The sequence below is a fragment of the Microbulbifer maximicatervae (SeqCode) genome (assembly GCF_052467505.1).
In genome coordinates this window covers 2684990-2912919 of record NZ_CP174313.1, presented here as the reverse complement: position 1 = coordinate 2912919, position 227930 = coordinate 2684990, and the positions used below count along the sequence as shown (strand labels likewise).

The 227930-nt window shown below is 48.1% G+C and carries 233 protein-coding genes, 1 tRNA gene and 1 other RNA gene (2 of these 235 running past the window's edge); 116 read left to right on the top strand and 119 right to left on the bottom strand.

Annotated features, from left to right (window positions below):
- Positions 1 to 51, bottom strand: the 5' end (the start) of a protein-coding gene (locus tag ACJJIN_RS12995; RefSeq protein WP_444894990.1) for a hypothetical protein. The gene continues 294 nt to the left of window position 1, outside the view; the window shows 51 of its 345 coding nt (coding positions 1-51); its start codon is at positions 49 to 51; its stop codon lies off the left edge, out of view.
- Between the two features lie 853 nt (positions 52 to 904).
- On the opposite strand from ACJJIN_RS12995, the gene csrA (ACJJIN_RS12990) reads away from it, so the two are divergent.
- Positions 905 to 1093: a carbon storage regulator CsrA gene (csrA, locus tag ACJJIN_RS12990; protein WP_444894989.1), complete on the top strand. Its 189-nt coding sequence runs from the start codon at positions 905 to 907 to the stop codon at positions 1091 to 1093.
- A 70-nt stretch (positions 1094 to 1163) separates the two neighbouring features.
- Here the strand turns inward: csrA (ACJJIN_RS12990) and ACJJIN_RS12985 are convergent, their stop codons facing one another.
- The 6 genes from ACJJIN_RS12985 to ACJJIN_RS12960 all read right to left on the bottom strand — a co-directional run bounded on the left by ACJJIN_RS12985 (position 1164) and on the right by ACJJIN_RS12960 (position 8415).
- On the bottom strand, positions 1164 to 1646 hold the full coding sequence (locus ACJJIN_RS12985) for a hypothetical protein (protein WP_444894988.1): 483 nt from the start codon (positions 1644 to 1646) through the stop codon (positions 1164 to 1166).
- A gap of 44 nt (positions 1647 to 1690) precedes the next feature.
- The gene (locus tag ACJJIN_RS12980) at positions 1691 to 2017 is read right to left on the bottom strand and encodes a hypothetical protein (protein ID WP_444894987.1); all 327 of its coding nucleotides are present in this window, start codon (positions 2015 to 2017) and stop codon (positions 1691 to 1693) included.
- A gap of 517 nt (positions 2018 to 2534) precedes the next feature.
- Positions 2535 to 5309: a valine--tRNA ligase gene (locus tag ACJJIN_RS12975; RefSeq protein ID WP_444894986.1), complete on the bottom strand. Its 2775-nt coding sequence runs from the start codon at positions 5307 to 5309 to the stop codon at positions 2535 to 2537.
- A 173-nt stretch (positions 5310 to 5482) separates the two neighbouring features.
- The gene (locus ACJJIN_RS12970; protein ID WP_444894985.1) at positions 5483 to 6373 is read right to left on the bottom strand and encodes a hypothetical protein; all 891 of its coding nucleotides are present in this window, start codon (positions 6371 to 6373) and stop codon (positions 5483 to 5485) included.
- A gap of 24 nt (positions 6374 to 6397) precedes the next feature.
- Positions 6398 to 6820 (bottom strand): DNA polymerase III subunit chi, encoded by a 423-nt coding sequence (locus tag ACJJIN_RS12965; RefSeq protein WP_282933987.1) that lies wholly within the window; start codon positions 6818 to 6820, stop codon positions 6398 to 6400.
- A 128-nt stretch (positions 6821 to 6948) separates the two neighbouring features.
- The gene (locus tag ACJJIN_RS12960; protein WP_444894984.1) at positions 6949 to 8415 is read right to left on the bottom strand and encodes a leucyl aminopeptidase; all 1467 of its coding nucleotides are present in this window, start codon (positions 8413 to 8415) and stop codon (positions 6949 to 6951) included.
- 189 nt (positions 8416 to 8604) lie between these two features.
- On the opposite strand from ACJJIN_RS12960, the gene lptF reads away from it, so the two are divergent.
- Both lptF and lptG read left to right on the top strand, forming a co-directional pair.
- On the top strand, positions 8605 to 9735 hold the full coding sequence (gene lptF / locus ACJJIN_RS12955; RefSeq protein ID WP_444894983.1) for an LPS export ABC transporter permease LptF: 1131 nt from the start codon (positions 8605 to 8607) through the stop codon (positions 9733 to 9735).
- Positions 9728 to 10789: an LPS export ABC transporter permease LptG gene (gene lptG / locus ACJJIN_RS12950; protein WP_444894982.1), complete on the top strand. Its 1062-nt coding sequence runs from the start codon at positions 9728 to 9730 to the stop codon at positions 10787 to 10789. The genes lptF and lptG overlap by 8 nt, the downstream gene beginning before the upstream one ends.
- A gap of 13 nt (positions 10790 to 10802) precedes the next feature.
- Here lptG and ACJJIN_RS12945 read toward each other — a convergent pair whose 3' ends face one another.
- A complete protein-coding gene (locus ACJJIN_RS12945; protein ID WP_413664648.1) occupies positions 10803 to 11297 on the bottom strand; it encodes an RDD family protein in 495 nt (164 codons plus the stop codon).
- A gap of 88 nt (positions 11298 to 11385) precedes the next feature.
- Positions 11386 to 11874, bottom strand: coding sequence for a hypothetical protein (locus tag ACJJIN_RS12940; RefSeq protein WP_413664649.1), 489 nt, complete (start codon positions 11872 to 11874; stop codon positions 11386 to 11388).
- A gap of 165 nt (positions 11875 to 12039) precedes the next feature.
- Between ACJJIN_RS12940 and ACJJIN_RS12935 the strand changes: the two genes are divergently transcribed.
- Positions 12040 to 12192 carry a hypothetical protein gene (locus ACJJIN_RS12935; RefSeq protein ID WP_413664650.1) on the top strand — a complete coding sequence of 51 codons (153 nt, stop codon included), beginning with the start codon at positions 12040 to 12042 and terminating at the stop codon, positions 12190 to 12192.
- A gap of 26 nt (positions 12193 to 12218) precedes the next feature.
- On the opposite strand, the gene ACJJIN_RS12930 is transcribed toward ACJJIN_RS12935, so the two are convergent.
- Positions 12219 to 12908 carry a class I SAM-dependent methyltransferase gene (locus ACJJIN_RS12930; RefSeq protein WP_444894981.1) on the bottom strand — a complete coding sequence of 230 codons (690 nt, stop codon included), beginning with the start codon at positions 12906 to 12908 and terminating at the stop codon, positions 12219 to 12221.
- Positions 12909 to 12992: 84 nt separating this feature from the next.
- Here ACJJIN_RS12930 and ACJJIN_RS12925 point away from each other — a divergent pair, with 84 nt between their 5' ends.
- Genes ACJJIN_RS12925 through ACJJIN_RS12910 form a run of 4 tightly spaced genes read left to right on the top strand, consistent with a single transcriptional unit; the run spans position 12993 to position 16345 of the window.
- Positions 12993 to 14630: a GMC family oxidoreductase gene (locus ACJJIN_RS12925; protein ID WP_444894980.1), complete on the top strand. Its 1638-nt coding sequence runs from the start codon at positions 12993 to 12995 to the stop codon at positions 14628 to 14630.
- Entirely contained in the window at positions 14627 to 15430 is an 804-nt protein-coding gene (locus ACJJIN_RS12920; RefSeq protein WP_444892963.1) for a putative RNA methyltransferase, read from the top strand. Before ACJJIN_RS12925 ends, ACJJIN_RS12920 begins: the two co-directional genes overlap by 4 nt.
- 35 nt (positions 15431 to 15465) lie before the next feature.
- Positions 15466 to 15921 carry a tRNA adenosine(34) deaminase TadA gene (gene tadA / locus ACJJIN_RS12915; protein ID WP_282933978.1) on the top strand — a complete coding sequence of 152 codons (456 nt, stop codon included), beginning with the start codon at positions 15466 to 15468 and terminating at the stop codon, positions 15919 to 15921.
- The gene (locus tag ACJJIN_RS12910) at positions 15908 to 16345 is read left to right on the top strand and encodes an ion channel (protein ID WP_282933977.1); all 438 of its coding nucleotides are present in this window, start codon (positions 15908 to 15910) and stop codon (positions 16343 to 16345) included. Before tadA ends, ACJJIN_RS12910 begins: the two co-directional genes overlap by 14 nt.
- Before the next feature lie 11 nt (positions 16346 to 16356).
- Here ACJJIN_RS12910 and ACJJIN_RS12905 read toward each other — a convergent pair whose 3' ends face one another.
- The gene (locus ACJJIN_RS12905) at positions 16357 to 17460 is read right to left on the bottom strand and encodes a glycosyltransferase family 25 protein (RefSeq protein ID WP_444894979.1); all 1104 of its coding nucleotides are present in this window, start codon (positions 17458 to 17460) and stop codon (positions 16357 to 16359) included.
- A gap of 280 nt (positions 17461 to 17740) precedes the next feature.
- On the opposite strand from ACJJIN_RS12905, the gene ACJJIN_RS12900 reads away from it, so the two are divergent.
- Positions 17741 to 18946, top strand: coding sequence for a multidrug effflux MFS transporter (locus tag ACJJIN_RS12900; protein WP_444894978.1), 1206 nt, complete (start codon positions 17741 to 17743; stop codon positions 18944 to 18946).
- 100 nt (positions 18947 to 19046) lie between these two features.
- Here ACJJIN_RS12900 and ACJJIN_RS12895 read toward each other — a convergent pair whose 3' ends face one another.
- Positions 19047 to 19547, bottom strand: a complete 501-nt coding sequence (locus ACJJIN_RS12895) for a lactoylglutathione lyase family protein (RefSeq protein WP_282933974.1) — start codon at positions 19545 to 19547, stop codon at positions 19047 to 19049.
- A 90-nt stretch (positions 19548 to 19637) separates the two neighbouring features.
- Between ACJJIN_RS12895 and ACJJIN_RS12890 the strand changes: the two genes are divergently transcribed.
- Positions 19638 to 20507 carry a LysR family transcriptional regulator gene (locus ACJJIN_RS12890; protein WP_444894977.1) on the top strand — a complete coding sequence of 290 codons (870 nt, stop codon included), beginning with the start codon at positions 19638 to 19640 and terminating at the stop codon, positions 20505 to 20507.
- Positions 20498 to 21373, top strand: coding sequence for a nucleoside deaminase (locus tag ACJJIN_RS12885; RefSeq protein ID WP_444894976.1), 876 nt, complete (start codon positions 20498 to 20500; stop codon positions 21371 to 21373). The genes ACJJIN_RS12890 and ACJJIN_RS12885 overlap by 10 nt, the downstream gene beginning before the upstream one ends.
- Positions 21374 to 21384: 11 nt before the next feature.
- Here ACJJIN_RS12885 and ACJJIN_RS12880 read toward each other — a convergent pair whose 3' ends face one another.
- Complete coding sequence (locus ACJJIN_RS12880; RefSeq protein WP_413664659.1) at positions 21385 to 22287, bottom strand: LysR family transcriptional regulator ArgP; 903 nt, start codon at positions 22285 to 22287, stop codon at positions 21385 to 21387.
- A 130-nt stretch (positions 22288 to 22417) separates the two neighbouring features.
- On the opposite strand from ACJJIN_RS12880, the gene ACJJIN_RS12875 reads away from it, so the two are divergent.
- Positions 22418 to 23038, top strand: coding sequence for a LysE/ArgO family amino acid transporter (locus tag ACJJIN_RS12875; RefSeq protein ID WP_444894975.1), 621 nt, complete (start codon positions 22418 to 22420; stop codon positions 23036 to 23038).
- Positions 23039 to 23135: 97 nt separating this feature from the next.
- On the opposite strand, the gene ACJJIN_RS12870 is transcribed toward ACJJIN_RS12875, so the two are convergent.
- The 6 genes from ACJJIN_RS12870 to ACJJIN_RS12845 all read right to left on the bottom strand — a co-directional run bounded on the left by ACJJIN_RS12870 (position 23136) and on the right by ACJJIN_RS12845 (position 29527).
- On the bottom strand, positions 23136 to 24242 hold the full coding sequence (locus ACJJIN_RS12870; RefSeq protein WP_444894974.1) for an acyltransferase family protein: 1107 nt from the start codon (positions 24240 to 24242) through the stop codon (positions 23136 to 23138).
- Positions 24243 to 24419: 177 nt separating this feature from the next.
- The gene (locus ACJJIN_RS12865; protein ID WP_444894973.1) at positions 24420 to 25565 is read right to left on the bottom strand and encodes a patatin-like phospholipase family protein; all 1146 of its coding nucleotides are present in this window, start codon (positions 25563 to 25565) and stop codon (positions 24420 to 24422) included.
- Positions 25566 to 26113: 548 nt separating this feature from the next.
- Entirely contained in the window at positions 26114 to 27133 is a 1020-nt protein-coding gene (locus tag ACJJIN_RS12860) for a cytochrome-c peroxidase (RefSeq protein ID WP_444894972.1), read from the bottom strand.
- A 465-nt stretch (positions 27134 to 27598) separates the two neighbouring features.
- Complete coding sequence (locus ACJJIN_RS12855; RefSeq protein WP_444894971.1) at positions 27599 to 27976, bottom strand: hypothetical protein; 378 nt, start codon at positions 27974 to 27976, stop codon at positions 27599 to 27601.
- 62 nt (positions 27977 to 28038) lie between these two features.
- On the bottom strand, positions 28039 to 28398 hold the full coding sequence (locus ACJJIN_RS12850; protein ID WP_444894970.1) for a hypothetical protein: 360 nt from the start codon (positions 28396 to 28398) through the stop codon (positions 28039 to 28041).
- Between the two features lie 166 nt (positions 28399 to 28564).
- Positions 28565 to 29527, bottom strand: a complete 963-nt coding sequence (locus ACJJIN_RS12845; protein ID WP_444894969.1) for a GlxA family transcriptional regulator — start codon at positions 29525 to 29527, stop codon at positions 28565 to 28567.
- Between the two features lie 114 nt (positions 29528 to 29641).
- Here ACJJIN_RS12845 and ACJJIN_RS12840 point away from each other — a divergent pair, with 114 nt between their 5' ends.
- Positions 29642 to 30190 carry a cysteine hydrolase family protein gene (locus ACJJIN_RS12840; protein ID WP_444894968.1) on the top strand — a complete coding sequence of 183 codons (549 nt, stop codon included), beginning with the start codon at positions 29642 to 29644 and terminating at the stop codon, positions 30188 to 30190.
- A gap of 192 nt (positions 30191 to 30382) precedes the next feature.
- Here the strand turns inward: ACJJIN_RS12840 and ACJJIN_RS12835 are convergent, their stop codons facing one another.
- Both ACJJIN_RS12835 and ACJJIN_RS12830 read right to left on the bottom strand, forming a co-directional pair.
- Positions 30383 to 30700: a cupin domain-containing protein gene (locus ACJJIN_RS12835; protein WP_444894967.1), complete on the bottom strand. Its 318-nt coding sequence runs from the start codon at positions 30698 to 30700 to the stop codon at positions 30383 to 30385.
- Between the two features lie 1226 nt (positions 30701 to 31926).
- A complete protein-coding gene (locus tag ACJJIN_RS12830; protein ID WP_444894966.1) occupies positions 31927 to 32694 on the bottom strand; it encodes a helix-turn-helix transcriptional regulator in 768 nt (255 codons plus the stop codon).
- Between the two features lie 59 nt (positions 32695 to 32753).
- Between ACJJIN_RS12830 and ACJJIN_RS12825 the strand changes: the two genes are divergently transcribed.
- From ACJJIN_RS12825 to ACJJIN_RS12815, 3 genes are all read left to right on the top strand, one after another.
- The gene (locus ACJJIN_RS12825; protein WP_444894965.1) at positions 32754 to 33149 is read left to right on the top strand and encodes a DUF4345 family protein; all 396 of its coding nucleotides are present in this window, start codon (positions 32754 to 32756) and stop codon (positions 33147 to 33149) included.
- A 345-nt stretch (positions 33150 to 33494) separates the two neighbouring features.
- On the top strand, positions 33495 to 34151 hold the full coding sequence (locus tag ACJJIN_RS12820; protein ID WP_444894964.1) for a class I SAM-dependent methyltransferase: 657 nt from the start codon (positions 33495 to 33497) through the stop codon (positions 34149 to 34151).
- Between the two features lie 621 nt (positions 34152 to 34772).
- On the top strand, positions 34773 to 36719 hold the full coding sequence (locus ACJJIN_RS12815) for an aconitate hydratase (RefSeq protein WP_413664673.1): 1947 nt from the start codon (positions 34773 to 34775) through the stop codon (positions 36717 to 36719).
- A 56-nt stretch (positions 36720 to 36775) separates the two neighbouring features.
- Here the strand turns inward: ACJJIN_RS12815 and ACJJIN_RS12810 are convergent, their stop codons facing one another.
- The 6 genes from ACJJIN_RS12810 to ACJJIN_RS12785 form a co-directional block, all read right to left on the bottom strand.
- On the bottom strand, positions 36776 to 37792 hold the full coding sequence (locus tag ACJJIN_RS12810; RefSeq protein ID WP_444894963.1) for a patatin-like phospholipase family protein: 1017 nt from the start codon (positions 37790 to 37792) through the stop codon (positions 36776 to 36778).
- A 290-nt stretch (positions 37793 to 38082) separates the two neighbouring features.
- Positions 38083 to 38442, bottom strand: coding sequence for a hypothetical protein (locus ACJJIN_RS12805; protein WP_444894962.1), 360 nt, complete (start codon positions 38440 to 38442; stop codon positions 38083 to 38085).
- 20 nt (positions 38443 to 38462) lie between these two features.
- Complete coding sequence (locus tag ACJJIN_RS12800) at positions 38463 to 39035, bottom strand: hypothetical protein (RefSeq protein ID WP_444894961.1); 573 nt, start codon at positions 39033 to 39035, stop codon at positions 38463 to 38465.
- 41 nt (positions 39036 to 39076) lie between these two features.
- Positions 39077 to 39457 (bottom strand): hypothetical protein, encoded by a 381-nt coding sequence (locus tag ACJJIN_RS12795; protein WP_444894960.1) that lies wholly within the window; start codon positions 39455 to 39457, stop codon positions 39077 to 39079.
- 177 nt (positions 39458 to 39634) lie between these two features.
- Positions 39635 to 40108 (bottom strand): LabA-like NYN domain-containing protein, encoded by a 474-nt coding sequence (locus tag ACJJIN_RS12790; RefSeq protein ID WP_444894959.1) that lies wholly within the window; start codon positions 40106 to 40108, stop codon positions 39635 to 39637.
- Positions 40109 to 40451: 343 nt separating this feature from the next.
- Entirely contained in the window at positions 40452 to 41396 is a 945-nt protein-coding gene (locus ACJJIN_RS12785) for an alpha/beta fold hydrolase (protein WP_444894958.1), read from the bottom strand.
- Positions 41397 to 41566: 170 nt separating this feature from the next.
- Between ACJJIN_RS12785 and ACJJIN_RS12780 the strand changes: the two genes are divergently transcribed.
- Positions 41567 to 42295 carry a helix-turn-helix transcriptional regulator gene (locus ACJJIN_RS12780; RefSeq protein ID WP_444894957.1) on the top strand — a complete coding sequence of 243 codons (729 nt, stop codon included), beginning with the start codon at positions 41567 to 41569 and terminating at the stop codon, positions 42293 to 42295.
- Between the two features lie 121 nt (positions 42296 to 42416).
- Here the strand turns inward: ACJJIN_RS12780 and csrA (ACJJIN_RS12775) are convergent, their stop codons facing one another.
- The gene (gene csrA, locus ACJJIN_RS12775) at positions 42417 to 42596 is read right to left on the bottom strand and encodes a carbon storage regulator CsrA (RefSeq protein WP_299588813.1); all 180 of its coding nucleotides are present in this window, start codon (positions 42594 to 42596) and stop codon (positions 42417 to 42419) included.
- 864 nt (positions 42597 to 43460) lie between these two features.
- Here csrA (ACJJIN_RS12775) and ACJJIN_RS12770 point away from each other — a divergent pair.
- The 4 genes from ACJJIN_RS12770 to ACJJIN_RS12755 all read left to right on the top strand — a co-directional run bounded on the left by ACJJIN_RS12770 (position 43461) and on the right by ACJJIN_RS12755 (position 46105).
- Complete coding sequence (locus tag ACJJIN_RS12770; protein WP_444894956.1) at positions 43461 to 43958, top strand: SMI1/KNR4 family protein; 498 nt, start codon at positions 43461 to 43463, stop codon at positions 43956 to 43958.
- 434 nt (positions 43959 to 44392) lie between these two features.
- The gene (locus ACJJIN_RS12765) at positions 44393 to 44620 is read left to right on the top strand and encodes a hypothetical protein (protein WP_444894955.1); all 228 of its coding nucleotides are present in this window, start codon (positions 44393 to 44395) and stop codon (positions 44618 to 44620) included.
- 43 nt (positions 44621 to 44663) lie between these two features.
- The gene (locus ACJJIN_RS12760) at positions 44664 to 44912 is read left to right on the top strand and encodes a hypothetical protein (RefSeq protein ID WP_444894954.1); all 249 of its coding nucleotides are present in this window, start codon (positions 44664 to 44666) and stop codon (positions 44910 to 44912) included.
- A gap of 515 nt (positions 44913 to 45427) precedes the next feature.
- Positions 45428 to 46105 (top strand): DUF7822 domain-containing protein, encoded by a 678-nt coding sequence (locus tag ACJJIN_RS12755; protein ID WP_444894953.1) that lies wholly within the window; start codon positions 45428 to 45430, stop codon positions 46103 to 46105.
- Positions 46106 to 46367: 262 nt separating this feature from the next.
- On the opposite strand, the gene ACJJIN_RS12750 is transcribed toward ACJJIN_RS12755, so the two are convergent.
- The 4 genes from ACJJIN_RS12750 to ACJJIN_RS12735 form a co-directional block, all read right to left on the bottom strand.
- A complete protein-coding gene (locus ACJJIN_RS12750; RefSeq protein ID WP_444894952.1) occupies positions 46368 to 47105 on the bottom strand; it encodes a LytR/AlgR family response regulator transcription factor in 738 nt (245 codons plus the stop codon).
- Positions 47102 to 48133 carry a sensor histidine kinase gene (locus ACJJIN_RS12745; protein ID WP_444894951.1) on the bottom strand — a complete coding sequence of 344 codons (1032 nt, stop codon included), beginning with the start codon at positions 48131 to 48133 and terminating at the stop codon, positions 47102 to 47104. The genes ACJJIN_RS12750 and ACJJIN_RS12745 overlap by 4 nt, the downstream gene beginning before the upstream one ends.
- 151 nt (positions 48134 to 48284) lie before the next feature.
- Positions 48285 to 49661: an amidohydrolase family protein gene (locus ACJJIN_RS12740; RefSeq protein ID WP_444894950.1), complete on the bottom strand. Its 1377-nt coding sequence runs from the start codon at positions 49659 to 49661 to the stop codon at positions 48285 to 48287.
- 173 nt (positions 49662 to 49834) lie between these two features.
- The gene (locus ACJJIN_RS12735; protein WP_444894949.1) at positions 49835 to 50002 is read right to left on the bottom strand and encodes a hypothetical protein; all 168 of its coding nucleotides are present in this window, start codon (positions 50000 to 50002) and stop codon (positions 49835 to 49837) included.
- Positions 50003 to 50939: 937 nt separating this feature from the next.
- On the opposite strand from ACJJIN_RS12735, the gene ACJJIN_RS12730 reads away from it, so the two are divergent.
- Positions 50940 to 51839 carry a hypothetical protein gene (locus ACJJIN_RS12730; RefSeq protein WP_444894948.1) on the top strand — a complete coding sequence of 300 codons (900 nt, stop codon included), beginning with the start codon at positions 50940 to 50942 and terminating at the stop codon, positions 51837 to 51839.
- A gap of 516 nt (positions 51840 to 52355) precedes the next feature.
- Here ACJJIN_RS12730 and ACJJIN_RS12725 read toward each other — a convergent pair.
- The 3 genes from ACJJIN_RS12725 to ACJJIN_RS12715 form a co-directional block, all read right to left on the bottom strand.
- On the bottom strand, positions 52356 to 53012 hold the full coding sequence (locus tag ACJJIN_RS12725; RefSeq protein ID WP_444894947.1) for a hypothetical protein: 657 nt from the start codon (positions 53010 to 53012) through the stop codon (positions 52356 to 52358).
- 2 nt (positions 53013 to 53014) lie between these two features.
- The gene (locus tag ACJJIN_RS12720) at positions 53015 to 53434 is read right to left on the bottom strand and encodes a hypothetical protein (RefSeq protein ID WP_444894946.1); all 420 of its coding nucleotides are present in this window, start codon (positions 53432 to 53434) and stop codon (positions 53015 to 53017) included.
- Positions 53435 to 54154: 720 nt separating this feature from the next.
- Positions 54155 to 54586 (bottom strand): GFA family protein, encoded by a 432-nt coding sequence (locus tag ACJJIN_RS12715; RefSeq protein WP_444894945.1) that lies wholly within the window; start codon positions 54584 to 54586, stop codon positions 54155 to 54157.
- 354 nt (positions 54587 to 54940) lie between these two features.
- Between ACJJIN_RS12715 and ACJJIN_RS12710 the strand changes: the two genes are divergently transcribed.
- Both ACJJIN_RS12710 and ACJJIN_RS12705 read left to right on the top strand, forming a co-directional pair.
- Positions 54941 to 55489 (top strand): hypothetical protein, encoded by a 549-nt coding sequence (locus tag ACJJIN_RS12710; RefSeq protein ID WP_444894944.1) that lies wholly within the window; start codon positions 54941 to 54943, stop codon positions 55487 to 55489.
- 30 nt (positions 55490 to 55519) lie between these two features.
- Complete coding sequence (locus ACJJIN_RS12705; protein WP_444894943.1) at positions 55520 to 55768, top strand: hypothetical protein; 249 nt, start codon at positions 55520 to 55522, stop codon at positions 55766 to 55768.
- 148 nt (positions 55769 to 55916) lie between these two features.
- Here ACJJIN_RS12705 and ACJJIN_RS12700 read toward each other — a convergent pair whose 3' ends face one another.
- The 6 genes from ACJJIN_RS12700 to ACJJIN_RS12675 all read right to left on the bottom strand — a co-directional run bounded on the left by ACJJIN_RS12700 (position 55917) and on the right by ACJJIN_RS12675 (position 60118).
- On the bottom strand, positions 55917 to 56660 hold the full coding sequence (locus tag ACJJIN_RS12700) for a DUF2971 domain-containing protein (RefSeq protein WP_444894942.1): 744 nt from the start codon (positions 56658 to 56660) through the stop codon (positions 55917 to 55919).
- Positions 56661 to 56679: 19 nt separating this feature from the next.
- Positions 56680 to 57444 (bottom strand): hypothetical protein, encoded by a 765-nt coding sequence (locus ACJJIN_RS12695; protein ID WP_444894941.1) that lies wholly within the window; start codon positions 57442 to 57444, stop codon positions 56680 to 56682.
- 10 nt (positions 57445 to 57454) lie between these two features.
- The gene (locus ACJJIN_RS12690) at positions 57455 to 57898 is read right to left on the bottom strand and encodes a hypothetical protein (RefSeq protein WP_444894940.1); all 444 of its coding nucleotides are present in this window, start codon (positions 57896 to 57898) and stop codon (positions 57455 to 57457) included.
- 530 nt (positions 57899 to 58428) lie between these two features.
- The gene (locus ACJJIN_RS12685) at positions 58429 to 59436 is read right to left on the bottom strand and encodes a phage integrase (RefSeq protein WP_444894939.1); all 1008 of its coding nucleotides are present in this window, start codon (positions 59434 to 59436) and stop codon (positions 58429 to 58431) included.
- Positions 59437 to 59462: 26 nt separating this feature from the next.
- Entirely contained in the window at positions 59463 to 59795 is a 333-nt protein-coding gene (locus tag ACJJIN_RS12680; protein ID WP_444894938.1) for a helix-turn-helix domain-containing protein, read from the bottom strand.
- Between the two features lie 2 nt (positions 59796 to 59797).
- Positions 59798 to 60118 (bottom strand): helix-turn-helix domain-containing protein, encoded by a 321-nt coding sequence (locus tag ACJJIN_RS12675; protein ID WP_444894937.1) that lies wholly within the window; start codon positions 60116 to 60118, stop codon positions 59798 to 59800.
- A 268-nt stretch (positions 60119 to 60386) separates the two neighbouring features.
- On the opposite strand from ACJJIN_RS12675, the gene ACJJIN_RS12670 reads away from it, so the two are divergent.
- From ACJJIN_RS12670 to ACJJIN_RS12640, 7 genes are all read left to right on the top strand, one after another.
- The gene (locus ACJJIN_RS12670; RefSeq protein ID WP_444894936.1) at positions 60387 to 60794 is read left to right on the top strand and encodes a hypothetical protein; all 408 of its coding nucleotides are present in this window, start codon (positions 60387 to 60389) and stop codon (positions 60792 to 60794) included.
- A gap of 22 nt (positions 60795 to 60816) precedes the next feature.
- A complete protein-coding gene (locus ACJJIN_RS12665; RefSeq protein ID WP_444894935.1) occupies positions 60817 to 63549 on the top strand; it encodes a toprim domain-containing protein in 2733 nt (910 codons plus the stop codon).
- A gap of 256 nt (positions 63550 to 63805) precedes the next feature.
- Positions 63806 to 64081: a hypothetical protein gene (locus ACJJIN_RS12660; RefSeq protein WP_444894934.1), complete on the top strand. Its 276-nt coding sequence runs from the start codon at positions 63806 to 63808 to the stop codon at positions 64079 to 64081.
- Positions 64078 to 64515, top strand: a complete 438-nt coding sequence (locus ACJJIN_RS12655; RefSeq protein ID WP_444894933.1) for a hypothetical protein — start codon at positions 64078 to 64080, stop codon at positions 64513 to 64515. Before ACJJIN_RS12660 ends, ACJJIN_RS12655 begins: the two co-directional genes overlap by 4 nt.
- Positions 64508 to 64756, top strand: a complete 249-nt coding sequence (locus ACJJIN_RS12650; RefSeq protein ID WP_444894932.1) for a hypothetical protein — start codon at positions 64508 to 64510, stop codon at positions 64754 to 64756. Before ACJJIN_RS12655 ends, ACJJIN_RS12650 begins: the two co-directional genes overlap by 8 nt.
- Before the next feature lie 15 nt (positions 64757 to 64771).
- Positions 64772 to 65077, top strand: a complete 306-nt coding sequence (locus tag ACJJIN_RS12645) for a hypothetical protein (protein WP_444894931.1) — start codon at positions 64772 to 64774, stop codon at positions 65075 to 65077.
- Positions 65074 to 66069, top strand: coding sequence for a hypothetical protein (locus ACJJIN_RS12640; RefSeq protein WP_444894930.1), 996 nt, complete (start codon positions 65074 to 65076; stop codon positions 66067 to 66069). Before ACJJIN_RS12645 ends, ACJJIN_RS12640 begins: the two co-directional genes overlap by 4 nt.
- A 25-nt stretch (positions 66070 to 66094) precedes the next feature.
- Here ACJJIN_RS12640 and ACJJIN_RS12635 read toward each other — a convergent pair whose 3' ends face one another.
- The gene (locus ACJJIN_RS12635; protein WP_444894929.1) at positions 66095 to 66454 is read right to left on the bottom strand and encodes a helix-turn-helix domain-containing protein; all 360 of its coding nucleotides are present in this window, start codon (positions 66452 to 66454) and stop codon (positions 66095 to 66097) included.
- Positions 66455 to 66671: 217 nt separating this feature from the next.
- Between ACJJIN_RS12635 and ACJJIN_RS12630 the strand changes: the two genes are divergently transcribed.
- A complete protein-coding gene (locus ACJJIN_RS12630; RefSeq protein WP_444894928.1) occupies positions 66672 to 66872 on the top strand; it encodes a hypothetical protein in 201 nt (66 codons plus the stop codon).
- A 43-nt stretch (positions 66873 to 66915) separates the two neighbouring features.
- Here ACJJIN_RS12630 and ACJJIN_RS12625 read toward each other — a convergent pair whose 3' ends face one another.
- Genes ACJJIN_RS12625 through ACJJIN_RS12615 form a run of 3 tightly spaced genes read right to left on the bottom strand, consistent with a single transcriptional unit; the run spans position 66916 to position 70057 of the window.
- Positions 66916 to 67242 carry an Ogr/Delta-like zinc finger protein gene (locus ACJJIN_RS12625; RefSeq protein WP_444894927.1) on the bottom strand — a complete coding sequence of 109 codons (327 nt, stop codon included), beginning with the start codon at positions 67240 to 67242 and terminating at the stop codon, positions 66916 to 66918.
- Complete coding sequence (locus tag ACJJIN_RS12620; RefSeq protein WP_444894926.1) at positions 67235 to 68296, bottom strand: phage portal protein; 1062 nt, start codon at positions 68294 to 68296, stop codon at positions 67235 to 67237. Before ACJJIN_RS12620 ends, ACJJIN_RS12625 begins: the two co-directional genes overlap by 8 nt.
- A gap of 12 nt (positions 68297 to 68308) precedes the next feature.
- Positions 68309 to 70057, bottom strand: a complete 1749-nt coding sequence (locus tag ACJJIN_RS12615; RefSeq protein WP_444894925.1) for a terminase large subunit domain-containing protein — start codon at positions 70055 to 70057, stop codon at positions 68309 to 68311.
- 189 nt (positions 70058 to 70246) lie between these two features.
- Between ACJJIN_RS12615 and ACJJIN_RS12610 the strand changes: the two genes are divergently transcribed.
- The 23 genes from ACJJIN_RS12610 (at position 70247) to ACJJIN_RS12500 (ending at position 87679) form a co-directional block, all read left to right on the top strand.
- Positions 70247 to 71077 (top strand): GPO family capsid scaffolding protein, encoded by an 831-nt coding sequence (locus ACJJIN_RS12610; protein ID WP_444894924.1) that lies wholly within the window; start codon positions 70247 to 70249, stop codon positions 71075 to 71077.
- 54 nt (positions 71078 to 71131) lie between these two features.
- Entirely contained in the window at positions 71132 to 72166 is a 1035-nt protein-coding gene (locus tag ACJJIN_RS12605) for a phage major capsid protein, P2 family (RefSeq protein ID WP_444894923.1), read from the top strand.
- Between the two features lie 130 nt (positions 72167 to 72296).
- Positions 72297 to 72977, top strand: a complete 681-nt coding sequence (gene gpM / locus ACJJIN_RS12600) for a phage terminase small subunit (protein WP_444894922.1) — start codon at positions 72297 to 72299, stop codon at positions 72975 to 72977.
- A 107-nt stretch (positions 72978 to 73084) separates the two neighbouring features.
- A complete protein-coding gene (locus tag ACJJIN_RS12595) occupies positions 73085 to 73849 on the top strand; it encodes a DNA-methyltransferase (RefSeq protein ID WP_444894921.1) in 765 nt (254 codons plus the stop codon).
- Positions 73846 to 74310 (top strand): head completion/stabilization protein, encoded by a 465-nt coding sequence (locus ACJJIN_RS12590; RefSeq protein WP_444894920.1) that lies wholly within the window; start codon positions 73846 to 73848, stop codon positions 74308 to 74310. The genes ACJJIN_RS12595 and ACJJIN_RS12590 overlap by 4 nt, the downstream gene beginning before the upstream one ends.
- Positions 74310 to 74798, top strand: coding sequence for a phage tail protein (locus tag ACJJIN_RS12585; RefSeq protein ID WP_444894919.1), 489 nt, complete (start codon positions 74310 to 74312; stop codon positions 74796 to 74798). The genes ACJJIN_RS12590 and ACJJIN_RS12585 overlap by 1 nt, the downstream gene beginning before the upstream one ends.
- On the top strand, positions 74782 to 75429 hold the full coding sequence (locus ACJJIN_RS12580) for a phage virion morphogenesis family protein (protein WP_444894918.1): 648 nt from the start codon (positions 74782 to 74784) through the stop codon (positions 75427 to 75429). Before ACJJIN_RS12585 ends, ACJJIN_RS12580 begins: the two co-directional genes overlap by 17 nt.
- A gap of 21 nt (positions 75430 to 75450) precedes the next feature.
- Positions 75451 to 76557 carry a DUF2586 domain-containing protein gene (locus ACJJIN_RS12575; protein ID WP_444894917.1) on the top strand — a complete coding sequence of 369 codons (1107 nt, stop codon included), beginning with the start codon at positions 75451 to 75453 and terminating at the stop codon, positions 76555 to 76557.
- A gap of 45 nt (positions 76558 to 76602) precedes the next feature.
- Positions 76603 to 77055: a phage protein gene (locus tag ACJJIN_RS12570; RefSeq protein WP_444894916.1), complete on the top strand. Its 453-nt coding sequence runs from the start codon at positions 76603 to 76605 to the stop codon at positions 77053 to 77055.
- A 16-nt stretch (positions 77056 to 77071) separates the two neighbouring features.
- On the top strand, positions 77072 to 77281 hold the full coding sequence (locus ACJJIN_RS12565; protein WP_444894915.1) for a TraR/DksA family transcriptional regulator: 210 nt from the start codon (positions 77072 to 77074) through the stop codon (positions 77279 to 77281).
- On the top strand, positions 77281 to 77868 hold the full coding sequence (locus ACJJIN_RS12560; RefSeq protein WP_444894914.1) for a hypothetical protein: 588 nt from the start codon (positions 77281 to 77283) through the stop codon (positions 77866 to 77868). The genes ACJJIN_RS12565 and ACJJIN_RS12560 overlap by 1 nt, the downstream gene beginning before the upstream one ends.
- Complete coding sequence (locus ACJJIN_RS12555; RefSeq protein ID WP_444894913.1) at positions 77865 to 78410, top strand: hypothetical protein; 546 nt, start codon at positions 77865 to 77867, stop codon at positions 78408 to 78410. The genes ACJJIN_RS12560 and ACJJIN_RS12555 overlap by 4 nt, the downstream gene beginning before the upstream one ends.
- On the top strand, positions 78410 to 78673 hold the full coding sequence (locus ACJJIN_RS12550) for a hypothetical protein (protein ID WP_444894912.1): 264 nt from the start codon (positions 78410 to 78412) through the stop codon (positions 78671 to 78673). Before ACJJIN_RS12555 ends, ACJJIN_RS12550 begins: the two co-directional genes overlap by 1 nt.
- Before the next feature lie 15 nt (positions 78674 to 78688).
- Positions 78689 to 78994: a putative phage tail assembly chaperone gene (locus tag ACJJIN_RS12545; RefSeq protein ID WP_444894911.1), complete on the top strand. Its 306-nt coding sequence runs from the start codon at positions 78689 to 78691 to the stop codon at positions 78992 to 78994.
- 38 nt (positions 78995 to 79032) lie between these two features.
- Complete coding sequence (locus tag ACJJIN_RS12540) at positions 79033 to 79173, top strand: DUF6890 family protein (RefSeq protein WP_444894910.1); 141 nt, start codon at positions 79033 to 79035, stop codon at positions 79171 to 79173.
- Between the two features lie 10 nt (positions 79174 to 79183).
- Positions 79184 to 81028, top strand: coding sequence for a phage tail tape measure protein (locus ACJJIN_RS12535; protein ID WP_444894909.1), 1845 nt, complete (start codon positions 79184 to 79186; stop codon positions 81026 to 81028).
- Positions 81028 to 81354 carry a DUF2590 family protein gene (locus ACJJIN_RS12530; RefSeq protein ID WP_444894908.1) on the top strand — a complete coding sequence of 109 codons (327 nt, stop codon included), beginning with the start codon at positions 81028 to 81030 and terminating at the stop codon, positions 81352 to 81354. Before ACJJIN_RS12535 ends, ACJJIN_RS12530 begins: the two co-directional genes overlap by 1 nt.
- Positions 81351 to 82529 (top strand): baseplate J/gp47 family protein, encoded by a 1179-nt coding sequence (locus ACJJIN_RS12525; RefSeq protein ID WP_444894907.1) that lies wholly within the window; start codon positions 81351 to 81353, stop codon positions 82527 to 82529. The genes ACJJIN_RS12530 and ACJJIN_RS12525 overlap by 4 nt, the downstream gene beginning before the upstream one ends.
- Positions 82526 to 83044: a phage tail protein gene (locus ACJJIN_RS12520; protein ID WP_444894906.1), complete on the top strand. Its 519-nt coding sequence runs from the start codon at positions 82526 to 82528 to the stop codon at positions 83042 to 83044. Before ACJJIN_RS12525 ends, ACJJIN_RS12520 begins: the two co-directional genes overlap by 4 nt.
- A gap of 12 nt (positions 83045 to 83056) precedes the next feature.
- Positions 83057 to 85750, top strand: a complete 2694-nt coding sequence (locus ACJJIN_RS12515) for a phage tail-collar fiber domain-containing protein (RefSeq protein WP_444894905.1) — start codon at positions 83057 to 83059, stop codon at positions 85748 to 85750.
- A 14-nt stretch (positions 85751 to 85764) separates the two neighbouring features.
- The gene (locus ACJJIN_RS12510; protein ID WP_444894904.1) at positions 85765 to 86244 is read left to right on the top strand and encodes a baseplate complex protein; all 480 of its coding nucleotides are present in this window, start codon (positions 85765 to 85767) and stop codon (positions 86242 to 86244) included.
- Positions 86241 to 86948 carry a hypothetical protein gene (locus ACJJIN_RS12505; protein WP_444894903.1) on the top strand — a complete coding sequence of 236 codons (708 nt, stop codon included), beginning with the start codon at positions 86241 to 86243 and terminating at the stop codon, positions 86946 to 86948. Before ACJJIN_RS12510 ends, ACJJIN_RS12505 begins: the two co-directional genes overlap by 4 nt.
- A gap of 2 nt (positions 86949 to 86950) precedes the next feature.
- On the top strand, positions 86951 to 87679 hold the full coding sequence (locus ACJJIN_RS12500; RefSeq protein ID WP_444894902.1) for a hypothetical protein: 729 nt from the start codon (positions 86951 to 86953) through the stop codon (positions 87677 to 87679).
- 11 nt (positions 87680 to 87690) lie between these two features.
- Here ACJJIN_RS12500 and ACJJIN_RS12495 read toward each other — a convergent pair whose 3' ends face one another.
- The 4 genes from ACJJIN_RS12495 to ACJJIN_RS12480 form a co-directional block, all read right to left on the bottom strand.
- Positions 87691 to 88677, bottom strand: a complete 987-nt coding sequence (locus ACJJIN_RS12495; protein ID WP_444894901.1) for a hypothetical protein — start codon at positions 88675 to 88677, stop codon at positions 87691 to 87693.
- A gap of 37 nt (positions 88678 to 88714) precedes the next feature.
- A complete protein-coding gene (locus tag ACJJIN_RS12490) occupies positions 88715 to 89155 on the bottom strand; it encodes a hypothetical protein (protein ID WP_444894900.1) in 441 nt (146 codons plus the stop codon).
- 39 nt (positions 89156 to 89194) lie between these two features.
- Positions 89195 to 89647 (bottom strand): hypothetical protein, encoded by a 453-nt coding sequence (locus ACJJIN_RS12485; RefSeq protein WP_444894899.1) that lies wholly within the window; start codon positions 89645 to 89647, stop codon positions 89195 to 89197.
- Positions 89648 to 90188: 541 nt separating this feature from the next.
- Positions 90189 to 90275, bottom strand: a tRNA-Leu gene (locus ACJJIN_RS12480).
- Between the two features lie 444 nt (positions 90276 to 90719).
- On the opposite strand from ACJJIN_RS12480, the gene queA reads away from it, so the two are divergent.
- The 4 genes from queA to secF all read left to right on the top strand — a co-directional run bounded on the left by queA (position 90720) and on the right by secF (position 96027).
- Positions 90720 to 91793 (top strand): tRNA preQ1(34) S-adenosylmethionine ribosyltransferase-isomerase QueA, encoded by a 1074-nt coding sequence (gene queA / locus ACJJIN_RS12475; RefSeq protein ID WP_444894898.1) that lies wholly within the window; start codon positions 90720 to 90722, stop codon positions 91791 to 91793.
- A 14-nt stretch (positions 91794 to 91807) separates the two neighbouring features.
- On the top strand, positions 91808 to 92926 hold the full coding sequence (gene tgt, locus ACJJIN_RS12470; protein WP_444898252.1) for a tRNA guanosine(34) transglycosylase Tgt: 1119 nt from the start codon (positions 91808 to 91810) through the stop codon (positions 92924 to 92926).
- 219 nt (positions 92927 to 93145) lie between these two features.
- A complete protein-coding gene (gene secD, locus ACJJIN_RS12465; RefSeq protein ID WP_444894897.1) occupies positions 93146 to 95014 on the top strand; it encodes a protein translocase subunit SecD in 1869 nt (622 codons plus the stop codon).
- 11 nt (positions 95015 to 95025) lie between these two features.
- On the top strand, positions 95026 to 96027 hold the full coding sequence (gene secF, locus ACJJIN_RS12460; RefSeq protein ID WP_444894896.1) for a protein translocase subunit SecF: 1002 nt from the start codon (positions 95026 to 95028) through the stop codon (positions 96025 to 96027).
- A gap of 105 nt (positions 96028 to 96132) precedes the next feature.
- On the opposite strand, the gene ACJJIN_RS12455 is transcribed toward secF, so the two are convergent.
- The 3 genes from ACJJIN_RS12455 to pyrC form a co-directional block, all read right to left on the bottom strand.
- Entirely contained in the window at positions 96133 to 96327 is a 195-nt protein-coding gene (locus ACJJIN_RS12455) for a PFL_1563 family small protein (RefSeq protein WP_413664697.1), read from the bottom strand.
- 170 nt (positions 96328 to 96497) lie between these two features.
- On the bottom strand, positions 96498 to 97169 hold the full coding sequence (gene rnt / locus ACJJIN_RS12450) for a ribonuclease T (protein WP_282931564.1): 672 nt from the start codon (positions 97167 to 97169) through the stop codon (positions 96498 to 96500).
- 129 nt (positions 97170 to 97298) lie between these two features.
- Positions 97299 to 98330, bottom strand: coding sequence for a dihydroorotase (gene pyrC, locus ACJJIN_RS12445; RefSeq protein WP_444894895.1), 1032 nt, complete (start codon positions 98328 to 98330; stop codon positions 97299 to 97301).
- Between the two features lie 319 nt (positions 98331 to 98649).
- Between pyrC and ACJJIN_RS12440 the strand changes: the two genes are divergently transcribed.
- From ACJJIN_RS12440 to ACJJIN_RS12395, 10 genes are all read left to right on the top strand, one after another.
- Positions 98650 to 99870 (top strand): argininosuccinate synthase, encoded by a 1221-nt coding sequence (locus ACJJIN_RS12440; RefSeq protein ID WP_413664699.1) that lies wholly within the window; start codon positions 98650 to 98652, stop codon positions 99868 to 99870.
- 155 nt (positions 99871 to 100025) lie between these two features.
- The gene (gene ccoN, locus ACJJIN_RS12435) at positions 100026 to 101480 is read left to right on the top strand and encodes a cytochrome-c oxidase, cbb3-type subunit I (protein ID WP_282931567.1); all 1455 of its coding nucleotides are present in this window, start codon (positions 100026 to 100028) and stop codon (positions 101478 to 101480) included.
- An 11-nt stretch (positions 101481 to 101491) separates the two neighbouring features.
- Positions 101492 to 102109 carry a cytochrome-c oxidase, cbb3-type subunit II gene (gene ccoO / locus ACJJIN_RS12430; protein WP_413664701.1) on the top strand — a complete coding sequence of 206 codons (618 nt, stop codon included), beginning with the start codon at positions 101492 to 101494 and terminating at the stop codon, positions 102107 to 102109.
- A gap of 18 nt (positions 102110 to 102127) precedes the next feature.
- Complete coding sequence (locus tag ACJJIN_RS12425; RefSeq protein WP_413664702.1) at positions 102128 to 102361, top strand: cbb3-type cytochrome oxidase subunit 3; 234 nt, start codon at positions 102128 to 102130, stop codon at positions 102359 to 102361.
- The gene (ccoP, locus tag ACJJIN_RS12420; RefSeq protein ID WP_444894894.1) at positions 102361 to 103269 is read left to right on the top strand and encodes a cytochrome-c oxidase, cbb3-type subunit III; all 909 of its coding nucleotides are present in this window, start codon (positions 102361 to 102363) and stop codon (positions 103267 to 103269) included. The genes ACJJIN_RS12425 and ccoP overlap by 1 nt, the downstream gene beginning before the upstream one ends.
- A 139-nt stretch (positions 103270 to 103408) precedes the next feature.
- A complete protein-coding gene (gene ccoG, locus ACJJIN_RS12415; RefSeq protein ID WP_444894893.1) occupies positions 103409 to 104827 on the top strand; it encodes a cytochrome c oxidase accessory protein CcoG in 1419 nt (472 codons plus the stop codon).
- Between the two features lie 85 nt (positions 104828 to 104912).
- The gene (locus ACJJIN_RS12410) at positions 104913 to 105437 is read left to right on the top strand and encodes a FixH family protein (RefSeq protein WP_444894892.1); all 525 of its coding nucleotides are present in this window, start codon (positions 104913 to 104915) and stop codon (positions 105435 to 105437) included.
- A complete protein-coding gene (locus ACJJIN_RS12405; protein WP_444894891.1) occupies positions 105434 to 107863 on the top strand; it encodes a heavy metal translocating P-type ATPase in 2430 nt (809 codons plus the stop codon). The genes ACJJIN_RS12410 and ACJJIN_RS12405 overlap by 4 nt, the downstream gene beginning before the upstream one ends.
- A gap of 34 nt (positions 107864 to 107897) precedes the next feature.
- Positions 107898 to 108083 (top strand): cbb3-type cytochrome oxidase assembly protein CcoS, encoded by a 186-nt coding sequence (gene ccoS / locus ACJJIN_RS12400; protein ID WP_108732140.1) that lies wholly within the window; start codon positions 107898 to 107900, stop codon positions 108081 to 108083.
- Positions 108084 to 108833, top strand: coding sequence for a sulfite exporter TauE/SafE family protein (locus tag ACJJIN_RS12395; RefSeq protein WP_444894890.1), 750 nt, complete (start codon positions 108084 to 108086; stop codon positions 108831 to 108833).
- A gap of 27 nt (positions 108834 to 108860) precedes the next feature.
- On the opposite strand, the gene nadC is transcribed toward ACJJIN_RS12395, so the two are convergent.
- A complete protein-coding gene (gene nadC, locus ACJJIN_RS12390; RefSeq protein WP_444894889.1) occupies positions 108861 to 109715 on the bottom strand; it encodes a carboxylating nicotinate-nucleotide diphosphorylase in 855 nt (284 codons plus the stop codon).
- A 429-nt stretch (positions 109716 to 110144) separates the two neighbouring features.
- On the opposite strand from nadC, the gene ACJJIN_RS12385 reads away from it, so the two are divergent.
- From ACJJIN_RS12385 to ACJJIN_RS12350, 8 genes are all read left to right on the top strand, one after another.
- Positions 110145 to 112547: a DUF1631 domain-containing protein gene (locus ACJJIN_RS12385; RefSeq protein WP_444894888.1), complete on the top strand. Its 2403-nt coding sequence runs from the start codon at positions 110145 to 110147 to the stop codon at positions 112545 to 112547.
- Positions 112548 to 112737: 190 nt separating this feature from the next.
- On the top strand, positions 112738 to 113295 hold the full coding sequence (gene ampD, locus ACJJIN_RS12380) for a 1,6-anhydro-N-acetylmuramyl-L-alanine amidase AmpD (protein WP_413664710.1): 558 nt from the start codon (positions 112738 to 112740) through the stop codon (positions 113293 to 113295).
- 89 nt (positions 113296 to 113384) lie between these two features.
- Complete coding sequence (gene ampE / locus ACJJIN_RS12375; RefSeq protein WP_444894887.1) at positions 113385 to 114260, top strand: regulatory signaling modulator protein AmpE; 876 nt, start codon at positions 113385 to 113387, stop codon at positions 114258 to 114260.
- 238 nt (positions 114261 to 114498) lie between these two features.
- Positions 114499 to 115926, top strand: a complete 1428-nt coding sequence (locus ACJJIN_RS12370; RefSeq protein ID WP_444894886.1) for an aldehyde dehydrogenase family protein — start codon at positions 114499 to 114501, stop codon at positions 115924 to 115926.
- A 113-nt stretch (positions 115927 to 116039) separates the two neighbouring features.
- On the top strand, positions 116040 to 117026 hold the full coding sequence (locus ACJJIN_RS12365) for a threonine ammonia-lyase (RefSeq protein WP_444894885.1): 987 nt from the start codon (positions 116040 to 116042) through the stop codon (positions 117024 to 117026).
- 15 nt (positions 117027 to 117041) lie between these two features.
- Positions 117042 to 117614 carry a YbhB/YbcL family Raf kinase inhibitor-like protein gene (locus tag ACJJIN_RS12360; RefSeq protein ID WP_444894884.1) on the top strand — a complete coding sequence of 191 codons (573 nt, stop codon included), beginning with the start codon at positions 117042 to 117044 and terminating at the stop codon, positions 117612 to 117614.
- A 340-nt stretch (positions 117615 to 117954) separates the two neighbouring features.
- The gene (locus tag ACJJIN_RS12355) at positions 117955 to 119328 is read left to right on the top strand and encodes an AmpG family muropeptide MFS transporter (protein WP_444894883.1); all 1374 of its coding nucleotides are present in this window, start codon (positions 117955 to 117957) and stop codon (positions 119326 to 119328) included.
- Positions 119329 to 119564: 236 nt separating this feature from the next.
- Positions 119565 to 120836, top strand: a complete 1272-nt coding sequence (locus tag ACJJIN_RS12350) for an AmpG family muropeptide MFS transporter (RefSeq protein WP_444894882.1) — start codon at positions 119565 to 119567, stop codon at positions 120834 to 120836.
- A gap of 20 nt (positions 120837 to 120856) precedes the next feature.
- On the opposite strand, the gene ACJJIN_RS12345 is transcribed toward ACJJIN_RS12350, so the two are convergent.
- Entirely contained in the window at positions 120857 to 121162 is a 306-nt protein-coding gene (locus ACJJIN_RS12345; RefSeq protein ID WP_413664717.1) for an MGMT family protein, read from the bottom strand.
- Positions 121163 to 121402: 240 nt separating this feature from the next.
- Here ACJJIN_RS12345 and ACJJIN_RS12340 point away from each other — a divergent pair, with 240 nt between their 5' ends.
- Both ACJJIN_RS12340 and ACJJIN_RS12335 read left to right on the top strand, forming a co-directional pair.
- On the top strand, positions 121403 to 122434 hold the full coding sequence (locus tag ACJJIN_RS12340) for a DUF481 domain-containing protein (RefSeq protein ID WP_444894881.1): 1032 nt from the start codon (positions 121403 to 121405) through the stop codon (positions 122432 to 122434).
- Positions 122435 to 122518: 84 nt separating this feature from the next.
- Positions 122519 to 123280 (top strand): SDR family oxidoreductase, encoded by a 762-nt coding sequence (locus ACJJIN_RS12335; protein WP_444894880.1) that lies wholly within the window; start codon positions 122519 to 122521, stop codon positions 123278 to 123280.
- Between the two features lie 74 nt (positions 123281 to 123354).
- On the opposite strand, the gene ACJJIN_RS12330 is transcribed toward ACJJIN_RS12335, so the two are convergent.
- A complete protein-coding gene (locus ACJJIN_RS12330; protein WP_444894879.1) occupies positions 123355 to 124146 on the bottom strand; it encodes a hypothetical protein in 792 nt (263 codons plus the stop codon).
- 360 nt (positions 124147 to 124506) lie between these two features.
- A complete protein-coding gene (gene cfa, locus ACJJIN_RS12325; protein WP_444894878.1) occupies positions 124507 to 125655 on the bottom strand; it encodes a cyclopropane fatty acyl phospholipid synthase in 1149 nt (382 codons plus the stop codon).
- Between the two features lie 144 nt (positions 125656 to 125799).
- On the opposite strand from cfa, the gene ACJJIN_RS12320 reads away from it, so the two are divergent.
- The 5 genes from ACJJIN_RS12320 (at position 125800) to ACJJIN_RS12300 (ending at position 129631) form a co-directional block, all read left to right on the top strand.
- Complete coding sequence (locus ACJJIN_RS12320) at positions 125800 to 126285, top strand: FxsA family protein (protein WP_444894877.1); 486 nt, start codon at positions 125800 to 125802, stop codon at positions 126283 to 126285.
- A gap of 215 nt (positions 126286 to 126500) precedes the next feature.
- Positions 126501 to 126794, top strand: a complete 294-nt coding sequence (locus ACJJIN_RS12315) for a co-chaperone GroES (protein WP_020412315.1) — start codon at positions 126501 to 126503, stop codon at positions 126792 to 126794.
- Between the two features lie 48 nt (positions 126795 to 126842).
- On the top strand, positions 126843 to 128483 hold the full coding sequence (groL, locus tag ACJJIN_RS12310; protein WP_444894876.1) for a chaperonin GroEL: 1641 nt from the start codon (positions 126843 to 126845) through the stop codon (positions 128481 to 128483).
- 251 nt (positions 128484 to 128734) lie between these two features.
- Positions 128735 to 129097 carry a hypothetical protein gene (locus tag ACJJIN_RS12305; protein ID WP_444894875.1) on the top strand — a complete coding sequence of 121 codons (363 nt, stop codon included), beginning with the start codon at positions 128735 to 128737 and terminating at the stop codon, positions 129095 to 129097.
- Positions 129098 to 129214: 117 nt separating this feature from the next.
- On the top strand, positions 129215 to 129631 hold the full coding sequence (locus ACJJIN_RS12300; protein ID WP_444894874.1) for a PaaI family thioesterase: 417 nt from the start codon (positions 129215 to 129217) through the stop codon (positions 129629 to 129631).
- Between the two features lie 201 nt (positions 129632 to 129832).
- Here the strand turns inward: ACJJIN_RS12300 and ACJJIN_RS12295 are convergent, their stop codons facing one another.
- Positions 129833 to 130114, bottom strand: a complete 282-nt coding sequence (locus ACJJIN_RS12295) for a hypothetical protein (RefSeq protein ID WP_444894873.1) — start codon at positions 130112 to 130114, stop codon at positions 129833 to 129835.
- A gap of 34 nt (positions 130115 to 130148) precedes the next feature.
- Here ACJJIN_RS12295 and ACJJIN_RS12290 point away from each other — a divergent pair, with 34 nt between their 5' ends.
- The 3 genes from ACJJIN_RS12290 (at position 130149) to ACJJIN_RS12280 (ending at position 132455) form a co-directional block, all read left to right on the top strand.
- On the top strand, positions 130149 to 130532 hold the full coding sequence (locus ACJJIN_RS12290) for a zinc ribbon domain-containing protein (RefSeq protein ID WP_444894872.1): 384 nt from the start codon (positions 130149 to 130151) through the stop codon (positions 130530 to 130532).
- A gap of 132 nt (positions 130533 to 130664) precedes the next feature.
- A complete protein-coding gene (locus ACJJIN_RS12285) occupies positions 130665 to 131438 on the top strand; it encodes an SDR family NAD(P)-dependent oxidoreductase (RefSeq protein ID WP_444894871.1) in 774 nt (257 codons plus the stop codon).
- An 18-nt stretch (positions 131439 to 131456) separates the two neighbouring features.
- Positions 131457 to 132455 carry an AraC family transcriptional regulator gene (locus ACJJIN_RS12280; RefSeq protein ID WP_444894870.1) on the top strand — a complete coding sequence of 333 codons (999 nt, stop codon included), beginning with the start codon at positions 131457 to 131459 and terminating at the stop codon, positions 132453 to 132455.
- A gap of 97 nt (positions 132456 to 132552) precedes the next feature.
- On the opposite strand, the gene ACJJIN_RS12275 is transcribed toward ACJJIN_RS12280, so the two are convergent.
- The 4 genes from ACJJIN_RS12275 to ACJJIN_RS12260 all read right to left on the bottom strand — a co-directional run bounded on the left by ACJJIN_RS12275 (position 132553) and on the right by ACJJIN_RS12260 (position 135495).
- Entirely contained in the window at positions 132553 to 132858 is a 306-nt protein-coding gene (locus tag ACJJIN_RS12275) for a hypothetical protein (RefSeq protein ID WP_413664728.1), read from the bottom strand.
- A 149-nt stretch (positions 132859 to 133007) separates the two neighbouring features.
- Complete coding sequence (locus ACJJIN_RS12270) at positions 133008 to 134453, bottom strand: coniferyl aldehyde dehydrogenase (protein ID WP_444894869.1); 1446 nt, start codon at positions 134451 to 134453, stop codon at positions 133008 to 133010.
- A 237-nt stretch (positions 134454 to 134690) separates the two neighbouring features.
- The gene (locus ACJJIN_RS12265) at positions 134691 to 134957 is read right to left on the bottom strand and encodes a PepSY domain-containing protein (RefSeq protein WP_444894868.1); all 267 of its coding nucleotides are present in this window, start codon (positions 134955 to 134957) and stop codon (positions 134691 to 134693) included.
- 130 nt (positions 134958 to 135087) lie between these two features.
- Positions 135088 to 135495, bottom strand: coding sequence for a hypothetical protein (locus tag ACJJIN_RS12260; protein WP_444894867.1), 408 nt, complete (start codon positions 135493 to 135495; stop codon positions 135088 to 135090).
- Between the two features lie 149 nt (positions 135496 to 135644).
- On the opposite strand from ACJJIN_RS12260, the gene ACJJIN_RS12255 reads away from it, so the two are divergent.
- Positions 135645 to 136676 (top strand): Fe(3+) ABC transporter substrate-binding protein, encoded by a 1032-nt coding sequence (locus ACJJIN_RS12255; protein ID WP_444894866.1) that lies wholly within the window; start codon positions 135645 to 135647, stop codon positions 136674 to 136676.
- Between the two features lie 122 nt (positions 136677 to 136798).
- The gene (locus tag ACJJIN_RS12250; RefSeq protein WP_444894865.1) at positions 136799 to 138484 is read left to right on the top strand and encodes an ABC transporter permease; all 1686 of its coding nucleotides are present in this window, start codon (positions 136799 to 136801) and stop codon (positions 138482 to 138484) included.
- A 6-nt stretch (positions 138485 to 138490) separates the two neighbouring features.
- Here the strand turns inward: ACJJIN_RS12250 and ACJJIN_RS12245 are convergent, their stop codons facing one another.
- The 6 genes from ACJJIN_RS12245 to ACJJIN_RS12220 form a co-directional block, all read right to left on the bottom strand.
- Positions 138491 to 139555, bottom strand: coding sequence for an ABC transporter ATP-binding protein (locus tag ACJJIN_RS12245; protein WP_444894864.1), 1065 nt, complete (start codon positions 139553 to 139555; stop codon positions 138491 to 138493).
- A 494-nt stretch (positions 139556 to 140049) separates the two neighbouring features.
- Positions 140050 to 140757, bottom strand: coding sequence for a hypothetical protein (locus ACJJIN_RS12240; protein ID WP_444894863.1), 708 nt, complete (start codon positions 140755 to 140757; stop codon positions 140050 to 140052).
- A gap of 740 nt (positions 140758 to 141497) precedes the next feature.
- A complete protein-coding gene (locus ACJJIN_RS12235; RefSeq protein WP_444894862.1) occupies positions 141498 to 141815 on the bottom strand; it encodes an ATP-binding cassette domain-containing protein in 318 nt (105 codons plus the stop codon).
- Positions 141816 to 141942: 127 nt separating this feature from the next.
- Positions 141943 to 142404, bottom strand: a complete 462-nt coding sequence (locus ACJJIN_RS12230) for a hypothetical protein (protein WP_444894861.1) — start codon at positions 142402 to 142404, stop codon at positions 141943 to 141945.
- 51 nt (positions 142405 to 142455) lie between these two features.
- Positions 142456 to 142764, bottom strand: coding sequence for an outer membrane protein assembly factor BamD (locus ACJJIN_RS12225; protein ID WP_444894860.1), 309 nt, complete (start codon positions 142762 to 142764; stop codon positions 142456 to 142458).
- A gap of 909 nt (positions 142765 to 143673) precedes the next feature.
- Positions 143674 to 144375, bottom strand: coding sequence for a CPBP family intramembrane glutamic endopeptidase (locus ACJJIN_RS12220; protein WP_444894859.1), 702 nt, complete (start codon positions 144373 to 144375; stop codon positions 143674 to 143676).
- Positions 144376 to 144630: 255 nt separating this feature from the next.
- Between ACJJIN_RS12220 and ACJJIN_RS12215 the strand changes: the two genes are divergently transcribed.
- Entirely contained in the window at positions 144631 to 144795 is a 165-nt protein-coding gene (locus ACJJIN_RS12215) for a hypothetical protein (protein ID WP_444894858.1), read from the top strand.
- Between the two features lie 410 nt (positions 144796 to 145205).
- Here the strand turns inward: ACJJIN_RS12215 and ACJJIN_RS12210 are convergent, their stop codons facing one another.
- The 15 genes from ACJJIN_RS12210 to ACJJIN_RS12140 form a co-directional block, all read right to left on the bottom strand.
- Positions 145206 to 145589: a hypothetical protein gene (locus ACJJIN_RS12210; RefSeq protein ID WP_444894857.1), complete on the bottom strand. Its 384-nt coding sequence runs from the start codon at positions 145587 to 145589 to the stop codon at positions 145206 to 145208.
- A 128-nt stretch (positions 145590 to 145717) separates the two neighbouring features.
- Positions 145718 to 147049: an alpha/beta fold hydrolase gene (locus ACJJIN_RS12205; protein ID WP_444894856.1), complete on the bottom strand. Its 1332-nt coding sequence runs from the start codon at positions 147047 to 147049 to the stop codon at positions 145718 to 145720.
- A gap of 911 nt (positions 147050 to 147960) precedes the next feature.
- Complete coding sequence (locus ACJJIN_RS12200; RefSeq protein WP_444894855.1) at positions 147961 to 148632, bottom strand: DUF6629 family protein; 672 nt, start codon at positions 148630 to 148632, stop codon at positions 147961 to 147963.
- Positions 148633 to 149532: 900 nt separating this feature from the next.
- A complete protein-coding gene (locus ACJJIN_RS12195) occupies positions 149533 to 149937 on the bottom strand; it encodes a putative signal transducing protein (protein ID WP_444894854.1) in 405 nt (134 codons plus the stop codon).
- A 70-nt stretch (positions 149938 to 150007) separates the two neighbouring features.
- Positions 150008 to 150271, bottom strand: coding sequence for a hypothetical protein (locus tag ACJJIN_RS12190; protein WP_444894853.1), 264 nt, complete (start codon positions 150269 to 150271; stop codon positions 150008 to 150010).
- Between the two features lie 1065 nt (positions 150272 to 151336).
- A complete protein-coding gene (locus ACJJIN_RS12185; protein ID WP_444894852.1) occupies positions 151337 to 152221 on the bottom strand; it encodes a TolB-like translocation protein in 885 nt (294 codons plus the stop codon).
- A gap of 637 nt (positions 152222 to 152858) precedes the next feature.
- A complete protein-coding gene (locus ACJJIN_RS12180) occupies positions 152859 to 153317 on the bottom strand; it encodes a DUF2314 domain-containing protein (RefSeq protein WP_444894851.1) in 459 nt (152 codons plus the stop codon).
- A gap of 131 nt (positions 153318 to 153448) precedes the next feature.
- On the bottom strand, positions 153449 to 153706 hold the full coding sequence (locus tag ACJJIN_RS12175) for a hypothetical protein (protein ID WP_444894850.1): 258 nt from the start codon (positions 153704 to 153706) through the stop codon (positions 153449 to 153451).
- 141 nt (positions 153707 to 153847) lie between these two features.
- Positions 153848 to 154372, bottom strand: coding sequence for a hypothetical protein (locus tag ACJJIN_RS12170; RefSeq protein WP_444894849.1), 525 nt, complete (start codon positions 154370 to 154372; stop codon positions 153848 to 153850).
- Positions 154373 to 154829: 457 nt separating this feature from the next.
- Positions 154830 to 155597 carry a hypothetical protein gene (locus ACJJIN_RS12165; protein ID WP_444894848.1) on the bottom strand — a complete coding sequence of 256 codons (768 nt, stop codon included), beginning with the start codon at positions 155595 to 155597 and terminating at the stop codon, positions 154830 to 154832.
- Between the two features lie 675 nt (positions 155598 to 156272).
- Positions 156273 to 156728: a GNAT family N-acetyltransferase gene (locus ACJJIN_RS12160; RefSeq protein ID WP_444894847.1), complete on the bottom strand. Its 456-nt coding sequence runs from the start codon at positions 156726 to 156728 to the stop codon at positions 156273 to 156275.
- Positions 156729 to 157247: 519 nt separating this feature from the next.
- Positions 157248 to 157610 (bottom strand): CC0125/CC1285 family lipoprotein, encoded by a 363-nt coding sequence (locus ACJJIN_RS12155; protein WP_444894846.1) that lies wholly within the window; start codon positions 157608 to 157610, stop codon positions 157248 to 157250.
- A gap of 355 nt (positions 157611 to 157965) precedes the next feature.
- Positions 157966 to 158286, bottom strand: a complete 321-nt coding sequence (locus ACJJIN_RS12150) for a hypothetical protein (RefSeq protein ID WP_444894845.1) — start codon at positions 158284 to 158286, stop codon at positions 157966 to 157968.
- 37 nt (positions 158287 to 158323) lie between these two features.
- Positions 158324 to 159046 (bottom strand): helix-turn-helix transcriptional regulator, encoded by a 723-nt coding sequence (locus ACJJIN_RS12145; RefSeq protein ID WP_444894844.1) that lies wholly within the window; start codon positions 159044 to 159046, stop codon positions 158324 to 158326.
- Positions 159047 to 159462: 416 nt separating this feature from the next.
- On the bottom strand, positions 159463 to 159798 hold the full coding sequence (locus tag ACJJIN_RS12140) for a hypothetical protein (protein ID WP_444894843.1): 336 nt from the start codon (positions 159796 to 159798) through the stop codon (positions 159463 to 159465).
- 241 nt (positions 159799 to 160039) lie between these two features.
- Here ACJJIN_RS12140 and ACJJIN_RS12135 point away from each other — a divergent pair, with 241 nt between their 5' ends.
- From ACJJIN_RS12135 to rho, 3 genes are all read left to right on the top strand, one after another.
- Positions 160040 to 160198: a hypothetical protein gene (locus tag ACJJIN_RS12135; protein ID WP_444894842.1), complete on the top strand. Its 159-nt coding sequence runs from the start codon at positions 160040 to 160042 to the stop codon at positions 160196 to 160198.
- A gap of 141 nt (positions 160199 to 160339) precedes the next feature.
- Positions 160340 to 160693 (top strand): hypothetical protein, encoded by a 354-nt coding sequence (locus ACJJIN_RS12130; protein ID WP_444894841.1) that lies wholly within the window; start codon positions 160340 to 160342, stop codon positions 160691 to 160693.
- A gap of 307 nt (positions 160694 to 161000) precedes the next feature.
- Complete coding sequence (gene rho, locus ACJJIN_RS12125) at positions 161001 to 161939, top strand: transcription termination factor Rho (protein WP_444894840.1); 939 nt, start codon at positions 161001 to 161003, stop codon at positions 161937 to 161939.
- A 744-nt stretch (positions 161940 to 162683) separates the two neighbouring features.
- Here the strand turns inward: rho and ACJJIN_RS12120 are convergent.
- From ACJJIN_RS12120 to ACJJIN_RS12045, 16 genes are all read right to left on the bottom strand, one after another.
- Positions 162684 to 163541, bottom strand: a complete 858-nt coding sequence (locus ACJJIN_RS12120; RefSeq protein WP_444894839.1) for a PA4780 family RIO1-like protein kinase — start codon at positions 163539 to 163541, stop codon at positions 162684 to 162686.
- A 529-nt stretch (positions 163542 to 164070) separates the two neighbouring features.
- Positions 164071 to 164640, bottom strand: coding sequence for a hypothetical protein (locus ACJJIN_RS12115; protein WP_444894838.1), 570 nt, complete (start codon positions 164638 to 164640; stop codon positions 164071 to 164073).
- An 816-nt stretch (positions 164641 to 165456) separates the two neighbouring features.
- Positions 165457 to 166071 carry a hypothetical protein gene (locus tag ACJJIN_RS12110; RefSeq protein WP_444894837.1) on the bottom strand — a complete coding sequence of 205 codons (615 nt, stop codon included), beginning with the start codon at positions 166069 to 166071 and terminating at the stop codon, positions 165457 to 165459.
- Positions 166072 to 166803: 732 nt separating this feature from the next.
- Positions 166804 to 167199: a hypothetical protein gene (locus tag ACJJIN_RS12105; RefSeq protein ID WP_444894836.1), complete on the bottom strand. Its 396-nt coding sequence runs from the start codon at positions 167197 to 167199 to the stop codon at positions 166804 to 166806.
- 69 nt (positions 167200 to 167268) lie between these two features.
- Entirely contained in the window at positions 167269 to 167754 is a 486-nt protein-coding gene (locus ACJJIN_RS12100) for a hypothetical protein (protein ID WP_444894835.1), read from the bottom strand.
- Positions 167755 to 167835: 81 nt separating this feature from the next.
- Entirely contained in the window at positions 167836 to 168213 is a 378-nt protein-coding gene (locus ACJJIN_RS12095) for a hypothetical protein (RefSeq protein WP_444894834.1), read from the bottom strand.
- A gap of 104 nt (positions 168214 to 168317) precedes the next feature.
- Positions 168318 to 168650, bottom strand: a complete 333-nt coding sequence (locus ACJJIN_RS12090) for a hypothetical protein (protein WP_444894833.1) — start codon at positions 168648 to 168650, stop codon at positions 168318 to 168320.
- Positions 168651 to 168714: 64 nt separating this feature from the next.
- Positions 168715 to 169119: an ester cyclase gene (locus ACJJIN_RS12085; RefSeq protein WP_444894832.1), complete on the bottom strand. Its 405-nt coding sequence runs from the start codon at positions 169117 to 169119 to the stop codon at positions 168715 to 168717.
- 751 nt (positions 169120 to 169870) lie between these two features.
- A complete protein-coding gene (locus ACJJIN_RS12080) occupies positions 169871 to 170191 on the bottom strand; it encodes a hypothetical protein (RefSeq protein ID WP_444894831.1) in 321 nt (106 codons plus the stop codon).
- Between the two features lie 1344 nt (positions 170192 to 171535).
- On the bottom strand, positions 171536 to 171877 hold the full coding sequence (locus ACJJIN_RS12075) for a DUF6508 domain-containing protein (RefSeq protein ID WP_444894830.1): 342 nt from the start codon (positions 171875 to 171877) through the stop codon (positions 171536 to 171538).
- Between the two features lie 95 nt (positions 171878 to 171972).
- Complete coding sequence (locus ACJJIN_RS12070; RefSeq protein WP_413664758.1) at positions 171973 to 172308, bottom strand: hypothetical protein; 336 nt, start codon at positions 172306 to 172308, stop codon at positions 171973 to 171975.
- A 55-nt stretch (positions 172309 to 172363) separates the two neighbouring features.
- Positions 172364 to 172879 (bottom strand): hypothetical protein, encoded by a 516-nt coding sequence (locus ACJJIN_RS12065; protein ID WP_444894829.1) that lies wholly within the window; start codon positions 172877 to 172879, stop codon positions 172364 to 172366.
- A 105-nt stretch (positions 172880 to 172984) separates the two neighbouring features.
- Positions 172985 to 174163 (bottom strand): hypothetical protein, encoded by a 1179-nt coding sequence (locus tag ACJJIN_RS12060; RefSeq protein ID WP_444894828.1) that lies wholly within the window; start codon positions 174161 to 174163, stop codon positions 172985 to 172987.
- A gap of 47 nt (positions 174164 to 174210) precedes the next feature.
- The gene (locus tag ACJJIN_RS12055; RefSeq protein ID WP_444894827.1) at positions 174211 to 174789 is read right to left on the bottom strand and encodes a hypothetical protein; all 579 of its coding nucleotides are present in this window, start codon (positions 174787 to 174789) and stop codon (positions 174211 to 174213) included.
- 130 nt (positions 174790 to 174919) lie between these two features.
- Positions 174920 to 175321, bottom strand: a complete 402-nt coding sequence (locus ACJJIN_RS12050) for a hypothetical protein (RefSeq protein WP_444894826.1) — start codon at positions 175319 to 175321, stop codon at positions 174920 to 174922.
- Between the two features lie 103 nt (positions 175322 to 175424).
- Positions 175425 to 176144: a DUF2971 domain-containing protein gene (locus ACJJIN_RS12045; protein ID WP_444894825.1), complete on the bottom strand. Its 720-nt coding sequence runs from the start codon at positions 176142 to 176144 to the stop codon at positions 175425 to 175427.
- 2052 nt (positions 176145 to 178196) lie between these two features.
- On the opposite strand from ACJJIN_RS12045, the gene csrA (ACJJIN_RS12040) reads away from it, so the two are divergent.
- Positions 178197 to 178385: a carbon storage regulator CsrA gene (gene csrA, locus ACJJIN_RS12040; protein ID WP_444894824.1), complete on the top strand. Its 189-nt coding sequence runs from the start codon at positions 178197 to 178199 to the stop codon at positions 178383 to 178385.
- A gap of 122 nt (positions 178386 to 178507) precedes the next feature.
- On the opposite strand, the gene ACJJIN_RS12035 is transcribed toward csrA (ACJJIN_RS12040), so the two are convergent.
- From ACJJIN_RS12035 to ACJJIN_RS12020, 4 genes are all read right to left on the bottom strand, one after another.
- Entirely contained in the window at positions 178508 to 178924 is a 417-nt protein-coding gene (locus ACJJIN_RS12035) for a DUF6746 family protein (RefSeq protein ID WP_444894823.1), read from the bottom strand.
- A 406-nt stretch (positions 178925 to 179330) separates the two neighbouring features.
- A complete protein-coding gene (gene bioA, locus ACJJIN_RS12030) occupies positions 179331 to 180635 on the bottom strand; it encodes an adenosylmethionine--8-amino-7-oxononanoate transaminase (RefSeq protein ID WP_444894822.1) in 1305 nt (434 codons plus the stop codon).
- Between the two features lie 7 nt (positions 180636 to 180642).
- On the bottom strand, positions 180643 to 183093 hold the full coding sequence (locus tag ACJJIN_RS12025) for an ABC transporter permease (protein WP_444894821.1): 2451 nt from the start codon (positions 183091 to 183093) through the stop codon (positions 180643 to 180645).
- Complete coding sequence (locus ACJJIN_RS12020; RefSeq protein ID WP_413664779.1) at positions 183093 to 183815, bottom strand: ABC transporter ATP-binding protein; 723 nt, start codon at positions 183813 to 183815, stop codon at positions 183093 to 183095. Before ACJJIN_RS12020 ends, ACJJIN_RS12025 begins: the two co-directional genes overlap by 1 nt.
- A gap of 45 nt (positions 183816 to 183860) precedes the next feature.
- Between ACJJIN_RS12020 and ACJJIN_RS12015 the strand changes: the two genes are divergently transcribed.
- Together ACJJIN_RS12015 and ttcA are read left to right on the top strand one after the other, a co-directional pair.
- Positions 183861 to 184529, top strand: coding sequence for an arylesterase (locus ACJJIN_RS12015; RefSeq protein ID WP_282931664.1), 669 nt, complete (start codon positions 183861 to 183863; stop codon positions 184527 to 184529).
- Between the two features lie 120 nt (positions 184530 to 184649).
- Positions 184650 to 185567, top strand: a complete 918-nt coding sequence (gene ttcA / locus ACJJIN_RS12010; RefSeq protein ID WP_444894820.1) for a tRNA 2-thiocytidine(32) synthetase TtcA — start codon at positions 184650 to 184652, stop codon at positions 185565 to 185567.
- Here the strand turns inward: ttcA and ACJJIN_RS12005 are convergent.
- Complete coding sequence (locus ACJJIN_RS12005; protein ID WP_444894819.1) at positions 185452 to 186057, bottom strand: hypothetical protein; 606 nt, start codon at positions 186055 to 186057, stop codon at positions 185452 to 185454. The genes ttcA and ACJJIN_RS12005 overlap by 116 nt on opposite strands.
- Positions 186058 to 186267: 210 nt before the next feature.
- Between ACJJIN_RS12005 and putP the strand changes: the two genes are divergently transcribed.
- The 3 genes from putP (at position 186268) to ACJJIN_RS11990 (ending at position 188971) form a co-directional block, all read left to right on the top strand.
- Entirely contained in the window at positions 186268 to 187734 is a 1467-nt protein-coding gene (gene putP / locus ACJJIN_RS12000) for a sodium/proline symporter PutP (RefSeq protein ID WP_444894818.1), read from the top strand.
- 152 nt (positions 187735 to 187886) lie between these two features.
- Positions 187887 to 188399 carry an O-acetyl-ADP-ribose deacetylase gene (locus tag ACJJIN_RS11995; protein WP_413664781.1) on the top strand — a complete coding sequence of 171 codons (513 nt, stop codon included), beginning with the start codon at positions 187887 to 187889 and terminating at the stop codon, positions 188397 to 188399.
- A 107-nt stretch (positions 188400 to 188506) separates the two neighbouring features.
- A complete protein-coding gene (locus ACJJIN_RS11990; protein ID WP_108732210.1) occupies positions 188507 to 188971 on the top strand; it encodes an Mpo1 family 2-hydroxy fatty acid dioxygenase in 465 nt (154 codons plus the stop codon).
- A gap of 50 nt (positions 188972 to 189021) precedes the next feature.
- On the opposite strand, the gene ACJJIN_RS11985 is transcribed toward ACJJIN_RS11990, so the two are convergent.
- Complete coding sequence (locus ACJJIN_RS11985) at positions 189022 to 189507, bottom strand: Lrp/AsnC ligand binding domain-containing protein (RefSeq protein ID WP_282931670.1); 486 nt, start codon at positions 189505 to 189507, stop codon at positions 189022 to 189024.
- Positions 189508 to 189702: 195 nt separating this feature from the next.
- Between ACJJIN_RS11985 and ald the strand changes: the two genes are divergently transcribed.
- Positions 189703 to 190848 carry an alanine dehydrogenase gene (gene ald / locus ACJJIN_RS11980; protein ID WP_413664782.1) on the top strand — a complete coding sequence of 382 codons (1146 nt, stop codon included), beginning with the start codon at positions 189703 to 189705 and terminating at the stop codon, positions 190846 to 190848.
- Positions 190849 to 191139: 291 nt separating this feature from the next.
- On the opposite strand, the gene ACJJIN_RS11975 is transcribed toward ald, so the two are convergent.
- The 3 genes from ACJJIN_RS11975 to ACJJIN_RS11965 form a co-directional block, all read right to left on the bottom strand.
- Positions 191140 to 192495: a substrate-binding domain-containing protein gene (locus ACJJIN_RS11975; RefSeq protein WP_444894817.1), complete on the bottom strand. Its 1356-nt coding sequence runs from the start codon at positions 192493 to 192495 to the stop codon at positions 191140 to 191142.
- Between the two features lie 247 nt (positions 192496 to 192742).
- Positions 192743 to 193459 carry a 16S rRNA (uracil(1498)-N(3))-methyltransferase gene (locus ACJJIN_RS11970; protein ID WP_444894816.1) on the bottom strand — a complete coding sequence of 239 codons (717 nt, stop codon included), beginning with the start codon at positions 193457 to 193459 and terminating at the stop codon, positions 192743 to 192745.
- A 54-nt stretch (positions 193460 to 193513) separates the two neighbouring features.
- Entirely contained in the window at positions 193514 to 194374 is an 861-nt protein-coding gene (locus tag ACJJIN_RS11965) for a 6-carboxytetrahydropterin synthase (protein WP_444894815.1), read from the bottom strand.
- 134 nt (positions 194375 to 194508) lie between these two features.
- Here ACJJIN_RS11965 and ffs point away from each other — a divergent pair.
- Both ffs and ACJJIN_RS11955 read left to right on the top strand, forming a co-directional pair.
- Positions 194509 to 194606, top strand: an RNA gene (ffs, locus tag ACJJIN_RS11960) — signal recognition particle sRNA small type.
- Positions 194607 to 194857: 251 nt separating this feature from the next.
- Complete coding sequence (locus ACJJIN_RS11955) at positions 194858 to 196717, top strand: M2 family metallopeptidase (RefSeq protein ID WP_444894814.1); 1860 nt, start codon at positions 194858 to 194860, stop codon at positions 196715 to 196717.
- A gap of 107 nt (positions 196718 to 196824) precedes the next feature.
- Here the strand turns inward: ACJJIN_RS11955 and ACJJIN_RS11950 are convergent, their stop codons facing one another.
- From ACJJIN_RS11950 to purM, 6 genes are all read right to left on the bottom strand, one after another.
- On the bottom strand, positions 196825 to 198141 hold the full coding sequence (locus tag ACJJIN_RS11950; RefSeq protein WP_444894813.1) for a YlbE family protein: 1317 nt from the start codon (positions 198139 to 198141) through the stop codon (positions 196825 to 196827).
- A 2-nt stretch (positions 198142 to 198143) separates the two neighbouring features.
- Positions 198144 to 198917 (bottom strand): type IV pili methyl-accepting chemotaxis transducer N-terminal domain-containing protein, encoded by a 774-nt coding sequence (locus ACJJIN_RS11945; protein ID WP_444894812.1) that lies wholly within the window; start codon positions 198915 to 198917, stop codon positions 198144 to 198146.
- Positions 198918 to 199423: 506 nt separating this feature from the next.
- The gene (locus tag ACJJIN_RS11940; protein ID WP_444894811.1) at positions 199424 to 200839 is read right to left on the bottom strand and encodes an OmpP1/FadL family transporter; all 1416 of its coding nucleotides are present in this window, start codon (positions 200837 to 200839) and stop codon (positions 199424 to 199426) included.
- Between the two features lie 244 nt (positions 200840 to 201083).
- Positions 201084 to 201788 carry a DUF3108 domain-containing protein gene (locus tag ACJJIN_RS11935; protein ID WP_282931679.1) on the bottom strand — a complete coding sequence of 235 codons (705 nt, stop codon included), beginning with the start codon at positions 201786 to 201788 and terminating at the stop codon, positions 201084 to 201086.
- A 101-nt stretch (positions 201789 to 201889) separates the two neighbouring features.
- Positions 201890 to 202534: a phosphoribosylglycinamide formyltransferase gene (purN, locus tag ACJJIN_RS11930; protein ID WP_444894810.1), complete on the bottom strand. Its 645-nt coding sequence runs from the start codon at positions 202532 to 202534 to the stop codon at positions 201890 to 201892.
- Positions 202534 to 203595 carry a phosphoribosylformylglycinamidine cyclo-ligase gene (gene purM / locus ACJJIN_RS11925; protein WP_444894809.1) on the bottom strand — a complete coding sequence of 354 codons (1062 nt, stop codon included), beginning with the start codon at positions 203593 to 203595 and terminating at the stop codon, positions 202534 to 202536. Before purM ends, purN begins: the two co-directional genes overlap by 1 nt.
- A gap of 277 nt (positions 203596 to 203872) precedes the next feature.
- On the opposite strand from purM, the gene ACJJIN_RS11920 reads away from it, so the two are divergent.
- From ACJJIN_RS11920 to ACJJIN_RS11900, 5 genes are all read left to right on the top strand, one after another.
- Positions 203873 to 204970, top strand: coding sequence for a DUF2066 domain-containing protein (locus ACJJIN_RS11920; protein WP_282931682.1), 1098 nt, complete (start codon positions 203873 to 203875; stop codon positions 204968 to 204970).
- A gap of 1 nt (position 204971) precedes the next feature.
- Entirely contained in the window at positions 204972 to 205685 is a 714-nt protein-coding gene (gene hda, locus ACJJIN_RS11915) for a DnaA regulatory inactivator Hda (RefSeq protein ID WP_282931683.1), read from the top strand.
- Between the two features lie 275 nt (positions 205686 to 205960).
- Positions 205961 to 206893, top strand: a complete 933-nt coding sequence (locus ACJJIN_RS11910; RefSeq protein ID WP_444894808.1) for a universal stress protein — start codon at positions 205961 to 205963, stop codon at positions 206891 to 206893.
- 127 nt (positions 206894 to 207020) lie between these two features.
- Positions 207021 to 208838, top strand: a complete 1818-nt coding sequence (locus tag ACJJIN_RS11905; protein WP_444894807.1) for a DUF885 domain-containing protein — start codon at positions 207021 to 207023, stop codon at positions 208836 to 208838.
- A 272-nt stretch (positions 208839 to 209110) separates the two neighbouring features.
- Positions 209111 to 209506: a cupin domain-containing protein gene (locus ACJJIN_RS11900; protein ID WP_444894806.1), complete on the top strand. Its 396-nt coding sequence runs from the start codon at positions 209111 to 209113 to the stop codon at positions 209504 to 209506.
- A 224-nt stretch (positions 209507 to 209730) separates the two neighbouring features.
- Here the strand turns inward: ACJJIN_RS11900 and ACJJIN_RS11895 are convergent, their stop codons facing one another.
- The 3 genes from ACJJIN_RS11895 to sodB form a co-directional block, all read right to left on the bottom strand.
- Positions 209731 to 211617, bottom strand: coding sequence for a DUF885 domain-containing protein (locus tag ACJJIN_RS11895; protein WP_444894805.1), 1887 nt, complete (start codon positions 211615 to 211617; stop codon positions 209731 to 209733).
- A 428-nt stretch (positions 211618 to 212045) separates the two neighbouring features.
- Positions 212046 to 213923: a DUF885 domain-containing protein gene (locus ACJJIN_RS11890; protein ID WP_444894804.1), complete on the bottom strand. Its 1878-nt coding sequence runs from the start codon at positions 213921 to 213923 to the stop codon at positions 212046 to 212048.
- A gap of 235 nt (positions 213924 to 214158) precedes the next feature.
- Positions 214159 to 214740: a superoxide dismutase [Fe] gene (gene sodB / locus ACJJIN_RS11885; RefSeq protein ID WP_108732228.1), complete on the bottom strand. Its 582-nt coding sequence runs from the start codon at positions 214738 to 214740 to the stop codon at positions 214159 to 214161.
- Positions 214741 to 215072: 332 nt separating this feature from the next.
- On the opposite strand from sodB, the gene ACJJIN_RS11880 reads away from it, so the two are divergent.
- Together ACJJIN_RS11880 and ACJJIN_RS11875 are read left to right on the top strand one after the other, a co-directional pair.
- On the top strand, positions 215073 to 215831 hold the full coding sequence (locus tag ACJJIN_RS11880) for a coiled-coil domain-containing protein (protein ID WP_282931689.1): 759 nt from the start codon (positions 215073 to 215075) through the stop codon (positions 215829 to 215831).
- 152 nt (positions 215832 to 215983) lie between these two features.
- A complete protein-coding gene (locus ACJJIN_RS11875) occupies positions 215984 to 217492 on the top strand; it encodes a fumarate hydratase (protein ID WP_413664798.1) in 1509 nt (502 codons plus the stop codon).
- 42 nt (positions 217493 to 217534) lie between these two features.
- Here the strand turns inward: ACJJIN_RS11875 and ACJJIN_RS11870 are convergent, their stop codons facing one another.
- Positions 217535 to 219358 (bottom strand): DUF885 domain-containing protein, encoded by a 1824-nt coding sequence (locus tag ACJJIN_RS11870; RefSeq protein ID WP_444894803.1) that lies wholly within the window; start codon positions 219356 to 219358, stop codon positions 217535 to 217537.
- A gap of 208 nt (positions 219359 to 219566) precedes the next feature.
- Between ACJJIN_RS11870 and ACJJIN_RS11865 the strand changes: the two genes are divergently transcribed.
- The 6 genes from ACJJIN_RS11865 (at position 219567) to ACJJIN_RS11840 (ending at position 224716) form a co-directional block, all read left to right on the top strand.
- Entirely contained in the window at positions 219567 to 219911 is a 345-nt protein-coding gene (locus tag ACJJIN_RS11865; protein WP_108732232.1) for a 4a-hydroxytetrahydrobiopterin dehydratase, read from the top strand.
- Between the two features lie 155 nt (positions 219912 to 220066).
- Positions 220067 to 220540 carry an OsmC family protein gene (locus ACJJIN_RS11860; protein ID WP_282931692.1) on the top strand — a complete coding sequence of 158 codons (474 nt, stop codon included), beginning with the start codon at positions 220067 to 220069 and terminating at the stop codon, positions 220538 to 220540.
- 85 nt (positions 220541 to 220625) lie between these two features.
- Positions 220626 to 221021, top strand: a complete 396-nt coding sequence (locus tag ACJJIN_RS11855) for a GNAT family N-acetyltransferase (RefSeq protein ID WP_444894802.1) — start codon at positions 220626 to 220628, stop codon at positions 221019 to 221021.
- A 120-nt stretch (positions 221022 to 221141) separates the two neighbouring features.
- A complete protein-coding gene (locus ACJJIN_RS11850) occupies positions 221142 to 221882 on the top strand; it encodes an NUDIX domain-containing protein (RefSeq protein ID WP_444894801.1) in 741 nt (246 codons plus the stop codon).
- 198 nt (positions 221883 to 222080) lie between these two features.
- Positions 222081 to 223268, top strand: a complete 1188-nt coding sequence (locus ACJJIN_RS11845) for an alpha/beta hydrolase-fold protein (protein ID WP_444894800.1) — start codon at positions 222081 to 222083, stop codon at positions 223266 to 223268.
- Between the two features lie 494 nt (positions 223269 to 223762).
- The gene (locus tag ACJJIN_RS11840; RefSeq protein ID WP_444898251.1) at positions 223763 to 224716 is read left to right on the top strand and encodes an energy transducer TonB; all 954 of its coding nucleotides are present in this window, start codon (positions 223763 to 223765) and stop codon (positions 224714 to 224716) included.
- A gap of 375 nt (positions 224717 to 225091) precedes the next feature.
- On the opposite strand, the gene ACJJIN_RS11835 is transcribed toward ACJJIN_RS11840, so the two are convergent.
- Complete coding sequence (locus tag ACJJIN_RS11835; RefSeq protein WP_444894799.1) at positions 225092 to 225595, bottom strand: thermonuclease family protein; 504 nt, start codon at positions 225593 to 225595, stop codon at positions 225092 to 225094.
- A gap of 299 nt (positions 225596 to 225894) precedes the next feature.
- On the bottom strand, positions 225895 to 226656 hold the full coding sequence (locus tag ACJJIN_RS11830; RefSeq protein WP_444894798.1) for a TlyA family RNA methyltransferase: 762 nt from the start codon (positions 226654 to 226656) through the stop codon (positions 225895 to 225897).
- 126 nt (positions 226657 to 226782) lie between these two features.
- Between ACJJIN_RS11830 and nhaA the strand changes: the two genes are divergently transcribed.
- Positions 226783 to 227930, top strand: partial view of a Na+/H+ antiporter NhaA gene (nhaA, locus tag ACJJIN_RS11825; protein ID WP_444894797.1) — the 5' portion only. The gene runs 328 nt beyond the window's last position; 1148 of the gene's 1476 nt are visible here — the first part of the coding sequence; the start codon lies at positions 226783 to 226785; the stop codon falls past the right edge of the window.

Below are 227930 nucleotides of genomic sequence, written 5' to 3'. Positions count from 1 at the left end.
CATTTCTAACTCTTTTTCTCCGGTTGGCCTATAGCAAGTGACTGTTTCCATGCTCTAAATCTTAGTATTCATAAAGGTGTATCCAAAAGAAGCCGTATTATATCACCAGTCAATATATTCAAAGAGTAGAAAAATCCTCTAGTCCGTATATTGCTGCTTTTGATTACAGACGTAAACTATTCAAAATCAACAAGTTAATGATCTTTCTACTGTGGATATCTGCGGCAGTTCTTGATCTTCGATATTGGTTGCGGGAGAAAACAACAATGTGTATATAAAATCAGCAAAGTAAAGCCGCTAGGAGTGATCTGTTGTTTCTGAGTTCCAAAGTGAAAGGCGAGCAAGAATACCAGTCTTAACGACCATTTTTATACGCAATCGAAATTTTCAAAGCGTGAGCAATCAAAAATATAGGCACAAAAATAATCTTATTGGAATTTATTCAGTTTGTTTTAGTGTCAAAGCTGCGTAAAATCGGTGGATATTTATCGGTATTTGGGTCGTCATTGAGTAGCCTTCTAAAGGCCGATGACCAAAGAGATTCGAGAGAATCAAGAATTTTCTAAAAACCATTCCCTCAAAGGAGAACGGTAGCGTGACGTAAAAGTAAGTAAAAGGCGCTGACCCAAGGTGCGCTAACACCTGGGGCCAGCTAACCAAGTTGATACTCTAACTATCAAAATGGCTATATGGATCATACGCTAGAAACCCGCTCGTCTTCAATAAAGTGGAGTCCATTCAGCAGTTTGGGGCATGTCCCCTGGCTCTGGGAGCGTTGCGTCTGCCTTTTCTATCTCTATGCCTACCGTTCTCGCGCTCCACCTGACACTTCCTTAACAGTTACTTTCAAATCCTTCCATTAAGGGAGGTCTACGCATGGTTTGAATATTCATAGGAAGCAAATATGTTGATCTTAAAGCGCCGGACGGGTGAAAACTTACGGATTGGAGCGAGCGTCTCAATTACGGTATTGGAAGTTAAGGGTAATCAGGTAAAGATAGGCATACGTGCTCCCAAATCTCTACCCGTTCACCGTGAGGAAATCTATAGACGTTTGCAAAAGGAGAGGGTGTTGGAGGGGGGCGTTGGTTGAGATTATGGTGCGCCGCGAAGCAGCGGCGCGCGTAGTGGGCGATTGTGCCAGCGCTTGTTATGGCTGCTCACTACTTTAAACCTTGCCAGTCTATATTCTCCGTTTCAAACACCTCGCCTGTGAGTACCTCGTTAAAGTTTTTTTTTAGCTCTTTTGCTATTGCGCTTAAAGTAATGCTGACTCTGCCATTAATATCTTCATCTAACTCGGAGATTTTTTGTGATGGCACTGACATTTGATTAGTGGATGTATAGTCGAAATCATTCGGGCTGAAATTTAGATCTGATATATGACATTTTAATACTTCTCTTGCCCCTACTCCTTTAGGGATATATCCAATTTCAACTGATCTAGCAACAGAGGTGTTTTTAAATGTTCCTTTTAACCATTTTGGTATTGCCTGGGTTGAAATGTCTTCTACTCCAAAATATTCGTAACCAAGATCCTTCAATAACGGACAAAGGATCTCTTCTATCTTCTTAGAAAGCTCAATCTGATCCATAACTTCATTTACCATAGCGTAAAAGTTTGCGGCAGCCAGTGGCGAAGCCACGCTTTTGGCTTTTCGGCCCCGAAGGGCTGAACAACACTGTATTGTTATGTTGTGGATTCACTGCGAAACCTACGGATGATTTCAACGCCCGCCCTATATCTATTTTTCCGCTCAATTTCTTCCATTGATCCAGAGCTAATTCCACCACCGATTACAGTGTAATTATTCCATTCATCATTAGTGACCGGGCTAGTTGTAATGAATGAATGGAACTCATCGATATATTTCGATGGTATAGCGTTGAGCACAGTTTGCAAATTGCTTTCGTCTATTTCCCTGCATATGGCACTAAAGGAAATCCAGTCCGGGATATTATAGTCATCTATTCCTTCTGCTAGCTTTTTGATAATTGTTTCTAGACTTTTTTCCATTCAGGGCCTCATTGCTGGGAAAACATAACATTTATATAGTAATCATTCTGACCACTATTATCATGATTACCACCCTGGAATCAATCTAACGAAGAAGTGCGTAAGAACCTTGAGGGATCAATAAATCACATACAAGCCGGAACTCTTGTCCCAAGCTCAAAAATAATTACTTTGGCCACTACCCCCAATGAATAGACTTTCTGTAACTCACTGTTATTTTTTATAAATATCATGATTTCTTATCAGGTATTTAGGAGGATAGAAAAATGGAGCGGTGCTTAAACTGTTTTAGCGCGCTTTAGGTCGTATACCACTTCGGTAGAGCTGATTTTGGAGCTGATAAACCCATAGGCGATGCAGGTACATTGAGCACATATTCGGGTTTTGACCTTGATAGAAAATCAAAAGGCACTAGTTCAAGAAGGGGGTGGCTGATTTATATCAAAAAAAGAAAAGGGGGCAGAGCCCCCTTTTTTAAATCAGATCCGCTCTTTAATGGAGCGGATTACCAGTAACTTTAAAGGTTGCTGATTTCCTCAAGTTGCTGTTGCAGACGCTCGTGAGCACCTTTCATTTCCGCGAGCTTGTCCTTCTCCTTGGCAACAACGGCTTCGGGGGCTTTGTCTACAAACTTGGGATTGTTGAGTTTGCCTTCAACTCGTGCGAGTTCTTTGGAAAGTTTATCAATCTCTTTTTGTAGACGGGCACTCTCGGCTTTAACGTCGATCAGGCCGGCCATGGGTACCAGCAATTCCATATCGCTTACCAGGGCAGTGGCGGAGGCTGGTGCAGCTTCTCCACTTTCCAGCCAGGTGATTTCTTCGAGGCTGGCTAGTTTGATCAGCAGGCTGCGGGCTTGCTCCAGCAGTTCTTTGTCACGGTTGGAACCGCCGCGCAGGATCAGTGGGATTTTCTTCGCCGGGGAAATGTTCATTTCACCGCGAATATTACGCACGCCTTCAATAACCTGCTTCAACCAGGCAACAGCCGCTTCCGCTTCCTCGTCGATCTTGCTGTTATCGGCTTCCGGGTACTGCTGCAGCATAATGGTGTCACCGTTGGAACCGGCGAGGGTTTTTACACGCTGCCAGATTTCTTCGGTGATAAATGGCATCAGTGGGTGAGCCAGACGCAAGATGGTTTCCAGTACGCGGATCAGGGTGCGGCGGGTGCCTTTCTTCACTGCGTCGGAGGCGTTGTCGTCCCATAGTACCGGCTTGGAAAGTTCCAGGTACCAGCTGCAGTACTCGCTCCAGATAAAGTCGTACAGGGCCTGGGAGGCGAGGTCGAAGCGGTAGGTGTCCATGGCTTCGCGTACGGTAATCTCGGTGCGCTGCAGTTGGGAAATAATCCAGCGGTCGGCGATGGTCAGTTCAAAATCCGTGCTGCCATCTTGTCCACAATCGTATTCTTCACAGTTTTGCAGAACGTAGCGGGAGGCGTTCCAGATCTTGTTACAGAAATTGCGGAAGCCTTCGATACGGCCCACATCAAACTTGATGTCGCGGCCGGTGGATGCCAGCGAGTAGTATGTGTAGCGCAGGGCATCAGTACCAAAAGCAGAGAAACCCTCGGGGAAGTCCTTGCGGGTTTGCTTTTCGATCTTCTCGCGCAGGTGCGGTTGCATCAGACCAGAGGTGCGCTTCTCTACCAGGGTCTCCAGGTTGATACCGTCGATCAAATCGATGGGGTCGATCACGTTGCCCTTGGATTTGGACATCTTCTGGCCGTGGTTGTCGCGCACCAGGCCGTGTACGTATACGGTGTTAAACGGTACTTCCTTCTTGAAGTAGAGGGTCAGCATCATCATGCGCGCGACCCAGAAGAAAATAATATCGAAGCCGGTGACCAGTACGGAGCTGGGGTGGAAGGCTTTCAGCTCTTCGGTATCTTCTGGCCAGCCCAGGGTGCCGAAGGTCCACAGGCCGGAGGAGAACCAGGTGTCGAGTACGTCGTCGTCCTGGCGCAGGCTGATATCGGCGCCCAGGTTGTGCTTCTCGCGCACTTCTTCTTCGCTGCGGCCAACGTAGACTTTGCCTTCGTTGTCGTACCAGGCGGGGATGCGGTGGCCCCACCACAGCTGACGGGAAATACACCAGTCCTGGATATCGCGCATCCAGGAGAAATACATGTTTTCGTAGTTTTTCGGTACGAACTCAACGCGGCCATCTTCAACAGCGGCGATGGCTTCATCGGCCAGGGGCTGGGTTTTTACGTACCATTGATCGGTGAGCCAGGGCTCGATCACGGCGCCGGAGCGGTCTCCGTGAGGTACCTTGAGGGTGTGGGGCTCTACTTTTTCCAGCAGGCCGAGGGCGTCCAGGTCGTCGACAATCTGGGTGCGCGCGGCAAAGCGCTCCATGCCTCGATATTTTTCCGGCACTGCGTCGTTCAGGTGGGCGTCGGCATCGAGGATGTTGATCATCTCGAGGTTGTGGCGCTGGCCCATTTCGTAGTCGTTGAAGTCGTGGGCTGGGGTGATTTTTACACAGCCGGTGCCGAATTCACGGTCGACGTATTCGTCAGCAATAATCGGAATTTCGCGATCCGCCAGGGGCAACTTGATGGTCTTGCCAATCAGGTGCTGGTAGCGCTCGTCTTCCGGGTGTACGGCTACGGCGGTATCGCCGAGCATGGTTTCCGGGCGGGTAGTGGCAACTACCAAGTGGCCGGAGCCGTCTGAGAGCGGGTAGCGGAAGTGCCACAGGTGGCCCTGCTTCTCTTCGTTTAATACTTCCAGGTCTGAGATCGCGGTGTGGAATTTCGGGTCCCAGTTTACCAGGCGCTTGCCGCGATAAATCAGTCCGTCTTCATACAGTTTGATAAAGACTTCCTGCACGGCCTTGTAGAAGCCGTCGTCCATGGTGAAGCGTTCGCGGGACCAGTCGGGGCTGGCGCCCAGGCGGCGCAGCTGGCGGGTAATGGTGCCGCCGGACTCTTCCTTCCACTCCCAGACCTTCTCAATAAACTTGTCGCGGCCCAGGTCGTGGCGGGATACGCCTTCGGCGCCCAACAGGCGTTCTACCACCATTTGGGTGGCGATACCGGCATGGTCGGTGCCCACTTGCCACAGGGTGTTGTCTCCCTGCATGCGGTGGTAGCGAATCAGGGCGTCCATGATGGACTCCTGGAAACCGTGGCCCATATGCAGGCTGCCGGTGACGTTCGGCGGCGGGATCATAATGCTGTAGGGCTTGGCCTCAGTATCCCCGGAAGGCTTGAAGTAGCCGTTCTCCTCCCAGGTTTTGTACCACTGCTGTTCGATGGCGTTGGGCTGGTATGTTTTGTCCATGCGGGCGGGAAACCTTGTGTTTAACTGACTGCGTGCACAGCGTTTTGGCTCAGGATAGTCTGGTGCTTGCTCGGGCTGCGCGGAAAAGGCGGCAATTATACCGCCGGGGTCTGGTGGGAAAAAGGCGGTATTTGAGCTTAGGGAGTTATTCAGAGGCTCCCTTAGGCTGTCTCTTAATCCCAAACGCCGAGCTCGTCGACCACGTGTTCTATTTGGGCGCGCAGGCGGCGCTCCAGTTTGGGCAGCTGCTGGGCGACGAGTTGTTCGATCAATTCCTGGCGCTGGCGCTCTTTGGCGGAGGGCTCAGGGTCTGCGGCCGGATCTTCTTCGGCGGCTTGGGCCTCAGTGCTTGGAAGTTCAGCTTCTTCCTTTACTTCAGGGGCTGGGGCCACTGTTGCTGGGGCTTCTGCTACCGGGGGCACTGGGGCTTCGGTTACTTGGGTATTTTCTTCAACTGGCAGGGGCCGTCCACCGGTGAGGCGGGAGCGAATATGATTTGGCAGGAACGGGTTTTCCGCCTGGGGCTCCGGCTGCAGTTCGGGCGGTCTCTCCGGTTGGGCCTCTGGGAAATCTTCAGCTTTGGTTTCCCGGGAATTCTGCTCTAACGGCGTTTCAACCGGTTTATCTTCAACGGGCTCTTCTTCGATTTGCCCGGTTTCTACGGGAGCCTGTGGTTCCTCATCCTCTACAGCCAGCTCTTGAAGCGGGCGCAAAAGAGCCAGGTCAGATTCTGCCAGCGACAGAGATTGCTGGGCCAGCATCTCTTCTTCAACCGGTGAAAATAAAATCGGCAAGTCGATATCTTCCAGTGAGGTGTCGATATCTTCGAACTCACTGGTAGCCGGTGTTCCACTGGGTTTCGGTATGTCGGCAATAGTGGGAAGTGTGGGGGGCTCTGGGGTTACAGGATTACCCTGCTTGGCCACCTGGCTGAGCACGGGGATTTCTTCATTGTTCTCGTCGGTGACAAGCAAGTTGTGCAGTGAATTAAGTTCATCCAGAAATTCACTGGGCTGCTTGCGCTGCTGTCCGCGTTGCTTGTGTTTGTTTTTTTTGCCGGACATGACTCTCGGACGTAGTTAGAGGCTCTAATTGATCTTATGGGATTGTAACGGATATCCGCGATCGCGGAAGTGACCAAATCGCAATCGGGACCGTTTTAATGGTTCCGGTTGTTGGATCACAACTTCTGCCAAGCGTTCAAAGCGGCTAAACCACTTGGGTACTTTGGAGCAGAGATTGATCAGTAAGCCGTGGTGATCTGCGGGGTCTTCGCCGCTGTTAATTTCTATTTGCGCCTGTTGGTTTTCAGTTTGCGGGGCGTGGGGCAGAAAACTGTCCTCGCGAAATGTCCACAGCAGTTGATCCATCTGTTCCGCCCGTTGCGGGTCGTCCACCGCGATTAATACCCGCATACCCGCGCGGAAGGCTTTCTCAGCCAGGCGGCAGGCAAAAACATCGGCGTGTTCCGGTTGGTCGGAAGAAAGAATATAGAAATCAATGCGAGTCATTACAGATACTGGTCAAATAATCCCGGCCATATTAATACGCCGCCAAAAACAAAAGCGGCCCATTAATCAATGGACCGCCCGGCGGCCGGGCACCGATGGTGCCGGCGGCTATTGTGCGCTTTGGCTACTTATTTGCCCAGTAGATATTCAACCAGTAGAGGAACCGGACGGCCGGTTGCACCTTTCTGTGCGCCGGACTTCCAGGCACTACCGGCAATATCCATATGTGCCCACTTGTAGTCTTTGGCAAAACGCGCCAGGAAGCAGGCAGCGGTTACTGAACCGGCTTCGCGCCCACCGATATTTTGGATATCGGCAAAATTGGAATCCAGGGAGGACTGGTACTCGTCCCACAGCGGCATTTGCCATGCGCGGTCGCCAGTAGTTTCGCCGGCCTGGAGAAGGCTCTTGGCCAGTTCTTCGTTATTGGCGTAGAGACCGGTGGCGTGATGGCCCAGGGCAATAACACAGGCACCGGTGAGCGTGGCGATATCAATCACTGCGCTGGGCTTGAACTTGGCTGCGTAAGTGATCGTATCGCACAGAACCAGGCGGCCTTCGGCATCGGTGTTGAGGATTTCGATGGTTTTGCCGGACATGGAAGTCACAACATCACCGGGCTTGCTGGCGCGGCCGCTAGGCATATTTTCAGCAGCGGCAACCAGGCCTACTACGTTGATAGAAGGCTGCAGTTCAACCAGGGCGTTCATTACGCCGAAGACACTGGCGGCACCGCCCATGTCGTATTTCATTTCGTCCATAGCCTGGCCCGGCTTGATGCTGATGCCGCCGCTATCGAAGGTGATGCCTTTACCAACCAATACCACAGGTTTTTCGCTGGCCTTGCCACCTTTGTAGTTCATGGCAATCAGGGCGGGGGGCTCGTCGCTGCCTTTGGAGACGCTGAGGAAAGCACCCATGCCCAGGGCTTTCATTTTCTTTTCGTCCAGCACACTGGTGGTGAGCTTTGCATGTTTTTTAGCCAGCGCCTTCGCCTGGGCAACCAGGTAGTTGGGGGTACAGATATTGCCTGGGAGATCCCCCAAATCACGGGCGACATTGCTGCCCAGTGCTTGAGCGGCACCCACTTCCATGCCGCCTTGAATAGCTTTCAGCTGCTTTTTCTCTGGGGCGTGGATGGTGAATTTCGCTAGGGGCAGGGGCTTTGCATCGGTGCGGGACAGGGTGTAGCGATAGCTTGCCAGACCGGCGGCCATGGCGATTTGCTGTGCTTTCCAGCGATTATCGGCACCTTCAACCTCTACTTCGCACAGGTAGCTCGCGGCTTCTTTAAAGTTCTTTACTCCATTGGCACTGCTGGCTGCCAGCTTGCGGAATTCCGCCTGGCTGATGGTGCCTTTACCGGTGCGTACGACCAGAACGCGCTCGCTGGGAACGTCGATAAGATTGATCAGCTGGGTGCTGCCGGATTTGGCCCCCAAGTCCCCGCGCTTGAGGATTTTTGCAATCATTCCCCCGGTCAGTTTATCCAGGCTTTTTCCACTTTCGCTGAGGTTATTTTTGGCATCTGCTGAAATAATTGAGCAGGCACTGCGTTGTTTACTGATATCTGCAACCTTGGCGGAGAACTGCATTTTTCGCTTTCCTTAAAATCTGACAATAGATTGCATGCCTCTAGGCCGAGACATAGCAAGAATTTTTAGTGATAATGCGTCGCACAAGTTTAACCCGCCTGCCTGTGGATTGCTGTACCTAGAGGGAAACTTGCTCGTTTTTGATTCAGACACCATCACACCGCTGTCACCAAGGAATTTGTTCGCCCTGTGATTATTTTTCGCTATCTCTGCCGTGAGCTGATGCTTGTCACGCTGGCGGTCAGCGCAGTTTTGTTGTTAATTGTGATGAGTCTCCGGTTCGTGAAATATCTAGCCGAGGCTGCGACAGGTGATATTTCAGCGAATGTCCTACTTTCTCTGATGGGTTTCCGCTTGCCGGGGTTCCTGGAACTGGTTCTGCCAATGGGCCTGTTCGTAGGGATTCTATGGGTTTATGGGCGCCTTTATATAGAAAGTGAAATGACGGTTCTGCACGCCTGTGGTTTTAGTGATTGGCGCTTGCTGGGTTACACCATGATTCCAGCTCTGATGCTGGCATTGGTGGTAGCCTCAATGAGTTTGTATTTCTCTCCGGCGGGTATGGAGCGTTCCACCAGTCTGTTGAATGCAGAAAAGGCGCGCAACGAATTTGATCATCTGGTACCAAAGAAGTTTGTGTCCTCTCAGGGCGGCCGTGCGGTTTACTACGCCGATGCGCTGAGTGAAGACAAGTCCACCATGCTGGGGGTGTTCCTGGCGGAGTTGGGGGGCGCGGAGGAGGAAACTGAGGCGGATCAGCAAGTTGTAATCCGTGCCCGTGAAGGCGTGCAGGAAATCGATCCCAAGACGGGGCTGCGCTACTTAGTATTACGCGACGGCTTTCGCTATGAAGGTGTTCCCGGAGAGCGGGAGTATCGCCAGATGAAATTTACTAGTTATTCTGTGATTCTTGAGGTGCCCCGAGAGCGCAGTCGCCAGCAGGACCAGATGGAATCGGCATCGACCTTGGACCTACTTGAGGGCGATACCCCCCAGGAGAAAGCTTATCTTTATTGGCGACTGAGCCTTCCGGTCCTGGTGTTAGTTGTAGCTATTTTGGCTGTGCCTCTGTCTCGTACAAATCCTCGCCAGGGGCGCTTTGCGAAGATGATCCCTGCCATTTTACTGTATATCACCTACCTGGTGATCCTACAGGGGTTAAGGGGGGCAGTTGAGGATGGCAAGATTGCTAATCCAGCAATGATCTGGTTGGTGCACCCACCTTTCGTTCTAATAGGTTTGTTATTGTTGGCGGGAAGAAGTTGGCGCAAGGCGCCACCCAAGCGGTTGCCCGGGGTGGAGGAGCTGCCAAATGAATAAGCTTGATCTGTATATCGCTCGCACAGTCTTAGTTTCAGTCGGTGCGGCTTTGTTGATTATCCTTGGCCTCACAGTCGTCTTTGCCCTAGTGGATCAGCTGGGAGACCTGAAGAAGGATTACGGCTTTATCGATGCCCTGAAGTATGTGGGTTGGACATTGCCGGCGCGTATCTATGAACAGCTGGGCTTTTCCGCCCTGGTTGGGTGTCTGGTGGGGCTGGGTTCATTGGCAGGTACCAGTGAGCTGACCGTTATGCGGTCTGCTGGAGTCTCAATCGGTCGGATTACCTGGGCGGTGATGAAGCCCATTATGCTGCTGATTTTACTGGGTTTGGGCCTGGCGGAATTTGTTATTCCCAAGACCAATGTAATTGCCGAGAGTGACAAAGCCCGGGCATTGGGTGAACTGGAGGCGAGCGGTCTGGAAAGTGGCCTGTGGCTGAAAGACAGCGGCGAGTTTGTTCACTTCAACGCAGCACTGCCGGATGGTGAACTTTACGGTGTTACCCGCTACCACTTCGGTGCTGATCGAGAGCTGGAGCAGGTGGAGTTTGCTGAGCGCGGCCATTTTGATGGCAAGCGCTGGGAGTTGGAGAATAGCCGCACGACCATCTTCACCGGTGAACATACCGAGAGTGAGGCGTTACCTACGACCGAGTGGAAGGCGGAGATTTCGCCAGAGTTATTCGCCCTGGTGGTGCCTTTGCCAGCGGATCTGTCACCGCGCAATCTGTGGGCTTACGGCAAATTCCTCGATCGCAAAGGTGAAGACTCCAGTCGCTACTGGTTGCAGTTCTGGAAAAAAGTATTGCAGCCTCTCACTATCGCCAGTCTGGTGATGGTGGCGATCTCCTTTATTTTTGGCCCTCTGCGGGAAGTAACCACCGGACTGCGTGTGTTTACCGGATTGGTGGTTGGCCTGGTGTTCCAGTTTGTCCAGGATATGCTGGGGCCATCTTCCCTGGTATTTGGCTTCCCGCCTTTCCTCGCGGTGCTGCTACCGATATTGCTGTGCTTTGGCGCGGGATGGTATTTACTGCAGCGGGCCCGTTAGGGCCCTTAGCCTTCTACTTTTTAGACTTCTTGGGAAGTACGCGCACCTCGGATTCGGAGATAAGGTCATGCCACGTGGCCTTGTCGGATCTGGCCCAGGCAGAGAAGTATCCGAGTCCCAAACAAGCAATAGACAGCGGCGCTACGATGGCGCGAAGAATACATTGGCGCCAAGTGAGCTGGGCTCCGTTTGGGCTCGCCAGCAGCAGACGCCAGGCGCGCATCCCCACAGTTTGACCCGCAGCCCTCCAGGACCAGAAGTAATACCCTACGATAACCGCTAGGGCGCCCAGCTGGAAGAATGGTCCGCTGACACAGGGGTTGTAGTCATTTGCCTCGGGCTGGCAGTTGAGGCCCACCACGGTAGAGGCAACCATCAGCGCGATAAAGCCGTAAACCACCAGTAGGCCCATAAGTATCAGGGTGTCGTAGAGCAGTGCGGCCAGGCGTGGACCCACCCCGGCAACAGGGAGTTCAGGAAAGGATTTGGGGGTGTTCGAGCTACTCACGGTTATCTCCGCCGGTTTTAAGTGGCGGAGATTCTAACAAACCTGTAAACGGGGAAGGAGAGGTAGCGCGCCTGAGTTCAGGGGCTCCCTAAAACTCTAGCTCAAAAGAGAACTTGAATTTGTCGTCGGACAGAGAGATGCCGTAGTCCACCGAGCTGCCAATCTTGCCCTCGTTGTTGGTGTACCTGAGCAAGCCTGTACGTGCGGCGCGGGAGTTCTGTGTCTTGTACGTTTCTAGACCCATTCGCAGGATTTTGGATAATGCCTTGCCACCTTTCAGGGGCTTAAACTTATCTGGATTGGTGTGCATCTGCAGCCACTGGTAATTCAGGCGTCGCTGTACGTTGCTCATACTATTGGTGCGCAAGTACTCGGCGGCCTGGACCAGTGCTTCGTTATCCATAGCAAATGCACTGTCGGAGAAAAACAGACTGCCGGATTCCATATTCAGGGTTTCATGGGAATCCGGGATAAATAACTCATCGGCAGAACAGACGCAGCACGCGGGCAGAAGAAATAGGCCAACGGTTTTTGGCACTAGTTGATTGGCGCTGAATCGGAAACTGCAGAGTAGCATTCTGTTTACCCCTGGGTGTCAACTTCTCATTTCGATGGCCGCAAGCGGTCGTTGAATTTATTATGGGTCACCCTTAACAAAGCATTTTTTCGAATTAATTAGGCGGCTGATGCAACTCCACTTACTGGACAGTCCGAAAAAGTCATCTCTTTCCTTGGAGGCCGCATGAAATGGATACTTTTTCATTTTTGTCTAAGTGGTCGCGAGCGTGAGCAGGAGCCCGCCAATGTTTTTTTATTATTGTTTTGGTATTTCTGTGCCAATGCTGATGAAAAAATTGTCTTGAATAGCTCCTCTTTCCACCGGATCGGGGCTTAGGTGCCAGGAAAGAGTTCCAAAATGCGCTACCGCAAAATTCTCCCACAAATAATCAGTGAGGATGGGGTTGGTTGGCTATCGGCCCTGGGTTCGTGAATCGCTTCTATGGCAAAGCCGTTGTCGCGAAATAGCTGGACCCAACTTTCCAGGGTGCGGAAATACCAGGGAGCGGCCTCTTCAAAATCTCCCTCAATACCTTCCCAAGATCCCGGGCGCCATCCATCTCGATAGGGCTCATTACCGCAGGCTTGATGGGGGTGAAGAGTTTGGATGACAAAATACCCACCGGGCAGCATTAACTCGCGTGCATTGCCGAATAGTTGCTCGACAGATTCCTTTCCGATGAGGGAGAAGTTGCACACGATAAGTTCAAACTGCTGTTCCAGTTTTTCGGCGCAAATTTCTTCGTATTGCAATCGCCGGTAGGACTCATTGGCGCCTGCTCGAGCGCTGGCAATATCCACTAAATCTTTAACGCCATCGACACCACAGACTCGAATACCTTGCTCCGCCAGTTTTCTACTGAGCCAGCCTTCACCGCAACCGATATCTAAAATGCTTGCAGGTTGGTACGCCATGATTGTGCTGACAATGGCGGCATCAGTGACCAGTCGGCGGCTGGGAATGGCGGCATTGTCTACTACTTTAGTCCACTCATGAGCATTCTTATGCCAGCAGGTGAGTACCTGATCATCACTAAATTCGGAATTGGGCATGCTTGGGTGACCTCCAGCCTGTCATTATTCACAGCTTGAGTGTACCGTCAGTGGACCATCCAGCTACAAAGGTGCTGAGGTCCCATGTCCACTCAAATGATTTTTGATTATGTGATCGTAGGTGCCGGCTCCGCCGGTTGTGTTTTAGCAAATCGGCTCAGTGCCGAAGAGCAGAATCGAGTTTGTCTTCTGGAGGCGGGTCCTAAAGATCGGAGCCCCTTGATCTCCATCCCTGTGGGTATTGGCGAGTTACTGCCGGGTACTCGCTACAACCTACACCACCATACCACGCCACAAAAGCACCTGAATGACAGGAAATTGTTTTGGCCGAGGGGCAGGACCCTTGGGGGTAGTAGCTCTATAAATGCCATGGTTTATATCCGTGGCAATAGCGATGACTACGATGCCTGGGAGGCAGAGGGTAATCCGGGTTGGGGTTGGAAGGGTTTGTTGCCTTACTTCTTAATGTCGGAAGGCAATGAACGGGGTACTGATGCGCACCACAGTGGCTACGGCCCTCTGTCGGTCTCGGATTTAAAGTGGAAAACCCGATCGGGCCATGCTTTTTTACGCGCAGCTGAGTCCCTGGGACACCGGCCGAATAATGATTTTAATGGCAGCCAGCAAAATGGCGTGGGTTTTTACCAAGTAACCCAACGGCGCGGTCGCCGGTGCTCTGCTGCAACGGCTTATCTGCACCCAGTTTCCAGTCGCTCTAACCTACATGTTCGTACTAACAGCCAGGTGGCGAGGATTATTCTCAGGGGAGAGAAAGCGACCGGCGTCGAATTGCTTGATGGCACTAAAATCCTGGCGAACAAGGAAGTGATTTTAAGTGCGGGTGCTATCCAGTCGCCACAGCTATTATTGCTGTCTGGTATTGGGGATCAGGACCAATTGCGTAAATCTGGAGTGACTTCACAGGCGCATCTTCCCGGTGTCGGAAAAAACCTGCAGGACCACCTGGATATCATACAAGTAGTGGAAGCCTCTGAAGCGGTTAGCTTTTCCGAGGCACTATGGCCGAAGCTCCTCACCGCAATGCGCCTGCCAGAACTGATCTTTTTAAATAAAGGGCCCCTAACCAGCAATGTGGCCGAGGCGGGGGGCTTTGCCAGTTCCAGTCTGGCGGGGGGTAACCCGGATATTCAGTTCCACATGACGGCAGTCCCGACTTTCCAACACGGGTTTAATAAGCGCACCTGCTACGGTTACTCTCTTCACGCCTGTGCCCTGAGGCCTAAGAGTCGCGGTGAGATCACTCTGGACTCCACCGATCCACGCAAACTGCCCAGAATTGAACCCAACTACCTGAGTGAGCCCGAGGATCTGCAGGTAATGGTGGAGGCATTTGAAATGGCACAGGATATCCTCGCCCAGGAGGAACTGAGTCGCTACAAGAAAAAGTCCTTGCGCCCAGAGCAGAAGTTGAGTGATAGAGAGTCAATCATCCACTATATTCGCCAGCATGCAGAATCCATCTACCATCCGATAGGTACCTGTCGAATGGGGAGTGATGAATTGGCTGTAGTGGACAGCGAGCTAAAAGTACACGGTGTGGATGGACTGAGGGTTGTGGACGCCTCCATAATGCCCACTCTGATCAGTGGCAATACCAATGCGCCTGTGATCGCTATTGCGGAGAAGGCGGCAGATTTGATTATGCAGCGGTCTTCGCGCTCGTTTGTAAAAGAGAATAGACACACTCAGGAAGTTGAATGATTTGGCAATGCCCGCTTTGTGCTGCCCCCTTAACTTTAGGAAAAGATACTTGGCACTGTACCAATCGACATAGTTTTGATCGCGCGCGTGAGGGCTACGTCAATTTGTTGCCCGTTTATCGCAAGCGCCGCAAAGATCCCGGTGACTCTTCGGAGATGCTTCACGCGCGGCGGCGCTTTCTTCACGCCGGTTACTATCGGCCTTTGGTTGATAGTATTTCGGCGCTCTTGCCCTACAAGCCCGGCCGCCGTTTACTGGATATCGGTTGTGGTGAGGGGTATTACCTGCGGGAGCTTGAGTCCGCCGGCTGGCATGGCCACGGCCTTTCCGGTATCGACATTTCAAAATCCGGCGTGCGTATGGCGGCCAAGCGCGACAGTGGCGCCCAGTTTGTGGTTGCCAGCAATGTGAATTTGCCGGTGGTCTCGGAGTCGGTGGATAACCTGCTGAAGATCTTTGCCCCAGCCCCCGATCATGAAATGGAGCGGGTGATTAAAGTCGGTGGTCATCTGGTAGATGTATCCCCTGGCCCCGATCACTTGTGGACACTAAAGAACTACCTCTATAAAGAGCCGCGTAAACATCCCGCACCAAAAGTGATTGAGAAGTTGACCCCGGAAGTCGATATGCGCTGCTCTTTCCCGTTTGTATTGAAGGGCAAGCAGGCCATTTCAGATTTCCTTGCTATGACGCCTTTTGCCTGGAAGGGCAACCGTGAAGAACGGCAGAAACTCGAAGAGCGCGACAGCCTGGAGCTGGAAGCGGACTTTGTTATTCGTCGTTTTATTAAACATAAATAACAGGCATTTGATAGTAGAGGTAATAGAGCAGCGTTATGGCGACTCCCAGAGACTTTGGATTTATGCGGCGAGCCCTGGAGCTTGCACAACTCGCTGCTGAGCGCGGTGAAGTGCCGGTGGGTGCGGTTTTGGTCCAGGATGGAAAAATCATAGGGGAGGGCAGTAATCGCCCGATTGGGAATTGTGATCCCAGTGCCCATGCGGAAATCGTAGCCCTGCGGCAAGCGGCAGATAAACAACAAAACTACCGCCTGCCAAACACCACTTTATATGTGACGATTGAGCCCTGTACTATGTGCTTTGGCGCAATGGTACATGCGCGGGTAGGGCGGCTGGTATATGGCGCTACCGAGCCCCGGGCCGGTGTTGTTGAGAGCCAGCTGGAATTGGCACAGGCCAGCTTTTTCAATCACAAGATTACGGTGGAGTCGGGAGTCATGGCGGAAGAGGCAAGCAATTTAGTGCGCGAGTTCTTTCATGATCGACGCTGATCTGGCATTTGCTTTCGTGGTGAATTCGATAGTTGTCGCCACGGTCGTCCTGATTCATCACGAAGTATTGAGTGCCCTTGCCCGGATTGGCCGCTGGATTCCGATCAAGCATAACCTGGCGATTGTGATGGGGGTGTTTGGCGCCCTGATCGCCCATGTGGCTGAAATATGGCTGTTTGCCTACTGTTACTACTTTATGGTGAATTCGCCTTACTTTGGCACTTTGGTGGGTAATTTTAATGGCAGCCTGTTGGACTGCGCTTATTTCTCATTTACCACTTATACGTCACTGGGTTTCGGTGATATCGAGCCCCTGGGGCACCTGCGTTTTACCGCTGGCCTTGAAGCCCTTACGGGACTGGTGATGATTACCTGGACCGCTTCTTTTATGTTTTTAAAAATGCAGCGTTATTGGGAGAATTGATCGCAGGGTTCTTAAGATTTAATTCGCGCCGTACGCCCCGTGGGCCGTATGGGTTTTTCTGCTGGATAGAACTCTTTTGAGTGGAACCTTAAATAAAAGTGCCTGCCCACACTGCGCCAGAGTTTTCCGAAAGGGTGCAGCCAATAGAGCCACCGGGCGACTTTCGTGCGGTGGATATTGGATTTAACAATATTGGAGATGTGCTCGTTTTCCCACAGAAGGTGGGGTTCAACGCCATACAGTTTTAGGTCAAATTGCCAGAAGTGATCGAATACCTTGTCGATGGGTTCGAAAATACGGCTGGCATATTTTAAGACTTTCTCCATACCGCGCCGGTTAATCAGATATCCCTGTGCTCCACACCACCCCCGCTCTGGTCGCACTAACTGATGAACACCATCATTCAAGGTTTGCACGACTTTTCGCTTGCGGACCTTAAGTCCCATCAGTCGAATCATCTCGATATTTTCAGGGAGTTGCTCTAACTCCGCTAAGACGCGGCCAAATGAGGATTCTAGCTGTACATCATCTTCCAGAATACAGACCCGGTCCAAGCCGGAGCGGTATGCCCGGCGAATTGCTCTCAAATGGGCGAGATAGCACCCAATTTCGGAGCTCTTGAGTTCGCACAAGTGGCGCCACCGGGTGACGTTACTCGCGATATGCTCACCTTCTTCCAGTTCTGGGGTGCCTGAGCGCCCATCAATCCCCTCAATCGTGTTGATATGCAGTCGCTGCATTTTCCCGGCGCTGAGTAACAGGTCAACGTCATCATTGTTTGGTTGCAGAGTGATAATCCAACAGGGGGTATTGGCGATATAGGGTCGCTGACGGCGGCCGCGCGGGGTAATTGGGCGTCTGGAGCTTAAAGGGAGGCGGCGACGTTGTCTTGTTGGTGGGGAAAGCGGGTGCCGCTTGGGCTTGTGGCTGGTAGCAGCCAGCAGTCCAGGCAAAAATTCCTGAGCTACCACAGTTGCTAGAATGACAGGGCTTTTCCACCAAGAGGCGCCGAAGAAGAGCCGCGCACCAAGGGGGCCTCCTGGACGCTTGGAGGTCAGGGCTGAAACACCTGTAGTTATACCGTCTGCAGACGGTATAGAAGCGTCATGGGCCATTAACTCCCCTGATCTTATGGTCCTAAGTTAAGTTGCTACGATTGAAGGTTAAGGTTTGACCTGCCAGTCCGAAAAGGATGAGGGAACTTAGTACTGGGGTGGAAGGAAAGAATACACCGTACTTGAGACACGCTGTGAATACATCCCTGTAAGCTCCTAATCGGCATCCATGCCTCATAGGGTCCCAAGTGCGGTGTATTCTTTCCTTCTCCCTTTTTAGTAATTGTGAGAGGTGTCTTGTAGAGGTGCCAAGGTGGAGTTGGTTCAATAGGGACTGTGGATGAACTCAGGCTTTATAAAAATGGCGTTGATCCTGGGGCTTTTGAGCTCTGTTGGTCCTATGGCCATTGATATGTATCTGCCTGCATTACCTGCGATGACAAAGGCCCTCGACACCTCAACCCAGGTCGCGTCCTATACGCTGATGGCCTATTTTATTGCGTTCGGGGTGTGTCAGATTTTTTATGGCCCCGCTTCCGATATGTTTGGCCGCAAACCGCCGCTCTATTTTGGTTTGCTGGTTTTTACTTTCGCATCTATTTGTTGTGCCCTGGCAACCACTATCGAGTGGTTGATTGCCTTTCGCTTCCTACAAGGGGTGGGTGCCGCTTCGGTAATGTCGATTCCCCGAGCAATAATTCGAGATTCTTATACGGGTACTCAAGCAACTCGCCTTCTTACCACAGCAATTCTTGTCCTTTCAATTTCTCCTATGTTGGCGCCATTAATTGGTAGTCTGCTATTAATTTCGTTTGGTTGGCGCAGCATATTTTGGGGGATATCCATTGCTACTTTTTTAAGTCTGATACTTGCTATTACGAGCCTTCGCGAAACCTTACCAATGAATAAGCGCATACCATTTAAAATAGGTGCGCTGCTTGAGTCTTATTCGATATTGCTACGTGACCCGATCTATATAGGGCTTACTTGTATAGGAGGGTTTGGTTTCGCCAGTGTACTTGCTTTTTTTGCGGCAGCTTCATTCTTATATACGAGTTACTACGGATTGACCCCAACCGAATTTAGCCTCGCCTTTGCTTTGAATGCGCTTAGTTTCTTCCTGTCGAGTCAATTTTCGGCAAATTTCGGTGCCCGTTTAGGGATGGTGAAGCTTGTGAAGTGGGGTGTGACTGGATTTGTAATAAGCTCGGTGACTATGTATTTAGTGATAGAGGCCGGTTTTGATCATCTCGTACTACTGATATGCATGCTTATCGTATGTAATATGTTTCTCGGTTTAGTTCTTCCGACGGCATTTATTCTCTCCATGGAAAGACATGGCCCTATAGCGGGAACGGCTTCTGCCCTGGCTGGTACTATGCAGTTGTCAATCGGGGCTGTAGCTATCCTGATAACCAGTTTGGTTTTTAATGGAACACCAGAATCGCTTGCTGGGGTAATTGCGGTGTGTGGAATTTTGGCCTTTGTGGTTTCTTGGTTGGTTTTGCGCAATGTAGTCAGTATCACAGCAGATCAGAGCGATTGAGTAATGTCAAAATAAATTAGGAAGCCTCTGAATAACTTCGTGCCGGTATTTCACTCAGCATCGTTCGAGTGATGCTGAGTGAATTCTGGAGTGCTTAAGATCAGTAGGCACCAGCACTGTAGATCAGCTCATAGCTGTGGCTGTAAATTTCCAGAATGTTGCCAAAAGGATCTTCCATATAAATCATGCGATAAGGCTTTTCACCGGGGTAGTAATAACGGGGTTCCGGCATACGTTTTTTACCACCGGCCGCTACAATCTTATCCGCCAGTTCTTCCAGGTTGGGGTCTTGCACACAGAAGTGAAAGATCCCGGTTTTCCAGTATTCAAAGTTATCTTCTGGGTTTTCCTGATTGCTAAACTGGAATAGTTCTACGCCAATCCGGTCCCCTGTCGATAAGTGAGCAATGCGGAAACTACCCCAGTTTGGGCCAAATACGTCGGTGCACATTTCACCGATAGCACTTTTGTCCTCTGTGATATCTGTGGGCTTCATAATCAGATACCAACCAAGTACCTCGGTGTAAAACTTCACAGCTTCTTCAAGGTTTGGCACTGAAATACCGATATGAGAAAAGGTTCTCGGGTATGCGTTACTCATAGCTGTCTCCTTTGTTGAATGCGGTTAAGTTACAGCCTCTGATTCATTACGTATAATTATCATTTGTAATATTTTTAAGTAGTATTCGTAATGATAAATCCAGTGTGGTTAAGAAGCTTCTGTACTTTAGCTGAAGAGGGGCACTTCACTCGTACGGCGGATCGCTTGCATATGACTCAGTCTGGGGTCAGTCAGCATATACGCAAGTTAGAGGAGCACTTAGGTGTCGCTCTGTTAGTCAGGCAGGGTAAGCACTTCACGCTCACGGATGCTGGTGATCGGCTCTATCGGGAAGGGCAGGGGATTATTCAGAAGCTTTCCAGCCTGGGGCAAATTGTTGGTGAAGATCCTCCCCATCATGGGGATGTGCGAGTAATGTGCCCTGGGAGCGTGGGGCTGAAGCTCTACCCCAAGTTGTTGTCCCTGCAGAAAATCCACCAGGGTTTATCGATTAGCTGCCGTTTCGCACCCAACCTGGATGTAGAGAAGGCCATTGCGGAAAACGGTGCTGATATTGGATTAATGACCAGCCCGCCACAAGCAGAGGAGATTGACAGTCGGCCGATCGCCAGTGAAAGGTTATTGCTAGTGACGCCGGCTGAAGTGAAAACCCCTGACTGGGAGTCGCTTTTAGCGCTGGGGTACATAGGCCATCCAGACGGTATACACCATGCGAGTCTATTATTGGGAGCGAACTTCCCACAATTTAGAAGTCTTGAAGCTTTTCAACAAAAAGGGTTTTCCAACCAGATCAGCTTAATACTGGAGCCCGTTAGTATGGGATTGGGTTTCACAGTTTTACCCGCCTATGCGGTAAGTGCATTTCGAAAGCCGAAATTGATTAAGGCACATAGCCTTGAAAATCCCGTTAGTGAGACGCTGTATTTGGCGCTTAGGCGCACCCAACTTGTACCCGCCAGAGTCAGGTTTATTATTGGTGAAATAGAGAAATGGCTTTAATCGGGCTCCTAAGTATCAAAAAGCTGAATATTTTTAGTAAAAATACTGGGTTGTTTCGCTCCCTGTTATTTTTTGCTCTATCACAACTTTCTCTTGTGGGAATAGCTAAAGCTGAGAGTGTTAAGGATGAGCAGGATAAGATACTGATGTTGTTGGCTTATTCTATTGTATTCCAGGACTGGGTCAGGCCTACTGATAAAAATAAAAGAGGCCATAATATTGGTGCGGTTTTATTTGATAATATTTCCAAACGCATTGGGGGAGTTCAGCTTAATTCGGTTTCAGTCTGTGAGGATAAAACCCAGCACGCTGAAGTGCGTGTAATGCAAAGATGTCTTGAGACAAAATGCTTAGGGCCTCAGACAAAATACTTAACTAATTCCAATGTCAGTATTTATACAACTCTTGAACCCTGCATGATGTGTAGTGGAATGATGATTTTCTTAGGCGTTTCACGTGTTGTATACGGGCAGACCGATCCCGACTACGGTAAAAGTATAGAGCGATTAAAGCAAAGTTATAATGGAAACTGTGGCAAGGAAAATTCCCAGTGTATCGTGGATAAGCCTGGAAATTATTACACTCGCCGTATAACGTCTGAACCGTCTAAATTAGTACAGAAAGAAAAGCTAGATGGAGCCTACTTCGCTTATGAGTTAAAGCATGGAGACCAAATAGTTAGCTTTTTATTGGGAGAGGATGCGAAAGAAATTTATCAGGAATCCTATCGGGACTTCAAAAATCTAAATGTTCGACATAAGGAAAATCAACCAATATATCATCAAGCACTCTCAACCCTAGAACAGCTGGAAAATGGTGAACTGCAGCTGGACTACTGTCCATACTGGCAGTTGCACCATCACTGAGTATTTGAGAACTACTGACTCAGAGCTTTTCGAGCATGTTCTGTGAGGTTGATAGTGATCTCTTTAATCAATTTCGATTTTAAGTTCCAAACATGCCAGTAAAGAGGAATCTTCAAATACTGGTCTTCAGCGAGTTTCACCAACTTTCCACTTTTTAGCAGGCTGGCGATCTGAATATCTGGCGCCATTCCCCAACCTAGCCCCAGAGTTAAGAAACTGAGGAAGCTCTTTGAAGAGGGGATTTCATGAGATGGGTACTGACCAGTCTCCACTCCCCAAAACTGTTTAAGGTAACGACTCTGCAATTGATCCTTATAGTTGAACTCCACTGTGGGAGCGTAGTGGAGCTCTTCAACTTTAATCGGGTCTGAAAAAAACTTCTTCTTAAAAGCCTTAGTGCATACCGGGTAATAGGCCATGTGACCGAGCAGTACCGATTGGCAGCCCTGGAGGTTACTGGTTGTTGAACTGATACAGCCAATGACTTCACCATTCTTCAGCAGTTCATGGGTAGCGTCCTGATCGTCGACCTTTAGATCCACGAGCAACTGCTGGGATCGAATCAATGGTGTGATGGCAGCCAGAAACCAGGTATCCAAGCTATCTGCATTCAGTGCGATCCGAACCTTATTCTGGTTGCTATAGCGAGTCTTGCCCCCCTCTGGATCGATATCAGTGAGAAGCTCTTGCTGTAACAAGTGCATTTGCTGGTAGTACCCCAGCACTTTGAGGCCGGCTTCAGTGGGCCGCAAAGGGTTGGAGCGTATCAATAGGGCTTGGCCAACCTGGCTTTCTAAGGCTTTGATTCGTTGGGAAATCGCAGACTGGCTGACATGGAGTAGGGCGGCAGCCTTGTCAAAACTGCGCTCCTCTACGACAAAGGCAAAGGCTTGGAGTTGCTTTAGGTCTAGCATAAGAATTTCTTATGATGGATCAGTATAATTAAGTTTACTTATTCTAGTTTGACTCTTAATCTCGCGCCACTATTCAGGCCCGCAGCCCTGCGGGCACTTCCAAATTAGAGAATGAAGCACAGGAGGCATCGTGTTTTCAGGGTTGTTGCTGGCGCCGCTCGCAAAAGGTTTTTTGACTACCATCAGTTTGATTATGGCGATCGGAGCGCAGAATGCGTTTCTGCTGACGCAGAGTATCCGTCGACAATATCACTTTAGTATCGCGGCTTTATGCGTACTGATGGATATTGCCTTGATCACAGCTGGTGTGTTCCTGGTTGCAAATCTCGCACAAGCGGGTGGCGACTGGATGATCTGGCTGACCTGGCTCGGTGCTGCTTTCCTGTTCTCCTACGGTGCCATGGCTTTCCGTTCGGCTTTCACTAACAAAGGTCTTGGAGAGCAAAAAGAGTGGATGAAATCCCGCCGCTCTGCCTTGATTACCGCAGTAGCCTTAACCCTGCTTAATCCACACGCGTATGTGGACACGGTTGTACTGATTGGCTCAGTAGGGGCGCAGTATGCTGGCAATGGAACCTGGTTTTTTGTGCTGGGGGCATGTAGTGCATCCCTGTTATGGTTCACTCTTCTTTCAGTGGGTGGCAGCATGATGCAGCCGCTATTTAAGAACCCCAGAACCTGGCAGGTACTCGATGTACTGGTGGGCATTATGATGTGGACTATTGCTATCAGCTTGTTGTGGGCGCAGTAGACACTCACTAATGGCTGCTAAAAATAGCTGTAGACTAATAAGTCTACGGCTATTTTTTTGCTTCCAGGCCCCTAACTTATTCCGATAGTTTTCCACACTAACTCCCCTTTAACATTTCCCCTGACCTGTTTAACCCGCCGTTTCGATCGCTCAATAAACGCCCAAATTGCATGCAGGGCCTCTCCACCAACCAATAAATGGCTGCCGCCAAAGCGAAGCTAAGTAGTGTTACTGCCACAAGCAACGTGGATAGAGAAATACTTGTAAGCCCTTGTCCCCAAGGTTGGCTTATGGCCCAGCTGACGAGAAAGACAACGATTAAATGAAACAGGTAAATGGAATAACTGATAGTCCCCAGAGTGGCTAAATGTCGTATTGGCTTTGGTGGAAGTAATACAAAAACGAGGAAGATAGCTAAAGCGATGAAATGAGATGATACAAAGCGGAGGGGAGTTTCGCTGATCGACCTACCTAGTAGGTGCATGGCCATAACGAGTAGTGGTATCGAGAAAGTCGAAACCAGGCCCCAAAGCATATAACGATAACCGCGCCTTGTTTCGTAGCAATACCTGAGTAGGGTTCCGCAGAACATAACTGCGATAGCAAAGGGGAGGTAAGTAGTGGTGGCGGGAAGCTGGGAAATTGGAGTGGATGATTGCCCTAAAAGTTGCATGCTGACAAATACCGATAGTGCCCCCCAGCACCCTAAGAGTAGATATCTGGGATTCCCTAGTAGTTGAAGGGTGAACATCAGTGCGCAGAGACAGTAAAAAAGCAGCTCTGCAGTGAGAGTCCAATATAGAATCTGAACACTTTCAAACCCCATAAGACCTTGCAGCATTGTGGTATTGGCAAGAATGGTAGATGCAGAGAATGTTCGGTCAGCGAGCAACCATGTAAGTCCGATAATTGCAGTCAGAGACAACCAGTAAGCAGGATACAAGCGGAAGAAGCGGCGGATAGCAAAGCTCTTAAGAGTATGATTAGATGCAAGAAGACTGTGGGGAATGACAAAGCCGGATATTAGGAAAAAGCAAAGTACACCTATCCTGCCAAAATCCAGTTGACTGATAAATTCAGCCAGTGCCGAGCCGTGCTGAGCGATGGATGGGGTGCGGATAAATACTTCACTACTGTGTTGCCAGACAACCAAAGTTGCAGCCAGCCCCCGTAGTACATCGAGATTAAGAAGGCGTGTGTTCATTACCGATGGACCATACCCTTGGTCAGTGTACTTTCATTCCGCCCAGAATATGATAACTATGCCTCTTGCAAAAGCCTGAGAGCTGAGAATTGTCAAGAAGAAAGGTAATAGTTGTCTGTATTTGCTGTGTACTAGGCTAGACCCAAGTATCTTAGTGATGATTGATTAACAGTAGCGCTATCCATTTTTTTTGAGCCTCTCGACGACTTGATCAATCTCGGCTTTATTATCCCTGATAAGTCTGTCTGATAAAACTTTTAGCTTATTACTTGCCTTGTAGTCAAACGGGTCAACATAGGGATTTACAAGTTCAACATTGAAATAGTTATAATTAATCCGTCCCTCAGGGGTGAGAGATTTCGCAATTTCCAGCGTATATAACTGTTGATTATCCATAGACCTTTGTACGTTCGAAATTAGGTCTTGGATCCAGTTAATTTGCCCCCAGTTTTTTAGGCTTCTATAGTCAGTTTCCGTGGTAGCTAGTGGTTGCGTGCCAGCCCCAAGGACTAGTACATAATAGTTTTTTCCGGGGAACTCCCTGATAATATCACGTAATACAATACTGGTGGGATTGTTAGCGTCTACGCCAGCATCGGCATAATACTGATGATGTATGTCTTGTCCGGTAGTCATAAAATCGACGGGGGGGAATACTGTTTCCGCGCTAGCTGCGGCTGTAACTAATTGGTAGAGTGTATTGGTGGGTAGGTTAGTAATTGCCTCGCCACGATTTTTGAATAAGTTGAGTTGGCCGGAGTGAATATTCAGAGAGGGCATTATGACGTAGTTCTTGAGGTCAGTGAAATTTTGCTTGTCAGTGTAGAGTTTTTCCATAGTGTTACTGAGGCGCTCTCCGCTAAATCGGGGAGAGATAAAACCATTAGCGGTCAGTAATGTGTGATACCAGGGAACTGAAAATACAAACTTGCTTTCATTGATATATAGATCGATTATTTTCCCACTTTGAGACAGATTACTTTCAGTTGACTTGTGGTTCACATTAAGGCCTGTGGCAATAATAGCCCCAGTTGATACTCCACTAAAAACATCAAACAATTCATCAATAGGTTTGCCAGTCTGCTCTTCAATATGTTGAATAACATAGAGTGGTATTAAACCACGTATTCCACCGCCATCTATGATAAGGATGTTAATAGTATCTTTGTCTTTAAGGGAAGCATTACTCTTAATGAACCCTTTAGTAACAGGGTGGGCGTCATACTGAATACTTTGGGTCAGTCGATAATTGTAGACGTACACCAAGCCTAAAAAGGCTACGATAACTAGTACGATGAGGGCTGACGCTAGCCGAAATCTCATTGATCTTCCTGAACGCTAAACTCTTAATACAGTGAGTGTGACAAATCAGATTAGTTTTATTTCTTTGGGTTATTTAAAAGTTACTTAAGGCTGTTTTCTTATCTTGCTTTGGGATTGTGATAAGAAATTAAGCACTATTGGCGGTTCTTATTCGAATGAGAAAAAAATTGTAATTTCTATTCTCTTAGTCCCTTATGGAAAATTTCACTATCTATAAAGCGAAAAGCACATAAAATAATCTGATGACTGAATGCCCAGGTATTGAACAGTAATTTAATGGAACTCTCTCAAGTCGGCGGCTGAAGGCTGTAAATTTCCCTTCGTATTTCATTTTACCGGCTTGATATAAGTATTGGTGGAGCGTTAGACATTATAAGTTAGTCGGTAACCAGGAAACCGTTTAGTCTACTGACTGCTGTGTCTAATGCACAAAGTAACCGCAGGGTTGAATGGTTACAAGTTATCAATGGGCTTGTGACTGGGAACCCGTGAGCTCAGCCAAAATTGATTAGCGCAAAAGATGCCCACCCCGAAGGGTGGGAAATATTTTAATGAGCTTGATGTTCTAAAGCGTTTAGGAAAGTTGCAATATCATTTACCTGTTGTGTGCTCAATTTCTGTCCCAATTGATACCAAGCCATATCATAAATTGCCTGCTCAATGGTTTCTACACGTCCGTCGTGGAAGTAAGGAGCGCTTCTGCTTACGTCGCGTAACATTGGAACTTTAAACATCATTTTATCATTCTCAAGGCCTGTAACTTTATATCGACCTAAATCTTCTTGGTGTGGATATTGGTTGACCAGCCCCATCTTCTGGTACATGTTTCCACCCAAGGTTGCGCCATTGTGGCATGCTGAACAACCAGTGTTGATAAAGGTTTGCAGGCCCTTTAACTCACTTTTTGTCATAGCCTGATCATCACCATTTATAAAATCATCAAAACGATCATTTGTAATCAGTGTGCGCTCAAACGCAGCTATAGCCCCAGCAATATTGTCGTAAGAGATAGCATTCTCTTTACCAAAGGCGTGTTTGAAACTTTCTTGATATTCGGCAATTTTTGAAATCTTTGCCTCAACAGCCTCTTCTGAAGGCATTCCCATTTCTACAGGGTTTAGAATTGGACCTTTGGCCTGTTCCTTCAGGTCCTCTGCGCGACCATCCCAAAATTGAGCCACCTGGAATCCGGAATTCCAGACCGTTGGAGAGTTTCGGTCACCCTTGGTGCCAGGTAAGGCTCCCGGTGATGTCGCTTCATTGTCAACGCCCGAGCCGTTGTAGTTCCCTACTTGATGGCAGCTGTTACAGGACTGGCTATCATTGACTGAAAGCCGTTTGTCCATGAACAGTGTTCTTCCAAGCTCAACCATCGCTGGGGTGTCACTCTCACTGCCTGGCATAGTTTCTGAGAGAGTGCCGAACATAATTTTGGATTGTTGACGTAATTGATTTATATCAACTTCGGCCGTTGCCGATACAGTTGTTGATAGCAAGCTTGCTGCCGCTATCAAGCCGCCAATGATTGGAAGCTTGAGATCTCTTTTCGAAAAAATTTTCTTAATCACTTTGGTGTCTCTCCCACATCTCAAAAAACAATGACAACTAACCTATTTTTAATCAAATCTAGGCGGCGCCACTATATAGGGAAGCTCGTTCGGCTGATACCATGATTTAACAAAAAAAGCTGTAGATTTTTAGAACATCCAGAATTGGTCACAAAATATTTTTTTAAATATTATTCAGAACTTGGCCTATACATTGAGTGCACTGGATTTGATGAGATTGAAGTCTTGCTATTTGCCTTTAAAAATTGCAGGATAATTTCTGAGATGGCGAGGAAGTGTAGGGTTTAGGGGATAACTATCAGTATCTCTAAAGAGAAATGATTCGTATTTCTGCTAGCCGGTTGGTGGAGTAATATCTACTCGAACGATAAATGACTTCATAACTATCTGAATGTGGTTAACTTTTGAATTAGAGCTTTTAGGTTTCAGGAAGCTTTTAATCTTATTGTTATATCAGGTTAACTTTTATATTGGTCTACGTATTCTAAATAGAGGCGTTTCGCTACCTATCAAGCTGCCGGGCTTAATAAGAGTCTCTTCGATTATTCCGCTGCAAGGGCTGGGCAGCTCAATTGTGCAAGTTCCAAAATCGGCAACGAGTATCGTTTGTCCACCGTAAATTGAATAATCAACACCAACTATGATTTCTACTACCTCACCAAGCTCTTTTGGGCGGACTGAGCCCGTCAAAGGTTCTTGTTTGTGTGGAATCGAATCAAAAGAGGGTGCGCGTACAATTCCGTCTGTTGGAAAGCGCTCTTCCTCTGGGGATATTCTTTCGCCGCTTTCAATGGAACTTATGCCAAGAGCACCATTTATATAATTTAGTATGAATTTCCACATGTCTTTCTAAGTTATTTTATAACTCTATCTTGCTTTAAATGGATAAAGTTATCTTTGTCGAATTACTTAGGGCTACTGACAAGAGAAAGGTCTCTGATGAATATTGTATCTGGATCATCATCATCTCTCCAAGCAATGCCTTTATCCAGAATGATTCCTTGAGCTATCAAAGAATCAACAACTTTATTTGTTACTTCTTTATAGTGTTCAAGGTCGCTTCGCGATCCGTTGATAAACGGCCAGTCGTCGTATGTATCTGATACAAAATCCACGTTATCATTGTGATGTTGAGCCTTGTACCACTTTACTATATAAGCAGATAAGGGGTTACTAAGAATTTCACCCATAGTATTGACGGGTAAATGAAGGAATATAATCTGCTCTTTTTTTGTATTATTTACAAGTGAGTATCCAACTGTCATATTTATTCATGTTTAATAATGGGTGTTTTTTGATAGGATATTACAGATTCAAGTTTTTTTCGATTTTTTTAAGCACTCCTCTAAACTCGATGCTGTATGGTTAAATTAATCACTTCTCAGTGAGTTAAGGCATTTGGAACATACAGGACTCAACCTTTCCCGAGAATTACATTTTAGAGCCACCTGAAAATCTCTGTCGATACTCCCTAGGGGAGAGGCCGGTCTGTTTGTGAAACATTTTCCGGAATGCGCTGACGTCCTCATCCCCCACTTGCCAAGCGATCTGTTCGACTTGCAATGTGCCCGTTTCCAATAGTTCGCGAGCCTTTTGCAGACGTTGCTGTTGAAGATATTCGGCGGGTCTATAGCCGGTAACCTTTTGAAATCTTCGTAGAAAGGTGCGTTCGCCCAGATTGGCGAGTTGAGCCATCTCTGCAACAGAGATTGGTTGTTGATAATCCCGGTGAATTTGCTGTTGTACTTTTAAAATTGCTTTATCGCCATGATCTAGAGGAGGTAGAAAACTGCGGTAATAACTTTGGTAACGGGTACCCGTATCCACCAACAGGAAACGTCCCAACTCCATAACTATATGGGGAGGCATGTATCGTCCGACCAGATGTAACCCAAGGTCAATCCAAGACATTACACCTCCTGCGGTGACAAGATCCGGGTCTGCAATCAGGATGGAATCGATATTCAGCTCTATATCCGGGAACTTCTGCTTAAAGGCATCGGCCAGTCGCCAGTGAGTGGTCGCCTGGCGTCCATCTAATAGTCCTGCGTCGGCCAACATAAAAGCCCCAGCACAAGCGGAACAGGTTACGGCTCCCTCTTTGTGCCGCTCTAACAACCAGGTACAAACATCTGTCGGTGGTTCCATGTACTCCTGACCTTCCAGTACCGGCGGTACAATAACGATATTTGGGTCTTTAGCAGCCCCTTTTTTCTCGGGTATGACTTTTCCGTCATTAATTAGCCAGCGTGATACCTCAAATAGCGCCTTGGGTTCTGGAATTGACTCCTGACAGATGTGGTTTGCGGTTTGGAACAGGTCGATTAGGCCATAAGTCGCCGACTGAGCCGCTCCGGGGATCATCAGTATTGCAATGTGGATTGTTTGGGTCACTAGCCCCCCTGTCAGTTCTTGCCCGTTTTATGTCGGTCTTGCCACGCCTGTATCTTAGCCCATCGCCCTAACATGCGCTTGTACATTTCAAAGACACAACCAAAGGACAATCTTATGAGCAAGACAGCGCTAATCGTCGTCGATATGCAAAACGACTACTTTGAAGGCGGAAAGTGGACTCTTGAAGGCATTGGCCAAGCATCAGACAAAGCCGCAAAAGTACTGGCTGAGTTTCGCAAAAAGCAGTGGCCAGTTATTCATGTTCGCCATGAATTTCTCAGTGAGGATGCTCCATTCTTTATTGCCGGTAGTGAGGGTGCGAAAATACACAAAAGCCTTCTGCCTGTTGAAGGTGAGCCGGTAGTACTCAAGAATGAAGTTAACAGCTTCAAAGGTACGGATCTTAAAAAGCACTTGGATGAGCTAGGTGTTAATAAATTGGTCATTGTCGGTGCGATGAGCCATATGTGTATCGATGCCATTACCCGAGCGGCAAGTGACTTTGGCTATGAAAATACCGTTATTCATGATGCTTGTGCCAGTCGGGACATGTACTTCAATGGTGTCGATGTTCCCGCTGCACATATACATGCAGCTTATATGGCGGCACTACAATTTGCTTATGCAGAGGTTATCAGTGCTGACGAATACTTAACGCAGTAATTAACTCGCCTGCACTTTAGCGTTAAGCCACACACGATACTGCTATACCTTTATCGATAAGGACTTTAGGCTTTATAAGCCTAAAGTCCTTCTTCAAGCTGCATGTTCAGCTCTATTTCATGATAAATTACACTGCATCTACAGGTTGCCGACTAGGCTTTTAAAGGTCTTAGTTTATGTGCGTGTAGAGATTTAGATTGTTTTATCTTTAAACCAAAATTCAATTTCATCTGTTTCGACTTCAAAAGTCGCGGAGTGCTCTACATTTGCCGGTACGTGGTACCACTGTCCAATGCCAATCCGTTGGGTGGCACCATTCATGGTGAGTATTAGTTCCCCCTTTGTGATAACGCCATGATTATCTGTGTCATGAGTGTGGGGTGGAATGAACGTTCCAGCTGGATATGATGCGAAAAGAACATCACTGTTTTCTGCCTTAAGCTTGTAAGCATCAAAGCGACCATCGTAGAGAGGTAATTCCTTAATTTTATTTGGATAACTGCCTGGCATCTCTGCTTCCTTGTTGAGTGCGTATAAAATAGTTTTGGGCCAAAGGTCCTGTAGGTAGAGTAAATCACCATCCTAATAGTTCCAAGACTATTTTTACTAACTTTGTAATTGCTCTTTTGGTTTGTTCTTTTCCATTGCTATGCGAAAGGATGGAGTTTTGGAAATAGCGTGCTAATTATCCGTCTAATTAAGAAGTAGCATGCCGCCATTAATAACCCAATATTTAATGAGATAAATAATTAGTGGAACAAAATGGAGTCAGCATTAAGTGCTCAAAATCCACCTTACGCCACTCTCAAAAAATCTCATATTGACTACCCAATAGGAAGTGATAAATGAGCATGTCGTTACCCCAAGAGCCACTTTTATTTGACCAAATCTCCATTGCTCACGAATTCCTAAGTATATCAGTATTCCTATGGTGGTTAGCATCATAGGCTCGTAAAAATACCTAATAGGAGCATTGAAGGGAAATAGAAATAAACCGTAGATAAGCCTTCCTAGTCCCGGCGGTAGTATAGCTACCAAGCTCAGCATCATGCAGAGCATATGCTTTTGGGGAGACTTTCGGTACTGGAACCCAGATAGCAGAGAGAATACAAAAAGTGGTAATAAGAATAAGTCAACCCAATATACAAGTTTAAATATTTCACTCTTCTCTAAGGTTGATTCAATAGTGCTGAAAAATGCCCAGTATGAAGTGCCTATAAATAATGTGGCAACGACAACTGACAGCCAACCTAGATATTTATGAAGAGATGTGCTCCCTTTGAGCATTAAATAAGACTGTAAGCACATGATTCCAATCCATAGAAGGGAAACTATTCCATGGATATGATGCATTGTGGATAGGTTTCGGTAAGCCATAACATAACTTGGTGTGAATCCAAGAATAATGATTGTCGATAAGCCGCAGAACCAAAAGAAAAGTGACCTAGGATTCAAATGGCTATCCTCATGTACCTATACCTAAATTAAGAGGCTTCTTTGTTTTAGGCGATGGAGTTAATGGTTGGCAGCCATCCTAGCCATACTTATAGAGCTATGCAAATATGTATCTCGCTACAAGTCAAATTAATAGGTCAACTCTGTGGGTTTCTTGGACTTGTATCGTCAGTACATATAGTAACGTATACAATTTATTTGTTATCGCCCTTGGCTAAATATAAGGCTTATTACTTATACTGCTCTAAGGTGGTTTTCGATGAAGTTCAAACATAATGACCTTAAGATGGAGGTATTTTATCTCTCTTATGTTTAAATTTAATAAGTGGAATTAGCTTGAAGTCTTCATTCAGAGCCTGAATTTTCCTAATCCTGTCACAGCGAAATACCCGAATATCCTCACGGAGCTTGTCCCAGGCTAGGATGTACCATACGGGATAACTAAGAAAGAGGTAGTGGGGTTCAATAGTTCGTAGTGTTTCTTTTCCGCTTTCGTCACAGTAGGTGATCTTTATGCGTTGAAGCATTAAGAAAGCCTGGTGGAGCTTCTCGACAGTTTTACGCTTTGGAGTTAAGAAATTTGAGAGCACAACCTCGGAAGCTGATTTTCCGATGATGATACGTGCCTTTATACCATTCACTTTACTTTTCATGGACGATGAAAAGGAAGCCATTACCTTGTGGCGGATGCTACTTAGGTGTGCCATAAAGAGGGGGGACTTCATCTGTTCAGCAATAGCCAAACTGATCATCAGGTCAACAGCCTCTGTATAGTTTAAGTTGACACGACCAACGCCCCAGCGCTGGTCCAAACGGATTCCACCACCGCGTCCCACATCCGTTTCAATCGGCAAGCCTCGGCTTCTCAACACCTCTATATCTCGATTCAGCGTCCGAATGCTAACGCCCACTTCCTTGGCAATTTCACCAATCGTGATGGGTTCGTCCGACTTTAATCGGGCAGTGATAACTTCAAGTCTATCTATTCGTGAGAGGGTAGATGTGCGCATAGTTATCAAAATATGCCATATAGTGTCATATTTATCCATAACCTATACCTCGTTCGGTGATATTGAATGATTACAAATTGATTGGAGGTTTTGGGTATATGGCGAAGGCAACTATTGGACGGTGTATTTTAGGTATCTTAGCCCTGTTTTTTATGGGGACTGGATTGGTTCTTATGATCAGTCCATCTGTCATGCTGACCCACACATTTATCGAACCTATTGATTCTGTGAGTGGGCTATCGAGTATTCGCTCTCTTTGGGGCGGGACAACAATCGCAATTTGGGCAATGGTTCTTCTTGGAGCGATAAGATCTAACGTGGACTATATTATGGTTGGATTTATTGCATTGATGTTGGTTCTAGTTGGCCGATTAGTAGGCTATTTTATTGATGGATCTTATCCAGAACTTATCCCTACAGTGGTCCCAACAATTGTGGCTACTGTCATTATGATAATTGCTTGCAAGCTCATGGCACATACTGTGGATGCTTAAATGTCGTTATAAGTGCAATCTAACCAAATTAAAGATAGCAAGTTCTAGTTTGCTTAATTTGCAATCTATTTTGGATAGGGGCACTTAAAAAACAAATTTTCATATTGAAGTGATTTGCATTGTAGGAAATACTGAGATGCGCAGGCAGAATATCTTAATAGGTATTCTGCCTACCCCTATTTTTACCTAATATAATCGAGATAGATATTGAGCAAAAGGGTAGTGTAGAATAAGTTGTATTTTACATGTATGTTCAAAACAAAACGGTTACCCAGGTAGTGATTGGTTAATTTAAAGAATAAATTATCTGGTTAGTATTTTATTTTTGACGCTGAAGGAATAGTAATGTCAAAAGATCCAAAGCTTGTTGCTGAGCAGCTTAGAAAACCATCTGGTACATTGGCCTCAGAAACCGCGCAACAAATGAACAAAGCGAATGAAGCAACGAATCTTGCCGCCTTAACGGCTCTCAATGTGGTAGATGGTGATTCTGTTCTAGAAATTGGTCCGGGCAATGGCAAATTTGCAGTCGACGTAATTCGTAAGGGATCTTCTGTCCGCTATACCGGTATTGATTGGTCGAGCGATATGGTGGCAACCGCAAAGGGTCTAAATTTTGAATATATAGAGTCGGGGCAAATGGACTTTTTAGTTGGTAGCTCAGAAAGCCTGCCGTTTGCCGATAAACAGTTCGATAAGGTTCTAGCCGTACACACAATATACTTTTGGGACACCCTAAAAAATCATCTAGCAGAGATCTCCAGAGTACTAGCACCTAAAGGAAAGTTATGCCTGGCTTTTGGCGATAAATCTTTTATGCAAAATCTACCGTTCACTCAATATGGATTCAGGCTGTTTGATGAGGGTGATATTTGTACCCAATTGTCTGATACTGGGTTTAAAGTTGTATCCCGCGGGAAGCACAGTGAGTATGGAGAAAGTAATACAGGGCAGCTTGTGGAGAAGAAAATTAATATAATTGTGTGTGAGCTGAATCCATAAACAATTGCCAATCTTGGGAAATTGTGTCTTTCCCAAGAACACTTTTTATTTTTACTGATTAAATAGAAGTTCTGGATTGAATTAAACCCCTATCTTCTAGTAATTACTCCCCTATCGACCGTATGTGGCTGCATATACTCAGTCATTTTTCAGAGATTACAAAACTGCGGAAGCAAACGGTTCAGGTAGCGCTAGCGTATGTTAGGGTTACTAAGAGTCCGTGGATATAGCATTGGCGCTTACATAGTCCTGCAGCTATAACGGTGCTTCAGCCGAGGAAGCTAGGGAGCCTCTGAATAACTCCGTAATGCCTCTGCGGGCCTTGAAGGCTGCAGATGTTAGGCGCAGCTCGCCGGGAATGGCCGTAGCCCTTTGCAAGAGCTGCAACGCAGCAGCTGTGGCCTTCAAGGACCGCCCTTTGGGGCTTGCAGAGCGATTCACACTCCGCGTTGCGACTTCTTGAAAGGTCTAGACATTCCTGCGAAGCCGCGCCTTGATTGTGAACCGCTCTGCATGCCAGAGGTGTCACGGAGTTATTCAGAGGCTCCCTAGAGCTACAATGATCAAGATCTAGTTATATCAATACTAGAAAGCTCCAGCTCACTCACCGGGTATCCCTTTATGCCTATGAATCTTGCGCAGAAACTTATCCAAAGCCACCTTGTGAGTGGATCAATGGAGCCTGGCAGCCCAATAGAGATAAAGATCGATCAGACGCTAGCTCAGGATGGGACGGGAACACTTATTATGTTGGAGCTTGAGGCACTTGGTTTGTCTCAAATCAAGACTGAGCTTTCAGCACAATATGTAGACCATAACCTGTTACAGACGGATTTTAAAAACGCCGACGATCATATATTCCTGCAAAGTGCCTGTCGTAAATTTGGAATTTGGTTTTCGCGGCCCGGTAATGGTGTCAGCCATCCAGTACAGATGGCTTGTTTCGATGTTCCTGGTAAGACATTACTTGGCGCCGATAGCCATACTTGTGCAGCGGGTTCTATGGGGATGCTGGCGATTGGAGCCGGTGGCCTACAGGTAGCAATGGCCATCGCAGGCGTCCCTTTTGCACTGAAAATGCCCAAAATACTCGGTGTGAAGCTCGAAGGTGAGCTGCCGCCATGGATTAGCGCTAAGAATATCATTCTGGAAATGTTACGTCGGCAGTCTGTTAAGGGCTGTGTTAACAAGATTGTTGAATATTACGGCCCCGGCCTGGATAAATTGACAGCGATGGATCGTCATGTGATTGCCAATATGGGGCAGGAAATGGGCGCTACCACCAGCGTCTTTCCTGCCGATGAAGCAGTAAGGGCTTTCCTAAAGCAGCAGCATCGTGAAAACGACTTTGTCGAAATGAAGGCCGATGAAGGTGCTGGTTATGACGAAGAAGATACTATCGATTTATCAAATCTCGAGCCGCTAATTGCTTGTCCATCAAGCCCAGACAAAGTTGTGACGGTCCGTGAAGTGGAGGGCCGTCCTATCTATCAGAGCTATATTGGCTCTTCTGCCAACCCAGGGTTGAGAGACTTTGCGATACCTGCACGCATGGTTTCAGGTCGCCGAATAGCCGATGACGTTTCCTTTGACATCAATCCAACCTCACGTCAGTTACTCGAAGAGCTCAGTCGGAGTGGAGATCTGACAAAATTGCTACAAGCGGGAGCTCGCTTGCATCAAACTGGGTGCGGTGGCTGTATCGGCATGGGGCAGGCTCCCGCCAGTGGCGGTATCAGCTTGCGCACGGTCCCACGTAACTTCCGTGGCCGCTCAGGCACCGCAGACGACCAAGTCTATTTATGCAGCCCCGAAGTGGCCACTGCCAGTGCGTTAAGAGGGGTGATCACTGACCCTCGTGACCTGGATATGGATTACCCCAGCTTCCATGAGCCGGAATATCTACCTGATATACGTCCGTTATTGCAGCCACCTCAAGAAATCCCAGTAGCAGTTGAGTTGATCAAAGGGCCAAATATCAAGCCCCTTCCTGATTTCGAAAAGCTACCGGAAGTTTTAACTGGCCCATTATTGCTGAAAGCAGGGGATAATGTTTCCACTGATGAAATATTACCTGCTGGAGCAGAAATCTTACCGCTGCGCTCAAATATCCCCGCCATCAGCCGCTATACATTCTCACGAATCGATGAATCATTCTATGATCGGGCAGTGAAGCTCAATGGAGACTGTTTTGTTGTCGGTGGTGAAAATTATGGACAAGGCTCCAGCCGTGAGCATGCGGCGGTATCTTCACGTTTTCTTGGGGTGAGGTGCATAATTGCAAAAAGTATGGCCCGTATACACCGGCGTAATCTTATTAACTTCGGTGTGCTGCCATTGCTATTTGAGAATTTTGATGATTACAATCTTCTTCAACAGGGGGTAGCTCTTGAAATTGACAATCCAATTGCACAGATAAAGTCAAGCAGTTCAATTAAGTTAATAATTAAATCATCAGGAGAATGTATTAACTTGCGGAGTGATTTGGCTAAGGACGAAATTGAAGTGTTGGAAGCAGGAGGTATGATTAATCAGGTAAGAGAAAAATACCTAAGCTCTAATAAGTAGTATGAATTTCTATAGCTGTAATTTGATAAAGTCAACGCTGGTCCCGATCGGTAGCATTACTGATACCTATGGCTTCCTTGGTTGTTGACTAATATAGTAGCTATTTCTTCCAGCTCTTTATCAAAATACTCTGCATTCCTTTCTCCCGCTTTTTTTAACTTCTTCAGGTTTTCTGGTGTCGCATTGTCCATAGATGAGTCAGCAGCGTAAAGCTTTGGTTGTATCCGGTAGTAATTTGAATTCTCTACGGTAGAAGAAATTTGCTTCATATAGTAATGAACCATTTGCGCGCTTCCATTTACGGCGATATCAATGGCGGGCCTTGCCCAATTGAGTATCCCCCAATCTTTAACCTCCTTGTATTTGTATCCTGAAAGTTGCCTGCCAGTACCCAGAGATACAATAACCATATCCTTCATCCCAGAGACCCCGCTGAATTTGATGGCTTCGGAGTAGGCGCATAAAGCAGGATCACTGGCTACCATGCCGCCATCAATTAAGACATATTTATTGTTGGATGGAGGTAGTGAAAAGATGCGTGCTGGCTCAAAATAGGTTGGTACCGCGGTGCTTCCCAGTAGAAAGTCTTTAACCAGAAAGTCTTCATTCTTTACTATGGCACAATGTTGCCTAAAAATGACTTGTTCCCGCTTTTTGATATCATAGGAAACAAAGCAGCAGGGCTTTAATAGATTACTAAGTTTCATTTTCCCAAAGAATTGCGATAAAACCCTGTCCAACTCCATGGAACAGTACTTTTCCTCCTTCAATAACTTTAACTTTTCTAGAAAAGGCCATGAGCCTGAGCCAAATACCTTCTCGCCTTCCTTAAGGTAGAGGCTGACAGCATCCTGGGCAGAAAATTTTGGTTTTCCTTGCTTGTTAGGGCAGATGTAGGCGGCACCTAATATTGCACCGGTACTTGTTCCGGCCACCAGGTCGAAGTACTCGCCTATCCTGGCGTCAGGATTGCCTGATTTCACCTTTAGCTTGTGCTCAAGGGACACCAGTATCTGGCCAGGCAAGATTCCCCGGATTCCTCCACCATCGATAGAAAGGATTCTGATAGCCATTGCCGATGCCCTCTGGCTCCGTAGATTGTACGCGACCCTAGAAACATAGCATTTGGTAACAGGGGTAATACTTCATATACCCTGAATACCAATAAAAAAGCATATAATATCAATAAGTTAGGCGCACCTATCACCATGCTGAGTTTATTAATATGGTTAAGGTAAAGAAACTAATATAAGGATTGATAGGCATGGGAATTAGCGGGTCTCTGAGCTGACGCCTAAAGCTCAACGGCTAGAGTCTCGTGGAGTTAGTCGGAACATAAAAGTAGATTCTTACGCAACGCCGATTACTGTGCACCGGTGCAGCCGTTTGAAGTCTCTATGGTATATTTGGCGACTCTTACGCTATTTTTATAAGTGATGCTTGCAATACAAACCGTATCACCTGGGTGTAGGTTCATATCGCTGCCCACATCAATCACCTTGCGATTCTTCAGCTCTACTTGATATTGGTATTTTGGTATGTGAGCGGCATTGGAGCGACCAATATAAAATTTTGATTTGATTGTACCATTTTGCTTTACAACCTTCTCGGTGTTACTGGCCAGGTTAATAACATGAAGTAACACCAGTAATAGAAGGAGAACTATTAGGCTAAATCCTTTCCACTCCCTAAAGTAAAATAATAGAATCTTGAGTGTTCTCATTGAGTATATATAAAAATAAATTATTCCTTAATTTCAGAGTCAAGTATATTTAGGAGAAAATTTGCAGTTTTACTAAAGTCCCTTTCCACATCGGGAGCAACACTTAGTCCATTCCAGCGCTGAACGGTCCTTTTTTGGCCTCCATAGGCAGCCTCAATATAAACGGTCTCCCCATCGAACCCCAAAGGGCATTTATTAGGTTCGGAGGAATCTATTTTCGTTGATAATTTTGGAGGCTTGGCACAGTACAAATCAATTAATCTATCATAACTTTCTAATTCAAAGAGGTTGAGATCCTTAAATTGGGAAACCATGTCCATGTACTGAGATAACGATAGAGGATATTTACCATTTACATCTAGTGTCCCGTCATGGCGTTGGTAAACCGTTGTTATCTTGGCTTGTCCGAATGATGGAGCAAAAACAATACGAAATCCTGCAACATACTCAGGACTTAGGCCGCATAGTAGCTGAGCATTGAATTTTTTGAGCTGATTTTTATAGCGATCTGAGTCTCCGTCGCTAGTACAATTTATACCTCCTGCAAAAACTGCTGCGGGGATAAATGTAATCAAGAGTACCAATATACGCATAAAATCTCTAAACGGTACCATTTAGCTTTTCTAGTTTTTGACTATGGGGATTGTGAGGGAATCTTATAGATCACATACTGACGCCCACGATAGTCGATACCTTCTGAAAGGTAAAGCCATCTTGATACGGCGACTTTAACGGGGGTATCCCATGCTTTATCAGATGAACCTTCGATCTTTATTTCCCCAGGAACAAGACCTCCACCTTCAGACGTCGGTTTCTCTACCAGTCTAAAGGACACGACTACGCATACGGGTAAGTTCCTGTTAGTGCCTATCGGACGCAGTGGTGCGACCTTTATTACTGGGTTGGCTTTAGATTCAGGAATGTTGAGATTTAATTTAGGGCAATTATTTACATCCCCTCTTGCTATAGAAGCCATAGAGAATAGGGTCAAAATTATAACTAATGAGTTCTTCATTTGTTGACGCCTTGAGCCTTACTAAGGTGTTATTAGATAGTATAAAAGCCAATAATAGACTTGTCTGTTGACTAATAGCATAGGTATTTGTTCTAAAATCACATAAGTGACTAGATGGTTATTTTGAGCGAAATTTCTTTAAGGCCACTGAACACCAGTTAGTAGCCTTGGCTGTTATTACAGCAATAACCTATCTTCAATTGGAGTGAATTTGCTCGCCGCATTAATTAATGCTCCAGCCGTCAATTCCGGAACACCATATACTTCAACTTTCTTGCCTCTATCTAACCTGAGCTTGTGGGCAAGAATGTCAAAGTCGCCATCTCCTGACACTAAAATCACTGTATCTACCGAGCTTGAATATTCCATAGCATCAATAGTTATGCCCACATCCCAGTCGCCCTTGGCTGAGCCGTCGGATCTTTGGGTGAAGGGCTTTAATTTCACTTCGAAACCAATCGACCTTAAGATGTTTTGAAATTCATACTGTTTTCTATCACCACGGTCGATGGCGTAAGCTATGGCTTTAACAACTTTTTTACCCCCTGTCACCTCCCGCCAAAACTTGTTGTAATCAAAGTTTCGTTTATAGATTTGTCGACATGTGTAATAAACATTTTGCACATCAACAAATATGGCAACCTTTTCCATTTGGGAATCCAGTTATTATAAAATTCTGAAATTGACAGTGAAGTTATGATCTGCCTGCACCAGGGTGGATGCATTAAGCCACTAGTTTTACATACTTAAGCGATGATTGTCAGCCAAATTTAGCGGTGAGGAACATCTCGGCAGCAAAGCCAATTTATCAGTATCTGATGAGTTGTATCGAGATATATAGTGTTGAGCAGTGGCCTTATGAAGTAGCATGTCTCGCTTATATGCACATGCTATCCCCAGATGGCCACTTTACAGTGGGTATCCTACCGTGAACGCCTTCTTTGCGGGATTCTGTGTGGATAATCAGAAAGGGAATTTTCTAGAGTAATGGATACTAAGTAGCGGATTGTTGTTCCAGCCAGTTTAAAATCACTTGATTGGTTTCTTCCGGTCTTTCCTGTTGAATCCAATGGCCGCAATTAAGGTTCACCTCATCTACATTGGGAACGAAATCTTTGATATCTGGAGACCTAGGTATCAAATCATGATCGCCGTAAATCATGAGGGTCGGCTTTTGGATAACTGGGTCTACATCTGCCAAGATATGCCAATTGCGATCCAGGTTTCTATACCAATTTATGCTACTTGTAAAACCCGTTTTTTCAAATGCGGAAAAGAATACAGCCAGTTCACTATCATTCAGCAAGGGGGCACCAAGCGGTGATACTGCTCTCGCGAGATTGATCATTACCATACCAGGCTCCGGCGGTGTAGGAGGTACGTCTTTGCGGAGCAAATTACGAAGGAACTGGGAAGCGTTCTTGTCCAACACTGCGTCCGCAACACCTGGCTGCCTGTTGAAGTGCACAAAATAATAATCGCTCCCAAGGAATTCCTCCATAAACTCGATCCAAGGTTTTTCTGTTCGGGCTTGATAGGGCAGTGCGAGGTTTATAATTTTATTTACGCGGTTTGGGTGTAATAGCGCTATTCCCCAAACGACCATTGCACCCCAATCATGACCGATGAAGGTGGCATCTTGGTATCCGTAGTGATCCAGAAGTGCAGCTAGATCGCCGGTTAATTGTTCGATGTCATAGCTGGTTACTTCCGTTGGGCAGGATGAGTTGCCATAGCCTCGCTGATTGGGAACGATAACGTGGTAGCCCGCTGCGGCGAGAGCGGGTATTTGGTGGCGCCAGGAAAAGGCATGTTCCGGCCATCCGTGGCAAAGCACAACGGGGTTTCCTGTGTTCTGCTGGCCCGCTTCAAAGACCTCCAGCTCTATGCCATTCACTGAGATAATAGTAGGTGTGGGGAAATCGGGTATTCTAGACAATTTACTTCCTCTTTTTTGGGGAGGCCTTGAGAGGTGCTGTTTACCAGCAGGCTCCACTTTCTATCCTTAGGGGTTGTTCCAACTTCAACATCCCTTTGCTGGATCGTGAGTGCATAGGCTAGAATCTAATAGTGCCAAAAACTGTCACCATTTATTAATATCTGTGTAAAATGAATGTACGTCTCCGACAAGACGCCATAGTGCGAAGCCTTCGCCGAAAGGGCACTTTGACGATTGCCGATTTAGCCGCTGAAGTTGGCGCATCCAGGCGCACAGTGCTGCGTGATATCAGCTCGTTGCGGGATGAGGGCTTTGTTATCCGTTCTGAACCTGGCCCTGGGGGCGGTCTGCAACTTGATCCGCAATCGGTTCAAACTACAGCTCGGCTCTCGGTCGCTGAGATTTTTGCGCTGCTTATTAGCGTTGCATCCGTGCGTGCAGCAGGGAGTTTGCCCTTTTCGGATCTTGCGGATGCCGGGCTGGCAAAAATAGAGAAGGCTTTACCCGTTGATAAGGTGCGTGATTTACGTAGGTTTATGGATTGCCTGTACATCGGCAAGCTTTCACCGGAGGTAGACGTATCTAATGTCGGAGAGATGTCGCCCTTACTACTGCCTACATTTGAAACGGCTTTTCTTCAGCGACTATACCTGAGCTTCCAATATCGTGATGCGAAAGGGGCAGTAACTAGCCGGGTTGTTGAACCGCAAGCTATGTTGATCTTACCACCCGTATGGTATCTGGTAGCTTGGGACCCTGCTCGCAATGACTTTCGTCATTTTCGAATGGATCGGATTAGCCAACCTGAATACCTTTTGGATAAGAAATTTCGAAGACGACATATAGTCTTCGAAGATGGCGTATCTCCTATTCGTGATAATTCCAAAGTTTCAAAATGATTGGGTTCTTGACGGTAAGTATGATTGCTCCCGCGAAAGGCCAATAATTGGTGGCAGTGTAACTCCTTAGCTTACTCGGCTCTGCCCCCAATAATTGGTCCAGGTTTTCCGCTTACAGATTTTACTTGCCTATCTTCTGTTCTCTCTGGATACGGTTATAAATTTCTTCGCGGTGGACGGCTAAAGATTTGGGGGCCTTTATTCCTACTTGTACTTGATTGCCTTTAACGTTCAATACAGTGATTGAGACATTAGCCCCAATTCTGAGGTTTTGGCCAATTCGGCGAGTCAAAATCAACATATATTATTCCCTAATGATACTCAAACCATGGGTAGCCTTTCCGCAATGGGAAAGCTGTGAAAGAAAGTTGAAGAGTGAATGCGGGGTGGGGCACGGGAACGGTAAGCATAAAAGTAGAAAAGACGGACACAACGCTGCCAGAACTTGAGAAAGTGCCTCAAGTTACTGAATGTGCTCCACTTTATTGAAGACGAGCGGGTTTCTAGCGTATCATCCATACAGCCATCTTGATAGTGAGTGTATCAATTTGGTTAGCTGGCCCCTGGTGTTGGTAGCACCTTGGGTCAGCGACTTTTACTTACTTTTAGGTCACGCTACCGTTCTCCTTTGAGGGAATAGGCAATTTATAAATTTTGAATTCGATATTTTCACAAATAACGCTGCTCAGCAGCGATTAAAATATCGAGAAATATTTACTTACCTTACGCAGTTTTGTTACTGAAAACAATCTGAATAAATTCCAATAAGATCATTTCTGCGCCTATCTTTTTAGCTGTATTTGCGGTTTTAAAATATGTTAGCTGCTGTTGGAGTTTGATATTGTTGGGCCATAGTTGGTCGAGATTGAATTGATCAAAACAACTTAAATCAATAGTCTAAATCATAAATGTTGCTTTTGATTTTTGTAAACACGTATGTGTCTTAGTTTAAGGATGGTTTTTATTTTTCTGTTTTATTTGTAAGGCTTGTTATCGCAAAAAATATAGTTGTGAATTAAGATTAACGAAATTTCATAAGTAGAGGCAATCTAACTCTTCGTTAGGTTACAGTGCGGTAGGATGTGGAGTGGGTGCTTCAGCTGTTGAGTTAAAAGTTATAATCTAGACAGTATTGAAACTTATAAACATTTAAAATATAGACGGTATGAGTACACAAGATATAGAAAGCCGGCTTCTGGGCATCAAACAACAACTTAAACGGCTGAGTGGTTTGGATAAGGATTGTTCTCTCTTTGGTGCAGAGCGCTGGAAATATAACTTCCGTCGGTTTTCGGAGGAAGAAGTTAACGGTATCGAGAAACAGTACAACATTTCTTTACCGCAGGAGTTTCGAGCCTTTCTTCTTGAGATTGGTTTTGGGGCTGCGGATTCTTATGGTGCTAACGTAGAGGGTCTTCCGTACTACTACCAGGATGACGAAGATGAATATCCGATGTCAGCAGGCACCATTGATATTGCAGAAATAGGCTGTGGTATTGAATTTATGTTAGTTATTAACGGTGCTCATCGTGGGGAAGTATGGGTTACTCAGAGTTACCGGGAGCCACAGCCTTGGTCTAGTAGCTATCTTAACTGGTATGAAGACTGGCTGGCTAAAAGCATCGAGAGCTTAGAAGTACCGCAAAACCCTCCTAAGGGCTGACTACCACAGCTTTCCTCAAAATACTCCTGGTAGCTAGCAGGATACACATTGTTCTACGACAACCCCTCTGCTTCTCCCTTGCATTGAGTTGAGCGGTGTAGCCTATGTACTACTCACCGGTGTTCCCTCACCTTAAGCTTTGTTAATCATTTTTTAATCAAAAAATAGATCACTGATCGTTTCTTATACAGTCTATGGCTTGTCCCAGCACTTTATACGACTGGGTTGCCAATACACAGGAAGTGTATATCTGCGGCTATGGCGTAAACGGTGATTACCCTCGTACCAAACTCCTTGATAACACTGGTAATTTCGCGTGCAGAAGGGCGATATGGGCGGAGTGGGCTCTGGACTGGCGGCAATAGTGACTTGACAGTTCCTGAACCTCTTACCGTATACTGTATGCATGTACAGTATCTTGAGTAGAGGTAGCAATGGGAGCCAGAAATATCACTATTGACGGGGAGCCGATCCGGATCTGCCGTTACCGATCGGGTTATAACAACCGGGCAATGTACGCTATCTGTATCCTTAACTATACAAAATACGTGCGCAGCTTTTCGGTATCAGTAGAGATGAATCTACGCGAGGAGTTAGAGCTGACCCTGGCGCAAATGCGAGGAGTTGAGCGAAGTATAAATTGGATGGAAGTATCAGCTTAGGAATGTAAGGACTTAAGCTGTTTTTATGGATAAGGAGCAAATTATGGGAAGAAAAATCAATCGGTTCGCAATTTTTGCAGAGCGGGTCCATTTAATGAATGGTGGTGCAAAAAGCTTTAGGGATTCTGCACCAACAGAGGAAGCCGCAAAGGAACTGGCAGGAGAAATTGCTAAATCTGAAAAAGCACTGTTTTATTCCTGGCTACAAATTCTCGATATAATGACTGGGAGTTATACAGAATACTCAATCAAGAGGGGTGGGGTATTGGAAGAAAGGGAGTGTCCCGAATAATAGGGGGCCTGGTAACTAAGGTAGACTTAATGAACGAAGACAGAGGGTAGAAAAAGTAAGTAATAGTTACATGTATAGCGTGAGTAATTTAAAGTTCAGGTTAAGGCAGGTTGTGGTTTGATAATCTACCGAGTGACCAGAGCTATTTACAGGGGTAAAGTTGAATGGCTCTGGCTACGGCACAGTTAGAAAAACTCCAAGCTGAAATTGATTAAAATCAATTTCTGAAAAATATCATTAAAATAAAGTCCCTTTGTACATAATCAGGCTCAGTAGTGGTAGAGTCTAGTTCTAACAGAAATAGAACGCTGGCGGTCAGTACCTAACTTATCCATCTACTCAATTTACGAATGAACCGATGGTTATTAGCAACTAACTGGATGGTAAGCACACATAGTTAACTTCACTCTCGACTTTCTTAGCCCAGGAAGTTTCAATCCAATAGTTTTCTTAAGCAGAAAAGGCATGACAGCGATAAAGTTGTGCCGTTGGCAGTATTTATAGGGAGCCTCAAAATGGCAAATCGTTCTTATCTTTATAGTCTTAGTAATCAACCTAAATCCTTTTCAGACCGCCCCGAGACTATTTCAGGCTTGTCTGAATGGCCATATAGTATTCCCTTCACTTACCGTGTACTAATGTCCGGGAATCCCAAACTGTGCGCGTCACTGGTCTCGGATGGCTTTGAGGACGATTCACCTGATGATAAAACTCAACTTTATGCTATTAGTAGTGACTTTGAGGCAGGATTTGAGCGGTTAAAGAAATTTGTTGAAGTTCTGCGAGTTATTAGCAAAGACATTACGGATCTGCCGGATTCAATGCTAAATGAAACGTTAGAATTCCTTCAAGAGCATAAGGATAGGCATCTACTGCTTGAGACTATCGAGCTGGACTGTATGGATGACTCTGAAGAGTCAGTTCTGCGTGGCTACGTTGAATCCGAAATTATGGCTTGCTGTGAAGCTGGAGCAGCTATTGATGCACTTCCTGAAGACCCAGAGGCATCAGCTGATATTGTAAAGAGTGCAGCAGAAAACAATTCAGAATCTGTTTTAAGTCCATTTTATGGGCTCCAGTTCAATGATAAATTTGACAACGTTGAGAGTGAGCCTCCGATGGGTTTGTATTGGAGTGATATCCTTTATTACGATTTAGAGAGCAAAAAGGAATTTGAAGAGTCTCTTGAATAATTGAATGTCGAAATTATTATTTCCACTTAAAGAAATGCTGGGCTAGTTTTAGAGGCTTCTGTGTCTTTCCCAATGTATTGAATTGGTTCAGCACTTTATTTTTGTCGATATGGTTTATGATGTTGGGATGATTACTTGATAGTGCTTATGAGATGGTATCAAAAACGTACTTTCCAGTATTCCATATAAAACTCAGCCTGATTTCCATTTAAGGTGTAAACACAGTCTAATCGTGTAAGAATAAAGAAACAAATAGCGATTTCTAGCTTCCCTGCTCGAATATCATTTTAAATCTATCGGCTCCGGATCGGCTAGATATTAAAGTGGTTTTCTGTTCATCATCAATAATCACTGTCAATTTTCCGTTTAAGTAACGCTGAATTTCCGAGACTCTGTCCAGGTTAATCAGGTAGCTGCGGTGTAGGCGTAGAAATTGATCTGGGTTAAGCTTTTGCTCCAGTTGATCTAGGCCCATTTGTAAGGGTTTGATGCCTTTCACTGTATGAGCAATAATTGAACCTTGTTCAGACTTAATATAAGAAATATCGTTCAGATCAATAAAGGTCATGCGATCATCGCACTTACTTACGAGGCGCTTTAGTGCTATCGAATCATCCCCTACCCGAGTACTGTTATGAATAAGTTTGATTCGCTTCTCCGCTTTTTCGATGGCAGCTTTTAAGCGTTGCAATGGGAAGGATTTAAGCAAGTAATCGATTGTATCGTGGTTAAAAGCATCAATAGCAAACTTAGAATACGCTGTTGTGAAAATAATATAGGGTTGGTAAGTTAGGGCATCTAGTACATCCAATCCACTAAGATGAGGCATTTCAATGTCCATCAGTAGTAGTTGTGGTTGATGCTCCTCAATCAATGTTAATGCTTCCAGTCCAGATTTTGCTTCTGCAACCAATTCAATAGAGTTAATAGTCGCCAGCTGAGCTTTTAATTTATTCCTTGCCGGTGCTTCATCTTCGGCAATAATGACCCTTAAATTCATACAGACATCTCAACTTTAACGTGGGCACCGCTTTGATTGCTTAGAGTAAGTTTTCCATTTGGTCGTAGCTCAATGCGCTGGCGCAAATTATGAATTCCGGTTCCCTGTGAGTGGATAAAACTAAGAACGCTTTCCTGAAATCCATATCCGTTATCTGCGACTTCAATAATTACCTTGTCATTCTTTAAGTAGATACGACATTGAATATGTAAGTTTTCTATTGTACGACAATGTTTGAAGCAATTCTCAAAAATTGGCTGTAATAATAGGGGAGGGATAGAGATATCACTGGCTCTTGGGTCTACCGTAATCTCTACTTTCAAATTATCACCAAAACGTACTTTTTCTATTTCTAAATACTTATTAATCAGTTCAATTTCTTCTTTGATTGTAGTTTCTTCTAGCTCGCCAGTGTCGAGAGAATGTCTCAAAATATCTGCTAGTTTATGTAAAACTTCATCAGCAAGGTTTGGATCGCTATGAATATAGGAGGAGATAGCATTAAGACTGTTAAACATAAAGTGTGGATTTAGCTGATAACGTAATGTTTGTAATTTTGCTTTCTGCATGGCGAGCTTTTGCTCAGAGACTTTATGGCGGTATTCCAGCATGGCGTAAGAACAGTATAAACAGGTAGCCCACATTAGCCCATTAAAGATAATGCCCATTCCCATATTCAAGCCGCCTTCGACATTAAAGGCGTACTCTATAAACCAGCTAACGCACTGATTGCCAATAGTCATATGAACTACCAGGATCATCCACTCGATTAACAATGAATGATATCCTCTGCGTCTAAGGCGCAATACAATGAGAGCTGTGGACCAGGTGGGTAGCCAATAAAAGAAAACAAACCATATCGGAGCACCAGTGAGAGCATTGCTGACCGAGCTTATATCTCCTGATTCAAAAAAAACAAATACGCAAGCTATATCTAGTAATAGAACGACGACAAATGATTTCGCAAAGAAAGGATGCTTAAGATCTTTTAGTATTGACATAAAATATTGATGAGCAATAGCTATCATAGCTTATTCTGTATTGGCCAATTATATTGGTATTAAATAAGATAAGATAGTTTTAATTCAAGCCCGCTTGATATGTTTGCTTATTAGCTAAAGTTGAGTATCAGCACCCATAAATTACAATTTAAATGGGTGCTGACACTATGAAGTTCTTTTATATTCTATGGCCTTTCTTCTCCGATGAAGATTCACAACTAGAACCAATGGGGGGAGTGGCGTAACTCTTCTCGATAAGCTGTTTTCTCTCTACCGCCACACCTGCAAGATAGATCTTTTCTGGGTTTGTAATTGCTTGTATGTTCTCAATAGGATTTTTGTTTAGCAGAATAAAATCAGCACGTTTTCCCGGGGATATTGACCCTATATCGTCACTTGCATTCAAAGCTTTTGCAGCAACCTGTGTTGTGGCGAGTAAGATTTGCTGGTTGGATAGGCCCGCTTTTTGCAAGGCTAATATCTCGCTTATTAAACCCAGTCCGTGGGGCGAGTAAGGGACCCCAGAATCAGAGCCGGTGCCAATTTTAATGCCAGCTTTAGCAAGCTCGACCACATTATTATATGCGATAGCTTTTTTCTGCCACGCTAGTTTTCTGCTGCCGATTGGTGCCTGGACTTCATTAAACAGGCAGGCTTTCATTTTCGGATGTATAGGCGCCAAGTCTAATTGAGTGATAGATTGATTTTCATGTTCGTCAGCCTGATTATGAAGCACCGATAGAGTGGGTATATAAGTAACCTCGTTTTGTAGCATGAGCTTTATAAATTCATTGTCCACTGGTTCAAAATTAATACCGTGGGCTAAAGCAGTAGCCCCGGCCTTGATTGCTCGTTTCCCATCTTCCAGGGTAGTGACATGAACAAAAAACGGTAAGTCGGCGCTTTGGGAGCGTTTTCCAATCTCATTGAGTACATCATCTGAGAGCGGGACGGCAGTACCATTCTTCGTCTCTATGATGGCTTTGGTCAATTTTGGCTGGTAACTTAAGTGTGCATCCCAGCTCGCACTGATTTGCTCGATACTGTCAATCTCATGAACTTTCACTCCGAATTGGGTACCGTGACCTCTAGGGTTGGTGAAGGCGGGTCCGGAGGCAAATACTAGTGGAGCCAAATCGTTCAACTGGGATATAGATTGCATCATCTCGCTCGACATCAGAAGGTCAGTGACAGCGGTAACGCCATAATAGAGTTGATTGTTTAAGTTGGTTTCTAGCGGCAGATGCTGATAATTCTTATAAGTTGACCCGGATGCACTTAAGTGCACATGTAAATCGATCAAACCCGGTATCGCATATTTACCCTGTGCGTCGTGGGTATTCTCGGCAGGTAGGGCTGTCCTGGTCATTGGAGTGATTCTGGCTATGCGGTCATCTTGAATGTAAATACGGCTTTTCTCGCTAAAACCTTCCGCACCGCTGGTTAATATTTGTACATTGTCGATTCTCAAATCGTAGTCACTCTTTTTGGTTTCGAGGGCGAAGCTATTACTTGAGGCTAATAGTAAACAGGAGGCAATGGCTGTAACTTTCATAAGAGTTTTTTTCCTATTGAGTTTTGACCTAGCTTATAGCGACAGTAATCTCGGTGTTTAAAAAAGTGACGAATCGACATATTCGTAGACGAACGAACAGTTTAAGCCTGTGAGTGGTGTGGCATTGAAGTGAGTTGTGGTGTCTGCTCCTGGCTTGTCAGGGCTAGCCTTGACTATGGAGGACAGCTCAAAGCGGTCTTTTTATTGAGATAAAGGACGGCAGGCTTGTAATTGCTTGTTGTGGTATAAGTTGCTGCATCTTGAGAAATCTGCCAGCTGGCTTTTGCCGCCCCAATTGAGACGATGTCCATATCTTTTACCCGGCCCCATATTTTTGCCATCTTTATGTACTCAAGTAAGTGCAGTGGCCACTCATGAGATTTGCGCGCTGCGTGGAATAGGCATTGGTTACCCCCTATTTGGCTGGCCATTTATGCAGAGTTTGATTCAGCGTTTTATGCGGTATCAATATGGATTGTCTTTGAAGCTGCTACTTTTGTGGGTGCCCAGAATTGTTGGGATAAAGGCTTGAGATGGTAGTAGTACTAGTCAGCTCAACACTAAGCTGGTTTGTAGAGCTTCTATTTTCAATTCTTGAATAATGAGTATTGGTACTATTAAGCCTGTTTACTCACTCTACACCATACATCGTAGAAGCCTACTGATTGCATATAATCTGATATTTCATATTCGAGATCAGGTAACATTTCAAGATTGCCTGCGCTGCTCATTATCTCTATTTCGTTTTCCTGGTCATCATGAATAGAATCAACAACCCGCCAAATAAAGAGAGAAAACTCTTCTGCTTCACTAGTGCTATTTACCCCTTCCTTAAGTCTTCAATGTGAGCATATCTTTTAAATTCAATCATAAATAACCAGCACTTTTTTGGTTTTAGTAAAACTATTAATAAAAAATAGACTTATGTAGTTGCTCCCCAATTTGTCTGACGGATAATATGCTCATTCTAGACGCGCGCAAGATAGCTAAGATCTATTGGTGATCATTACCAATGAGCAATGATTTCACACTTTGTGAACTTGCTTCAAGAAATTTTTTGGTTGACAAAGAATCCCCTAAAAATACTATTTTTTTCACATTTGTTAATTACCTAGCAATGTGAAAGTTACCCCATTTACTCTAATTACGTGAACTATATATGATCTCGTGCAAGATTTGCCTGCATGAGTTCACTGCGGGCTATAAGCAGTATTCAATGAGGTAAGAATTATGTGTACACAGGGGAAGTCCTACAGTTGCCTATTAGTGCTAGCTTTTATGGGCTACTTTGCTTCGCCTCCTGCGTGGTCTCATGTACGCTGGTTTGTAGAAAACGGTAGTAATTCAGTTGAGTTTGAGTGGAGTTGGATATATGCGTTAGTTCTTTTGGGGGGCTTTCTATACTGTATGGTGAATAGATCCTTACAGCCGCTTGAAACAGTAGCTGTTCACAGAGCATCTAATAAATTTCCCTACCTCTGGTCCGACATTGGTCGTCACAAAATTTGGCATATCACGTCTGCACTGATTGGGTTAACCTTTGTTTTTAATTATTTTTTAGGGGTATTACTGGCCCCTAACCTGGAGTTCTCTCCAGAGCAAAGTCTTGTTAATGAGTTTCAATTAGTAATTGGTATAGCGCTAATTGTAGATGTCAGCCTGAGAAGCTCCGGGTATCTAATCTTCGCGCTCTTGCTCTCAATAATGGCTACTTATCCATTCTCAATCTGGATTGATTATGGCTTTGAATTTTTAGGGCTTTCACTAGCATTTATATTGTACCAAAAGCCAGATCTTGGACTGCTTGCTTTACGCTGCGGGCTAGGCCTTCAGCTTATGACTCTGGCAGTTCACAATAAGTGGCTAAACCCTCACTTGGGTCTTGAATTTCTGCAGCACTATCATTGGAACTTTATGTCTAATCTGGGGTGGCATTCTTTCTCCGATTTGACCTTCGTTTTTTCTGCTGGAATGGCTGAGTTCTGCTTTGGGTTGGTTATCTTGTTGGGCTGGTCAACGCGGTTAGCAACTCTTACGGTATTAAGTTTCTTTCTATTAACTGCATCGATTCTCGGTATTCATGAATTGATAGGGCATTTACCAATACTTGGGGCCGGAATTCTACTGGTTGTATTTGGTGGGGGAGACTTTGAATTCAAATATACTAGAGTATCTTAAAGCCCAGTGTTTTTAACACTAAGAAATATTCAGTGCTTGTTATTTACAAGGGGGTTTTATCCCTTTATGTGGGCGTAATTGATCTGCTAATAGAGATCTAAAACCTCCATAGAATTGCTGGGCATCTCATCTATGAACTGGATGTTTTTCAACTGAAATTTTAAAGGTTTCTTTTTATAGATTAGTGGGGTAAGTGGAGGCTGCAGAGCGGAGCTAATTCTCCGCTCAATAAATACTGGGTACATGGTGTTCGATATTTCCTATAATCCGCGCCTGGCTGATCTACTCCTTTCGGTAGTTTGAATCTCGCTCTTTTATTCAGGATATGAATATAAATTCAGAGCATTTACTTGTAAATCAAATAGAATGAGTTACCAGATGGGGAGCTAGTTCCCTAAGTTGGATCATACTCCAAATTATGGGGTCATAAATTGTTCCTGGTAACCCAATTTATATACTAGCTGTAAATAATTTACTAACTAGATCGATCAGGCTTTATATTTTATGTCGATATAGTTAAAACTCTAATTTTGCTACATGCATATTGGTTCTAATATTGGCGCCCTTACTACCAAGGTTGTTTCCTGACTTATACTTCATATTTCTAGGGTCTGTAACAACTGAAGAGGCTCCTCCATCTTTCATTGCTTGATGTAAATCTTTCTGAGGAATTTTTGGGTTTATATTGGAGCTATATACATGGAGATTTACTTCACTATTTATACCAAAGTGCCTGCAGGCCTCCATGATAGCCTCAGTTGTTGCTCTATATAAATCTTTATTCAGCTGGACCAAGAAGTTGAGTTCAAGACCGGCTTCTCCTTCGGCATTCAGATTTTTCACATATATATTACTAAGAATATCCCTAGGCTCAATCATATAGAATTGGGAGGCTACTGTTACTGCGTCAATTATATGGTTTGAATTAGTGCCATCTATACCAAAAACCCAGATTTCATTGTCAATTAAAGCTGCCTCTTTAATGCTGGTCTTTAGGCGGGGATAGAATGGCGATACACTGACTGCATATTTGGTTTTCCAAACTGACAGTGAATCAAAAGCAGTACGAAGAACATATTGATGTTCTTGTACTCCGTTTAAAATAAGTGTTGCATCGGTTTTAAATTTTTTGTCCTGACTTCCTTCGGCTATTGTCATGGCTCCCTTTGTCACAATTAATCCTCCATTGATAGCTCTGACGAAAAACAACCGAATGCGATCTCTCCCGTTTGGAGGGCTTCCTCATAAGATTCCTTGGTCTCAAAGTCTTCATCGGCTTCGGTTTCCCACTGCTGACTATCATATGTAGTCACGTTGGAAACCTCCTCAACTAGCATGAAGTCCTCTTCAAGTGCGGCGGTTAATCTAGCTACAGCACTTTCTTTAGATTCGTCTGGAACTATAGATCTTCCAAAGTAGAAGGTACTACCATCTTGAGGTAGCGAGCTTTGTGGTAAAACTCTTACTTTAGTATCAACCACCCAGAAAATAGACATATACATCCCTCTTGATGTTACTGGTTTGGAATTAAAAAACCAAATGGTGCTGGAATTATCTAGTGATGTTATAAATAATTCAATAACATTCACTTTCATATGAATTTCTGGAAATCAATATTTTTCTAATATGATAATGTTTCAACTATCCGGGTAGAATCTTAGAGGTTCATTAGGTAAACCAGTCCGATAACAAATGGACTTAGGTGTCTGCAGTTTAATGAGTAGTCACTACCATATAGCGCTTTATGTGAACACCAAATCTGCAAATAGGCAATCTCCTTCAGGGGTAATTACTCCTGGTAAAATCTATTTAAAGCTTCCAGTTTTTCCCAGTGTTAGCCTCGAGGCAATACCCTTGATCACTGTGAAGTAAAAGTGCTACAAGAAGTCATCTCCCTATGGCGGGAGCGTTTAATAGATATCAGCTGGTTTATGAGCTGTTCAAACGAATCTATCACTCGCCAAGCTAATGCTTAAGACTACTGTGCTGGCGTTTTGGAGGGGGGGCGTTTTAAGCCCTAAGCTTTACTTGATGTGCCTGTATGGCTTATGCAGATCTCAGCTCAATCTGTGGCAGTATCGTCAAGACGCATGAGGAGCCTGTCCACACTTCGATTCAGTCCGGTAGTCTTAGGTAATAATCCCAAAATCTGTTCCATTTGACGGTGGTGAGTATTTGAACATACCGAAAGGGGTGCTTTTCCAGCTGAATCACTATTTGGAACTGGTGGGCTGGAGCAGGCGGTATTTAAGCTCTTGAAAACGAGGCCGCATTACCGAAAACATGCCCCTATCACTCTGGCTCAAAAAAATAACCTATTTGTAGTCATTGACTAGTTGCCCATCAGATGACTCCTTGAATTGAGGATGTTCGTCATCGATTTCGTAAAAATCACACTTTTCGCCGGTGAAAATATGCCCCATAGTTTTCAACCCGGTTGGGCCATCCAGTGATCCTGCAATAATTCCAGTTGCATCGAGATTAAATGGTTCCCAGAATAGGCTTGAACCACATTGCTGGCAGAAGCCTCTGCGGGCTACTTCTGATGTTTTATACCACGCCAGCCCGTCATCTTTTGTTATTTTAATGTTGACCTTGCGAGCTTTGGTATGCGGGCCGAAACTTCCATGTAGTTTTTGACACATACTACAATGACAGTTAACTACGTTGCGTAGTGGCCCTTTAACCTCATATCGCACAGCTCCACACAAGCAGCCACCGGAAGTGATTTTATTCTTGCTATTCATATAATGGCCTGTAGAAGCAAATGTTCACTTAAAAATAAGAATCTAAATTAAGAATGCCTTTTTATCATCTATAAGATTTTTTGTTTAAATTATAAATGCTAGTCTAATTAAGTGATGTAAACATAAATATTGATAGCTTGGCTAGTTATTTATCAGTTCTTTGTCGATATAAGTTACGAGATGGTAGTGGTTTGTTACTTGATCGCTTGCCATTTTTCATACTGTTACCGTTGCACTATGCAGGCAATGGCGTATAAGCCATTTATTTGCACGGTGTTATCGCACAGGGTAGGACTCCCAGCGCTCGACCGTGAGGATTTAGCATGGCAGCAAAGTGACTCAGTACGGCAGAGAGTGGACGCACACGCAGAGTGGAGCCGGGAAACTCACGGGGATATTCGGGAAAATTCACTATGTAGGACTATTCAGGCTGCGGAATTGCAAAGCAGCTGTGACAACGAGTACCGACAAGTTAAAGAGCATTCGATAGAGGAAATTGCTGGCGTAAAAATTATTGAAGCACTTGGAGCTTTACGTTTCTTATCTGCTGGCGGCCTGAACTTATCCGCGCTGGATAATCTAAATATTACAACAGCCAGTGATATTAATATTTCAGCGGGCCGCGACTTAAAGGAACAAATCGGAAATATTCGCGAATCAGTGGCCAAGGTTCGCCAAACCATCAAAGTAAAAGATGGTGGCAAGGTTTGGTTAGGTAGTGAATCTTTAAATGTGCTGAAAGTGCTAGAGGATTTAATAGGCGTAGTGTCTGCACTGGCCGCCACCCTGGCGACTCACTCGCACCCAGGGAGTGGGCAAAAGCCAACCCAAGAGGCGGCAATTAGTGGGCACAAAAGCAGTGCGGATACTTTGAAATCTCAGCTTAGCGCGGTGCGGGCTTAAGCTGGTTATACACTTAAAAGGAGAGAAGTTATGAATAATAGAGTAAACAGGTACGCCATTTTCGCGGAGCGGGTTCACTTGATGAATGGCGGAGCTAAGAGCTTTAGAGACTCTGCGCCAACTCAAGAGGTGGCAAAAGAGCTGGCAGAGAAAATTGCTAAATCTGAAAAAGCGCTGTTTTATTCTTGGCTGCAAATTCTGGATATTGTGACAGGGAAGTTTACAGAGTATTCGATTGAGAGGGGCGGGGTATTGGTGGAAAGAGAACGTACGTGCTAGTAATAAGATGCCACGCTCAGCGAATAAGTATGGACGTGATAGAAATCCAGTCTACGCTGGATTTCTATGCTGAACTTAGGAGTATAAAAGCTTTCTTCTGCTAAATTTTTATGTGATTTTTAATGGCGCCAATGAGTTGGTGCGATTACTATGCTTGATCTTTCATGTAATCAAGAATTGTATCTTCTGGAAGCCTATATAGTAAGGATCTTTTAATATCTCCCTTATATCCAGTTGCTTTGATGATAATCTTTTTCAAGGTGCTGAACTCTCTCTCTTTTCTTCGGGGATCAATCATTATCTGGCTTATTAAATTGTGAGGGTTTATTTTGTACCTGTAAATTTCCCCCGGTTTTTCAGTTTCCCAGTTTTGGTATAAAAGTCTAACTTCATTTTCGTGTTCGAAAGCTTTTCGCTTTAAGAGCAAACTTCCAAATATTTTTCCGACCTCTATTCCATTACCGGAAAATGTAGAGTTTGCTCTTTCCATTAATTTATCTTCGCTTAAATATTCAACTTTTCCAATGCAGCATGTCATATCTTTTGGCCATTTACTACTCTGTGCATCATGCAGGCTGCTTATTAAGTCGCGAACTTTCACCCTAATTCTTATGCCGTCCTTGTTGGGGGAGTAAATTCTCCACATTGCGTCAGATGAACTAGCAAGAGTCCAGCATTGCCCGAATATATAATTGTGAAGATCAAACTCTTTTATCTCGCCTGTTTCTTGCTTAACTTTTCTCTTTAGTATGAAGTTTTCGAATGTGTCATCCCAAAGTTCAGGTTTTACAAGTGTGTTTTCATTCGTTGCAAAAAGTTCCAGAAGTCTTTCTAGAGAGATTATTCTGTATATATATTTATCAAGATCTATTTCTTTTAGGTAGGGAGACATAACCATGTTGATCCAATGTTTACGCGGGGCAGCTTTCAGTATGTGTTTCTGATGGTCTTAAAGTTTCACTTTTTTTATCTGTGGGGTTGATGGGATTTGCGTTTAACGCAAGATCTCGCCTTGCTGAATCTAATAATAATCTGTAGGCTTTTTTTACGGCTTCAGCTTTGTGCGATATTGAAATCTCTTCGCTATGATATGAATTAATATCATCAAAGGAAGTTCGACCGTTTTTCACATCATTTTGATATTGTTTAAATGATTCTCGACTACGAATATTTTCTGCATTGCGAAGGTTTTCGATGTGCTGGGTTATTTCATCATCTAAAAATAAGTTGCCTTTTTTTAAGGTAAGTGTCCATAGTTTTTCTTCTAGAGGTTCAACCTCTCTTGAAATGTACTCCTTCGTATCGTTCATAATGCTATTTCTATCTGATTGATATCGATCCCAGTCTTCATCATCAAGATTTCCAATCACATTCATGATTTTGTTCGCCTTGAGGCATTTTTCATGAAGTTCAACAAGTATGTCTAGTATGGGAAGGTATAAATCTCTTTTGAACTCCCATTTTTGTTGTTCAACCCACATTTCTTTGGATAGTTTGCTTCTTACTTCTTCAGCTGCTTGGGTGTGCGATCTAATTTGTTTAGTGGTTTCATCTAGTGACTCATTAAGTTTACGCATTTTTCCAGCCGCTTTAAGATAGGCCCCACAATAAGCAGAGATACCACTGCAGATTGCAGTTAGTAGTAATGGCACCCAGGTTATAATTTCAGCGAGCATAGCTCTTACCTCACTTGTGAATATTTTTATCAATTTTTGTAAATGCTAGATATTTTTTATTTTTAGGGTCTAGCAGTTGAAGGTCAATCGTGACCGTTGATTCGTCAATGCGTAATACGGCTGTAGAAAAAGGTGAAGGGTAGAGACTGTAAGTGGCTCCATCCCAAAGACATTTAGCTTTTATTCTTCTTTCTTCAATGGAGTTGGTGGCGACGAGTTGATTCAGCGTTGCTTCACTTACTCTAATGTCGCAAAGGCGGCTTGTTGATTCACCAACAACAACCAGGATGCCATTATCGCCTTCCTTGATTTCTACAATTTTTAGCCGGCTTGGATCAACTTCTATCAGGTTGTCTGCCGTTGGATGGATTTCATTTTCCTTCATTGCGTCCTGGCAGCCAGTCAAAGCTATCAAGCACACCCCAGCCCTTAAAAACCCCGTAAAAATTCGCATTACCAGCTCCCTCTGATTATTTGTGATCAATAATTGTGCAGCAAAAAGGGGCGTCGGTCACTCCTCCCCACGCCTGCCGATTTTGGGCGCTGTTTTGGTTGATGAAATGAGACTAGCGGCCCTGGCCTGAGCTGGTGCGGGGTTTGGGTAAGAATTGGATTTCACACTTTGAAGAGTTGCGAAGAGAAGTGAAAGGATATTGCACAGCCGGATGGCTTACGGGGTAGCAAAGTGTCAACGTGATTTTGCGTTGACACTTTGTTGACACTTTGGCGTTAAAACCAACAAAAGAGTCGTTTACAAAGTTGCCTGTGCAGAAATGAAAAACCCGCGAGAGCTAGGGCTGACGCGGGTTTGAGAGATGGTACCAGAGGCCGGACTCGAACCGGCACGCTTTTAAGGGCGGGGGATTTTGAACCCCCTAAAACTCAACATATAGAGGTAGATAGGAACATATATCGGGCTTTTCCGGGGCATTTCTGCCCTGTTGAAGGTAGTTCATTCACCTTTATGTGGACACTTTGTGGTCATTAGAGATTGGCTAGAGGATTCCTGGTAACAGCGTCTGCCAGATGCTCTGGGGCGAGTTTTGCGTATCGCTCAGTCATGGCCAGGCTTTGATGGCCTAAGATCAGCTTCAACTGAAGAATGTTGCCACTGTTCATCATGTAATGGCTAGCAAAAGTGTGGCGTAGTACATGGGTCATTTGACCATCGGGGAGTTGGATGCCTGCACGTTGAATTGCCCCTTTGAAGGCGTCATGGCAAGACTTGCTGAATAAGCGGCCTGTTCTTGGTTTCCCCTTACGCAGTTCGGCTTCTAGATCAACACTGATAGGTACTGCACGGGCTTTGCTGTTTTTAGTCCTTGTGAAGTGCACCTTCCCCTGAATCACTTGCTCTGCCCTTAAGTTTTCTGCCTCCCCCCAACGTGAACCGGTGGCGAGACATAACTTTGCAACCATCAGCACGTCTGGATTCTTGGAGTTTTCAAGCTCTACTAATAGGATTCTGATTTGACTACTTTCCAAGAAGATCAATTCCTTCTCATCCAGGCGGATTTTGGGAAGGTCTTTCATTGGGTTAGGGAGAGCCCAGTTACGAAGCTTTGCGAGCGTGCCAAACACGGCGGAAAGGTAGGCTTGCTCGTGATTTAAGTTGTTTGGAGAAACAAGAGTGTCCCGGCTTTTTAGCTTCTCGCTCAGTCGCTGTTTTCGATAGCGTAGAAAGTCTTCACCTGTGAAAGTTCGAGCCAATGGATTGCCAAGACGTTTACAGATCGCATCCAGTTTGACCTTTCTTTTCGGACCGTCTTTTAGTGTGTGGCCATGAAGAGAATACCAATCATCAATTAAGTCCTGGAGTCGACGGCTTTCCTTGATTGGAGGTTTCCAGTCGCCTTTGAGGCCAAGCGCCATCTGCTCTTTCTCAAATGCCTCGGCCTCGCGCTTGGTGGGAAATATTCTTCTAACACGAGGGCCCCTACGGCCTTCGGGCCTAATGTCTACTTTCCATCCTGTAGGGCATTTCTTCGCCATCCCTCAATCCCTGCTACCCAAACAAACTACTTAATCTTATCGTGGATGTAATAACCGGGAGGAATTTGCCCGGCCGCTATCTTGGCTGCTGCCAACTGACACAATGGCTCCGGACTCTTTCTCAGGTCCTCCACTACGATGTCTCCCTCATAGGTTATCCATGGCATAAATTCAGGGAATTTTTGTCCAATCTTGGCAAATTCATCTTCCGCCATACGGGCTTTTTGTTGCTCGACATTTCTCAGTCGTATCCATGGTATGTCTAGCAAGTCGGAAAATTGGTCTCGTGTAAGCCCCATTAGCTCTCGCATTCCTTGTAGACGTTGCCCTGCGCGTAATTTCATCGCTGCCGGTGACATTGCTATTTAATCTTTTCTTCTACGTAAAACCCGCGTGGAATTTGTCCAGCTTCGATTTTGGCTGCCATTAAGCGACACAATTCTTCCTTACTTGCAGTTAGTTCAGAAATGACAATATTCCCTTCATAAGTGAGGTAAGGAATTAATTCGGGAAACATCTTCCCTACTTGTTCATATTCGAACTCGGCCATTTTGGCTCGCTTTTGCTCTACATTGCGGAGTCTCACGTAATCAAAACCAAGTAATTCTGCAAACTCATCGCGAGTTAACCCCATTAATTCTCGAATTACCCTTAATCGGTCTCCAGCCCGGAGTTTCAGCATTTAACAGCCCCTTATTAGTCACTCAACAATCCAATCATTGGGTGCACGCTCAAATGTGCTCATTTGCCTGCCTTTATACATGCCCACGGTCAGTAAATCCACTTCGACTGATCAATAAACATACGCTAATAAACCATTTAGTCCATAACAGCCTATTACGTGGGTGAAAAAGGTTGATTGATGACTACATGTGTGTTTTTATCGACAGCAAGTAACAAATAGTGTTAATTTGTTCATTCAGGTTGTTACTAACATGGAGCACACGACAATGAATCAAAGCCACCTTCAATCCGACCTATCCAAAGTACCCACCGCACTTCCCGTCCAGCTGGCCAGCCCAGTAATGACCCGTGAGAAGTTCGCTTCTATGTCCGGCCTTCGTGAAGGGCAGATACGCGGCCAGATAGAGCGCGGCCATCTGCCGGTTTTCCACGTTGGGCGCCTTGCCCTGGTTAATGTCGCTTTACTCACCTGGAATGAAATTCACCTTATTCCCTGCCCAATCATGACCAAAGACGCATTTGCCAAAGCGACGGGCCTTCGCGAGCAGCAAGTGGAGTCACAGCTTGATAGGGGAAATCTACCGCGCCGGGATGTTGGCCGCCTCGCCCTGGTGGATGTTGCGGAGCTGGTGAGGCAGTGCATGGCAGAGCAGCACCGCGATTGTCCTTTCTAATTCCTCGGACATCGGAGTAACCATGGACTACACCCAAATAAACCGAGATGTTGTCGAGTCGCTAGAAAAGGATTTGAGTTTCAAATTCAAGCGTAGTGGCAAGTTCCTAAATTCTGGAACCTGCCCAGATTGCGGCAAGAAGTCAGCCTGGATTGAGATTGAAAAACCAATCGTCGTGCGCTGTAACCACAAAAACAATTGTGGGTATGAAGAATCTGTTAGGGATATTTACCCGGACATTTTCGAAAATTTCTCTGAAAGATTCCCGGCAACCCCTGAGGAACCCAACGCAACAGCCCGCGCTTATATAGAGCATGTTCGTCAGTTCCCGCTGCTTAAAGTGGGGGACTGGTTTGAACAGGCCGCGCGGCCTCTACCGGGTGGTGGCTATGCGCCCGTGGTTCGCTTTCAGCTATGGGATGGTTTCTACTGGGATCGCGTAATCAATAAAACCCATGAGCGCGAGTTGGGCGATAAAAGCTTTTTTAAAAAGTATATTAAGTACGGGGGTAAATGCTGGCAGCCCTCAGGCCAGCAGATAGAAAAGGGCGATATTGTTTTTATTGTGGAAGGTATCTTCCATGCAATCGCCTTATGGCTTTGCGGCTATAAAGTGGTCGCAGCATTTTCTAGCAACAACCTACCCACAGAGCTAATAGAAGAACACAAAGGTCAGGAGATAACCTGGCGTCTTGGCTATGACGATGACCTCGCCGGTCGTTCCATGGCCAAGAAATACTTTGAACGTTTACGCAAGCAAAAAGAAAAGGTCGATGTGGCCCTGGTGGGCGGCGGCAACGACTGGGACGATCTATACCGGGCCGATAAATTAACCCCGGAATTTATTGAAGACTGCCTTTACCGGGGGCGCCTATTCACCGCCAGCAGCATTGAAGAAAAAGCCTACCACTGGCACTGCAAAAACCGTCGTAATTATACGGTGCTGGATTTCAACAACCGCCTGTATTCAGTACATATTGAAGACAATATCAATCGGGATTTATCGGAATCTATAGAAGATCAAAACCAGACTGATATAGAAGATGGCGACACTGAAAAAGAAGCGGTCAAAACCCTAGAAGATGCCTTAGCTACACCCAGGGGCAGGGAGATATTTAACAGTAACCTCAACGTCAATAGTATTAGCAATTGCCTGCCAAGGTTTCTTTACTGCGAGATAGATCAAGAGACAACAGACGTTGCCTATTTTTTCGATATTTACCTCCCCAAAGGCAAGGGGTTACAAGTCGCCCTGACTGGCTCAAATCTGGAGAGCCCAAAATCCTTTAATAAAGCACTCCTCAACCAAGCACCGGGCAGCACATTCGATGGCAGTGAAAACCAGCTCAAGATGTTGCGCGATCGCTGGTTTGATAACGGCGTTAAACAAGTACGCACAATTAATTATCTGGGCTATGACAAGTCTTGCCAAACCTATGTCTTTCAGGATTTCGCCTTTCACAATGGCCGGCGGTTAAAGGTCAATAAGCAAGGCTACTTTGTTGCCGGTAAAGACCGCATTAAAACTGGTTTTAAAAGTCTCTACATCCACAACAACAAAAGCTTTGATCCCAGCTGGATACAGGATTACCACCAGGTGTTCTCTCACCTGGGTATGGTGGCGTTGGCGTTTTGGCTGGGCTCACTGTTTGCCGAACAAATCCGCGCAGAGTTAAAAGTATTCCCATTCCTGGAGCTAACCGGCGAGCACGGCGCTGGTAAATCCACGGTGATTGAATTCCTATGGAAGCTATGTGGCCGCGACGACTACGAAGGCTTCGACCCGAGTAAAGCTACATTTGCAGCCCGTGCCCGAGCACTATCACAGATGTCCAATATGCCGGTGGTGATGATTGAATCCGACCGCCGGAGCGATTCCGCCAAGAAGGGGGCTTTTGATTTTGAGGACCTGAAGACCGCCTACAATGGCCGCGCCATCCGCTCAACCGGAGCTTTTAATCGGGGCAATGAAACTGTAGACCCGCCGTTTCGCGGTTCCATTGTAATTGCTCAGAATGACACCGTAGACGGTAGCCCCGCGCTGCTATCGCGCATAGTCCACTGCCACGCGACCAAGGCGCACTTTTCAGAGAAAACCAAACTGTTAGCTCAGCAGTTCGAACGAGCTGCAGTGGAAGAGGTCAGCGGCTTTCTACCTGCTGCCCTGCACAAAGAGAAAGCCATTGTCGGCAGAATCTTAGAAGACTACCCAAAGTTTGATGCGGAGTACGCCCACCGAGGCGAAATCCACGATCAGCGGGTAGTGAAAACCCATGCCATGGTCTCTGCCATGGCTGGAGCTTTGCCCATCCTGTTTCCCTCGCTCGCTGCCAAGACCATCAAGGATATCCAGCACTTTATCTATACCCGCGCGGTAAACCGCCAGGGCCGCTTAAGCGCGGATCACCCGGAAGTACAGAAGTTCTGGGAGATCTACGACTTCCTCAATGTTCGCCTGGTGACGGACTCCGAATCGCCTGCCGTGTACGCCAATAGGGCCGGCAAAGTTGAGGCACAGACCCTCAACCACAGCAAAGACAACGACCTGATCGCGATCAACCTGATTCATTACAAGCAGCAATGCGAGCTGGCCAAAGTGGATCACCCGGACATTAAAGAGCTGAAAAAGCTATTGCCCAACAGCCGCCGCCACAAGTTTATCGCCTGTAAAAACGTGAAGTCGGGGATAGACGGCGACCGCACTCGATATTGCTGGGTTTTTCAGCATAGAGACGCCAATAAGGGTGCCGCTTAAGAAATGATAGGGGGTTTCGGAAAGACCGAACCGAGCTAACCGAAATCCAAAAACGCCCGCAAAGCCAGAAACCATGCGGGATACAGAGAAACCGAAAAAACGAACTTTTTCCGAACCGGGACCGAACTGGGTTAGGAAAAACAAAAACTAGAAACCTAACTTTTTACTTAAAAAAAATCCTTATAAATCAATTGGTTAGGTTTTTGGTTCGGTCAGGTTCGGTTTTCAACCGAACCGAAATAAGGGAGCTAAGTGCATGAAAGATAAGGACTTTTTAGTGGTACAACGGGAGCGGTTAGCTCGGTTCGGTCTTTCCGACACCCCCCCCCTTATATCTGCCGCCACAGACACTTTTAGCGAGTCCCACCGCCGCAACTGCCTGGCCTGGCACCTGCTATGCACCCGCACCCGGCCCGAGATAGGACAGTGGCTGAAGAAGCAGAGCAAGGGCATGGCCGAGGATATGCGCGGCCGCCTAAACCAACTGAAACAGCAGGTGTGGGAAATGCGCCGGGAGGCGGAAGGGCTATGAACCAGCGCACCTTGCAGCTTTACCACACCGTCACCGAATACCAGGTCTACAACGCCTGGCTCAATAACGCCCAGATCAATAGCGCTTGCAGCTGGAAACAAGTGGTGCGCGATGAATTGATATTTGGCTGCCTTGCCCGCGAGGCCGCCTACACCACTGCCGGGCAGCGCCCGCAACAATTTGCACCGTTCAACAATGAGGAAACCGCTATGTCTAAAAAAGTCTTTCTACTCGACCTCGCCGAAGCCCGGCGGGTACGCCTGGCGCTGGCTCTTTGCCGTGAGCGTATTGCCTGCCCGGATACCACCACGGTAAGCAGGGAGGAAGCCGTGCAGGAGCTGAGAGCCGCACAGGAAATTTTTCTGGAGCACGAAGCCCGTGCGGATCAATTGACAGCTTTAAATAATGAATTGGGAGGGGCTGCACATGCCTAAGTTCAAACTAGAAATCTCAAAAAAACATAATGATTTACTCTTGGAGCAGAAAGCTCGCTATTACGAGCTTAAAGAGAAATTGATATCGGGAGTAGGTTTAAGCGAGGTTGAAGAGAACGAGATATCCATTATCACGCTTAACTTTGCCACATTGGCTATGAGTCTCTTCGCTAGCGGAGAGAAAAAAACAGCTCAAGATATGCCGGCTTATTCATGTCAAGGGACAGGTCAAATTCACTAAGGAAGGTAATAAAAAATGACTGAACTATTCGCTGCCATTCGTGAAGACTCTAAATACGCCTACCAAAACCCAAAGGCCTTGCCTTTTCCCGTAAAGATTATTGATACCACCGACGCCTACCGGGTAAAGGGGAACGGCGAGCAATACCGGCTGGATGATGTTTATTTGTTTGTGCAATCGGGCCGCGGTTATCAGCAGATAAATAAGGAGATTATAAAGCCGTTCCCAAATTGTGGTGTTTGCCCTGGGGATGGGACTATGTGTAAAACGACCTGCCAGTTCGAACAACAAAATCCACATGTAAGAGGAAGGAAGCAGTGATTATCTGGAAATTAATCACCGGACTTGCCGCACTGATTTTCTGCGGCACTTCGGTTGTATTCACTGTAGGGTTGTGGATCTCTATTCCAGCAGAGCAGGCAGGGCAGTGGGTGGCGGGGCTTACCGCCCTGGCCCTGGAGCTGTGCAAATTTTCCTTTGCCCCTTTGGGATTCTGGCTATGGAACAATCAGCGCTTTATCGGAGGGGTGCTGTTATTCCTGTTTCCCTTCCTGGTGATTATCAGTACCGCCGCTACCGTGGGTTTCTTGGAGAGCCATACAACGGAACAGCAACACGCCAGCGCGGCCAGCAGTGTTGAATACCAAGCGTTGCAACAACAGCTAAACAGTTACAACCAGCGAATTAACAATATCAACGGAATCGTTGCCGATTACGCGGCAACCGATTATCGCAAGGTGGCTGTTAAAACGGATAAACGCCTGGACGAACTGGAAGCGGGGAGGGACAAAACCTTGGCTCAACTCAAAGCGGTACAGGGTACCGCCTCAGAGAGTGCCCAGGCGGCGTTCGCGGGTCTGGCCAGCCTCACCCGCACGGATGCGACCAAACTACAGCACAGTGCCTTCCTAGCGATGGCGATTATTACCGACCTGGTAGGGTTGGTGGCACTGCTGGCGTTTAACAGTGCGTTAACGGTTAAGCGTAAAACTGCTCCGTTGTTAAATGAGTTGGAGACTGTACACCAGACTGAAAAGGAGACCGACAACGAGAGAAAGCCATCACCAGAAATAAACGCTATAAAAGCAGCTGGCGAATTAATGCCAGATCAGCAGCAATTAACGCCAGAACAAAAGCAACTAGCGCGGCGAATTGCAGAGGGGGAATACGGCGAGAAACCCGTGATACGCAACATCAATCAACAAGTGAAAGGCGGAAATAACGTAGTGAAGCCTGTATTTAATTATCTGGAACAGGTTGGAGTATTAACACGTACCAGTCGCGGGTTTGCACTAAGTTCAGCTCACTGCTGAGAGACTGAGAATTGCCACAAGATAATCACTTTTTCCTCTTCCTCTCCATTTCCGCCACTAACTTTATATGCCCCAGCACCAGCTCCCGCCCTCGGGAGCTGAGTTTCTTAAACCGCTTTACCAATTCCGCCAAAGATCCCCACTCATCTTCCTGGATACCCAGCGCCTCGCTGGTGGAAATACCCAAGGCTTTACACCAAGTTGGTAGCAACTCGGCGGGGATTGTCTGCTGCCCCGCTTCCATCCTTGAGAGAGCATAGTTTGGGATTCCTATTCTATTTGCCATATCAAGACCGCTAATTTCGGCATTGATTCGGTAATCCCGCAAACGCCCTGCAATAGCAATTCGTTGGCGCTTTTGGTCGGATTGTCCAATTTTGGTCAATTACTGCACACCATATTTCAACCGCAAATTGGTTACAGAGTATTCAAATTATAGAAATCTTTGCGTATATCACAAACCATGAATTTCTTTTTGCGATATACCCAAAAGTAAAAATTTATATTTGCAGTAACTGAAAACGAGTGGTAAAAGTTTTTTTAATAAATGTGCATTTTTTAGAAAAAAATTCTCAATCTATTGCAAAAGGGAGCTACCCAAAATGGACACAATAGATTTTTCATCTCGACATTCAGCAAGGAAAAATATGGAGTTGCGCGAAGGAGTTTCGGAGGTCGATAAATTACTGGCTTTGGTTCAGCATGTCGTCAGTGAGGATACGAGTCAGATGGACATTGATGCGAGAGGAGGCGCCTATTTACTAATAGAGCATGTGAGAGAAAAAGTGCAGGCGTTGAAATAAAAAATAAGATCCATTAAAAGAGGCGCTTAGGCGCCTTTTTTAATTAGCTGGCCTGTCGTGCTTGCTGTAAAAGCGCTTGCTGTTCTGCTGGAGGGAGAGAACGTAAATAATCAACCGCGGTTTGTTTAACTTGAAAACGAGAGGGGGCAATCGAATGACTGTAGGTTAATTTGGCAACAAAATAATGCCCGCAATCAGGATTGGTGCAGGTGCAATAAAGATCTACCACTTTCGGGTCTATTTCGTTGCGGCTATTAATATTGGCTTTGTGCCCGCATGTTTCACATTTAACACGCATTGTCGAATCCTCCCCAGGCCCAAGGGGAAATTTTAACACCTTATTGTTATCCAAGGGGTAAATATTATCCATTCTGCGTAAACTCCGGCTTATCAAACCCAATCCTTTTCCCCTTCGGTAACCACTCATTCAGCTGTGTAAAAACATCCTGCATCGGCAGCACTTCATTCTCGTAATACGCCCGGGAGATTTTTTCGATATCGCCAAAGCCGCCGCTATTCTCGGGCATCACGCCAGCCAGGGCCGGTTGAATTCTCCACATACTGAGTACGTCGTTGCGGGTCAGGTTCTTGATTCGCTCGAACTCGTCTTTGGTGGCGATATCTCCAACCGGGATAATCTGTACCCCTTTCTCCTTGCCGTCTGGGATATTCAGGTACATAGAGCGGAAATTGCCCACGCCCTTGCTGTCCTGGATCTTCTCTTGAATGGCCTTTTCATCCTTTTCGGAAAGTTTGCTATCGGTGGTGTAGAAGATGTAACCCATGTGTGCACCGTTGTTGTAATACTTGCGCCGGAATAGGGTGGCGTCTTCATTCAGCAATACGGATTGCACGCCGCCCAGGTACTGAGGCCTGCCGTAGATCTGCTGGGTGGGGTCGTACTCTTTCAGCTGGATCACTTCACCCGGTGCAAACACGATGGGCTCACCGGTCGGGCGCAGCATGCAGAAGCGGTCTTTCTCTCTCATACGGCGCATATTGAGCGCGGGTAGGTGTTGCACACGCAGGATATGACCGAAGTGGTTATAGATTTTTTGGAAGTACGCGTGGCCAAATACCGAGTGATCAAAGCCGGCATTCGCCAGGCATTCGGGCTTGAGGGTGTTGGAGGCTTTGAACCACTGGCGCAACCTGTTGCGCTTAAAGTAAGGGATTGTACCGTGGTGGGCGTTGGCGCCTAGCAAGTTAGCCAGGCCACTCTGGCTCACCGGCGGCATATAGTAGTCGCCGCTAGGTTCTAGGAAGGTGCCCAGGTAATCCCCCCAGCTGCCACCCAGCACGGGCTCGGGATCACCGAAGCTAAACATCGTCGGGCTATTGTGAGTTTCCGCAGTTTTGGCTTGTGCTTGGTTTGCGGCCTGGCTGTTTTTACCCTGGTTAAATCTTTTCTTTCTGCGTCCCATGGATGGTTCCCGTTAATTGCTGGCAAACGCCACTGAGGACTTGCGCCGGTTGCGGTGGTTGAGGGGTTCGTTGCTGAGGCCGTGCATAATGGCCCAGGCCACATCCGCGTGGCCGGTGGCGCTTTTACGGTTGGCGGCGTAGGTGATTTGATCTTTGCCGGTGGTGGTCTGGTGAATCTGCAAAAAGGCCTGGGGAATATCCGTGTGCTCCGCATCCCATTCGATACGCTGGCTCTCTACTACATCCTGGGTTTTTAATACCAGGTTGGTTTTTGTTTCCAGGCCGTAGTGAATGGGCGTTGCGCGCGGGTAAAAACCCTTCACCATTTCATAGACGCCGTGGCCGGGGCCGGTGCAGTCAATACCGATAAACTGCACGTTGTATTTTTCCGTAAGTTCTTTAATGCGGTTGGCCTGGTATTGCCAGGCGCGATTGCGCATCACAATTTTTTCCAGTACCCGAAACTTGCCGCCCTCTTTGAGTGGTGGCGCCAGTACCACAACGGCGGCACCGTCGATACTGCGGGAGGGATCGTAACCGATCCATACCGGGTGATTGCCGTAGGGGCGCTTTTGCTTCGTCTTGAAATCCACCCAAACAACATTGGTATCCACGGCGGCGGTGAGCAAATCATCCAGTTTGAAAACGGAAAGCCCAGCCTCCATAAACGCGCACATAAATTTGTTATTAAATGCCGCTTTGCTGTTCTCAATCTTGAGGGCCTCAATATCAAAAAGATCACACCCCTGTTCCTGAGCATCGACAATGGTAACAATATTTCGCCATATCCTATCTGGCCCTAGCTTTCCGTGTTTTAGTGTCTCGTGGCTAAGGTCAAAATCGACCTTCTTTTTCGAGTTATCTTTAAAGACCTTTCCGCTCCACATATCGTAAGCACTATGGCTTTTTATCGAAGGCACAGAAAAGTAGGTGCGGCGCCACTTTTTATGGGATGCCATGCCGGACGCTAGTTCGTTGGTCCGCTCAAAATCAGGAATCCAAAAAACTTCATCTACATAGAAGTGGCCGTGATAGCCCTGTGCCGTGCGGCCATTGGTAGAGACAAAGCGGAGCTCCGCACCGTTGGAAAGCTCAATAAAATCGGCGCCTTTCAATTCAACGTCAAAGTACTCGCGGGCAAACTTTATGATGTAGGCTTTAAATATCTCGGCTTGGTTGCGGCTTGCAGATAGAAATACCTGGTTATCCCCGCTGAGAATGGCATCCTCAAAGGCCTCCCAGGCAAAATAATACGTCGCGCCAATCTGGCGGGATTTCAGGATAAAGCGGGTGCGCTCGCTTTTGTGGTCGTGCCAGCGGTGCTGGTACTCGTAAAATAGTTCCTTGCGGATCTTTTCCAGCTGTTCCGCGGTAATCTCACTGATATCATTCTTGGCTTTCTTCTTTTTGCTTTTCCCGTCTCCGCGCTCGCCTCGGGAGGCCGCCGCCTTTTCTTTGGCCGCACGGGCTTTCTTAACATCGATACCCGCCAGCTTATCCAGCAGATTGCTAAGGCGGTCTATCTCGGTGAAGTCCTCCTTAGTCTTATTGGGCTTTTCCACCAGCACAATAAGACGGCGGGAGGTAGCTTGCTCCACCGTTTCATGTTGCAGCATCTCGTCCCAGTGGCCTTTCTCCGCCCACTGATAAACCACCCGCGCATTATTCAGGTTTAACTGGTCCGCGATTTCTCGCGCACTGAGTCTGCGCAGCCACATCAACTTTGCAGCGGTCTTTATTTCGTCAGAGTAGGTTGCCATGCGCCGCAGTGTACGGAAGAAATTATCAGGAAAAACGCGGCTTAATTCCTGCAAATTCCTATTTTTGAAAAAACGGAATCTATAGGAATTTATCGCGTTGTTTGGTGCTGGGTTTGTATTTAATCTGCGGGCTGTCGATGTGGTGCAGGCCACAAATTAATAAACAGGAATCTATTTAGCGGGCGAAAAATGGCACGAAAGCTTTCTACTGACTTTGTAAAAGTGGCAACCAGTGGCCCGACTATTGACGGTCGTGAAATTGGTTCAACTGAAATTGAGCAGATGGCCGAGAGCTACGACCCAGAAGAGTACACGGCCAATATCTGGTATGAGCATATTCGCTACTTTGGCAATCTTGGCAAGGTGCTGGAATTAAAAGCTGAGAAAGACAGCAAGGACCGTATGTGTTTATTCGCTCGCTTGTCTCCGACTGACGAGTTGATGTACCTAAACAATATGGGGCAGAAACTCTTTACCAGTATCGAAATTCAACCCGATTTTGCCAGCAGTGGTAGAGCTTACCTAGCCGGACTGGCCGTTACCGATAGCCCCGCCAGCCTGGGAACCTCAGAGTTGCAGTTTAGTCGCGCGCAAAAGCCAGATAATTATTTCACATCCGCCATTGAAACTTCCCCGTTTGAACTGGAAGACAGCCAAGGTCTATTTGGTCGATTCCTAAAAAGCTTTGGCCGCGATTCAGAAACCACAGAACCTGAAAAAACACAGCAAGGTAGCGAAGCTATGGACGATAAGCAATTTAAGCAAATTATGGATGCGATCACATCACAGGATGAAAAGATCGATGCGCTGGATAAAAATTTTTCAAAGAAACCAGCAGGTGAAAGCAAGAAAAAAGCAGATAAGGCTGAAGCAGAGGAAACCGTTTCCCTTGAAGCTTTCAACAACTTGAAAGCAGATCTCGACGATTTTAAAGAGCGGTTCAATAAAGCATTGAATGAAGAGAACCCCGGCACCACAACCCCCGAGGGCACCGGGGCCAGTGACGAAGAAGTCATTTAAGCCCGCACGCGCAGTAAAACCTAAACAACCTGATTATTTTTTGAGTGCAATTTTATGCGTAATACTACCCGGCTTAAATTTTCTACTTTAGTCAGCCAAATGGCTAAAACCTACGGTGTGGATTCCGTAGAAAAATCCTTTGCGGCAACGCCATCTATAGAACAACGCATACAGGACACGATTGTTGAGCCCTTCAGCTTCCTACAGCAGATTAATGTCATCGGTGTTGATGAACTCAAAGGGGAGAAGATCCTCGGCTCAGCCACCGGGATGGTGGGTAAGCGCACCGATACCACCAATAACGACCGGCAAACCGTCGATCCACTCGGCCTTGATCCCAACGGCTATGAGTGTGTAAAAACAGAATACGATGTCCATATTCTGTATCAAACCCTGGATGCCTGGGCAAAGTTCCCCGACTTTAAAGACCGTTTTATGAATTACGTGCGCAAGGCGATTGCCCACGCGCGCATTAAACACGGATTTTACGGTACTCATAACGCAGCTGTTACTAACTCTGCTACTTATCCCAATGGCGAAGACGTTAATAAAGGCTGGTTCCAGCATTTGCGTGAATATAACGCGGGGGCGCAGATATTTAGCGAGGGCGGTACAGCCGGACAAATTCGTTTGGGCGCGGGCGGCGACTACGAAAATCTGGATGCCATGGTCCATGACGTGCTGCAATTGGTTGCCGAACCCCACCGTGACGGCGATGACCTGGTGGCCCTGATTGGCCGCGATCTTCTCGCCCAGGACAAAGCACAGCTCTATACCGCTCAGGGACAAACGCCCACCGAAAAAGAGCGCGCCGAAAACAGTGCGGTCACGCGTACCTACGGCGGCTTGCTATCCCATCCGGTGCCTTTCTTTCCGATGCGCGGGCTAATGATTACCAGCTGGGACAACTTAAGCCTGTACTACCAGTCCGGTGCGGTACGGCAAAAAATCGAGGATAACGCCAAGCGCGATCGCGTGGAGCATTACAACACCATGAACGAAGCTTACGTGGTGGAAACCCTGGATAAAGCGGCGGGTATTGAATTTGCCAATGTGAAATTGCCGAACGGCAGCGGCGGCTGGGAATAATTCTTTATCTCTCATTAATCAAACTCACTAATCACCAATAGGCGCAGTGGGCTTCCCCTGGCCACCGTGAATTAACGACTGGCCAGGGGCTTTTTAAAAGCGCCTTACTGAAATAAAAAAGGGAATCGTTATGAGTCTCGCATTGCGTCATAAAAAGAAATGTTTGGCCGCGCTGAAAAATCAGCAAGCCAGTGAAGTGGTTGTAGAAATCACGGCCGCCGCTACCAGCCCTACAGATAAAGACGAATACACCCGCAATCTGCTTGAAGAAACCCTGGAAAGCGATTTGCAGCTGTTATCCGAGCGCAAAGAGATTGCAGAAAAAATTGCCCTGAAGCGCGCGCTCTTGCCGCGCTACTTACCGCACGCGCATAAATATATGGCCAGCGGTGCGAAGTACCCGAACCTGATCCTGGTGCAGTGCGTAATCTGGCTGATTGATATTGAAGATATTGAGCAGGCCTTGACGCTGGCCAATTACGCCATAGAACAGCAGCAATCCATGCCAGAAAGATTTAAGCGGGATTTACCCACCTATGTTGCCGAGGAGCTACATGATTGGGCGGAGCGGGAATACAAAGCCCCGCGCTCGCCATTCCCGTATTTTTCTGAAGTGCTGGACGCGGTGCAGTCTCAGCGCTGGCCGGTCGCCAGCATTATTGTGCTGGGCAAAATCTATAAATTGGCGGGCCTCCTCTATGACCAGGAGGAAGATTTCGCCAAGGCAGTGCACTGGTATGAAAAGGCCGAACAGGTGAACGATAAAGCCGGGGTAAAAACCCGCTTAGAGCAGGCCAGAAAAAGATTGTAACGGTTCCCCCCACCGCACGGGCCAGTGGGGCGTTTGTCGCCCTGAGCGGTCAGGCAAACCACTTGGCGCCGTGTTTTTAAATTGCTGCCATAGGTATTAGCTGTTCTATGAAAATCAAGCGTTTTGCCATCGGGAATATTGTGCTTTTTCAGGGGGATGCACTTGCAGTCCTGGAGAAGCTGCAAACCAATAGTTTAGGTGCGGTAATTACCGATCCGCCTTATGCGAGTTCTGGTTCCTCCTCATTAACCAAAGCGCAACCACCTAGCCAAAAGTATCAGGGCCTTGATGTTATCAACAAGCATCCGGAATTTCAGGGCGAAAGCCGGGACCAGCGCAGCTTTGCGTACTGGTCATCTCTTTGGGTTAGTCAGTGTTACCGAGTGGTAAAAACCGGCTCACCCATTTGTGTATTTAGCGATTGGCGGCAGTTAGGTGTAACAACGGATTACCTACAGTCCGGGGGTTTTACTTTTAACGGCATTGTGCCCTGGGATAAAACCGAATCGGTGCGGCCTGCCAAAGGTAAGTTTCGGGCGCAAGCGGAGTACATCGCCTGGGGTTTTAAGGGTAAGTGCTACGGGGATCGGCACCCGGTGTATTTAAAGGGCGCCTTGCGCGAGCGGGTTAACCCTAAAGAAAAGCTGCACATGACGGGCAAGCCAGTTGCGGTAATGGATCACTTGGTCAAAGTGGTTCCACCGGGGGAAACCATACTCGACCCATTTATGGGGAGCGGTTCAACCGGCGTTGCCGCAATTAAATCAGGCCACCCCTTTATCGGTATCGAAGCCAGCGAAGAATATTTTGAAATCGCCAAGAAGCGCCTACGCGCAGCCTATCGGGATTCACTCAGGGAAAATGCGCAATGAGCTTTACCGGTAAATCCGAAACCTATCTGGAAACCACGTTAGAGAATAACGGTTTTTTCCCGGATCTCTCTTTGGGGGATTTGCAGCGGCTTTACCGGGTGCCAACGGAATACCACCAGGAAAAGGTAGAACACCATTTGCGTTTGGCCATGCTCGATGTCAACGACGATTTGTGCGAGCAGCAAACGGCCTGGCAATCCGAGGGCCACGCCACCCTGGCGGCGGTCTCAGATAAAACCATCGGCGGTAATAATATTTTAGAGGAGCAGTACCGCCGCGCGGTGTTCTGTAAGACAACCGCCACACTGTTCCAGGAGTTCGCCACGATTAACCGCCGCGAAGTAGGCGAGAACCAGGCGAAGGAATCCGAAAGCACCGCCCAGCAGTACCAGGCACAGGCGGACCGCGCTTTGCGCAGCCTGCGCGGCGTGACAACCAATATCACGGTGGAGCTTTTGTAATGGCCCTGGAAAAACTACGTGCAATAACCGGCTTTTTATTGGATGCCAACCTGGTCTCCTACGAGCAGTTAGACAGCTGGATGGAAGACGGCAAGCTGGAAACCACCAGTAAAAACCTGGGCAATGGGATTTGTATTTGCAGGCTCCGCTATGACGCGGTGATCAGTATCGAGCGTTTTGCCAAATCGCCTAAATTACTGTTTGCGCTGGTCACTACCTGGGTGCAAGACCAGGACGCGGAGCGCAATAACCAGGAATTGCCGGACCCGGAAGTCGACATCGATATGATCAATGATCGCAAGTCCGATGTGGAAATCCGCATTGCCTTTTATGAAGACATCGAATTAGTTCCCGACGATAGCGGGGTGATTCCCTACGACGGGAAAAATTGGTCTATCGCCGCTGTGCCCATCGATGAGCCCAGCCAGGTTGGGGTGGGGGACGATCAATCACAACCGACGGATAAGCCCTATGTCCGTGAAGATTGATATCACCGGGCACCTGGGAGTTAAAAAACAATTACAGCTGTTGCAGCTGCCCGCCGCGAAACGGCGGCGATTGCTGGGGCAGGTAGGGCGCAAGGTGCGCACTTATTCCCGCAAGCGCTTGCGCGAACAGCGGGATTTAAACGGCCAGCCCTGGCAAGCGCGTAAAAAAAAGGCCAATCGCAGAATGCTGCGGGGCCTCAGTAAAAAAATGCGCAGCAAGGCCACCCCAGAAAAAGTGGTGATTGATTTTAAAGATTCGGTCACGGGTGGCATTGCTTACAAACACCAACACGGCGTGAGCGAATACTGGAACGCAGAAAAGGCAGACAAGGTTTACGGCCAGCCGGACTACGACGCCCCGGCAACGCGGGCACAGGCAAAGGCACTGCGCAAAGAGAATTACAAAATCCGCCGGACCAATGGACGCGGCTGGAAGCAACCCAGCCTCAAATGGGTAACTGAGAATTTAACTGTCGGCCAGGCCGGCATTATTTTGCGCAGTATGCGCGAAGCAGAACCGAAAAAAAGCTGGGTTATTCCATTGCCGGATAGAAGCTTTCTTGGAGTGACCGAGAAAGAAGTGGCAGAGCTGGCCACCACAATTATTGACCAAACACTGGAGCGGTCGTAACGGACCAAAGAGGGCAATCAAATGGCGTTAGGAAAAGTTGCAGTCAACAATCTCAATCAGGCCCAGGGCAGTACGCCAGAAATTGAGCGCAAGGCGCTGATTATCGGCGAGGGCGCCACCAATACCGGCCAGCTGATTTCTCTAAACAGCCAAAGCGATATCGATACCTTGCTGGGTGAAGACAGCAGCGAGATTCGCGATAACGCCCTGGCGGCACAGCTAAACGGCGGTGAGAACTGGCAGGCCTGGGCGGCACCGCAGGCCAATGGTTACGACTGGACCCAAGTGGTCGATACGGCCATGGCCACAGTGAGCCCGGAAATTATTGTTCTGTGTACTCCGGCTACCACCAGCGCCGAACTGACCGATATGCACACCAAGGCAGAAAGCCTGCGCACCAGCCTGGCTCGCCGGGTCATTGTATTAACGGCTACCCCTGGCATTGATGCCGGCTCGCAAACCTGGAGCGACTACGAGGCCGCCCAGGCGGCGATTACCAACGGAGTTGCCGGTTATCGAGTTGGGGTGGTTCCGCAATTACACGGTAACAACCTCGGCGTGCTGGCCGGGCGTTTGTGCAATCACACGGTGAGCATTGCCGATAGCCCTATGCGCGTTGCCACAGGCTCAGTACTGGGCCTCGGAGAAACTACCTCCGATAGTGGTGATAAAGAACTAGAGGGCGCAACCCTGGAAACCCTGGATGCGGCGCGACTGTCAGTACCGCAGACCTACCCGGATTACCCCGGCACCTACTGGGGGGACTGCAATTTATTAGATGTTCCCGGCGGAGACTACCAGGTAATTGAGCATTTGCGGGTGGTGGATAAAGCCGCGCGGGCAGTGCGCCTGCTGGCTATCGCAAAAGTTGCCAACCGCTCTCTCAATTCCACCCCGGCCAGTATCAACGCCAATAAAACCGATTTAATGCGTCCCCTGCGGGAGATGAGTTACAGCACGGTATTTGCCGGTCAGCACTTCCCCGGCGAAATTAAAGCCCCCACCGATGACAGTATCACTATCGTCTGGCCCAGCAATGCGGCGGTGGAAATTTATATCAAGGTGCAGCCTTACAACTCACCCAAGGCGATTACCGCCAATATTATTTTGGATGTAACCGGCAGTTAATCCCGTTGGGCTTTTACGTAATTTATTAATTGGGGAGCAATCGCAATGAGTCGGAAACTCAGCGGCAAAGATATCGATGTCATGATCGGTAGTATGTTGGTCCATGTGGAAAAGTTCACCGTCAGTATTGAGGACGCGACCGGACCAGCGTTTACCCGAGGCGTGCCGGATGGCTGGATACCCGGTGATAAAAAGGCTTCGGGGGAAATTGAAGTAGATACCAATAACTTAATGACCATTTTAGACGCGGCAAAAAGTGCCGGCAGTTTTAGCGCCCTGGAACCCTTCGATATTGTCAGCAGTGCCGCCGCTACCAATTTGGAATTTAAGGTGGAGGCCTTCGGCTGCAAGTTGCGTATTAGTGATTTGCTCGATGCTGCCGGCAGCGGGGGTGAAAAACTCAAACATAAATTGCCCTACGACGTCACCAGCCGCGATTTTGTGCGGATCAACGGGGTTCCCTATATCGATGCCAGCGAAACCGAGCACTTTATTTAACGGGTAGGGAACGGTTATGCCGGATGATTTGGACCGCGCTTCCGCGCTGGAGCAAGCCCAGCGGCAACGGGCGCTACAGGCGCAACGCCAGCGCAGTAATTTTGAGGTGCCCAGTTTGGCCCAGTGCGAAGACTGCAACGGAGATATTCCCGAAGCGCGCCAGGCGTTCGGCGGCGTGACTCGCTGTGTGGTGTGTCAAACCGAATTCGAAAAATGGGGACGTTAATGAAACTGCCGCGATACGGACAACTGCAAACCGCGCTGTATAAAAAAGGTTTTCGTTTTTTTGATAAGGGCGATTTCAATCTTAATTTGATTGGTATTCGCAGTGCGGACAACCGCGCAAATACGTTTAACGATTATTTGGCAGTGGCCTGGCGCTTCGATGGTGTCCCCCACTGCCTGGTGTTTGCCGCGACCACTGACCCCGGTATTTATTGGCGAGAAAACCCAATCAATGTCAACGGCACCGCAATACTAGTGCCTGGCCAATATCCGGGTTTGTGGCAACTGGGCTTGCACCAGGGCAAGTACCGCGCACTGGTGCAACGCAAGCCAGTACGGGTTTACCGGGACAGTAACCGCGACCAGGTTTTAAACCAGGATGCGCCCATCGATGACGGCCTATTCGGAATTAATTGCCACAGGGCCAGCGGAACCCATACCAGCCAGCGCGTAGACAAATGGAGCGCGGGTTGCCAGGTGCTGGCTGATCCGTTTGATTTTTCCCTGCTGATGGCGCTGTGTGAGCGCGCGGCGGAAAGCTGGGGCAGTACCTTTACCTACACGCTCATCGAGGAGGGGGACTTGTGAAACTGAAAGAAATTATCAAAGCCGCTGGAGGTATCGCGCTCGATGTTTTCGCCCCCGGTGCCCGGCAAGTCATTAACGCCGTGTTACCGCAAGACAAACAGCTACCGCCGTCCGCCACCGGTACCGATGCCGATCAATGTGTACAGGCGTTGCCACCGGAGCAGCGCGCCAGCCTGCTGGAACGCCAGATGGATTTACATATAGCCCAGGAAGAGGGTTGGACCAGCCGCTATACCGCGATGTGCCAGGCAGACGGGCAGAGCAGCCGCGCACAGATTGCCCTGATGATGGCCAAGGTTCTGTGCTTTGAAATCCTCGCATTTACTTTGTGGGCGTTTGTATACCCGGAGCAAATGCAAAGCCCGGTTTTATGGACTGTGTTTGGAACCCTGACCGGTGTGCCCGCAACCCTGCTGGGCAAATACTTTGGCGAACTGCGCAGAGAGCAGAGCAAACGGCAGGAAGCCATGGGCGCGTCGCCGTCCACTGGGTTAGTGGGCGGCATCGCTAGGGCACTGGGTGCGAAAGCTAGGGGGCATTAGTGAGATACCTAACCGAACAACAGGCCGAAGAGCAGGCGCGCAAGACAGCACACCAGGCGGTTGAAGAGGTTTTAGAAAAGCTGGGTGTCGATGTGGCTAATGTGCGGGAGATGCAAAAAGACCTGGCACACCTCCGCCAGCAGCGCAAAGCCGCAGAGCAAGTGGGCGTTTGGACGCGGCGAATACTCTTAGGCATTTTTATTACCTCCGTCTGCGCTACGTTGTGGGCGGGGTTTCTTTCCGGGCTAAAAGGCTCAAATTAAAAAAGGGGTTTTCCCATGGCGGATATTACTAAACCGGCAGAAGACAAAAACACACAAGTCATTGAAGTCACTGTCGGTGATAAAGAGTTTGTTTTTAATGTGACCCGAAGTGATTACAACAAATATATCAACAGCGTTGTGCCCAATAGCAAGGTGGCGCCTTCGCACAATTTTCTGGTGAACACGGTACAGCCAGAAGATAAAGCTGAGTTGGTTGGGGTATTAAAAACATCCCCAGGTGCTGAGGTACAAATTGCAGGGGCTGTGTTGGAGGAGTACATCCCTGATCTGGCCATTACTGCAAAAAAGCGCAAGCGTTAGCGGAGAAAATCGCAGAAAACGGCTACGACCAATTGTGTGTGCTGGTGGCCCGATATTTTCCAGGGGCGGCAGCCACTGAGGAGAACATGGCGCGCGCGCTTTACCTGGAGCAGCGCGAGTGCAAAAACCTGGAGATAGCCGTAGCCAACGGTATAGCCCGTGCATTGACCGGCAAATAGTGGAGAGCGTATGTCCTCGCGTTTGGAAAAATTATTGTTTTCCGTGAGCCTGATCGATAAGGCCTCGGGCCCCGCAGGCAAGATTGCCTCGCAGATCGATCAACTCAACCAGCGTGCCACGGCGGGTTTTACCCAAGTGGGCGTGGGGGCTGCCGGTTTGTTTGCGACAGGCTATGCGCTGAAGTCCGTGCTCGGGCCCGCTATTGAAATGGACCGGGCACTGGGCGAGGTGAGTAGTTTAGGGGTGCGCGATGCCGCCTTGCAAAAACTGGAAAAAACCGCACTTAAATTTTCCGTGAAATATGGCGAGAGCGCGACGGAGTTTGTGCGTGCTTCTTACGATATTCAAAGCGCAATTTCTGGACTCAATGGCAGCGAGCTTTCCACCTTTACCGAGACCGGCGCCATCATGGCAAAAGCCACAAAATCCAATGTGGCCACCATCACCGATTATATGGGCACCATGTACGGAATATTTGAGAAAGATGCTAAACGCATGGGCAACGCCAACTGGGTGGAACGACTCGCGGAGCAGACCTCTACCGCCGTTGCCGCCTTTAAAACTGACGGCAACAAAATGGCTTCTGGTTTTTCTGCATTGGGCGCTGATGCTACGGCAGCCGGAATTTCCATGACTGAGCAGATGGCGATTCTCGGCAGTTTGCAAGCGACCATGAGCGGTAGTGAATCCGGCACTAAATATCGGGCTTTCTTAAAAGGCGTGGGTAAAGCCCAGGACCAATTGGGGCTTCAATTTACCGACAGCCACGGCCGCATGTTGTCGATGCTGGATATTCTGCAAAAGCTGCGCGGCCGCTATGGAGAGACAATCACCGTCGCCGAGGGCATGGAATTGCAAAAGGCATTCGGTACCCAGGAGGCGGTAGCATTAATTAATCAGCTGTTGCCAAAAACCGAAGAGCTGCGCGGCAAAATGGCAGAGCTGGAAAATGTTAAAGGCATGACCAATGCAACGCAGATGGCCCAGAAGATGGTCGACCCCTGGCAACAGATGGGTGCGTCTGCTACCGCAGTACACACACAATTTGGGCGACTGATCCAGCCGGTATTACTACCGGTGTTGGAGTTAATGGTTTCCACGGGTGAGGCTGTGATGGCTTGGATGGACAATCACAAAACCCTCTCCAAAGTAATCGGCGTCGGCACCCTGGTGATATTCGGCCTGGTTGCCGCTGTGAGCGCCTTTGCCCTGGTGCAGGGCCTGGCCACCCTCTCTATGGCCGGATGGAGTGGGGCGCTGCTGGTGAGTGCTGCGGGCGTTAAGCTCTGGCGATTTGCCGTAGGTACTGCAAAAGCCACCTTGTTCCTGTTTCAAATGGCGATCTATGGCGGTGTGGCGATCTTCCGCGCTCTGCGCACCGCCTTTATGGCCTCCACCGCTGCCACCTGGTTATTAAACGCCGCACTGCTGGCAAATCCTATTACCTGGATCGTATTGGCCGTGGTGGCCCTGGTGGCGGCTGTGGTGGGCCTGATCGTTTACTGGGATGAGTTAATGGCCTGGTTTAGCGATATCAAACCGCTTGAGCTACTGGGCAAAGCGCTCGATTGGCTGATCGACAAAATCAATATGATTCCAGGGGTAGATATTGGCGGTGGTGGTGAAGTCACCGTGACCGAAAAAATAGAGCAGGAACGGGAGGCCATGAACCAGGCCTCCGCAGGCATCGTTCAGACTCGCCCCGGTGCGGTACCCGCTGGCGGTTTGCTGAAACAGGTCAGCCAAGCCACGACCAACAATAACGGGCTGAAAGTCGACAAGATCGAAGTCAATACCACGGGCGGTGTCAGCGGTTATCAGCTGGCCGATGAACTGGCACTGGCGGGTGGGTGATGAGCGATTTTGAAGATCTGCTAATTAGCGATGAGCGGGATCTAAGCCTGGATGCCGGTGGTTTCCCGGTTATTTGCTCGGGCCGGGTGAGTATTGGTCAGGATATTAAGCACCGTATTTTAGAGAGTGGTTTGGCCCTGTTATTAATCGGTGAGCGCGACCCGCGCAAAATTGCCCAGATTAAAAACCAGATATTGCTCCTGGTAGATACCGACGAGCGTGTGCGCCCAGGTACTGCGCAAATTGTGGCGGACAACAATGACAGCGGCGGCTATTGGTTAACGGCCACAACGATGAAATATGGTGATATTCAGGTGACGCTATGACGGATGAAAACCGTGACCAGTTTGTACAGCTGGCCATTGATGCGGGTATTCCCACCACTGAAGCCAGTCTAAATACAGAACTGGAAAAAATCACCAGTGAGGCACAACTCACGATCAATAACGATAGCAACGTGTCACCATTTTGGCGTTTCGTGCAGGCTGCCGTCAGCACGCCAGTATTGTGGTTAGTCAATTTTATGATTGACCATGTATTCGCACAGGCCTTTGTCAGAACGGCGACTGGAACAATTTTAGAGTGGCACGCCTGGGCCGTAGGGCTGGAAAAAAAAGGGGCTGTTTACGCTCAAGGACAATTGCAGTTTTCCCGAACCGATACCAGTGTGGCATTTACCATTGATGCAGGCACGGTCATTGATAGCACTTTAATTAACGGTAAAACCTATTCGGTAGAAACCAGCGAAGAAGTGTTAATGAGCCCTGGCGAAAGCATGGTTATTGTGCCGGTAAAAGCAAAAGGGGCGGGTGAAGGGTATAACCTGGGAGCGGGCTACTATGTGCTGTTGCCGACCCCTCTGGCGGGTGTGAGCGTTACCAACTTGGATGACTGGTTGATTGTACCCGGCGCAGATATAGAGAGTGATGATGAATTACGGTTGCGTACACGCAATCAGTATGCAGCTATTAATCAGTGGCATACGGATGCAGGCTATACGGCTATTATCGTCGGATTTACTGGGCTCAAAACCGACAATATATTTTTTGAGCACGATGCACCGCGCGGGCCTGGTACTGCCAATGTTTATATCATGCTGGATATTGGCAATCCTTCCGATGAGTTTATCGGCAGCATCCAGCATGAAATCACCGATAAAGGCAACCACGGACACGGCGATGACTTAATGGTTAAAGCCATGCCCGAAACTAACTACGACGTGGAGTGTAGTTTGTGGTTTGTGGCCAACACCAGCGATGCGGAAAAAAATACTTTAATTAGCAAAGTAAAAAATTTTATCCGTGCGGCCTTTCGGGAAAATATCGATTATTCCCCTACGCTGGTTTATCCCTGGTCCCTGTTCGGTTTCTCGCAGCTGTCGCGGGAAATACAGGAACAGTTCCCGCAGATCAGCAATATTTATTTTAACCTGGCGCAGATTACCAGCGAAATGGACTTACCCCGCTTAGGTAGTTTGACTGTTGCGGAGGCCGAATCTTGAAAATAACTTTGCCGACCTGGGCCAATAAAGGGGAAGTAAAGAAGCTCGGTGTGATGCTCGAACTCTGGTGGGACTATGTAGCCAGCTGGTTGCAGTGGCCCATTGCACAAATGGACCCAGAAAAATGCGGGGAGTCGGCCTTGCGGCTTCTGGCCTGGCAGCGATTTATTGATCGCTTTGATGGTGAGTCCTTGGAGTTGTTCCGTTTGCGCGTGAAGTATGCCTTCGTCAACGCCGTGGACGCGGGCAGTGTTGCCGGCATTAAGCGAATATTCGAGCGATTAGGCGTGGGTTATGTCGAGGTTATAGAGCGCGATCCGGACAGGGACTGGGATGTGATTATCCTGCAATTGAGTGATGCGCAGCTCAGTAACAATCAAGAGTTGCTCAAGCGATTGCTGCAGAAATATGGACGCACCTGTCGGCGTTACGAATTTAAATTAATTTCCCCCGTGGGATTGGGCATATCAGTGCATGAAATTGACCATGCCTGGTACTTCGATGAGGCCAGCTAGTAGGAAAATAATATGAGCATTGGCATTTTGACGAATGCGGGCCGCGATCTGTTTGCACAAAAAGCGGCGTCGGGTGATACGTTAATCATTAACCGGTTTTTACTGGCGAATATTCCTGACCTGGATTCGGCGACAAGTCCAGACCCCGATGAGCCAATGCCAGCATTAGAAAACCGTGTTCGGGAATTCTCAGTGACAAGGCACGGCTACGTCTCTAACGACAAGGTAGTTTATTCCGTATATCTGGATAGCTCGGAGGGAGATTACACGTTTAACTGGGTGGGCCTTCTGGCTGATGACGATACGCTTATCGCCGTGCGATATATTGAACCCATTAGAAAATACAAGACCAGCGGTACCGAGGTGGGTAACAGTATCACCCGGAATTTTATGGTCACCTATACCGATGCCCAGGCGATCACCAATATCACCATTGACGCCAACACCTGGCAGTTGGCTTTTGATACTGCAACGGAGAGTCAGGCCGGTTTATCAAGAATTGCCAATCAGGAGAAAGTCGATAACGGGGATGATGATTTTGATTTTGTCACGTCTCAAAAGTTGGCATTGAGTAAACGGCTCAAGCGCACCTTCACTAACCTGGCAGATTTCCTTGCGGATGTGCAGTTGCGCGAAGGGCAGTTTGTCGAGATTTTAGGGCGCGAGGTTGCCGGCGATGACGGGGCCAACGCCTATCAAATGGTGAGTGCGAATACAGCTGCTCACGATAATGGCAGCTATATCGATCATCCAAATAGCGGGTTACAAGCAAAAGGTATGTTTCCCAAAGGGGTGGTTTACCTAGAGCAGTTTGGCGCGACCAGTGGCGGTTCTGTATTGGAAAACTCAGAGGTGCAAGCGGCCCTGGATTTTGCAAGGGATCAGAACTTGCCCTGGCGCGGTAGAGGTAACTATTGGGTTGAGGCAGTAACAGCCTACACGCCGAGCGATTCAGACTGTACTTTAGTCGCGGATACCTCATCCGAGGACGCGGTGTTAACTATTGCAAATCCAAACCCCAAAGAGACGCTCAGTAACTCCATAATCAATGACGTGTTGCCGTTGTACAAGGGCCAAACCAATATCCCTGGCTTGGGTGAACATTACGGAAAGTATATCCGTGCGGCTTCTACTGACCAGTACCTGGCGAGAACGAATTACCCCGATATGTATCGCACAGAACTTCACTTTATGGTGACAACTCCAGAGGGCGATATCTGGCCGCCGCTGCCATTTGATGTTCCTGACAACACGGTTTTTTCGGTAGTAGAAGCAGAACCAATACTGCCCAGGTTGGAAGTGTCGGGTGTAAATATTCGCACCTTGGATGGTAGCGGTATTCGCACCTGTTTGTATCGATGTTCACGAAGTGCGGTGACTTTCAAGAGTTCTACGTTAGAAAACACTTCCGAACAGTCAATCGGAAATTTGTATCAAGTCTCCAATGCTTATGGCTGTGTTGCCAGTAGTGTTGTTGTGAAAGGTGCGATGGTCAATACAACGAACTATGGGTTTAATCACTCTGGGGCTAATCACCGACTAGTAACCTGTGAAGCGCTTTACTGTCGGCGCTCTGTTGATGCCAGTTATCAAAATTGGCTAGTAATTGAAGGTGGCAGTTTTCCGGATGGTATTGGCGCCCACTTGGGGTTCAACATCAAAGCTGGCCGAGCCTCTATTGGCTGGTATAAAACTGGAGATTTGACCAGCCTACAATTTACGGGTGGGGACATTTCTGTTGATGACTGTGATCTGACAACGCAGAGAGCAATTTTTAATATACGCAGTGATGCCCCGGAAGTTATTGGTAGTATAAAGATAACGAATTCACGACTTACAATCGATGTAACCGAAGTGGCTGCTGTAGATGATGTACACATTGTTATGTGTGATAAACCCCAGGAAATGTATGACTCGGGCAGAAACATTAATACGCCAAAGCATATATTGGTTTCTGGTAACACGATAAAGTTAAAAGGCTCGATAGGGATTAACGCGCTGTATCTTCTCCAGTTGTTTAATGGCGGCACATTGGTTCGAAACCAGGTTGTCGACACGCTGTGTGAGTTTACCGATAACAGCTATGACCTAGAAGACAGCAGTACTATCACAAAAATTCTGTTCAACAAAGAGGCTACTGACTTGGGCCCAGGTTTGCGCTTCTACAGTAATGATGAATTGCCAAATTTTCAGCCCTATCTGGCCAATTCCATAGCTAATTACAGCGAGCCGTTTGCCTATGTTACTGCAAAGCGGGCGATAAATTCACAGGCTAAAATGGATTCTGGCTTTGTAAAAAAGGCGGTAATTGGTGATGCCGTATTTTCATTTGCCACTAGTACGCCACCAGATCATAAAGAGCGGTGGTATTCCGTATCTGCGCATAGTGACAATCCAAGAATCACAAAAAGAATCCCTGATGATGATGTGGCGATTTTAGAGGAAATGCCATTGTATTCAGTGGTTGAAATCCATCAGCGCAACGGCATGAATGTTTTTGCCACTGTGCTTGTAGATGGTTCAGGTACGCCGATGTTAAAGGGGATTAATCAGTCGGATGCTGTAGACCTGGTTGCAGACACAGCACTCAATGGAACAACAGGCAGTGACGGGAAGTTTACAGTCAGCAGTACCGCCACTGCGCTGTATATGGAAAACCGAACAGGTGAGACACTGCCAATCAGTATCCACTTGCGCGAGCTATAGTATGAGGCATTGCTATGGTATTGAATGATACGAAAATACCGGGATATGGACTTACCGTTAGTGTAGCGACAGAATTTTCCAGCGAATCTCTAAGCGGTGAGACCAGCAGCACAAGTTCGGTACATAAAGGCATAAAGCCAAAAATAATTACTGTCTCATTTATCATTAAGTATATTGAGGCGGATTCCCTGACGAGTTTCTATAGGCTGGCTGAAAGCGTGAATGATAACGGGGAACTTACGGTCTATAACATTACCAGCTCAAGTGCCAATGCCGCTAATATTAGGCAGGTGATTTTTTCAGGGCGTATAGATCAGCGGGAAATGCAGGATATAAAAGCGTGGCGAATTAGCTTTAGTTTACAGGAATATTTGAGTACGGCTGAAAAAACTGAGTTGCGACAGGAATCCACAAAATCCAGTCCTTTACAGCAATTTCAAGCAGGCACGCAATTTGAGAAGCTGTTGAATACCGTTGTCGAGCAAACTGCATGAAACTTCATAAGCAAATTTCTGTTGGAGGGGAAATTTACAAATTAGTGGATAGCAATATCCGACTGAACTTATTCACTCCAGGCAGAGCGGTGTTTTCCTTACAGTCCTCTGAGCCTATTTCCGGCTTAACTATTTTTAGTTGTGGTTATGACGCTGGCAGCCTCTCCCCTTGGTTTGTGGGTTTTGTAGAATCCAGCACTACGGTGAATACACAGCAGCAACGTATTTTCTGTAGAGAGCTGAGTGCAGTACTCTACTATCGCCTGCCCATCGCCCTTCGAAATGTCGGTCTAGAAGAAACCCTCCATAAAATAGGTGAGTTATCGGGTCTGGAATTCAGCTTGCCACAAGGTGAATTTGAATATTTAAAAAATCGGACCGCTGCTTTTTACAATACAGGTAACGGCTTCCATGCAATGGATTCTCTCGCCAGTGTTTTTAACATTCCCAAGTTGTTATGGCAGCTTCAGGCGGGTGGGGATCTTTTTGTGGGCAGTTGGGACCACTCCTACTGGGCGGATAAACCCGTGCAAATCGACCGCAGCTGGGAGCGGCAGTTGACCAGCCATAACGGCGCAACCCTGCCGGCACTGCCCGCACTGCGCCCTGGTGCGCTCTACAACGGCGACATACTGACCGGGGTGGAGCTCGCGGGGACGCAAATGAATATCACCTGGTCGGCCAATCCCTGGGCGGAGCGTTAGCGATGCTGGAAAAAATCATTAAGCGAATTGTCCGGCGCCTGTTCCCGGAATTAACCGGCGGTTTGCACTTGCCGCTGTGGGGGCAAGTAATTAACGCCCCGGTAGCCATTACTGAGGCGGTAGAGAGCACCGACGAACAGCCAGGCTATTGCGTAGACGTGCAGCTACTGGGCGCGGACGGCAAAGCGGATTCGGCTATGCCGCTAATGGAAAAGGTACCGCTGCCGGTAACGGGTATTGGCGCAGAGCGGGGGTTGTATGGATTCCCGCAACCGGGCGCCCTGGTGGAGCTCGGCTTTGTTATGGGCTTGCCGCACCGGCCGTTTATTCGCTCGGTATTTGCGCGGGGTGAGTTGCTGCCGCAGCTGGGGGCCAAAGATTTATTACTGGCCCAGGACGCGGCCAATTACTACCGCATCGACGGCAAGGGCAATATTAGCGAGCAGTGCCAGGCAGTGGCAGAGCGCTTCGCCGCACTAAAGCAACGCCTGGTAGTGAAGGACGGCGGCACTGTGTGGCTAGGCAATGAATCCAGCAACGTACTGCGCATCCTGGATGACTTAATCAAAGTGACCAGCACAATAGCGAACACGGCGGCAGGGCACACTCACGAGTACACGGATAACGGCACGAAACTAAAAACCAAAGTGCCGGACCAGGCTGGGGAGTTTAGTGGGCAGAAGGGTAGCGCCGATTCATTGGATTCTGAACTGGCGCCGATTGTGGGTTGAGGACTAAAAAACTAGACAAGTTCTTCGGGGGAGGGCTGGCTGATTTTTTCCTCTACAACTCTTACCGTGTTTGGGTTTTTGATATCTGTAAAATAAAAGACAATATTATATCCTTTATCTTTCTTCAGCTGGTGCTTCAGCTGGTGCTTCAGCTGCCTAAATCTAGGGTAAAGATGGCCTATACCTATTACATTCTCGGAGACTCTTTCCTCACTAGCTGACAAACTTAGTAGACCGTTAACAGCGACGGCTATTGCATTTTGTATTTGGTTTAAATTAACACCATCTAGGTTTGTAGTTCTTGCATAGCTATCGATATGAAAAATTTCTAAAATATCGTAAAGTTTTTTTGTTCTATCGATCTGTTGCTCGATTTCGTAATCAATAATGGATTTGGTTTTGCAAAATTTGGCTTCTGCTTCGCAGAGCTCATTTAAGGTTTGGATTGCTTCGAATAATCTGGACTCTCCGCTTCCCATATTGTCTATTGATATTTTAAAATCGCTGATACGGCTATTAGGGAAGCAGGCTTTGTATAGTTTTGTTTTATCAGTAAACACCACTTTCTGGTTCTTTTTTATCTGATTGAGAAAATTTTCGTATCTCTCTTTGTGGTCTAGGTAATTTGAGTAGGAGCTTTTTTGTTGTTCGTGCTCCCAGAGACGGTTTGCATGATTAAGTTGCTCATAAGCAAGATTAAGTTGTTGAGCAGTTTGCTCGCTACGGAATACCATACCTCTGACACCTGCTAGCACAAGAACCCCTGCAAATGCCTTAAAGGCTGGGGTAAGATATCTCACCAAGTTTTCGAAGCCTTGATAATTGGGTGCAAAGTTATATTGTGGGTCTTGGCTTATTGCTAATAGAATTAATATAACTATCGCTATGATAAACAAGACTACAAAAGAGCCAAATATTAAGTGTCGAAATAGGGGGTCTTGTGATAATTTTATTAGAATTGCTTTTGTCTCTTTTTTTTTGTCATTGCCGTTAACCATACTTTTGAATATATCCTTTATTACTTGAATGCTATTTCTAGTTATTTTGTGGGAGATCTTTATTAATTCCGGTAAGGCCAAGGTATTTTTCATTTGGGCCGTTAAATAGTAGTAGGTCTATGGTTGCTTTATGGTCTAAGCGCACTGCAATATTGTCATACGAGTTTTTTGACTGTGTGTAGGTTTCACTATCCCATTTACAAACAGCATGAATCTTATCTTTATCCTCGATTGAATTGACAGCAACTCCAGAGATCATGGATGTTCCAAATACTTGGATTTCACACCTACGGGAAGCAGACTCTCCAATTACAATTAGCACACCAGACTCGGTATCCATGGCTTCGAATATCTTTAGCCGTTCACTATCAACTTCTTTTAGATTGTCCGCAGTTGGAAAGACTTTGTTCGACCTGTCACAGCCAGGCAATAGGGAGAGACCGGTAATGAGCACAAGCAGCCCTGCAAAGAAACGCATTTCCACCTCCTATTAGTTTTCGTTTTTATTGGGGGTTATTTACTGGCCGTCTTTGACTGCAAGTTCAACGGTATCGAAGTCTATATTTACAGGGGACTTCTCTATTTTAGGTGAGTAGATCATGGCGATCCCATTGGCGGCGTAAACTTCCTCGTCTTTCACCCAGTAAGCAGCCTGGGATTCTGTAAGCACTGCGACACCGTCGTCTAAGTGAGCGCTCAAGTTATCCGCCAACAAATGGCGAACATCTCTTGTCATGGTTTCTCTTATCAGAGTGATAGCGGTAATTTCGGCGGGGCTAAGTTGTCGTGTAGGCTCGGTCGGTTCATCCTGCCCACTAATAAAAAGCCCCAGGCCGATAGCCCCAAAAAAGACAAAAGGCCCCCAAATTGACTTCCAGCTACTGGTCTCTTTTCCTCGAAGCTTGTTGCCTACCATCGTGGCGGTTCCAACGATGGCAATAAAAAGAATTAATCCCCCAAAAAATGACATCACTGCTCTCCTTGTGATTTGTTATTCAACAAAATCCTACCACCCCAAGAAGATGCTTCAAAACCTGTAGCACGCAGCAATCACGCCCTAACAAAATTTCAAAACTCTTCAAGCCTTACCAAAGCAACCAAAACCACCAATCTCCCCCCAAACCCCGCAACTCCTAAGGCCTACAGCCCCCTCTGTTCAAAAAACATACCGCCAATAGGGTCGCCGTTCACTCCTCCCCACGCCTGCCGATTTTTGGCGTTCTTTTAGTTGATGAAATGAGACTAGCGGCCCTGGCCTGAGCTGGTGCGGGGTTTGGGTAAGAATTGGATTTCACACTTTGAAGAGATTGGAAGAGAAATGAAGGGGAGGTTCACAGGGGGAAAGCAATAGATTGATGGTGTCCACATGTGGGCAAGGTAGAGTTAAAAAAATCCTGTGTGGACACAATGTGGACACTTTGAGTCTTTTAAGCGCCATTCTTCAAAATTTAGGGAAGGTAAACCAGAATTAAAAAACCCGCGAAAGCTAGAGCTGACGCGGGTTTGAGAGATGGTACCAGAGGCCGGACTCGAACCGGCACGCTTTTAAGGGCGGGGGATTTTGAATCCCCTGTGTCTACCAATTTCACCACTCTGGCACTTTCGCTGCTCGACCTTGGGGTCGGTGCGAAGAGGGCGTGATTATAGCAATGCTTTCGCTTGGGTCAACCAGTGATTTCAATAACTTAGCGCATTTTCTGTCGTCCGAGTTGAGGAGCCTCTGAGAAACTCTGTAATGCCTCTGTGGGTCTTGAGGGCTGCAGATGTTAGGCGCAGCTCGCCGCGAATGGCACAGTCCTTTGCAAGAGCTGCAACGTGGCAGCTGTAGCCCTCAAGGCCCACCCTTTGGGGCTTGCAGAGCAATTCACACTCGGCGTTGCGGCTTCTTGCAAGGTCTAGACATTCCTGCAAAGCCGCGCCTTGATTGTGAACTGCTCTGCATGCCAGAGGTATCACGGAGTTTTTCAGAGGCTCCTTAACAGCTCCTAAAATTTCCTATAACCTTCGCGACCTCTCCATAGTTTCTAGATTTCCAGGATTCCATGCAGCGTCAGGACTTTGACTTTCATCTGCCCGATGAGCTGATCGCCCGCGCGCCCACCGAGGAGCGCCGTGGCAGCCGTCTTTTGTGTCTGGATGGGCCCGGCGGGGCCATAGCACATCGGCAGTTTCCAGATATTCTCGATCAGGTCCAAGCTGGTGATCTGATAGTCTTTAACGATACCCGGGTAATCCCGGCGCGTTTGTTCGCGCAGAAGGAGACCGGCGGTAAGTTGGAAATCCTGGTGGAGCGGGTGCTCAACGAGACGGATATCTGGGCCCACGTGCGCTCCAGTAAGTCGCCTAAGCCCGGTTCCACCATCGTCCTTGAGGACGGCACCCGTATAGAGGTGACCGGTCGCAAGGACGCTCTGTTTGAATTGTCCTTCCCCAAAGAAGAGGGTGTGCTGGCGATTCTGGATCGCCTCGGCCATATGCCGCTGCCTCCTTATATTGATCGTGAAGACGATGCCAGCGATCGCGAGCGCTACCAAACCGTATACGGCCGCAATGCCGGTGCTGTGGCGGCGCCGACGGCGGGGCTGCACTTTGATGATGAGATGATCGGTGCGTTGCGGGATAAAGGTGTTGAGGTTGTCTTCGTTACCCTGCATGTGGGTGCGGGTACTTTCCAACCGGTGCGCGTGGACAATATTTATGAGCACCAGATGCACAGCGAAGTGCTGGACGTCTCCCAGGAAGTGGTGGATGCGGTAACTGCTTGCCGCGCTCGCAATGGCAGCGTGATTGCGGTGGGTACCACCAGCGTGCGCGCGCTGGAAAGTGCGGCGCGCAGTGGCCAGTTACAGGCCACAGTGGGGGAGACAGATATCTTTATTTACCCCGGTTATGAATTCCAGGTTGTGGATAAGTTGGTCACCAACTTCCATCTGCCGGAGTCCACCTTATTGATGCTGGTGAGTGCCTTCGCGGGGTACCAGCATACGATGGCCGCTTATAAGGCCGCTGTTGAGGAGCGCTATCGCTTCTTTAGTTACGGCGATGCCATGTTTATTACCCGCGATCCCAATGCCAAAAAAGAAGAAGTAGCACCAGCGAAAGGAGATACCCAGTGAGCCGCGAATGTTTTATGCAGTTTGAAGTGGATACCACTGATGGCAAGGCCCGTCGCGGTCGCTTGCGTTTCCCTCGGGGTGTAGTGGAAACCCCGGCGTTTATGCCGGTGGGCACTTATGGCACCGTGAAAGGCATGTTGCCGAGGGATATCGAAGGGATCGGTGCACAGATTATTCTCGGCAATACCTTCCACCTGATGCTGCGCCCGGGTACCGAAGTGGTTAAAGCCCACGGCGACCTGCATGACTTTACTCAATGGTCCGGCCCGATCCTCACCGACTCCGGCGGTTTCCAGGTGTTTAGCCTGGGTGAGCTGCGCAAGATTACGGAAGAGGGGGTTTCTTTCCGCTCGCCTATTGATGGCAGCCCGGTATTCCTGGACCCGGAAGAATCCATGCGCGTTCAGCGGGACCTGGGTTCCGATATCGTAATGATCTTCGATGAGTGCACCCCTTATCCGGCCACCACCGATGAAGCGCGCAAATCTATGGAGTTGTCCCTGCGTTGGGCGGAGCGCTCCAAGAAGGCTCACGGCGATAGCCCGTCGGCGCTGTTCGGTATTGTGCAGGGCGGTATGTTCCCGGAATTGCGCGATGTGTCCTTGCGCGGCCTTACCGAGATTGGTTTCGATGGCTATGCCATTGGTGGCCTGTCTGTGGGTGAGCCTAAAGATGAGATGATCAAGGTCTTGGATCACCTGGCTCACAAGATGCCGGAAGATAAGCCGCGCTACCTGATGGGTGTGGGCAAGCCGGAGGATATTGTCGAGGCGGTGCGCCGCGGTGTGGATATGTTCGACTGCGTCATGCCTACTCGCAATGCACGTAATGGCCACCTGTTTACCTTCGAGGGTGTGGTAAAAATCCGCAACGCCAGGCACCGTCACGATACGGGTCCCTTGGAGGAAGAGTGCGATTGCTATACCTGTGAGAATTTCTCCCGCGCTTACCTGCATCACCTGGATCGCTGTGGTGAAATTCTCGGTGCGCAGCTGAATACGATTCACAATTTGCGCCACTACCAGCGCCTGATGCAAAAGCTGCGCGATGCCATTGCCGCCAATGAGTTGGAGGCTTATGTCGCCGAGTTCTACCGTGGTCTGGGCCGCGAGGTTCCGGCGCTGGAGGCCTGATCAGGCGTCGCTTTTACCCTGCCTGGGGTGCTGCTGGTCTCATTGCGGCACCCCTGTAATTTGTCCGTTCCCACGATCCCCGTATAATCAGCCCCCACTTTTATTGGGGGCGGTGTACCTTGCATTCTGCGTATACTGCCCGCATATCCAGGCAAATTGCTTAGGCAGATTGCCAAGATTTACCGGCCCTCGGGGTCACACTAGAACAATGAGAACAGCATGAATCGCTACCCGATCTGGAAGTACTTTCTGATTCTCGCGGTTGTGGCCTTTGGCCTGATGTACGCCGCGCCCAATCTCTATAAGCCGGACCCTGCCGTGCAGATTTCCGGGCAATCCAGTGCACTCACCATCGGCCCCGATGTCCTTGCGAATGCACAAAAAGCCCTGGATGAAGCGGGTATTGCTCACTTCGGCGGTGAAGTTGGGGACAAGTCAGTACTGATCCGCTTGAACTCCATGGAGGAGCAGTTGCCGGCTAAAGAGGCGATTCAAAAAGCGCTTGGTACCACCAACTATGTTGTCGCCCTGAACCTGGCTTCCACCACGCCCCAGTGGATGAAAGATATCGGCGCTAGCCCGATGAAGCTCGGTCTGGACCTGGCGGGTGGTGTGCACTTCCTGATGGAAGTCGACACCAACACCATCGTCAAGAACAACATGGAAAGCTACGAGCAGGAAGTGAAAAGCAAACTACGCGAAGCCAAGGCTCGTTACCGCAATGTGGAGCTGGTGGATGATCGCGAGATTATTGCCCGCTTCCGCAACGATGAGCTGCGCAGCTTGGCGATGTCCACTATGCGCAAGGAATTTCCGCAGCTTCAACTGCGCGAGTCCGGCAGCGGCGAAAACCTGGAGATCCGCGCAACCCTAACCGATCAGGAAATCAAGCAGCTGGAAGATTACGCAGTAACCCAGAACCTCACCACCCTGCGCAATCGGGTGAACGAGCTGGGTGTTGCTGAGCCGATCGTACAGCGTCAGGGCCGCAACCGTATCGTTGTGGAGCTGCCCGGTGTACAGGACACCGCAGAGGCCAAGCGTATTATCGGTAAAACTGCCAACCTCGAATACCGTATGGAAGCTCGCCCGGATGAGCTGGTTTCCAACAAGGAATACTTCGATTACCGCGATGAGCGTCAGGCGCAGATGTACGGTGGTGCCTGGTTGGAGCGCCAGATCATTATCAAGGGTGACAGCGTTACCAATGCCCGCGTCGGTTACGACGAGAGCGGTTTCCCGCAGGTAAATATCACCCTCGACGCCCGTGGCGGCGAGATGATGCACCGCGCTACCTGGAAGAATGTCGGTCGCCGTATGGGCACCCTGTTTATCGAGACTCGCTTTGAGCCGGTAACTGAGATCGACGAAAACGGTAACGAAGTTACCGTGCAGAAGCGTACTGAAGAGCGAAAAATTATCAGCTTGGCTACGGTACAGAGTGCCCTGGGCAAGCAGTTCCGCACCACCGGTCTGGACAGCCCGGCTGAAGCCCAGGAACTGGCCCTGCTGCTGCGTGCTGGCGCCCTGGCTGCGCCCATGTATTTTGTGGAAGAGCGTGTGATCGGCCCATCCCTGGGTGCCGATAACATCAAGGTGGGTGTGCAATCCGTACAGATCGGTCTGCTGGCCGTGATTATCTGTATGCTGATTTCCTACCGCGTATTTGGCTTGGCCGCGAACCTGGCCCTGGCGGTGAATATGATCCTGCTGGTGGCGGTGATGTCGCTGCTGGGTGCAACCCTCACACTGCCTGGTATTGCCGGTATCGTATTGACCGTGGGTATGGCGGTGGATGCCAACGTGCTTATATTCTCGCGAATACGGGAGGAGCTCAGGAATGGGATGCCTCCCCAGACAGCGATCAGTGCCGGTTTTGACAATGCTTACAGCACCATTGTGGATGCGAACATCACCACCCTGATTGTGGCGGTGATCCTGTATGCCATTGGTTCCGGTCCGGTACAGGGCTTCGCGGTAACCCTGTCTATCGGTATTCTCACCTCCATGTTCAGTGCCATCATGGGTACGCGAGCAATTGTTAACTTGTTCTACGGCGGTCGCCGTGTGCAGAAGCTCTGGATTTAAGGGAGTCAGTCATGAGTGAGACCAAAGTGGATAACGGCAAAATTACCGAGTACATGGGCAAGCGCGTCTACGACTTTATGCGCTGGCGCAAGATCGCCGGGATTGTCTCGGTGGTGCTGGTACTTTCCTCTATCGCCGCACTGGCAATGAACGGCCTGAAGTTCGGCCTGGACTTTACCGGTGGTACCCAGGTTGAAGTGGGCTATGAGGTAACGCCTTTTATCAGCGACGTGCGTGATCAGCTGGAAGCGGCGGGTTACGACGGTGCTACGGTAGTGAATTTTGGTTCTGAGAAGGACCTGCTGATCAAGTTGCCCCCTGCGGTGACCGAGGAAGAAATCCAGATCAGCGCTACCGATCAGGAAACAACGACACCGATCGGTGACAAGGTTGTGGCTCTCCTGAGAGAGGGCAGTGAGGGAGATGTTGAGCTGCGCCGTGTCGAGATGGTGGGCCCACAGGTAGGTGCCGAGCTGCGCGACGACGGCGGCCTGGGCATGATGCTGGCCCTGTTTATGGTGATGATCTACGTTGCCCTGCGCTTCCAGTACAAGTTCTCTTTCGGCGCTGTAGCGGCTCTGGGCCACGATGTGATTATCGTGCTGGGATTCTTTGCGGTGATGGGATTGGACTTCGATTTAACCGTGCTGGCGGCCGTGTTGGCGGTGATCGGTTACTCCCTGAACGATACCATCGTGGTATCAGACCGTATCCGCGAGAACTTCCGCAAGGTGCGCAAGGCTGAGTCTGAGGAGATTATCAATATCTCTATCAGTCAGACCCTGGGCCGTACCTTTATGACGTCCTTCACCACCTTACTGGTGCTGTGGGCGCTGCAGTTCTTCGGTGGGGAATTGATCCACAACTTCTCCCTGGCCTTAATTGTGGGTGTGGTAGTGGGTACTTACTCCTCTGTTTACGTAGCTGCCAACGTGCTGATGGCTTTGAATATCAACAAAGAAGACCTGATGCCGCCGGTGAAAGAGGGTGCGGAACTGGAAGAAATGCCCTGATGTGAATGAGAAGTGGCTGCGTTAATGCAGCCATATTCGAGCGGCCCCGGCCGCGCTTTGCTGCAGATCAGCGGAGCGCCGTCGGGGTTTTTTATTGCGCGGAGTTTAGGCTCTGGGCTTTTTGCCGAGGGTGATGTGCTTGGGGCCGGAAGTGTTGGTCTGCCCGCTCACCCCTTTGGGCACCTGCTCGATCTCACCGCCACCGGCGAGGAACGCCTTTACCTGCTCCTCGATACTTTCGCTGGTCTCGAGGGGAGCGGCTTGTTTGCGATTGGAGGAAGAGGAAGGTTTCTTGGCCACGGCGCTATCCGGTTTTTATGTGTAAGCGGGCCATATTAGCACGGCTTGCACAAAAAATCACCCAAGTGGCCAGAGTCTGCACATAGCGGGTGTTTTGTCGACAGCTTTCGAATAATTCTGTCGTTTTTGGATAAATCGGGCCGCTTCGAGGCAGCCCGGAAGATGGTGCGTTATTCGGCTTCTTCTGTGGTCTCTTCGGTTTCCAGCGGCCAACCGCCCATCTCTTTCCACTTGTTCACGATGCCGCAAAACAGGGTTGCGGTTTTTTCTGCGTCGTACTCGGCGGAGTGGGCGCAGTTGTTATCAAACTCGATTCCAGCAACCTGGCAAGCTTTGGCCAATACGGTCTGGCCGTAGGCGAGGCCGGCGAGGCTGGCGGTATCGAAGCAGGAGAAGGGGTGGAATGGGTTGCGCTTGATGCCGGTCCGCTCGACTGCTGCATTGACGAAGCCCAAGTCGAAGTGGGCATTGTGGGCAACCACGATGGCGCGGGTGCAGCTGTGCTTTTTCACGGCGCTGCGAATCTTGCGGAACAGCTCGGGGATGGCGATTTCTTCCGGCCAGGCGTCGCGGTCCGGGGATTCCAGGTCGATGCCAATAAAGTCGAGAGCGGATTGCTCAACATTGGCGCCCTCAAAAGGCTCCAGGTGGAAACTGTGGGTCTCCAGCGGGAAGAGGTTGCCGGAGTCATCCATGTCGAGGATAACCGCAGAAATTTCCAGCAGTGCATCGGTGCGGGCGTTAAAGCCGCCGGTTTCAAGGTCGATGACCACGGGCAGAAAGCCTCGGAATCGCTGGGCGAGAGAGCTTTTTGGTCCTGTGGGTTCTTCGGCGGGTGTCACGGTGGTTCCTTGTAAATCTTGTCTTCAGGCCAGCAGCATTTGGCGCTGGTGGGGCAGGGTATTGTATTCGAATTGCGGCGCCTGCCGGGAGTGTTCTCCCGCAGGCGCTGTAATCAGGGCACTCGCCGATTACGCAAGTTGCCAGTTTAAGGTTTCACCGGCTGCGAGGGGAATCAGATTTTCACCACCCATATCCAGTTTTTCTGGCAGGGTCCAGGGGCTCTTGACCAGGGTGATGGTGCCCTCGTTGCGCGGCAGCTCGTAGAAGTCGGGACCGAACTCACTGGCAAAGCCTTCCAGCTTGTCCAGTTTGCCCGCGCGCTCGAATACTTCTGCGTAGAGCTCAATAGCGGAGTAGGCGGTATAGCAGCCGGCGCAACCACAGGAGTGTTCTTTTTTGTGGTGGGCGTGGGGGGCTGAGTCGGTGCCGAGGAAAAACTTCGGGTTACCGCTGGTGGCCGCTTCGATCAGTGCATTTTGATGGTAGCCGCGCTTGAGGATTGGCAGGCAGTAAAAATGCGGTTGGATACCACCAACCAGCATATGGTTGCGGTTGTACAGCAGGTGGTGTGCGGTAATGGTTGCGGCAACGCCTTCGCGGGCGCCTTGTACAAACTCTACTGCTTGGGCGGTGGTGATATGTTCAAACACCACTTTCAGCGTGGGGAAATCATCTACCAGGCGGGACAGGGTTTTCTCGATAAAAGCCTGCTCGCGGTCGAAGATATCGATATCGCTGGTGGTCACTTCACCGTGTACCAGCAGCTTCATACCGCAGGCCTGCATCTCTTCCAGGGCCGGGTAGATGTTGGCGATATCGGTAACGCCGGAATCGGAGTTGGTGGTCGCGCCCGCTGGATACAGTTTGGCGGCGATAACACCGGCTTCATGAGCCTTGCGAATAACGGCAGCGTCGGTCTTGTCGGTGAGGTAGATCACCATCAAGGGTTCGAAAGGGGTGTCGGCGGGAACATTGGCGTTGATACGTTCCTTATAAGCCACTGCACTTTCGGCATCGGTCACAGGGGGTACCAGGTTGGGCATTACAATCACGCGGCGGAATTGTTTTGCAGCATCGGGCACGGTACGCCCGAGAGCGGCGCCGTCGCGCAGGTGAATGTGCCAGTCGTCGGGGGCGCGAAGGGTAATTTGCTCCGTCATGGTACTCCGTAAAGCTTCTTAGCGTAGTGAGTCGTTGTGCGGCGCGAATGCTACCCGAAGCTGTACAAAATTGCGATGCACGAAAAGGTTAAAAATCAATCAATTGTGCTTACTCGCGCCTTGGCGCTAGTCGATCGCGAGCTTAGGCGCTACAATCGCGCCCCGACAAAGAGTGTGGGTATTGTTGTGCCCGCAATTTACCGATCCTGGGCATATCTCCAAGAATAACTCCCCCAGACCGACACTAGTTTCGCGTAGTGGCATTCCCCGTCTCCGCGTTTTTGTCGCGGCGGCGTATTTCCGGCAGCAGAGGACAGCAATGAGCAAAATCGAAAAGGTGGTACTGGCATACTCCGGTGGATTGGATACGTCAGTAATCGTGCGATGGTTGCAGGAGACTTACGGTTGTGAAGTGGTGACTTTCACCGCTGATATCGGCCAGGGTGAAGAGGTGGAACCGGCCCGTGCCAAGGCCGAGGCCCTCGGGGTTAAAGAGATTTATATCGACGATCTGCGCGAAGAATATGTGCGCGATTTCGTTTTCCCGATGTTCCGCGCCAATGCGATTTATGAAGGGGAGTACCTGCTGGGTACCTCTATTGCGCGCCCGCTGATCGCCAAGCGCCTGATTGAGATTGCCAACGAGACTGGCGCCGATGCCATTTCCCACGGTGCTACCGGTAAAGGTAATGACCAGGTGCGCTTCGAACTGGGCGCTTACGCGCTGAAGCCGGGCATCCAGGTAATCGCTCCCTGGCGTGAGTGGGACCTGAACTCCCGCGAAAAGCTGATGCAGTACTGCGAGCAGCACAATATTCCGGTGGACTTCTCTTCCAGCAAGAAGAAATCCCCTTACTCGATGGATGCCAACCTGCTGCACATCTCTTATGAGGGCGGCAACCTCGAAGATCCCTGGGCGGAAGCCGAAGAGGATATGTGGCGCTGGAGTGTGAGCCCCGAGGCGGCTCCGGAAGAACCCACCTACATTACTTTGGGTTTTGAGAAGGGCGATCCCGTTTCTATCGACGGTGAGCGCTTAAGCCCTGCTACTTTGCTTGAGAAGCTGAATAAGTTGGGCGGAGCCAACGGTATCGGTCGTCTGGATATCGTGGAAAACCGCTACGTGGGAATGAAGTCCCGCGGCTGCTACGAAACACCGGGCGGCACCATTTTGATGAAGGCGCACCGCGCCATTGAGTCCATTACCCTGGATCGCGAAGTTGCGCACATGAAGGATTCCCTGATGCCGCGCTACGCCGAGCTGGTTTACAACGGTTACTGGTGGTCCCCGGAGCGCAGCATGCTCCAGGCTGCGATCGATGAGTCCCAGGATGTGGTTAACGGCGAAGTTCGCCTGAAACTGTACAAAGGCAGCGTGAGTGCTGTGGGCCGTCGCTCTGCGGACAGCCTCTTCGATGAGCGTATCGCTACCTTCGAAGACGATGCTGGCGCTTACGACCAGAAGGATGCGGAGGGCTTTATCAAGCTCAACGCCCTGCGTCTGCGCATTGCCGCAGGTAAAGGAAGAAAATTGATTTAGTTGATTTAGATCAGCAATCACCGGGCAAGGATGCGCTTAAATCCTTATCCGGCCAATAGTAACCACAGTGCCTCACACATTGTGGTTACACACCTTCTGTGGTGGGCCAGTCCCGCACAGTGGAACCGAATCTTAAAAGCAACGGAAGTAAAAACATGACGACAACGGTGGCAAAGACCGGCCCTGTGCCGGACTATGACTACAATATCGTGCGCCAGTTCACCATCATGTCCGTGGTCTGGGGCATTTTTGGTATGGGCATGGGCGTATTGATCGCAGCCCAGCTAGCCTGGCCTGAACTCAACGACTTTTGGCAGCCCTTCTCGCACTTCGGGCGCTTGAGGCCCCTGCACACCAATGCGGTAATTTTCGCCTTTGGTGGTAGTGTTCTCTTTGCCACTTCTTACTATGTGGTACAGCGTACCTGTCAGGTCCGCCTTTGGGGTGGCTGGCTGATCCCCTTCACCTTCTGGGGATGGCAGGCCGTTATCGTCGCCGCGGCAATTACCCTGCCGATGGGCTTCACTTCCACCAAGGAATACGCTGAGCTCGAGTGGCCTATCGATATCCTGATTGCCCTGGTTTGGGTTGCTTACGCGCTGGTGTTCTTCGGCACCATCATGAAGCGTAAGACTTCTCACATCTACGTGGCGAACTGGTTCTTCGGTGCTTACATCGTAACTATTGCTGTTCTCCATATCGTTAATAACCTGGAGATTCCTGTTGGCCCGTTCAAGTCCTACTCTATCTATTCGGGCACTAAGGACGCAATGATCCAGTGGTGGTATGGCCACAACGCAGTAGGGTTCTTCCTGACTGCAGCCTTCCTCGGCATCATGTACTACTTCGTACCTAAGCAAGCTGGTCGTCCGGTTTATTCCTACCAGCTGTCTATCGTTCACTTCTGGGCACTGATCTCCCTGTACGTATGGGCTGGTGGTCACCACCTGCACTACTCAGCGCTGCCCGACTGGGCTCAGAGCCTGGCGATGGTTATGTCCCTGATTCTGCTGGCACCTTCCTGGGGCGGTATGATCAACGGCATCATGACCCTGTCCGGCGCATGGCATAAGCTGCGCACCGACCCGACCCTGCGCTTCCTGGTGGTATCCCTGTCCTTCTACGGTATGTCTACCTTCGAAGGTCCGATGATGTCCATCAAGACTGTAAACGCTCTGTCTCACAACACTGACTGGACCGTTGGCCACGTACACTCCGGCGCTTTGGGCTGGGTTGCGATGATCTCTATCGGCGCTCTGTATCACCTGGTTCCGGTTCTGTGGAAGCGTCGCGAAATGTACAGCGCCAAGCTGATCAACGCGCACTTCTGGCTGGCCACTGTGGGTACTGTTCTGTACATCGCCGCTATGTGGGTTAACGGTATTACCCAGGGCCTGATGTGGCGTGCATTTAACGCCGACGGCACCCTGACTTACAGCTTCGTAGAGAGTGTTGTAGCCAGCCATCCGGGCTATGTAGTTCGCTGGTTGGGCGGCGCCATGTTCCTGGTGGGTATGCTGCTGATGGCTTACAACGTTTACCGCACGATTACCGAGAAGGTAAACGATGCCGAAGCCGATAACACCGTTCGAGCAGTGCCTGCGGCATAGGAGTTTAGATCGTGAAGAATCATGACCTCGTAGAAAAAAACATCGGCTGGATGATCTTTTTCACCATTATCGCCATCAGTTTCGGCGCACTGGTTGAGATCGTTCCGCAGTTCTTTACCAAGGATAACTACACGCCGCTGCCGGGGCAGAAGCCGCTGACAGCAATGGAGCTGGAAGGTCGCGATATCTACATTCGCGAAGGCTGCCACGTTTGCCACACTCAGATGATTCGTCCTCTGCGTGCGGAAGTTGAGCGTTACGGCCACTACTCCATGGCTCAGGAATCCATTTACGAGCACCCCTTCCTGTGGGGCTCCAAGCGTACCGGCCCAGACCTGGCGCGCGTAGGTGGACGCTACTCTGATGAATGGCAGCGCGCGCACTTGTACAACCCGCGCAGCGTTGTGCCTGAGTCAATCATGCCTGCTTACCCCTGGTTGTTCGACAATGTGGTAACTGGTGAATACACCGCACGTAAGATGGAAGCGCTGCGCTTCGTCGGTGTGCCCTACACCGATGACGACATCGCCAACGCCGCTGAGCCTTTCAAAGGTGGCAAGGTCAAGGAAATTGACGCGCTGGTCGCTTACTTGCAACAGCTGGGTACCCTGGTTACCCAAAAACGCTAATAGCGAGGAAGGAAACTCGTGACTATTGAAACTTTGCGGGAAATCGGTCTGGTTCTGGGCTCTGTGGCTTTTCTGGCGATCTGCTGGTGGGCCTTCTCTCCGAAGCGCAAGAAGCGCTTCGAAGAAGATGCCAATTTGCCATTTGCCGATGAAGAGCGACAAGCCGACAAGGACAAGTCGGCCGCTCAGCAGGACGAATCCAATTCCGGGGATAAACCCGGAGCCAATCGAAAACAGGGGCAGGATAAGTAATGAGTACATTCTGGAGTGTGTGGGTAATTGTGCTCACCCTCGCCAATCTGGCGTTGATTACCTGGGTGCTGTTCGCCAACCGAAAAGTGGCGGTGGATGACCAGGCTGAACCGGAAAACAAAACCACGGGCCACGTTTACGACGGCATCGAGGAATACGACAACCCGCTGCCCAAGTGGTGGTTCATGTTGTTCGTCGCCACCCTGGTGTTCTCTGCGGGATATCTGGTGGTTTACCCGGGTCTGGGTAACTTCAAAGGTGTCGGCAACTGGACTTCTGTCGGTGCATTGGAAGCTTCGCAAGCTAAGGCCCAGGAGAGGTTCCACGAGACCTTCGGTAAGTACGAAAATATGCCGATCGAGCAGATTGCGCAGAACCCCGAAGCCATCAAGATGGGTTCCCGGATCTTTGCTAACAACTGTGCGGTATGTCACGGTGCAGATGCCGGCGGTAACTTCGGCTTCCCGAACCTGACCGATAACGCCTGGCTGTACGGCGGCACCCCGGAGAAAATCCTGGAAACCCTGAATAACGGCCGTCAGGGCATGATGCCTCCTCAGGGGCCGGTGATCGGTGAAGAAGGTGTTAGAAATGCGACAGAGTATGTTCTCTCCCTGAACGGTCTGGAGCACGATACTGCCATGGCTGCCGAGGGTCAGAAGGTATTCAACACCGTGTGTATGGCTTGTCACGGTATGGATGCCAAAGGCAACCAAATGCTGGGTGCGCCGAACCTGACTGACGATATCTGGCTGTACGGTAGCAATCGCGAACAGATCCAACACACTATTCGCGGTGGTCGTACCAATATGATGCCCGCGCAAAAAGACAAGCTGCGTGAAGACAAAATCCGCCTCGTAGCGGCCTATGTCTACAGCCTGTCCCAGCAGGAAGAAGAAAAGCAGTAATTATCCATCGAGGTCCGGCATTTGCTGGGCCTTGTTTTATCAAGGGACTCCGGGCGCCGCAGGGACGGAGAAAAAAGCCTCAACATAAGGGGTTACCTGGCCCACGTACAAGATGTGCCCGTGCGAGAGTGAGGTTTGTGTGAGTGATTTAATTCCAACCCGTGAGGAACAGGAAGGTGATGGCGAAGTTCGCTATCGCATGCTGTATGAGTCGGAAGACAAAGTCTACATCCGACATATCAAGGGTGTTTTCACCCGTGTTCGCAAATATACCGGCCTGCCGTTGCTGCTGGCTTTCTTCTTTCTACCTTGGATCAATATCGACGGGCGCCAGTCGGTCTTCTTTGATCTCCCCACCCGCCAATTCCATATCTTCTGGACTACTTTCGGCCCCCAGGACGGCTTCCTTCTAGGTTGGCTGCTGATCATTGCCGCCTTCGCGCTGTTTGCGGTCACTACTTTGCTGGGCAGGGTGTGGTGTGGCTTCACCTGTCCGCAGACCGTCTGGACCATGATGTTTATCTGGGCAGAAAGGGTTTGTGAAGGCGATCGCAACAAGCGAATGAAGCTCGACAAGGCCCCCTGGAACCTGGAAAAGGTTCTGCGCAAGGGTGGCACACATACCATCTGGCTGTTGATCTCGCTGGCAACTGCACTGGCCTTTGTGGGGTATTTCTACGGTGTGCGCGAGCTGGTCGTGGATCTGGCGACGTTTAACGCCCACCCGCAGGGTGTTTTCTGGGTCGCTTTCTTCACTTTTGCCACCTATATGAACGCCGGCTTCCTGCGTGAGCAGGTGTGTAAATATATGTGCCCCTATGCCCGTTTCCAGTCGGTAATGTACGACGAGGATACGCTGGCGGTTTACTACGATGCCAAGCGGGGTGAGACCCGTGGTCCGCGTAAGAAGAACGTGGATTACAAAGCGGAAGGTATGGGCGACTGTATCGACTGTTACTGGTGTGTTCAGGTGTGTCCGGTGGATATCGATATCCGCGACGGCATGCAGTACGAATGTATCAACTGTGGGCTCTGTGTCGACGCCTGTAACAGCGTGATGGATAAGATGGGGTATGAGCAGGGCTTGATTCGCTTCACCTCTGAGGACGAATTGCAGGGTGGAAAGACCCGCTTCCTGCGCCCGCGCCTATTTGGCTACGCGTTGATACTGGTTGCGATGACCGGCCTGTTTGCACAGCAAGTGATGACTCGCAGTCCTATCGAGGCAGAAATCACTCGCGATCGCGGTACCCGTATGTTCCGCGAGTCCCAGGGGCAGGTGCAAAACGTCTACACGGTGAAAATCAATAATATGGATCAGGCGCCCCACGAATTCACCATCAAGGTGGAAGGTAAGCCTGAATACGATTACTCCGTTCGCAAGCCGAAGACGATTTACCTGGTGCCGGGCGAGATGTTCTCCGTTCCTATTCGCGTGAGCGTTCCGAGAGACCAGCTGAAGGATACCAAGCACGATATCGAGATTGTTGTCCAAGCAGTCGACAATCCTGAGCTGGTTGATAAGCACCGAACGGTGTTTATTGGTCCAAAGCAGTAGACGGGACGCCAATCCCGTTGCAAAGTACGGGCCCGCCCAGGCGGGCTCGACTTTTGTGCACAAACGGTAACTTTTTGGTAACGCGATGAATGAACCAACCCCAAAACCCTGGTACCGGGAACCTTGGGCGTGGATGGTACTGGCCCCACTGATTGCAGTGGTGGTTGTCTCCACAATTACAGTCTCGATAGCGGTGCGCTTCGCTGACGATAAAGTCAGTGATACTTACTACAAAGACAGCCGCATGTATCACTTCAGCGCCGAGCAGGACTTGCGCGCGAAAGAGCTGGGTCTGGCCGCTTTGGTCCAGTTTCAGCCGTCTGAAAAATCGGTTGTCGTGGAGCTGAATGGCGACCTCGACTACCCCAAGGCCCTACTGCTCACATTGAGCCACCCGGTGGAGTCTGACCTGGATAAGCATATCGAGCTCTCCCAGCTCTCCGTGGGCCGCTACCAGGGCACCTTGCCTGAAGGCGTTGGGAATCGCTGGTATCTGCGCTTGATGCCGGAGCTCGATCCCGAGGCGCATCAGGACGCCAACTGGCGCCTGAAAGGTGAAATCAACTTCGATCTCGGCAATGCCGCGCCACTGAATGCAGTAACTCAATGACTTCGTCTTCCTCCTGTTATCACTGTGGACTCCCAGTCCCTCCCGGCAGCAACCACTCGGTGGTTATCGACGGGGCCGCCCGGGATATGTGTTGTCCAGGTTGTGAGGCGGTAGCCAGCGCTATCGTTTCCGGTGGTCTGGATGGCTTTTATCGCTTCCGGGAGAAGGAGAGCGACAGGCCGGAGGAAGCTCAACCCCAGGACCGCTGGGCGGCATACGATTTACCTGAAGTGCAGCAGCAGTTTGTCCACGATTGGGATAACGGCAACAAGATTGCCTCGCTGTTGATTAGCGGTATTACCTGTGCGGCCTGTGTGTGGCTGATAGAAAAGCACCTGGGGCAGTTGGACGGGATTGAGAAGGTCTCTGTCAACGCCAGTACCCAGCGTGCCCAGATCGGTTTTAACCCCGACAAGATCAAACCCAGTGAGTTGTTTGGCGAACTGGAACGGATTGGCTACCGGCCGGCCCCGGCCACTGCGGCCAACCAGGAAAGTGTGATCCAGAGCGAACACCGCGCCGCCCTGCGCCGCCTGGGTGTCGCCGGACTCGGCACCATGCAGGTGATGATGTTTGCCATCGCCCTGTATTTCGGTGCTGCCGCGGAAGAGGGCGTCGGTGAGTTTGAGCGCTACTTCCGCTGGGTTTCCCTACTGGTGGCAACGCCAGTGGTTTTCTATGCGGCGCGCCCATTTTTCAGTGCCGCTTTGCGCAGTCTGCGCGCCCGACACCTGAGTATGGATGTGCCGGTGTCCCTGGCGATTGGTATGGCCTATGTCGCCAGCTTTTACGCCACCGTATTCGGCACCGGTGAGGTGTACTTCGAATCTATCTCCATGTTCACCTTCTTCCTGTTGTTGGGGCGGACGGTGGAAATGCGCGCCCGCCATCGGGCGGGCTTAGCCAGCGGTGGTTTGGCCCAGTTGCTGCCGATGACGGCGGCCAAATACCAAGGGGATGATATTGTCCATGTACCGGTTGCCGCATTGGCCGCTGGCGATAAAGTCTTGTTGCGCCCGGGAGATACTATCCCCGCCGATGGGGAGGTGCTAGAGGGCGTGAGCGGTGTGGATGAATCCCTGCTCAGCGGTGAATCGGCACTGCAACAGAAGTCTGCAGGCAGCCCGGTTTATGCCGGTAGTGTCAACGGCGATTCCACCCTGACTATCCGAATTACGGCAGCGGGGCAGTCGACTCGCTTGTCCGCTATTGAGCGCCTGGTAGAGCGGGCGCAATTAGATAAACCCAACCAAGTGGCCCTGGCAGACCGGGTCGCGGGTATTTTTGTCGGTGTCGTTCTATTCGCGGCACTGGCGGCGTTTGTTGTCTGGTGGCAAATCGATCCCAGTCGCGCTTTTTGGGTATCCCTGTCTGTGCTGGTGGTGACTTGCCCCTGTGCACTGTCGCTGGCAACCCCTGCTGCCCTGGCCTCCGCCACCCTGCGTTTACAGCAGTTGGGGCTTCTTGTGGCTGGAGGCAGCCTACTGGAAACGCTGCCGCGTATCGGCCGGGTGCTGTTCGACAAGACCGGTACCCTGACACGCGGTGAACCGAGAATCCTGCATATTGATTTGCTGCGGGCCAACTGGACTGAGCAGCGGGTTAGGGACGTTGCCGCTGCCCTGGAATCCCAGACCAATCACCCCCTGGCCAGGGCCTTCCGCGCCTGGCGTGGCAATCTCATCGCCAGTGACCTGAAAGTCCATACCGGAGCCGGCCTGGAAGGGCGGATTGAGGGGGACAGTTACCGGCTGGGTAAGGCAAGCTTTGTTTCCAGTGAGGAAATTTCCACGCCCGAAGGGGAGGGGCAGTGGTTGCTGCTCGGCGACTCCCTGGGCCCTATTGCCTGGATCGCGTTGGGGGATAAGTTACGGGATTCGGCAACCACCGCTGTTGAGGGTTTGACTGAGCAAGGTCTTTCAGTGGAACTGCTCAGTGGTGACCAGTCTGCGGAAGTTGAGCGACTGGCGGGGCGAGCGGGTATCAGCAACTACCGCGCCGGAGCCTCGCCAGAGGACAAGCTCAGCCATATGAAGCAGCTGCAAAGCGATGGTGAGAAGGTGTTAATGGTGGGGGATGGCATCAATGATGTGCCAGTCCTCTCTGGTGCCGATGCCTCTGTGGCGATGATGTCTGCGGCAGATCTGGCCCAGTCCCGCGCCGATGCCATTTTGCTGAACGGAGATCTCGAAGTGCTGCCCAAAGCTATAGAGCTGGCGCACAAGTGCCGCCGAATTGTGCGGCAAAATCTGGCATGGGCTCTGGGCTACAACGTGATTGCCCTGCCACTGGCATTTTGCGGTCTGGTGCCGCCCTGGGCTGCGGCGATCGGTATGTCCCTGAGTTCTCTGATCGTAGTGCTAAATGCGTTGCGTCTGTCCCGTGGACAGGAAGTCGACGAAAACCCTGTGAGCGCCGCGGCTTAATCCCGTGCTCACAGAAAGAGAGGAGGTGTAACTGATGGAAAGTCTGTATTTCCTGATTCCCATTGCGGTGATTTTGGTTGGCTTTGCGGTGAAGCTCTTTTTCTGGGCCGTGAATAACGGACAGTACGATGACCTGGAAACGGAAGGTCGTCGCATTTTGTTTGATGACGATGATGTTCAGCAGGACAAATCTGACGCGGAAAGGAAGCAGGAGAAGTAAGTGGGGGACTGGGGTTTTTTAGCGGCGGCGCTCGCTATCGGTTTTTTGGGTAGCAGTCACTGCATCGGTATGTGTGGGGGAATCTCCGGAGCGCTGGGTATGGCGGTACCGGGCAAAAAAACTGCTTGGGTGCAGCTGGGCTCTTACCAATTGGGTCGCCTGGGTAGCTATGCGCTGATGGGAGCGCTCGCTGGTGCCCTCGGTGCGGCGATACTGCCGGCACTAACTCCGCTGCGATTTGCTGCCGGGATCATGTTGATCCTGATGGCGCTGTACATCGGCGGTATCTGGCAGGGACTGGCTTGGATTGAAAAAGGGGGCCGCTACCTTTGGCGCTATGTGCAGCCACTATCGGCCAAATTATTACCGGTTCGCTCTGCGGGGCAGGCATTGGCACTGGGCTCCCTGTGGGGCTGGTTGCCCTGTGGTTTGGTTTACAGCGCGCTGACTTTTGCCCTGGCCCAGGGCAGTGCTGAGCGGTCTGCCCTGGCGATGTTTGCTTTTGGTCTGGGCACTGTGCCCGCCATGCTGGCTACTGGTGCTGCGGCGGCGCAGGTGCGTGGCATCGTGCAAAAGCCGGGGGTTCGCTATGGTTTCGCCGCAGCGATTTTGCTGTTTGGTATCTGGACCATTTGGGGGGCTATGGGCCACGGTGGACACGGAGACCACGCCAATCACGGGCAGATGAGCGGGATGGAAGTTCCCGCAGAAGACACGGAAGAGCAGGGACACCATCATCACCATCACTAAGCGCAGTGATGATGGGTCCTGTGGGCGCTAGAGATCGATCCGCAGGGACAGGTCGATAGCGCGCAGGTGCTTGGTCAGGCTACCGGAAGAGATATAGTCCACTTCCAGTTCAGCTAACTGAGCGATGCGATCCCGGTCGACACTGCCGGAAAGCTCAATTTTGGCTTTGCCTTTGGCCAGTTTCAGGGCCGTTCTAGTGTCTTCATCATTGAATTCGTCGAGCATAATCACGTCCACACCGACGGCGAGCGCCTGCTCCAGCTCTTCAATATTTTCCACTTCGACTTCAATCAAGGCTTCCGGCTTGATCACTCGCGCTTGGGCGACGGCGTGTTCAATGCCTCCGGCGGCGAAGATATGGTTCTCTTTGATCAGGAAGGCGTCGTAAAGACCGATGCGGTGATTGTGGCAGCCACCGCAAAGTACGGCGTACTTCTGTGCGCTGCGCAGACCGGGAATGGTCTTGCGGGTGTCGAGAATCTTCACCTCAGTGCCTTCAGCTCGCGCGGCGAACTCCGCAGCGGTTGTGGCAGTACCGGATAAGGTTTGCAGGAAATTCAGTGCGGCGCGTTCGCCGGTCAGGATAGCGCGGGCATTGCCTTCCAGCTCAAAAATAACGGCATTGGCGCTGATGCGGTCGCCATCCTCGAAGTGCCAGGTGAGGACGAGTTCCGGGTCCAGGGCGTGGAATACAGCCTCTACCCAGGCGCGACCACTCAGAGTGCAATCTTCACGGGTGATTACCCGAGCCCGCGCATTGCGGTCCTCTGGGATCAGCTGGGCGGTGATATCGCCACTACCAATATCTTCTTCCAGGGCCACCTGAACTGCGCGTTGCAGGTCGGCAGTGATATTGGGAATAGCCGTGTCTTGTGGTCGCATTGGGAAACCTCGAAATTAACGCCGACGCAGTTTACCAAAACACTCGGGGTTTTGATTGCTCAACTCAATCACCGGCAAGTAGCAGTTGGCTCGACGAATAGCTGTGATAGGTGTCTCAAATATGTCGCGGAACTGTGTAAAACAGCCCAGAAACGCTAGTAGAATGCCAAAGAGCTAGGTTTGATCGCAATCTGAACTGTTCTCGGACAGGGCTGGGAATCGTTGCCCCTTCGCGTTCAAAACTTGAGTGAAATCAAGAGCTTCGGCAGATTTTTCACAGATGATCGCGCCCGGAGATCGGCGGTTTGGAGATCCGATTTACGGGGGTGCAAGTCCCCGTAGTCGCTTGGAAAGCCACTTTTCCACTCACCAATTTTGCTATTAGCCACAGCGTTTTAAGTCGGACGGTATTCGAAGGACCTCTTGGAAATGAGTGAATCCAGCAAGGTAGTTTCCCTCTCAGAGAAAAGTGGAGCGCGCAATATTTCTGCATCTGGTAAGCCCGCTGTTCTGCCCGCCGCAGTAACAATGCTGAAAGAAAAAGCGACGGATCAGTTACTGGAGCGAATTAAAGCACTGTTTGGCAAAGTGGATGATTCGTTGTTTGCCATGGCTGAGCGAGCCCACGGCCAGGAGGAACAGGATGGGCTTTTCCAGGCCTTGCGACTGTTGCGCGTTGAGCGGCGTAATATTGCTGAGCACTTTGTCCAGAATATCTCTCACGCTTTCCTGGTTCGCCAGGAAGAAAAGGCTGAAAGCAATTTCGCTTCCGATAATTTATCGCTAGTTCACAATGATGACCTAGAGCAATTGGTCGCTGCTGATACCATGGTGGCCACGGCTAAGCGCGATTTTGCCGAGCCCCTCACTGCATTGTGCATGAGGCTCGATACGCTCTATGCGGTCAAAGTCTATGACAAGAACAACCCCTTGGGCCCTGATGTCATTTGTGATGCCTTTGTAGACTCGATTCAAGAACTGAATCTCCATATTCGTGCCCGCCTTACTCTGCTGAAGAAGTTCGAGCAGATGGTCATGTTGCAGCTGCGCGACTTCTACGAATTCTGTAATCAACTGCTCATAGAGCAGGGCGTGCTGCCATCGCTACAGGAGCAGCAGCGTGCAGCTAGGCAGGTACCTGCTTACAACAGTACTTCCAATTCCCCTGGTGTTCCCAGTGTACCCATTGGGGGGGGGAGTAGTGTGGTGGCCGGCAACCCATCGACGCAAGGTGGCGTAGCAACTACGGGACACTTTCCCCCTGGGTTAGTGTCCGCTGCAACCGGTGTTACTCCTATGCCTGCAGGGGATCTGCTTTCCCACTTGGGCGCGCTGCAAAGTGGCAGCCACTATCAAGGTGGAAGTGCGGTACAGCTTTTGAATGTGGGCGAATTGCTTCAGCAGCGCTTGGTGGATTCCAACCAGGCCGCTTCGCTGGCAAAAGTCGATAGCGATGTGATCAAGCTGGTAGAGATGTTGTTTTCCTTTATCCTGGAGGACCGCAGCCTTGCCACCCAAATCAAATCACTTCTGGGTCGCCTGCAACTGCCGCTGTTGAAAGTAGCCATTGCAGACAAGTCATTTTTTAGTAAAGGCGGCCACCCTGCGCGCAAATTGCTGAACGAGTTGGCCGATGCCGCTACCGGATGGCAGGCGGGGGATAACTACGAATCCGATCCCCTGTACAAAGAGATATCCGAAATTGTTGAGCGCGTGCTTAATGAGTTTGATCGGGATATCAATATCTTTGCCGTTTTGCTGGAATCCCTGCGCGAATTTATCGTCCGCGAGCGCAAGCGTGCCGAGATGTTGGAGCGCCGCGTTGTCGATGAGGCGGATGGTCGGGCTAAAACCCAAGCTGCCCGCGCACGGGTTGCCGCAGTCATGGATGCCTTGGTTGCAGAGCGGGATCTGCCACAGGTGGTACAGGATTGGTTGAACAAAGTTTGGAACAACGTGCTGTTCCTGACCTGTGTTAAAGAGGGAACAGAGAGCGACGCCTGGAACCGTGACGTGCGCACAGCGAGAGATCTCGTGTGGAGTGTGCAGGCCCCAATGCCGGATTCCCGCAAACAGTTATTGAGCTTACTGCCTGTTTTGCAGGAGAGATTGCGCGAGGGAATTGAGGCGCTTTCCTATAACGCTTTCGAAGCGCGTACCCTTTTCACCGGCCTCAAAGAAGTTTATCGCGAGCGCTTTGCCCTGGCCCAGCAACTGGCGGAGCAGCGTGAACGTGAAGTGGCAGAGCAGGTTGCCCGCGAAGTGCGCGCAGCGAAATCTGCTGAGCCTGCGCCTGTTGTTGCTGATAATGTTGCTGACAAGCCTGTTGCCCCTATCGTGGAGCAGGAAACTGCTGCTGATGCCGGACCCGCTGATGTTACTGAAGCTACGGTTGATGAAATTGCAGTGACTGAAGCGGTTATTGCAGAAGTCGTGGTTACCCAGGAAGTGGCTGTGCCGCAGATGGAAGAGCTTGAGCAGGCAGTTGCCGACGCAGAGGTGGCTGCACCGGAGCAGGATGGACTGGCCCCCCTTGACGAAGATGATCCCCACTGGCAGATGACCTTCCGCCTGGCACAGGGCAGTTGGTTCGAGCTGAAGCGCTCTGAGGACGAGCAGTTCCGTTGTCGTCTGGCGGCGGTAATTCGCGATATCGACCAGTTTATCTTCGTTAATCGCAATGGCGCCAAAGTCGCTGAATTTGCCCGACTAGAGCTGGCCCATGCGCTGCGTTCGGCACAACTGCTGCCGCTGGATGACGGCATGTTGTTTGAGCGGGCGCTGCAGTCCGTAATTGGCAATGTGCGCAAGAAGCGCAGTGAGCAGCGCTAATTTTCAGGAATTTAACGAGCGGACGTTGAGTATTTAGCAGGGATACTCAGTGGCCAGTGGTTTTCCGCAAGTTATGTCGCGATACTGCTCCGATCAGATTGGCATATCGATCAACGCTTCCATAGAATGGTAACTGCTGAAGCCTCGGTCGATACCGGGGCTATCAATAGGTTGCAGCGGAGATCGCAGATTGAAATATCAAGTGGAGTCTGGCTGGTTGGCGGGCGCGCGCCGGGTTCCGAGTCCTCATTGCAATAGCCGCCCGGAAGACTGTGCGGTGGATCTATTGGTGATTCACAGTATCAGCTTGCCGCCCGGACAGTATGGCGGCCCCTACATCGATGCCTTTTTCCTGGGGCAGTTGGATATCGATGCGCACCCCTATTTTGCCGATATTGCTGCGTTACAGGTGTCTGCGCATATTTTGATCGACCGCGATGGCCTGGTAACTCAATACGTGCCCCTTGATCGGCGTGCCTGGCACGCGGGCAAGTCCGAGTTTAAAGGTCGCACTAATTGCAATGATTTTTCCATTGGTATTGAGCTGGAAGGTTTGGATACCGATATTTACACCGACTCCCAATATCACGCACTTGCCGAGGTGAGTGCTGCGATTATGCAAGCTTACCCCGCTATTGATATCGATAGAATTGCCAGTCATTCGGATATTGCTCCCGGAAGGAAATTGGACCCGGGTCCGGGGTTTGACTGGGAGCGCTACCTCAACAAGCTGAAAGAAATCGTCTGATACCCAGTAGCGGACCTTAAAAGTGGGAAGGGTTTCTGTAACAGGAGCCGCAGCACGATTTTGATAACTGAAACAGTCTCGGATTATTTATGACTCTGTTAATTGTTCTGATCACCGTTGCCCTGGTGCAAATCTGGGGCTCAGGGGCTCCGTTACATCGCGATGGTTGGTTCAGTCGCTGGAGTCAGTACTTACAGGCGTTGCCCAGCATTAATGGCAATAGCGGCCTGCTGCTTGGTGTCACTATCCTGGTTCCAGTATTGATTTCTGCAATTGTGATGACGCTGGCAGAGGGCGCTGCGGGTGGTCTGGGCTACCTGCTGTTGGGGGTGCCACTGCTGCTCTATTGTCTCGGTCGCGGCAACTTCAACGATATCGTCGCAAATTACCTGCGCCACTGGTATAGCGGAGACCTGGAAGGTGCCACCAAAGCGGCGGCGCCCATTTTGCGCGAGTTACACGAAGCGCCCTCCGATGACACTTGTCTGCATGAACAGGTATTTCGCGGCGCTGCCTACTGCGCCTTTGAGAGACTCTTCGCTGTGCTGTTCTGGTTTATTTTGCTGGGTATTCCCGGGGCAGTACTCTTCCGCTTGAGTGCTTTGTACGCAGAAAATACTCGGGGCTCCTCCGATGAGGCGACGGCGGCGCGTTGGTTGTGGTTGCTGGAATGGCTGCCGGTCCGTGTGATGGGGCTGAGCTTTGCCATTGTGGGTAACTTTGCCGGTTGTTACCGCGCCTGGCGCCGGGTGTTGATGTGTCGTGAGAGCCATACCGATCAGGTTCTCGAGGCTTACCTGGAAGGAGCTCTCGGCGGTATTGACGCCAGTGAGTGCAGTGGTGGTTCCGATCTGTCTCAGATGCAGCGCCAAAGTGGTGCGGAGATTGAAGGGCTGCAAGCGCTGCTATCCAGAACCTTGCTACTGTGGATCACTGGTTTGGCCCTTCTGGTTCTGTTTATCTAAGGAGCCTCTGAATAATCCCACAATGCCTGTACCATCGCCCCAGAGATACTTTTGTCTGCTGGGGCGATTGTTGAATTTGTCGCCATTTTCAAAATTTTCTCTCCTTCCTATCTTGACTTATCCCCCCCTTCCTACGAAATTGCGCGCCCCAGCGGCCGGACTTCGGTGCTTTGCCATATCAATAAAGCGAAGCTAGTCATTGCCTGCGACGGCTTATACTCATTGGAGGAAGTAGGGTTTGGAAGTTTCGGTATTGGAACCGCAAATGTTGTCAGATCTGGCTAGGGCAAACGATTGGAACGCAGCCACATTAGTGGCGGGCTTGCGAACCTATTTTCGCAGCGGCAGCACCACTGAATTGAGTTGGCGGCGCAAGCAACTGTCTCAGCTGCGCAAGATGATCTCCGAGAACGAGGCACATTTTGTCCAAGCCCTTCGCGATGATTTGCGCAAAGCTCCCCAGGAAAGCTACCTCACTGAAATTTCATTTCTCTACAACGATATCGATCACACCCTGAAGTCCCTGAAGAAATGGGTGCGCCCGCGCAAGGTCCAATCGCCGATGATGACCCAGCCGGCCAAGAGCTATGTGCAACCGGAGCCGTTGGGTGTAGTGCTGATTATCGGTGCCTGGAATTATCCGCTGCAATTATTGTTATCGCCGCTGGTACCGGCGATTGCCGCCGGCAATTGCGCGGTGGTAAAGCCCTCTGAGTTATCCCCCGCAACCTCCCGGTTAATCGCAGAATTGTTACCGCGTTACCTCGACAACGATGCCTTTGCGTGTGTCGAAGGTGGTGTGGCGGAAACCACGGCGCTGCTGGAGCAGCGCTGGGACCATATTATGTACACCGGCGGTGGCCGGGTCGGCAAAATCATAATGAGTGCGGCGGCTAAATACCTGACTCCGGTAACCCTGGAACTCGGTGGAAAGAGCCCTTGTATTGTTGCCGACGATGCCAACCTGGAAGTGGCTGCACGGCGAATTGCCTGGGGTAAATTTACCAATGCGGGGCAGACTTGTATCGCTCCGGATTATGTTCTCTGTAGTCGGCGGACAGCCGATCGGCTCACCCCCATATTGCAGCGGGCGCTCTGGGAAATGTATGGGGAGCATCCGCGAGAATCTGCCGACTATGGGCGCATTATTAACAGCCAGCACACCCTTCGCCTGTCGGATTACCTGGGGGATGGAGAGGTGGTATTTGGCGGTGAAGTCGATGTGGACGACTGCTATATGGCGCCCACCATAATGCGCAACGTCAATCTCTCTGCGGGAGTTATGCAGGAGGAGATCTTTGGTCCGATACTCCCCATTATTGAACTGGATGATTTCTCCAAAGCGGAGGAGTTTGTCAATGAGCGAGAGAAGCCCCTGGCCCTGTATGTATTTACCCAGGATGAAGTATTGGCGGATCGGATTCTATCCCGTTGCAGCTCCGGCAACGCCTGTGTGAATGACTGTATGATGTTTATGCTGGCCCAGGACCTGCCTTTTGGAGGCGTCGGTGCCAGCGGTATGGGGTCCTATCATGGAGAGCATGGCTTCCGCACTTTCAGTCATTACAAGGCCGTAATGCGGCGCAGAAATATCCTCGATATCGATATACGATATGCACCCTTCAACGACAGGAAAATGAAATTCCTGCGTATGCTCAGCAAATAATTCCTTATCGACAGGCACGGTTTTCCACTGTGCCTGCTCCGTAGAACACTGGATGTTATCGGCGGTGGATAAGCTGGATTATTCCCATGTAGTCGAAAAGGATACACAGTGTTATGCCCCTGGATCGCAACGAGATACCTGCCAGTGAGGATGTATTTAGTGCCGCACAAAATATTGCAGGCATGGTACACGAGACCCCTCTGCTCAGCTCTCGGCAGCTGAACGAGCTGACGGGCGCCAATTTGTGGTTTAAGTGTGAGCACTTGCAGAAAGTGGGTGCCTTTAAAGCGCGGGGCGCGGCTAATGCGCTTTCGCTGCTCCCAGACGGGGTCGAGGAAGTTGCCACCCATTCGTCCGGTAATCACGGTGCGGCGCTCGCCTGGGCAGCAGCCCAGCGGGGATTGGCCTGCACGGTGGTGATGCCTGAAACGGCTCCCAAGACGAAACGCATGGCGGTTGAGGGGTACGGTGCCAAAGTGGTGACTTCGGGCCCCAGCCTGGCTGATCGCGAATCCACTTTGGCAAAGGTACTTGAGGAAACCGGTGCGCACGAAGTCCCGCCCTATGACGATAAGCGCATTATTGCAGGGCAGGGCACTGTAGCCATGGAAGTGCTCAAGCAGAGTCGCGAGCAGGGCTTTGCTCCAGACGTTATTGTGGCGCCAGTGGGAGGCGGTGGACTTTTGTCCGGCGTGGGATTGGCTATGGCTGCGCTTGCCCCCGATATCCTGGTAATTGGTGCGGAACCTGCCGGAGCGGATGATGCCCAGCGTTCACTGCGCGGTGGCGTTCATATCACCACACAACAACCCGATACGATCGCCGATGGTCTGCGCACAACATTGGGCGGCAAAAATTACGCCGTTATTGAGCGCACGGTGCGGGATATTGTGACAGTCAGCGAAGCTGGTATCGTCAATGCGATGCGGCTATTGTGGACACGAACCAAACAGCTGGTAGAACCGTCGGCTGCGGTGGGTCTCGCTGCGATCATTGAGCACAGCGCGCGCTTTCGCAATAAGAATGTCGTGGTTGTTCTGACCGGCGGAAATATGGATCTGGACAAAGTGGGCCCACTGCTGTCCAGTGAAGAAAACTAAAAGGGGAACTGGGATATGAGCCATTTATTGAAAAAGGGCGGCCGGGGTTTGGCCGGGCTGCTTTGTGCTGCTGCGCTGTCGCTGACTGGAACCAACGCGATTGCTGAGAAGCTGACACTGTCATCCAGCTCCCTACAAGCTGGAAAGAAAATGCCCATGGCTCATGTTTATGGCAGCTGCGGCGGTGAGAACCTGTCTCCCCAATTGAGTTGGAGTGGGGCACCGGAGGGCACAAAGAGTTTTGCTATTACCGCTTACGATCCCGACGCGCCCACCGGCAGTGGTTGGTGGCACTGGGTGGTATTTAATATCCCAGTGGATACGACCAATCTTCCGGAAGGGGCCGGTGACTTGAAAAACGGCCTGATTCCAGAAGCAGTGCAGGGGCGCAATGATTATGGTAATTCCGGTTACGGTGGTGCCTGCCCGCCCAAGGGGAACGGGGATCATCGCTATCGTTTTCGTGTCTATGCCTTGAAAGTGGAATCCCTGCCGCTGGATGAAAACACTTCTCCTGCTAAAGTTGGCTTCAATATCAATGCCAATAAGTTGGCCGAAGCGGAGCTGGAAGTTTTGTGGGGCCACTGAGTAAATAAACTAATCTAAGGAGCCTCTGAATAATTCCGTAATGCCTCTGCGGGTCTTGAAGGTTGCAGATGTTAGGCGCAGCTCGCCGCGAATGGCCGTAGCCCTTTGCAAGAGCTGCAACGCAGCAGCTGTGGCCTTCAAGGCCCGCCCTTCGGGGCTTGCATAGCGATTCACACTCCGCGTTGCGACTTCTTGAAAGGTCTAGACATTCCTGCGAAGCCGCGCCTTGATTGTGAACCGCTATGCATGCCAGAGGTATCACGGAGTTATTCAGAGGCTCCCTAATACTCCGCTGCACAGGAACACCTGTTGCAGCGGCTGAGGCTCTGGAGGCCCGCGCTTGACCAACTTACAAAAACAAATGACATGGGGGCAAGCGCTGGCCGCTTATTTGAAGCCCCGTGTACTCACCATGTTTTTCCTCGGCTTTTCCGCCGGCCTCCCATTACTGCTGGTTTTCTCTACTTTGACTGCCTGGCTGCGGGACTACGGTGTCAGCCGTACCGCCATCGGGTTTTTTGCCTGGGTGGGGATTACCTTTTCGATCAAGGTTCTCTGGGCCCCTATTGTCGATCAGCTGCGTCTGCCTTTTTTCACGGATAAATTGGGCAAGCGTCGGGGCTGGATGCTGGTATCCCAAATCGGGATAGCGATTGGCCTGATAGGTATGGCCAGTTTAAATCCCCAGCTCTCCCTGATGCACGTAGCCCTACTGGCCCTGTGGGTCGCTTTCTGTTCGGCCTCTCAAGATGTGGCGATTGATGCCTATCGAATTGAGGCCATGGATGACGACTACCAGGGCGCTATGGCTGCCAATTATGTATTTGGCTATCGGGTGGCAATGCTGATAGCCGGAGCGGGTGCCCTGTTTATTGCGGATATCTTTAGCTGGTCCGGTGCTTATCTTGCGATGGCCGGGTTGATGGGCGTGGGCCTGATTACCACTCTGATTATTGCCGAGCCCGATCACAGCAAGGTAAACAAAGAAGCCGATGAGCTGCAAAGCGAGTGGGCACAGCGGTTGTTGGGCAAGGGGGAGCATGGTCGCATGAAGCAGTGGTTTATTCGCGCCGTGGCCTGCCCCTTTATCGAGTTTTTTCAGCGCAATGGCCGCTTTGCAATCATTCTGTTGCTATTTATCGGTATCTTCCGTTTAAGTGACATTGCGATGGGGGTGATGGCCAATCCCTTCTATTTGGATCTGGGCTTTACCAAAACGGAAATTGCTGAAATCAGTAAGCTGTTTGGCTTCTTCTGTACCATTATCGGTTCCTTTCTAGGCGGGCTGTTAGTGGTGCGATACGGTGTTGTGCGTCCGCTGATACTGGGTTCGGTTATGGTCGCCTGCACCAACCTGTTATTTGCCCAACTCGCTGTGATCGGTCCCGATAAAGCCTGGTTGGCGCTGGTAATTAGTGCGGACAACATCAGTGGAGGAATTGCCAATGCGATACTGATCGCGTTTCTCTCCAGTCTTGCCAATAAAGCTTATACCGCCACTCAATATGCTTTGTTCAGCTCCCTGATGACCTTGCCGGGGAAATTTATCAGTGGTTTTTCCGGCATAGTGGTGGATGCTCAGGGTTATGCCTACTTCTTTATTTATGCGGCGCTTATGGGAATACCAGCCATTGTGCTGTCCATTTATTTCTGGCGCCGCGAGCAGCGCGACTGGCCGGGAGAAGAAGTTCAGCCGGGAGCGGGCACTACCTAAGGTTTACAGGGATGCTATTTCCTCTCTAAGAGTACATCCCGAATTCAGCTCTTTTCTAAATCCCTATGTCATATCAAAACTCTTCGCCGGGCATTCTGCCCGGCTTGTGTCTATGGTGGTTGTAAAGGTGAAACCCACCCCTCCATAGACTCGCCCTTATGTTCGATTGTGTGTCTGTTGCCTGTTGGGTCGGGTATCACTGGTAGATGATGCTCAGCGAATAAAAGCGACAAACTATGGCCCACGAAACCATCCGGGAGGCGGTGTTTAATCGGCGCATGCTGATTTGTATTGGCACCGGTTTCTCTTCGGGGATGCCTCTTTTTGTATTGATACAGTTGGTGCCCGCTTGGCTGCGTACCGAAGGCGTGGATCTGGCCACTATCGGTATTTTTGCATTGCTCGGATTGCCCTATACGTGGAAATTTATCTGGTCTCCATTGATGGAGCGCTACGCATTCCCGATGCTAGGCCGCCGGCGGGGCTGGATGCTGGTAATGCAGCTGTTACTGATTGTTTCCATTGGCGTCCTGGGGATGTTCAGTCCCCAGTTTGATATTTGGTCAATTGCCGCAATTTGCTTTGCCGTGGCTTTTTTTAGCGCCAGCCAGGATATAGTCCTGGATGCTTTCCGACGCGAGATTCTGCCAGACCAGGAGTTGGGCCTGGGCAATTCCTTTCACGCCAACGCCTATCGTATTTCCGGCTTGATTCCGGGATCCCTCAGCTTGATCCTGTCGGACCACCTGGCCTGGGACCAGGTGTTTATGATTACTGCGGCCTTTATGTTGATTGCCGTCTTTATGACCTTGATGGTGGCTGAGCCAGACCATCCAGCAGGTCGTCCTAAATCTTTGCGCGAGGCCATTGTTTTACCCTTCGTCGAATTCTTTAATCGCAATGGCGTAAAACAGGCGGTGCTCGTACTGGCCTTTATGTTTTTGTACAAGCTCGGCGATAGCATGGCTACGGCACTGGCGACGCCCTATTACCTGGATATGGGATATTCCAATACGGATATCGGCATAGTGGCAAAGAATGCTGGTTTATGGCCTGCGGTAATTGGCGGTTTCTTTGGCGGCTTATTAATTGTGAAGATCGGGATTAATAAGTGCCTATGGATTTTCGGGGTAGTACAGCTGGTTTCAATTTTCGGGTTTATGATTTTGTCTGAAGTGAATGGCGAGCTGGTGGGCACACCAGATTTCAATCCTAGCCTCTGGCTATTGGCGGTAGTAATTGCCTTTGAGTATCTCGGGGTGGGGTTGGGGACAGCGGTGTTTATTGCATTTATCGCCCGAACTACCAGCAAGTTGCACACCGCGACTCAATTTGCGTTGTTTACTGCCTTGACCTCGCTCCCGCGCACCTTCGCCAATGCTTCCACCGGCTATTTGGTGGAGGGAATGGGGTGGACACATTTCTTTCTCCTGTGTGCCGTTCTGGCGGTGCCTGGAATGATCCTGTTATTTTGGGTCGCGCCCTGGGGGGCTGATGAGGTAGCGTAGTTTTCTGTATGCGATTGGGGCTAAGGTTTCCAGCGGTATTTGCCCATATCCACTCGCCCTTTCAGCAGTATGACCCCCTCTCTTTCCAGTCTTTCACGCTGGCGGCTGGCGCCGGGTTCCGGCAAGGAGATGCGCCCCTGGGCGTTGATCACCCGGTGCCAGGGTAGCTTGGTACCCCGGGGTAATTTACGCAGGGTCTGACCTGCAAGTCTTGCAGCGCGTGGGTAGCCGGCCATCTCAGCCAAGTCCCCGTAGGTGACAACCCGCCCTTTGGGGATCGCCGCCAAGGCTTGGCATATTCTTTCCAGGGAGTTCTGTTTTTCCATAAAAAAGCTCTAAATATCGGCGAACTACGTTGACTGGGCGCAATTTTTTACTTGGAAATCTCCTGAAACCGAGATTTTTATTCGCCATTAATGGATACTTTACCAGCTTGCAAGGTCACAGTTTACTGGCGCAAAGCCTCTGTTGTGACAGCGTGCCACATGCTTCTAGTTATGGCATCATGGTGCGATTACTGCGGCTATTTGCACCGTTCATACACCTAAAAAGTCCAAGGTTTCTTAGTGGTTTTATCGACACGACTTCCCAGGTTCTTTGCTCGAACTCTCTTATTTCTTGTACCCTTCCAGGTCCATGCCGGAGTGCTGACCCTGGAAAATGGCGATCGTATTCAAGGTGAGTTGGTACTTGTGGAAAAGGATCAGGTCACTTGGAAGTCAGAGACTTTTGGTGAGGTAAAAGTCGACAAATCCAAAGTGGTGTCGATGGATATCGATACCGACATCAAAATTGCTGGCAGGGATGAACCCTGTACCTTGGCCGGCCACCGCCAGGAGCGCTGGGAAGTGTACTGCGCTGAAGGTCGCGGCTGGCTGATCGATTTTCCGGGCATTGAACGAGCAGAGCCTTACAGTACGTTTACCACCAGTCCGGTGTTATTCAGCGGTAATGTTACTGCCGGGGGCGTATTCGAGAGTGGTAACCGTGAACGTGAAGACTTGGATGCCAGTATAAACTTGGATATTCGCCATGGAGATTTCCACCATCTAATCGGCTCTGTGTACCAGAACCAGGACAATGAGGAAGAAGGTGACCTGGAAAAATACCAGCTCAATTATGATCTTCGCTGGATATTTGCTGAGAAGTGGTTTGCCGCGGCTAACAGTGAGCTGGAAAGGGAGGAGGCTCAGAACTTAGACCTGGGAACTACGCTCGGTCTCGGTATGGGTTATCTGTTTTACGATACCAGTAAAACCACTTTTTCCCTCGAAGGTGGTGTGAGTAGCCTGCACGAGAGTTTTATCGACGAAGAGTTGAGTGAAGACCAGGATGAGCGCTATGTCGCCGGTCGAATTGCACTTAACTACCGCTACAAGTTTTCCCTTGGGCCGGAAATTTATTTCGACCAGGAAACCTTACAATCCTTTGATCACAGTAACGACTACGAAGCTAACGCCAAGCTGGGGGTGCGCACACCGCTTGTTGAAGGCGTGCTGATGGAAATCGGTTACGAGTGGCAGTACGACAATACGCCCTCCCTGGAAAGTGAAAAAGAAGATACCAAAGTGACCGTTGGTGTAGGTTACGAATGGTAATTCCCCCTCGAGCCAGCATAGGGCAGGTTCGAAGGCAGTCATAAACGATAAATCTAAAAAACGAGCGACGACGAGGAGTTTAATATGCAAATCGCTGACAGTATTGTTGCGATTACCGGTGCGGGCCAGGGGTTGGGCCGAGCCATGGCCGAGTATCTGGCTGCGCGGGGTGCCCGCCTGGCCCTGATCGATGTTAATGAGGAAGGCCTGAAAGACAGCGTTGCAGCTTGTGAAAAGCTCGGTGCAGAGGTTCGCAGTTACTTGATCAATGTTGCCAATGAAGAAGCGGTGGACTCCGGTTTTGCGAAAATCGCAGAAGACTTTGGCGGACTCCAGGTTCTGGTTAATAACGCCGGCATTATGCGCGATGGCATGTTGCTCAAGTGTAAAGACGGCAAAGTGACAGATCGCATGTCCCTGGCACAGTGGCAGTCTGTGATCGATGTGAACCTTACCGGTGTATTCCTTTGTGGCCGTGCTGCAGCGGGCATTATGGCGGAAAGTGGCAAGGGTGGGGTGATGGTCAATATCTCCAGTTTGTCCCGTGCGGGCAATATGGGGCAGACCAACTACTCCGCCAGTAAAGCGGGTGTTGCAGCGATGACGGTATCCTGGGCACGCGAACTGGCGCGCTACGGCGTGCGCGTTGCCGGGATTGCCCCGGGCTTTATCGGCACCGATATGGTTGCGCAAATGCGTCCTGAGATTCTTGAGAGCCTGGTAAAACAAGTGCCCCTGCGCAGGTTGGGTGAGCAGGATGAGATCGCCTCGACAGTAGCGTTTATTCTGGAGAACGACTACGTCACCGGGCGAGTGATAGATATTGATGGCGGAGCGCGCTTGTAAGCTTCTCTCTTCCCCAGCATAAAAAGGGTGAACTGAGTTCACCCTTTTTTTGTTCCTGCTCCAATAAAGGTTTGCTAAGTTTTTTCGATCTTTTCTTTTTTAGCGTATCTGGAATTGAGATTCTTCCTGTAAAACAAATAGACGAGAAGTGAGATGGACAGCCAAATAACAATGGATGCTATCTCATGCAGGACGGTTCGATCCAGCGCCAGGTGGAAATCCCTGAGTAAAAACCCTTTGATCAGTGCTGACCATGCATACAACATTTTGCTCATATGCAAGGCCCACCAGGGCTTGCCATAGATTGTCGGGCGGAAAACAAACGTATAGAAATCAAGCCCTGCAAATATCAGCATCAATACTGAGGGGGCTAAATAGATATTGGCGTAACCTGGGTGTTCATCCATGTCGTAGAAGAACATCTGGAGGTAGAAAATAGTTACCCATAAAGCGACTGCTGCAAGGGCCCAGTCAATCACATTGGATGTTATTCTTCCGTCCGTAGAATGTTTAATACGGGGCCATATGCGATAGGCGGAATAGATTGAATAGACAAATATGGAAGCCAGCCCAATTAACAGTAGGTCGGAATGGATGTTGTAAACATAGGCTGTATCAATCGGGTATTCGGGGATATCTGCCTTGAGGTGTGGGATTAAATTTGGGTTAAACAGCATCATCAAGGCGCTGGCAGAAAAAACCAGGGCGAGTAGAAGCGTGGTAATGCCGCACGCCCGATGATAGCGGCTTCCCTTTTTCATTAAGAGCGTCAGGGGGATGAGAAATATCGTCAATATGATTGCTGAGACGGTATGCACTTGTATCAGTAGGTTTAACCCGCCAAGAGATGAGAGCAAATTGTCCATAGGTTGGTAGTTTTCTGCCAGTCGGAATAGAAATAGCTGTTGAGCCTACTGTTAAAAGTATCTTCAGCTATTTAGTGAAGTATGATAGCTGGGGGATTCTTTGGCTTTGTTGGCTTGATTCCTTAAGTAGTCCCTGATTATTGTCGCAATACCGCTACAGGGCTTTTATAGCGACCCACATCTGGAGTTGTGACTTCCGAAAGGGATTGGGTATTCCTACGAAGCCGCACATTGGTTGTGAATCGCTCTGCAAGCCAGAGGTACTACGGAATTATTCAGGGGTGCCCTGGAGAAATATCATTTCCATAGTTCCATTGATGGCCATTTACTCCCGGTTGTTTCCATAAAAAACAGTTGGTGTTAACTGATGCGCTGGACCCCATCTGTGCGAAACCGTGAATACATTAGCTGCCATAGCTGAAGTGTGCGCCCCCGGAATGCACCGGCGTAAGATAGTAGATAGTAGCGCCACATCCTGTAGAAGCGCTGGCCGTAGCGATCGGCAAAGCGCGGCCAGTTTTTCTCAAAGTTTTCATGCCAGGCCATCAGGGTTTTGTCGTAGTAGTATCCAAAGTTGTGCAGGTCTTCGCACACTAGCAAGCGATCGGTCGCGTCGCCCAGCTGCCCTACGGAAGGTAGCTCACCACCTGGGAATATATATTTTTCTGTCCACAAGTCCGTAGATGCGGTGCGCTGGTTGTTGCCGATCGTATGTAACATCATCAACCCATCTTTGTTCAGACAGCGCGCTGCTGTTTCCATAAATTTTCGGTAGTTCTTGCGGCCGACATGCTCAAACATCCCTACGCTGGCAATGCGGTCAAAAGGTTCTTTGAGTTCTCGATAGTCCTGAAGGCGAACAGTAATTGGCAGTTCACCATAGCGCTCTGTCACATAGGCTTTTTGCTCTCGGGAAATCGTAATCCCTACACACTCCACTTGATACTTTTGCGCGGCATAGCTAACCAGGCTGCCCCAGCCACAGCCAATATCCAGCAAGCGCATCCCGGGTTTCAATTCCAGCTTGCGGCAAATCAGGTCCAGCTTGGCTTCCTGGGCTTGGTCGAGGGTTTCAGCCTCCTTCCAATAGCCGCAGCTGTACGTAAGCCGATTGTCGAGCATGGCACTATAGAATTCGTTGCCCAGGTCGTAGTGTTGCTCTCCCACATTAAACGAGCGGTTTTTGCTTTGTAGATTCACCAGATAGCTGCGTGTGGCGCGCCAAAAGTAGCGCCAGTTCTTGATACTGTGATGAATCTCAGCACTGAGTAACCGGTGGAAGAACTGATCCAGGTCTTGGACATCCCAATCGCCGCGCATATAGGACTCACCCAGGCCCAAGCTGTGCCGGGCGATGACCTCATCAAGGGCTGCTTCCCGATGAAGTTGCAGGTCCCAGGGTCTTTCCCCGTTAATTTGAATGTCCGCTTTCGCCAATATATCGTCCACTAAGTGGCGACTGCGTCCGATGGCTGGCACTTCTATAGCATCCTGTTGCTCGCTTGCCATTCAATCCTTCCTCTCTCCAGTTACTGTGGGGTGGAATAAGGCGCCCTTGAATAATTTGCCTCCCCACTCCATTTACTACAGCATATTGAAAAAACCGTGATCGCCCCGGCTCTCAGCGAAGCTGGTTAACTAGGAATTTCCGCAATGCGCCCATTATTACTTCTATTTATAGCCCTACCTGTACTCGAAATGTGGGTGTTGATTGCCGTAGGGAGTGAAATTGGCGCCCTGCCAACGATCGGCCTGGTCATTTTGACCGCAGTAGTAGGAGTGACACTGCTTCGCCGCCAGGGAATCTCTACCCTGATGCGGGCCCAGGAGAAGATGCAGGCTGGAAATATTCCCGCCAAAGAGATGGTTGAGGGGATATTCCTCGCGGTGGGTGGTGTGCTGTTGCTCACCCCGGGCTTTATCACTGATTTCTTCGGCTTTATCTGCCTGATACCGGGGCTCAGGAACCTGTTGCTCGGTTTTATCCTTCGCCACGTCAAAGTGGTTCCTCCGCAGAATTTTAACCAGTCGCCAAATCACAAGCGTGGCGATGACATTATCGAGGGGGAGTATTCGAAAGATGAGAAGCGCCCCGGAGAGAATCAACACTCCGTTGAAGATAAGCGCCCCAAGCCTTAATTAGATCAAAAAGTGGACAAAATGCCCGTCGTGAGAATTTGCTTTGCAGTTTTTTCACCTGATGGTGTTGAAATCCTTATTCCCGCCCATAGATAGGGTTCAACTGAGAATTAAGCCCCGCCTCTGAGGATCAGAGAGGGGTGAGGTTACCGGCCCAAAGGGCCAGTGCCGCCCATGTTGGAAACCATTAAAACGACTCAATGGAGAACTTATCCATGAAAATTCGTCCTTTACACGACCGCGTCGTAGTACGCCGTAAGGAAGAAGAAGCGATGTCAGCTGGCGGTATCGTGCTGCCAGGCGCTGCCAAAGAAAAGCCGAACCAAGGTGAAGTGGTAGCCGTGGGTGAGGGCAAGCAGCTGGACAATGGCGATGTTCGCGCACTGTCTGTGAAGGTAGGTGACACTGTTGTTTTCGGTCGCTATGCCGACAGCAATACCCTCAAGGTGGAAGGCGAAGAGCTGATCATCATGAGCGAAGGTGACATCTACGGCGTGTTGGAAGGCTAAGGCCAGCCTTTAACTTTACTCGCAAAAAGAATTTGAGGAATAAGAATCATGGCAGCTAAAGACGTAATTTTTGGTGACGACGCTCGTCAGAAAATGCTGAAAGGCGTAAACATCCTGGCAGACGCTGTAAAAACTACCCTGGGTCCCAAAGGCCGCAACGTAGTTCTGGACAAGTCCTTCGGCGCTCCTACCGTAACCAAAGACGGTGTTTCCGTAGCCAAGGAAATCGAACTGCAAGACAAGTTCGAGAACATGGGCGCGCAGATGGTTAAAGAAGTCGCTTCCAAAGCTTCTGACACTGCGGGTGACGGCACCACTACCGCTACCGTTCTGGCTCAGGCTATCGTAACTGAAGGTCTGAAATCCGTAGCCGCTGGCTTCAACCCTATGGACCTGAAGCGCGGTATCGACAAAGCGGTAATCGCAGCTGTTGATCACATCGCTGGCCTGTCCACTCCTTGCGCTGACACCAAGTCTATCGCTCAGGTAGGTACTATTTCCGCTAACAGCGACGAGAGCGTTGGTACCATCATCGCTGAAGCCATGGAAAAAGTTGGCAAAGAAGGCGTTATCACTGTTGAAGAAGGTTCCGGCCTGGAAAACGAGCTGGACGTAGTAGAAGGCATGCAGTTCGACCGCGGCTACCTGTCTCCTTACTTCATCACCAACCAAGAGAACATGACTGCCGAGCTGGACAATCCGTTCATCCTGCTGGTAGACAAGAAAATCTCCAACATCCGCGACCTGCTGCCCCTGCTGGAGCAAGTAGCTAAAGCTTCCAAGCCGCTGCTGATCATCGCTGAAGACGTAGAAGGCGAAGCACTGGCAACTCTGGTTGTAAACAGCATGCGCGGCATCGTTAAAGTTGCTGCTGTTAAAGCACCTGGTTTTGGCGACCGTCGTAAAGCCATGCTGCAGGACATCGCTATCCTGACTGGCGGCACCGTGATTTCTGAAGAAGTTGGCCTGGAGCTGGAAGGTACCACTCTGGAGCACCTGGGTACTGCTAAGCGCGTAACCCTGTCCAAAGAAAACACTGTAATCGTTGACGGCGCTGGCAATGTTAAAGACATCGAAGCTCGCGTTAGCCAGATCCGTGCACAGATCGAAGAGTCCTCTTCCGACTACGACAAAGAGAAGCTGCAAGAGCGCGTAGCCAAGCTGGCTGGCGGTGTTGCGGTAATCAAAGTAGGCGCCGCTACTGAAGTGGAAATGAAAGAGAAGAAAGCCCGCGTTGAAGACGCGCTGCACGCTACCCGCGCCGCAGTAGAGGAAGGCGTAGTACCTGGCGGTGGTACCGCTCTGGTTCGCGCTACCCAGGTTATTTCTGTAACTGGCGACAACGAAGACCAGAACCACGGCATCGCAGCAGCCCTGCGCGCTATGGAAATGCCTCTGCGTCAAATCGTTTCCAACGCTGGTGACGAAGCTTCCGTAGTTGTTGACAAGATCAAGCAAGGCGAAGGCAACTTCGGTTACAACGCTGCTACTGGTGAGTACGGCGATATGCTGGAAATGGGCATCCTGGACCCAGCTAAAGTAACCCGCTCTGCTCTGCAAGCGGCAGCTTCTATCGCTGGCCTGATGATCACCACCGAAGCCATGGTTGCAGAAATTCCGGAAGACAAGCCGGCTGCTCCTGACATGAGCGGTATGGGTGGCATGGGCGGTATGGGCGGCATGATGTAAGCCGGTCTTAAGCCTATCTAAAAAGCCCCGCAATTGCGGGGCTTTTTTTTGCCTTGTGAAAAGTGGTTTACTAGAGGCAGCTTTGAGTTGGCATATAGCTTTCTCCAGGGAGTCTAGTGGTGTGGTTGAGGACACTTAGCTGCTGGAACAGGGTTTACAGGGGTGGATTTAGGTAAGAAGTTCTGATGGCTTGAGTAGACTACTTGAGATGTTGCCACTTAACTCGATTGTAGTTTCGTGAGGATATTGAAATGAAGTATATAGTGATACTGATGTCGCTAGTTTTGGGGAGTTGTGTGGGGCAAGAGTTTTCTAGGGTAGAGCGGGTACCTTCGATCACTCTTGATGAAAATATCGTTTATTCAAATGCTGGATTTGAGGGGTACGATCTGGGTTTTAGTAAACCAGAGATAAACGTACCAGCTGTTTCTTCTCTAAATGAAATGCCTCCATACACTTATTCTGAAGAAAGTGGTTGGAGAGGTGGCTGTATCGTATTCGACATGAATTTCATCGCTGAGGCTAACTTAATATTGGACTTAAAAGGGGTTAAAGAGACCTGGACCCCAATAGATGGGGAGCCTAAGAAATTATATATTTTTGAGGTTCGCTAATTAGATTTACTTTACAAGCGGCTAAGTTGTCGAGATCAAGTAGAGCAAGACTGGCAGTCGGTGGTGAACTTGATTGGATTTAAAATAGCAAACGTAGAATAGACTTTGTGAGGGGATATGGATATCTACGAAATGGTCGAGTCAGGAGATCTGACAGTACCTGAGTGTGCGAAAACTCTGGGATTTGACTTGATAAGCTATTCACGTGAAAAAATGGAGATCAAAGCCCGATTTTTTGCCAGTGAGTCATTCTTAAACCCTGCGGGAACAATACAGGGTGGGTTTCTATGTGCAATGCTCGACGACGTAATGGGTCCTGCACTTGTATTTTCACTGAATATTGGTCAGTTTGCTCCGACACTAGAGCTAAAGACTCAATTTGTTCGCCTAGCTAAAGTGGGGCCAGTTGAGGGTGTTGGCAGAGTTGTATCTCGAGGTGGAACTGTCTGCTTTCTGGAAGGAGAGCTTCTTCAAGAGGGGAAACTAATTGCTAGGGCAACCGCTACCGCTTTAATAAAGGGACAAAATTTATAAATCCTTGATGAAGGATGTGATGTTTTCTGAGGTAAAAATGAGTTTTGAACAAGGCATATATAGCTCCCCGGAAAGTGAGCTTTGCCCGGAGGGAAATAAGCGGGTTAGGTTGGGGAGCGTTCTTTCTATATTGGGTACTGCTCTTCAAACCCCGATTATTGTGTTCTTTTATTTGGGGATGTTGAGTTTTTGGGAAACTTCTCAGATCGCCCAATCACTTGATACATCCCCTGAAGTAATGGCAGGCATGATGAGCCAATCCATCTCTAATTTTGTTATAGGAGGTCTATTGTCTGCTCCAGGTTTGTTGATTTCCTGTACTGCTTTGTTTTTATCGTCTTTTCGAGCTAAGTGGTTATTCTGGTATTCTTTAATACTCTCACTGATTTGGATTGGCTCTTTTCCGTTTGGGACATTATTTGGTTTGATATATCTGTTAATAATTTTGATTAAACGAAAATCGTAAATGCAGATTTGATCCATTTTTTATTCTGATTTGTTAAGTAAAGTGAAATAAATGTTAGACACTATTTGGGATTATTTTCAGCAGCGAGAAATCGATGATGCGAGATATCGAGCTCAAAATGCAAAGCAGATGGCTGCTAACCTGGAACTGGAAGTCGGTGATATTCAGGGGCGTATAGATACATTAGTGTTGGCGAATCAGGCTATGTGGGAGCTTCTATCGGAAAAATTAGGGGTAACCGAGGCTGAGCTTATTGAAAAGATGGGGCAGATTGATCTGCGAGATGGTAAGCGCGATGGAAAAATAACAACGGGTAACTTGAAAGAGTGCCCTTCCTGTGGCCATAAGGTGAGAAAGCAAAGGGCAAATTGTTACTGGTGTGGAACAGAGCTGACTTTATCCAGCCCGTTTATGGGCTCACAGCGGACTGATTAATTTCCCATTTGATGGAAGAACTACCAATATGGTTTTTGGCATACTTGGATAGTCACTTGGCATCATCGGATTCTTAGTTGGCGCCTTCTGATCATATACTGATTTCAAGATTAACGCTTGGGAGACAGATAGATGGAAACGGCACTTATTACTGGGGCCTCTGGTGGCATCGGCCTTGAACTGGCCAGGATACATGCATCTAAGGGTGGCAACTTGGTTCTGGTTGCCCGGTCTGAAGGGAAGCTTTCAGCACTCAAACAGCAGCTAGAGAAGGAGTTTGGTATCCAGGCAATGGTTATTGCCGAGGACCTTTCTGACCCCATGTCCGCGCAGAGAATTTTTGAACGAACCCAAAGTGAGGGTGTGGAGATTGGCACTCTAATTAACAATGCGGGTTTTGGTGGTCATGGTCTTTTCCATCAGAGGGATTTGGAAGCTGAGCAGGGTATGATGCAGGTGAATATGGTTTCCCTTACCAATCTCACCCACCTGTATTTAAAGGGGATGGTTGGCCGCAATAGTGGACATATTCTTAATGTTTCATCTACAGCCTCTTTTATTCCCGGCCCTTTACAGGCGGTTTACTACGCAACTAAAGCCTATGTAACTTCATTTAGCCAGGCACTGGCGGAAGAGTTGAAAGGCACAGGTGTAACAGTAACGGCTTTGTGCCCGGGTGCTGTTGCAACAGGGTTTGTGGCGGCTGGTGATCTTCAGGGTGTCGATATTTGGAAAAATGCCCGCTCGGCTGAGTCTGTTGCCAGATGTGGCTATCAGGCAATGGAGCGGGGAGATCTGGTTGCTTTTAATGAGACACGGCTCAAGTTGTTTCTGAATTGGATAATGCCTTTACTGCCCCGTAAAATGGTACTGAAGTTTTCCCGTCAGACGATGGAAAAGTCTTAATTGCAGGCAGGTCCGATAATGATCAAACGTGCAGCGAAATTCCTGGTACCTCCCAGCTGGAAGTTGATATTACACGATATGAATATCGATACAGCGCTGGCTCTTGCTTATGCCGGGTTACCTGCGGACCTGTTACAGCGGGAGGCTGTGACACTCTCTCCGGTGGAATATTTCCGTTTTTGGTGTGGTATTGATCGGGCCTCTAAGGATCGGCCACTACCACTTTTACTGGCGGAGCACCTTTCGGCTGAGTCGTTTGACCCTCCCATATTTGCGAGCCTGTGCAGTGCAAATCTGAATCAAGCTCTACTGCGGATACAGCAATACAAACCATTGATCGGCCCCATGGAATTGCACTTGGATATTACTGATGAGTACACCAAGCTCAATTTAGAGTGCTATGGAAGTGATGGAAATATCCCTGAAGCTTTGGGCCTGAGCGAATTAATTTTCTATATCCGCCTTGCTCGGTTGGGAACCCGGGAGGAAATTCAACCATTGGAATTGGCACTACCGCAGCTGCCTGAAGATCAAACGCCTTATCGGGAGTTTTTTGGTTGTTCAATTAAGCAGTCAGACCGGGTGAGAATTTGTTTTTCAGCGCAAGATGCACAAAAACCATTTCTGACTGCCAATGCCCCTATGTGGGATTTCTTTGAAGGTAAATTGAGTCAACAGCTCAAGGATCTGGATAGCGAAGCCACAATGGGAGAGCGGGTAGGTTCAATATTGATGGAGTTACTACCGGCCGGTGAGAGTTCTGTCGAAGCAGTGTCTGAACGCTTGGCTATCAGTAAAAGGACTTTGCAGCGGAAACTGGGGGAGGAAAATCAATCCTTCCAGACAGTATTGCAGGGAGTTAGATCAAGTTTGGCTGATCACTACCTCGCCAAATCCAGCCTTCACCTGGGTGAGATTTCTTTTATGTTGGGATTCAAAGAACCAAATTCATTTATTCGGGCCTATCGGGGCTGGAAAGGAATGACACCATTGCAATACCGGGACTCTATTCACTGAATAGATCCCTTAGTTAAAAAACCAATGTTTGCATATCACTGTAAATTTTTGTGACCAGTTTGGACCTAGAGGTTTAGTTTTAACATTTAAACAGCGATTAATTGGCTGGCCGGTCAGCAATAATTATTCCATTGTCCGGATTCACTTCCAGAGCCCTCAATTCTCCTCCGTAGACCGCCTGGATTTTCCATCTTCCGCCCACAAATTCGATATGCGTGATGGGATTAAACCCAAGACCATGCAGTTTCGCTTTAATAGTGGATAAGTCCAAGGCAATGACCGAGGGTTCTGCTCCGTAAAGGTCGGGGCTGTCGTAGATGGGGGCGGGTTTATTGGGATCGAGGCCGGGGGGGATTGGGTTAGTGAGATTGCCAACTAAAGCTATGGCGGTAAGAAAAATCATCTACGGCTCCATACTGCTAACAAGCCATAGTATTAGTTTGGACTAGGGGTTATCGCAGTGCCAGCGGGCTGTAGTGATTTAGGTATTTCCTGAGCGCGATTATAGCAGTGGATGGCCCAGCTACAGGGTGTAGCCGGGCCATAAAAATATTAGCGGGTAAGTTTTAGCATAAAGTCGATAACTCGAGTTGAGAGTTTACCATAGGGAGGCCGCAGTAATTTTAATAGATCGATTGGGCCCTGATAGAAGATGGGGCGAAGTTTAGAGAAGGTCAAAAATCCCTCGTAGCCATGGTAGTGGCCCATGCCGCTTTCACCAACGCCGCCAAATGGAATATCGTGCTGACCAACGTGCAGCACACAATTATTTACCGACACGCCTCCAGACATTACTTTATTGATATATAAATCTTGTAAGGTTTTGTCGTGAGTGTAAGGGTAAATCGCCAGGGGCCTGGGGCGAGCATTAATATAATCAATAACTTCCTCTGGCTTGGAGTAAGTGATAATCGGCAATAGAGGTCCAAAAATCTCACGCTGCATTGCCAGCATCTCGCCGTCTACGTTGGTCAGGATATGCGGAGGGAATTTTCGCAGTTTATTGTCCCTATCCAATTTGCCAGCACTTAAATCTATGGCATTAGCACCCTTAGCCTTGGCGTCATCCAGGGTTGCCCAGATTCGCTGGTAAGATGTGTCGTCGATAATAGAAGTGTAATCCTGGCCATCTAAGTCGGGGTAGCGCTTCTGAACATAATGTTTGGCGTGCTCGATAAACTCTTCGAGATGCTCCTCCGGCAAGAAAAGATAATCCACGTTGACACAGATCTGCCCGGCGTTTACCAGCTTCCAGTAAATTAGTTGCTCGGCGGCTTTCTTAACCGGGTAATCCGGGCCAACAATTGCCGGTGATTTACCACCAAGCTCCAATGTGACTGGAGTTAGGTTTTCTGCGGCGGAACGCATTACTGCACGGCCGGTATTACTGGAGCCGGTAAAGATTAAGTGATCGAATTTAAGGCTGGAAAATACCGGGCCTATTTCATCGGCATCGGGAATAAAAACCAGCTTTTCTTCCGGGAAGTATTGTTCACAGACTTTACTGAGTAATTCTGCAAGGTGCTTGGAGTTGGTGGACATCTTGACCATCGCCTGATTGCCTGCGGCGAAAATATTGGTCAGTGGTGAAAAGCTCAAGTTTATTGGGAAGTTCCACGGCACTATGACGCCAATTACCCCCAGAGGTTGTGGGACCACACGATTTTTAGAGAGGGGATAGGATTTAAAATCTGTATGGCGCCCTCTGGGTTTCATCCACTTCTTTAAGCGCTTGATAGTCTCTTTAATGCCGGAGAGCGCTGGGTAGATATCGTAGAGCAGTATCTCTTCCCGGGCTCGATTGCCGTAGTCGTTACTGATCGCCTGGATAATGGGTTCCTGCTGTTCACGCAGGAGCTGGGCAAGGGTTCTAAGATCCTGCACACGTTGCTGATAGCTGGGAGCCGGGTTGGCCAGGTAGGCACTGCGCTGTTTGTCCAGATAGTTTTGCAGTACCGCTTTGTCTGCATCCTGCCGGGTCAGGGTTTGTGTTGTCATTTTATTATCCTGTGGCGTTGATCTCAGAAAGACTAAACGAAATTGAATCGGAGTGATTGACCAATCCGGTAAATTCCTTTGATGATCGGATAACAAATTTTATCCGGGGTATGGCCAAGTTTGTTTTGCCATCGCAATTTATGGCGCGGATTGCATCACTATGTTCAAGCAGAATAGGTTAGGGCCGGCTTTGGCAGCCGGCCCTGGCAGGATAGCTCGGAATGAGGACAGTAATCCTTAATCGTTGTCCGGTTTTTCCGACAAAACTTCCGCAGAGTTGGGGTCTACGTGCAAGTCGTACTTCTGGTCACCCTTGTAGGCCTCAATCTTCCACTTACCCTTGTCCAGATCGACCTCAACAATTGGGGTGTAGCCCTGCTGTTCCAATTTGGTCAATACGGTGGAAAGGGCCATAGCGCCGGGTGGGGGCTTTTCTTTGGCGAGTGCATAGGGTAGTGCTGTTGCGGCGATAAAGGCCAGCAACAACTTGCTGATAAGCTGCATGGTGCTATTACCTCGCTGTCTATTTGCTAAATCGCAGTATCCTATGAATCAAATCTTCCCTTAACCGAGCGATCGGTATTTCCAAACTGTAAAATAAAAATTGATGCGTCTGCGTTTGGTCTCCAGGCACTTACAACGGGTTTTGTGGACTGCCCTCGGTAAGATGCTTCTGGATAGCCTCGCACCACTCCATGCCTCCGGGTTTGAGACCGTTGGTATTGGCTCCGCTGAGCTGGGTGATGGCTGTGAACCACTCCTCACTACCGGTAGTTGGCATACCGGATGGGTATAGTTTCGCCATATCGCCATTTTGCTGGGCAAGCACTTGCTGTTGAACCCAGGTAAACCATTCCGGGGTGCATATAGCTGCAGCTTTCTTTTCCGCTTCCGCTCCATTGCCCTGTGGGGCAATGGGCTCCTTCATGGCGCTGGTAGCCGACTCATCTGCAGGAGGGGTTGCAGGTGACTTGGAGTCCTTCGGGCCCCCACAGCTGCAGAGAACAAAGATCAGTGCTATTAAAGGGCCAAAGCGGTACATAGGACCTCTATAGGTGGCGGTATCAAGCCTAAGCATAGGAGGAAATTGACGACTTTGCCTTATCGCCTTAGGTCATATGTATTTTTATTGACATTGCCATTAAATCAAATGAGAATGTTTCTCGTTTAATCCAAGGGTGATCTACGATAATGTCTACCAGAGCTCTATTTCAAAAAGTGCTGGCTGTAGCCGGCTTGTTGGGTGCTGTGGGTGCCAGTGCGGCCGAGCAGGTAAATATCTACTCCTACCGACAGCCTTTCCTTATAGAGCCGATCTTAAAGGAGTTCACCGAGAAAACCGGTATTGAGGCCAAAGTGGTCTACGCCAGCAAAGGCTTGAACGAGCGTTTGCAAAGGGAAGGGCGCAATAGCCCCGCTGATCTGGTCCTGACTTCCAATACCAGCAGCCTGATGGATCTGCTTAATAAGCAGCTGACCCAACCGGTAAGCAGTGAAATCCTGGAAGACAATATCCCATCACAATTTCGCGATAAGGCCGGCAACTGGTTCGGCCTGACCACCCGGGCGCGCTTGATTTACGCCTCCAAAGACCGCGTTAAGCCCGGTGAAATTACTCGCTACGAAGAGTTGGTAGACCCTAAGTGGAAGGGCCGAATTTGTACTCGTAGCGGTAAGCACCCCTATACCCTGTCCCTGATCGCCTCCATGATCGCCCATAACGGTGAAGTAGAAACCAAAGAGTGGCTGCAAGGTGTGAAAGCAAATCTGGCGCGTAAGCCCCAGGGTAATGACCGCGCTCAGGTTAAAGCTATTAGCGAAGGTGTCTGCGACCTTTCCCTGGGTAACAGCTACTACTTCGGTAAAATGATTACCAATAAGGAGCAGCCGGAGCAGGTGGATTGGGCCAAGTCTGTAAACCTGGTCTTCCCTAACCAGAAAGATCGCGGTACCCATATGTTTATTTCCGGTGCGGCGCTGACCAAGCACGCCCCCAACCGTGAAAATGCCGTTAAGCTGCTGGAATTCCTCAGCGGCGCCGATGCTCAATACTCTTACGCTGAGAAAAACTTTGAGTTCCCGGTACGCCCTGGCACTGCCCGCTCTGAGTTGATTAAGGAGTATATGGGTGAGTTTAAGGAAGACGATCTGAGTCTCACGGAGATCGGTTCCTACGTTCCAGCGGCTTCCCGTATGGTTGATGAAGTACGCTTTGACTTTTAGAATGGTTAACTGAATGGGAATTGCTGCAGAATAAACTGGCAGCACTATCTCAGCCTTATTCGAACGGCCCTGTCGAGAGACCAGGGCCGTTCTTTTATAATGAGCTTTTGATTCCTTAATCCATGCTAAACCGAGCCAACTTATCAGCTTCCCGCTGGCTGCTACTGGTAGCTACTATTTCCCTACTGGTAGCTCTGCCAGTGCTATCCATTTTTTGGTTGGCATTTTTCCCTGAAGAAAATATCTGGCCGCACCTGGTGGACACGGTGTTGTTTCACTATGTGTCCTCCACATTGATTCTGGCTGGCGGTGTCGGTTTGGTAACACTGATAACAGGCGTGGGCAGTGCCTGGCTGGTGAGCATGTGCCAGTTCCCCGGGCGTCGTTTGTTTGAGTGGGGGCTGTTATTGCCGTTTGCTGTTCCCGCCTATGTGATTGCCTACGTTTACACGGACTTGCTGGAATATGCGGGCCCTGTGCAAAAGTCCCTGCGCGCCTGGTTTGGTTGGCAGACAGCCAGGGATTACTGGTTCCCGGAGATCCGCAGTATGGGTGGGGCGATTGCCATGCTGTCACTGGTGCTCTTCCCCTATGTCTATATGCTCGCGCGAGCAGCCTTTATCGAACAGTGCGGCAGTATACGTGCCGCGAGCCGGTCATTGGGCTGTACGCCTTGGCAGAGCTTCTTACGCGTATCCCTGCCAATGGCACGCCCGGCAATTGCGGTGGGTTTATCACTGGTGCTGATGGAAACCCTGAATGATTTCGGCACCGTGGACTTCTTTGCCGTACGCACCTTGAGTGTCGGAATTTACGATACCTGGTTGAGCCACGGCAATTTAGGAGGCGCGGCGCAAATTGCCTGTAGCACCCTGATTTTTGTTGTTCTGTTAATTACGCTGGAGCGAATGGGGCGGGCGAGACAGAAGCACTTTGTACAATCGCCAAATTCCCAGCGTGAACGCTATGATTTGCGCGGCTGGCGATCCGGTGTAGCCCTATTGTTCTGCGGGTTACTGTTGGTGGCCGGTTTTATTATTCCCCTGCTGGTTCTGGGAGGTTACGCACTCAGCAACTTCTCCAGTTATTGGAGCGAAGATTTTATACAGATCGCCAGCAATAGCTTGTTGCTGTCAATTGCAGCGGCACTGGTCTCTGTACTGCTGGGCCTGCTGTTGGCTTACGGTAAGCGACTGCAACCCAAAAGATCCGTACGGGTCTTGGTCGGCTTTTCCAAGCTGGGTTATGCAATGCCCGGGGCAGTACTGGCGATTGGTGTCCTTATTCCCCTGGCCGCTTTTGATAATGCGGTGGATGGTTTTTTACGTGAACACTTTGATATCTCCATAGGGCTGCTGTTAAGCGGCAGTATTTTCGCCATTATTTTTGCCTACACGGTGCGCTTCCTGGCAGTGTCCACAGGGGCCATAGAATCCAGCCTGGAGAAAGTAACCCCTTCAATGGATCGCGCTGCCCGCTCCCTAGGACGCAATAGCTGGCAAACCCTGTGGGCTGTACATCTACCTTTGGTGCGTACAGGTCTACTAACGGGTGGCTTGGTGGTCTTTGTGGATTGTATGAAAGAACTGCCGGCGACTTTGTTACTGCGCCCCTTTGGCTTTGACACCCTGGCGACTTATGTTTATCAGTTCGCTTCCGATGAGATGCTGGAGCGCTCGGCTCTAGGGGCTTTATTGATTGTCCTGGTGGGATTGATACCGGTGATTTTACTAAGCCGTTCCATTGGTTGGCGCAGAGGTGAGGAGCGCACAGCCGTGGCGGACTCAGAAGCGCCCGCCCTGTCCTGATAGCTTTTATCGGGCCTGGTCAAACACCAGAGCAGAGGAAAGGTGCAGGGGAAGTTTATCACCGGGAGCCGCTTGAACATCTGCATTCAAAGCGGCCTCGACAGTTTCCCCTGCAGCTAACTGAAAGCGATAGCTCACCTGGTTGCCGAGAAAATTCTTTTCCACAACCTGAGCCATCACAGCACCGGGATGTTCGCCTGCGGCAATATCCTCACTGCGCACAAACAGTTCGAGCTGATCTCCACTTTCGTATGCAGCTGTCGGCACCTTCACTTCCCCCAGAGGGGTACTGATCAGGCCATTGCCCACAACAGTACCGGAAATGATATTCCCTTCACTAACAATCCTTGCAACTGCCAAGTTTCTAGGTGTTTGATAAGTGTCTTGAGGGCTGTCCCACTGCTGTAATTGTCCCTGGCTGAGTACTCCCAGCTTATCTCCGGCAATAAATGCCTCATGGCGGTCGTGGGTAACAATAATTGCAGGGATCTTCTCTTCGCGCAGTATATGGCGGACTTCGGCGGCGAGACTGCGGCGCAACTCGGTATCCAGGTTGGAGAAGGGTTCATCCAGGAGTAACAGCTTGGGACGTGGTGCCAGTGCCCGAGCCAGAGCGACACGCTGCTGCTGACCGCCAGAGAGCTGATGTGGGTACTGTTGCCCAAAGCCTTCCAGACGCACTAACTTTAGCAAAGACTGGGTGCGGGATTGCCGCTTGCTTTTCGGCATTGACTGGATACCGAAGGCAATATTCTGTTCAACGGTAAGGTGTGGGAAGAGGGCGTAGTCCTGAAATACCACCCCAATATTCCGTTGCTCTGCGGGAATCTGTAATTCAGGAGAAGAGATTACTTCTCCAGATAGCTGAATATTCCCCTCAGCGATTGGCTGGAAGCCGGCAATGGCATGTAGCAGAGTTGTCTTACCGCAGCCGCTAGGGCCCAACAAACAGGCAATTTCTCCCGCTTGTAAAGCAAAGGAGACCGATTCGATAACTACCTGCTCACCGTAGCGGCACTGCAGGTCTTCAATAGTGAGTATGGGATGCACGGGTTTTCCAATAGTTTGCATTCTCGACACTTCAAGCAATTTTCAGAGGCAAAGCTGAAGATGGGATCCATAAACAGATAACACAAAGCGTAGAGTCGCCAGAAACTAAATTTAATAGTGTGGTGAAGCAAGATATAATCAAATAAAGTTTTCGTAAATATATCTAGGGTTAACCAGAACTAACAGCCATTATACATATATTGAATATAACTTTGATAGTTCTTTATCTAAGGCAATACACCATAAATGTGGTCTGATTTAGCGAAGCTATTACAGGCGGAAATCGAGTAATCTGATAAGCTGTTAGCGCCTGCCATTTGAGCAGTTAGGAAATAAATGTTCGTACCCGCACTTATTTTGATAGGTGATTACCTTGGCTTAAGATGAGGGGGAAGTTTTGAACACACTGATTTTTACATTGTTTTCTTATCGATTTCAGCGAGGATAAAGAGAGACAGTTCCAATTAATAATACTCTAAGTGCCGACCATTCGGCACTTAGAGATTTGAATGACCCTATTGATTTAGGTTTATTCCGGCATAGTACATAGAGTCTAAAAATGGGGTTATATCTACGCCATTAAGGCTGACACTCATAGCTTCCAGTCCGACGTGAGCCAATTCAGTATTTGTACGATTGATCACGCTAACTACTACTTCTTTAAGAGCTTCTTTCATTAGTTTATCGACATTCGTAGAGTGCAAAACTCCCATTCCTTCATTTTCTCTGCTGACTTCATTGAATAACTCGTTTGCCAATATAACTCGGCCTTCTTTGTCAGACAGAGTCAAAACTATTGAAACATGTCTTCTGCTTGTTACTGTCACTAGTCCAGTTTCATTTTCAAACTCAAAATTTAATATTTTACCTTTTAAAGAATAGGAGGGAGAGGTTGACTCCTCACCTTTAAAGGCGTCAACACCCACCATTTTAAAATCTTTAATAAAAACATCTTGCAGTATCTGAGCAACTGGCTGGTACGAAACGCCTTCATACTTTAGGCCAAATTTCCAAGCGCCTTGCTTGCCTATAAAGCTCTTTGATTTTTCATCATTTTCATCAATCCAAGAGCGTGAATCCTCAAATTGATAAACAGCTAATCTTGTGCCAGAGATACCGTTGTGTTCTAGGTTAACACCTGGCTCGTATGTGGCTACCAGAGCTCTAGTACATCCGCCCAGCATAATAATTGCTAAAAAAATTGATGTGATTTTTAGTTTCATTTTAAACCCTAATAATATATTTTGTTTAATGTTATAACATTTATCTTGTGACTAACTTGACGCGCTTTAGCCCCCATCATTATTTTGTTGTACTTTTAAACTCCCCGTGTTGGGGAGGGTATATGCAAAACTTGTACTTTGGTGACAGTTTTTAAAATGGCCATAGCATTGCGGCAATAAGTTACAAATGACGCGAGCTCGCGGATTCTAAAGACTTTCTCCTCAAACTTCTATGTTTCCACATATTAAGAGTGGAAAATTCATGCCCCATAAGTCAAATAACAAATTGCTCAGATATTTTTCTGTTGCTAAATATGGTAGGCGTTTAGAAAGCTGGTCTATAACGCTTGCACAAGCGTCCCACTTCCTCGCAGATATGATCAGCACGGTGCTAGTTCAAAATGAGAGGGGTAGTTGAGTACTGGAATTTGATGTGGCTTTACAGTCTCCCTAAAGCTTTACTGCGCTATTAACGATTTACATTTGAATGATTGAAAAAATTTTCTAATTAAGCATTATTTTTCATGGTGAATATTGCCGAAAGCAAAGGTGTATACTTGGTGCAGAGATGGCCCTCGCATAAGTTGGTCTCGCCCACAAAAAGTAGACACTTTGACTATACGCATTTGCGCTCATACTTTGCTGGACTTGCGTAGCTTAATGTAGATTATCTACGAACACTAAGATAGAAAATCTCAATGCATTCAAACATCTCGGATTTTGCTTGCTTTTGGCATTAACTAGATACCGATGGCAATATTCTGTTCAACGGTAAGGTGTGAGAAGAGGGCGTAGTCCTGAAATACCACCCCAATTTTACGTTGTTCTGCGGGAATCTGTTTCTCACGAGAGGAAATCACTTCTCCAGATAGCTGAATATTCCCCTCAGCGATTGGCTGGAAGCCGGCAATGGCATGTAGCAGAGTTGTCTTACCGCAGCCGCTAGGGCCCAACAAACAGGCAATTTCTCCCGCTTGTAAAGCAAAGGAAACCGATTCGATAACTACCTGCTCACCGTAGCGGCATTGCAGGTTTTCTATAGAGAGTATAGGGAGCACAGGTCTTCCGGTAGTTTGGCCTGTAAACGATTAGGGCAGCTTTCGGGTTCATAGTTATCACTACACTAACCGGTAGCCAGTCCAGAGTGAAGTATACTTTTAGCTGTGCAGTAGTGTTGGATGTTTTTTAGGCGAGTGAATTATCTAAACACTCGCCATCAACCTCGTATACTAAGGTATCCATTCTCGTGGATATTGAAATCTCGCCTGTTCCAGATTCACAGTGCTCAGCTGAATAGTAACGATATTTGATTTTAAGATAAGCCGGCCCAACTCCGATTATACCATCAGCCCCTGCATTTGGTGCATGTATCGGACTATGAGTGATCTCGAGAGAAGATAACAATACATTTCTTACATTGAATTTTTCAGGGAGGGATATCTTCACGGGTCGATTATCAATACTGAGGTCGATATAACTAACGGAATTATCATCTGGCGTGAGGGAAATTTGCAGCGAAAATTCTTTGAAGGGGCTAATTAAATTTCCGCTTACTCTTGTGTTTAGAATCTCGGCATAGAGATCTTGAGCTGTATACGCTATAGCAGGCGAAATGGCAAAAATTAATACAGGTAGGTACTTTATCAAGTGAACTGCCTAGCGCTTGCTAACAAAGATATGCACTAGTGCGTTGCTTTACTACCAAGCATTTTTGTCATTCTTGGAACCTCCTCCCAGCAATCGCCGAAAAAGCCCGGAGAAAATATCTGCAACGATATCCTCTTTGTTGATAATATCTTTTTCTCTTAGGTTCTCGGCCTTTCTGTCTAGTTGTGTAGCCATAGAATATTTATTGCGGGCCCTAGCTTCCTCTGCTTGAGCTTCAAGTTCGTTAGCTTTCGCGTTTCTTTCATATATGTTTGGGGTTGAGGCACACCCGGAAATAAATAAAACGGACAGTATGAAAAATAAACTCCTCATGTTCGGTAAAATAAATTCGAGTTTCATAAAATTATAACTGGTAGGTGTTGGCCTGTATAGGATTACCAGCAATATACCATAGTAGCGAGCTAAATGCTGGGCTCCATATAATTGTAGCCCTCAAGATGAGAACACCAGAACTCTACACTTTTTTATAGGGTTATCTAATTCTAGATGCCTGATCCAGGGTGCATATAGATACTTGTTTAGATTTATTCCAAGCTGGGAGTAGACAAGGGCCCGAGTAAAGAATCCTAATATGTAAATAGCCAGTAATATTAAGAATGAAATCAATATCTGTTTCATAGAAATACACTGATCCTATTTTCAACACTTAAAGTATGCGACACCACAACAAAAGTAGAGGCAATCTCACCACAGCTGCTGTAAAGTCTCAGTACTGCTAGCGCGCGATCTACACGCAGGCATATCAGAAATGTCAGGCTACGCAGCGTGCGTGTAATTTTAGGTGCTATGATGATTTATTTATGTCACTCTTCAATACAAGCACCGCTAGATATATCAAAGAAAGCGGTGGGATAAATGAGGTTAGAAAACCTAAAATAGAGCCGATAATAGGTGTGCTTGTCTTTCTCGTGCATAGATAAATTGAAAGAGCGGTGGCTAGGGGAATCCATACCATAAAAAATGTTCCCAAAACACTGATGTTTATATTCATTTTCTTCCTTAAGAATTCACAATCTTCATTTTATATTAAATATACATTAATTCTCACAAGTGTTCATGACTTTTAGAGGGTTTGATTCTATTCGTTCCAGTTTGTCTTCCCGTTGCAAGCATTGAAGTTTAAATCGATAACAAAGTTGCACTTAATTTGTATTAAACTAAGTGTCAATATGTTGACGGTTACTAGTAAATACACTTACATATAAAATGACGCCTATGAATATATAGAAATTTGGAGTCAGTAGTTTTTTAACTCTTGGTTGGTACACGGTTTGAGGTATTTCTTACATAGAACGCGATCGTTCCTGAATAAACATCTATTATTATGTGGGCAATGATTGCAACCACAATACTCTCAAAGTACAGATATACACCGCAAAAGACGACGCCAATGATAGCAGTTCTGAGAACATGTCTCCAGCCAAGATAGCAATGCCATAGCCCAAAAATCACACTGCTGCCTAAAATGGCAACTATCCAATTGGTTTGCTGCTCAAGAAAGCTGTACAAATACCAGCGGAATATCAGCTCCTCACATACCCCGGCAGTAACCGAAACCAGGAAAGTGAATAGTAAAAGCTCTTTCCGTGATTTTGGCAGTAGATCGACAAGAGCATTGCTGCCATTTTGTAGTTGACCTAGAACCTGTTGTCTAATATGTTCGTTGTTGTTTATGGAGGAGATTAAATATACAAAATATGCAAGGAATGCGATGAAAATAGAAATGGCAAAATAAAGCTTCCAAGTAGAGACAGGGAGACCGTCTGGAGCTTGAATGCTTAATTTGCCTCCAAAAAAGGAATAGCACAAGAAGCCTGTGATGGCCCACAATATCACTGCCGTCTTTACATATTCTTGACTTTTACTTTTAAATCTATATTTCTCTAAGAGTAAATCTGCTAAAGGAAATACCAATATTATAGATAGTAACGCTACTTCTGATGTCTGCATACTAATCATCCTAATTCAACAGTAATAGTTTAGAGTTTATATTACAGAAAGAGTCCAGGTAATTTCCCCCTAGACTACAATTGTTATATTTGTCTGCCTCTAATATTGGAAATCCTTTCTGTTAATAAATAAAGGTCCATTATCGGTGGCTACTTGTGGCCTTGGTTGCCGCAGCTTGTTACAACACCGAGTTGTAGAGAGTTCTAACAAGTACGAACGTAATAAGCTGTCTATAGACATAAATCGTGTATCTATGTGGACCACGAACCAGAGTATGTAGGCTATCTTAAAGAGCCTCGAAAGATCAATATCGGCAAGGATAACAACAGCAACTTCGTTGATATTTATGTGAGGCCGGAAGAATATTTCCTAAGTGGTACTGTAGATGAGGGTGGTATTATCGGCTCATTAAAAAACTAAGACCTCTTTACCTGAAAAGTGTACTAATTGAATCTATAGGGATATTTGAAGTAGAGTTTATCTGTGTGTAGACAAGGGTGGTTAGTTTATTACTACTTACAGCCCATTCTAAGTAAGAAGACTCACCGAATTCCCAGGGCACCTCAGCCAAACTAGATGCAACTAAAACCATTCGCCTTGGTCGGATATCAAACCGGAGCCATCGGTGTTTAGATTAGAAAATCATAAAGGTATTTGTAAGCTAATAACTTTGATAAATTAGCGCTTCGATATCAGTATAATGCCAAAGGACCACCTCTAGCGGATGGTTAAATTGATACACAACCATATAAGACCGATCCAAATACCCAAAAAAAGGAGGTTGACCATAAAATGAAACTAAAAGATTAACAAGTAACAATGGTCAGTTGTTAGTCGATTTTTGCTATAAGCTCATTGACTTTAGATAGACTAACTACGGCGCAGTCACTGAGTATTGCAATGCTCTCACACATACCATCAGGGAAACAGTGGCCAGTTTCTTGCCATAAACAGATTTCATAGCTCTCCTTTGTTATGGATAGAGTTGCCTTTCTTTCCTTACGTTTTCTTTCGATACAGAATGAATAGTGTTTTCTGTGGCTGTTAGCTTTTACAATTAATTTTCCGGTGGAGTTAGATGAGTCACATTCGAATAAATTATATTGCCCTGAATTTAGTTTTTTATGTAACTCTATAGAGATAATTTCCTCAGCTAAAAACGGCCAGTCTGACCATGCAAAATTTACAAGAAATAAGTTACTTAATGCGATCAATCTATACACTATTTTCAACTACCGTAATGTTTAGCCGAGGGAGAATCTGATGTTATATACGCGATAATGGAAACGCAGCAACCGTACATAAAGTCTAGCTGTAAGCTTGCAGCGCAATGTTATATTTATCATGGAAAGGTTTTTTGTAGCCACACTAAAATCTCAGCACTTAACTTTTCGGGGTTTTCTTCCGAAGGGAAATGGCCGCAATCCTTAAGTTCCACACTTTCTAATTTGTGTATGAATGACTCCATGTTAACACTGAGACCTAGCTGATTAATTGGGTCTTCATTTGGCCACAGGTAAAGATATGGGAACTCAACCTCATAGGATTCACCTTTCTTGCTGAGTTCGTGCCATGAAAGCTCCATAGCTCTATACCAGTTGATACTCCCATTGAACCCACTTTTTTGGAAGGTGCGAACATAGAATTCAAGCTCTTCATTGCTTAGAAACAGTTTGCCTGGGAGGGTTTCTTTTTTGAGAATCTTAGGTAAATCCATTTTTCTTTCAGCCGAGCTAGTTGAAAAGCTCTTTAAATATGAAGCATGAAAGAATTTACTTCGCATAAATGTTGTAAACAATTTTTCAACATTCTCATTTAGAAGTTTTTCAGGAGTTAAAGGTGTTTGCAAGAATTGATTGAAGGCCACCTTATCTATTACTGGTACAGTTTCAGAAGGGAGTTCGTCTGCGTATTCTGGACGAAATGCATGTGGTGCACCAATATTAATAACTCCTAAACAACGCTCCGGATACAAAAATGACATTGACTGTACAATAAAACCACCCCAATCATGACCACAAAAAATAGCCTTATCTAAATCTAAATGATCTAAGAGACCAACTAAATCATCACAGATTTTAGGTGCGGTATAATCCTCAATATTGTTAGGACTTTGAGTAAGGCCATATCCGCGCAAATCTGGTGCAATTGATCTATGGAGCCTCTGAATAACTCCGTAATGCCTCTGCGGGTCTTGAAGGCTGCAGATGTTAGGCGCAGCTCGCCGTGAATGGCCGTAGCCCTTTGCAAGAGCTGCAACGCAGCAGCTGTGGCCTTCAAGGCCCGCCCTTAGGGGCTTGCATAGCGATTCACACTCCGCGTTGCGACTTCTTGAAAGGTCTAGACATTCCTGCGAAGCCGCGCCTTGATTGTGAACCGCTCTGCATGCCAGAGGTATCACGGAGTTATTCAGAGGCTTCCTATATCCATTTATCGAGAGAGTCTCAATTTGATGCCTCCAGGTAAAAGCCAGCTCTGGAAATCCATGACAAAATACTACAGGAACCCCTTCTCCCTTCTCATAGTACGCCAACTTAATTCCATTTACATTTACGAAATTCGGTGAATTGAAAAAGTTAAACGAACTTTGCGATTCAGCTAATGCTGCAGTGAGCTTCGATTGCAGTAATGCTGCCAGCCCAAATGAAAGGTTAAGAAAGCTCCTTCTTTTCATTATTATTTACTCTTTGCTTCTTATATTGTTGAAGGATAACGCCCTGCTTGTATTTTATACATATATTTTAATGCTATTCAAAGCCTTATGCGGGCAAATAGCTCAATTACCCCTTTAAAACATATGTATTTCAATCATTTGTACTACTTATTTCTCTGGAAATCGCTTGAATTTTACGATAAATCTAGAATATTCGTTGATGTAGAAGATATGTTACAGGGATGTTTTTATGTCTTCCTAGCTAATGTGTACTTGAGCTTATTTTGAATTGGTCGTACAAAAGTACTCGGTACTCTCGTAAAATTCATTGAAGTAGTGGTTTTCACAGTAGTGTTTGTGGATAAGGTTCACCGACCGGATCATGGAACAAACTGTTTGGTGGAATTTATGGGAAAGGGTAATGCTGGATTTTTCCGGTGGAGTTGTTGTTTAGCTTTTGAAATTATATAGCTGGCAAATCTGTCTCTACCAATTGAGGCCAACTTTCCCAAAGATGTTTTGAGTTTTATTTGACGATACCATAAATGTTTACACCGCTAGTTCTGGCCTCAAACACGAAACCATTTCGATACAACCGATTAAAGGTACTATGGTAAACGAAGTTAGGTCTGTCTATTTCATAACTAGGGCAAATTTCAGCTGAGTGTTGATGGACTAATTCAGGGTAGGTACCAGATATTTAGGTAAATCAAAATCCATACCAAATACAAAAATAGTAGTGATGTTTAGGTGGCTTATAGCTGATCATAGGCCTCTAGTTACTGTCACGTTTGAGCATGTCTTTTATTGTTGGTTCGTTTGAGCTTGGATAAGAGTAACTCTCTAAGGAACCTTGGCTCATAAAATAACTGTTTTTAATATTGTCCTTAATGTTGAGGTCCTAATTATCTTTGTTGCTACCACTATAAAGTCTATTTATTTATCTTTTCTTTATAATCATTTTTTAATAAAAAATAAATCCATAATGTGGATATCGCAGCAAAGAAGCACCAGGTTGATACCCATGTTTCGCGTTGAGTGAAATAAACGATAACACCTAGAAGCATAACAAGTGCCCAAAATTTTATAAAAATTCGATTGCTCGACAATAAAAATAAAAATCCAAGTAAAGAATAAATAATATGTCCAGTTGTAATGGCGAATAAACTGTAATCGGATGTGATATAGCATAAGCTATGGCCGCATACGCTTGTTTTTATCAAGTGTCTTGGTCCTGTTTCTAACAGGATAGGTATCCAAAGATATAAGCCAAAAGTAAAACCTACGATTATTAACATAATAAAGAAAATTCTTTTCCATTTTTTTGTCTCAAGGCTAAAGGCAACGATTGGTATCCAAGTGAGCCAGAAAAATAAGGCAAAAAACAAATATAAAATAGAAGCTTTTGTCGTTAGTGAAATAAAATTTTCGTTGTATCCAATCCATACTACTCCTTCAATCGCTTGCTGTAGCGCAAAAAGGAGAGGAGTAATTGCGAGTAATAAATAAGTTTTGTCATTTTTAATCGCATGTGTTGTACACAAAGCACCGCCGACAATAAGCAGAGCTGCTGATCCGAACGATGCCGTGGCTGAAAAACACATAATGATTTTCTCTATATGTAAGATATTCTAACTTAAGCCAAAGCCATATAATTTGATATGCAACATAACAATATCCTTAGCGTAGAAAATCAGTTGATTTTGCTATTTTGTACTAAGCTTATGAATTAGTCTGTGATGACTAGGTCTACTTCAACGTTTTCAATTCATCTTATGAGTTAAGCTGAAAAGACTGATAAAGCTATATTGAGCTTGCTTATTTAACTCGATACCTATATAAGTAGAGTCTATGCGAGGGGGTTAAACAAGTCAGTGTAATGATACTGTGGTGGTTGCATTATCTATTCCATTAATCAAAGTGGATCTCAGTTTTGCCTCATGGGTGTGGGGTTAGCTTTTACGCTTAACAGTCTTAATACGTCCGTTAAATTAAATACATTGGGGGGTATTAATCCTAGCGATACTCACCGGTCATTTACGATGAGCACATTTATCATAGAGCGCTATTAAATCGTTGATACCAGAGTAATTGCCTTTTACTCAAGACATCTTAGATTTCAGATGTCCGCGTCACAAATAAGCCTATCTACCGTAAACGAGAACTGACAGTCATAGGTTTTCAATTCCATAGCCCTCGGTATCCTTGCCATACTTTACGACTCACTTTGGACATTGCGGTTAGGGCTGGAAATCACATCCATTTGAACCCTATTTTTCCAGATGATTGGCCATATAAGATGATTGGGGTGTTTAAAATGGCGTTGTCTTGTTCGCGGTGATTGTAAATGAGGCAATTAAGGTTTAATCCAGCAGCTTGGTGAATGGATATACCTTATTTGTTTAGTCTAAAACTCATATTCAAATCAATAGGCTTTTAACAAAGAGTATGGGTGGGGGTATTGGCGCCATGTTCAACATTAAAGGGGCAATATTTTATGATCGCTAATTATCAAGCTTTTGGAAGTGGCCGCAGTCCTTGCACTTAACTCCATGTTGATAGAAAAATAAAGGCATCCCTAAAAGTAGGAAAACCAAAAATGCGGGCTTTTTCCCCTTGGTAAACGGCTCGACATTTCGTGATGAGCAGGACTCGCATACTCTTTCTTCATCATGCCCTAATTCTTGGTCTACAAGATTGGAACGGTCTTGATTTAGTATTTCATTGGCTTCATCAAGGTCTCTTTCCGACACTTGAAGCCTTACTCCACCCATAGCATTAGAATATAGCCACTGCATATTGACTGTGTGCTCATCTGCAATGAAAGCGTGTATTCCTTCAGATTCAAGTCGTGCTTTTGCAATCTGCGCTTCATATGGAAATGAGAATCTAGCAACGGTTACTAGCAAGTGATCACCTTAGCGCTTAACGTCTTGAGCTGCGGGACGAAGTGTCTGAAAACTTAGACGTGTTATGTTTTTATAGCCCACTAAGGAAACCCCACAACTTACCCCAGCGTTCTAGCTTTTGATCAGCGCTCAATAGCCTCGGCTGAACTTGAATAGGGTCGCCAAGTTGATCTACACCTTTCATTAAGTTGAGATTTACTGCTCCACGAAGCTGGCTATTTATATTGCAGCCTACGGCTAGCAGTTGATTACAACCTTTGCAATGGTAGAAAACTGCAAGCTGATCTCCATTTTGATTAGTTGAAATTCCATCGCCAATGAAAACCGCAGACATAGTTGGGTCACTTATAATTGGGGAAGGATTGGCTTGGCAATAACTGCAATCGCAAATGCGCGGATTCAAAGCTTCAAGCGGCTTTGCTAACTGAACTTCAATATGCCAACGGTTACATTTACACGATCCCTTAAAGAGCATAAAAATTAGTTCCAATTATGATGAAGCATAGTGTCTATATAATGGACAAGTGCAGCGGCTCCAGAGCTTTATCGCACCTGCCACCGTAAGGACCGTAGCAACGAATGCCTGGTTCATTTGATTGTAATGCCGCTCAGCTTGAACAGGACACATCGTTTGCCACCCCAACAACAATTACGAAGTTGATAAAAAACTCACTCGCAGTGAAGTAACCAAATTCCCTAGACAAATCCACACCAGAGTTCAAAGCAATTGTGTATTTGTTGCTTCCATTATTTTGCTCAATGACCGGTAAATTGTCCGGGACTCATCTGGTGCTACAGCACCAAACCTAAGTCTATTGCTTGGAAGCTGAACAACTGCCGAGTCTACCTATATTCCACTTTGGTTCTTGATCATCACATTCGGCATCACCCCAAAGAAGCCTATCTAACACCAGTAATCAGCAATACAACGGTAACTAGTAAGCAATATCTTCTCTTCAAAATCGGATACTGCGCAGAACGGAATAATACCCGCCAGCAGTGGCCGCAGAGAAGTGGAATTTCCTCTGGCTGAGCTTGGATTACGGGAATGAAAGCCCCTTTAGCACGACCGCCGTTTATGACTTCCATTAAATGCCAACTACTAAAGAATGGCAACCAAAAGACGGCGAGATTCTGGGGGAAAGACGCCCTACAAAAGTAACGAGTTGACGAACAGAAAACGATATAAGGCTTGACCTGTAGGTGAGGTCGTCAGGGACACCAAAACTACATGATCGTGAATGCGGAGGTTGTATTATGAAAGTTCATATTCTTATATAGCGAGCTACTATAAAGCTATCAGTGTGGCCGCTGACTCATAAGAGAGTAGTGTTGGAGCCGGTAGTTTGAAACTATCGGCTACCCGATTTAGGCTGGCTGTATCTTTGTATTGCGCGGATTAGAATTTGGGTCTGTGTTTTTCGATGATTTGCGCATCTACCCAATAGATATCACCCTCAGGATCGACACCGTCTTCTCTCTTAATGGGGTTGTGATTGAAGAACAGATACTTACCGTCTGGTGACACATACGCGCTGGCCTCATTGCCGGCGGTGTTTATGGTATCTCCCAAGTTTATTGCCTTACCCCAGGAACCATCTTGTTGGCGGAAACTGATGTAGAGATCTTTATCGCCGTAACCGTCGTCTTTTTCGCTGTCCCAGATAAGGTAAGAGCCATCGGCGGCAATGAAGGGGTGCGCTGTCCACTTGCCAGAGTTGATATGCGGCCCCAGCAGTACAGGTGGCCGCCGCTTGCCGTTGCTAACGGTTGATATACGTAGCACGTCATTGCTTTTGTAGTCGTCAAACACTATGGTGCCATCAGCTGATGACGTCAGACGCATGATGCCCCAATCTTTGCGGTCGAACATCGTCCCCATACTTTTAATATCTGACCAGCCTGATTCGGTACGCACCATGTACTTGTTCCCCAAGTGCATGGTTTTGCCATCCGGGGCAAGTAGAGGGCGGCCGACCCTTGGGCCAACAACGGATTCGTGCCACTGGTTACCTATCTGCTTGAAACGAATGAGCAACCACTTTTCAGTGTCGACATCCATTCGGCTAAAGTAAAACTCGGTCATATCTGGTGTGAAAGAGCCGCTATAGTCACGATGCCGGGTTGCGACATAGCCCGGCGCGAATATTTTGGGTGTTAGTCCCGGTGGTGTTTGCCCAAGGTAGGGGCCTTCCAGCAGGGGAAGTGCTTCTTGGCTACAACCGTGGCTACTCACCGCAAGAAGAGAGATCAGGAGTATGATAGAACTACAAAAATGCTTCACAGCTTGCCCTTGTTTTTACATCAACGAATAAATGAACAGCGGGCAATTTAATCAGTTCGACATGAAAACAACTGAAGTACTTATGATTTTTAAATGATTTTGAGCTGACGGCACCAAACTTTTAAACCTAAAGTGCACAAAAACCAACACACTTGGCAAAAGTAAAGACCGGCAGCTGGCCACTGTAGACTGGTCAGCTTTCAAATATCTAGGGCAGGAAGATCACGGGAATCCGTACCAACCAGCTGTCCTTGAAAGAAGGATACTAGATGGAAGCGCTTACTGGACTGAAATCTTTAGTCTGGAGCATCGCATAGTGCCTCCATCAAGGGTATAAGGTCGCCTCTCGCTGCTGTGCCGAGAGTACCCACTAAGGATGTTGCAGCGCCAGCACGAAGCTTTAAACACACCAAACTCAACTCTGCCATATCAGTGTAAATTGATCACCAGCTAAAAAAATCAGGTCCTTAGAAATCGTTGAGCGAATATGGCTTGGAGGTGTGCGAAAATCGTTAGTTGTTTAACGATTCACTGCTGGGTGGTCGAATGAAGTTAGAATTTGCTGTGGCTGGCGTGTGACGTAACCTGTCTGATCGCGATAGCAACGAACAGCATTCGCTAGTTAGGCACTTGCCTTCTAAATTGGCTCATATGATGAAATTCCAATATATGAGTCATATTCCTGTTTTTCTTTTTCCGAACCAAGCTGTTCTCTTGTTACCCGCAAGGTGTAAGCGCCTATTGCATGCCCGTTTTCAATCACCATCCAATCAAATAAATCCTCTGGATCGAAACCAAGTCGCTCACCTACTTGATGCCACTTTCTAAGCTCTTCTGGGACATCGAAGAATACTCCTGAAAGGAAGTTTTCTTCGACATGGAAATATACATCTGACAACCAGAGGTATAGAAACCGATCTTCTCCAAGCTTTTCAGATAAATCCGGATCTCTAAACCTTAGCTTTGCTGCGTAAATGGCTTTAGGGCCGGATTTCACAAGATTGATGAAATCACCAATAGTGTTCGATGCTTGAGCGGATGCCTTAAGCATTTCTTGATCTTGATTATGCGTGTTTCTGAATAACGGTTCGGTCATTCTCGATTTTTCCTTGCCCGCTAACGCCCAGTATATCAGCGACCAAAGCAGGGAGAAATAGTACGTAGGCAGTCCAACTCAGTGTTTCTACAGAGTGTACGAGCTATTGTTTGTTATATATTCTGTACATATTAAAACTGTCTGGCAGCAAATAAGCCCGCTATAACTATTGCAACAAGGCCGGTGGCACTACACCAAAAACCGTGACTATTGCCGTTATAACTATCTAGATAGACAGTTTGTTTTGGTGAAGGGTAGCGGCCGAGAGTGATTAGTTTACAGATGGGCCAGCCAATCCTGTAGCAGATGGTGCTGAAGAATATTTCCGCTAAGATATATCCTATACCTCGGAGAAATCCCTTGCCTATCTCCCCAATTAAATCATCCATAACTATCTTCCTTGTTGATATGTAAAATGCATTGCTAAGCGGCTCATTGGGCGGCAGCGTAGTTATGGCTACGCTAGAAATTCCCGCCCAAAATATAGTGGACTCAAAGCATCCACTGGATTCATTTGCTATAATTTCTTACTAGTATTCTCTGTATTTAACATTTGCTTTAAATGCTTCGGCTTCAATAGGGGAATCCTCATACCCATGCTCTAACACACCTAACAAATGACCAGAGAGGACGTCCTTAAAGCTAGCTCGCTCTACTTGTAAAACATGAACAAGCTCATGTGCCAACTTCGGAGTATCCATCTGGAATCCCTTTCTTATGTATATAGAATAACCAAATACTTGTGCATTATTCACAACTCCGTCGCCTATAAGTCCGGCCGTCTCACCAATAAACTTTAGAAGTGAATTCTCACGTGGAAATGGCACTTCATCCACATAAACCAGTCTTATTTTTTCAGGGTTCTTAATGCCTATCTCTTTCGCAATATCAAGGTGCTTCTGATCTAGAGGGTGACCAACTTGAAGGCCTTCAGAATCAATTACTTCAGCCCACTCTGCATATGGGTTTACAAAGGTAAATTCAATTACTTTCTGATGAAAAACAAAAGGCAAAGCTAAAACAGCTAAACCACAAAGCAAAAATTTACTTTTCATATTTTACTACCGCTTTAAACTATTCAGGGATCAATCTATCATAAAAGCACTAAAAAACCATTAAAAATCAGTAAGTTAAATCTAACTTGTGACGATGGTGTTAAGTGTAATTATCAGCGACTTGACTACTATTCTTTGTACATGAGCGGCCCCTAAACACTCGGTAATATAAAAGCTTTTCAGGCTTTTATAAGCCTTCAAGTAGATTAGGTATATAATCTCTAGTTCTACCTAAATCATAAATCCTGAAAGCTATTTCAAACGTTTAGTCTGTTATAGCTTGGATAAACGCATGGATGCATGGTTTACTCGGGGGGATGCCTGTTTATCCCAAAACAGATAATTGTCTGCGAGTCGGAATGTTTTGTGGATAGAGAATCGCACACTATAGAACCAAACGATAGATAGTGGGTAGCCAGAAGCTAGAAACTGCCGGCTGCCCGATTTCAATACATTTTTAGCACGGAAGTACCGAAAGCGCCGAACCCAAGGCATTTGCTATACCATTTATTAGCTCAGTTGTCACTCGTGCCTTATTAAGCGCGATGTCAACCAGCAAGCCAAAAATGACTGAGATATAGGCCAGGTATCCAAAACCCATATAGTCATTGTATAAGATGGTATAAAACCAATCTTGACCATATGTGTATATGGCGGAAGATATGATGGTAGCAACGAACAAAAGCACTGCAGGTAAGAACAAGTGAGCTATTGCTTTTGGTTTGGCGAAAGATACGGCCAAGAGGATAAGAAACATTAGAAAATTTGACCCAAGGAATATACGAAGGTCAAGTTTTAAATTTCCCACTATCTCAAGGTACTTTCCCTTAATAAGATCGCCGAGTGTATGTTGCGCAACTTTAATGCTCTTAAGGCGATCGAGGTAGCCTGCTGTGATAGACTGAGCCAAAGCCTTTTGTCTTTCACAGTCATAACCACACATAGAGGCAATTACACTTGCTATTTTTTGCGGTAGATTGTTATCTAAGTCTTCTTTAATTTTTTCCGATTCCAGTCCAAGTCTATTGGCAATGCTCAGCGCTTGATTTGCAACTGTAGATTCGCTTACAAGATGCTGTTTTTCTCGAACCTCCTTCTCTATTTGGTATTTTACAAATCCTTTTGCTGATTCTTCTATGCTCTCAGGCGACAAGAATGTAATAGAGAATAGAATTCCAAAAAATAGAATTCCAAATAACCCGGTTGAGCGTAATGTAATATTCATAGTTTCCTTAGCATTTAACGCCTGAGTAACCCGTAGCAAAGCGTAAGCTGTCCGGGGCCGAGGGCACACAGTATGCTGTCTTGGTACTGCCGTATGGGTACGGACTAATGAGGTGAAAGTCCGTTGTAGAAAGATCACCATTTAAGGAGGGTATTAAATGCCAACTACTAGCGAATGGCAACTGAAACACCGTGAGGTCTTATGGGAAGGAAGTCTCTAGCAAAGTTATGAAGTGACGAAAGAGAATGTCATACAGAGCTTAGCCATGAGGCGAGGTGGCCAAAGACAGCGAAGCCAAGTGATAAAATGGGTAGAGTAAATGATGTAGTTGTGTAGTGAAAGTTCACGCTCTTATCTAGGAAGTTATGCTTAGCTTGTTGCAATTAAGTTGTCACTGCTGATTACATAAATAGGCCCAACCCACTATCCACCATCGAAGGGATAAAAAAAGTGCTGGAACATAACAGCGCCTAGGTCAGTTATGATCAAGGTGATTAATCAGAAGTTGGCTGATGGCCTGATAGCCTATTGCTGAGATTATTACCCTGGACATGGTTAAGGCCTGCTTGAGGCTGTCGCCGGGTAGAAATTCATTGAGAGTAGTGAGCCACCCATTGCGGACCCTGTGATGGATGGGGTGGGTAGCAGGCAGCTAGAAACTACCGGCTACTCGTTTTAGAGCGCATTTTTTAATGATAATGCCACCTTTTTAATGCCATGAGACGGAATCCATCGTTTAAACTCAACAAAACCATACTTTTTATATAAATTAATTGCGGGCTCATTTACATCAGCTGTTTCTACAATTGCTTCTATAAATTCAAATTTATCTAGAATGTAGCTTAGCAATTTACCTGCTATTCCTTTCCTAAAATAATCTGGGTGAACAGTTAAACTATTAATTTCTAATCGCCTATCTTCTATAGCAATCTCGATAGTTGCGGCTAGACATTCATTGTCAATAAATCCATAAAACCGCGATTTAGAATTCTTTATATCTTGAGCACTACGCGATAGTGGAGGAAAGTTAGTAACACCTATCAATTGAGCTTCAACCTTATAGGAGCGTTGAAATATTGTGAAAATCTGATCTGCTACTTCTTCGTTTAAATTGTCAAGTTTTATTATCATATTAAGCTTAGCCTAAAATTTTGTGGGCACACTAACTTTTACTGCAACAGCATCCACGGAGTAGATTGTTTTGCATTATAAGCGCAGTGAACAGAAAACAAGCGTTGGAGTAAATATCAAATTTCCGGTGCTTGGCACATTCTGCATGGGCATGCCCTATATGAAATGAAAGCCCTCTGTAAGAAGGTCGTCGTTCAATGGGCTACATTAAATGCTAACTACTAGCGAATGGCAACTGCAACACCGCGAGATCTTGTGGGCAGGTAGTCGTAATAGCTGACGAGCAGAAACATCAATTAAGCCCTAGCAGGGTGATCTAATGAGTACAGTAAGTGATACATTTTTTTAGTGGAAGTCCACGCTCCATGAGTAGAGATCTGCTTAACCTGTTGCAATGATGCTATCAGCATGGCCACGTGATTCGTTAGGTGGTCGTTGAGTAGAAATTCACTACGGATGTGTAACCGCCCATTACAGACTAGTATGATGGGCGGTGTGGGAGCCGGTAGCTAGAAACTATCAGCTATCTGACGTAGGATTGGATTGAAGGCAGGTTACTATTCCTACAAGCTCTGGGAATTGGTCACCAATTGGTACAAATACGCCACCTGTATAAACCATACTGAAACCACTAAAAGGCTCATCGTTCATATCGCTTTGAGAGTAACCGTTTGGACAAAGTTCTGATGCCCTACGATGCCATAGCTCTTTAACTTGCTCATTAGAGGTTAAGCCGTTTCCACTAAAAAGTAGCTTGTATTTTCCATCTGATACCTTTTCCTCCTTGTAGCCACCACCAAATCCATAAGGCTGGTATGGTGTTGAACATGCTGGAAGTACCAGAACAAAAAGAGGAATAAGAATTTTTTTTAGCATATTCATTCGGTACCTAGTCTTGCCTGCAAAAAGTAGAAACTCTAGCTATGCATATTTACGCTCATACCCTGCTGGAATTACATAACCCAATGCAGAGTGCCTATGAGATCTATTGTAGAAAATTTCAATGTATTAAGACACCTCACATTTTGCCTGTTTTCACTCTCGAATGTCCCAGCATAGATCAAATTGATTTTTGCCTACTAAAGAATGATTCCTCGCCTCAAACAAAGAGCTGCTCGACGCTATCGTTGGGTAGAATCTCATTCCGTATAGGGAGCCGCTAGTTGTAGATCTTTATGATGGGTTGTGTGGGGGCCGGTAGCTAGAAACTACCGGTTATCCGATTTAGATCCTTGTTTCAGCTGATTCTCGACCAGAAAGACATGTCTACTGACTCTTGGTCAAGAAGCTCTAAATATTTTTGAGTAACATCATTATGAAGCCAGAGCTGGCATACTTCTTCTGCTTTTACTTGAGTAGTAGCAATAGCAACATCTGCATACTTTCCATCTTTGCCCTTAAGTAGGAAGTGAGATAAAATCTCTTTTTCGTTTGATAGAAACTTATCATCTACCTCCTTGGAAAGAGCTAAAAGTTGCTCCTCTGTAACACCGTCTTTGAGCTGGAATACAGCAAACTCAAAACCTAAGAATTCAGATGTATTATTTTTGAAAATCATACTTATCTCCGTTGTTTTTGGAGATGCAATTATCCATCTACCCTACTGACAGCGTTGTGTCAGGAGTTTCATCTGAAGACTGACTTTTTTGATATTTTATGTAGTTCTTCAAGGAAACATTGACAGGAAGCTGTGTCGGGGCAGCCGCAGATTTCAGAGTGTCTATGTGGTCAAGTCTGAAATCACGATATTCACTCTTTAGACTGCACCAGCTGCCAAGAGTCCATCTTCCTCCCCAGAAAAATAGACCAAGAGGGAAAACTATTCTGTCAGTTGTTTTGCCTGATAATGATTTGTAGCAAAGTTGTACCCACCGTTTTTCGTGTATGAGCTGATGGATTTCATCCCAATAATCAAAATCAATAGATCGGATATGCTCACCTGGAAATCTTACTGATCGTTGATCACCTGACTGAGTTAAAGTCTTATTTGGCAAAGCAGCTTCAATTTTACTCAATAAAGAATGAGATGCTTTGCTTAGAGTTGGTCCTGTCCAAGAGGATGTCATATTTACACCCAAGATCAAAGCTTCTAATTCTTGCTCTGTTAATTGTAAAGGAGGTAATTCAAACCCTTTAGAAAGCCTATATCCAATTCCGGCTTCTCCATATACAGGAACCCCAGATACAGAGAGGTCATCCATATATCTGTAAATAGTTCTCTCAGAAACGGAAAGACGCTCTGAAAGCTCTTTAGCTGTAATAGGCTGATGGGCTCTTAGGATATTTGTTAGCTGAAAAAGTCTATCAGATTTACGCATGAATTATTGGTGCTGCTCGATTTAGGGACCTGACGTCTTAAGTCGGGGTGCAGATTACTACGTCCCGGTGTAAAGCGCCCTTGCTGCCTTAACTTGGTACGCCCAGCATGGGGATGGGTTAAGATGACGGTCCGATATAGGAGCATCACCGTTTAATGGGCTCTATTAAATGCTAACTACTCGCTAATGGCAACTGCAACATCGAGAGGTCTTGTGGGGAGGAAGCCGCCAGCAAAATACTGTGAGCGGACGAGCAGAAACTTCTTATAACACTTAGTTTGGAGGAGAGGTGGCTGGGGGCATCGAAGCTATGTGATCCAATGGGTAGATATTCATTAAGGATAGGGAACCGCATATTGCGGGCTCGTACGATAGATGGAGTAGGGCTGGTAGCTAGAAACCATCGACTACCCAGTTTATGAAATTTCTTCTGGATTAAAAACAAGACGAATTTTGCTAATACGACCCACCTCAAAATGAAATGTTTGAGCCATTAATGTACTTCTACAATTTTTAGTGAATTTATATATGTAACATATTGAATTCGGATTGTGGAATTCTTCGACCATCTCATACGATACATCAACTGGAGGTGAATTTTTCAGAGATTCTATATATTCTTTGGCCGATTTACATTTAAACAATGGCCCTTCAAAGTCCAGCTTTTCATTTAGTATTAGGTCTAATGAATCAAAGTCCTTTGTTTCATAGAATATGTCCATATATTTTCGGGCAAGCTCTATTTTGTTCATATCGATTTCACATAACGTTTTACTCAGTCGCCACAGAAATGGAGCCGGTTAATGTTATCTTAGAAGGCCGTTTCTTGACACCTATCAAAAGTAGAGCTTAAGGCTTCATAACCATTGACACAATACGAAAATCAACAGTTAAGCCCATACCCCATCACCCAGCCTCGCCGCTCACAGATCTCTCTTGATACGACTCCAAACTGTCACTGAGTCTCCCGCTGTGTAAGCAGAGCATTCCTTTGTGGAAGAGGGGAGGGATAATGAGCGCCGGCGCCAGTGGATTGAGATTGAAATGCAAAAGCTGGTGGTTATCTTTGCGCTGGATATCACTGCCTATGCGGTAAAGAGTAATTACTATCATGTGGTGCTCTATATTGATGCTAAAACGGCCAATACCTGATCTGATGTTGAGGCCATTCTCCGCTGGCAAGAGTTCCTCAAAGCTTCTAGTTTGGCTCAGCTCTTCACTCAGATCGCCTCGCTGGACCGCACTGAAGAGAACAAACTTAAAGAGTTGATCAAGCTCGGATAAGAGCGATTAATGGATATCAACTGGATTATGCGCTGCCTAAACGAATCTATTGCCCACCAAGCCAACATAGAAGATCACTGTACAGGCATCTCCTGGCAAGACCATTTTAAGTCTAAGGCGTTACTGGATGAAAGAGCCTTGGCTACCTGCATGGTCTATGTCGATCTCAATCCTATCCGAGCTGACATTGAAAAAACCTCGCTGGACTCTGATCACATTTCCATTCAGCAGCGTATTCGTTCTGCCACCTCAGGTGAGCAATCCAAAGGCCTATTTGGCCAAAGTTACGTAATTTTCAAACCTAAAGTATATTTTTTCAGCATTTCACTTCGTCCGAGCCAGACCAGGAGAAATGGCCGTTAAGGTGGAAAGCCTGTATCATTTCCAGTGTCATCTTTCAATCTGTGGGTGTCCTGGTGTGAACCCTCAATCAGAAACGATTCTTCGTTTTTTTCAACCTTCTGGTCGGTGTTTCGATGGTTACGGCTGACGTTAATCGGTGTTCTCGGGTTTTAATAGGACTATTTGTCTGCCTGGGGTTCGGAAAGGTAATCGCTTAGCCGCAAGTTCTGGCTATAGTATCCAATTTGGGGGAGTACTAATCTTTTGTCCAGCCATCGACAATCATTAATAATCTCCCCGGTCTCGATTGATTTATAAAGAGCATGTTATGTCCAGAAAAATATTATCCTTAAAGGTAAAGAGAAATACGGAGCCTAAGAAGACTGATAAAAAGCAAGAGGATACTTCTGATCCAAAGAAACGGTTCTTAAATGGAGTAGCTATTAACCCATCTGAGCCTATTCGCCTTGAGTCAGGTTCTCAGCAACTTACGGTAAGGGCGATGGATTTGATTACGCCAATTGGTAAGGGGCAACGAGGCTTGATTGTGGCTCCACCGGGCTGTGGCAAAACCACTATCCTGAAACATATCTGCCAAGCAGTGGGGAAGGCTTACCCCGAAATAAAGCTGTACGCTTTACTTATTGATGAAAGGCCAGAGGAGGTTACTGACTTTAAGCGAAGTGTACCGGCCGAAGTTTATGCGTCCTCTTCTGATCATAGCTATGAAGAGCATGTGAGAGTAGCTAATGAACTCCATGATAGGGCCTGTAAGGAAGCCGGTGAAGGCCTGGATGTAATGATCGTGGTTGACTCGTTGACAAGGCTTTCACGGGTACATAATGCGCAGCAGAGTGGTAGGGAGCGTACGATGTCTGGCGGGATAGATGCCAGGGCTATGGAGATACCCAGAAAGCTGTTTGGCGCTGCTAGGAAGATTGAAGGTGGTGGCTCACTTACGATTCTAGCAACGATACTCGTGGGTACCGGAAGCCGAATGGACCAGGTGATATTTGAGGAGTTTAAGGGTACGGGAAATATGGAGGTAGTATTGTCAAAGGAAGTTGCGAGACAGCGAATTTTCCCTGCCTTGGATATTGCTAAAAGCAGTACTCGCCGTGAAGAAATCCTGTTCAACTCGAAAGATATTACAACGATAAGAGCTTTACGAAGAACGCTTGCTAGCCTAAAGCCTGTAGATGGCACTAAAAAGCTTATTGAACTCCTTGAAAAGTACCCGACTAATGCGGAGTTACTTGACCATTAACTTTTAGTTAAGTTTAAGGGTAGTATTTAGCCGCTTAGCATTTTTGGAGTTAGTTACTTAGCGACCGACTCCTTATTAGAACAGCTGTTATTCAGTTAAGGGCTTTACAACTCAATCCTCTGGTGTGTTTTTACAGGGTACCGCCCAATGAGGAGCTTAGTGGAAAAGTGGCCTTAATATGCCGAAAGGGTTGCCCTTTCAGCTGGATCACTATTTGGCGTTATTAGAATGGAGTGGCCGGCATTTAGCCCCAAAAAGTGCAGTGCCATTTCTCAAAAGACGCCTCTTATCCTTGAGCGGCAGGGGAACTCAGCAAAACACTGGCTCTATCTCAGTTGGAACTTAGAAAGTCGCTTTAAAGGTTTGTTGGGATCAGTAGAGACGGTAAAGCAAGCTTGCATCCAACTCGATAAACGCTGGGTACACGGGATAGGGATTGCCGGAGTTTCCTCTCAGCCACACCCTGCTAATCTACTCCTACCCAAAATACTCTATAACATGATTACCACTCTTTTATCCAAAATAGCATTTCCAAAAATCTGCATATCAATTCCCAGAACTTAATCTATCTTACCTATAAATCAAAGGGTAAGAGCCCCCAGAAAGGGAGCTTACTCTACAGTTCACAGCATCCTCCAGTCTTTGGGTGTCCTAATGTGTGTATGCATTAATTTGTGCAATAGGGTAATAAGCAATACCCGCAGCAACCAATAAGGTTACTAAACCGGGTGCTTTCATCTAAATTTATGCATCTTCTGAAGATTCACGTATGCGCTCTTTTCGTTCCAGTTCCTCTTGCATCACCGCTTTGATTTCTTCTAGCACGGCGTCGACATCGGCGCTGTCATCGTCATCATCAAACTTGCCGCTGAGCGTTGAGCTAGTCGTTAAGTTACCCTCTTCAAACAGTGCCCACATTTCCTTGGCGTATTGAGTCTGTAATAAAGAGGGGGCAAATCTGCCATAATAACGACGCATATTGTCGACGTCGCGAGTGAACATTTCTTGTGCGCTGTTATTGGCAGCGGCATTAACAGCTTGGGGTAAATCGATAATCACAGGGCCGGAATCATCCACTAGGACGTTAAATTCGGATAAATCACCATGTACAATTCCCTCGTGAAGCATGAGCATGATGTAATGAATCATTAATGCATGATCTTGAATTGCTTGCTCTTCTGACATTGTCACATCGCCAAGCCGTGGTGCGACATTGCCTGCTTCGTCAGTGATTAACTCCATCAATAATACACCGTCAACACAACCAAAAGTCTTGGGAACTCGTACATGAGCGCGTGCTAAACGGGATAAAGCATCAACTTCGGCATTTTGCCAAATTTCTTCTTGCTGTTGGCGGCCATAATTCGACCGTTTTTGCATGGCACGTGCTTGACGACCACTGCGAACTTTACGCCTTTCTTGGTATTGTGCGGCCTTTTTAAAACTACGCTTAGTTGCGTCTTTATAGACTTTGGCGCAACGAATTTCGTCACGACAACGGACAATAAATATATCGGCTTCTTTGCCGCTCATTAGGCGGCTGATAACTTCATCGATTAAGCCATCATCGATGAGAGGCTGTAGACGTTTGGGAGTTTTCACTAGATACCAGCTTCGTGTGTTCGGCAATTATTCATATATGCTATTGACATATTTCCATGTGTATTTGAGGCAAGAAATCTAATCCTGCTTATGGATAAAGAGCGATTATGGGGCTCTATAATGCTCGCGTAAAGGATGGGGGCAATGAGAATCGCACTTGACATGTGAAAACCCCTAGTAGGAAGATCACCGTTTAATGATCTCTAACTACCAGCGAATAGCTATACCATAAGGTTTTGTGGGGAGGAAGCCGCGAGCAAAACTATGAGTTGGCGAACAGAATCATCCTATATGGCTTAATCTGGAGGCCAAGGGTGCCGAAGTCACGTGATCTAATGGATAGGGTTAATGATGCAGCTGATTTGTGAAATTTTATGCTCTTATCTTGGGGAATGTGTGTAATTTGTTTCAGCGATTCTGTCAGCGCGGCTACTGGCTGGTAAGTAGGTCCAACTTGTTAGCATTCATGACTCGCATGATGGGTGGGGTGGGGTGGGGGCCGGTAGTTAGAAACTACCGGCTACCCGATTTATATTTCTTCTTGTTGAGGAACAAAAGCCTCTTTACTGCCAACGAGAACCACAATAAGAAGTATTATATCGATGACAATGCTAGAGATTGAACCAGGTATTTGAGCCATCAAGAACCCACTATTTGACTGTGAGCTAATTACTGCTTGAATAATGGCCCAAATAACAGACGCAGCGATAGCTATATAGAAAAGTTTTATCGCGAAATCTTTAGTCATCATTAGAAATATTCCAGATATAAGATACAGACCTGCTACGACCATAGATACTATACCAAAAACAATTGACCAAGATTCATACCACTCTGGGACCTTAAACTGTTCTTGCATAGACTCCATCATTTGAGAAAACTCAATTCGTTTGGGTTCACCTTCCTCTTCAATTTCTAGTGTCAATTGGGGCATATCCTTTCCATCAGGAGTCTCCCCTTTACTGAATTCAGCCATCATTTCTTTCTGCATTTCGAGGATCGAGGGCATGGCTATTTCCTGAGCGCCACCAAGAACCCCAAATATCCCGAAGATAATTGCCAACACTCCAATTATTGTCGCCCATGTAGGTCTTTTCATTTACTACTCCATAGTTCAGTAAAAATATAACGCCATTTGTAATGGGCAGCTTTGTGGCAAAGCCACGTTTAAAGCTGTCCAGCCCTAAGGGCGATCATTGAAAAACTTGGTACGCCCAGCATGGGCGTAAACTAATGGGGCGAATGTCCTCTGTAGGAGGATCACCATTTAATGGGTTCCATTAAATGCTAACTACTAACGAATGGCAACTGCAGCATCGCGAGGTCTTGTGGGGAGGAAGTCGCTAGCAAAACTAGGAGCTGACGAACGGAAACATCATATGAGGCTTAGCCTGAAGGCGAGGCGGCCAAGGACACCGAAGCCATGTGATCTAACGGGTAGAGTAAATGATGCAGTTATATAGTGAAAGCTCACGTTCTTATCTGGGGAGGTCTGTTTAGCCTGCTGCTGGGAAACTGTCAGCACGGCTTCTGACTCATAAATAGGCCCAACCCACTAGCCACCATTGAGGGGTAGACAAGAATGGTGGGACACAGCAGCGCCTCGGTCAGTAATGACTGAGGTGATTGAACAGAAGTCAGCCGAGGGCATGGTAGCCTAATGCCAAGATTAATGCCTTGGACAGGGTGAAGGCCTGAACCCAAAATCCACGATTTAAAAGACAGGGCTAGCCTGTGGATATATTTCCAGTCGGATAAAGTTGAGGTATCGCACTGCCATGACACTCAGCTCAAATGAAGAGCTGCTCGACGCTATTGTTGGGTAGAGATTCATTGTAGATAGGGAGCCGCCCATTGCGGGCCCACCCGGTGAGTGGTGTGGGGTCCTGTAATTAGAAACTATCGACTACCCGATTTAAGCATTAGTTTTTAGGGCCTCTTTGGTTGTGTCCACAGCTTGCTGTAGATCCTTGGAGTAACTTTTTAGTTTCTTTAAATCACCTTTGATAAGAGCTTCTTTAACTTCCGTTACCAAGTTTTTTGTGTTTTCAGTAGTATCCACAATTATGCCTGAAATCCTTGAGGCATCATTTAATCCCCATTCTTTGGCTTTATCTCCAATCAGGGGAAGACCTTCAATAATAGGGCATGCAACCTCTAAAGTATTATGTATTTTACTCAGGTTTTTAAAGCTGTACGCTTGAATAACAGATGTCAATTCTGTGATCTGTAAAGAAACATCTTGTACGGCATCAATCAGAGGCTTATTTTCATTGATTTCAGCAAGTGCTTTTCGTGCTCCTTGGAAATGGGTATACACGAAAAATAAAAAGCACCCGATAGTCAATATCGCTCCAACAACAAATAACTCAGACGGTAAAGTTAGTCCAGGTATGTTAGCCAATACCATAGATAAAATGCCAGCAAACCCAAAGGCTAATGCGAACCCCCCAGTCTTATATAGTTTATCCATTCCCTTAGAAAGACTATCTGATATGCGAACTACATCCTGCGTTGCTATTTGGTTCATATAGACATACCTATTGTTTGGTGGAGAGATTGATGCATAACGCAATTCTGTCAAAACCATAGGGAAGTGAAGGTTTTGGCGTCGAGTGCCTTTACTTGATACGCCCAGCAGGGACGTGAACTAATGGGGTGAAAGTCCCCTGTAGGAGGATCACCATTTAATGGACTCCATTAAATGCTAACTACTAACGAATGGCAACTGCAGCATCGCGAGGTCTTGTGGGGAGGAAGTCGCTAGCAAAACTACTAGCTGACGGACAGAAACATCCTATAAGGCTTAGCCTGAAAGTGAGGTGGCCAAGGGCACCGAAGCCGGGTGATCTAACGGGTAAAGTAAATGATGCAGTTGTGTAGTGAAAGTTCACCTTCTTATCTGGGGGGACCTGTCTAGCTTGCTGCTATGAAGCTGTTAACGTGGCCGCTGACTCATAAGTAGGCCCAACCCACTAGCCTCGAGGGGTAGACAAGAGTGGTGGAACACAGCGGTGCCTGGGCCAGTAATGGTCAAGGTGATTGAACAGAAGTCAACCGACGGCATAGTAGCCTACTGATATGTTTCCAGTCGGATAAGTTGAGGTAGCGCACTGCCATGACACTCAGCTCAAATGAAGAGCTGCTCGACGCTATTGTTGGGTAGAGATTCATACGGATAGGGAACCGCCCATTGCGACCCGCACGATGGGTGGTGTTGGGGCCGGTAGCTAAAAATTACCGGCTACCCGATTTATGAGCCTCACTGCTCGTAGACCTGAATATTAATCGCACGTCTGTCGCCACGTACTCTGAATATTGTCAAAAGACCATATTGTTTGAAGTACATGATTTTTTCCCATTCCGGAAAGTTACTACTGCCCGGAAGGCTAGATTTAGGCTGAAGCTTCCAGGAGCCACCCTCCTCAACGATCTTCATGAATGAAGCATGATCATGCTCTGACATCTCTATATAGAAAATTTCGTTATAGTCATCGAAATACTTTGCAATATCAGAAGCCTTCTCTCGCTTGACAACTACGAAATCCTCTTTAGGCTTGAAGCCGATAGCTTCATTGACTATTAGCGAAATATCATATTGCTTCGTACAGCTGACAACTAACAATAGAAAAAAAACAAATTTGGCCCGAGTGTTCATCGTTCATAACGTCCGCATTTACGGCTGGTTTGGAGCACAGCAGAAAACCAGTCCGACAACATGTGCTAGCTAGGACTTGACAGCATGATAAAAGACTCCCAGCCCCTCGGGATCATAAAACTCCCAGCTAGCATTTTCATACCTAACGAATACATCATTAGTCTGTAGAGTATCCCACCAACTATTCAATGCTTTGAAAAAGATCGATGTAGTAAAATCACTGCAAAGATCGTTTGGAAAATACGATATTTCAACAGCTATTTTTTCACCTTCAGGCCAATCGAGAAACAGATGAACTTGTCTTACAAAGCTATCTCTAGATTTCAGCTGTCCATGAATACAACCTTCTTCACGTTGTGTGATGTAAGACACTACACTTTCCGAAGACATTTCAACTACTTCACCGTTTTGATCTTGAAGCTCGCCATCGCTGAATTCCTCGAGAAATAGCTTTATGAATTTTTCGACACAAGCCAAAGTGGCTGGAGTAAACGTAATATCCCTAGTACTACCATCACTATCGGTTAAATATTCAAGTACTAGAGCTTCGTTCATATGAGAGCCTAACGTCGGTAGCAAAGGCGGGAGTTAGCGAGTCTAGCCCGCGCCTTTAGCGGGCGAAGTTGCCTACCTTTATTAAGCCCTGCATACGATAAAAAACCGTTTTTCATTTACATTTTCCCCAAAGCCAATTACTGGATTATCCATTCTTATCCATGATGAATCATCGAATTCTTTCTCTATTACAGAGACAAGAGAAAACCTAGAATCAATAGTTTCTATTTCTGCATATGCCTCAGATATTTTTAAAGGCTTGCCGTAAGGAGTTATATGAAACAAGCACTCTTCATTATCGATGTCGACACCAATTTTACCGATTGGCTCTATAGATTCAGTTGATGTCACCTCTCCAGAATCATCAATTTTTAATAAAATCATAAACAAACTAAAATCATCATCAGCTATCTCTGATTCTTCAAGTTCATTAATAATACAGCCAACGTGCTTGCTCAATGATTGATATTCCTTTGTAGGCTAAACGCCAAGCGAATGGGCCGGCGCTACGATGCAGTGACAACCCAGTCTAAGGTTCCCTTGGCCGAGCATTGCGTGCCTGGTTATGTGTTGAGTTTAGCCAGTGCTGTTTGAAAAGCTTGAACACTAGCTGTACGTATTGTTTCATTTCTTTCTTCGGCTGATATCCAGCCGCCAACGTTATTGAGACAAAATTGATTGTTTGAATCTTGAGCCACTTCGCGAACTGCTTGAAAAACGCGGTGTTGAATTTCGTTGCAGTCTCTCAGTAGTCTCGGATCGGTAACACCCGACCCTTGAAATTCATAACCACCACGGGCATGAATTGTTAATTGATGGCCGTAATTACACAACAGCTGAATCTTCTTATCATCAGGAAGCTCGTCTATTACTTTTTGTATTTGGTGTTCTTTCATTTTTTACACATAACGCCTTGCAGTAGAAGTCGGCACGTAGCGACGGTCCTGCTGGCTGCGATTGTTATGTTTCGTTTTTCTTGAGCTGATTTTCAAGGCTCTTTAAATCACCCAGCACCCATACATCAGAGATTCGATCACCTTCAAAGGTAAATAAGGCACATCCATTCCAAGTTACGCGTTTATGTGACGGTAAAAAGCCCATAAACTCATCTCTATGAAATCCGGTAAAGGACATCTTTGCAAAAACCTTGTCTCCCTCTTCTACGAGATCTTCAATAATACATTTGTAATCACCCAGCGCTTTGTGAACCATATCGACATATTCAGCGAAACCTTTGTGACCTCGCTTTTCCTGTCCTAATGATCCTCTAAAGGAGAAGCTCTCATGCAGGATCGATGGCATTACTTTCTTATCGTGGGCATCCCAAAGAACCTCATAAAATTTTCGAACTTGATCTTTATGCACCAGTCATCCTCAGAAACATAACGCCTCAATAACCCGTAGCTGAAACATAGCGAAGCGACGTGTAAGCTATCGGGTGCCAAAGACGTGTAGTTAATTGGCTTGGTACGCCCAGCATGAGCGTGAACTAATGGGTTCCATTAAATGCTAACTACTAGCTAATGGCAACTGCAATACCGTGAGGTCTTGTAGGGAGTAAGCTGCTAGCAAATGCGAGCTGACGAACAGGAGCATCATATAAGGCTTAGCCTGGAGGCGGGATGGCCAAGGACACCTAACAGATAGAGTCAATGATGCAGTGGTATAGTGAGCGTTCACGTTCTTATCTGGCGAATCTGTTTAGTTTACTAGGGTGAAGCTGTCAGCGTGGCCTCAGACTCATAAGTAGGCCCAACCTGCTAGCACTATCGCAGGGACATAAAAAGGTGGTGGAATATAGCAGCGTCTTGGTCAGGATGATTAAACAGAAGTCAGCCGATGGCATAGTAGCCTAATACCAAGATTATTACCTTGGGTAAGGTCAAGGCCTGAACCTGAAATCCGTGGGTTAAAAGACAGGGCTAGCCTACCGATATGTTTCCAATCGGATAAGTTGAGTTAGCACACTGCCATGACACTCAACTCAAATGAAGATCTGCCCGAAACTACCGTTGTACGGATAGGGAACCGCTCATTGCGGACCCGCACGATGGGAGCTCCGGGGGCCGGTAGCTAAAACTATCGGCTACCAGATTTAGGTTTTGCGGCCTATTCATTAATAGGGGCTACCACACGTAGATATTGTTAAAGTAACTTGCTCATAATTATTATTGACTATATCTATTTCTTCGAAATGATATGAACAATCAACGTGACCTCTAGGCCGACTACAAAATCCATAACGGCCATCTTTATTCTTTAACCATAGATGGTGCGCTCCGCTCTCAATTTGTATTGCCGCTGCTTCCGTCACCTCTGCAGGCGGCTTTTTAATATACACCCAGCCTTCTGAAGGCTGCGCCATCGAACATTTCTTTGGTTGAATGACACAACCACTTATAGAGAGTACGGCAATAAGAAAACCGAAGTACTTCATCAATGTAAACCTAACGATAAGCTAACCGGCAGCCGGCGCGAAGTACGATTTTGGCTGTCCGACGGAGGCCGCTTGAGGCCGGAGTGTAGTTAAACGCCTTGTTAAGTTTTTTTCGATAGCACATATTTTGACTCACCGCTCTCAATGACGAGCTTATAGTTCTTTAGTCTTTTACCGTGCGAGCTTAAGAAAATTGTCCCCTGTAGTATTGCTTCCTTGATGCAGTTTACGTTGCTTTCTGGCCCAATACGAATCAAAGCCTTTATACGGAGCTGTTTTTTGGAAACTCTGTCCAGATGCAAGTCTGTAGCTCCGTCACACCAGAAGGTCTTCGGTTGGGTTACTTGCTTAATCTTCCAAGTTACAAACCACTCTAAATCATTCTCAAGCTGCCTTCTTTGCCACTTTGACTTAGCTAGATTGGTGGCAAATTGATTTTCGACCTTTCGTATGGTTCTGTTTAGTGCTCTCTTGCTCGAATACTCATTCATACTCAGTAAACTTAACGCTCGTAGCTCGAGCAAAATAGAAGCGCAGCGCCAATTTTGTCGGCGTGCCTTTACTTGGTACGCCCAGCATGGGCGTGAACTAATGGGGAGAAAGTCCCCTGTAGGAGGATCACCATTTAATGGGCTCCATTAAATGCTAACTACTAGCGAATGGCAACTACAACATCACGAGGTCTTGCGGAGAGAAGCCGCTAGTAAAACTGCGAGCTGACGAACAGAAACATCTTATAAGGCTTAGCTGGAGCCGAGGTGGCCAAGTATGCCGAAGCTATGTGGCTAATGGGCCGGGCTAATGATGTAGTCGTGTATTGCAAGGTCACGTTTTTATCTGGAGAGATCTGTTTATCTAGCTGCTGTCTGCTTGGCCGCTAAGTCATTAATTAGGCCTATTAGGAAGCCCACTTTATAGCTTATGTAGGTCTCAAGCCAATCGGTGCCATTTGTCAAAAGACGCCCCGTATCCTTGAGTGGCTGGACATCTCAGAAAAACACTGGTTCTATCTCAATCGAAACTTTGAAAGCCGCTTTAAAGGCCTGGTGGGATCAGCAGAGGCTGTACGGCAAGCTTGTATTCAGCGCAATAACCGCTGGGTACATGGCATAGGCGACTGCCAACGTTTCCTTTTTGTAAAGCCCCACCAATTCTCTCCCAATCTTTCGATACTATTCCTTCCGGTTTGGCCAAAATCACGCAATTTTCAAACCTCAAGCATAATTTTTTCAGTATTTCACTTTGCCGTACACCAGACCAGGAGAAATGGTCGTCAAAGTGGAAGGCCTGAACTATTTCCAGAGCCATCTTTCAATCTGTGGGTGTCCTATTGTTGCGGCTTTGTTATGCATGATGTAGGTCTTGAAGTCGCTTAAGGACTGGATCTAGAAGCCTATTTCTGAGTGTTAGCTCCCAGGAACCTTCACAAAACCTTTCTGCTCTAGCTGCTGCAGTTAAAGCCCACCTGACTTCTTCAAATGTGGCTCGATCAATCGAATCTAAAATATTTCTAATTTTCTTTGGCTGATATTCATATGCTACCCAAGGCGGGCGCTCTAAAAGATTCATAAAATCAGAGATCTCATCTGGATAATAAGGATATCCTTCATGACGAGTTACTTTTGGAAGCGCCAAAATCGCCAACTGATAGCATGATATTAACTTCTCTGTATCTTCAATATTCAATGCTTCAGTTCTCATGTGCATAACGCAAAGCTTTACGGACGCCGAAGCAACCCGTAGGTTTTCCGTAAGAGCTTTTTGTTATTATTTTACTTTGATTAATTAACATACTCCAACCATTCATTACAAAATATACTTTCAACGGCCATTTCTAACTGAAATATCTGAGGGTCAATCAGGTCGCCTCTAAATGTTGCACCTTTATCAATCCATGCTGAGTACTCAATATATGGATAGTGGCCTATACAGTACAAGGCGTACGACAACTCTTTGCTCAAACTGCTTGAACTTTTTAGGTTTTGAAATAGTGAATGCAAGTCAGACAGCAGTTGTTCTATATATTCCTTTCCTGGATCTTCACCCATTCTGGCCAATACCGGCAACCCTTTTTCACCTAATCCCGCGTTTATAATTCTTTCTTTAATCTCTTTCATATTTGGAAGTCATAACGCCCTAAGCAATACACAGGAGGTCCAGTGCATTGCATTGTCAGTTTTTTGAATCGCAGAATGATAGCTTGTTGCGTAAAACCAAATCAATAATCCCATTAGGATCTGAAGAAAGCTCGACGACTGATTGTTTGTTATCGCCGATTGGCATTCGATGACACGGATTAGACTGGATTTGATCGTTTTTCCGATAAAGAAAATACAGTTGAACTGAACCCAACTCAACAGGTATCCATGAGTCGTTAAATATAAATCGATCCCCTATTTCAAAAGAACCCTTGATTGAATTCAATACCAAAAAAGTTGAGTCGATACCTCGATTCAGATCTTGTAATCTCTCCCACGCTGGAGAGTCGCGCCACTCAATAGGCCTTGCGTTATATGAGCTAATTTCATGTGTTAGATCTGCGTACGCGATGCGACCTGAGATTTTCTTGGCAAGAACAATGTCAGTGGCATTATTCAAATCAACGCTTAAATCCTTACGATCATATTCAAACGAAATAGCTCGCTGAGAATAAAGGATGATTAATAAGGTTAGATATATAACTTTCATTGATCGAAGCCCGATGAAAACTAACGCCTCGACCTGCGGCAGGCCGCGTGAAGCGTGGGCTGTCCGGTGGAGGCCCGCAGGGCCGGAACGAACAGCATCAACTTGTTACAAGTTTTTATCCGGAACCTGAATCTCCATTTGCTTAGCAAAGCCGGTATACAAGTTAATTTGATCCAGTATGAGAAACCCGACCAAGGACGATTTTTTTGTGAGCGCGGAGCTATTAACAACGCCATGGCCCACTGTATTCCTACTTACAAAGTCGGGTGTATCGCCTGAATCGAATCCTTTGAAGAAAACAGACAACACATACTCGGCAAACCATGACGGAAATAGACGACTGAATACATGGCTGTGATCGGTTATGTTAGTCGCAGTGTGGCTCGCCCAACTAGATTGTTTACGTGCCTTCTTATTTGAAGCATCGGGATTCTTGATCATAAAGTCTTTCTTTAAAATAGCTTCGATTCTCGGATACAGCATATGGATTGAAGCATCATATCGCTTATCTTTGTGAAGCTCCAATGCGCTTTCAATTAGTTCAATATGTTCGTTAATTAGAGAATTATTCTTAAGCCTATCAATCCACTCGCACGCATTTTCACAAAAGTATTCATCAGCATCTGACTCAATTTCATCTGTAGGCCATCCAAGCTTAATGCTATTCAATAGCGTTTTTTGCTTTTCATAGCTGAGAAACGAAAATGGGAACCATCCGGTATCGATTACCTTTCTCCATTCAACGTCGCTCAAGTCAAAGAGTTCAAAGAATAGTGACATGGAAAATCCAATAGCTAAGAAGTGACCAACGTCATAATGAATAGGCTTTTTCTTATCACCATCTAAGTTAGGTCCAAAATCAAAATAAAATATCCGATCCCATCCATTGTTGATTAATACAACAAACGATAGATCTTCTCTGAATTCGATATCTTTCAGAATAAGTTTATCTATATGGTATAGATCGCTCTTACGAACGGGATCTCCTGCTGACACCTTGCTTGCTACCATTGCTGCAGCAGTTAGCTCTATTTCATTTAGATAAACTTTGGCAATTTGATCTTGATCTATCAGCGCTACAAGAGTCTTTACATCCCACGGTCTTAAATTCTCATCAGCTTTCGAGATGATTGAAGATAAAATTCCTTCGGCTTTTCTTATGAAGTCTCTTCCAGAAGAAGCGAAAGAGATACCACGATATTCAATTGGAGCCATCTCACCGGGTTTCACCGGAGACATAGCGTAGCCAACCAATCGCTCATCAAGCTCTATTTCATAAACCATATATTATCTTATCCGTCCACCGGCAGCGCCTTGTTAGTGGAGCTTTCCTACTCGTTTATGGGAACAAGACCACTACCGCAGTCATTGCACTTTCGTTCGGCAATAGAAATTCTACGATTTCTCTTTGTCTCATTTTGAGAACCGATAAAGATAATCAGCCAGCCAATACCCCAAATAAATGTGAAAATGGTAATGATCGCATGGAGAACATGATTGCACTTCCCCTCTATAAATGTAACAAGCTCATCTTGGGAAGAATTACACTTTAGACAAGCACATTTACATTGCTCAGTGCGAAAACTACCCGACGCCGAAATATGTATGGGTGCTTTTCTAGAAACAGTAGATGCCTGAGGTTTATTACCACTGAAACTATTTAGAATTGTTTGGATTCTCTCAGCCGTCCATGATGAATTCGAATCTAAAGTTAGATCGCCAGCTAAATTCATTTTCTTAGAAATATCATCTGCATTACATCCATTGGAATGCCAATCCATTATTTTGCAAATTTGTCTATTTGCTTGGACATTCTCTACAAAAATAGGATCGACTTTCGCACTGCAAAAACGGCAGACCTTTGCCCTTCTCTGTATGCTTTCTGCACAATACGGGCATTCTCTTTGCATAATATTTCTCATAATTTTAATTTTTACGTATCACTAACGCCTTGCTCTGCGACTGGCGGCGCAAAGCGACGACAGTCTGATGGAGGCCCGAAGGGCCGGAATGAACAGCAGCAACTTGTTAGGCATTTATTTACCAAAACTTCCACCATGGTTTTTCTTTACCTTCGGTGCCGTCTGGAAAAATAATTACTTCAGCGGCGGAGCTGAAGAAGGCTAATTCATGCTTCTCCGCCAAATCTGCTAGTAAGTCCGTAACGTAGTCAGCTTTCGGCCAGACACAACTTATAATCAGGTGTCCTGGGGAGCAGTCAAATGCGATACTCCAAGGACATAAATCCGTGTTATCTATTTCTTCTTCCGGAACATCATCTATTTCGGGATGTTTCGCCGTGAGTTCTTTATAAAAAGCATCTATTTTCTGACTTGGCACCACTCCAGAAGTATCCCCTTCGCACAATGCAATGTACAAATCTGATGCTTCCCTGTTGGAAATCTTTGAATCCAGACTAAGTATGCCAATGTCGTAGCTCATTACTCTCGTGCCTAACGCGGCAAGCACGGGCAAAGGACAGCGGCTTGCCGCGTCGTGGCCTTTGTCCCCGAGGAGCGCAGCGACGAGTTAGTGATTTGCATTGTTATATTCTTTCGAAGTCCAAAGCATATTTTGTTTTCGACTTAACTGCCTGATACCACTTCACGTGTGACCATTCTGTACCGGATAGTATAGCTCTTAACGTCGATATATCTCGATCCTCCATTCGAAGCCCAAAGGCGATAGAATTAACTGCTTCGGGATCGAATTGCTTTGCTTCGGATCTATAGAACACAAGCCTGCGTTCTCGCTCATAGCGCCAACTCGAATACTTGGTGCCCAAAATTGAGTAAAGAATATCGCCAGCGACACTATCTACATTGTTCTCTCCAGGGAGCTGTTCGAAGTACTTGAAGCGCTCGATAATCTCTTCAAAGGGATACTCGTCTTGGTAAGTCACATCTATTGGTGCGATGGATGACCCTTCTGGCCTTAAAAGATTCTCCTTAAAGCCAATACAGACCCCTCTGTGTTCATCAGCATAGTGAGACCACATGAGCTGGTTTTTGCGAGCTTTGCTAAATGAACAGATACCAGTTTTGGCAAGTTGTTCCTCGATCTTTCTCTTGTATATCTCGCGCTGCGACGAAGGAAATGGGTAGTGTTCCCAAACTGCATTCAATACTTCATTGAATGATGCTTCACCCTCAAACGGATCGTTCAGTGAAGCTGGGGTGGCAAACCATAGCTCACGGTTAAGTAATAACTCCAAACACCCTTTGTCGAACTTGCGGTATTTAAAGAGAATTTCAGGAGGTAGCATAAACCCTCTGGTGAATATAACGCCGCTAGCAAGGGCAGCCGAAGCAACGCGTAGGCTGTCCAGCCCAGCCCCGGAGGGGTTGGGCGAGCTTGACTAGCCTGGTTATGGCTGGCGCGCACTGAACCACCTACTTGCTCTCTACCAGCCAACTTTGGCTGGCCACTGCCCGATAAATTTAAAGGGAAAAATACCATACTTTCCCAACCGGTTAACTATCTGATTGGCACTCCATGATGGCGTAGCTGGCTTGCAGGGCTTGCTGACTTAAAACGATGGCACTGGAACGAAACTGTAGTACCAAATTGCAGGAAAACTCTCAGAAAAAAGTGCTCAGATAGAGATTGATGCTTGCAGCAGCTACAGAACATCTGAAAATCGGCCGCCACAATAACGCCGCTAGCAAGGGCAGCCGAAGCAACGCGTAGGCTGTCCAGCCCAGCCCCAAAGGGGGTGGGCGAGCTTGACTAGCCTGGTTATGGTTGGCGCGCTCGGGACCGACTACCAGCACTTTGCCAGCCATAGTTTGGCTGGACCCTGCCCAATATTTACGAGGAAAGAATACCGCACTTTCCCCAACCAATTCCTATTTTACTGGCACTCCACGAAATTGCAGCGGACTGCCCACCTCTACCACACTTGAGCAAATACCCTAGGAACGAAACTGCTTGAATAGCAACCAGTAAAAAGGGCTCAATACCGGCTGCAATTTAGTGGCACTAAAGCTTCAGTTACTACGAAAAATCAATGAAGCCGACCGCCACAATAACAGCTATATAGTAATCACTCTGACCACTATTATCCTGATTGTTATCTCAGAATCAATTTCTACGCCAAGGCCTAAATTTTTATTTAAAACCATAGACTTAAAGTATCCTGATACATCCGTACAAACTGGAAAAACGATCACTTTGACTACTATCCCGATTTTAACGCTATCCCGTAACTCATTGATTTCATGATTGTTTTTGGGTTTATCTTCTTGTTCTCTATTATCACTGTCAATATGATCGTAAATCCCTAAGCTAGCACTCGCTAACTTTTACAGGCCGGTATTAGTTAAGGTATCCAGGGTTCCTCTGAATCACTCTGTAATATCTCTGCGGATCTTGAAGGCTAAAGATGTTAGGTGCAGTTCGCCGCGAATGGATGTAGCCCTTTGCAAGCGTTGTAACGCAGTAGATGTGGTCTTCAAGGATCGACCTGGGGGGCTTCCATAACGATTCATGCACCGTGTTCAGACTTCTTCTATGGTCTAGTCATTCCTGTGAAGCTGCGCTCTTATTGAAACCACTCTGTAAGTAGAGGTATCACTGGGTTGTTCAGAGGCTCCTAAATTTCGCAGTAATATTTTAAAAGTCTGCAAGTTACTTTGGTATATGGAGAGATCTTTTCTGTAGATATGTGGAGTACGTATTAAGACGAAGCATTGATGATCTATTGTTGTCTGAACTCCAGCGTGGGAGCGGTAGGTATATTAACCTTAACGGCCATTTTTATATGCAACCGAAATTTTTAATGCGTGAGCAACAAAAAATATAGGCACAAAAATAATCTTATTAGATTTTATTAGGATTGTTTTAGTGTCTAAGCCACGTAAAATCGATAGATATTTATTGGTAGTTTGGCCGCGATTAAGAAGCCATCTAAAAGCAACAATCAAAGCAGCTTGGTTCAAGAGTCTCGAGAGAATCAAGAACCCAAGAATTTTCTAAAGACCACCCCTTAAAAGGAGAACGGTAGCGTGAAGTAAGAATAAGTAAAAGGCGCTGACCCAAGGTGCTGGAACACCTGGGGCCAGCTAACCAAATTGATAGACAAAGTATCAAGATGGCTATATGCATAGTACGCTAGAAACCCGCTCGTCTTCAATAAAGTGGAGTACATTCAGCGGCTTGGAGAGATTCTCCAAGCCCTGGGGGCGTTGCGTCTGCCTTTTCTTTTTCTATGCCTACCGTTCTCGCGCACCTCCTCGTAGTTACTCAAAACATTTCTATTCAAGCTTTCCTTTTGTGGAAGGTCTATCCATGGTTTGAGTATCAGTAGGAAACCAATATGTTGATTTTAAAGCGCCGTACAGGCGAAAACTTATGGATTGGAGCGAATGTCTCAATCACAGTATTAGAAGTTAAGGGCAATCAGGTAAAGATAGGAATAATTGCTCCAAAATCCCTGCCAGTACACCGCGAGGAGATTTATGTGCGGATCAGACAGGAAGGAAATCTGGTCAGTGGGAATCGTTGAAAAGTTGATGGAGATTGTGGCGGGGTGGTGTTGCTATGAAAGCGCTAACTACTGTTAGTTAGCGCTTTCAGTCGAGCCTTTCGCTGCGGATAGAGACAGGTTAAGCTCGGAAGTGATCTGTATTAGTGATGTTTATGCTTAAATCCAGCTTCAAACTTTTCTGCTAATTTAAAGTAGTGATTCAGATCCTTGCGGGTTTTTTCTGGGCGGTTGTTTTCGGAATTAATGTGGATGTTCTCCACAACAACGGCGATGTCTTTTGCAAGCTTCTGTCTTTCACCTTTCAGGTTTTCAGCGAAGTACTCAACACTTTTTTCGAGGGTGTAGGTGATGACATGAATCTGGTGAAGTTCAGCAGGATTCAGCTTTTGCTTGCTTTTAATTTCTGCTGTTTTCTCAATGAAAATCTTCTTGGCATCTTTCATAGAAGTAACGTCCGCTACTTTGAGATGCTGGATGGGCTTTTCGTCTGATGCGGGGCTAGCTTGAGCAGTGGTAGCAAAAGTAACAGCAAAAAGTAACGCAATTAAAGTTTTCATTTTTCCTCTCTAACGCCCAAACGCTAAGGGTTGATAAGGCATTGATCGGGCGAGGTGAATGCCTAACATTTATCAGTGATCATTTTGACCACTTTGATCGCTATCGTAAATGAGGATAACTATCATTAACATTCATGATACAGGAATTTTTAGGTGCTCAAAACATTTGTCGCAAGAATTGCTATCAAGCTGATCGAAATTTGTAAGGAATAAGAAAATTGAATCTGGAAAGGATGCGCAGGGGAGAGGGCAACGGAGGTTTTTAGCCAGGAGGAGGCGGCCCCCGAGTTATGGAATTTGATCTGTTAACCCTCTCTTCGCGGTAACAAAGAGAAGGTTATTTACAGGAAGAGCCGATTAGTTCGGGATTATTGAGACCGGTTTCACAAATTAATTGGTACGGAAACTAGGAAATCTCTCCCAGTACATCAACCATCGCCGAGGTCAATTGGCTGAGGTCTTCTTTCGAAATCACATAGGGCGGCATGGCGTAGACCAGTTTGCCGAAGGGACGCAGCCAAACTCCGCGTTCGATTAGGGCTTCCTGCACTTTGGCCGTATTTACCGGCTCGCGCATTTCCACCACGCCAATTGCTCCAAGGGCTCGAACATCAGCGACACCCGGTGCGGATTTTAACGGGGCTAGCTGTTCGGTCAGCTGCTGTTCGATCGTAGTTACTCGCTCCTGCCAAGGGCTGTTGAGTAACAATTGGATACTGGCGTTAGCGACGGAACAAGCCAGGGGGTTACCCATAAAAGTGGGGCCGTGCATAAACACACCGGCTTCTCCCTGGCAAATACCTTCGGCCACTTTATCGGTACAGAGGGCGGCGGCGAGGGTCATGGTGCCGCCGGTGAGAGCTTTGCCCAGGGTGAGGATATCGGGGGTGATATCGGCATGCTCACAGGCAAACATTTTGCCGCTGCGGCCAAAACCGGTTGCGATTTCATCGGCGATTAGCAGTACGTTGTGCTCGTCGCAGAGTTCGCGCACCCGGCGCAAATAATCGGCAGAATAAAAACGCATGCCGCCGGCGCCCTGGACGATGGGCTCTAAAATAATCGCGGCCAGCTGATCGCGGTTCTCTTCCACTTGCTGGCGCAGCTCGGCGATATCACTGTCACTACAGGTACTACCAAATGGTGTTTGCGGAGCGGGTGCAAACTGGTGCTGGTTCAGATGCTCAGCAAACAAATGATGCATTCCGGTGACTGGGTCACAGGTGGCCATGGCCCCGAAAGTATCACCGTGGTAACCGTTGCGCAGGGCCAGCAGGCGGTTCTTTTCGGGCTTACCATGGGAGTGCCAGTATTGGACGGCCATCTTGATAGCCACTTCCACAGACACTGAACCGGAGTCAGCAAGAAATACCCGGTTGAGGCCGGCTGGAGTGATTTCCACTAATTTCTTGCACAGCTCGATCGCCGGTTCGTGAGTTAAACCCCCGAACATCACATGGGACATCTTGTCCATCTGATCGCGCATGGCCTGGTTTAGCTCGGGCACATTGTAGCCGTGCAGGGCACTCCACCAGGAGGACATACCGTCGATCAGGCCGCTCCCGTCTTCCAGGTAAAGCCTTACCCCCTCGGCCCGCGCTACCGGGTATACCGGGGGCGGGTCGATCAGGGAGGAGTAGGGGTGCCAAATATGTTTGCGATCGAAATCCAGGTCCATAAAAGCTACATCTTTATTCTTAAGAGCCGACATTCATCAGTTAGGCCAGTTCGCGCAGTACTCTGAGCGGGGGCTGGCTGATCGAGCTGTAACAGGCCAGGGTACCGGCGGTGCCAACCAGTACTGCACCGGTGAGTGGTCCGGTTAGCCAAAGGACTGGGTGTAATATCACCGGCAGTTCAAAGACCCAATAAGACAGCACAGCCAAGGTGGCTTCAGCACCGATAGCCGCGAGCAAGCCGGCGGCAAAACCCAGTAGGCCAAATTCCAGTATCAGGCTTCTCAGCAACAAGCGCCTGCGGCCTCCCAGTGTGCGGATAATTGCCGCTTCCTGCAATCGCTCGGCGATACTGGCGCGCACCCCGGCAATTAATACCAGCACCCCGGCAACAAGCATCAGGGCCATGACTGATTCGATAGCAAAGGACACCTGGTTAATGGTGTCGCGGATACGCTGGATGATCTTATCCAGCTCTATCACGCTGACGCTGGGGAAGGCGCGAACCAGATCGTTGACCAGTAGCTTGTCCTCCGGTGGGAGGTAAAAACTGGTGATATAGGTAGCCGGGAAATCATCGATAGTGCCCGGTGCAAATATCATATAGAAGTTGGGGCGCATGCTGTTCCAGTCCAGCGAGCGGAAGCTGGCTACTGGGGCTTCTACTTCGAGGCCACCGATGGAAAAGCGCAATTGATCTCCCAGTGACAGTTCCAGCTGGGCTGCCAGCTCCACTTCTACGGAAACACCTTCGCTGGCCTTGTCCCACCATTCGCCTTCCAAGATGCGATTGTCCGGTGCCAGGGTATCGGTGTAGCTCAGGTTCAATTCCCGGCGAACGCCACCGGGACGATCTTTTTTCTCTTTAATCGAAACGCCGTTAATCGCTACCAAACGGCCGCGCACCATGGGGTAAAACTCGGTGCTGCTTACCTCGCCCTCTGCCAGCATATTTTCCATGGTTGGAACATCGTGGGGGGCGATATTCAGGAGGAAGTGATTGGGGGCTTTTTCCGGTAATTGCATCCGCCATTCGTCCACCAGGGCGGTGCGGGCAAAGACCATGGCCAGCATGGCCAATAATCCGGTGCCAAAAGCGGCAATCAATAAAGTGTTGAACGCGGCTCGGCGTTGCAGGCTACCGAGGGCAATGCGCCAGGCGCCTCCCAGGGAGGCCAGCTTGCCGCGCACCAAGAGGCGGTTGACCAGGGCGCTGCCCGCTACCAACAGGAGCATGCCGACAAACAAGGCGAGCGTCATAAGCAGACTGCCGGACAGCCACCAGATCAGAAGTAGCATGGCGCTGGGGCCGAGAATCAGCCCGAGCCATTCGCGTCGGTCCGGATTGCTCCAGTCGTGCCGCAGGGTTTGCATCGGGTCTGTACGCGCCAAACGAAATAGTGGCGGCAGGGCGAAGCCCAGGGCGCAGGCGAGGCCGGTAGCGAGTCCAATTAGCAGTGGGCTCCAGCTGGTAGCCGGGGGTTGGACCGGAAAGAACCCTTCCATCAGGTTGACCGCCTGGCTCTGGATAAAGGTGCCCAGTGCCAGACCTATAGCAGTGGCAATCAGGGTAAGGGCGGCCAGCTGCCCCAGGTAGATGCCGAGAATTTTATTGCGCCCGGCACCGAGGCTTTTCATTACGGCTACGTAGGCGCCATGGCGTAGTCCGTAGCGTCTGGCTGCCAGGCCAACGGCGACGCTGGCGAGCAGTACAGCCAGGCTGGCGGCGAGAAACAGGAAGGACTCGGCTCTATCCAGGGCAGAGGCAACCCGGGGTTGGCCTTCACGCAGGTCCAAGATCCGCTGGTGCTCAGTCAGTTGAGGTTTGAGCCAGTCAAAGTAATCCTTCAGGACTTGGTCATCACCGGCAAACAGATAGCGGTAGCGCACTCGGCTGCCGGGCTGGATCACACCTGAGGCGGGCAGGTCGGCGGTATTGGCTAATACTCGCGCACCCATATCAAACAGGCTGGTACCCCGGTCGGGTTCCCGCTCCAGTATGGCTGTCACTTTTAATTGGGTGTCGCCGAGGGCGATAGGATCGCCGAGCTGGATTCCCATCAAGGGTAGAAGGCGGGACTCCACCCAGGCTTCTCCCGGGGGAGGTCCTTGCGGTGCCACTTCCCCTGGGCCTTCCGGGGACTTGCTGATTTCCAGTTGCCCCACCAATGGATAGCCTTTGTCGACGGCTTTGACCGAGACAAACTGGAACTGGTCGTTGGCGGAGATCATGGATGAAAACTGGACTATTCGCGCCTGCTCCAATCCCTTTTTGTCGGCTTCCTCCAGCCATGCGCTATCCACGGGTTTGCTGCTGCGCAGTACCCGTTCTGCGGCCAGGAAGGTGAGGGATTGCTGCTCCATGGCGCGGGTAAGGCGGTCGGTGAAATGGGCGATCGCAGTGACACAGGTAACAGCCAAAACCAGGGCCGAGGCAATTAGCGCCAGCTCGCCACCGCGCCAGTCCCTGAACAGCAGTCTGAGTGGCAGCATCAGGCGGACACCTCCGACAGGTTGTCCCCGTCGATAAGCGGAGCGTAGGAATCTACAGCGCCTGCCGACATATGCAGGTGGGAGGCACAGCGCTCTGCCAGTCGCTGTTCGTGAGTCACCAGCACCAGGGTGGTGTCAGATTCTTCGTTGAGTTTAAACAGCAGATCGATAATTTTGGCCCCGTTGCCGGCGTCGAGGCTGCCGGTGGGTTCGTCGGCAAAGAGGATGGCATCTTTGCTGCTAAAGCTGGCAAAGGCCCGGGCAATGGCCACCCGCTGTTGCTCACCGCCGGATAACTGGCGCGGGTAGTGGCGCAGTCGCTGTTCCAGGCCCACCCGGGCGAGAAACTCTTCCGCCCGCTTGGCGGCGCCCCGTTCACCGCGCAATTCGCTCGGCAGCATCACGTTTTCCAGGGCGGTAAGGCCGGGCAGCAGTTGGAACGTCTGGAATACAAAGCCCACGCAGCGGGCGCGCACCGCGGCGCGCTGCTCTTCGTCCATGGCGGTGATCTCGTCGCCAGCCAGCCAGATTTTGCCCTCGGTAGGTTTGTCCAATCCTGCCAGCAGGCCGAGCAGGGTGGACTTGCCGGAACCTGAGGCCCCTGTCACAGCGAGGCTCTCCCCACGGGCGACTTTCAGGGAGATATTGTTTAATAGGGTCAGTGGCCCTTCGCTGGTGGAGACCCTGTGATAGAGGTTTTCTGCCGTGAGAATGGCGGACATACTGTATTCCCTTTGCGGATACGCGAGATTTTTGGAGAGTATGACATGACAACAGCCTTTTTTCGGCAGTTACTGACTCGGTTCGGCTTGGTGCTGATGCTGTCGGTCCCCAATCTGGCACTGAGTGCCAACAAGCCCGGCACTCTGCTCGTATTAGGGGATAGCATAAGTGCGGCCTACGGTATCGATGAGGAGCTGGGCTGGGTCAACCTGTTGCAAGAGCGCTTGCAGGAAAAGGGACGCCCGGTGAAGGTGGTCAATGCCAGCATCAGTGGGGAGACCTCCGCAGGCGGCCTGACCCGGCTGCCGCGCCTGATGGAAGAGCACAATCCCCAGTGGCTGATTGTCGAGTTGGGGGGTAACGACGGTCTGCGCGGCTACCCACCCCAGAGTTTGCAGCGCAATTTGCAGCAGATGGTCAAGCTGGCTAAAGATTCCGGGGCCGAAGTCCTGCTGTTGGGGATGCGTATCCCACCGAACTACGGCCGCGCTTATACCGAGGCTTTTGCCGCTGTATTCCCCAAAGTGGCCAAGGCCGAAGAGGTCGCTCTGGTGCCTTTCTTGTTGGAAACCGTGGCCCTGGAGCAGGGCGCTATGCAATCCGATGGTATCCACCCCACCGCCAAGGCGCAGCCGGCCCTGCTGGATCATGTCTGGCCCTGCGTGAAGTCCCTGTTGGGGGAGAAGGCGGCTGGTGAGTCGTGTACTCCGTGATCGAAATGCGTACAATCGCGCCCCCAGGAACAGGAAAGCCTGGCTCTGGTCCCAAAGTTTAAGGTTTTGTGCCGGAACTCTGGGCCCGGTCACTGGTCGCGAATGAGTTAGAGAGACACCATGCCCGAATTGGAAAACCGCCGCGAGCGGCTCGAGTTTAATAAGCTGCAAAAGCGCCTGCGCCGCCATGTGGGCCGCGCCATCGCCGACTTCAACATGATTGAAGAGGGCGACAAGATTATGGTCTGTTTGTCCGGCGGTAAGGATTCCTACGCCATGCTGGACGTGCTGCTGAATTTGCAAAGGACAGCGCCGGTTAACTTTGAACTGGTGGCGGTCAATATGGACCAGAAGCAGCCGGGTTTCCCCGAGCATATCCTGCCGGAATACCTGCAGTCCCTGGGTGTTCCCCACCATATCGTCGAGAAGGATACCTACTCGGTCGTGAAGGAAGTGGTGCCCGAGGGCAAAACCACTTGCGGGCTCTGTTCCCGTCTGCGCCGTGGCACCTTGTATGGCTTTGCTGAAGAAATTGGCGCCACCAAGGTGGCACTGGGCCATCACAAAGACGATATCGTCGAGACCCTGTTCCTAAATATGTTTTACGGTGGTCGCCTCAAGGCGATGCCGCCCAAACTGCGCGCCGACGATGGCCGCAATATCGTGATCCGTCCACTCGCCTATTGCCGCGAAGAGGACATCGCCCAGTACGCCGAGTACAAGCAGTTTCCGATTATTCCGTGCAATCTGTGCGGCAGCCAGGAGAACCTTCAGCGCCAGGCGATCAAGCAGATGGTGCGGGAGTGGGATAAGAAATTCCCAGGCCGCAGCGAGAATATTTTCGCCGCGATTACCCGGGTGTCCCCGTCACAATTGGCGGACAGGGACCTCTACGATTTTGAGAGTCTGGAACTGGATCGCTCTAAGCCGTCGGCTGTCGAGCGTCCTGACCATTCAATCCAGCGCCAGGTGAATTCTTGGGAGCCTGAGGATGCTCAGGAAGTGGAGCCCCAGTATATCGAGGCGCTGAATCTGTAGGATCTGCACCGCTGACCAGTTGCGCGTAACTGCATTCAAAGTCCCGGGGACTGGCACTGGGCCCGTGGTGAAAGTGCTGATGCCAGAGGCGCGCCATATTGGCCACGTCTGAGGTTTCCTCGTCCTGGATCTTGTGGACTTCGGCCGACCTGTAAATCAGCCAGGCGATGGCTGTGGCATAGCGCAGGTTGGTGGTCAGTTCGCTGTGGGGGTGATCGAGAAAATCCCGCTGGCTCGCTAGCCCTCGCACTTTTGAGGCGAGGCTTGGGTGATCGATCAGGTATTGATCCCAGATTTCCCGGTGGGTGTGGGGCTGGATTTGGTAAATACCCAGCCCGTGGCGCCGTCCCTGTTTGAGGTGGAAGCCCAATTGCGACTCCTGGGCGGCGGTTCCCAGAAGGAGATTCTCCATGCCCTGGCTCCAGGCTCTCAAGTGCTTGAGGGTTGGACGGATAACCTGGAGTCGGAGCTCGTCCAGACAAATGCCCATAGTGTTGTCTTTTTTTCTGTAGTTGTATCCAACATATATGTAGTTTGCTGATTGAGTCGGCGCCACCTTATGGGTAGATTTACGCGCAATAAACATAACAATTTTTAGGTGGTGCTCTTTCCATAGCTCAATGCGCTGAAAAATTGAGCAGGAAAACGCAGACTATTCCCGCGCCAAGTACCACCCCACTTTGATCAGAAGGAATCCCTTATGGCCGCCGAGTGGCTGATCGCCCTTACTTTTGTCGCCTATTTGGCGTTGATTGTTGTTATCGGTATTTACGCCTACATGCGTACAAAAAATGCCAGCGACTATTTCCTCGGCGGCCGTTCCCTGCCGCCGGCTGTGGCGGCCCTGTCTGCCGGAGCCTCGGATATGAGTGGCTGGCTGCTTCTGGGTTTGCCTGGTGCGGCCTATGCGGCGGGGCTCACTGCCGGTTGGATCGCAATTGGCCTTTTCTCCGGCATCGTTCTGAGCTGGGTGACAATGGGCCGGCGTCTGCGCATCTACACCTATGAGCTGGACGATTCCCTGACGGTGCCAGCTTATCTGGATCGTCGGTTTAAGATGGGGCACCCCTATCTGCGCACCGTCTGCGCGATATTCATCCTTCTATTTTTCCTTTTCTATGTAGCTTCGGGCCTGATTGCCGGCGGCAAACTGTTTGAAACGGTGTTTGGCTGGGATTATCGCTGGGCGGTGATTATCGGTGCGGTTGCCGTTATTTCTTACACGTTGTTTGGCGGGTTTTTGGCGGTGTCCTGGACCGATGTGTTCCAGGGGCTGCTGATGAGTGCGGCGCTGATTGCGGTGCCTCTCGTTGTTATTTCCGACCAGGGTGGTTTTTCTGCCAGCTGGACTCGGCTGCAAACGGAGATGCCACAGCTGACCCACTGGATGACCGATAACACGGGGCAAACATTAAGCCTGGTGGCGATACTCAGTTCCCTTGCGTGGGGATTGGGCTACTTCGGCCAGCCGCATATCTTGGCGCGATTTATGGCGGTGCGCAGCCCTAACGATATTCCGGTTGCGGCGACAGTAGCGGCGGTTTGGTCTCTGGCGGGCTTCTTGGGCGCAATGGCGGTAGGTTTGTTTGCACACCTGGAAATCCAGCAGAGCCTGCCTGATGGCGAAACTGTGTTTATGGAAATGGTGCAGGTGCTGTTCCACCCGCTAGTTGCCGGTGTTCTTTTGGCGGCGATTCTATCTGCCATTATGAGTACGGCAGATTCCCAGCTGTTGGTGTCCTCGGCTGCACTGGCGGAGGATATTTACCACGTTTGGTTTGGTCGTGAGACCACCCCGGAAGCCATGGTGAAAGTGGGGCGCTGGGCGGTGGTTGCTTTATCACTAGTCGCTGTGTGGATTGCGATGGACCCGGATTCCAAGGTTCTGGATGTGGTGAGTTACGCCTGGGCTGGCCTGGGCGCTGCCTTTGGCCCGGCGTTGCTGATCAGTCTCTACTGGTCCCGTATGACGGGCAGTGGCGCTATTGCCGGTGTTATCGTTGGCGGCCTCACCGTTGTGGTGTGGGAGCAACTCTCCGGTGGCATTTTTGATGTTTATGAGCTGTTGCCGGGTTTTGTTTTCTCTTCAGCTGCTATCGTGTTAGTGAGCGCGCTGACGAAGTGCCCGGAAGCCGTTGCCTCACAGCACCGCAAGTTGCTTGGTTGAGGGGGCAGGGCAGGACTTGAGCCCGAGCGACTCGCTCGGGCCGAGACAGACCAGCCGCGCTAGGGACGCATCTCTGGCAAAGGTGCGACTGTTGTGAAGTGAAATGGATTTCCATCCGCAGCAATTATTCAAAAAGCGGTTGGAGATGCTGAGTGATCAAAGTTCATCTCGGTGATATCACTCGATTGCACGTCGATGTAATCGTCAATGCTGCCAACAGCCGTCTCTTGGGAGGCGGTGGTGTTGATGGGGCCATACACCGCGCAGCGGGGCCCAATCTATTGGAGGCTTGCCGCAGTCTGGGCGGTTGTCCTGTTGGTGAAGTGCGCGCCACTGGCGCTTATTCCATTCCCGTAAAACGTATCTACCACACGGTTGGGCCAGTTTGGCGCGGCGGCAGTTTGGGTGAGCCCGAGTTGCTCTCCAGCTGTTATCGGCACTGCCTGGCATTGGCTCGGCGCGAAAACATGCGCTCGATTGCTTTTCCGGCGATCAGTTGTGGCGTTTACGACTACCCCCCGGAGCTGGCCGTAGAGGTGGCTGTAGAGCAGGTACAGCAATTCCAAGAAAAGGAGGGGGCGCCGCAGCAGGTTGTATTCTGTTGTTTCGATAAATCGATGGCGGATCTCTATTTATCCCAGTTAGATGCTTACGTTAGGCGCTAAAAGCCACGTTTTGTAGGCCTCGTGGTATATATGGCCATTGATTGATATCCATGGCTTGGGGATTATTATTGCTCTGACAATAACAATATAAGAATGAGGAGATTGTCATGCGCAGTGCCCAGCAGTGGTTTTCAGAGTATGGTGAGAGTCATCAGAATCCGATCAACAAATCCATTCATTGGATTGCTGTTCCCGTAATTTATGCGACCGTGGCCGGACTTCTGTGGGCAGTTCCGCAGCCGGAATTTATGGCGACAATTCCCTGGCTGAACTGGGCTGTCGTGGTGACAATCCCGATTCTTCTGTTTTATTTCGCGATGTCGTTTCCCATTGCCCTGGGAATGACGGGGTTAACTGTTCTGTGTTTGTGGGCTTGGTCGGTATTGGAGCGGCTGGGGGTGCCTATCTGGCAGACGGCACTAGCCTTATTCGTGATCATGTGGGTGTTCCAATTTATTGGCCACCATATCGAAGGCAAGAAACCCTCTTTCTTTAAGGACTTACAATTCCTGTTGATCGGCCCAGCCTGGGTGATCGGGTTTATTTACCGGAAACTGGGCATTCAATATTGATTGCCGGTTTATGCAGATGAGTGGCTGTGGCCACTCATCGATCTATCCCGCTATCGGTTGTAGTGAACCGGTACTTCCAGTGTCTCTTTGACTTCTTCCATCACCACATAGCTGGTGCATTCCTGCACCTCCGGCAGTGTCAAAAGCGTTTCACCGTAGAACTTACGGTAGGCACTCATATCCGCCACCCGGGCTTTGATCAGGTAATCGAAATTCCCGGATACCAGGTAACACTCCTGCACTTCCGGCAGGGCGGCCACGGCGTTGCGAAATTCCTCGAAGGCGTCCTGTGCGGATCGATTCAGTCTGATCTGCACAAAAACCACCAGAGCAGCATCGAGGTACTCAGGGTTGATAAGGGCGGTGTAGCCCTGAATGACATTGTCACTTTCCAGGCGTTTGACCCGTTCGACGCAGGGGGTCGCGGTCAGACCTACCTGCCGGGCCAGCTCTGCATAGCTGGTTCGTCCATTCTTTTGTAGAACACGCAATATGTTCCGGTCGATAGTGCTTAGCTCTCCCGCACGTTTGCGCATAACTGCTGACTCCGAATTGGTCGACATGGTCAAAAAGTAGACTTGGCGACAGGTTGTATAGTGGATTCCACTAGTTTTATCAAAAATCTACTAAATATCCACTTCTTATCTGTTCTTATACTGGGGAAAACATAGAAATTAGGTACTCCTATTTGATTAAGGCAGTACCGAGCGCACAGAGCGAGGAGAAGGAAAATGTTGATTGGCGTCCCTAAAGAGATTAAGAACCACGAGTATCGTATTGGCCTGACGCCGTCGAGTGTTCGCGAACTGGTTGGCCACGGCCACCAAGTGATCGTACAGAAGGATGGTGGTGCCGCTATTGGTTTCCCCGACGAGATGTACGTTCAAGCCGGCGCCAAGATTATCGATACTCCGGAAGAGATTTTTGCCACTGCCGATATGATCGTCAAGGTAAAAGAGCCCCAGCCCCACGAGTGCGAAATGCTGCGCCCTGGGCAGGTTCTGTACACCTATCTGCACCTGGCTCCAGACCCCAAACAAACTGAGCTGCTGGTGAAATCCGGCGCTACCTGCATCGCTTATGAAACTGTAACCGACCGCTTCGGTGGCCTGCCTCTGCTGGCGCCTATGTCTGAAGTTGCCGGTCGTATGTCTGTACAGTGCGGTGCCCACCACCTGGAAAAAGCCCAGGGTGGTCTCGGCGTACTGCTCGGCGGTGTTCCCGGTGTAGCTCCCGCTAAAGTCCTGATTATCGGTGGCGGTGTTGTTGGTACTAACGCAGCGAAGATGGCCCTGGGTATGGGGGCTGACGTTACTATCCTCGACCGTTCCCTGCCGCGTCTGCGTCAGCTGGACGATATTTTCGGTGGTGCGGTTCGCACTGAGTACTCCACTAACGATGCTATTGAAAAGCACGCACTGGAAGCTGACCTGGTTGTTGGTGCGGTTCTGATTCCTGGCGCGGCAGCCCCCAAACTGCTGACCCGCGACATTATCAGCCGCATGAAGAAAGGCGCAGTTGTAGCTGACGTTGCTATTGACCAGGGCGGTTGTTTCGAGACTTCCAAGGCGACTACTCACCAAGAGCCTACTTACGTAGTTGATGGTGTGGTTCACTACTGTGTTGCCAATATGCCCGGCGGTGTAGCTCGCACCTCCACTATGGCCCTGAACAATGCCACCCTGCCTTTCGCGGTAGCCCTGGCAAACAAAGGCGCCAAGCAGGCACTGTTGGACGATTCCAACCTGCTGGAAGGCCTGAATGTTCACGCTGGCATGGTGACCTACCAAGCCGTAGCCGACGTATTGGGTTACGAGTTTGTAGATCCCAAACTGGCTCTGCAAAAACAAGCAGTAGCGGAAGACGCTGTAGCTTAATTGCCCCGGTGGCCGCCTGCGGGCGGCCGCATTGTAAATAAGCGGTAACGCGCTTGTTGTTGGGAAGTTTCCCCCGGAGCGCTCTTTGCGTTCCTCTCTGTGAGACCTGGTGGCATAGCCACTAATTGATAGCCGCGTATTTACGCGGCTTTTTTATGCGCGTTATTTATGCTTTGGAGAAAGCTGGACTTGTTGTTTAGGGAAAAACTGGGGAAGGGGAGGAGGAAAAGAAAAAAGGATGCTGAGGGACTTCCTTGTCGCCTCACGGGGGAGAGGGGTTTAGGGCTAGGGTTAAATAACCCAGATTTCTACCCGGCGATTTTTTATCTTTGAACTGGAGCTGTTGGAGGCTACCGGCAGATAGGCACCAAAGCCCTGAACCGGTGCTGTATTAATCTGGTGATCCCTTAGAGCAGAGCGAACGGTAACTGCGCGTAGTTTTGATAAAACGATTGAACGCCCCTCACTGACTTTCTCATCGCCAAACCCGATCAATAGCAGTCGCTTGTGGCTGTTCTCAGGCTTTTGCATAAAGCGGACAAGTCGCTGTATATCCTGTTTTGCCTTGTTATCTAAAGAGGCGCTGCCTTCAGAGAAACGGAAGTTAATGCTCAGGCGCTCTGCATTTTCCGTTAATTTCAGGTATTCGCTGGGCCCATCCCGGTTGGCTTCAGGTTTTACACCGATTGGCGTCTGCGCGACAAACCCAGTGGCCTTTACCAGCTCCTGCCCCTGTTCACTCTGTACAAAGTGCAGGAACTCTTCGGCGACGGGTTTTAAACCGTAAGCAGCGGTATAGAGAAATAGACGGCGGGAGAGGGGGTAGTCTTCAGTTGCAATTGTCAGATGCTCTGGAGCTTGCGGTTGGGTGTTCTGGTCAGATACCGATACGGCCTTGGCTCGTCGAATAGATGCCAAGCCGACAAACCCAATACTGTTGGGGTTTGCCGAAACACGGTCCGACAATTGATCATTTGATTCGAAGCGTTTTGCATTGGCAATAAGGGAGTGCTGTTTTCCAAGTACCAAGCTTTTAAACGTATCCCAGGTACCGGACTGATTATCTCTCGCGAGAACTTTGATGCGACCTTTCTGCCCGCCCACTTCAGACCAGTCGGTAATTTTTCCGGAAAATATTTCTGCTATTTGTTGCAGGGTTAATTGGCTGATGGGGTTTTGAGGGTGAACAATAATTGCCAGGCCATCGATGGCAATAACATGCTCGGCACCTTGACCGCGCATATCTCCAAAGCGACTCAGCGCTGCGTGCTCAGCATCTTTTATTGGTCGCGAAGCCATGGCGATATTGGCCTGGGACCGTTCAAGGCCTTTAAATCCAGTGCTTGAACCGTGTGCCGCAATATCGACATATATTTTTTTGCCACCGAGATCCCCTTGCACTCGCACCTCATTTTCTTTCTCTAGGGGAATAACCTCCAGATTACTGCCACCTCGAGATTCCAGGTAATCACTCACCAGGTTGGGTGCCAGCTTTGCACCGACAGTATTGGAGCCGTGTAGAGTAAAAAGCAGGCCCGTTGTATCGGGAGGGAAACGGGTTTGGGCTGTAGAAGTTGCAGCAGCCAGGGCCATCCCAAGAAGAAAGAGGGTAAGGGTTTGCTTTAGCCGGCTTAAGAATACGCTCATAGTAATTCGACCGTAAGGTGGTAAAACGAGGGCGCAAAATATGACTTAATTGTGACAAATTGATGAAATATTGATTGCTAAATTGTGCAAATGTCTCATCGCAAGAGATAGGTAACTTTACTGGGGGTTATTTGAACAATTGAAGTATGGGTAGTTAAGCTTTCGTAAATACTTAAAAAGCAATACGTCGGGTAAGTACTCAGAGGCTCCTGTGGATATGCAGCAGAGCCTCGTAAAGTCCGATAATTTAAAACGCGGGAAATAACCGGCTAATTAGCACTGGCAGTGCAGTTTCTACCCGTAAAATACGTGGACCCAGGTGAACGGATTGAAAGCCTGCTTCTTGGAGCTTCTCGACTTCATAACTGATAAAGCCGCCTTCAGGGCCAATGGCTAAAGTGGTCGGTTGCTTTATGTCCACAGGGCAAGCCGTTCCCCCTACTGGATGAGCCACCAGTTTACGGGAGTCACTGGAAAGGGAAGGGAGTTCGTCTTCGACAAACGGTTTAAAGCGTTTGCGCAACAGAATTTCCGGCAGTTGCGTATCGACAGCCTGCTCTAGTCCGAGCAAGCATTGCTCAAAGAGTTTGTCTTCCTGCAACCAGGGAGTTTGCCAGTAAGACTTTTCGACCCGGTAACTATTAATTAAAACCAGTTTTTTGACCCCGAGCGCAGTCAGGTGCTGGATAACCCGCTTGAGCATTTTGGGGCGAGGCAGGGCCAAAATAAGTGTGAGAGGTAATGGCTGGGGCGGATCAATTGCGAATGCCACTTCAAGCTCGACGCACTTCTCGTCGAGCGTAACAATCTCGCCATTCCCTATTTGCCCGTCGAGCAGTCCGACACGAAGTTGTTGTCCCGGAGCTGCTCTGTGAACCTTGGTGATATGCTCCAGCTGGCGTCCACTAAGGCGGACGCGATTGGGACTAATAAAGTCGTGCTTTTGTAAAACAATCAGGTTCAAAGTCGGGCGCCTTGGTACTTCAATTTATAACGGTGTCGGTGCTATGGGGCTGGGCTAGCTGGTTTGAGCTGAAGCAATCGCGCCTTTGCCAATACCTTCGTAGGCTCTTACGGTAATCGCTTTCCCAGGCTCTTTAGCCGCCAGGGTGTTGGCGATATATTGGGCCAACTGCTCCACCGTGGTATCACAGTCAAGAATTTCACAAACCTTGGCAGGGATGGACAGGGTGAAGTTTCCCTGTTGTGCGCTATAAGCAAAGTTATGGATTTCCTCACCGCGATCATCGACAGTTGTTGAAACCAGATCCTCGCGAGTGCCCAGGTAGATATCTTCCCAGCGCTTAGCCCAGTACTTTTCCAGTTCTGTATCGCGTTGGCCACCCGTCATGACCTGAATGCGTGAACGGTGTCCATGGGCGATACGTTGGCAGTTACCAAGGTGTTTTTTCAGGCCATGGCTGTAGTGGTAGAAAGCATCTTCAATGACTTCACAGTGGAAGCTGAGCTTGAGCTTCTCCACGCTATCGGGGAAGTGGCTGGCCAGCTGCTGGACACACCAGACGGCGACGCTCTCAGGAGTAATTACCTCGGCGTCCACTAAGGCAAAAGCTTGTTCCGGACCTGACACTTTAATAGAGGCCCCGTTTTCCAGTAGCCAGGTCAGGTTAACCTGGTCTCCACTGTGCTCCAGGGTCAGTTGGGGTGAGCGGGTAGGTACCAAGAGGCGGTGGTCGACTTGATCATCCAGCCAATGCCTCAGGGTCTTTTTCACTATTCCAAAGTCGCAAACCATCCCCTGTTCATCCAAGGCGCCATCGAGGGCTGCGTTTGCCAGCCAGGTCTCGCCTACGATGCCTCGTTTTGAGTCGAGGTAGCTGAAGTCAACGTTGGTTAAATTATCGACAAACAAGTGCATGAGTAACTCTTTGCAGGGGGTGAGATAGTAGTCGTTTATTATAACCTGTTAATAGGGCTGGATCTTATTCGTTTATGCCTCTATAATCGCGCCCTCTTCGGATGCACTGACACCGAAGATCGTTGTGGCGGCCCTCCCGGTCCCCTCGCAATGAGCAGCTGTGAACTCCGCCAGGCCCGGAAGGGAGCAACGGTAGCAGTGGTATCATGTGCCGAGGGTGTTGCTGGTTGGGCTGCCTCCAATCTCTCCCTTCTTTGTTTCAAAAATCATCCCCTGAAAAATCCCCGTTGAGAGTGTTTTGCTCGACCGTGTCCTGGGTTTTTACTCTTTTCCTCACCAAATTTTTTCCCGCAAAGACGATATAAAAGGGGATTTTGTGTCGATCTGGCTCGATCTTCGGCCTTGCCGTCGCTGATTGTGTGGGGCTTATGCTATAAACGGCGTCAACTATAAGCAGATCTAAAAATGATTCTTGAGGAGAAAATGAAAAAAGTTGCTCTCTCGATAGCGGTTGCCGTTGCACTGTCTGCCTGTGACAGTGGGCAGCAAGCGGTAAAACCGGTTGGTGTGGCTCAGGCGACTGCGGAAAGTCCAGCTGAGAATTCCCAGCTGACAGCCAAAGATGCGCAAGCTTTCCTAAATGATGCCCAGGCTCGCTTGGAAAAAATGGGGCAAGAGGCAAGTCATGCGGCTTGGCTTGCTTCTACCTATATCAATATTGATTCCCAATATGTAGAGGCTTTGGCTTCAGAGCGATACACCACCCTGGCAGTGGAGCTGGCTTCAGAGGCCGCCAAATTTAACGACCTGGACCTGGACCCGGATACCCGTCGTCAGTTGACCATGTTGAAGCAGGGTTTGGTTTTCCCCGCGCCGAAAGATCCGGCATTAACTTCTGAGCTGGCGCAAATTGGCTCAAAAATGCAGGGCATGTACGGTGCCGGTAAATACTGCCGCGAAGATGCCGGTGAAGAAAAGTGCTATACCCTGACCGAGATGGGGCAGGTGATGGCGACTAATCGCGATCCTGAGTTGCTTAAGGATTTGTGGGTTGGTTGGCGTAAAGTTTCTCCTCCCATGAAGCCTCTGTATGAGCGCCAGGTGGAGATTGGTAATGCCGGTACCAAAGAATTGGGTTATGACAACCTAAGTGTTTTTTGGCGCTCCAAATACGATATGGCTCCGGATGCCTTTGCTGCGGATATGGATACCCAGTGGGGTAAAGTGAAGCCGTTGTACGAAGCTTTGCACTGCCATGTTCGCGCCAAGTTGAATGAGCATTACGGCGATGACGTAGTGCCGGCTCAGGGTAAAATCCCTGCGCACTTGCTGGGTAATATGTGGGCCCAGGAGTGGGGTAACGTCTATGACATAGTCAAAGACGATGACATGCAGGCGCCCTATGATCTGACTCAGCTGGTGGTTGATTCCGGCATGAGTGAAAAAGACATGGTTAAAGTGGGGGAGAAGTTCTTCACCTCCCTGGGCTTTAAGCCTCTACCGGAAACTTTCTGGGAGCGCTCTCAGTTCACCCAGCCACGCGATCGCGATGTAGTTTGTCATGCCAGTGCCTGGAATATGGATGGGCAGGACGATCTCCGCATCAAGATGTGTATCAATAAAACGGGTGAAGACCTGGTTACCATCCACCATGAATTGGGCCACAACTTCTACCAGCGCATCTATAAAGATCAGCCTTTCCTCTATAAAAATGGCGCTAACGACGGTTTCCACGAAGCTGTTGGCGACACTATCGCGCTTTCCATCACGCCGAAGTACCTGAAGGAAATCGGTCTGATGAATGAGGTGCCGGATGAGAGTAAAGATATCGGTTACCTGATGCAGCAGGCGCTGGATAAGATCGCCTTCCTGCCATTTGGTCTGCTCGTTGATAAGTGGCGCTGGCAGGTATTCAACGGTGAGGTGAAGCCGGAAGATTACAACAAAGCCTGGTGGAAACTGCGTGAAGATTACCAGGGCATTGCCGCTCCGGTAGAGCGCTCCGAAGAGAACTTCGATCCGGGTGCCAAGTACCATATCCCCGGTAATACACCTTACGCTCGCTACTTCCTGGCGCGTATCCAGCAGTTTCAATTCCACCGTGCGCTGTGTGAAGCCGCTGGTGAAACCGGACCGCTGCACCGCTGCTCCATCTACCAGAATGATGAGGCTGGTAAGAAGCTGCGCGCTATGTTGGCAATGGGTGCAAGCAAGCCCTGGCCGGATGCTATGGAAGCGCTCACCGGTCAGCGCGACCTGGATGCTTCCGCCATTATCGATTACTTCCAGCCGCTGATGGCATACCTGGAAGAGCAGAACCAAGGGCGTCAGTGCGGTTGGTAATCTGAGCTTTCAATTTTGTCGGTATTAGAAAAAGGGGCTTTGCCCCTTTTTCTGTTTTATGCGCACGTGAAATATGAATCTTAGGAATTAGTTGTGAGACTCAGTTATTAGTGGACAGGGGGTTGCTCTTCCTCAGAATTTAGAAAGCTGGCAGCAGCATTTAAAAATGCTTCCAGCGGGGGGTGGAGAGACCCAGTACCGACTTGATAACGGTTCATGCTTTTGTGGGCCAAGCCAGAATTAATTGTTGGTGTTGTACCGGTCCTGATAATTTTAAGTAGGTCGAATCCAAGAGGGGCGCCTCTCCCCTCGATGCCCGGAGTAACGACAAAGTCACTTTCCGAGTGACAGATATCGTACATTTTCAGTATGTTGTCGATGTTATCTTGGTATGTTCCTGAGAATATTTTGTGGGTGCCGCCAAAACCCATAGTCTCTGTGATGGCGCTGTCTCCCATATCTCGATTGACATCTGCAGGAGTGATGCCCGGCATTAATAATCCATGGCCAACCCCAGCCAAACCGGTAAACCAGGCCTTGTCCAACCCTGAAACTTGAATACCAAATTCCGTCCCATTACGAGCCATGGTTGTGATAATACTGCTGTGAGGAATACCGCTGCCTGCATCGGAAACAAGTTTGCAGGTGGCCATGATTGGGTTCAACGGGAATGTCTCATCCTTGTAAATTTGGTTCGCAATCTTTTCAATATCTTTTCGCTTTTTACTGGCCCGAATAACTCCCGGCATTAAAATTCTGGAGAAAATCAGTGTTGCGGCATTAGTCATGACATGGCAGTCGTCCCCCATAAGGAGGCTGCGGCCAATGATCGGTATAAAATCAATCCCGCCTTCATCTAGAATTGCTTGATTTAATACGGGAGCAATTTCGTCCTCTATCCAGCGAAGGTAATTTATTGCTGATTTATCGTAGACACCAAAGCGGATAGAGCTGCCGCGGTAATCGGCACGATCATCACTGAGATTGGAGTAAGCGCGATTACCAGATAGCTTATCTTCGACAATATACACAGACATTGAATAGGTAATAATACCTGCCATTGGCCCGACGGCATTGTGGTTGTGGCAGGGCTCAAGATCAACTTGGCCTTCCTCCATAACCTGTTCGGCTTCGGCTTTATCTTTAGCGAACCCCTCATAAATTAGACCGGCAATTATTGCGCCCTTTAACGGACCTGATGCCCGCTGCCAGGTTATTGGGGGGCCGGCATGCAAAATTAAATTCTTCCGCATTCCGGGAATGTTGTCGCTAGCTTTACCTATTCCGATCAAAATCGGCACAGCTTGCTTCATACGTTTAATGGATTCGTCATTAGCTTGCTGATTAAGTGCTTGGAATTCAGGGGTTGCCAGTTTATGGAGGATTTCCTCGGTGCTGGGCCTGAATTCAATATCCGTTCTCATCCCTACTCCCCTGAATTTAGCAATTCAGCATATTGTTCAGTAATGATGTTCATATTGCGTAGCATTAGATCCGTGGTGCCGGTAATTACCTGAATTTGGCGCTTTTCAGATATTTTCATATTTCCCTCAAACCCCCGGCTGGCGTAACTCAGATGGTCTTTTGCCTTTCGTAGATTGTCATTGATCTCTGGAGTATTGAGGGGGCTCTCCAATAGCTGGTTCAGTCGGTTGGAGTATTCGGAGAGATCTTCTTGCAATCCGGTTTCGGCATCATCCAAGGATACTTCCCATAGTTTAGCAGCGTAGTTCTTGGCGATTCTCTGGGAGAGCATACGCTGGCGGCCGGCGATATTAATGAGTTCGGCGCTGTTGTGATTGGCGACTTGTTGGAGTTGGACCACATAGGTGTGGGCGGCAGAAAGAAGGGAGTTGCTGCGCTGAAATAATTCGCTGGCGCTTTGTTTATTGACTGGTTGTGAGGCGACAGACTCAAACGCTTTCCATTCTTTTTCAACTTCAACAAGTTGATCTCTGATCTTTTCTGCGCCATGAAAATTATTTAGTTTCTCGTGATTCTTTTTAAATTCGTGAATTGATCGGGCAAATACCTTTTCGTGGCGCTCTGCATCCGGTTGAATGCCGCGCAAGATGTAAGTCTGGGTGATGCGTTGGGATAGCATTCTTTGTCGACCAGCCGTATTGATGGCGTCTCCCATAGAGAAGGCTGCGACATCCAGGCTTAAAATTAACAAGATAAATACTGCTGACAACTTCATGATTTTACTCTTGTAGTTTGACTTACTTCACAATTTAAGTGGGTTTGATGTTTGCAATGCATGCGTGAGCTCTCTCGGCTAATGAGAGGTCGCAGAGGTATTACGGAGTTATTCAGAGATCCTTGAGTAACAGTGATGTGAGCTTATAGGGGCTGCTTTCTGAATAAGGCGATTTTGAACAAAATTGATAAGTTAAACAAATAAGCTCCGAATTCCATTGATTGAGCAAAAATAAATAATTTAAATACGTTGTTAGGAAATAAAATTTTGCAAACTCATCTGGTTTTAGGATTTGACGTTCCTTATATCAAATTTAAGGATGGAGATATCTAACCCTTTTTTTCGGTGTTAACGCTTTGGTGGTATTTGGATTGGGGGTGAGGGGGAGTTTTCTGGGGAGTGGGTTGTTGTGGGGTTAATGGAGGCTTAGGTGAGGAGGATAATAGCTGGGAATAAAAAAGGCCCTACCAGGGGTAGAGCCTTTTTCCTATCAGATCTAAGTTGACTTAGAACTGGTAATTAAGGGCCACGCTGAATAGGTAGGCTTCAGTTTTGGTGGTGCCGCCATCGTAGTAAGTTATCAACTCTTCAATGCTGAAGTTAGCTTCTTGGATAACTTCGTCATCACCCCAGATGTAGGCGAAAGCGCCATCAACAGTGAGTTTGTCAGTTAGTGAGTAGGTGCCGCCAACGGTCAGCCACTGGCGATCAGTGTCGGGAATCGACAGGGTACGCCAGGTAATTGGGAGGTCTTCGTTTACCAGCTCTGAGAGTTCTTCGGTTTCTTCTCTATTTAAACCGTCACGGGCAGCACCCTGATCGTAAGCATAACCGAAGCGGAAGGTCCACTCATCACTGTGGTAGTACTCACCAGCAATACTGAAGCGGGAACCACTTTTGAAGTTTTCCTCTTTCAGTAGAAGAGGGTTGTAATCCTCAAAAAACTCTGGATCGACGCTAGGAATGAAGGCTTCGAGGCGCTCGAAGCGGTCCCAGTTGGTCCACATGTAACCTACTGCCACACCCCAGTTATTGTTGAAGCGGTGATAGAAGCCCAGCTCCAGCGTGTCTGGCAGATTTAGGGTGAGGTTGCCAGGAGTGTCGTCAAACGGATCAAAGGGTGTTGGGGCTAGGTCGGAACTTACCTCCCCTTTAATTTTAGGGTCGTACTTGGCATGGTAGGAAATACCTGCGCGAGTGTTGTCGCTAATGCGCCATAGGCCGCCAATGGTCCAGCTCAGATCCCAGGCATCCCCTTTCACGTCCAGAAGGGTGGCGCCAGCGGGGTTAAATCCTAAGACAGGTTCTACAACATCACCGATCAGGAAGTCATCGGGGAAGGTGGTATTCAGTTCGGCATCGACATAGAAAATATTAGCCGCGATACCAACACTGAACTGATCGTTAAAATCGTAAGCAACAGATGGCTGGATGTTTACGGTCAGCAGTGAAGTTTTGTTGGCGATCGTAGTTGCGGGGAAGTTATCCGGGAAATCAGTTTCCAGGCCAAAGTCTGTGTACATGGCCAGGCCCCAGGACCACTCATCATTGATGGGAGCAGCCAGGTAACCATTGGGAATTACTGCGCTGGTGGCGTAGTCCTTGGCATTTGCGGGGGTTTCAAATGCTAAATAGCCAGTCTCTGGACTGCCAACATAGTAAGTGACATCACCATCCACATCGATCTCGGGGTCGACATAAGTAGCACCAAGAGAAATGGTATAAGTATTGAATAGTGCTGAACCGGCTGGGTTGCGCGCCAGAATTGCAGCGTTGTCGCCGATAGTGTTTTCGGCAGCAAATGCGCGGCCAAGGCCTGTTGCACTGGTTTCCTGCAAGTAGAAACCTGCAGCCATAGCGCCTTGGGAAACGGAGCTGATAGCTGCGGCCAGAACTGCGTGTCGCAGGTATTTTTTATTCATGAGAACCCATCTCTAAGTCTGCTGATTACTGAAAGCCATAAACAGGTTGGAATAAACTCTGCCATGGCAGGAAGGCCTTTAGACTTATATAAGTACCTTCCACTTCCGTAGCAAATCCCTTACTAAAAAGTCTAGCAATACGTCATTGCCCTAGTGAGGGAGAGGAGTGACTTTATAAAGACAATGGGGACAAAAATCTATCCAAGTCGACGGATTTTTTTTCATCAGTCGAAAATGTGGCCATTTATTGGCTGGCAGCGACTTTTTCGCCATTGATGGATAAATTTGTCAGGTTGATTTGATACCTTTTGCCATTTTCTTCTCTTTGGATAAGTTTCACCAAAGCGTAGTTCCATTGCGGTGCGATCCAGACAGTTGTCTCTCTTCCTGAGTCTTTATCTCTAACTCGAGCGACTTTAATTGTCTCCACCGGACCCAGAGGTGTTTTTAGGGTTTCAGTGCCAACTTGACTGAATTTGTAATCGCGAATTTTTTTGCCGTCGGCAACTTTGTATTGAAGGTCTGTTTTTCCAGCGGCGACATCGAGTGCCAGTTGGATTTGATAGCTCACCTTGTCAAGAATATTGGGTGGGGCGTCTTTGAGATCCCGCTCCGGATTATGGACGTTAAAGATCATACCTTTTGACGGTTCGAAATTAAGCACCGTGGCGCGATTTCGACCAAGGCCTTTGCGGCGATATTCGTAATGTTGGGGGGTGATATGGCCATCCTGGCTGGTAAAGCGAGAGTACTCTTTAATGCTGGCAAAAAGGGCGCTGCTATCGAAGTCCAGGCGCCAGTTGCCGTCCTGTCCGGACAATTCCCGAGTGGCGGTAATGCTGATCCCATTAAATCGGGCGGCGTAGGTGGCTTTGAAAGGTTCCAGCTCAGCAGCAATTGCCTGGCCGGTAATTAAAAAAAGAAACAGAGAGGTAGCAAAAAGGCGCACTGTGATATCCCACAAAAAACTGAACCCTTTTGAATACTAGCTGGCGAGGCGCGCAAAGTACATTGAAGGACTTTTACCCCGCCAGCTATCAAGGGCTGGTTTTATGCGGAAACCTGAACCCCGTGGTGAGGTAGTAATTCACCATTCAGCTGAACTCGATCATCCACCATTTGCAGGCGCTGCTGAGCAAACCAGGTAACCGCCATGGGGTAAATGATGTGTTCTTGAACCTGCACTCGCTTTGCCAGCAGCTCAGGAGTGTCTCCCTCCTTTACAGGAACAATGGCTTGGACGATAGGTGGCCCGCCATCGAGTTCCTCGGTGACAAAATGTACGGTTACTCCGTGTTCTTTGTCCCCGGCTTCCAGTGCCCGCTTATGGGTATGTAGGCCCTGGTACTTCGGCAGTAAGGAGGGGTGAATGTTGATCAGGCAGCCGTTGTAGTGGCGCACAAAGTCGGGCGTCAAAATACGCATAAACCCAGCCAGTACAACCAAATCTGGTTTGCACTTGTCGATCTCTTCGATCAAGGCGTGATCGAAGGTTTCTCTGCTGGAGAAATCCCGGTGATCCACCACAGAGGTGGGAACGCCTGCCTGTTCTGCGCGAGTCAGCCCATAGGCATCTGCCTTATTGCTGACAACTGCAGTCACGGAAAAAGGCGCGTCCTCTTGTGCGGCGGCATCCAGCAGAGCCTGCAGGTTGCTGCCACTACCGGAGATTAATACGGCAACTCTACAAGACATTACAGCCCCGCCAGCTCTACTGCTTCCGCCCCTTCTTTGGCATCTTCGATAGTGCCAACGACAAAGGCGTCTTCGCCCATTTGCTTGAGAGCGGATAGTACCGACTCGGATTGCTCTGCAGGCACGCAAATAACCATGCCAACACCGCAGTTAAACGTGCGGTACATTTCGCGGCTATCGATATTGCCTGCATCACGCAGCCAATTAAATACAGGAGGCATTTCCCAGCTGGTGACATCAATACGCGCGCTGCAGCCTTCGGGCAGTACGCGGGGCAGGTTTTCCAGTAAGCCGCCGCCAGTGATATGGCTTAGCGCATTCACCTGGAAAGTCTTCATTAATTGCAGCAGGTTTTTAACGTAGATACGGGTCGGGGCCATCAGCGCCTTGGCCAGGGTTTCACCGCCGATGTCCTGCTGGAGATCGGCACCGCTGACTTCGAGAACCTTGCGGATCAGGGAGTAGCCATTGGAGTGGGGGCCACTGGAGGCCAAGCCGATCAATACGTCGCCAGCTTTAACTTTGCTGCCGTCGATGATTTCAGATTTTTCTACGACACCGGTGCAGAAGCCTGCCAGGTCATAATCGTCGCCTTCGTACATGCCGGGCATTTCGGCGGTCTCGCCGCCGACCAGTGCGCAGCCTGACAGCTCACAGCCTTTGCCAATGCCGGTAACTACTTCTGCAGCAATATCGACATTGAGTTTGCCGGTTGCGTAATAGTCGAGGAAGAAGAGGGGTTCAGCTCCTGCTACGATCAAGTCATTCACACACATGGCGACAAGATCGATACCGATGCTGTCGTGAATGCCCAAGTCCATTGCCAGGCGTAACTTGGTACCCACACCGTCGGTGCCGGAAACCAAAACCGGCTCTTTATAGCCGCTTGGAAGTTCACACAGGGCGCCGAATCCGCCCAGTCCGCCCATTACCTCGGGGCGGGATGTGCGTTTGGCGACATTTTTGATGCGCTCTACCAGTGCATTACCTGCGTCGATATCGACACCGGCATCTTTATAAGAGAGGGATGTTTGCGTAGATTGCGGCTTGGAATCGCTCATGATTCTTCCTGCGGTGGGTATTCGAAGGGCGCGTATTCTATCTGGGTCTTGCCTCGGGAGCCACGCCCAGACGGCATCTCGAAGGGGGATTTCGGCATTTTCTCACCATTTGAACTGTGAAATCACTCCGATAGTGAGAACTCGGGGCTGAGAGAAACGTCTGACGCTGATACAATAGCCGCAATTTTTAGTCCGCCCTAAAATCTGGCGTCTTGCACATCGATAATAATTTCTGCAAGCTCAGGGGCGGAAAATAAGAGGTTTGGAGAGAAGTCCTATGCACAAGCTGCTCCGGCAGGGATTGGTGTTGCAGTTGCTGGCTCTGATCATCAGTGTTCTAGCCCTACCGGTCCAAGCTCGAGTCATCTCGGATTTGTACGAAGTTGTCGAGGCTGTGTCGAGTCGCGGAGCCACGGATCGTGCAGCAGCCGGAAGTCGCGGCCTGGAACGGGTGTTCGTACGTGTTACGGGAGATGCCGCTGTCGGTAGTAACCCAAATGTGCAGCCGATATTAAAGAATGCACAGCAGTTTGTTCAGGGGTATCGCTATACCCGCGAGGACAATCAGCTCTACTTACACCTTTCCTTTGATCCCCAAGCGATCTCCCGGCAAGTTAATCAAATGAACTTGCCCATGTGGCCTAACAATCGCCCCGGCACTTTGGTGTGGCTTGCAGTAGATACCTTGCAAGAGGGCCGCAGTGCTTTGAGTGAAGAGGCGACCCCGGAGCTCTTCTCTGTACTCGAGGCAATGGCTATCGAGCGCGGTGTCCCCCTGGATTTCCCTGTAATGGATCTCAATGACCAGCGCAATATGCCCCTGGGAGCTCTCTGGGCCCAGGATGAGCAAGCAGCTGAGAAGGCGGGTTTTCGCTATAGCCCCGATGCCACTTTGATGGGCCGGGTGCTTCAAGCTTCAGGCCATCGCTGGCAGGCAGATTGGTTGCTAATCCACGGTGGTCGCAGCTATGCCTTCGATACTGCCGGAGGTTCGCTGGAAGAGGTCGCTCTGCGCGGCGTTAACCAACTGGCCAATATTCTTGCACAGCGCTATGCGGTGTCCCCGAATGGCCAGGACAATCAGTTGGGTGCGGTGATTGTTGAGTTGTCTGGTATCGACAGTTTTGCTGATTATGCCAAGGCATCTGGTTATCTACAGGGGTTGGCACAGGTTAGCAGTGCTAACCTGCTCTCTGTTGAAGGGGACCGAATGCGCCTGGCACTGGTCACTTCAGCAGGGTTGAGCAATTTGCGTGATACCCTGGCTCTAAACCATAAATTGCGAGCACAAGCGGACGGAGACGCCATTAACCTGAATGGATACCGTTCACCCTTGGGCAGCGCTGAGAATCCGTTGCGCTATCACTGGGATTGAGATGAGTATTCCGCAACAATTGCCGCTGGGGGTATCCCTGCGGGATGACGCCACTTTTGATAACTTCTACCTGTCGGATTCAGATCCAAATCGACAGGTAGTTGCCCTGCTGCAGTCTTTTGCCAGTGGCGAGAATCCTGAGTCTGTAATTTACATTTGGGGTGAGGCGGGTAGTGGTATTAGCCACTTGCTTCAGTCTGCTTGTCAGTGCGCAGAGGCCAATGGTCGCTCTTTCCATTATCTCCCTCTCGCAGACCTAATGAACATGGACCCGGCTGTTATTCTCGACGGACTCGAACGCCTGGACCTTGTCTGTATAGATGATGTTCATTTGTTGGAGGGGCAGCCCGAGTGGCAGACCGCTATTTTCCATCTCTATAACCGAGTTAAGGATGGCGGCAGGCAGTTATTAATGGGGGCTCGCAAGTCACCCCGCGGTATGGATATTGCCCTGGCTGATTTGCAGTCACGCCTGCACTGGTCCCTGGTGTTCCAGCTCAAAACCCTGAATGACAGCGACAAAGTTGCCGCCCTGCGCCGTCGCAGCCGTCTGCGCGGTTTCGACCTGCCGGAAGATGTGGCCCAGTACATATTGCACCGTGCCCCGAGGGATACTCGAGCACTCTTTCTGTGTCTGGAGGAGTTGGACCGGGCTTCACTTATGGCTAAGCGTAAAATCACCATTCCTTTTGTTAAGCAGGTTTTGGATATCTGACCCCAGCATTGGACTCTGGCCGACCTGCTTTAGCTCCCTGAGCTCATTTGGGCTCCTCTGTCTTGTGTTTTAGCGGCACTAGACGCTTTTTTCGCCTATTATGGTTGGTGTTTACTCACTTCACCTCCCCCTATCTACTCCTGCTCCATCTCCTTCACCTGTGTATTTCCGTGTGAAATCTGCTCTGCTCACGATACCAATTTGAGGCAGCGAGTGGGTTTATGGTGAGTCTTGCCCCTGTTTGCTCCCAAATGTCTCTGGTTGAGGGCAGCGTTATGCCAAACATTCATAAAATCCTGTATGTCAGCCATGCTGCTGAGGATGAAAGCAGTGGGCTCATGCAGGCTTTTGCGGTGGCGCGCAATCATCAGGCGGAGATTAAGGTTTTACTGGTCTGTCCGAAGGTGCCGGAAGGTTTTGAGGAGTTTAGTCGGCTCTGTGTGAGGACAATGCTTGATAGGGTCAGGAGTGAAATTGAGTCGGCCCGCGTACATATGGAGTTATCGGCGGAAAGGACCAATTTGGAGATTGAGTCAGATTGTGGTGCCCGACCTGCCGAGCGGGTGATTCGCCGGGTATTGGCTGAGGGCTATGACCTGGTGATCAAGAATGTTGAGGGTCGCAGTCAGCTTAAGGGTTTCAAGGCAATGGATATGGATCTGCTGCGAAAGTGTCCCTGCCCGGTATGGCTGTGCCGCCCAATCAAGGAACATCGCAACAAGATTCAGGTGGCTGTAGCTCTCGACCCTGAATGCGAGGATGGTAGCACTTATGACTTGGCGATCCGGTTGCTGCGCTGGTCGCGAGTACTCGCTGACAGTTGCAGTGGGGTGTTGAACGTTATTTCCTGTTGGGACTTCGATATCGATGGATACTTGCGGCGCCATTTTCCCTTGAGCGCTTCTGAGGAAGAGTTGGATGAGGCCACTGAATCAGCGCGGGCCCAACACCGATCAAAGCTCGATGTATTGATACGTGCATCCGGAATTGAGGGGGAAATACGTATTCACCATGTGGTTGCCCATCCTGATAACTTTATTCCATTGCTGATTGATGAAGAAGGTCTCGACTTGCTGGTTATGGGCACTGTTGGACGGGCGGGTATTCCCGGTTTCATTATGGGGAATACTGCAGAGAATATATTGCAGAAGGTCAGTTGCTCCCTGCTGGCTCTGAAGCCCAGTGACTTTGTATCGCCGATAAAATAGTTGTGAATTATGGGGCTAATTCAGCTTGCCCCCTGCGCTGATCGCTCTATCGGAATTCTCTACTGCGGGAGTTGAGGTGATCCTGATCCCGGGACAAAATTACAGCTAAGAATTCGGGAGAAATATAATGATTAAGACTATTGCCAAATGGTTTGGCGGCTTATTTTTTGTGGGGGTTTTGGCAGTTTCTGCTTTTGCTATTAATGCAGTTTATTTCAAGCCTTGGTCTATAGATGTATTTTTTGAACGTGTCTTTATAAAAATCGGCAGTAGCAGTCCGGAAATCCTTTCACAAATTAGAATTTTGGAACAATTTGGAATTGATGGACACAATGCGCATCTCGATGATTTGTCTGAAGAAGAGCAGTTGCGTGTTATTGAAATGATGAAGAGCGAGCTGGCGGTATTGCGCAGCTATGATCGCGAAAGTTTGGAAGGGCAGCAGGCCATTTCCTATGATGTGTTAGAGCATCTTCTCAGTATAAAGACAGAAGTTGAACGCTGGAGACACCATGATTACCCGCTTAACCAAATGTCGGGTGAGCAGAATAGGTTGCCGGAGTTTCTCGCTGAAGTGCATCAGATCAACAATGTAAAAGAAGCTGATTATTACTTGTCTCGTCTGGGAGAGATTGGACGTAAGTTTGACCAATTGCTGGATGGCCTGAAGATAAGGGAAGAGAAAGATATCCTGCCCCCGCGTTTCGTTGTCGATAGTGTTTTAGAGGAAATGCAGGGTTTTATCGCCGCGCCGGTAAAAGAAAATATACTTTATACCTCATTACTGGAGCGACTTAACAAAATTGAAAAGCTGGATAAACAGGAGCGGGAACGTATTCTCAGCCAAGCTGAGGTACTGATTGGTACAGAAGTTTACGCCGCGTATCAAGGGCTAATCGATTATTTCAGTACTCTCCGGTTAAAAGTTGGAGAGAATAATGGTGTTTGGGCATTGCCGGATGGGGATGCCTACTATGCCTATCAAGTACGCAACTTTACCAGTACAGATATTGCACCGGAGGAACTCCATCGTATTGGATTGGAAGAAGTTGCAAGAATTGAAACGGAAATGAATGAAATTTTTTCATCCGTTGGTAGAACCAGTGGCACTATTAGCGAACGTTTCTCTGCACTGAATAATGATCCCCAGTTTCTTTATGAGGATTCAGATTTAGGGCGGGAGAAAATTATTGCCGATTACCAGGTAATGATTGATGAAATTGATGCAGGCCTGGGTGACTATTTTGATTTAAAACCCAAAATGGGTGTTGAGGTGCGTCGAGTCCCAGAGTTTAAAGAGCAAGGTTCTGCGGGAGCCTACTACAACCCTCCGGCTATGGACGGGTCTCGCCCCGGCGTATTTTATGCAAACTTGCGGGATGTTCATGAAACCAAAAAGTTTGGAATGCGTACCTTGGCTTACCATGAAGCGGTGCCTGGGCATCACTTCCAATTGGCAATAGCGCAAGAACTAAAAGGTGTGCCGACTTTCCGTAAAATGGGGCTGTTTAATGCTTACTCGGAAGGGTGGGCACTGTACTCCGAGAAGCTTGCTAAAGAAGCCGGTTTTCAGGAAAACCCCTATGATGATTTGGGTCGGTTGCAGGCGGAAATGTTCCGGGCTGTGCGGTTGGTCGTGGATACTGGAATGCACTATAAGCGCTGGAGTCGCGAGCAAGCGATTGAGTATATGCTGGAAAAGACCGGTATGACTGAGTCCGAAGTCACCACCGAAATCGAGCGATATATGGTTTGGCCCGGTCAGGCACTGGCCTACAAAACCGGTATGCTAAAGATTCTTGAGTTGCGTGAACGCGCTAAAGAAGCGCTTGGTAGCCAGTTTGATATCCGCCAGTTCCACAATGTAGTTCTCACCAATGGCGCTTTGCCATTGGCAGTGTTGGAGCAGCAGGTAGATCAGTGGATAGAAACCAACAAGAGTTAGGATTCACTTTTGCAGAGTATTCGGCTATAGGATCGTCAAAAGAATAACTTTAAAGTTTGAGCAGCTTTACCGCTAGAAAGGGTGAAGGTGCTCGGATTATGTGGTTTTAGTTACTAAAAAGGGAGAAGGGAAGAATACACCGCGCTTGGGACCCCATGAGGCATGGATGCCGATTAGGAGCTTACAGGGATGTATTCACAGCGTGTCTCGAGTGCGGTGTATTCTTTCCTTCCACCCCAGTAGTAAGAGTAGTACTTGTAAGGGGTTGGTAAGTGCCGAAGTCAAAAGCTATTACGATAGATGATGGATTTTCTAGAGTTAAATTTCTAAAAGGAAGAACTCCCGAAACAACGGATGAGGATGCTAAAGATGCATTTGCCTTATTGTCCGAGTATAGGGATGGTGGAATATACGTAGCCCACTATTCAGGGAATAGCGAGTGGGAAAGACACACCAATGGAGATGAGTTTGTTCAAGTTATAGGTGGGGAAACAGCTCTAATTCTTCTCGTTAACGGTGATGAGAAGCGGAACGAATTATCAGCCGGGCAAATATTGGTTATACCAAAAGGTATCTGGCACCGATTTGAAACACCTAGCGAAGTAAAAGTTATGACTATCACCCCGCAGCCAACTGAGCACAGTATCACTAAGCCATGCGATACTTAAGAAATAGGATCATTCTACATGCTGCAGCGGTTTGCAGTACAAGAGTGAGTGCTGTTAGCTGGGGCTTTCAACCTTGAGCTATAGGGTTCTAAAAATGCAGGTAAACCAAGTATATCGCTTGTCCTCGTGTATATTTGGCTCTCGAATTGTTAGGTGTTCACTAATAGCTCAAACAAAAAAGGCCACAGATAGTGGCCTTTTTTAATTCTGTTTTAACCTTTTAGTTATACTTTTGGAGTTCTGGTGTTTGCTATCCACTCGTCAATAATTTCCTCCAGGGCATCCAGTGGTACTGGGCCGTTGGCCAGAACTGCATTGTGGAATTGGCGAATATCAAACTTTTCTCCCAGTTCTTTTTTGGCTTTCTCGCGGAGCTGTAAAATTTTGAGCATGCCAATTTTGTAGGCTGTTGCCTGGCCGGGTAATACGATATAGCGCTCGACTGCTTTAATCACATCCCCCTCAGGATTAGGGGTGTTTTCCATCAGGTATTGTATGGCTTGTTCTCGGGTCCACTTCTTAGTGTGAATTCCGGTATCGACTACAAGGCGTCCTGCTCGCCACAACTCCATGGCGAGGCGCCCAAAATCTGAGTAGGGGTCTTGGTAGAGTCCCATCTCTTTTGGCACCATTTCAGAGTAAAGGCCCCAACCCTCGGTATAGGCGGTATAGTGACCATATTTGCGGAATTTAGGGATATCCTGTAATTCCTGGGTGATAGAGAGCTGCATATGGTGGCCGGGGATACCCTCGTGGTATGCCAGTGCTTCCATCTGGTAACTGGGCATATCGTCCATGTTGTAGAGGTTGGCATAGTAGATGCCTGGGCGTGATCCGTCGGCAGCAGGTTGCAGGTAAAAAGCTTTACCGGCAGATTTCTCCCGGAATGGTTCTACCGCTCTCACATCGAGGTCCGCTCTAGGTTTGGTGATAAATAACTCGTCCAGCCTACCCTTCATGGTATCGATAATGGTAGTAGCCTTCTCAAGATATGCAGCTTTCCCCTGTTCAGTGGTCGGGTAATAAAATTGCTGGTCGGTGCGCATAAATTCGAAGAAGTTTTTCAACTTACCTTCGAATTTTACTTTACGCATAATTTCACGCATCTCATCATGGATGCGAGTCACTTCTTCAAGGCCAATCCTATGAATTTCTTCGGCTGTCATATCGGTAGATGTGTAAAAGCCGAGGCGAAAATTATAAAAGTCACTGCCATCTGCCAGTTTCCAGGCGCCATCATCAGTAGTTGCGCGTATCTCAAGCTCTTGCAGGTAGTCGATTAGGGTTTTATAGGCGGGGCCAGTGTTGTCTTTTAGTGCTGTTTTAGCTTTATCTATTAAGGACTTTTTCTGCTCTTTACTGATATCGAGACTTTCTACTTTTCCCTTAAAGTCAGCAAATAGAGGGCTGTCCTTTTTTCTGTCAAAAGGAGCACCAGTAATTAGGTTTTGTGCATCTCCAATAACATAGGGGAAAACGAATTTTGGGATAGTGGTGCCAGCTTTGGCGTTTTCTTCCAGTTGGTCTTGCAGCTGTGCGAAATACTGGGGAATTCTATTTAAGCGGGAAATATAAGCTTCGGCATCCCTGATGTTATCGATACGGTGCTGGCTGATAAGTGTTGAAGCGGCGCCGGTATGGGTGGCGAACATTTGGTTGACTGGGTAATTATGATTTCGCCACTTATAGGCTTCGATCTCTTGTTGCAAAGTGCGTTTTGCCAGTCGAAGATTAAGTTGGGTAGGTCGATCCAATATAGCGGGATCAATTTTATTCAGCTCGGATAATTGACGCTTATTAACTTCATGGGTTTCTTGCGCAAACTCAGGAGTTAGATCATTCCATTTGCCGTACTCCTCTTTCAGACCCAAGAATGTTTTGAATTCAGGGCTGCGGTCTAGATGCTCCTGGAAGAACTTATCGAATAGCAAATTGACCTTCTTGCTGGCCTCACTCATTTCTTTGCTGACTTTCGGGGGAGGTGACTGATTAAGTGCACTTTCCTCTAAGGGGGCAATCTTATGTGCATCTGCATTGTTGGTACTATCGTTGCAGCCCGTGAGGATGAGTGAGCTTACTGCCGCTGCAATCAGAGTTACTTTTAACTTCATGAGTACAATCCTTGCGTTCAAAGAGTAGCTCTTACTTTTTTATCATTATTTTTGCAGTTAATGGACTTTTTTATGTAAAAGCATCCCATTATTTGGTTTTGTGGATATAAATTCAGCAGAAAATAAGAGCGGTGCACTTTTTTGGTATGGGGAATACTGGGTATGTTTTATTTTGGTGCTTTTATAAGACAGTGGCGGCTAAGGTGAGCTGAAAATAGGGGGGGTTGAAATAAGACCACGGTGCCAATCATGCTGGGAGCTGGTGATTGCTTAATAAGAAGTCCGGAGTGTCATTCCGGACTTCCCTGTAAAACAATAAATGCCGTATTGTAAAAACTATACAGAATTTTTACTTCTGCAATGCTCTACTGACGATAAGAAAAAGACAGACAAGTAGTTATCAGGTACTTATCTGTCGCTTCTATTATTTATTGTTGGGTTTTTACTTTTGCAACCCACTCATTAACCAGTTCTTCCAGTACATCCAAGGGGACTGGGCCACTGGCCAGGATAGTGTCGTGGAAGCCGCGAACATCAAACTGATCACCCAGTTCTGTTTTGGCTTTTTCACGCAGCTCGACAATTTTCAGCATACCAATTTTGTATGCGGTCGCTTGGCCAGGCATCACAATATAGCGCTCGATCGCTTTAACCACGTCGCCTTTCGGGTTCGGGGTGTTCTCTACGAGGTAGTCGATCGCTTGCTCGCGGGTCCATTTCTTGGCGTGAAGGCCGGTGTCTACCACCAATCGGCCAGCGCGCCACAGTTCCATAGCCAGGCGTCCAAAGTCAGAGTAGGGGTCTTCATAGAAGCCCAATTCTTTGGGCACCAGTTCGGAGTAGAGGCCCCAGCCTTCGGTATAAGCAGTGTAACCACCGTATTTACGGAACTTGGGAATATCCTGTAATTCCTGAGCGATAGAAAGCTGCATATGGTGGCCGGGGATACCTTCGTGGTAGGCCAATGCTTCCATCTGGTAAGACGGCATATCGTTCATATTGTACAGGTTGGCGTAGTAGATACCTGGGCGCGAACCATCGGGAGCCGGGCGCTGGTAGAAGGCCTTACCCGCAGATTTTTCGCGGAAGGCCTCTACGGCTCTTACATCGAGATCGGCTTTGGGCTTGGTGATAAACAGTTCATCCAGGCGGCCCTTCATGGTGTCGATAATTGCGGTGGCCTTTTCCAGGTATTCCGCTTTACCTTCCTCAGTGGTGGGGTAGTAGAACTGCTTGTCGGTGCGCATGAACTCGAAGAATTCCTGCAAGTTACCTTCGAACTTCACCTTGCGCATAATCTCGCGCATTTCGTCGTGAATACGGGCAACTTCCTTAAGACCGGTTTGGTGGATCTCATCGGCAGTCATATCCGTAGTGGTGTAAACACCGAGGCGGAATTTATAGAACTCTTCGCCGTCTGCCAGTTTCCAGGCGCCGTCGTCAGTGTTGGCTTTTTTCTCAAGCTCTTGCAGGTAGCTGATTAATTTTTCGTAAGCGGGGCCGGCGCTTTCAGTCAGGGCCTGGCTGGCTTTATTGACCAGTGATTTCTTTTGATCTTCACTGATTTCCAGCTTTTCTACTTTGTCTTTAAAGTCTGCAAACAGTGGGCTGTCTTTTTCACCGTTAAAAGGTGCACCGGTGATCAGGTTGCGGGAATCGCTAATAACGTAAGGGAATACAAACTTAGGTACGATTGTGCCGACTGCAGCATTGGCTTTCAGTTGTTCTTCCAACTGGGAGAAATACTTGGGCATGCCGTTCAAGCGGGCGATATAGGCCTCTGCATCGCTGACATCATCAATACGGTGCTGGCTGATCAACAGTGTGGCGGCGCTGGTATGGGTGGCATACATCTGGTTAACAGGGTAGCCGTGGTTACGCCACTTGTAGCCATCAATATCCTGTTGCCAGTTGCGTTTTGCCAGGCGCAGGCTCAGGCGGGTAGCGTCATCCAAGGTGGAAGGATCAATTTTATTCAGTTCCGCCAGCTGACGCTTGTCGAGCTCCAGGGTTTCCTTGGCAAATTCTGGGGAGAGGTTATCCCACTTATCGTAGTCTTCTTTTTTACCCAGGAAAGTTTTGGTCTCAGGACTGCGGGCGAGGTGCTCCTGGAAGAAGTCCTCGAACATCTGGTTTACGCGTTTGACTGCGGCTGGGTCCACTTTTCCTGCGACTTCTTGAGTCGCCGTGCTTTCCGTGGCTGTGGCGGTTGCACTCTGCTCGGCTGTGTTCGGGGCGCCGCGGTCACAGCCGCTGATTACCAGCGCGCTTATGGCGGCTGCGATCAGGGTTGGTTTCAACTTCATGAGCATATTCCCAGTGTTCGGTTCTTCGTTGCTAATTTGTGCCACTCCAGTGGCATTCTTTAGGTTGATTGCCTAAATCCCCCACACTTTATGCGGGATGTGTAGTGCAGATCAGCAGGTATTGTGCTGACTGGAGCAGCATTTGGCCAGTAGTGGGGAGAATTTGATTGGGAGGAGGGCATTAAGGAAATAAAAAAAGCGGGCACATGGCCCGCTTTTTCTGGTGACTTCGGGATTAAGCGAAGTTCTGGTTTACAAACTCCCAGTTCACCAGGGCCCAGAAAGCTTCCATGTACTTCGGGCGCAGGTTGCGGTAGTCGATATAGTAAGCGTGTTCCCAAACATCGCAGGTCAGCAGGGGAGTAACGCCTTCTTCAGTCAGCGGGGTTGCTGCGTTGGAAGTGTTTACAATGGCGACTGAGCCGTCAGCATTTTTTACCAGCCAAGTCCAGCCGGAGCCGAAGTTGTTTACAGCACTGGTGGTAAATGCTTCTTTGAACTGGTCGAAGCTACCGAAGGCTGCGTTGATAGCCTCGGCAATCGCGCCAGTGGCTTCGCCGCCACCGTTAGGGCTCAGGCAGTTCCAGTAGAAAGTGTGGTTCCAAACCTGGGCTGCGTTGTTGAACACACCACCGGAAGAGGACTTGATCACGTCTTCCAGAGATTTGTCAGCGTCAGCAGTGCCTTCCAGCAGGCCGTTCAGCTTGTCTACGTAAGTTTTATGATGTTTGCCGTAGTGGTACTCCAAAGTCTCTTCGGAGATATGCGGTGCCAGGGCGTTCTTAGCGTAGGGGAGTTCAGGCAATTCGAAAGCCATGGTGTTTTCCTTCCTTTGTCTGAGGGTTATTGGTGAGGGCATTCTACACGTGCCGCATCTCAGAATTAAGCCGGCGCGATGGATTAGGGAAGTTTGGGACGATTTCCTCAAACACAAGGGGGGAAGCTTTTGCTGTCAGCTCTATTCGACTGTCGTCTATTATTACTGACGACCGCTTACTTTTTCGTCAATTTTTGGTATAACTGCCGCAGAATTCGACGAATCTGAATGGATTCTATTGTCATATATTTCTGAAAATACGGTACCGGAAAGAGCAGCATAGAACTGGCGGGTACCGGACTCATCAGCACAGTTATCGGGTGTATCGAACCATGCAACGCAAAGAGCCCACACTGGGCGGCAGCGCCGCTCTTGAACCATCACTGGATCTCACTACCAGCGAAGAAAGGAGTGATTCACCAGAGCCCCAGGTGATCGTGGAGGAGCGCCGGGGTGGTTTCTCTTTCTTGGGGCTATGTGCCCTGATTATGGCGATGGGTGGCCTGGGAGCCTCGGGTTTCCTGTACCAGCAATGGCAGGACAGCCGGACCCTGTTGAGTGATGCTGAGACTCGTATTGCCGATGCGGAAAACCGTATTGCTGAACTGGAGAAGCGCTTTAGCCTCTCCGATGAGGAATCTACGGCATCGGTTGAAGTACTAAATGCAAAAGCCAAGGAAAACTCTTCGGAGATCCGCAAATTGTGGGGTGTTGCCTATGACACCAACCGCAAGAGTATCTCTGCAAATAAAACAGCAGTCGCGGCTAACAAAAAGCAAGTCGCCGCTCTCAGCACCAAGCTCAGCGGCCTCGAGTCCAGCGTGAAGAAAATCGCTGCTGTAGAGGCTTCGCTGGCAGAGTTGCGCAAGGGCAATACTGATTCCCAGCGTGAGATGACCGACAAGCTTGCACGCCTGGAGCGCCAGTTGGCTTCAGTGCGCAGTGACCTGACTATGCGTGTCGGTGCGAATGAAGAGGCTGTAGAGTCTATCGATGCTTACCGCCGTTCGGTGAATAAGGATCTGGTGCAGCTTCGCGATGCGATTCGCTCCCTGCAGTCCAGCGGTGATTCCACAGCTTCATCCATGTAGTTTTCCGGTTGAGTTAAAAAAGGCGGACCTGGTGTCCGCCTTTTTTTATTCCGTTTTCCCTTAAGGTGAATGGGATTTCTGGGAATATCTGGGTCAATAACCCTACATTTCGTGTAGAATCGCCGGCCTCGAGACGTTAATCGGAGTTGGCAATGACCACTATCCGCCAGGATGATCTGATCGGCAGCGTGGCCGATGCGCTGCAATTTATTTCTTACTACCACCCACAGGACTTCATTCAGGCCCTGAACAAGGCTTATGAGAAAGAGGTCAACCCGGCGGCCAAGGACGCCATGGCCCAGATCCTGATCAACTCACGCATGTGTGCCGAGGGCCACCGCCCAATCTGTCAGGATACCGGCATTGTCACCGTGAAGTTGAAAGTGGGCATGAATGTGCGCTGGGAAGCGGACATGAGCGTTACCGATATGGTTAACGAAGGTGTGCGCCGTGCCTATCAAAATGCCAGCAACGTGCTGCGTGCCTCTATTCTGGAAGATCCTGATGGTGCCCGTAAGAATACCGGAGACAATACTCCGGCGGTGATTCACTATGAAATCGTTCCCGGTGATACCGTAGAAGTTTATGTGGCAGCTAAAGGCGGCGGCAGCGAAGCCAAAACCAAGTTTGCCATGCTGAATCCATCTGACTCGGTGGTTGACTGGGTGCTGAAGATGGTTCCGCAGATGGGTGCCGGCTGGTGTCCGCCCGGCATGTTGGGTATTGGTATTGGCGGTACCGCTGAGAAAGCGATGCTGTTGGCCAAAGAATCCCTGCTAGACCCCATCGACATTCAGGAGCTCCAAGAGCGCGGAGCCTCTAACCGCGCTGAAGAGCTGCGTCTGGAACTCTATGATTCCGTCAACAAACTGGGCATCGGTGCCCAGGGCCTGGGCGGACTGACCACTGTGTTGGATGTGAAGATCAAGGATTATCCTACCCACGCTGCCAACAAGGCTGTGGCGATCATCCCCAACTGCGCGGCTACCCGTCACACCCACTTTACCCTGGATGGCTCCGGGCCCGCTCGCCAGACTCCGCCTAAGTTGGAAGACTGGCCGGAAATTACCCGCGAAGCGGGCAGCAATACCCGTCGGGTAAACCTGAATACCATTACCGCAGAAGATATCCAAAGCTGGCAGCCCGGTGAGACCCTGCTGCTGAACGGCAAGATGCTGACTGGTCGCGATGCAGCGCACAAGAAAATGGTAGATATCCTCGCCAAAGGCGAGAAGTTGCCTGTGGATCTCACCGGCCGCTTTATCTACTACGTAGGCCCGGTAGATCCGGTGCGCGATGAGGTTGTTGGTCCCGCAGGTCCAACCACCGCTACCCGTATGGATAAATTCACTCGCACTATGCTGGAAGAAACTGGCTTGGCGGGGATGATCGGTAAGGCGGAGCGCGGCCCCATGGCAATTGAGGCGATCCGCGATAATAAAGCGGTATACCTTATGGCCGTCGGTGGCGCTGCTTATCTGGTTGCCCAGGCGATTAAGGGCTCCGAAGTTATCGCCTTCCCCGAGCTGGGAATGGAAGCGATTTACGAGTTCGAAGTAGAAGATATGCCGGTAACTGTGGCTGTCGACAGTCAGGGTGAGTCAGTACACACTACTGGCCCGCTGATCTGGAAAGCCAAGATTGCCGAAGGTGAGGTGTAACGCTTCCGCCATTTAAAGAAAAGGCCCCAACAGGGGCCTTTTTTATTGGAATTTATTGCCTTGCTTGGCTAAGTCCGCCAGCATCAGTTCGCGAATAATTGGTATTGGTGCACTGCCATAGCTCAGGAACATCTCGTGGAACCCCTTGAGACTAAAGTTGTTGCCCATTTTCTTTTTGATTTCCTCGCGCAGGGCCAAAATATCAGTAAAGCCAGCAAAATAGCTGGTGAGCTGCACTTGGCTTAAGGTCGCCCTGCGCCATTTACCCTCTGCTTCAGCCTGTTGCTGAAAGGCATCCCTGACCATTAACTTCATCGCCTCTGCTTGGCTGATACCCTTTACCTGTACCTCATAATCCAAAATGGTATTAGTGATAGTGCGCAAGTTCCACTTGTAGTACATCAGCCACAGCTCGGGGGAAAAATTACCGTAACCCGCATCCAGCATCATGCGTTCCGCATAGACGGCCCAGCCTTCGATCATGGCAGTATTGCCGAGAATAGTTTTCAGGATACTGGGGGACTGGTTGGCGTAAACCAGTTGAGTGTAGTGCCCGGGGATCGCTTCATGGATATTGAGTATCTGCAGGATATAGTCATTGTATTCTCGCAGTAAGCTCTCCGCCCGTTGATCGGAGTAGGTCTCTATGGGCATCACGTTGTAATAGGTGTTTGCATTTTTATGGTAGGGGCCAGGCGCATTAATGGAAGCTACAGCAAAGCCTTGCAGATAGGCTGGAGTTGTTCGAACTACCAGTGGCTTTTCCTTGTCCAGGCTTAACAGTTTTTTTTCGGTCACAAACTTTGCCAGCTCCGGGATTTGTTGCTCTACTTTTTTCTTGAAAGTTTCTTTGGTGGCATGATATTGGGAAAGCTTGTTCAGCAGCTTTTCAATTTTTACCAGTGGCTCGTTGGGTGGGGAGTCAGAAGGAAAGTATTTTGGCCAGAGTTGATCGGCAAGCTTGGTCATTTTATCGTGGGTTAGCTGCTTCTCTATGATGGCGCGCTGATATAGTTCAGCAGCGCTCATTCCAATATTGATATCAAACTGGAATTTTTCTTCGTAGAGTTTTTCACCGATACGAAAATCACGGAATTTTCCGGATTTAGTCAATTTCTTTTGTAGGTTTTGTAGGAAGTGGATATAGCTTTGTATCGCTAAGCGAGAATCGTGCATTCGCCGTAGGAAAATCTCCTTTGCGTCCGCAGGCATCTGACTTTCTTTAACCGTTTTTTCCAGCTCTTCACCAAAGACTTCCAGTGAGCCTGTACTCTGTTGAATTGCTAATTCAAGCTGTGGCGCTGCCGGACGATAGATAGCTGCCTTAGCGGCCTGATAGTACTCGGGCACTTGCAGCATACGAGTGCTAACGGTATGTAGGCGCTTTAGAAGTGGCGCATAGTCGGTGTTTAGGATCAGGGCAAAAGAATGGGAAACATTATAGATGGATGGGTCCCATTGGTATGACTTAAAGCGGGTATATTGCCATTGCAGTCGCTGCAGAAAATTTTCTATAAGAGCGAGATTACTGCGTGAATTGATATTGAGCTGGCTTTTATCCAAGGCTGCAAATTTGCGTTCATAGATTTGAGCAAAATCCAATACAAATTCACGATAACTCTTATCGGGCACCTGAAGCTCTTTGGCTACTTCATAGTAGCCTTCACTGAGCGCCCAGGATGGGAATAGATTCCATAGGCCGTGTATAAATTGCTGACAGAGCTGCTCGAATGCCAGGTTTGTCTCGGAGCGCATTTCCTCCAGGATAACCTTCTCTGGTGGAGGAAGGCGCTCTCTATCCACTTGCTGGCGCTCACAGGCTCCTAGAGATACTAGAAGTAGTAATAGACTGAGGTGTGCTTTCATGACAATCCTCACGTTAATCTGCCGATGTCGACCCAATGCTGCGGTGGCTATAGATCGTCCAATATTTTTAGCATGCGGTTCCATTTTGTGATGGTAAAACCGGATAAAATGCGTTTTTGAGCCCTGTACTTGTTTCGTTAAGGGGGGGCGGGTAGAGTGAGGCCGGCCCAATTGAGCCGATAATAAACAAGGTTTTGAGGACCGATTCATGACCGAACTAGCTCAACAACAATGTGAAGCCTGTCGTGCCGATGCGCCGCTGGTGAGTGATGACGAACTGCCAGGACTGCTGCGGCAGATCCCTGACTGGACGCCGATGACCCGTGACGGAATTATGCAGCTGGAACGCGTGTTTAAATTTCGTAACTTCAAGCAGGCTCTGGCGTTTACCAACCGTGTCGGCGCGATTGCTGAAGAGGTGGGGCACCACCCCGCACTGCTGACTGAATGGGGTAAGGTTACGGTTACCTGGTGGAGTCACGAGGCTAAAGGCCTGCACAAAAATGACTTTATCATGGCTGCTCGCACCGATGAGCAGGTGGATGCTGCTTAACTAGTATTTCTTGTGGCGCCTATATCCGGCTTCGGGAGGCGATGGACCATTTGAAATAGCACTCACCGGTTCTTGGTAATCTTAGGGCTGGTGAGTATCCCAATTTAGCCCCTTTTCCCCCAAGACTAGGGGTGTCGTCTAAAGGGAGATAAGTCTTGTCAGAGTATACTTCAACGGTGACCTGGAAACGCGACGAGCAGATTTTCACCGATAATCAATACAGTCGAGCCCACACCTGGCAATTTGATGGTGGGGCATCTATCCCAGCCTCCTCTTCCCCCCATGTTGTACCCATTCCCTATTCAGTAGTTGAAAACGTTGATCCAGAAGAAGCTTTTGTAGCGGCTCTGTCCAGCTGCCATATGTTGTTTTTTCTATCGATTGCAGCCAAGCGAGGGTTTGTGGTTGATGAATATTGCGATGAAGCTATAGGAATTATGGGGACTGATAAGGATGGTCGAATTGCTATGACTAAAGTTACCCTGCGTCCTTCAGTGCGCTTCTCCGGTGAAAAACAACCCAGTCGCGAGCAGTTAGAAAAAATACATCACCTTTCCCACAAACAGTGTTTTATTGCGAACTCTGTGAAAGCTGAAGTGGTGACAGAGATCCAGGAAGTTCCAGTTTAAGTACCTTCCTATAACGATTGGGTTGTCGCTGGGTACTAGGTAGGCTTAGCGGTACTATTAATTTGTTTATTTTATTCGGCAAGGTATGTACACAATTATTGAGAAAGTAGCTTCTACCGAGGATTTCCTCAAACTGCGAGAGATAATAGGCTTAACCCCCAGAAGCCGTGAAGCAGCGGAAAAAGGCCTTTCAAATAGCTTGTACGGTATCCATATAAAAAGACAATCTGAAACTGTCGCCATGGGGCGGGTAGTGGAGGATGGCGCACTTAATTTTGAGATAGTGGATGTTGCTGTCGATCCCAAATTCCAAGGTGTTGGCCTGGGGCGTCAGATCATGGAGCACATTATGGCTTACCTGGATCGAGAAGCCCTTCCTTCAGCATATATTACGTTGATGGCAGATGTTCCCGAGCTTTATAGAAAATTTGGATTTGAATTGAGCCGTCCAGACACTGAAGGGATGTATCTTATCAAATAATGGCACAGAGCTATTATTGTGGATTCGAAGTTGGCTTTACACCCATGAACAAATAACTGATTCAGTGTTGGCTATATCGTTTATGGTATTGAAATCATTTAGGTGTTGAATAGGTTGCTTGTGTTTCATCATACAGTTGATTCCTTTAATTGCGTTACTTTGGATCTCGAGAATTTTTCTGGTACGGAAAATCAGTTCTTGGTTGAACTGGTAGCCATTATAGAAGTATCCAGAGTTAACAGCCGAAAGTTGATATGGATAGATCTCCGAGATGCACTTACCCGGTTTATCCCGATATGCCTAAAGCATGGTTTTACATTTCATAGCTGTCGGGATTCTGCTACAAGGCTGGTTCTTAAGCTTCAGGAAGATGCATATGTTCCCTTCTACCCAACCCATACGGTGGGAGTTGGGGGATTCGTACTTCTTGATGGGCAACTGCTCTGTGTCCAGGGCCACAGTGCAGCATCGAGCCCGAAGCTGCCTGGAGGAACCGTTGATCTGGGTGAAAAGATAGCCGATGCGGTGATTCGTGAGGTTTATGAGGAGACCGGTGTGTCCTGCGAGTTTTCCTCAGTACTCGGATTTGCTACCCGATTTCCTACGAATTTAGGCTATACGGATATCTACTTCGTATGTGAATTGAGTGCCTTAAATCGGGATATTTCAATAACAGATACGGAAGAAATTAAGCATGCTTCCTGGGTAGATATTGACCACTACTTAAATGGAGGGCATATCTCAGCATTTAATAGACATGTAGCTGAAATGTCCATGCAAAGGCTTGGTTTAACCCAGGTCAGCCAGGATTCTTACAAGGATCCCTTCGCAAAGCAGGAAATATTTTGGACTAATGCCTAAAAGATCCAAATGATTAGTTGAGTATATATCGCAGTTTAACTACTTACTTTTTGGGCAGAGGGAAAGACTAAGCTGCATTCTAAACACATCGTGAATTCTTCTTTCTCATTGAGTCCAGAACGCGGCGTATGATTTCTTCCTCTTCTGATTATTAAATGTGGGTTAAATGGTTAGCTGGTGGAAAGATGGAGTGTTCCTGTGAAAGGCAAATTTATAGCAATTTTAATTGCCGCAGTTTGGAGTTTGACTGCTCAATCCAATGAGTTAACTATTGGTGAGCGCAAGGTTATTGTCTCGCAAACTCTCGAAGAGAGAAGGGAGTATTGGATTTCTCTTCCCGCATCCTTTAAAAACGGTGGATATAAAGATTACCCGGTTCTCTATTTGCTTGATGCAGATTTTAATAGCTTCTTTCATGTCTTTACAGGTATGGTTCGGCAGCTGAGCTCTGATGCCACTCCAGTAATTCCTGAAATGATTGTTGTAGGTATCGTAAGCCAAGAACGTGTAAGAGATAGTTCACCTACTAGATCGCTAACTGAATATGGTGGACGTAAAAATCAGGCGCTATCCAATACAGGGGGCGCTGATCAATTTCTTGAATTTTTAAGAGAAGAGCTTATCCCAGAGATAAACGCGGAATATCCGACATCTGGGTATCAAATTCTTGCAGGTTACTCATTTACAGGTCTACCTGTTATTCATAGCTTATATTCATCGCCTGAAGATTTTAATGCGTATATCGCTATTGATCCAAGTATGTGGTGGGATGAGCAAATTATGTTGAAGCGGTATTCTGAATTCCTACAAGGTAAATCAACTGAAAAGCGCAGGCTGTTTATCGCTACTTCAGAGAGAGTAGAAGGTGTATATCCTGATGAAAACTATGTTGCAGAATTTATTAGGCTGCTAAATGAGAAGCCCAAAAAAGGGTTGTACGTAGATTCAGTAATATATGGGCCAGAGGAAAATCATCATACAATGCCCGTTATTAGCTTTTATAGAGGGCTTCGATCAATTTTTGATGGTTATATGATCGATGATCAAGCTAGATTTCGCACCGCAGTGAATGTTAAAAATCACTTCGAACAGTTCTCAAGAAAGCTCGGAGGGACGTTTATGTTGAGGGAAGATGTTATTCGTTTCTTTGGCTATGATCGTCTCTATAATGATCAGTTTGGCATAGATGTTGATAAGGCAATAGAATTTTTCGAATTGAATACACAGTTTTATCCAGGTTTATATAAGACCTGGGATAGTTTGGCTGAAGCTTATATGGTAAAGGGGAAGAAAGAGCTTGCTATAGATTGCTATAGAAAGTCATTGTTAATAAATCCTGATAATGAAAATGCTAAAAGTAGAATGTCTGATTTATTGATATATTAGTTTTTTTAAGTCTAGCTCCTTATAGTCGTGTGCTGCCCTTGGGTAGGTGGTGAAAAAGACTCGCTGATAGTGGCTCGATTGATTGCCGCACAAGCAGGTTGGAAACTCTTTTGAGAATGAGGGTTAGAGAGTTGACGCTCAAAGAGAAATGTTTAAGCTAAATCCTCATAAAGTCGTGCACTGATCTGTAATTTGAGCTTTCAATATGAACTCTGTGTTAGCTGGAAGTAGTCTTATCTATTTGATATTATTTCAGTATAATCCGATATAATCAGGTATGATTATATCGGCAAAATAACATTTTCTGTTTGTGCCCATAAGGAAGTTATAGTCGATTGTGGCTAGGTATCCCTAAATCTTGAACTGACTATTTAAGTTTCAGGGCAATTTATTATAGTAAGGTTGTTTAATGAGAAGGATAGTTCTCCCGTTTTTTTTTACTTTTTTCTGGTTGGGTATTTTCTGGAGAAAGTAAAAGCGAGGAAGTTGGAGATATTTTTATTGGTGCAAAATTAATTGAGAGTTCCCCGCTTAAGTATCCGCCCTCAGAAGCTCGCTCCCAAAGAGAGGGGTGGGTTGTTTTGAGTTATGTTGTTTCGGTTGAAGGTGTTGCAGTTGATGCGATAGTCGTCGATTCTAGCGGCAATAAGCAATTTGAGAGGAGTGCGTTAAGTAATATTAAAACATGGACTTGGGAGCCAGCGACATTAAATGGGAGTCCGGTAGAGCAAATTTATACTCGGAGCAAGTTTACTTTTAATATGAAAATGACATCCTCCGGGGCAAGGCGTTCTTTTGTTTTGAGGTATAAGGAAGCGGCCTCTCTCATTAAGAATGGTAGTCTCGATGAGGCCGAAGTGAAAATTAAAAAGCTGGGAAAGCGTGAGAAATGGAATCACTATGAGGATTCCTGGTTTTGGTGGTTAAAGGCACAATACAATTTGGCACAGGGGAACAAAGAGGCAGCTTATGGGAACCTGTTAAAGTCGATAGCTTATGACGGCGTTTATCTTCCTGGTAATTTTTATATGACTGCACTGGAAATTTTATTTCTATCGCAAGTTGAGCGTGCTTACTATTCGGATGCCTTGGATACCTTTTCCAAGATGAAAGAATTTTCGGATGGCAAGTATGAGGATAAGATCTTAGAGTTAAGCAGTATTGAAGAAAAGATCAAAATTTTTCTTGCTAGTGATAGTCCTATTGCTGTTAGTGGTGCCATTGGCGAGCATGAAAACTGGCCGTATAAGCTCAATAGAAGAAAGTTCTATTATCAAAATATAGTTGGTAGTGTTGATAAGTTTGAATTAAGGTGCGATAGGAATAGGCAGGTCTTTGAGTTTTTGCTGGATAATACTTGGGAAGTACCGGAAAGTTGGGGGGCATGTACCGTGTATGTTTATGGTGAGGAAGGCACTAAAGTTGAAATTGTCGAGCTTAGAGGTTAATAGGGCGGGGCAATTTGATTGCTTTGGGTATCTATTTTTGTTGGCTGTATATCGCTGTAAAATAGAGGCTTAATTCAAGAGGGTCCCTGCTTTGTCGGGGGTCCAGATAGTAATAGTTTGTCAAATGATTACTCTAATAAATTTCTGACAAATTGTAGTAATTCAAACTTGACCTGACAGAGTATCTCCAGAAAAACCAGTAACTGTCAGATCAAATATGAACTAATCCAAATTAGAATCGCTACTTTAGAAGTTAAGTAGCTATTGTTTTCAATGGTTATACTCAACTTGGTGATCTGAAATTCTACTGTTTTCCTAAAGTCAGATCGCCAAGTTATTTGACGCAGTATTTTTCTGATTTTTATTGCGTTTGATCTAGTTATCTAAAATTAAGTTGTTCTCTGGGTTGTAGTAGCAGTAATCATAGTCCAAGTTCTTGCGAAAACAGTAGGGGTCTATAGCATCAGCATCCGACCATAACCCAAGGCCGTAGTAGTAGGCGAATTCCTGCTCTAGTTCAAATTCGCTGCCGCAGTAGTATTCATAATTCCAGGCAGCCCCACGTATCACCATTTCCTGATTGATATTGTAACCATTCACATATAAGTACCCGGTCTCCCGGCCATAGACATCTTTTCCGGTAGATTCGAAATCAACTGAACCAAATGACAATAAGTAGCTGAGAGTTTGAGTGGCTTCGGATCCGTAAGATTGGGTGTTGGGATTGGTTTCAGGGGCATCAATGCAGTTTAAACGGATCTTTACGTACTCACTGTCGACGTAACCGTGAACTGTATCGCCATCAATAATTTGATAGTTTGTTAACGGCGCTGCCTGTGTCGAAGTAGATAGGGCCGCCATGATAAGTAGTCTTTTCATTATGATTATCCTAGATAAAGTTACATGGCGCAGCATAGGTAGGGGTTGTTACGTTGCTATGTATAAATAGTGATATAAAAAATGGATTTTTATTAAATGTATGGTGAGGTCACATTTTTAATAGGAGGGAGTAGCTTTTAACCATGTGGTAAAAGATGTACTGAAATCTATGGCCAAGGTATATGAGAGGGTGGTAAGCGTTAAGATGGTGGAGTTAATTTTTATTTTGCGCGGACCGATAGCTCTTATCTTCAAGAGCTATCGGAGATGGAAATAGAGTTGATTTATTCAAAGATACTTTAAGCTTGGCGTGGACTTGCCCAGAGTAAAAACTCCCGGTTGCCATCGCCGCCTTTTATTGGACTGTCAATATACTCTTTCACTTCAAGTCCCAAGTCTTCACATAAGGCAGTAATGCGCTCGCGCACCTCCGGGTAGTATTTGGCATCTCGCACCAGACCACCCTTGCCGATCCCCTCCGGGCCCACTTCAAATTGCGGTTTAACCAGACTTAAGAGTTGCCCCGAAGGTTTAAGCAAGGCGGGTAACTGCGGCAGAATGAGTGCTTGGGAAATAAAAGAGACATCCATAACGATGGCATCAAAACCTGTGTCTCCGTGAGGGGAGATTTGGGAGGCTTCCAGGTGGCGTGCATTTACCCCTTCAAATAGGTGCATACGGGGGTCATCCAGTAACTTCTGCGCCAACTGATCTCGCCCAACATCAACACCGACGACTGATGCTGCTCCCCGTTGAAGTAGGCAGTCGCTAAAACCGCCAGTAGAGCAGCCAACATCCAGTGCGTGCCACCCAGAGGGGTTTAGTCCTGTCTGGTCGAGGATGGCGGCCAATTTCACGCCCGCTCGGGAAACATACTGGTCTTCCGGTAGGGGGGTGACTTCAAGGGCGCAATCTTCTGGAATGCTCTGCCCGGCCTTGCGCGCGGGCTGGAGGGTACCGCCATCGGATACCATGACCCTTCCGGCATCAATCAGTTTCTTTGCATGGGTGCGGGAGTTTGCCAGCTCTCTCTGTACAAGCAGTTGATCCAATCGGGTCATGTTTCGCGGTGCAATCCTGTTTACATAATTGAGAATACAGGGTCCATGCTAACCTCTGGCTCCAGCAGGTAGAAGTGCGGCTCCGCAAATTGTGGGACTAATCTTTAGTAAGGAGGATGTTAGCTGATGGCAAAAAGCGTTCTGGATAAGTTCAAAATTCGCAAGGGAAAGGTCTTTGAGGCGCCACTTGAGGGTGCCTTTGGGCGCCTGGTTACTCCCTTTGAAGAATTTATCCATCGCCAAAGCAGCAGTGGTATTTTGTTGATGCTATCTGCTCTGGCGGCGTTGGTTATAGCCAACTCTCCTTTGCAGGAGGCTTACAAGCACCTGTTGCACATGCCCATCAGCCTCAGCGCGGGAAACTGGGAATTCTCTCTCTCCTTACATCACTGGATCAACGATGGCTTGATGGCGATCTTTTTCTTTCTGGTGGGATTGGAATTAAAGCGCGAATTTATGGTGGGAGAGCTGTCCGACCTTCGCCAGGCTGTACTTCCGGTGATGGCGGCAATTGGCGGAATGGTGGTGCCGGCACTTATTTACGCTTCTTTTAATGCGGATAGTGGTGCAGAACGCGGCTGGGGCATTCCCATGGCCACGGATATAGCATTTGCTGTCGGCTGTATTGCCCTTTTGGGGAATCGGGTGCCTCGTGCGGTGGTTACTTTCCTGGTTGCGTTAGCCATTGTGGATGACTTGGGCGCAATTTTAGTGATTGCAATCTGGTATACCGAACAGGTGAATATCACCGCGCTGATTGCGGCGGGTTGCCTGGTAGTGATTATGTGGCTGCTAAAAGCGGCGGGGGTTCGCAGTTCTCCGGCCTATGTATTTGTCGGTGTGCTGCTCTGGTATGAGTTCTACCTGGCGGGGGTACATGCGACTATTGCGGGGGTGATTACGGCAATGGCACTGCCGGCCAAACCCAAATATGACCCGGTGGCCTTTAGTACCTTTGTTAAGGATATTATTCGCAGCTTTGACCGCTGTTTCCGGCCAGGCGATAAGATTATTGCTAACGATGCGTTGCGCGCCCGAGTGATGGCGCTGGGAAATGGTGTCAACCTGGCGCAATCACCGCTACAGCGCATGGAAACCCGCCTGCACACACCGGTGGGCTTCGTAATAATCCCTATTTTTGCATTGGCTAACGCCGGTATTCCCTTTAGTAGTTTTACCAGTTCTTCGGCAGTGATAAACCCTGTCACCCTTGGGGTCATTTCCGGCTTGGTTGTGGGCAAGCTGGTAGGTATCGTTGGCGCCACCTGGATTGG

Coding starts and splice junctions, on each gene's coding strand:
- hda (WP_282931683.1), top strand. CDS start 204,972: ATGAGTATTCCGCAACAATTGCCGCTGGGGGTATCCCTGCGGGATGAC.
- ACJJIN_RS12360 (WP_444894884.1), top strand. CDS start 117,042: ATGAGCCATTTATTGAAAAAGGGCGGCCGGGGTTTGGCCGGGCTGCTT.
- nadC (WP_444894889.1), bottom strand. CDS start 109,715: ATGCGACCACAAGACACGGCTATTCCCAATATCACTGCCGACCTGCAA.
- ACJJIN_RS12140 (WP_444894843.1), bottom strand. CDS start 159,798: ATGAACAAAATAGAGCTTGCCCGAAAATATATGGACATATTCTATGAA.
- putP (WP_444894818.1), top strand. CDS start 186,268: ATGGCCGCCGAGTGGCTGATCGCCCTTACTTTTGTCGCCTATTTGGCG.
- ACJJIN_RS11940 (WP_444894811.1), bottom strand. CDS start 200,839: ATGAATAAAAAATACCTGCGACACGCAGTTCTGGCCGCAGCTATCAGC.
- ttcA (WP_444894820.1), top strand. CDS start 184,650: ATGCCCGAATTGGAAAACCGCCGCGAGCGGCTCGAGTTTAATAAGCTG.
- groL (WP_444894876.1), top strand. CDS start 126,843: ATGGCAGCTAAAGACGTAATTTTTGGTGACGACGCTCGTCAGAAAATG.
- ACJJIN_RS11965 (WP_444894815.1), bottom strand. CDS start 194,374: ATGCACTTGTTTGTCGATAATTTAACCAACGTTGACTTCAGCTACCTC.
- ACJJIN_RS12285 (WP_444894871.1), top strand. CDS start 130,665: ATGGAAACGGCACTTATTACTGGGGCCTCTGGTGGCATCGGCCTTGAA.
- ACJJIN_RS11945 (WP_444894812.1), bottom strand. CDS start 198,917: ATGAAGTTGTCAGCAGTATTTATCTTGTTAATTTTAAGCCTGGATGTC.
- ACJJIN_RS12675 (WP_444894937.1), bottom strand. CDS start 60,118: ATGCTGAAACTCCGGGCTGGAGACCGATTAAGGGTAATTCGAGAATTA.
- ACJJIN_RS11895 (WP_444894805.1), bottom strand. CDS start 211,617: ATGAAGTTAAAAGTAACTCTGATTGCAGCGGCAGTAAGCTCACTCATC.
- gpM (WP_444894922.1), top strand. CDS start 72,297: ATGAGTCTCGCATTGCGTCATAAAAAGAAATGTTTGGCCGCGCTGAAA.
- purN (WP_444894810.1), bottom strand. CDS start 202,534: ATGTCTTGTAGAGTTGCCGTATTAATCTCCGGTAGTGGCAGCAACCTG.
- ACJJIN_RS12315 (WP_020412315.1), top strand. CDS start 126,501: ATGAAAATTCGTCCTTTACACGACCGCGTCGTAGTACGCCGTAAGGAA.
- ACJJIN_RS12570 (WP_444894916.1), top strand. CDS start 76,603: ATGAGTCGGAAACTCAGCGGCAAAGATATCGATGTCATGATCGGTAGT.
- ACJJIN_RS12305 (WP_444894875.1), top strand. CDS start 128,735: ATGAAGTATATAGTGATACTGATGTCGCTAGTTTTGGGGAGTTGTGTG.
- ACJJIN_RS12350 (WP_444894882.1), top strand. CDS start 119,565: ATGGCCCACGAAACCATCCGGGAGGCGGTGTTTAATCGGCGCATGCTG.
- ACJJIN_RS12320 (WP_444894877.1), top strand. CDS start 125,800: ATGCGCCCATTATTACTTCTATTTATAGCCCTACCTGTACTCGAAATG.
- ACJJIN_RS12605 (WP_444894923.1), top strand. CDS start 71,132: ATGCGTAATACTACCCGGCTTAAATTTTCTACTTTAGTCAGCCAAATG.
- sodB (WP_108732228.1), bottom strand. CDS start 214,740: ATGGCTTTCGAATTGCCTGAACTCCCCTACGCTAAGAACGCCCTGGCA.
- ACJJIN_RS12245 (WP_444894864.1), bottom strand. CDS start 139,555: ATGCAAACTATTGGAAAACCCGTGCATCCCATACTCACTATTGAAGAC.
- ACJJIN_RS11920 (WP_282931682.1), top strand. CDS start 203,873: ATGCACAAGCTGCTCCGGCAGGGATTGGTGTTGCAGTTGCTGGCTCTG.
- ACJJIN_RS12850 (WP_444894970.1), bottom strand. CDS start 28,398: ATGACAGTTGGATACTCACTTGTAAATAATACAAAAAAAGAGCAGATT.
- ACJJIN_RS12880 (WP_413664659.1), bottom strand. CDS start 22,287: ATGCTAGACCTAAAGCAACTCCAAGCCTTTGCCTTTGTCGTAGAGGAG.
- ACJJIN_RS12715 (WP_444894945.1), bottom strand. CDS start 54,586: ATGAATAGCAAGAATAAAATCACTTCCGGTGGCTGCTTGTGTGGAGCT.
- ACJJIN_RS12810 (WP_444894963.1), bottom strand. CDS start 37,792: ATGGCTATCAGAATCCTTTCTATCGATGGTGGAGGAATCCGGGGAATC.
- ACJJIN_RS12200 (WP_444894855.1), bottom strand. CDS start 148,632: ATGTGTTTTTCAGCCACGGCATCGTTCGGATCAGCAGCTCTGCTTATT.
- ccoP (WP_444894894.1), top strand. CDS start 102,361: ATGAGTACATTCTGGAGTGTGTGGGTAATTGTGCTCACCCTCGCCAAT.
- ACJJIN_RS12495 (WP_444894901.1), bottom strand. CDS start 88,677: ATGGTTAACGGCAATGACAAAAAAAAAGAGACAAAAGCAATTCTAATA.
- pyrC (WP_444894895.1), bottom strand. CDS start 98,330: ATGACGGAGCAAATTACCCTTCGCGCCCCCGACGACTGGCACATTCAC.
- ACJJIN_RS12800 (WP_444894961.1), bottom strand. CDS start 39,035: ATGCGTATATTGGTACTCTTGATTACATTTATCCCCGCAGCAGTTTTT.
- ACJJIN_RS12730 (WP_444894948.1), top strand. CDS start 50,940: ATGGGCTACTTTGCTTCGCCTCCTGCGTGGTCTCATGTACGCTGGTTT.
- csrA (WP_444894989.1), top strand. CDS start 905: ATGTTGATCTTAAAGCGCCGGACGGGTGAAAACTTACGGATTGGAGCG.
- ACJJIN_RS12590 (WP_444894920.1), top strand. CDS start 73,846: ATGAGCTTTACCGGTAAATCCGAAACCTATCTGGAAACCACGTTAGAG.
- ACJJIN_RS12150 (WP_444894845.1), bottom strand. CDS start 158,286: ATGATTTTCAAAAATAATACATCTGAATTCTTAGGTTTTGAGTTTGCT.
- ACJJIN_RS12510 (WP_444894904.1), top strand. CDS start 85,765: ATGGTATTGAATGATACGAAAATACCGGGATATGGACTTACCGTTAGT.
- ACJJIN_RS12960 (WP_444894984.1), bottom strand. CDS start 8,415: ATGCAGTTCTCCGCCAAGGTTGCAGATATCAGTAAACAACGCAGTGCC.
- ACJJIN_RS12190 (WP_444894853.1), bottom strand. CDS start 150,271: ATGTCTGCGGTTTTCATTGGCGATGGAATTTCAACTAATCAAAATGGA.
- ACJJIN_RS12080 (WP_444894831.1), bottom strand. CDS start 170,191: ATGAAGTACTTCGGTTTTCTTATTGCCGTACTCTCTATAAGTGGTTGT.
- ACJJIN_RS12180 (WP_444894851.1), bottom strand. CDS start 153,317: ATGACCGAACCGTTATTCAGAAACACGCATAATCAAGATCAAGAAATG.
- ACJJIN_RS11890 (WP_444894804.1), bottom strand. CDS start 213,923: ATGAAGTTGAAACCAACCCTGATCGCAGCCGCCATAAGCGCGCTGGTA.
- ACJJIN_RS12155 (WP_444894846.1), bottom strand. CDS start 157,610: ATGAATATGCTAAAAAAAATTCTTATTCCTCTTTTTGTTCTGGTACTT.
- ACJJIN_RS12105 (WP_444894836.1), bottom strand. CDS start 167,199: ATGAACACTCGGGCCAAATTTGTTTTTTTTCTATTGTTAGTTGTCAGC.
- ald (WP_413664782.1), top strand. CDS start 189,703: ATGTTGATTGGCGTCCCTAAAGAGATTAAGAACCACGAGTATCGTATT.
- ACJJIN_RS11830 (WP_444894798.1), bottom strand. CDS start 226,656: ATGACCCGATTGGATCAACTGCTTGTACAGAGAGAGCTGGCAAACTCC.
- ACJJIN_RS12025 (WP_444894821.1), bottom strand. CDS start 183,093: ATGCTGCCACTCAGACTGCTGTTCAGGGACTGGCGCGGTGGCGAGCTG.
- ACJJIN_RS12695 (WP_444894941.1), bottom strand. CDS start 57,444: ATGCTCGCTGAAATTATAACCTGGGTGCCATTACTACTAACTGCAATC.
- ACJJIN_RS12170 (WP_444894849.1), bottom strand. CDS start 154,372: ATGAAAAGTAAATTTTTGCTTTGTGGTTTAGCTGTTTTAGCTTTGCCT.
- tadA (WP_282933978.1), top strand. CDS start 15,466: ATGGCGACTCCCAGAGACTTTGGATTTATGCGGCGAGCCCTGGAGCTT.
- ACJJIN_RS12265 (WP_444894868.1), bottom strand. CDS start 134,957: ATGCAGCTTATCAGCAAGTTGTTGCTGGCCTTTATCGCCGCAACAGCA.
- secD (WP_444894897.1), top strand. CDS start 93,146: ATGAATCGCTACCCGATCTGGAAGTACTTTCTGATTCTCGCGGTTGTG.
- ACJJIN_RS12130 (WP_444894841.1), top strand. CDS start 160,340: ATGGATATCAACTGGATTATGCGCTGCCTAAACGAATCTATTGCCCAC.
- ACJJIN_RS12670 (WP_444894936.1), top strand. CDS start 60,387: ATGAATCAAAGCCACCTTCAATCCGACCTATCCAAAGTACCCACCGCA.
- ACJJIN_RS12705 (WP_444894943.1), top strand. CDS start 55,520: ATGAATAATAGAGTAAACAGGTACGCCATTTTCGCGGAGCGGGTTCAC.
- ACJJIN_RS12050 (WP_444894826.1), bottom strand. CDS start 175,321: ATGAGCTACGACATTGGCATACTTAGTCTGGATTCAAAGATTTCCAAC.
- ACJJIN_RS12020 (WP_413664779.1), bottom strand. CDS start 183,815: ATGTCCGCCATTCTCACGGCAGAAAACCTCTATCACAGGGTCTCCACC.
- ACJJIN_RS12655 (WP_444894933.1), top strand. CDS start 64,078: ATGAACCAGCGCACCTTGCAGCTTTACCACACCGTCACCGAATACCAG.
- ACJJIN_RS12935 (WP_413664650.1), top strand. CDS start 12,040: ATGAAATGGATACTTTTTCATTTTTGTCTAAGTGGTCGCGAGCGTGAG.
- ACJJIN_RS12300 (WP_444894874.1), top strand. CDS start 129,215: ATGGATATCTACGAAATGGTCGAGTCAGGAGATCTGACAGTACCTGAG.
- ACJJIN_RS12790 (WP_444894959.1), bottom strand. CDS start 40,108: ATGGAAAAGGTTGCCATATTTGTTGATGTGCAAAATGTTTATTACACA.
- ACJJIN_RS12885 (WP_444894976.1), top strand. CDS start 20,498: ATGGCTTTAATCGGGCTCCTAAGTATCAAAAAGCTGAATATTTTTAGT.
- ACJJIN_RS12700 (WP_444894942.1), bottom strand. CDS start 56,660: ATGTCTCCCTACCTAAAAGAAATAGATCTTGATAAATATATATACAGA.
- ACJJIN_RS11855 (WP_444894802.1), top strand. CDS start 220,626: ATGTACACAATTATTGAGAAAGTAGCTTCTACCGAGGATTTCCTCAAA.
- ACJJIN_RS12330 (WP_444894879.1), bottom strand. CDS start 124,146: ATGGACAATTTGCTCTCATCTCTTGGCGGGTTAAACCTACTGATACAA.
- ACJJIN_RS12740 (WP_444894950.1), bottom strand. CDS start 49,661: ATGAAAGTTACAGCCATTGCCTCCTGTTTACTATTAGCCTCAAGTAAT.
- ACJJIN_RS12795 (WP_444894960.1), bottom strand. CDS start 39,457: ATGAAGAACTCATTAGTTATAATTTTGACCCTATTCTCTATGGCTTCT.
- ACJJIN_RS12205 (WP_444894856.1), bottom strand. CDS start 147,049: ATGAAAAGAAGGAGCTTTCTTAACCTTTCATTTGGGCTGGCAGCATTA.
- lptG (WP_444894982.1), top strand. CDS start 9,728: ATGAATAAGCTTGATCTGTATATCGCTCGCACAGTCTTAGTTTCAGTC.
- ACJJIN_RS12345 (WP_413664717.1), bottom strand. CDS start 121,162: ATGGAAAAACAGAACTCCCTGGAAAGAATATGCCAAGCCTTGGCGGCG.
- ACJJIN_RS11910 (WP_444894808.1), top strand. CDS start 205,961: ATGCCAAACATTCATAAAATCCTGTATGTCAGCCATGCTGCTGAGGAT.
- ACJJIN_RS12760 (WP_444894954.1), top strand. CDS start 44,664: ATGGGAAGAAAAATCAATCGGTTCGCAATTTTTGCAGAGCGGGTCCAT.
- ACJJIN_RS11990 (WP_108732210.1), top strand. CDS start 188,507: ATGCGCAGTGCCCAGCAGTGGTTTTCAGAGTATGGTGAGAGTCATCAG.
- ACJJIN_RS12160 (WP_444894847.1), bottom strand. CDS start 156,728: ATGATAATAAAACTTGACAATTTAAACGAAGAAGTAGCAGATCAGATT.
- ACJJIN_RS12290 (WP_444894872.1), top strand. CDS start 130,149: ATGTTAGACACTATTTGGGATTATTTTCAGCAGCGAGAAATCGATGAT.
- ACJJIN_RS12925 (WP_444894980.1), top strand. CDS start 12,993: ATGTCCACTCAAATGATTTTTGATTATGTGATCGTAGGTGCCGGCTCC.
- ACJJIN_RS12625 (WP_444894927.1), bottom strand. CDS start 67,242: ATGGATAATATTTACCCCTTGGATAACAATAAGGTGTTAAAATTTCCC.
- ACJJIN_RS12280 (WP_444894870.1), top strand. CDS start 131,457: ATGATCAAACGTGCAGCGAAATTCCTGGTACCTCCCAGCTGGAAGTTG.
- ACJJIN_RS12115 (WP_444894838.1), bottom strand. CDS start 164,640: ATGAAAAGACCTACATGGGCGACAATAATTGGAGTGTTGGCAATTATC.
- ACJJIN_RS12405 (WP_444894891.1), top strand. CDS start 105,434: ATGACTTCGTCTTCCTCCTGTTATCACTGTGGACTCCCAGTCCCTCCC.
- ACJJIN_RS12490 (WP_444894900.1), bottom strand. CDS start 89,155: ATGCGTTTCTTTGCAGGGCTGCTTGTGCTCATTACCGGTCTCTCCCTA.
- ACJJIN_RS12680 (WP_444894938.1), bottom strand. CDS start 59,795: ATGTCACCGGCAGCGATGAAATTACGCGCAGGGCAACGTCTACAAGGA.
- ACJJIN_RS12980 (WP_444894987.1), bottom strand. CDS start 2,017: ATGGAAAAAAGTCTAGAAACAATTATCAAAAAGCTAGCAGAAGGAATA.
- ACJJIN_RS12755 (WP_444894953.1), top strand. CDS start 45,428: ATGGCAAATCGTTCTTATCTTTATAGTCTTAGTAATCAACCTAAATCC.
- ACJJIN_RS11835 (WP_444894799.1), bottom strand. CDS start 225,595: ATGAAAAGACTACTTATCATGGCGGCCCTATCTACTTCGACACAGGCA.
- ACJJIN_RS12890 (WP_444894977.1), top strand. CDS start 19,638: ATGATAAATCCAGTGTGGTTAAGAAGCTTCTGTACTTTAGCTGAAGAG.
- ACJJIN_RS12905 (WP_444894979.1), bottom strand. CDS start 17,460: ATGGCCCATGACGCTTCTATACCGTCTGCAGACGGTATAACTACAGGT.
- ACJJIN_RS12835 (WP_444894967.1), bottom strand. CDS start 30,700: ATGCCAGGCAGTTATCCAAATAAAATTAAGGAATTACCTCTCTACGAT.
- ACJJIN_RS12035 (WP_444894823.1), bottom strand. CDS start 178,924: ATGAAAACTTTAATTGCGTTACTTTTTGCTGTTACTTTTGCTACCACT.
- ACJJIN_RS11955 (WP_444894814.1), top strand. CDS start 194,858: ATGAAAAAAGTTGCTCTCTCGATAGCGGTTGCCGTTGCACTGTCTGCC.
- ACJJIN_RS12365 (WP_444894885.1), top strand. CDS start 116,040: ATGCCCCTGGATCGCAACGAGATACCTGCCAGTGAGGATGTATTTAGT.
- ACJJIN_RS12165 (WP_444894848.1), bottom strand. CDS start 155,597: ATGAATATTACATTACGCTCAACCGGGTTATTTGGAATTCTATTTTTT.
- ACJJIN_RS12780 (WP_444894957.1), top strand. CDS start 41,567: ATGAATGTACGTCTCCGACAAGACGCCATAGTGCGAAGCCTTCGCCGA.
- ACJJIN_RS12830 (WP_444894966.1), bottom strand. CDS start 32,694: ATGGATAAATATGACACTATATGGCATATTTTGATAACTATGCGCACA.
- ACJJIN_RS12005 (WP_444894819.1), bottom strand. CDS start 186,057: ATGGGCATTTGTCTGGACGAGCTCCGACTCCAGGTTATCCGTCCAACC.
- ACJJIN_RS12820 (WP_444894964.1), top strand. CDS start 33,495: ATGTCAAAAGATCCAAAGCTTGTTGCTGAGCAGCTTAGAAAACCATCT.
- ACJJIN_RS12295 (WP_444894873.1), bottom strand. CDS start 130,114: ATGGATCAAATCTGCATTTACGATTTTCGTTTAATCAAAATTATTAAC.
- ACJJIN_RS12145 (WP_444894844.1), bottom strand. CDS start 159,046: ATGCGTAAATCTGATAGACTTTTTCAGCTAACAAATATCCTAAGAGCC.
- ccoN (WP_282931567.1), top strand. CDS start 100,026: ATGACGACAACGGTGGCAAAGACCGGCCCTGTGCCGGACTATGACTAC.
- csrA (WP_444894824.1), top strand. CDS start 178,197: ATGTTGATTTTAAAGCGCCGTACAGGCGAAAACTTATGGATTGGAGCG.
- ACJJIN_RS12805 (WP_444894962.1), bottom strand. CDS start 38,442: ATGAGAACACTCAAGATTCTATTATTTTACTTTAGGGAGTGGAAAGGA.
- queA (WP_444894898.1), top strand. CDS start 90,720: ATGCAGCGTCAGGACTTTGACTTTCATCTGCCCGATGAGCTGATCGCC.
- ampE (WP_444894887.1), top strand. CDS start 113,385: ATGACTCTGTTAATTGTTCTGATCACCGTTGCCCTGGTGCAAATCTGG.
- ACJJIN_RS12220 (WP_444894859.1), bottom strand. CDS start 144,375: ATGCAGACATCAGAAGTAGCGTTACTATCTATAATATTGGTATTTCCT.
- ACJJIN_RS12665 (WP_444894935.1), top strand. CDS start 60,817: ATGGACTACACCCAAATAAACCGAGATGTTGTCGAGTCGCTAGAAAAG.
- ACJJIN_RS12825 (WP_444894965.1), top strand. CDS start 32,754: ATGGCGAAGGCAACTATTGGACGGTGTATTTTAGGTATCTTAGCCCTG.
- ACJJIN_RS12765 (WP_444894955.1), top strand. CDS start 44,393: ATGGGAGCCAGAAATATCACTATTGACGGGGAGCCGATCCGGATCTGC.
- ACJJIN_RS12270 (WP_444894869.1), bottom strand. CDS start 134,453: ATGACAACACAAACCCTGACCCGGCAGGATGCAGACAAAGCGGTACTG.
- ACJJIN_RS11905 (WP_444894807.1), top strand. CDS start 207,021: ATGATTAAGACTATTGCCAAATGGTTTGGCGGCTTATTTTTTGTGGGG.
- ACJJIN_RS11880 (WP_282931689.1), top strand. CDS start 215,073: ATGCAACGCAAAGAGCCCACACTGGGCGGCAGCGCCGCTCTTGAACCA.
- ACJJIN_RS11950 (WP_444894813.1), bottom strand. CDS start 198,141: ATGAGAACGGATATTGAATTCAGGCCCAGCACCGAGGAAATCCTCCAT.
- ACJJIN_RS12975 (WP_444894986.1), bottom strand. CDS start 5,309: ATGGACAAAACATACCAGCCCAACGCCATCGAACAGCAGTGGTACAAA.
- tgt (WP_444898252.1), top strand. CDS start 91,808: ATGCAGTTTGAAGTGGATACCACTGATGGCAAGGCCCGTCGCGGTCGC.
- ACJJIN_RS12940 (WP_413664649.1), bottom strand. CDS start 11,874: ATGCTACTCTGCAGTTTCCGATTCAGCGCCAATCAACTAGTGCCAAAA.
- ACJJIN_RS12660 (WP_444894934.1), top strand. CDS start 63,806: ATGAAAGATAAGGACTTTTTAGTGGTACAACGGGAGCGGTTAGCTCGG.
- ACJJIN_RS12065 (WP_444894829.1), bottom strand. CDS start 172,879: ATGAAAGTTATATATCTAACCTTATTAATCATCCTTTATTCTCAGCGA.
- ACJJIN_RS12610 (WP_444894924.1), top strand. CDS start 70,247: ATGGCACGAAAGCTTTCTACTGACTTTGTAAAAGTGGCAACCAGTGGC.
- ACJJIN_RS12385 (WP_444894888.1), top strand. CDS start 110,145: ATGAGTGAATCCAGCAAGGTAGTTTCCCTCTCAGAGAAAAGTGGAGCG.
- ACJJIN_RS12045 (WP_444894825.1), bottom strand. CDS start 176,144: ATGCTACCTCCTGAAATTCTCTTTAAATACCGCAAGTTCGACAAAGGG.
- ACJJIN_RS12250 (WP_444894865.1), top strand. CDS start 136,799: ATGCTAAACCGAGCCAACTTATCAGCTTCCCGCTGGCTGCTACTGGTA.
- ACJJIN_RS12895 (WP_282933974.1), bottom strand. CDS start 19,547: ATGAGTAACGCATACCCGAGAACCTTTTCTCATATCGGTATTTCAGTG.
- ACJJIN_RS12645 (WP_444894931.1), top strand. CDS start 64,772: ATGACTGAACTATTCGCTGCCATTCGTGAAGACTCTAAATACGCCTAC.
- ACJJIN_RS12735 (WP_444894949.1), bottom strand. CDS start 50,002: ATGGCAAAAATATGGGGCCGGGTAAAAGATATGGACATCGTCTCAATT.
- secF (WP_444894896.1), top strand. CDS start 95,026: ATGAGTGAGACCAAAGTGGATAACGGCAAAATTACCGAGTACATGGGC.
- ACJJIN_RS12595 (WP_444894921.1), top strand. CDS start 73,085: ATGAAAATCAAGCGTTTTGCCATCGGGAATATTGTGCTTTTTCAGGGG.
- ACJJIN_RS12815 (WP_413664673.1), top strand. CDS start 34,773: ATGCCTATGAATCTTGCGCAGAAACTTATCCAAAGCCACCTTGTGAGT.
- ACJJIN_RS12650 (WP_444894932.1), top strand. CDS start 64,508: ATGCCTAAGTTCAAACTAGAAATCTCAAAAAAACATAATGATTTACTC.
- ACJJIN_RS12505 (WP_444894903.1), top strand. CDS start 86,241: ATGAAACTTCATAAGCAAATTTCTGTTGGAGGGGAAATTTACAAATTA.
- ACJJIN_RS12500 (WP_444894902.1), top strand. CDS start 86,951: ATGCTGGAAAAAATCATTAAGCGAATTGTCCGGCGCCTGTTCCCGGAA.
- ACJJIN_RS12685 (WP_444894939.1), bottom strand. CDS start 59,436: ATGGCGAAGAAATGCCCTACAGGATGGAAAGTAGACATTAGGCCCGAA.
- ACJJIN_RS11865 (WP_108732232.1), top strand. CDS start 219,567: ATGACCGAACTAGCTCAACAACAATGTGAAGCCTGTCGTGCCGATGCG.
- ACJJIN_RS12910 (WP_282933977.1), top strand. CDS start 15,908: ATGATCGACGCTGATCTGGCATTTGCTTTCGTGGTGAATTCGATAGTT.
- csrA (WP_299588813.1), bottom strand. CDS start 42,596: ATGTTGATTTTGACTCGCCGAATTGGCCAAAACCTCAGAATTGGGGCT.
- purM (WP_444894809.1), bottom strand. CDS start 203,595: ATGAGCGATTCCAAGCCGCAATCTACGCAAACATCCCTCTCTTATAAA.
- ACJJIN_RS12410 (WP_444894892.1), top strand. CDS start 104,913: ATGAATGAACCAACCCCAAAACCCTGGTACCGGGAACCTTGGGCGTGG.
- ccoS (WP_108732140.1), top strand. CDS start 107,898: ATGGAAAGTCTGTATTTCCTGATTCCCATTGCGGTGATTTTGGTTGGC.
- ACJJIN_RS12530 (WP_444894908.1), top strand. CDS start 81,028: ATGAGCGATTTTGAAGATCTGCTAATTAGCGATGAGCGGGATCTAAGC.
- cfa (WP_444894878.1), bottom strand. CDS start 125,655: ATGGCAAGCGAGCAACAGGATGCTATAGAAGTGCCAGCCATCGGACGC.
- bioA (WP_444894822.1), bottom strand. CDS start 180,635: ATGTCGGCTCTTAAGAATAAAGATGTAGCTTTTATGGACCTGGATTTC.
- ACJJIN_RS12770 (WP_444894956.1), top strand. CDS start 43,461: ATGAGTACACAAGATATAGAAAGCCGGCTTCTGGGCATCAAACAACAA.
- ACJJIN_RS12240 (WP_444894863.1), bottom strand. CDS start 140,757: ATGAAACTAAAAATCACATCAATTTTTTTAGCAATTATTATGCTGGGC.
- ACJJIN_RS12175 (WP_444894850.1), bottom strand. CDS start 153,706: ATGGATGATTTAATTGGGGAGATAGGCAAGGGATTTCTCCGAGGTATA.
- ACJJIN_RS12015 (WP_282931664.1), top strand. CDS start 183,861: ATGACAACAGCCTTTTTTCGGCAGTTACTGACTCGGTTCGGCTTGGTG.
- ACJJIN_RS12440 (WP_413664699.1), top strand. CDS start 98,650: ATGAGCAAAATCGAAAAGGTGGTACTGGCATACTCCGGTGGATTGGAT.
- ACJJIN_RS12840 (WP_444894968.1), top strand. CDS start 29,642: ATGAGCAAGACAGCGCTAATCGTCGTCGATATGCAAAACGACTACTTT.
- ACJJIN_RS12575 (WP_444894917.1), top strand. CDS start 75,451: ATGGCGTTAGGAAAAGTTGCAGTCAACAATCTCAATCAGGCCCAGGGC.
- ACJJIN_RS12870 (WP_444894974.1), bottom strand. CDS start 24,242: ATGAACACACGCCTTCTTAATCTCGATGTACTACGGGGGCTGGCTGCA.
- ACJJIN_RS12865 (WP_444894973.1), bottom strand. CDS start 25,565: ATGAGATTTCGGCTAGCGTCAGCCCTCATCGTACTAGTTATCGTAGCC.
- ACJJIN_RS12545 (WP_444894911.1), top strand. CDS start 78,689: ATGGCGGATATTACTAAACCGGCAGAAGACAAAAACACACAAGTCATT.
- ACJJIN_RS12900 (WP_444894978.1), top strand. CDS start 17,741: ATGAACTCAGGCTTTATAAAAATGGCGTTGATCCTGGGGCTTTTGAGC.
- ACJJIN_RS12855 (WP_444894971.1), bottom strand. CDS start 27,976: ATGTGGAAATTCATACTAAATTATATAAATGGTGCTCTTGGCATAAGT.
- ACJJIN_RS12110 (WP_444894837.1), bottom strand. CDS start 166,071: ATGAACCAAATAGCAACGCAGGATGTAGTTCGCATATCAGATAGTCTT.
- ACJJIN_RS12090 (WP_444894833.1), bottom strand. CDS start 168,650: ATGAAAGAACACCAAATACAAAAAGTAATAGACGAGCTTCCTGATGAT.
- ACJJIN_RS12920 (WP_444892963.1), top strand. CDS start 14,627: ATGATTTGGCAATGCCCGCTTTGTGCTGCCCCCTTAACTTTAGGAAAA.
- ACJJIN_RS12275 (WP_413664728.1), bottom strand. CDS start 132,858: ATGATTTTTCTTACCGCCATAGCTTTAGTTGGCAATCTCACTAACCCA.
- ACJJIN_RS12565 (WP_444894915.1), top strand. CDS start 77,072: ATGCCGGATGATTTGGACCGCGCTTCCGCGCTGGAGCAAGCCCAGCGG.
- ACJJIN_RS12970 (WP_444894985.1), bottom strand. CDS start 6,373: ATGTCCGGCAAAAAAAACAAACACAAGCAACGCGGACAGCAGCGCAAG.
- ACJJIN_RS12255 (WP_444894866.1), top strand. CDS start 135,645: ATGTCTACCAGAGCTCTATTTCAAAAAGTGCTGGCTGTAGCCGGCTTG.
- ACJJIN_RS12225 (WP_444894860.1), bottom strand. CDS start 142,764: ATGAAACTCGAATTTATTTTACCGAACATGAGGAGTTTATTTTTCATA.
- ACJJIN_RS12060 (WP_444894828.1), bottom strand. CDS start 174,163: ATGGTTTATGAAATAGAGCTTGATGAGCGATTGGTTGGCTACGCTATG.
- ACJJIN_RS11975 (WP_444894817.1), bottom strand. CDS start 192,495: ATGAGCGTATTCTTAAGCCGGCTAAAGCAAACCCTTACCCTCTTTCTT.
- ACJJIN_RS12720 (WP_444894946.1), bottom strand. CDS start 53,434: ATGAAAGTGAATGTTATTGAATTATTTATAACATCACTAGATAATTCC.
- ACJJIN_RS12930 (WP_444894981.1), bottom strand. CDS start 12,908: ATGCCCAATTCCGAATTTAGTGATGATCAGGTACTCACCTGCTGGCAT.
- ACJJIN_RS12515 (WP_444894905.1), top strand. CDS start 83,057: ATGAGCATTGGCATTTTGACGAATGCGGGCCGCGATCTGTTTGCACAA.
- ACJJIN_RS12965 (WP_282933987.1), bottom strand. CDS start 6,820: ATGACTCGCATTGATTTCTATATTCTTTCTTCCGACCAACCGGAACAC.
- ACJJIN_RS11870 (WP_444894803.1), bottom strand. CDS start 219,358: ATGAAAGCACACCTCAGTCTATTACTACTTCTAGTATCTCTAGGAGCC.
- ACJJIN_RS11875 (WP_413664798.1), top strand. CDS start 215,984: ATGACCACTATCCGCCAGGATGATCTGATCGGCAGCGTGGCCGATGCG.
- ACJJIN_RS12260 (WP_444894867.1), bottom strand. CDS start 135,495: ATGTACCGCTTTGGCCCTTTAATAGCACTGATCTTTGTTCTCTGCAGC.
- ACJJIN_RS12690 (WP_444894940.1), bottom strand. CDS start 57,898: ATGCGAATTTTTACGGGGTTTTTAAGGGCTGGGGTGTGCTTGATAGCT.
- rho (WP_444894840.1), top strand. CDS start 161,001: ATGTCCAGAAAAATATTATCCTTAAAGGTAAAGAGAAATACGGAGCCT.
- ACJJIN_RS12620 (WP_444894926.1), bottom strand. CDS start 68,296: ATGGGACGCAGAAAGAAAAGATTTAACCAGGGTAAAAACAGCCAGGCC.
- ACJJIN_RS12580 (WP_444894918.1), top strand. CDS start 74,782: ATGTCCGTGAAGATTGATATCACCGGGCACCTGGGAGTTAAAAAACAA.
- ACJJIN_RS12630 (WP_444894928.1), top strand. CDS start 66,672: ATGGACACAATAGATTTTTCATCTCGACATTCAGCAAGGAAAAATATG.
- ACJJIN_RS12535 (WP_444894909.1), top strand. CDS start 79,184: ATGTCCTCGCGTTTGGAAAAATTATTGTTTTCCGTGAGCCTGATCGAT.
- ACJJIN_RS12750 (WP_444894952.1), bottom strand. CDS start 47,105: ATGAATTTAAGGGTCATTATTGCCGAAGATGAAGCACCGGCAAGGAAT.
- ACJJIN_RS12055 (WP_444894827.1), bottom strand. CDS start 174,789: ATGCAAAGAGAATGCCCGTATTGTGCAGAAAGCATACAGAGAAGGGCA.
- ACJJIN_RS12585 (WP_444894919.1), top strand. CDS start 74,310: ATGGCCCTGGAAAAACTACGTGCAATAACCGGCTTTTTATTGGATGCC.
- ACJJIN_RS12745 (WP_444894951.1), bottom strand. CDS start 48,133: ATGATAGCTATTGCTCATCAATATTTTATGTCAATACTAAAAGATCTT.
- ACJJIN_RS12560 (WP_444894914.1), top strand. CDS start 77,281: ATGAAACTGCCGCGATACGGACAACTGCAAACCGCGCTGTATAAAAAA.
- ACJJIN_RS12335 (WP_444894880.1), top strand. CDS start 122,519: ATGCAAATCGCTGACAGTATTGTTGCGATTACCGGTGCGGGCCAGGGG.
- ACJJIN_RS12615 (WP_444894925.1), bottom strand. CDS start 70,057: ATGGCAACCTACTCTGACGAAATAAAGACCGCTGCAAAGTTGATGTGG.
- ACJJIN_RS12525 (WP_444894907.1), top strand. CDS start 81,351: ATGACGGATGAAAACCGTGACCAGTTTGTACAGCTGGCCATTGATGCG.
- ACJJIN_RS12100 (WP_444894835.1), bottom strand. CDS start 167,754: ATGAACGAAGCTCTAGTACTTGAATATTTAACCGATAGTGATGGTAGT.
- ACJJIN_RS12485 (WP_444894899.1), bottom strand. CDS start 89,647: ATGTCATTTTTTGGGGGATTAATTCTTTTTATTGCCATCGTTGGAACC.
- ACJJIN_RS11985 (WP_282931670.1), bottom strand. CDS start 189,507: ATGCGCAAACGTGCGGGAGAGCTAAGCACTATCGACCGGAACATATTG.
- ACJJIN_RS12070 (WP_413664758.1), bottom strand. CDS start 172,308: ATGAAAGAGATTAAAGAAAGAATTATAAACGCGGGATTAGGTGAAAAA.